This is a genomic window from Ensifer sp. D2-11, from assembly GCF_054161295.1.
In genome coordinates, this window is record NZ_CP096433.1 from 758934 (window position 1) to 989619 (window position 230686).

The following is a 230686-nucleotide window of genomic DNA, read 5'->3' on the forward strand; positions in this document are numbered from 1 at the left end:
AGCGCTGCACGCGTGCCTCCTCCATGTCCATCGAGCCGGACATGTCGACAGCCAGCAACAGCTCCACGTCGACGTCGGCGGCCATGGCTGCCGTCTGTATCGGGCTCCCGCTCAGAGCCAGGATCAATGCTATCGTGCCTAACATCGCATCAGCCAATCATCGTGGATCACGCGTCGGGCGTTCTGCCCCTCTATCCCGGGCACCGCGATTTGCCGTAAAACCGGCCTCGGCCTCCGGGCCGATGTAATCCGATGAATGTACCACAGGATTGGAAATCGGCGACTGCCGGCGCGACGCGGGCCTACAATATTCGGTGATCGCGGCAAGAGCTGCGCGACCCGCCGCACCGTCACCGACGTCACCGAAGAATAGGCCACCATGTTTCACACCAGGCGGAACTCGGATATCGCATGCGTCGAGCGGCTGCAGCGCGCGGCGTTCGGCTACTTTCTTCGATATTCCGACACGGCAACCGGTCTGGTGGCCGATACGTCTCGCAAGGGTTCTCCGTCGAGTATCGCCGCCACGGGCTTCGGGCTCGCAGCCTATCCGGTCGCGGTCGAGCGCGGCTGGATCGGTCGGGCGGAGGCCGCCCGGCGTGTGCTGACCGCCCTCGCATTCTTCGCGGCGAGCCGGCAGGAGAGCGACGCGCGGGCAACCGGCTATCGCGGCTTCTATTATCATTTCCTCGATATGCGGTCGGGAGAGCGCGCCTGGCGCAGCGAACTCTCGACGATCGACACCGCGTTGCTCCTCGCCGGTGCCCTGGCTGCGGCGGCGTATTTCTCCGGCTCCGGCGAGCAGGAGAGGGAGATCAGGAGCCACGCGGCGTTTCTCTACGAAAGGGCAGACTGGAACTGGGCGCTCAATGGCGGCGATACCGTCACAATGGGTTGGCGCCCGCCCGGACGCTTCCTGAAGCACCGCTGGCGGGGCTACAGCGAGGCGCTGCTTCTTTATATTCTGGCGCTGGGTTCGCCAACACGGCCGATCGTGCCGCAGAATTACGACGCCTACGCCGCGGCGCATGAATGGTTCACGCTCGATGGGGTGGCGCATCTCCACGCCGGCGCGCTCTTCGTCCACCTGTTTCCGCAGGCCTGGATCGATTTTCGCGGCGTTCGCGACCGGGGGATGCGTGAAAGGGACAGCGACTATTTCGAAAACTCCCGCCGCGCCATCAGGCTGCAGCGCGCCCATGCCGAGGAAAATCCTCATGGCTTCGCAGGTTACTGCAGCGATCTCTGGGGGTTCAGCGCCTGCCACGCGCCGAAAGGCTGGCTGCGGCTTCGCGACGGGCGGCGGCAGAGATTGCTCGGCTACGAGGCACGCGGCGCACCATTCGGCGCCGATGACGGTACGCTCGTTCCATGGGCGTCGCTCGCCGGTCTGCCGTTCGAGCCGGACGCATGTCTCGGCAGCCTTTCTCACCTGATGTCGCAATATCCCGCGCTCGTTAATGAGGGTTGCCTTCCCGGCGGCTTCAATCCCAGCCTGCCGGGGGACGGCCCCGAGGGCTGGGTGGACGACAGAATCGTCGGACTTGACCAAGGGCTCGTGGTCATGATGATCGAGAACTGGAGAAGCGGCCTGATCTGGGAACTGACGCGCAGCATTCCGGCCTTCAGCCAGGGGTTGAGCAGGGCCGGCTTTGCGGGCGGCTGGCTTTCGTCGACGCTGCCTCGAGTCTGAAACGAGGGAAGCGGCCCGTAGCGGCTTCGTTCCCGTCTGGAGTGCCGCAATGGTTGCCCTTGTTCCTGCGCTGGCTTTTGCCGCCGCGATCGGATCCGGTCTGATGGCCGGGCTCTTCTTCGTCTTCTCGGTCTGCATAATGCAGGCGCTGTCGCGGCTCCCGCCGGATCAGGGGGTCGCCGCGATGAACGCCATCAACGTGGTCATCCAGAATCCGCTGTTCCTCTTCGCCTTCATGGGAACGGCGCTGCTTGGCCTCATCCTTCTCGTCATGGCCTTCATCTGGGGCGGGCAGGGGAGTTATCTTCTGGCAGCCGGCGGGCTCGTCTATCTCCTCGGCACGCTCGCGGTGACTATCGTAATCAATGTCCCGCTGAATGACGCGCTTGCCGCCGCCCCTGCCGGCCAGGAAGCCGCCGAGCTCTGGCAGCAGCGCTACCTGACCGACTGGGTCCGCTGGAACCACGTGCGCACCATCGCCTCGACAGGCGCGCTCGCCCTCTTCGTGCTCGGCTTCGCCCGGATCTAGCGCACTGCCGGACGGTTTTCCGTCCGGAGCCGGGTTGTTTTGAAGAACCGGATCAGCGCCCGGCATAGCGTGGCTCTCGCCGCTCTTTCCAGGCGGCAAGCCCTTCCTTGAGATCATGGCTCGGAACCATCTGTGCGAATTGCTCGCTTTCGCACAGCAGACCTTCTCCGATCGCCATGTTGAGGCCACGCGTCACGGCGGTGATGATGGCGGCGGTGGCAAGAGGCGAATGGCGAATGATGCGACCCGCAAGCGCTCGGGCCGAGGCGATCAGTTGCTCATGCGGCACGACGGCATTGACGAGCCCCATGTCCAGCGCGCGCTGGGGCGAGAACGCATCCCCGGTCAGAAGCAGCTCGAGCGCACGCTTCCGGCCCGCCAGGCGAGGCAGTCTCTGAGTGCCCCCGAATGTCGGCGGCATGGCAAGCTTGATTTCCGGCTTGGCAAAGCGCGCCCGCTCGCTCGCGATCGCGAGATGCACCGCTTCGGTCACCTCGCAGCCGCCACCATAGGCGAGACCGTTGACGGCAGCGATCACAGGCTTCGGAAAGGCCTCCAGGCGGTGCGTGAGCTGTTGGCCCCGCCGGACAAAATCGCGGGTGGCAGCGTTCACGCCCTTGGCCACGCTGCCGGAAAATTCGTGGATGTCGCCGCCTGCGGAAAAGGCGCGATCGCCGGCGCCGGTGAGGATGACCGCCTGCACCGTCTCGTCGATCTCGATACGGTCGAGAAGGGCTAAAAGCCGATCGATCAGTTCGTAGTTGAGCGCATTCAGCTTTTCGGGCCGGTTGAGGGTCAGGAGGGCGATGCCGGCCGAAATTTCGATGAGAACCGTGTCGGACATGAATTGTCTCCCATCATGTATTGACGAGCGGAGGCTAAGTCGGCGACACAGGAATGTATATTCACTAGTCGGTATACATGGCTCATGACGACGGCACCGAACACACGCGAACGCATCGTTTCCGCCGCTTCCAAGCTGTTCTATGCCGAAGGGATCCGCGCCGTCGGTGTGGACGCAGTCGCCGAGGCGGCCGGCGTGACGAAGCGAACGCTCTATTATCACTTCAAAAGCAAGGACGACCTGATTGCCGCCTATCTCGAAGGGCGTGATCAGCCGAACCTCAAGCTCTTCCAGAAATGGTTCAGCGAAGCCGAGGGCGGCGTGGCATCGAGGGTCGAGGGCATCTTCTTCAATCTCGCCCGCGCCGCCCGACATCCGAAATGGAAGGGCTGCGGCTTTCTGCGCACCTCCGCCGAACTCGCCAGCATGCCGGGGCACCCGGCGATCCGTATCGGCGCCGCGCATAAGAAAAAATTCGAGGACTGGCTCCGGCAGGCGTTCGAGGCGGAAGGGATCGTGGAGGCGGAAGATCTCGCGCGGCAGGTCCTGTTGCTCCTCGACGGCAGCTTCGCCGTCGTTCTGCTCCACCGTGATCCGAGCTATATGGAGACGGCGGGTGCGGCGGCGGCCTCGCTCGTCAAGCTGGCGCTGTCGGAGCGGACAATCGGGAGGGTCAAATGACTGTACGACGCATCGTGCCAAATCTTCAGGTGTCCGATCCGCTTCAGGCGCATCGGTTCTATGCGGACCTGCTCGGCATGGAGGTGGTGATGGATCACGGCTGGATCGTCACATTTGCGGCGGTAGGCCGCACCGCCATGCCGCAGGTGAGCTTCGCCACCGAAGGCGGGTCCGGAACGCCGGTCCCGGCGCTCTCGATCGAGGTGGATGACGTGGACGAAACCTATCGCCGCGCCGCGGCCGCGGGTGTGGAGATCGTCTACGATATCACCGACGAAAGCTGGGGCGTGCGCCGGTTCTTTCTGCGCGATCCGTTCGGCAATATCGTCAACGTCCTTTCGCACCGGCCGAGGGCTTAGAGCGGGAAATTGCGTGCGGTTTTCCTTCCGCATCCCGCGTCACAACCAATTAGAATCGGTCACGTTCGGAACCGGTTGCTTCCTTCCTCATCCCTGTGCTCGTCACAGGGATCCAGCAGCGCCGCGTCTGCGGCGCGGGAAGAGTTCTTTCACCCCAAGGACTTGGGCTGACTGGATTCCTGTGACGAGCACAGGAATGAGGTTCAAGCCCTTGCCATACCGCGACAGACGAGGGGCCAAAGCCCCGACGCCTCAGATCATCGTCAGCGCGTTCGCGACGTCGGCAACGAGATCGTCCGGGTGCTCGATGCCGATCGACAGCCGGATCGTGGATTCGAGCACGCCGATCCGGGCGCGGACCTCGATCGGCACGCCGGAATGCGTCATCGCCGCCGGGTGGCTAGCGAGCGATTCCGTACCGCCGAGGCTGACGGCGAGCTTGAAGATCTGCAGTGCGTTGAGGAAGCGGAATGCCGCCTCCTGGCCGCCGGCGATGTCGAAGGAGAAGGTCGATCCCGCCCCGGTGCATTGCGTGGCGAATACACGGCCGACCGGCGTGTCCGCGTCGTGGAACGGCAGATAGTGGATTCGCTCGACCTTGGGATGGTCGCGCAGGAATTCGGCGACGATGCGGGCGTTGTCGTTTGCCTTTTCCATACGCACAGACAGGGTTTCGAGCGAGCGGCCGATCATCCAGCAGGAATGCGGGTCGAGCTGCGTGCCGATCGAGCCGCGCAGGGCCTTCACCTGCCTGATCAGCGCCTTGGAGCCGAGAACGGCGCCGGCGATCAGGTCGGAATGGCCGCCGACATATTTGGTCAGCGAATAAAGGGAAAGGTCCGCCCCGTGTTCGATCGGGTGCTGAAAGACAGGGCCGAGCAGGGTGTTGTCGCAGGCGACGATCGGCCGATGCGCCTGTCTTTCTCCGATCCATTCGGCAATGCGGCGGACCAACGCGACGTCGACAAGGCTGTTGGTGGGATTGGCCGGCGTCTCTATCAGGATCACGGAGACCCGTCCCTTACTCATCGCCTCTTCAGCCGCGGCATTGACGGCCGCCTCGTCTGTACCATCGGCAAAGCCGACGGCGGAGACGCCCAGATTGAGGAAGGTCTTGGCGAGCAACGTTTCGGTGCCGCCGTAAAGCGGCTGCGAATGCAGGATGGAATCGCCCGGCCGCACGAAGGCGAGAAGCGTGGTGGCGATCGCCGACATGCCGGAGGAAAAGAGCGCGCCGGCTTCCGCTCGTTCGAAAATGGCGAGCCGGTCTTCGACGATCTCGCTGTTCGGGTGATTGAAGCGGGAATAGACGAGCCCGGCACCCACGCCAGCGGGCGGTTCGCGCCGCCCGGAGACGAAGTCGAAGAAGTCGCGGCCCTCCTCGGCGGAGTGGAAGACGAAAGTCGAGGTGAGAAAGATCGGCGGTTTGACAGCACCCTCCGAGAGCTCGGGGTCGTAACCATAATTCAGCATCAGCGTTTCGGGATGCAGTTTGTGGTTGCCGATATGGGTCTTGGAAGGGTGCGGCGCGGTCATGGGTTTTTCTCCTTGGCGCAGGCAGACTCTACTACCGGCTTGAATATACCAAACGTCTGCGCACGATCCTTGCTATTTGCGATCACTTCGTTTTGATGCCCGCAATCTCTTGCCGGTGCAAAGAACCTCTCCAGTGCCTCCGCTGCACGTTTTTGTCCTTTGCAGCAGGCTCGCGGGAATTGACTGCGCGCCCGCGGAAAGCGACATTGCCGCCAGCGCCCGAAGTGGAGTCCGCCATGGAACACGTTCAGCAGACGGACCTGCCAAGACCGGTGTACCGTCACATCTCCACCTTCCTGCGTTCGTTTTCCACAAGCGGCCTCCTCGTCGGCATTCTGTTCTTTGCAGTTTCGCTGACGCCAAGTCTGATACCCAGGCCCTATCTCATTCAGGCCGTGATCTCCGGATTTTCTCTTGCGGCCGGCTACGCGGTCGGTGTGTCTCTGCGCTGGCTCTGGTCCTTCTTCGAACTCCCCGAGCCGACGGTGCGGCGCGCGCGAACATTGAAGATCGCCGCTGCGATCGTCTCGATAGCGGCTGCGGCCGTATTCCTGTGGCAGGCGGCGCATTGGCAAAACACGGTTCGGCACATCATGGGCCTCGAACCCATCGAGAGCGCCGAGCCGGTCAAGCTCGGTCTGATAGCCGTGCTCATGTTCATCGTCCTGGTCCTCCTGGCGCGGCTGTTCCGGCTGACCTTTCGCGTGCTTTCCCGATGGCTGCAATATTTCCTCACGCGGCCGATCGCCAATGCTCTCGGCGGGCTGGTGGCGCTCGCGCTGTTCTGGTCCGCTGCGAACGGCGTGATCTTCAAGTTCGCGCTTCGTGCCGCAGACAGTTCTTTCCAGCAACTCGATGCGCTTATGGATCCCGAGATCGCACCGCCTGCCGACCTCGCCAGGACGGGGAGCGGCGCGTCGCTCGTGCACTGGGACGAGCTTGGGCGCCAGGGGCGGCAGTTCATCGCGTCCGGACCGACCGGCGCCGACATCGGCGCCTTCTTCGGGGCTGCAGCCCCTGATCCCGTGCGTGTCTATGTCGGACTGAATTCCGCCGAGACCGCGCGGGAGCGGGCGAAGCTGGCGCTGGAGGAGCTGAAGCGTGCCGGGGGCTTCGAGCGCAAGTCACTGATTGTCGTCGTGCCGACCGGCACCGGCTGGATCGACCCCGAGGCGCTCGACACGGTCGAATATCTGCTTCACGGCGACGTCGCGAGCGTGGCCGTACAATATTCCTATCTCACCAGCTGGCTCTCCCTGCTGGTCGAGCCGGGCTACGGCGCCGACGCGGCCGACGCCCTCTTCGACGCGGTCTATGGCTACTGGACGACGCTGCCCAGGGATCGTCGGCCCAAGCTCTACCTGCACGGCCTGAGTCTTGGCGCGATGAATTCGCAAGGATCGGTCGATCTCTTCGACGTCATCAGCGATCCATTCCAGGGCGCGCTCTGGAGCGGACCGCCGTTTCCGAGCGCGCTCTGGCGTTCGGTGACGGCCGACCGCGTCGCCGGCTCGAGCGCCTGGCTTCCGCGCTATCGCGACAGCTCCGCCATCCGCTTCACCAGCCAGGAGAATGCGCTCGACATTCCCGGTGCGCATTGGGGCGCGATGCGGATCGTCTATCTGCAATATGCCAGCGATCCGGTGACCTTTTTCGATCCCCATTCCTTCTACCGGGAGCCGGACTGGATGAAGCCCCCGCGGGGGCCGGACGTTTCGCCGGCGCTGAACTGGTTTCCCGTGGTCACGGGGCTGCAGCTGCTTGCCGACATGGCATTGGCGACGACCTCGCCGATGGGCTACGGCCATGTCTACGCACCGGAACATTATATCGACGCCTGGATGGCGGTCACCGATCCGCAGGGGATTACGGCCGAGGATGTCACGCGGTTGAAGGCGCAATTCTCCGTGCGGTGAGTGCGCGTCAGCCCCTCGAACCGGGTGGTACCCGGGGTTTGCCCCTCACCCTAACCCTCTCCCCGCAAGCGGGGCGAGGGGACGAGTCCGCTTGGGATCCGTTGAGGCCGAAGCGCCGCACAACGGTGTCCCCTCTCCCCGCAGGCGGGGAGAGGGTTAGGGTGAGGGGCAAACCCGGGCTCAGACCGGGTTGATTGTCAACCCGGTCTGAACCTTCTCCACGGGACCCTACAGACCGACCAATAGTCCCTCCATTGCGCCGATGATCTTGCGGTGCTGATGGGCATGGCGGGTGCGGAGACTCGTTGCCGCATAGACGGTCTGAGGGATGACCGGCGCGTCGGCCACGACGGCAACCCGGTCGGAGAGCCGATCGGCTGTCGCCTGCGTCACGTAAGCGGCGCCGCCGAGCGTGCGCAACAGGTCCGTGACGGCCATGTTCTGGCCGGCGGCAAGCGAAGCGACCGAAAGGTGCGGAAGTGCCAGGCGGTGCGCCCGGTCGAAGGCCGGCGAGTAACTCGAACGGATATAGGTTTCGGGCTTCACCCCGGCCATCTCAGGAGCATCGGTGGTGACCAGCACGTAATGCAGTTCGCCGATCCGTTCATAGTGAAGGTCGGGCAGGAAATGCGGTGTGTAGAGGATCGCGAGATCGAGCTCCCCGGCGGCGAGATCGCGGTTCATCTGGTTCGAATAATCCGCCTCCATATAGATCTCGGTGGTCGGCAGATCGCGGCGGATCGCAGCCACCCAGCGGCCGGCAATGGTCTCGGCCAGGTCGTGCTGAATTCCGAGCCGCATCGAACGTTCCAGAGCGCCTGCACTCGCTACTGCACGGGTCGCTTCATGCCACTGATTCTGCAAGGCTTTCGCATAATCCAGGAAACGCAGTCCCGCGGCGGTCGGAAGGGTTCCGCCCTTGTTGCGGGTGAAGAGCTTGCGGCTGAACTGCGTCTCCAGGGCCTTCACCCTATGGGAAACCGTGGATTGCGTGATGTTGAGCCGCTCGGCCGTCCGGTTGAAGCTGCGCGTTTCCATCAGGTCAAGAAAGGTTTCGATCAGGTCCACCTGCATTTGTGTCGCTCCTTGCTCCTACCGGGCAATCTAATCGAATTCTTCGATCAATAAAGCTCAATCGCCGCGCTTGATGGCATCAGGCTTCCCCGTCAAAAATCGCCGTAACAGAGGGAGCCAGCATGTCGAATTTGCCGTCTCACGCGCGCGTCGTGATCATTGGTGGGGGAGCCGTCGGTGCCTCCTCGCTGTACCATCTTGCCAAGGCCGGTTGGACCGACTGCGTGCTTCTTGAAAAGAACGAGCTCACGGCCGGCTCCACCTGGCATGCGGCCGGCAACGTGCCGACCTTCTCCTCATCCTGGTCGATCATGAACATGCAGCGCTATTCGGCCTCGCTCTATCGCGACCTGGGTGCGCTCGTCGATTACCCGATGAACTATCATGTGACGGGCTCCATCCGCCTCGGCCATTCGAAGGAGCGGCTGCAGGAGTTCAAGCGCGTCGTCGGCATGGGCCGCTACCAGGGCATGGACCTCGATATCCTGACGCCCGGGGAAATGCGCAGCCGCTATCCCTTCCTCGAAACGCATGACCTGACGGGCGCGCTTTACGATCCCTATGACGGCGACATCGATCCGGCGCAGCTGACCCAGGCGCTCGCCAAGGGCGCGCGCGACATGGGCGCGAAGATCATCCGCTTCTGTCCCGTGACCGGTGCCCGGCGCGAAAGGGATGAATGGGTGGTCGAGACGGCGCAGGGCGAAATCCGCTGCGAATATGTCGTCAACGCCGCTGGCTACTACGCCCGCGAGGTCGGGAAGATGTTCGGCCGCGACGTGCCGATGATGGTGATGAGTCATCAGTACATTCTATTCGACGAGATCCCGGAGCTTGCCGCCTGGTCGAAGGAGGTTGGGCACAAGCTGCCGCTCCTTCGCGATGTCGACTCCTCCTATTATCTCCGGCAGGAGAAATACGGCATGAATCTCGGGCCATACGAGAAGAACTGCCGCGCTCATTGGGCAACACCGGATGACCCGATGCCGGAGGACTTCTCCTTCCAGCTCTTCCCGGACGATCTCGAAAGGCTGGAATGGTATCTGAACGATGCGGTCGAGCGCGTGCCGATCCTGGGGACGGCAGGTCTTTCGCGCGTCATCAACGGACCGATCCCCTATGCGCCGGACGGCAATCCGCTGATCGGGCCCATGCCCGGCGTGCCGAACGCCTTCGAAGCCTGCGTCTTTACCTTCGGCATCTGTCAGGCCGGCGGGGCGGGCAAGGTGCTCGCCGAATGGGTGACCGAGGGCCGGACCGAATGGGACATGTGGTCCTGCGACCCGCGCCGCTACACGGACTATACCGACCAGGACTATTGCATCGCCAAGGGCATGGAGATCTACGGCCACGAATATGCAATGCATTTCCCGAAGCACTACTGGCCGGCCGGGCGCGGCAGGAAGCTCTCGCCGATCCATGATCGCATTGCGGCGCTCGGCGCTCAGTTCAAGCCCTATAACGGCTGGGAACGCGCCATGTGGTACGCGAAACCGGGCGACGACACGTCAGAGGCTGCGACGCAGACCTGGGGAAGGGAAGGCCCTTGGGCGAAGCGGATCGAGGAGGAGTGTCTCGCCGTGCGCGATGCTGCAGGCATTCTCGACCTGCCGGGCTTCTCGCGCTTCCGGCTGAAAGGCGAGGGCGCGCGCGAGTGGCTCTCCGGCCTCATCACCGGCCGCGTACCGAAGCCCGGCCGCATCGGGCTGGCCTATTTCGCCGACGACAAGGGCCGCATCCTCACCGAAATGTCCGTCATGGCGATCGAGGAGGATTTCTTCTTCCTGATCACCGCGGCGACGGCGCAGTGGCATGATTTCGAGTGGCTGCGGAAGCATCGCCCGGCGGACGCCGCCTTCACGCTTGACGACGTGACGGTGAAATTCGCCTGCCAGATCCTGACGGGGCCGAAATCGCGCGCGATCCTGGCCGAGGTCTCGGATGCCGACCTTGCGAAGGGGTGGCTGACGCATCAGACGGGGCAGATCGCCGGCCGCTATTGCCAGCTTGTACGGGTCTCCTTCGCCGGCGAACTCGGCTGGGAGATCCACACGAAAGTGGAGGATACCGCCGCGGTCTTCGATGCCGTCTGGGACGCCGGGCAGAAGCACGGCCTCAAGCCCTTCGGCATGGAGGCGCTCGACAGTCTGCGCATCGAGAAGGGCTACCGCGCCTGGAAGGGCGATCTTTCCACCGATTACACGGTTTTGCAGGGCGGGCTCGAACGCTTCGTCGACTGGGCGAAGCCGGATTTCAAGGGCAAGGCGGCGCTGGAGCGTGAGAAGCAGCAGGGCGTCACGAAGCGCTTCGTGACGCTGACGGTCGAGGCCGGCGACTGCGACGCGCCCTACATGTCGACGCTCTGGTCGGGCGGCGAGGTCGTCGGCGAGACCACGTCCGGAAACTGGGGCTACCGCACCGGCAAGTCGATCGCACTCGGCATGCTGCGCGCCGATCTGGCCGTTCCCGGCCAGGAGGTCGAGGTGGAGATTTTCGGCGACCGCTTCAAGGCTATCGTCCAGCCGGACCAGCCGCTCTGGGATCCCTCGAATGAAAGACTGAAGGCATGACGAAGCCCATTCCCGCAAAAGCGCGTGTCGTCATCATCGGCGGTGGCGTTTCCGGCTGCTCGGTCGCCTATCACCTGGCGAAGCTCGGCTGGACCGATGTAGTCCTGCTCGAGCGCAAGCAGTTGACCTGCGGCACGACATGGCATGCGGCCGGTTTGATCGGCCAGCTGCGCGCGTCGCAGAACATGACACGGCTCGCGAAATACTCGGCCGATCTTTACGTGAAGCTCGAGGCGGAAACCGGCATCGCCACCGGCATGCGCCAGAACGGCTCGATCACCGTCGCGCTGACGGAAGAGCGCAAGGAAGAGATCTACCGGCAGGCCTCGCTGGCGCGCGCCTTCAACGTCGATGTACGCGAGGTAACGCCCGACCAGGTCAAGGAGCTTTACCCCCACCTCAACGTTTCCGACGTGAAGGCGGCGGTCCACCTGCCGCTCGACGGCCAGTGTGATCCGGCCAACATCGCCATGGCGCTTGCCAAGGGTGCGCGGCAGAACGGCGCGATGATCGTCGAGGGCGTGAAAGTCACCTCGGTCCTGAAGAAGGACGGCCGAATAACCGGCGTCACCTGCGAGCAGAACGGCGAGACCTTCATGATCGAGACGGAGAATGTCGTCAACTGCGCCGGCATGTGGGGCAGGGAGCTTGCCCGGCAAGCGGGCGTCACCGTGCCGCTGCACGCCTGTGAGCACTTCTATATCGTCACCGAGGCGATACCTGGTCTCAGCCGCCTGCCGGTGCTGCGCGTGCCCGACGAGTGCACCTACTACAAGGAGGATGCCGGCAAGATGCTGATCGGCGCCTTCGAGCTCAAGGCGAAGCCCTGGGGCATGGAAGGCATCCGCGAGGATTTCTGTTTCGACCAGCTGCCGGAGGACTTCGACCATTTCGCCCCGATCCTCGAAATGGCCGTCAACCGCATGCCGATGCTGGAGACGGCCGGCATCCACACCTTCTTCAACGGCCCGGAAAGCTTCACGCCCGACGACCGTTACTATCTGGGCGAGGCGCCGGAACTCAAGGGCTACTGGGTGGCAGCCGGCTACAATTCGATCGGGATCGTCTCCTCGGGAGGCGCCGGCATGGCGCTGGCGCAGTGGATGAACGACGGCGAGCCGCCCTTCGATCTCTGGGAGGTCGATATCCGCCGGGCGCAGCCCTTCCAGAAGAACCGTTCCTACCTGAAGGAACGGGTCAGCGAAACGCTGGGTCTGCTTTACGCCGATCATTTCCCCTATCGCCAGATGGCGACCGCCCGCGGCGTTCGCCGCTCGCCGATCCACGAACAACTGAAGGCGCGCGGAGCCGTTTTCGGTGAGGTCGCCGGATGGGAGCGGGCAAACTGGTTCGCAAGGGACGGCCAGGAGCGCGAATACCGCTATTCGTGGAAACGGCAGAACTGGTTCGAAAACCAGCGGGAAGAGCATCTCGCCGTCCGCAGCGGGGTTGGCCTTTTCGACATGACCTCCTTCGGCAAGATCCGCGTCGAAGGCCGCGATGCGCTGGCTTTCCTGCAGCGGCTTTGCGCCAATGAGATGAATGTCGACCCCGGCCGTGTTGTCTACACCCAGATGCTGAACGCCTGCGGCGGCATCGAGAGCGACCTGACCGTCACGCGGCTTTCGCAGACCGCCTTCTTCCTCGTCGTGCCGGGGGCCACGCTGCAGCGCGATCTTGCCTGGCTGCGAAAACATGTGCGCGACGAGTTCGTGGTGATCACCGACGTCACCGCTGCTGAAAGCGTGCTCTGCGTCATGGGGCCAAGGGCACGCGAGCTCATGCAGAAGGTGAGCCCGAACGATTTCTCCAACGAGGCGCACCCCTTCGCCACCGCCCGCGAGATCGAGATCGGGATGGGCCTCGCCCGCGCCCACCGCGTCACCTATGTCGGCGAACTCGGGTGGGAGCTTTACGTCTCCACCGATCAGGCGGCGCATGTGTTCGAGACGCTGGAACTGGCGGGGGCCGATGTCGGGCTGAAGCTCTGTGGACTTCATACGCTCGATAGCTGCCGGATCGAGAAAGCTTTCCGGCATTTCGGCCACGATATCACCGACGAGGATCATGTGCTCGAAGCGGGACTCGGCTTTGCGGTGAAGCCCGGAAAAGGCGAGTTCATCGGACGTGAGGCGGTGCTTGCAAAGCGCGACAACGGACTTTCGCGCCGGCTGGTGCAGTTCCGGCTTTCCGATCCGGAGCCGTTGCTCTTCCACAACGAAGCGATCGTGCGCGACGGAGAGATCGTCGGCACGATCACCTCGGGCAATTACGGCCACCATCTCGGGGGTGCGATCGGGCTCGGCTATGTGGCGTGCAAGGGTGAAAGCGAAGCCGATGTGCTGGCTTCGGCCTACGAGATCGAAATCGCCGGAACGCGGGTCAAGGCCGAGGCTTCGCTGAAGCCGATGTACGACCCGAAGGCGGAGCGGGTGCGGGCCTGAAAAAGACTGCCCCTCATCCTCGCGCTAAACCCGAGGAGAGTGGCAAAGAACAAGACGACGACAGCGCCATTGGGAGATGAATGATGGCTGAGGAATGCGCAGTTGCGGGTTCGAGACGGTCCGGCGGACGGGCGGCGCGCGTTGCGCTTCGTTCGTCGCCGCTTGCCGAAAACATCCGCCCCGTCCGTCCGGGCCTTTCCGGCGGACAGTACAAGCCGCTGACGGAGGCCAACGTCAGACGGATTCACGAGGCGGCGCTCGATGCGCTGGAACAGATCGGCCTTGCCAACGCGCCGCAATCCGGCGTCGAGATCATGACCGGCGCCGGGGCCATCCTCGGCGAGGATGGACGACTCCGCTTCCCGCGTGCACTGGTGGAGGACATGCTGGCCATCGCCGCGCGCGACATCACCCTTTACGCGCGTGATCCGAAACAGGACCTCGAACTCAGCGGCACGCGCGTCTATTACGGTACGGCCGGCGCGGCGGTGCACGTGGTCGACGTCGAGAAGCGCGAATACCGGGAATCGACCGCCAAGGACCTCCTGAATGCGGCGCAACTCGTCCATCACCTGGACAATGTCCATTTCTTCCAGCGAGCCATGGTCTGCCGGGACGTTTCCGACAATTTCCTGATGGACATCAACACGCTCTATGCCTGCTGCGCCGGAACGACGAAGCATGTCGGGACGAGCTTCTCCGATCCCTCGCATGTGGAGGGCTGCTTCGATCTCATCCACATGATCGCGGGCGGCGAGGACAAGTGGCGGGCGCGGCCCTTCGTTTCGAACTCGAACTGCTTCGTCGTGCCGCCGATGAAATTCGCCGAGGAAAGCTGCATCACCATGGAGAAGTGCATCCGTGGCGGCATGCCCGTCCTGCTGCTATCCGCCGGACAGGCGGGGGCGACTGCCCCGGCGCCGCTCGCGACCGCCATCGTTCAGGCGGTTGCCGAGTGCCTTGCAGGCGTCGTCTACGTCAATGCGCTTTCGCCCGGCCATCCGGCCGTCTTCGGCACCTGGCCGTTCGTCTCCGATCTGAGGACCGGCGCCATGTCCGGCGGCTCCGGCGAACAGGCATTGCTGACGGCCGGCTGCGCGCAGATGCACCAATTCTATCGCCTGCCTGGCGGCGCCGCCGCCGGCATTGCGGATGCGAAGCTTCCCGACATGCAGGCCGGCTGGGAACAGGCGATCTCCAACGTGATGGCTGGGCTCTCTGGGCTCAACATGGTGTACGAGGCGGTCGGCATGCATGCATCGCTCCTCGGCTTCTGCCTGGAGTCGCTGGTGCTCGGAGACGACTTGCTGGGCCAGGTGCAGCGCTGCATCCGCGGCATCGATGTCACCGAGGATTCGGTTTCGCTCGAAACCATGCGTTCGGTCTGCCTCGACGGCCCCGGCCACTATCTCGGCCATCCGCAGACGCTCGGCCTGATGCAGACGGAATATATCTATCCGGCGGTGGCCGACCGCACGAGCCCGAAGGAATGGGTCGAGATCGGCCGGCCGGATCTCGTCGCCCGTGCCATCGAGAGGAAGAACCGCATCCTCGCCGATGCCGCTCCGTCGCTGATCGCGACGGAGGTCGACCGGGCGATACGGGAGCGGTTCGGGATCTATTGCTGAGACGATTGTTCATGCGTTTAGTGGCAGCGATTTGCCCCCTCTCCTCGGGTTTAACCCGAGGAGAGCCCTCTTCCCGCAGGCGGGGAGAGGGGACGACCTCCAGCAGCGGTGAGGTGGAATGGGTCGGCGCCGTGCGTCCCTTCGCCCCGCTTGCGGGGAGGAGGTGCCGGCAGGCGGATGAGGGGCGGATGCAGGCGAGACCGTCGTAAATCACCGTCGGCTCGAGCCCCTGACCTCACTCACCCTATAGCTCCATTTCGGAGCGGTCGGCGCTTCATCCGGTCGGAAGGGAAAGGTGAGGAACGTCTCGAACGGGCGGCTCTGGCCGCCCGGCACTCTCAGCAGGATGAGCGCGGTGTCGTCGCCGATGTGCCTGCAGGCGTCCTGCGGGCAATCCTCGAGCGTTACGGTCAAGCGGAAATATTCGAGCGCCAAGTCCGACGCATTGGCGGCAGTGCCGCGAACGCGATAGCTGCGCCTCGTCTGGCTTGGCTCGACAGTCATATTCTCGAGCACGATATCGTCGGCGGTGAGCCCGGTTTCAGGCTGGTCCGGAGCAGGCGCTGGGACCTCGTCCGGAGCACTCTCGTTCAGCCAGACGAGGAAGGCGGCGCTGAGGGCGAGCGCGACCGCAATCGAAAGAACCGGTTCGATCCAGCTGCGGAAGCGACCGTAACGAGCCGCGAGATACACGATCGCCAAGCCCAACGGTAACGCAATCAGCCATGCCATGAAGATCCTCCTGGGAGAACCTTATATAGGGACGCGCGGCGCTGGCAATCGTTCGCGCCTGCCTCGACCCTTCTGCCTCGCAGAGGCCGCAACACTCAGCCGAAGCTCATTTCTTCAAGCTTATCCAATAGGAACCTTCGAAAGGTACCGCCGCGAAACGCCGGTTGATCTCGGCGAGCGTGGCGGCGGGATCGACATCGGGAAAGAGATCGGGGCGCAGCCACGAGGCGAAGGCCTCCGCCGCGACGATGTTCAGCGGAACGGCGTTGAAAAAATTCCAGAGGCCGTGGACACGCCCGTTGCGAACGGCGGCTATGCTCGCCATCACCGGCTTGTCCACGGATTCGGTCAGGGTTGTTTCCGCCTCTTCCGCCGTGACGCCGGGGCCGATCGAAAAGCCGCTGTATTTGCCGCCGGGCGACGAGGTGGCGATATAGACATCCGGATTCTCGGCCATCACCGCTTCCGCGTTCATCATGCCGCCCGGACGCGGCAATGCGCCCTCGGCGATGTTGCGGCTGCCGGTGATGGCGATGAACTCGCCGAGGCCGCCGACCCCATAGGCCCAGCAGCAACGGTCGGGCGCCGGGAAAGCTTCCATGAGAACTTTCGGCCCCGGCTCGGAACTCCCGGCAACGCGCTCGCGAATCCGGGCAAGACGCTCCTCGTAGAAGCGGGCGAAGTCTTCCGCCTGTTCTTCTCTCTCGAAGACCTTGCCGAGGAGACGCATGTTGTCCGGCGTGTTCTTGAGCACCTCGTTGTTGAAGTCGACGACGATGACCGGCACGCCGGTGCTTTCGAGATATTCCATCGCGCGCCGGCCCGCCTCGGTGTCCGCCTGCCAGTTGGCGAGGACGGCAAGATCGGCCTTGAGCGTCAGGATGGTCTCGAAGGAGAGCCCAGGGCCGCTTCCGTCGTCGATCAGCGGCACATCGGCGAGCTTCGGGAACTTGCGCAGATAGCTTTCGTATATCTCGGGATTGTCGCCCTTCATGTCGCCGGACCAGCCTGCGAGAAGGCTTACCGGGTCCGGATGAATGAGCGAAAGGGCCACGAGATTGAAGCCCGTGCCGAGCAGTACCGCGTTGGGCGGTGCGGGGATCGTAACCTGTCGTCCGACGGCGTCGGTGACCGTCATCGGCCATTGTGCCTGCGCCAGCGCGACGAGCGGCGAGAAGGCGATCGCCAGGAAGGCAAGGACGCGAACGAGGCTTCGGCGGCAGAGCAGCAGACGAGACAAGGCTATTGTTTCCTTTGGCTTGGAAGGGCGCAGAGGCTGCCGCAGCTCGGGATGCCCGGGAGGAGATATCTCAGGCAGCAGATCTTGCGCCGGCAGACGCGCGTCCCGTCCTCTTCCTCCTGGCGCAGACAGTCGAAGAAAGGATTGGGAGCGCCGTTGGGCATCAGCCGGCGACCGACCATCGCATCGGCCTGGTCGCTCATGGGGTCGGTCCCGGCGGTTCGAAGCGCATAATCGATGTAAACGGCGGCATTGTTCCAGGCGAGCCTGGGCGATATGCCGCCAACCGCCTTGAGATGCGGCACCACTTTGGCAAGGTGCTCGTCCACGAGCGAGCCGATCAGGGCGAAGATGTCACGCCCGTCATCGTCGCGCCACTGACCTGCAGTCGCGACCCCGAAGGCGCGGGGCAGTCCGTCGTCGGAGAGCGCCACCGTCATCTGGTCGAAATCCGCCGGCAGCGCCTGGTGGTCCAGCACCCGGGCGACGACATAGGGGATGGTCAGGGCGGAGAAATAATAGAGCGACCACATGGAGGCCACGGCGCGGCGGTCCGTGCCGCCGGAGGCCCCGGCATAGTGCGAGAGCGTCCGGTCGAAGGCGCCGGAGGCGAAGAAGTCGGACAGCGGAATGCCGTCGGAAAGATTCTCCGACAGCATCATCTTCTCGTTGCACCAGGCATGCGGTCCCGCAAAGGCCGCCGACAGACCTTTCGGCTCGTCGATTGCCGCCATGCTTTCATGCCCGGCTGTTGTCATGTCGCTTACCAGTTATAGCGCAGCGAGCCGATAACGGTGCGGCCCTGATCGCGATGGCAGTAGCCGGCGGTGCACACGGCCTCGCGGCGGTCGAACAGATTGGTGGCATTCACCTGCAGATGCAGACCCTCATATTTCTGGTCGATCGCTGCGAAGTCGTAGCCGACGGAAGCATCGAAGAGAACACGCGAACTATTCTTGAAGGTGTTTTCGTCGTTGCCGTAACTTGATCCGACGAAACGCGCGCCTCCACCCAGGCTGAACCCGTAAAAAGGACCATCTTCCGGCAATGTATAATGGGCCCAAATCGACGCCATGTGCTGTGGAGCGGACGAGACATAGTTTCCAATCGTGCCTGAAGGACCCTGAATGATCTTCACATCGGTATAGGCGTAAGAAGCTATAAGCGAAAGGCCGTTGTCAAGGCTGGTATTCGCTTCGATCTCAAAACCGCGCGAACGCAGTTTTCCCCGCTGTACCTGGATAGCGGTATCGCCGGAGGCTTCGAGATAGAGGCCATTCTTCTGATCGATGTTGAAGAGCGCGGCGGTGATCAGCGTGTTGCTGTTCGGCAGAAGGTATTTGACGCCGATTTCTTGCTGCTCGCTCTCGGTCGGCTTAAAGGGCTGGTTCGTTTCCCTGTTGATGCCGGCATTGGGCGTGAACGCCGTCGAGTAGCTTATATAGGGGGCGAGGCCGAAGTCGGTCTGGTATGTGAGCCCTATGCGGCCGGAGAACTCCTTGTCCTTCTGAGAAACCGTCGTCAGCGAATCGGTGGCGAGATCCGTGGTATCCGTATCGGTAGAGACCCAGTCGTAGCGACCGCCCACAGTCAATGTCCAGGCGTCGTAACGGATCTGGTCCTGCAGGTAGGTACCGAGCTGCCACTGGTCCTGGACCGTGCGCGTATTGAAATCGATCGGGTCGACCGGACGCCCCTGCGTCGGATTCTTGGTATCGAGCGGCGGCGACACGCCGCGCCCGTCGAGCGCACGGAAACGCAGCTTCGTATAATCGACGCCGGCAAGCAGCGTATGCTCGATGGCGCCCGTGTCGAATTTGGCTTCGAGCTGGTTGTCGATCACGAACGCGGTCAGCCGCTCGTCATATGTGCCTGCGCTGCTGTCGAGCAATGTCGGATCGGCAGCGTTCGGCGCATAGGCAAAGGCCCAGTCCGCGTCGATGTTCAGAGTGGACACGCGCGCGTTCTGGCGGAAGACAAAGGTGTCGTTCAGCCGGTGCTCGAACTCATAGCCGACACGCCCCTGCTTCTGTACCGAGTCGTTGAAGTCAGGATTGCCGGCAAATATGTCGGTTGCTTCGCCGGTGAGCGGGTCGTTGTAATAAGTTGCCGTGCCCCCCGAATTGGTGCGCGAATACTCGCCGAGAACGGTCAGCTTCGTGTCTTCGTCCGGCTTCCAGGTGAAGGCCGGCGCGATATAGGCACGGTCGTCTGCGAGGCCAACCTGTTCGGTGTCGGCATCGCGCAACAAACCGGTCAGGCGGTAATAGACAGGGTCGTTCTCATTCACTGGACCTGAAAAGTCGAACTGGCCCTGATATCGATCGTGGCTGCCATATTGAACCTGCACCTCTCTGAGCGTGTCCTCAGTCGGCCGCTTGGTGATGAGGTTGTAAAGGCCGCCCGCTCCGGTTGCGCCGTAAAGGGCAGAGGAGGGGCCGCGCAGGATCGAAACGCCTTCCAACCCGTAGGGCTCGTTCTTGAAGATCGAGTCCACGGCGGCCGGTTGGCGCAGATTGTCACGGAATACGCCGCTATAGGTCACGTCGAAACCGCGGACGAAGAACGCATCGAAACGGGGATCGAAGCCGTAGGCTCCGACGCGCGTGCCGGGCGTATAGGCGAGCGTCTCCAGCAGCGTCTGCGGATTGCGATCCTTCAACTGCTGTTCGGTCACCGTCGAGATCGACTGCGGTGTCTCCAGGAATGGGGTGTCAATCTTCGCTCCCGTGGCGCTGCTGGTTCCGACATAGCCCTCGGCGGTGATGACCCCGCCGCTGCCGTTGACCACCAATGTTTCGAGGGCGGTGGAGTCGCCATTGGAAACGGTCTCCTGCTCTGCTTCCTGCGCCTGTGCGGTAGCGACGAGGGCAAGGGCCGACGTGCCGGCGAGGGCAAGGCGGATCAACGGCAGGCGGAGGGCGGATTTCGAGGGCATGCGACGCAACCTTAATCATTATATTTGATAAGGTGAGCTAATCACTCATGATTATGCTGAACGCAAGCCGTTTTCATGACTTTTTGAGTCATGTTCAGGATATTGTGGGAAATGTGCAACAGCAGCGTGCGGGTGCGTGCGTCGGAGCCCGCTGTTGCCCCTCTCCTCGGGTTTAACCCGAGGACTAATCCTCGCCCCGCGAGCGAGGCGAGGGGGACGAGTAGGCCGCGCGCTCGATGAAAGTAAGAGCGGAAGGGTGCCTCGAGTCTCCTTCGCCCCGCTTGCGGGGAGAAGGTGCCGGCAGGCGGATGAGGGGCCGGCCTCTAGCCGTGATTGATCATGATGTGCCGGACGGCGGTGTAGTCCTCCAGCGCATAGACCGACATGTCCTTGCCATAGCCGGACTGTTTGATGCCGCCATGCGGCATTTCGTTGGTCAGCATGAAATGTGTGTTGATCCAGGTGCAGCCATATTGGAGACGGGACGCGGCCCTCATCGCCTTGCTGATGTCCTTCGTCCAGACCGATGAGGCGAGGCCGTAATCGCTGTCGTTCGCCCAGGCCACGGCATCGTCCTTGCCGGTGAAGCGCGTGACGGAGACGACCGGGCCGAAGACTTCGCGGCGGACGATCTCGTCCTCCTGAGTGGCGCCCGCGACGACCGTCGGCTGGAAGAAGAAGCCTTGGTCGCTGCCCGTGCGGCCGCCGGTGGTGATCTCGATGTGCTTCTGGTCGGCGGCCCTTTCGACGAAGCTTGCCACGCGGTCGCGCTGGCGCCTGGAGATCAGCGGACCGATCTCGTTTTCAGTGTCGTCGTCGAGATTGTAGCGGATTGTGGAGACCGCCGAGGTGAGGTCGGCGACGAGCTTCTCGTAGATGCCGGCTTCGGCATAGATGCGGCAGGCGGCGGTACAGTCCTGACCGGCATTGTAGTAGCCGAAGGTGCGGATTCCGTTGACGACCGCCTCGAGGTCGGCGTCGTCATAGACGATGACCGGCGCCTTGCCGCCGAGCTCGAGATGGGTGCGCTTTACCGTCTTGGCGGCGGCCGCGAGCACCTTCTTGCCGGTGGCGATGTCGCCGGTGATCGATACCATGCCGACCTTCGGATGGTTGATCAGCGCGTTGCCGACGGTCTCGCCGCGGCCGGTGATGACGTTGACGACGCCTTCGGGGAGAATGTCGGCGATCAGCCGCGCAAGTTTCAGCGCCGTCAGCGGCGTCTGTTCGGATGGCTTGAAGACAACGGTGTTGCCGCCGCCGATCGCCGGCGCCAGCTTCCAGGCCATCATCATCAGGGGATAGTTCCACGGCGCGATCGAGCCGACGATGCCGATCGGATCGCGGCGGATCATCGACGTGTGGCCCGGCAGATATTCGCCAGCCGCCGGCGCATGCAGATTGCGCACCGCACCGGCGAAGAAGCGCCAGCAATCGATGATCGCGGGCAACTCGTCGTTCTTCACCGCATTGATCGGCTTGCCGCAGTTCAGCGCCTCCAGCGCGGCGAATTCGTCGGCTTCTTTCTCGATCGCATCGGCGATCTTCAAAAGGGCGTTGGAGCGTTCGGCCGGCGTCGTCTGCGACCAGCCGACGAAGGCGCGCTCGGCAGCGTCGACGGCGGCGTCGATCTGCGCGTGGGATGCCTCGGCGAGGTCGATGATCCCGGCGCCCGTCCGCGGATTGAGGATGTGTTCCTCGGCCTCGGTTCCGGCTTCGAAGCGCGATCCGATCAAGAGCTGGGTGTCCATGTCTGTTCTCCCTTCAAGTGCGAAATGTCATTTGCCGGCGCCGGCGATCTGGTCGCCGTCGCGGGTCAGGTAATAGGCGCCGAGGATCGGCAGGAAGGTGGCCATCACGACGACCATGGCGACGACGTTGGTAACCGGGCGCTGGCGCGGGCGGATCAGCTCTTCCAGCATCCAGATCGGCAGGGTCGATTGCTGCCCGGCCGTGAAGGTCGTGACGATCACCTCGTCGAAGGAAAGCGCGAAGGCGAGCATGCCTCCGGCAAGCAGGGCCGTGCCGATGTTCGGCAGGATCACGTAGCGGAAGGTCTGGAAACCGTCGGCGCCGAGATCCATGGAAGCCTCGATCAGCGAGCCGGAAATCCGGCGGAAACGGGCGACCGCATTGTTGTAGACGACGACGATGCAGAAAGTCGCGTGGCCGAGCACGATGGTCCAGAAGGAGAAGGGGATGTCGGCCATGGAGAAGGCGGAGCGCAGCGCAATGCCGGTGATGATGCCGGGAAGCGCGATCGGGAGGATGACGAGGAGCGAGATCGTCTCGCGGCCGAAGAAACGGGTCTGGCTGACGGCAGCGGCGCAGAGGGTGCCGAGGACGAGGGCTACCGCCGTCGCGATCGAGGCGACCTTGACGGAGAGCGTCAGCGCCGCCCAGACATCCGGCCGGTTCCAGGCGACGGCGAACCATTGCGTGGTCAGCCCCGGCGGCGGAAACTGGTAGCTCTTCTCCTCGGTCGTGAAGGCGTAGAGAAAGATCAGCAGGATCGGCAGATGCATGAAGGCGAGGCCGGCGGCGGCCGCGATCTTCAGACCCAATGGAGCGGAGTTCGCCTTCTCAGAGCGCATCGAAGGCCCCCATGCGTTTGGCCATCCAGAGATAGGCGCCCATGATGACGATCGGCACGACCGTGAAGGCGGCGGCGAGCGGAATGTTTCCGGCGGTGCCCTGCTGCGCGTAGACCGCCTGACCGATGAAGAGCCGCGAGGAGCCGACGATCTGCGGGATGATGTAGTCGCCGAGCGTCAGCGAGAAGGTGAAGATCGATCCGGCGACGATGCCCGGCAGCGCCAGCGGAAAGAGCACATGGCGGAAGGTCTGGGCGGGCGTTCCGCCGAGGTCCGACGAGGCTTCGATCAGATTGGCCGGCACGCGCTCGAGCGCCGCCTGGATGGGCAGGATCATGAACGGCATCCAGACATAGACGAAGACGATGAAGGTGCCCGTATAGCTGACGGACAGCGAATTGCCGCCGACGACGGGAAGAGAAAGCCAGGCATCGATCAGCCAGAGAAGGTTCAGCTTTCCGAAGAACCAGGTCAGGATGCCTTCCTTTGCGAGGATCAGCTTCCAGGCATAGATCTTGACGAGATAGCTCGACCAGAGCGGCAGCATGACGGCGAGATAGAAGAGCGCCTTCCATTTCCCGCGCGCGTAGCGGGCGGCGTAATAGGCGATCGGAAAGGCAATGAGCGCCGAGACGAGCGTCACCAGGGCGGCCATCGAGACGGTGCGGATGATGATGTCGAGATTGGATTCGCTCAAGAGCTGCCGATAGGTGGCGAGCGTGAACTCGTAATTTATGAGCCCGGAGAAATCGTCGATCGAGAAGAAGCTCTGCAGAAGCAGCGCGAAGAGCGAACCGAGATAGACGATCCCGAGCCAGAGGAGCGGGGGTGCGAGAAAGATCGCAAGCAGCACATGCGGGTGCCGCCAGAAGAAATCCGAGAGGCGGCCCGCCGTGCTGCGGCGTTGCGGAAGAATTATGCTTTCGGCGACGATCGTCATGCGTCCTCCATCGGGTGGAGGTCGTGCGCGGCGAAGCTGATCGTGACCGGACTGCCGACCGCTGGAACGCCACGCGCCGCCGGGCTCGCCACGGCGATGCGGGCACCCTCGACGTCGATCAGGATGCGGTTGGTGGCGCCGAGGAAACTCTGCGAAGCGACAGTGCCGGAAAGGCTCAGCGCTCCGTCGCTCGGCGGCGCAATGGCCACAGCCTCCGGGCGCAGGCTCGCGAAGGAAGCCTTCAGCCCCAGTCGGCGGCAGAGGTCCTCGGAAAGCACGTTGGAGGAGCCGACGAAATCGGCGACGAAACGGGTCTGCGGACGGTTGTAGACCTCCTCCGGGCTTCCCAGTTGCTGGATACGGCCCTCGTTGAAGACGGCGATCCTGTCGGCCATCGAGAGCGCTTCGCCCTGATCATGGGTGACGAAGACGAAGGTGATGCCCAACGACTTCTGCAGCGTTTTCAATTCCTCCTGCATCTGTTCGCGCAGCTTCAGATCGAGCGCGCCCAACGGCTCGTCGAGAAGCAGAACCTTCGGCTTGTTGACGAGCGCGCGGGCGAGCGCCACGCGCTGGCGCTGGCCGCCTGAAAGCTGTCCGGGCCGGCGCGTGCCGTAGCCCGGAAGCTTCACCATGGCGAGCGCATCCTCGGCCGCCCTGCGGCGCTCCTCGCGTCCGACGCCCTTGACCATCAGGCCATAGGCTACGTTGTCGAGAATGGAGAGATGCGGGAAGAGGGCGTAGTCCTGGAAGACGGTGTTGACGCTGCGCCGGTAGGGCGGCACGCCTTCGGCGGTCTCGCTGAAGATCTCGATGTGGCCTCCGGTCGGCTGCTCGAACCCTGCCATCAGCCTCAGGCAGGTGGTCTTGCCCGAGCCCGATGGACCGAGCATCGCGAAGAACTCGCCCTCGGCGATCTCGAGGTTCACGCGATCGACGGCACGCACGGCGCCGAAATAGCGGGAAACATTGTCGAAGAGGACGGCGGCGTTCATTGCGATACTCCAGGAGATTTCGGCGAGATTTCGGCCCCTCATCCGGCTGCCGCCACCTTCTCCCCGCTTGCGGGGAGAAGGCGACTCGGGGCTCCCTCTCGGGCTTCATTCCATCGAGCGGGCGCGGCTTACTCGTCCCCTCTCCCCGCCTGCGGGGAGAGGGCTAGGGTGAGGGGCAAACGCTTGCGCTGAAGGCAGGGCTTACCGCCCGCCGATCACACCGATATAGTCGGAGACCCAGCGATGATAGGGCACGCACTCGCCCTGGCTTTCGCATTTCGTCACCGGCGTCTTCCAGAACTTGACCTTCTCGAAGTCGTCGTAGCCGTTGGTCTTGCAACCTTCGTCGGTCAGAAGCTCGTTGCCCTTGCAGGCGGCACCGACGGAGGGGTTGGCACCGAACCAGGCGGATACATCTCCCTGGACTTTCGGCGAGAGCGAATGCTCCATCCACATATAGGCGCAGTTCGGATGCTCGCTGTCGGCATGCAGCATTGTCGTATCGGCCCAGCCCGTCACGCCTTCTTCCGGGATGACGGAGGCGATTGGCTGCTTCTCGGCCTGCATCAGGTTAACCTGGAAGGGCCAGGAGCCGGAGGCGACGACGCCCTCGTTCTTGAAGTCGTCGATCTGGATCATCGCGTCGTGCCAGTAGCGGCCGACGAGGGTGCGCTGGGTGCGCAACAGATCGAGTGCTGCCTTGTACTGATCTTCGTTGAGCTCATAAGGATCCTTGATGCCGAGATCGGGCTTGTGCGCCATCAGGTAGTTGGCGGCGTCCGCGACATGGATCGGGCCGTCATAGGCCTGGACGCGGCCCTTGTTGGACTTGCCGTCGGGCAGCGTCATTTCCTCGAAGACGACTTTCCAGCTCTTCGGCGGCTGATCCTTGAAGGCTTCGGTATTGTACATCAGCACGTTCGGGCCCCAGACATAGGGGGTGCCGTAGTGGACGCCGTTGGCGGTGTGCCACGGCGCGTTCTGCATGCGCTCGTCGATCGTCTTCCAGCTGGGGATGAGATCGGTATTGATCGGCTGGACGCGCTTTCCAGCGACGAGGCGCAGCGATGCGTCTCCGGAGGCGGTCACCAGGTCGAAACCGCCTTCGTTCATCAGCGCGACCATTTCGTCGGAGGTGGCCGCCGTCTTGACGCTGACCTTGCAACCGGTCTTCTTCTCGAAATCGGTGACCCAGTCGTAATTCTTGTCGGTCTCGCCGCGCTCGATATAGCCCGCCCAGGCGACGATCGAGAGCGCACCTTCGCCCTGACCGAGCTCTTTCAGCGGCTCCTGCGCCAGCGCAGGGGCGGCGAGGCCCAGCGACAGGGTAAGTGCGGTGCAGGATTTCAGGATCTGCTTCATCGGAAGTCTCCCCAGTTTCATGCCGTTAGCGGCTTTGTTCCCGGATCGAAGCGTGCCTTGGTTTCTCCGTATTCGCAAATTCATTAATCAGAATGCCGATATCGGTATTTCCGATATCTGAGTTCATCGCGGGCGGGCGCTGCGCAGCGCTTCGGCGACGCCGACGAAATCGCGCGCGGACTGTGGCAGGCTCGAACCCTTGCGCCAGACCATGCCGACCTGCACCACCGGCAGCGCCCCGGAAACATCGCGGCTTTCGATCCGGTCGCCTTCGAGCGACCAGGGGCGGTAGACGAGGTCAGGCAGAAGCGCGATGCCGGCTCCGGTCGCGACCAGGCTTCTGACCGCTTCCACCGAACGGGTGCGAAAGGCGACATGCGGACGCGCGCCGAGCGCCGTCAGGAGTTTGCCGGTATTCTCCTCGATCTCGTCCACGGTCAGCATGATCAGCGGCTCACGGGCGATGTCTTCGACCGAGATGATGTCGGCGCTGACGAGCGGATGGCCGATCGGCAGCCACAGGCGGTAAGGAGAGGTTTCGAGGATTTCCGCTTGCAGCGCCATGCGGTCGCGCAGATTCGAGATGACCATCACGGCGACGTCGAGCTCGCCGCCGATCAGGAGGTGCTCGAGATAGGAGCCATTGTCCTCGATGGCGCTCACCTCCACGCCGGGGCAGGCGCGGCGGTAGCGCGCAAGCAGGTCGGAGAGCACGTAGCCGGCGACGAGGGACGTGACGCCGAGATTGAGCTTGCCGCCGCGTTCCTCGCGGCTGTCGGAGAAGCTGCGCCGCGCATCGGAGACATCGGCGAGGATCTTGGTCGCGTGGCGCAGAAACTGATGCCCGTTATGGGTGATCGCAAGGCCGCGGGGGTGCCGGTCGAAGAGCTCGACGCCGAGATCGGTTTCGAGCTCCTTGATTGCCTCGGTGATCGATGATTGAGAGATGGAGAGGTTCTGCGCCGCGCGGGTGACCGAGCCTTGCTCGGCGACGGCGACGAAATATTGCAACTGCCGGAGTGTGAATGCCATGTGCGAATTAACACCGTGCGCCGCAGGGAACGCAAGCACGGCGTGAACGGCGGCAGGGCTGACGCATTTCGTCGTGCACGCCGGCGCGACGCTGTTAAGGTGCGGTGAGGGGGGAACAGGATGGATTCGAAAACGACAAAGCCAATGCCTACGGAAGCGGGGATTCGCGCCTTTCACGAACGTTGCGACGCGTTCTATCCCGCCGATGCGGTCAATGCCTCCGTCGAGCAGCAACGGCAATGGTATGATGCACTCTGCGCCGAATTCGACGCGCCGTCTCCCGAAGGGCTGACCCGGCGGGACGAGCGGGTGGCTGGGCGAATTCCGGTGCGGTACTACCGGCCGGCGGAGGTCGCGAGCGAGACGCGCGTCTTCTATATCCATGGCGGCGGCTTCGTCGTCGGCTCGCTTGAGAGCCACGATGCGATCTGCGCCGAGCTTGCCCATGGTGCACGGGTCGAGCTGGTGTCGGTGGACTATCGCCTTGCCCCCGAACATCTTTGGCCCGCAGCCTTCGAGGACTGCTGCGATGTGCTCGAAGCGCTTCTTGCCGATGGGCGCCCGCTCGTCGTCGCCGGCGACAGTGCCGGCGGCAACCTGTCAGCCGGTATCGTACTGAAGGCGAAGGCCGAGGGGCTCGCCGGCATCGTCGGCCAGGTCCTGATCTATCCCGGCCTCGGCGGCGATCTGACGCGCGGCTCCTATATCGAGATGGCCCAGGCGCCGCTGCTTTCCACCGCCGACGTCGACTATTACCGCGAGGTGCTGAAAGCACCGGCGGATGAGCCCTTTGCACACCCGTTGCGGGCCGCGGACCTGTCCGGGCTTCCGCCGGCCTATGTTACTGGAGCCCATTTCGATCCGTTGCGCGACGATGCGCGCGCCTATGCAGCCCGGCTCGCCCAGGCGGGCGTGGACGTCACCTACCGGGAAGAGCCGCAGATGGTCCATTCCTGGCTCCGGGCGCGCCGCATGAGCCCCGGCGCGCAGGAGGGCTTCGCCCGTCTGGTGCAAGCTGTGGCGAGATTGGCCGGTACGGCTTGAGGCGGCGATGAGCGGCGAGACGGATCTCAAGCGACTGCTGGCAGAGATGGAGCCGATGCTGCATGACGGCGAGTATGTCTATTGCACGGTTGAAGGTCGCGCTGCGGCCTGGTTCGCGCTTGAGCCGATCGGAACCTTTCGCGAAAATGAGGGGATTACGCTCATCCTCGAGCGGGCCCGTGCCGAGGCGGCGGGACTTTCCTATGGACCGGTGCTGCGGCTGATTACGCTCAGCGTCCATTCCGCACTCGAAGCCGTAGGACTGACGGCGGCGGTTTCCGGCGCACTGACGCAGGCGGGCATCAGCGCCAATGTGGTGGCGGCCTATTACCACGACCACATCTTCGTGCCCGCGGCGGACGCGAAAAGGGCCGTCGAAGTGTTGCAGACGCTCAGCCGCAGGGACAACTGAACGCAGTGAGTTTGAACCTCTCCCCGTACGCAAGATCGGGGAGAGGGGCATAGAGACGTCTTCCCGAGTCCCGTCAAAACGCGTCAAAACGGGGAGAAGGTGCCGGCAGGCGGATGAGGGGCGGTCGCGCGCCGATCCCTCACATGAAATCCCGCCGGATCCGCTTCTCGAAGGTCTTCTCGAAGATCTTCGTTTCATCCTCGAAAGCCTCGACCTTGGCGGAGGTGATCCACTCGGTTTCCGTACAGCCGAGGCGGGAGGTCGAGACGGTCTTCAGCGATTGCTGCCCACGCCGCGCGATGCAGGTCCAGGTCGAAACGCCCGTGATGGAGTGCGGATCGTCCGGTGCGATCGTCCAGGTTTCGTCGCGGATGTCCTGCGTCGCATTGCCGGTGCCGGGATGCTCGACGAGGCCGGTATTCTCGTAGATCCGATAATGCGTCCGGCCCTTGGTCATGTCGCGTTCGACGATGCGGCGCGTTTCGGCCGGTGAATGCTCGATATAGTGCGGCAACGGGTCGGGATTGGCCGGCTGCGGCACGACGATCTCGCGATGGTCGCCGAGAAGCGGCAGGGAAAGCGAGACGCTGGCCGTGTCGATCGTGACGCCCGGATCGGTCGGCGACGGCAGGATGATCGGCCAGTAGGATGTCGACAGCGACAGCCGGATGCGGTGGCCGGCACGGAAGCGGTAGCCGCAGGCATCGAGCACCAGCGTGACGCGCGTCTTGCGGTTCTTCTCCATCGGCACCGGCTTGGCATTGCCGTTGCGGTGCGCCAGGTTGAGAACGCCGAAGGCGACGCGGGTCGACGTTCCGTCCGGATGGACATCGACGATACGCGCGGCGAGATTGGCGGTTTCGGCACTGCAGGAAAGCTCGAGGTCGAGCACAGGCTGGCCGAGATAGTCCTCCGCCTCGAGCAGCGGGTGCGTGTCGAAAGTGAGCGAGCCCGCATCGTCGATGCGCTGGTCGCCGGGCATCTCGGCGTCGGGTTTCAGCGTGAAATACTCACCGGCAGCAGTGCCGGTATCGAGCGGCGAACGCAGGTAAACGTCGCCGATCCCGCGCCTGGATGGGGAACCGGCCGCCAGGCCTCCCTCGCTCGAAACCGCGAAGGTCCGCATTTCCGGCGTGGTCCAGACGTCCTTGGCGATCCAGCGGCCCGGGTCTTCATTGCGCCTGACCGCGGGCCTCGGACCGTCGAGGATATAGGCGCGCATCTGCGGCAATTGCTCGGCATCGTTCTTTTCGTCGCGAAGCCAGCGGTTCCACCAGCGGATCGCCTCTCCGAGAAAGTCTGCTCGCGGCTTCGGCCAGGCGAAATGCGGATATTTGTGGACCCACGGGCCGATGAGCGCCTTGGCCTTGCCGCCGAGCCCCTCGACCGCCTTGATCGGCGTGTTGCGGTAGCCGTCCGCCCAGCCGGCGATCACCAGCGCGGGGATCGGAAAGCCGTCGAAATCCTCTGAGATCGAGCCATGCCGCCAGAAATCGTCGCGGCGCTGGTGTTCCAGCCATTCCTCCAGGAAGAAGGGCTCGTTCTCGAGGCGCTCCAGCCACATCTCCCGCCAGCGCTCGCCGACGAGTTCCGGGTCGGGCGATCGGGACTGGTAGGCGAGCATGGTTGCCGCCCAGGAGAGTTGCGCCGAGAGATGGCAGCCGTTCTTGTAGTGGATGTCGTCATTGTAGCGGTCGACGGTCGAGGCGATCGAGATCACCGCCTTGAGGGCCGGGGGCTTGAGGGCAGCTACCTGCAGACAGTTGAAGCCGCCCCAGGAGATGCCCATCATCCCGACCTTGCCGTTCGACCAGGGCTGTGCCGCAATCCATTCGATGATCTCGCAGCCGTCGGAGAGTTCGCGCGGGGTATATTCGCCGTCGATCACGCCCTCGGACTCGCCCGAGCCGCGGATGTCGACGCGAACGCCGGCGATCCCGGCGGCCGCGAAGGCAGGGTAGGTGGATTCGTCCCGTGCACAGGTCCCGTCGCGCTTGCGGTAGGGCAGGTATTCCAGGACTGCCGGCACCGGCTTCTGCTCGGTGCCCTCAGGCATCCAGATGCGTGCGGCAAGCCGGGTCCCGTCCTCCAGGGTTATCCATTCGTTTTCGATGACGGTGAAATTACGCTCGGCCATGTTGGCTGCCTCCGATCGGTGCTTGACTGTTGAGACGCGAGGCGCAGGCGGAGAACCACCTGCACCTTCCCGTTGCACTTTAGCTGTCGAACCAGACGCGGCTTCCGACGTAGCCGTTGGAAAGGTCGTTGCCGATGTCGTGCACGAAGCCTTTCAGCGAAGCGGAGGCGGCGTTCACATAATCATTGAAGACCGGCAGGATGAGGCCGCCTTCGTCGCGCACCATGAGTGCCATGGTGTGGTAGAGCTCCTTGCGCTTGGCTTCGTCAAGTTCGGAGCGCGCCTGCAGGAGCAGCTTGTCGAAGTCCTCCCGCTTGAAACGCGTGTCGTTCCATTCCGCACTCGAAAGATAGGAGGTGGAATAGCGGGAATCCTGCGTCGGGCGGCCGCCCCAGTAGGAAGCGCAGAAGGGCTGGACATTCCAGACATTGGTCCAGTAGCCGTCTTCCGGCTCGCGGCGTACTTCGATTTCGATACCGGCCTTGCGGGCGCTTTCCTGGAAGAGGACCGAGGCATCGACCGCGCCCGGGAAGGCGGCATCGGAGGTACGCAGCAGGATCGGCCGGTCGTGGCCGGACTTCTTGTAATGGAAGGCGGCTTTGTCGGGGTCGTAGGCGCGCTGCTCGATGCCTTCAGGTGCCAGCGCGTAGTTTTCGTTGACCGGATAATCGTTGCCGAGCGTGCCATAGCCGCCGAGCACGCGGTCGAGAATAGCCTGCCGGTCGATCGCATATTTCAGCGCGAGCCTCAGGTCATTGTTGTCGAAGGGGGCCGTGTCGCAATGCATGAGGAAGCTGTAGAAGCCCTTGCCCGAGGTCTGCAGGATCTCGACGCGGGGCGCACGCTTCAGAAGCGGCACGGTCTTCGGATCGACGCCGTTGATGAAATGCACCTGCCCGGAGGAAAGTGCCGCAATGCGGGCCGTGTTGTCGTTCATGACGATGATCTCGACGCTGTCGACATAGCCGCGGTCCGAACGCCAGTCGGCGGTGTTCTTCTCGAAGGTTGCCCGGATGCCGGCCTCATAGCTTGCAAGCTTGTAGGGCCCAGTGCCGATCGGCGAGGCGGGGTTGTCGACGCCGCCGCCGGGCTGGATGATGAGATGATAGTCGGTCAAGAGGAGCGGCAGGTCCGCATTGCCTTCCGTCAGCGTCAGGACGAGGTCGCCGGCTTTTTCCTCGATCGCCTTGACGGACCGCATCAGCCCGAGCGCTCCCGACTTGGAGCCTTCGTCGGAATGCCGCTTCAATGTTGCGATCACGTCCGCGACGGTCAGTTTCTTGCCGTCGTGGAAAGCGATGTCGTTCCGGATCTTGAACGTCCAGACCGAAGCATCTGCCGACGACTCCCAGGAGGAGGCGATCGCGGGCAGCGGAGCGCCGGTCTCGGGGTGGGACTCGACCAGCGTGTCGCCCCAGAGATGGCCGATCACGAAGGATACCGAACCGCTATAGCTTGCCGGATCGAGCGAATCGGTCGTCGCTCCGCCGTCGAGTCCGAGCTTCAGGTGGCCGCCGCGTTTGGGCTCCTGCGCTCGTGCCTCGCCCAAGCCGATGGAGCTCCCGATGCCGGCGGCGAGGCCGAGCGCTGCCGTGCCTGCGAGGAAACCGCGCCGGTTGATGCCGGCCGGTACGATGAGGCCGTCGGGACGCTTCGTGAATTCGGTCATTTCCAGTTCCCCTTGCGTGTTTTGTTCGAGAGAAACCTAGCGCCTGCCGGGCACCAGACAATTTCGCGACTTGACGCGTTTTTTTCGCTGGTTTACGCTACCCGCAATCCGAGGGGTGGAGCACTTGCAGCAGGACGACACATTCGCAACAAATCTGCGTTTTGCCTGTGCGACGCGGCGCTCGATCTCGCAGGTTTGCCGGGAGATCGGCATCAACCGTCAGCAGTTCAACCGCTACATCAATGGCGAGGCGCGGCCTTCCGCTCACAATGTAGCGCGGATCGCGGCGTTCTTCGGGCTTTCGGCCGAGGATTTCTCACTGGCGCCGAAGCTCTTCGAAGCCCGCATGATCCGCCCCGAGCGGCACCGCCTGGAAGCGGGTCAGCTTCTGGAAGGATTCCCCGGCGATGCCGCAGCCCTTCGCCACCATTTCGGCTACTACCAGACCTATCACCTTTCGCTCTCCTGGCCCGGTTTCGTCGTCTGTTCCTGCGCGCATATCTATGAGGAAGGTGGCTCGATCCGGGTGAAGTCGATCGAGCGCATTCGCGATAAGGCGAACGAGATCGAGCAGTTCTCGAAATATGTCGGCCTTGTCACCTTCTGGCGAAACCGCATCTTCATAGCCGAGCGCACGGTGGGGCAGGCGTCGATGCTGGCGCAGACGATCCTGATGCCATTCGAGGTGCACCAGCGGGTCTATCTGCGCGGCACCACGATGGGGGTCTCGTGGCGCAAGGAGAACCTGCCCTACGCCTCGCGGATGATCTGGCGTCATATCGGGCTGGATCCGGACAAACGCCAGATGCTTTCGCGCTGCGGGCTGCTTCCGTTCGGATCGCGGCATCTGCCTTCTGCGGTCCGGCGCTTCCTGGAGGCGCCGGAGGCCGAGGTGCTGACCATTCCGGCGGAATATTGACGGATGCGCGTGGCGGCCGCCACACGCATTCAATTGCCGGCGCTCTCCATCCGCCGCGTCTTCAGCACCTTTTCCAGCCAGCCGATTTCCATTTCGGGAACCGACTTCAGGAGAAGATCGGTATAATCGTCGAAGGGCGGCGAAAGGACCTTCGATTTCGGGCCGAAACGCACCAGCCGGCCGCGATGCATGACGGCGACGCTGTCGGCGATTGCCCGGACGATGGCGATGTCATGGGTGATGAAGACATAGGAAACCGCGGTTTCCTCCTGCAGCTTCAGGAGCAGGTTGAGGATGCCTTCCGCCACCAGCGGATCGAGCGCCGAGGTCGGCTCGTCGCACAGGATGAGCTCCGGTTTGGCGGCGAGCGCCCGGGCGATAGCGACGCGCTGCTTCTGTCCGCCGGAAAGCTCGGCCGGGTAACGATCGAGGAAGCGCGTCCCCATTTCGATCTGGTCCAGCAGTTCCTTCACCCGCTCGGTCTTTTTGGCGCCGTGCATGCCGAAGTAGAAGGAGAGCGGCCGGCCGACGATCTCGCGCACCGTCTGGCGCGGATTCATCGCCGTGTCGGCCATCTGATAGATCATCTGGATCCGGCGCAGCTCATCGTTCGTCCTGCCTTTCAGCGCCTTCGGCAGTTCCTTTCCTTCGAAGGTGATGCGCCCTTCGCTCGGCGGCAGCAGGCCCGTGATGACGCGCGCGAGCGTCGATTTGCCTGAGCCCGATTCGCCGACGATTGCCAGTGTCTGGCCCTTCGGCAGGTGCATCGAGACGTCGTGCAATACCTTGAAGCCGTTGGCGTAACCGGCATGCACATGTTCGATCTTGAGAAGCGTGTCGGTCTGGTCCGGAGCTTCGTCGCGTTTCGCCTGGCGGACGCTGACGAGGGCGCGGGTGTATTCTTCCCTCGGAGCCTCGATCACCTGCTTGGTGGTGCCGTACTCGACGGTCTTGCCGTGGCGCAGAACCATGATGTCGTCGGAGATCTGGGCGACGACTGCAAGATCGTGGGTAATGTAGAGGGCCGCGGTATCGGTCTCCTCGATCGCGTGCTTGATCGCGGCGAGCACGTCGATCTGGGTCGTCACGTCGAGCGCCGTGGTCGGCTCGTCGAAGACTATCAGTTCCGGGTTGGGGCAGAGCGCCATGGCGGTCATGGCGCGCTGCAACTGCCCGCCCGATACCTGATGGGGGTAGCGGTCTCCGAAGGTTTCCGGATTGGGAAGGCCGAGCACCCGGAAGAGATAGAGCGCACGCTTGGTCGCCTCGTCACGGTTCATTATGCCGTGGCGCAGAGACGCCTCGATCACCTGGTCGCCGAGCTTGTGGGCGGGATTGAAGGCTGCGGCGGCGGATTGCGCCACGTAGCAGACATGACGTCCACGAACCGAATTGATTCCGCCCCGGCCGAGCTTCAGGATGTCGCGGCCGTTGAGCAGCACCTCGCCGCCGGTGATGCGGCAACCGCCGCGGCCATAGGCGAGCGCTGAGAGGCCGATCGTCGACTTGCCGGCGCCGGACTCGCCGATCAGACCCAGCACCTTGCCCTTTTGAAGATCGAAGGAAACGTCCTCGACCAGCGTCACCACTTTCGGCGGTTCGCCCGGCGGATAGCTCGTCGCTTCGATCTTCAGGTTCTTGACGGAAAGCAGCTCAGGCATCGCCGCGGCCTCCTTTCAGGCTCGAGGTGCGCTTCATCAGCCAGTCGACGACGAGATTGACGCAGATGGCGAGTGCGGCGATCGCGGCGCCCGGGATGAGCGCGGCCGATATGCCGAAGATGATGCCGTCCTTGTTGTCCTTGACCATGCCACCCCAGTCGGCGGCCGGCGGCTGAATGCCGAGGCCGAGGAAGGAGAGGGTGGAGAGGAACAGGATCGAGAAGGCGAAGCGCAGACCGAACTCGGCGAGCAGCGGCGACAGCGTGTTCGGCAGGATTTCCCGGAAGATGATCCAGACATTGCCTTCGCCGCGCAACCGCGCCGCTTCGACGAACTCCATCACCGCGACATCGAGGGCGACGGCGCGGCCGATGCGGAAGACGCGCGTCGAGTCGAGCACGGCCATGACGAGGACCAGGATCCAGAGATGCTGCGGCAGCACCGCGAGAACGACGAGTGCGAAGATCAGCGTCGGCACCGCCATCATCAGATCGTTGAAGCGGGAGAAGAACTGATCGACGAAGCCGCCCGTTACTGCCGCGGTGAAGCTCAGGATCATGCCGAGAGCGAACGACAAGACGGTTGCCGCCAACGCCACGAAGATGGTCGTACGGGCTCCGTAGATCAGGCGCGAGAGCAGGTCGCGGCCGAGATTGTCCGTGCCGAGCAGGAAATCGCCGCCTGCCGGCAGCCAGATCTCGCCGACCACCTCACGCTCGCCGAAAGGCGCGAGGACGGGTGCAAAGAGGGCGCACAGAAGTGCGACCGCAATGCCGATGATGCCGATCCAGGCGCTGAAGGGAATAGATCTCAGGTTCATCGCGGGTGCCTCAATCTCGGATTGGCGAGAATGGCGAGAATGTCGGCCGCCATGTTGAGGAAGATGTAGAAGGCCGCAAAGATCAGCCCGCATGCCTGCACGACGGGCATGTCGCGCACCGTCACGGCATCCACCATGTATTGCCCCATGCCGGGATAGACGAAGACGACTTCGACGACGACGACGCCGACGACCAGATAGGCGAGGTTCAACGCTATGACGTTGATGACCGGGGCCACGGCATTGGGGGCGGCGTGGCGCGCGATGATGCGGAACGTGCCGAGCCCCTTGAGTTCGGCGGTTTCCACATAGGCGGACGACATGACGTTGAGGATGGCCGCGCGCGTCATGCGCATCATATGGGCGAGGACCACGAGCACGAGCGTCGCGACCGGAAGTGCGATCGCCGAAAGCCGCTCGGTGAAGCCCATGCTGTCGTAAACGGTCGCCGGGAAAGTGGCGACGCCCCATTTGACGGCGAAGAACATGATCAGCAGATAGCCGATGAAGAACTCCGGCAGCGAGATCGCCGCAAGCGATATCACGTTGATGATCTTGTCAGGCAGGCGGTTTCGGAATTGCACCGCGAGCATCCCGAGCCCCACGGCGAGCGGCACGGAGATGAGCGCCGCGAAGAAGGCGAGGAAGAGCGAGTTGCCGAGGCGGTTGCCGATCTGCTCACTGACGGAATTCCTGCTCGCCCAGGACGTGCCGAAATCACCCTGCACGGCGCCGCCGAGCCAGCTGAGATAGCGCTCGCTCCAGGGGCGGTCGAGCCCGAGATCCTTGCGGATGTTCTCGACGGCCTGCGGCGTCGCCGACTGACCGAGATAGGTGGTGGCGAAATCGCCGGGCAACGCCTCGATGCCGCCGAAGATCATCAGCGACACGGCGAAGAGCAGGCCGACGCTCAGTCCCAGGCGCTGAAGGATCAGCGCCGCGAGAGGACGGCGAAAGGCGAAGCGCCGCCAGAACGTGCCGCCGAGCTCGTCGGCGGTCGGGTTGGGTTTGGCTGGGACACCGGAAAGATCGGGGGACCGCAGGGCTGTCTCGCCTGCGGTCGCATCCGTCACGACCGGACCCGTGATCGGTCCGCTTTCCATCATCAGGCGTCCAGCCATACCCTGGTCGCGACATAGCCGTTCGACATGTCGTTGCCGATGTCGTGGACGTAGCCCTTCACCGTTTTACCGGCCGCGTTCACGAAGTCGTTGAACATCGGCAGGATCAGGCCGCCTTCGTCGCGCACCATCATCGCCATGGTGCGGTACATGTCCTTGCGCTTGGCCTCGTCGAGCTCGGAACGTGCTTCGAGCAGAATCTTGTCGAAATCCGGACGCTTGAAGCGGGTGTCGTTCCAGTCGGCTGTCGAGAGATAGGCGGTGGAGTACATCTGGTCCTGGGTCGGACGCCCGCCCCAATAGGATGTCGAAAAGGGTTGGACGTTCCAGACGTTGGACCAATAGCCGTCGCCCGGCTCGCGCTTGACCTCGATCTCGATGCCCGCCTTCTTGGCGCTCGCCTGGTAGAGGACAGCGGCATCGACCGCGCCGGGGAAAGCGACGTCCGAGGTGCGCAGCAGCACCGGACCGCTATGGCCGGATTTCTTGTAGTGGAATGCCGCCTTGTCCGGATCGTAGGCGCGTTGCTCGATACCTTCGGGGAAGAGCGCATAGGTGTCGTTGATCGGGAAGTCGTTGCCGACCTTGCCGTAGCCGCCGAGGATGCGCTGGACCAGAGTCTCGCGGTCCATCGCATATTTCAGCGCCATGCGCAGGTCGTTGTTGTCGAACGGCGCCGTGTTGCAATGCATGATGAAGACGTAATGTCCTCGGCCCGACGTATTGAGGATTTCGACGGTCGGCGCCTTCTTCAACAGGTTGACCGTCTTCGGGTCGACGCGGTTGATGAAGTGGACCTGGCCGGAGGACAGCGCCGCGATGCGCGCCGTCGCATCGTTCATCGCGATCAGTTCGACTGAATCGACGTAGCCGCGGTCGGTGCGCCAGTCGTCGGCGTTCCTTTCGAATGTGGCGCGTACGCCCGGCTCGAAGCTTGCGACCTTGTAGGGGCCGGTCCCGATCATCGCGTCGGGATTGTCCGTGCCGCCGTTCGGCTGGATGATGAGGTGATAGTCGGTGAGCAGCAGCGGCAGGTCCGCATTGCCCTCCGTCAACGTCAGGACGAGCTTGTCGCCGTCGGCCTTGATTTCCTTGATTGATTTCATCACACCGAGCGCGCCGGACTCGGACTTTTCGTCCGTGTGTCGCTGCAGGGTCTTGATGACGTCGTCGATCGTCAGTTCCTTGCCGTCGTGGAATTTGACGCCCTTGCGGATCGTGAAGGTCCAGGTGGCGGCGTCGGCGGAGGGTTCCCAGGATTCTGCAAGCGCCGGCACCGGTTCGCCGGTCGTCGGGTGGCTCTCGACGAGCATGTCGCCCCAGTTGCGGCCGACCACGAACATGAATTGCGACAGCGCCTTTGCCGGGTCCCGCGAGTCGGTGGCAGCGGCCCCTTCGAGGCCGAGCTTCAGGTGACCGCCGCGCTTCGGCTCCTGCGCCGCGGCGCTGGACGCAAAGAGCGTATTCGCCGTCGACGCGGCAATGCCGAGGGCGGCAGCGCGTCCGAGAAATTCACGCCGGTTCATTTTGCCGAGCATGACCTGACGTGCCAAATAGTCTTTGTAATCGCTCATTCCCCTGTTCCCTTCTTCAGCCGGCATTCGCCGTTCGTTGTGATTGGTAGAGTGTTCGCGTATTGCCATCGGTCGAGATGGCCGGAGGTGGTTTGCAGTCCACCGTGATCGTCTCTATCCTGACCTCCTCATTTGGTCTCTTTGCGCGTTATCCGCGCTGTTCATCCATAAGGCTAACCGCTTGGACGGGGCTTGTAACGTCCTAAATTATAAATCTTTTCCATAAGCCTGTCTTATGGAATGACTGCTCAGCCGCAAGCGCCGGTGCTCGCGGCGCGTCACGCTGAAAGGCCGGCATCCCCCGGCTTCCACTCTGTCCGCGGCCGAAGCGGCCGCGTATCTCAGCGTCCCTTCCAGACCGGGTCGCGCTTCTCCGCAAAGGCGCGGGCGCCCTCGAGCTGGTCCTCGCTCGAATAGAGGACATCGACTGTCCTGAACTGGCGACGGGTGACCTTGTTCATGGTCGTCTGGAAGTCCCGGCCCTCGGCATCACGGACCACTTCCTTGATTGCGGCATAGACGAGCGGCGGGCCGCTTTCGAGCAGGCGCGCCAGTTCCCACGCGCGGTCCATCAGCCGTCCGGCCGGCAGGATCTCGTTGACGAAGCCCCAGCGGTTCGCTTCGACCACGTCGAGCCAGCGGCCGGTGAGCAGCATGTCCATGGCGATATGGTAGGGGATGCGCTTCGGCAGCTTGATCGAAGCGGCATCGGCGAGCGTACCCGAGCGGATTTCCGGGAGTGCGAAACTCGCATGTTCGGCTGCGAGGATGATGTCGGTCGAAAGCGCGATCTCCAGGCCGCCACCGCAACAGATGCCGTTGACGGCCGCGATGATGGGCTTGTTGAGGTCGCGCAGCTCCTGCATGCCGCCGAAACCCCCGACGCCGTAATCTCCATCGACAGGGTCGCCTTCCGCCGCCGCCTTCAGGTCCCAGCCGGGGCAGAAGAATTTCTCGCCGGCGCCGGTGATGATCGCGACCCGAAGCTCCGGGTCGTCCCTGAAATCGCGGAAGATCTCGCCCATGACGCGGCTGGTCTTCAGGTCGATGGCATTGGCCTTCGGCCGGTCGATCGTGACTTCGAGAATGCCGCCTTCGCGGCGCGTAAGGATCGGTCCGGTCATGGGCGTCATTTCCTCCGGCGGATCAGGGCGTCGGCGGCAACGGCTCCGTGGCCGTCCGGCAGCACCATTATAGGATTGATATCGAGTTCTTCGAGTTTGGAAGCGTTTGCAACGACATAGGATGCCGCGGCAGCGACAGTACGTATCAAGGTGTCGATATCGCCCTTCGGATTGCCGCGATAGCCATCGAGCAGCCTGCTGATTTTGAGCCCCGCAATCGCATCGCGGATACTCCCTTCGGTGACCGGCAGCGTGAGGATCGCAGAATCCTCCAGCAATTCGACGAGAATGCCGCCCGCGCCGATCGTCAGCACCGGACCTGCGACCGCGTCGCGCGTCGCCCCGACGATCAGTTCCGCCACCGGCTTGGCGATCATCTTCTCGACGAGGTAGCCGGAGGCGACCGATGCCATGCCGCGCGCCGCCTCGATGACCTCGTCACGGTTTGTCAGATTGAGCCTGACCGCACCGGCTTCGGTCTTGTGCGCCACGCCGAGGCCCTTGAGGACCACGGGGAAGCCGAGGGACTCGGCCGCCGCCGCGGCTTCCTCGACTGTCGCGGCGCTCCTGCCGCCGGGAACGATGACGCCCGCGGCTGCGAGCTCATCCTTCGCCTCGGCTTCGCTCAGGGTGACGATCTCGCCTCCCTCAGGACGCGAGCGAAGGAGGGGAGGTGCTGCGGGCTTCGCCCACACCGCGCCGATCGCAGCGGCGGTCTCGACGGCGGCGAGCGCCTCGTCGATACCGAAGAAGGGCACGACGCCCGCCGACACCAGAGAGATCGCGGTTTCCTCGGGCATGTTCTCGCCGAGGCTGGCGACGATGCCGGCGACCGCGCCGGTAGCCTTCGTCGAATCGATGACCGCCTCACAGGTCGTGACCCAGTCGGCCGCGTCGCAGCGATCGAGCCGCGGGAAATCGAGCACGATCAGGTTGAGCGCGTAGCCGCCGTGCATCATGGCCGTGAAGGCGGCCGTCTGCTTCTCGCGATTTCCCCAGACGAACGTGTGGTAGTCGAGCGGATTGGCGATCGTCACCATTTCGCCGAGGCTTTCGCGCAGCGGCTGGCGTTGTTCCTCCCTGAGTGCCCGGAAATTGACTTTGCGCCGGACGCCGGCATCCGCCATCAGCGATGCCTCGCCGCCCGAACAGCTCATCGAGGAGATATCGGCGCTGGGCAGCGGCCCATGAAGATGCAGCAGCTTCAGGGTTTCGAGCAGCTCGGGGAGCGTGTCGACGCGGCCGATGCCGAGGCGGGCGAGCAGGGCCGAGGAGACCCGGTCGTTCCCGGCCAGCGAGGCGGTGTGGGAGACGGTGGCAAGCTGGGCGGCTTCCGATTTCCCGACCTTCAGCGTGACCACGGGTTTGCGCAGCTCGCGGGCGCGGGCGGCAAGCCTATCCAGCGCCTCGATGCTGTCGAAGCCTTCGATATGGAGACCGACGGCGGTGACGCGCGGATCCTCGAGCACGGCGCAGGCGATGTCGGAAAGGCCCGTCTGCGCCTGGTTGCCTGCCGTCATGACATAGGCCAGCGGCAGCCCGCGCTTCTGCATCGAGATATTGCATGCGATATTCGAGGACTGCGTGAGGATCGCGACGCCGCGTTCGACCCGGGGCATGCCGTGCTGGTCGGGCCAGAGCAGCGCGCCGTCCAGCATGTTGATGAAGCCGTAGCAGTTGGGGCCGACGATCGGCATGTCGCCGGCCGCCGCGACGAGCGCCTCCTGCAGGTCGTTGCCATCGGCAAGCTCGTTTGCCGCCTCGCGGAAACCGGATGCGTAGCAGACGGCACCCCCGGCGCCGCGCGTGGCGAGATCGCGGATGATCTCGATCGTGAGCGCGCGGTTGACCCCGACGAAGGAGGCATCCGGCGCCTCCGGCAGGTCGGCCACCGAGCGGTAGCAGCGGCGGCCGAGGATCTCTTCTTCGCGCGGATGGACCGGCCAGATGTCACCGGCAAAGCCCATCTTGTCGCATTGCTCGATGACGCGGCGCGCCTCCTTGCCGCCGAAGACGGCGATGGAGCGTGGGCGGATGAGACGGTCGAGGGAGCGGGGAGGGGTGGTCATTGCGTCACCTTCCGAACGCTGCCATGCCCCTCATCCGGCTGCCGCCACCTTCTCCCCGCAAGCGGGGAGAAGGGATATGCCGCGCCATTCTGCTCAACTGCAGCCACTGCGCAAAGGGCGTCCCCTCTCCCCGCGCGCGGGGAGAGGGCCAGGGTGAGGGGCAAACTGCCGAAACTAAAGCGCTGCCGCATCACTCAAGCCCCCAGCGGCCGGAGCAGATCGCGGCTGATGATGTGTCGTTGAATCTCCGACGTCCCATCCCAGATGCGCTCGACGCGGGCGTCGCGCCAGAAGCGGGCGAGCGGCAGGTCGTCCATGAGGCCCATGCCGCCATAGATCTGGATCGCCTCGTCGGTGACGCGGGCGAGCATTTCGGTGGCAAAGACCTTGGCCGAAGCGATCTCGCGGTTGGCCGGCAGGCCCTGGTCGAGCCGCCAGGCGGCCGAGAGCGTCAGGAGGTCGGCCGCGTCGATCTCGGTGATCATGTCGGCAAGCTTGAAGGAGACGCCCTGATTGGCGCCGATCGGCTTGCCGAACTGCTTGCGCTCGGCCGCGTAGGAGAGCGCGTAATCGAAGGCGCGACGGGCGCGGCCGACGGAGGTGGCGGCCACGGTCAGGCGCGTGGCGTAGAGCCAGTCATTGGCAATATCGAAGCCTTTATGAACCTCGCCGAGGATCTGGGCGGAAGGCAGCCGGCAGTCGTCGAAAGTCAGGATGCAGTTCTTGTAGCCGCGATGCGAGACGGAATTGTAACCCTCGCGGATTTCGAAGCCCGGGGTGCCGCGGTCGACCAGGAAACAGGTGATCTTCTTCTTCGGTCCGCGCGGCGTCTGCTCCTCGCCGGTGGCGATGAAGACGATGACGAAATCGGCGATATCGGCATGGCTGATGAAATGCTTCGTGCCGTTGACGACCCAGTCGTCGCCGTCCGGCCGCGCGAAGCACTTCATGCCGCGCACGTCGGAGCCGGCATCCGGCTCGGTCATGGCGAGCGCGTCGAACTTGTCGCCGCGGACGGCCGGGAGCAGGTATCGCTCGCGCTGATCCTCGTTGCAGGCCATCAGGATGCCGGACGGCCGCCCGAAAAAGACGGTGAGGCCCATGGACCCGCGTCCGAGCTCGCGTTCGACCAGCGTGAAGGTCAGATGGTCCAGGCCGGCGCCGCCGACCTCTTCCGGGAAGTTGCAGGCAAAGAAGCCGAGCTCCTTGCACTTGCGGGCGATTTCCTGCCCGAGTTCGCGCGGCACCACTCCGGTCCGCTCGACCTCGTTCTCATGCGGATAGATCTCGGTCTCGACGAAGGTGCGGACCGTGTCGACGATCATCTGCTGTTCTTCGGTCAGTGCGAAATTCATTGTTCTCCCTCGTCCATTCTGGTCCGCGCGGCAGATCGCTCCTCAACGATCCACTGCGGAGCTCTCGGGCAGTGTCTGCCCCTCTGCCCCTCACCCTAACCCTCTCCCCGCTCGCGGGGAGAGGGGACGTGCCCCACGGTAGATGGGGTGCAAGCGGCTGCGGCATATCCCTTCTCCCCGTCAGGACGGGGAGAAGGTGCCGGCAGGCGGATGAGGGGCTCTTATCCCGCCAACATCTCCGTCACCGCTTCTGCCCTACATGCCGCCCCGCGCCATCAGGCGCGTCCAGCTTCGCATGACCTTCCGCGATCGGCTTCAGCTTGGCCATCACCTCCGCCGGAGCCGGCACGGACTTGCCGGCCTTGGCGTCGACATGCAGCATCATCTGTTCGGCGGTGGCGATGACATCGCCCGAAGCCGCATCGTGAATGCGCGTGAAGAAGTGAATGCGCTTCTCGTCCGACGAAAGGAGCTGCAGGGTCGTATAGAGCGCCTGTCCGAGCTTGGCTTCGCCGAGATGGCGGATGTGGCTTTCGACCGTGTAGTAGCTGTGGCCGGCCTCGACATAGGCGAAGTCGACGCCGATCACCTTGAGCAGTGCATCGGAGGTGTCGCCGAAGAGCTGCAAGTAGCGATGCTCGGTCATGTGGCCGTTGTAGTCGACCCAGGCGGCGTTGACCTTGGTATCGACCAGACGTAGCGGCCCGGACGCGTCCAAGCTCTTCGACGGGCTGCCGCCCTTTTCCCAAAGCCGCTTCTCGAAATCGGCGAGCAGCTTGCCGGCACCCCAGCCTTTGCCGCCGTCGCCGGCCTTCAAGGCATGCATGATACCGACGAGGTTTTCGTCCCGGATGCGTTCGAGTTCGCGGATGGAGCGACCGGCGGCCTGCGCGTCCGATTGTGCCCCGATCTTCTCGACAAGCGCGTCGTCGAGATCGACCACGTCGGTGAATTTCGTCCAGGGCCATTTGAGGCAGGGGCCGAACTGGGCGAGGAAGTGGCGCATGCCCGCTTCGCCGCCGGCGATGCGATAAGTCTCGAAGAGACCCATCTGTGCCCAGCGCATGCCGAAGGAATAGCGCATGACGTCGTCGAGCGTCTCGGTATCGCAGATGTCGTCCTGGATCAGCCAGAGCGCTTCGCGCCAGAGCGCTTCGAGCAGGCGGTCGCCGACGAAGGCCTCTATCTCCTTGGCGATGACGACGCCCTTCATGCCGATCTCGGCGACCGCTTCCCCGGCGCGTCTGATCGTTTCCGGCGAAGTCTTCCTGCCGCCGACGAGTTCGACCAGCGGCAGCAGATAGACCGGGTTATAGGGATGCGCCACGAACATGCGTTCGGGGTGCTTCATCTCGGCCTGCAGGTCGGACGGGAGCAGGCCCGAGGTGGAGGAGCCGATGAGGGCGTCGGGCCGGGCGGCCGCATCGATCTCGTTGATGACGCCGCGCTTCAACGGCAGCCGTTCGGGCACGCTTTCCTGAATCCAGTCAACGCCCTCGACCGCTTCCTGAATGCTCCTGCAGAAGGTGAATTTGCCGCGCGGCGGCAGCGGCGCCATGGTCAGCATGCCATAGGCGCGTTCCGCATTCGCCATGACCTCGCCGATGATGCGCTCAGCTTCCGGATGCGGGTCGAAGATGTTGACGTCTATACCTGCAAGCGCAAAACGCGCAGCCCAGGCCCCGCCGATGACGCCGCCGCCGATACAGGCGGCCTTGGTGATTGTGGTCATTCCCCTCTCCTCGATTCCTTGGAATCCTAGTCTACCCCTCCAGTCGAGTATGCCCCTCACCCTAACCCTCTCCCCGCAGGCGGGGAGAGGGGACTGGGCGCCTACGGCTTGCGTCCTTCTCCCCGTTTCAACGGGGAGAAGGTGCCGGCAGGCGGATGAGGGGCCGAACTGACTCTTACCGCTTCGTCAGCTTCAGCTTCCTGCGGACCTCTTCCGGACCGATGATCTTCGCGCCCATGCTCTCGACGACGGAGACCGCTTTCTCCACGAGCTGGGCATTGGTCGCGAGCTGGCCCTTGCCGACATAGAGATTGTCTTCCAGGCCGACGCGGACGTTGCCGCCGGCAAGGACCGCGGCGGCGGGATAGGCCATGGCGTTGCGGCCGATCGAGAAGGCGGAGAAGGTCCAGTTCGAGGGCACGTTGTTGACCATGGCCATGAAGGTGTTGAGATCGTCCGGCGCGCCCCACGGAATGCCCATGCAGAGCTGGATCAGCACCGGATCCTCGATCAGGCCTTCTTCGGCGAGTTGCTTGGCGAACCACAAATGCCCGGTGTCGAAGGCCTCGATCTCCGGACGCACGCCGAGTGCGGTCATCTGCCGTGCCATCTCGCGCAGCATCGACGGCGTATTGGTCATGACGTAATCGCCCAGCGAGAAATTCATCGTGCCGCAGTCGAGCGTGCAGATTTCCGGCAGGCATTCGGCGACATGCGCGACACGTTCGGTGGCGCCGGCCATGTCCGTGCCCTTCTCGTTGACGGGGAAGGGGCTCTCGACGTTACCGAAAACGAGGTCTCCGCCCATGCCGGCGGTCAGATTGAGCACCACGTCTATATCGGCGGAGCGGATGCGATCGGTCACTTCCCTGTAGAGATCGAGCCGCCGGGCAGGCGCGCCGGTCTCGGGATCGCGGACGTGACAGTGGACGACGGCGGCACCCGCCTTGGCGGCCTCGATCGCCGACTCGGCGATCTGTTTCGGCGTGACCGGAACGTGGCTGGATTTCGAGACGGTGTCTCCGGCGCCGGTGACGGCGCATGTGATGAACACCTCGCGGTTCATGCTGAGCGGCATTGATGTCCTCCCTTTCGTTGTCCGTATTACGAGCCAGAAAGTGCGGCGCTGCTTTTCATGGATAGAACCATCCTATACATTATCGGAATTCTCTGGAGGAAGTTTTGCCTTGGACAGCAGCATCGCGCAGGCGCAGCATATCGATCTTCTGATCCTGCCGGAGACCAATCTCATCCTTGTCGCATCGGTTATCGAACCGCTGCGCGCCGCCAACCGCATCGCCGGGCGGACGCTTTACAGCTGGAGCCTGTTCAGTCCGGACGGGAGGGCGATCGAAACGAAGAGCGGCATTCCCGTTCCGGTGGCCGGCGCCTTCCGTCCGCAGCGCGAGACGGCGCCGCTCTTCGTGCTTTCCAGCTACCACTGGCAGCGCAGCGCCACCTCGCAGCTCAAGATGCTCCTGTCGCAGACGGCGCGGCACCGCGAGATGATGGCCGGCATCGAATCCGGCTCCTGGCTGCTGGCGGAGACGAGCCTCCTCGACAATTTCTCGGCCACCACCCATTGGGAGGATTTCGAGGATTTCGCCGCCGCCTATCCGCAGGTGACGATGGTGCGCGAGCGTTTCGTCATCGACCGAAAACGCATCACCACCGGCGGCTCGCTGCCGACGCTGGACCTGATGCTGGAACTGATCCGCCGCGCGCACGGCTATTCGCTGGCGCTCGAAGTGTCGCGCCTTTTCATCTACGAGCAGGAACGCACCCGCGGCGACCTCCTGCAGGTACCCGCAATCGGCAACATGCGCATTCTCGACACCCGCGTCGGCGCCGCGGTCAAGCTGATGGAAGAAACGGTCGAGGCTCCGCTGACGCTCGCGCGGCTGGCGCGGCGCGTGGGTGTCAGCGCCCGGCACCTTCAGGATCTCTTCAAGGAGACCATGGGCGTCGCGCCGCACGAACACTATCTGGCGCTGCGGCTCAACGCTGCACGGCGCAAGGTCATCGAAACGCGGATGGAGTTCGCCGACATAGCGGCGATTTCCGGCTTCAACTCGTCGTCTTCATTTTCGCGCAGCTATCGCGCGCATTATCGGGAAAGCCCCAGCGAGACGCGCCGGCGGCTCAAGCTGAAAAACTGAGTCAAGGGCTTCACGCGGCAACTGAGCGAAGGTGAGTTTTGCGAGTCGAATCAGCGATCTGCCGCAAGTCCCTCGAGAAAGGATTCAGCGATCAGACCACCGTCTCGCCCCCGTCCACCACGAGGATCTGTCCGGTCATGTAGGAGGAACGGTCGGAAACAAGGAAGAGGATAGACTCGGCGATCTCGTCGACGCTCGCCCAGCGGCCGAGCGGAACCCTCTCGCGGATATAGGCTTCGATGGCCTCGCGCCCGCCCATCTGGTCGATGAAGGGCTCGTTGAAGGGCGTGTCGACCCAGCCGGGGCAAAGAGCGTTCACCCTGACGCCGTATTTCGCATAGTCGCCCGCCATCTGCCGGGTCATGGCGATGACTGCGTGTTTCGTCGTCGTATAGGCGATCATCTCACGATCGTAGAGAACGCCTGACGAGGAAGACGTGTTGACGATCACGCCGCGGCCTGCCTTCTTCATCGAGGGCATGACAAGGCGGGCGGCCATGAAATGGGCGCGGACGTTGAGGTTCCAGGACCGGTCGAAACCCGCCACCTCGACCTCTTCCAGGTCGCCGGCGACCTGCGCGCCGGCGTGATTGTGCAGGATGTCGATCCGTCCGTGCCGGTAGAGAATATCGGCAATGCCGTCCGCAAGCGCGTCGTCGTCGGTGACGTCGACCGCGAGCGCTTCAGCGCTGCCGCCCCCGGCGGCGATCGCTGCCACGGTGTCGCCTGCGGCTTCCACGCTGCGGTCGACGACCACCACATGTGCGCCTTCGCGGGCTATGATGGCGGCACCCGCCCGGCCGATTCCGGAGCCCGCTCCGGTCACGATCGCGATCCGGTTGTTCAGGATCATTGTTTCACTCCCCGGATTTGCTTTTCTTTTCGCGCATGAGCACGCGGGCGGTCAGGATAAGTAACAGCGAGGCGACCAGGACCAGGGTCGCGATCGCGTTGATTTCCGGCGTCACCCCGCGGCGGATCGAGGCGAAGACATAGATCGGCAGGGTCGTCTTCGAGCCGGCGACGAAGAAGGCGATGATGAAGTCGTCGAAGGAGAAGGTGAAAGCGAGGAGAAAGCCCGCGAGGATCGACGGCATGATCTGCGGCAGCACGATCAGCCTGAAAGTGGTGAGCGGCGTCGCATAGAGGTCGCCCGACGCCTCGACGATGTCGCGGCCGAGGCTCGCGATGCGCGCCTTGACGATCATGGTGACGAGCGCCATCGAGAAGAGCCCATGGGCGGCGATGATGGAGCCGTAACCGAGTCCCAGTTGCGGCGGCTGCTCGCCGGGCCAGAGGGCTGCGATCGTCGGGTTGACGAAGGAGAAGACCGCGACGAGTGCGACCAGTGTCGCGATGCCGATGACGACGCCCGGGACGACGATCGCCGCGGCGAAGAGTGCATCGAAGAGCGCCCGCATGCGAGAGCCAAGCCGCTCCATGCCCAGTGCGGCCATGGTGCCGAAGACGGCGGCAAGCGTGGCGCTGGTGAACGCGATGATCAGGCTGTTCTGCAGCGCCGAGACGAGAAATGTGTTGCCGAGCGCCTTGCCGTACCAGGTGAGCGAAAAGCCCGTGAACTCGCTCGCATTGCGGCCGGCATTGAACGAGAAGAGCACGACCAGCGCGATCGGCGCATAGAGGAAGAGATAGACGGAGGAGATGAAGGCGCGCATCAGACGAGATCCACCTGTCTTGTTCCGGCGACTTTCCAGGCGATCCGCATCGCCACCATGAGGACGACGACGACGACGGCGACGAGGGTCACGGCGATCGCCGATCCGAAGGGCCAGTTCCGCGACTGCAGGAAGAGATCGACCAGCGCATTGCCGATGAAGAAGACCTTGCCGCCGCCGAGCAGCTGCGGGATCAGATACTCGCCGAGAAGCAGGATGGTGACGAGCGCGACGCCCGTCATGACGCCCGGCAGCGACAGCGGCAGAGTGACGCCGAGAAAGGTGGAGACGGGCTTGCCGCCAAGATCGGCGGAAGCCTCCATCAGGCGGCGGTCGAGCTTTTCCAGGCTCACATAGATCGGCATGATCATCAGCGGCAGATAGCCGTAGACGATGCCGAGCAGCACGGCGCCGGGCGTGTTCAGCATGCGGACGTCCTCGATGCCGATCATCGACAGGAGATTGGGAATGCCCCGCGAGCCGAGGATGTACATCCAGGCATAGGTACGCACGAGCAGGCTCGTCCAGAACGGAACGACGACAAGCGAGACGAGGATGAGTCGGTAGCGCGGGTTTGCCTTGACGGCGAGGTAATAGGCGACCGGATAGGCGACGACGAGGCAGAGCAGGGCGCCTGCCGGGGCGAGCATCAGCGTATTCCAGAACGCGGCCGCCCGCGTCGGCAGATTGGCGAACTGCGCAAAGGTGAAAGCCGGCTGGTATCCGCCTTCAGGCGCCCGCTCGCCAAAGGCGAAGACGAGCATGGCGATGAATGGGAGAACCAGGAAGACGGTGAGCCACACGGCCGCCGGCGCAATCAACGCCGCCGTAACCAGGTTCCTCTTCGTGTTCGTTGCCACGCGCATGATTTGTCCGTCAGAATGCGTGTTGAGATAGCCCCTCATCCGGCCTGCCGGCCACCTTCTCCCCGCAAGCGGGGCGAAGGGGACTCGCGGCGGCCGCGAGCCTGTCCCCTCTCCCCGCGAGCGGGGAGAGGGCTAGGGTGAGGGGCAAATCGCGAGCTCAAGCCGATTTGAAACGCGCCATCAACTCGGCGCGGCCCGGATCCGTCAGCGTCACCGCGGCGCCGAACTCGAGCGGGGTGAGGGCTGCTTCGTCCGGATAGACGATCTTGTTCGAGGTGACATCGGCCGGAAGCAGCTTCATGACGCGGCTGTCGGTCGTCGGCGCGCCGTTGGCGATGTGTTCCTTCACGGCGTTTGCCGGGGTCATCAGGTAATCGAGCAAGGCATAGCCGGCGGGTTTGTTCGCTGCACTCTTCGGGATCGCGTAGAAATCCGACCAGATCTCGCCCCCGTCCTTGCCGAGCACGAACTTGATCTCCGGCATGTCGCGGTTGAGTTGGGCCCCGTCATTGGTCCAGCACATCGTCATCCAGGCATCGGTCGCGCGCATCGACGGCTGATAGTCGCTGTTGATGGCATAGAGATGCGGCTTGACCTTGATCAGCAGCTCTTCGGCCTTGGCGAGCTCTTCGGGCTTGATCGAATTGAAGGAGAAGCCGAGCGAGACCAGCGCATTGCCGATCGTGGTGAGCTGATAGTCGTGCACCATGGCACGGCCATCGGCTTCCGTCATCGCAATCTCGAAGAAGTCCTTCCAGCTCGCAACCGGCGCCTTGATCTTGTCGGAGTTCACCGCGATCCCGGTGGTTCCCCAGTTCTTCGGCACGGCATAGGTCTTGCCGTCGACAATGCCTTCATTGGTGAAGCGGGCATTTTCCGTCGAGGCGTCGTAGTTGGGCAGCTTGGAAAGATCGAGCTCGTCGATCAGGCCGAGCTTCACATAGGTCGAGATCGTGTAGTTCGTGGGCACGAAGAGGTCCCAGCCGGTGCCGCCCGCCTGCAGCTTCGCCAGCATTTCCTCGTTCGAACCGAAGACGTTGACTTCGACCGCGACGCCGGTCGCGGCGGTGAAGGCTTCGAAGGTGGCGGGATCATGATAGTTCGGCCAGGTGGCGATCGACATCTGCGTGCCGAGGTCGCCGGCGGCGTAAGCGGCGGAGTTGAAGAGGCCGGGCTGGCGCGCCAATACGGCCGTCGCGAGGCCGAGGCCGGTGACGCCAAGGAAGTGGCGGCGCGAAACGGAGCCGCGCTTCAGGCGCATCAGCTCGTCGGCAAGCTTGTCCGCGGTGATCGGGGCATTCTCTCTGTACCACTTGGTCATGATGCTGTTCCCTTATCGTTGACGTCAATTGATTGCGGCAGATCGGGCCCCTCAGGCCGGAAAGACATGCATTGCATTCGGGTCGAAGCTGAGCCCGATCCTTTCGCCGGGTTCGGCGAGATCGTGGTCGTTCAGGCTGCGGCGGTCGGCGGTAACGAGAAAATCGCCGAGGCCCTCGACCTCGACCGAATATTCGACGGACGAGCCCAGGAAGATGCGGTGGGTCACCGTGCCCCGCAGCGCAGCGCTGCCGTCGCGCACCAGGCTTATCGCCTCCGGGCGCAGCGCCACCATGACCGGGCCTGCCGTGCCGTTGGCGCGGGCGGGCTTGGCAAGTCCGACGCCATTGGCGAGGATGACGGCGCCGGCGCCGGGTTCGATCGTCCCGGCAATGCGGTTGGTCTTGCCGACGAAATCGGCGACGAAGAGGCTTGCCGGGCGGTCGTAGATCTCCTGCGGCGGCCCGATCTGCACGATGCGGCCAGTGCTCATGACGCAGACGAAGTCGCTCATCGAGAGCGCCTCTTCCTGATCGTGCGTGACGAGCACGAAGGTGATGCCGAGCTCGCGCTGCAGGCTCTGCAGCTCGATCTGCATGGCGGTGCGCAGCTTCTTGTCGAGCGCTGCGAGCGGCTCGTCGAGGAGCAGCACCTTCGGCTTGTTGACGATGGCGCGGGCGAGCGCCACGCGCTGCTGCTGTCCGCCGGACATTTCGTGGATGCGGCGCTTGCCGAAGCCGCCGAGTCGGACCATCTCCAGCGCCTCCTGGGCGCGCCGGGTGATCTCGGCCGCCGGGATACGGGGGCGCATCTGCTTCAAGCCGTAGGCGACGTTCTGCTCGACATCGAGATGCGGGAAAAGCGCATATTGCTGGAACACCATGTTGACCGGCCGGCGATAGGCAGGCACGCCGTTCATCGGCTGGCCGCCGATATAGACCATGCCTTCGTTCGGCTGCTCGAAGCCGCCGATCATGCGCAGGCATGTGGTCTTGCCGCAGCCGGATGGGCCGAGCAGCGCAACGAAGGCGCCCTTCGGCACCGTCAGGTTGATGTCCGATACCGCCGTCACGCTGCCATAGCGTTTGGCGACCGAACGGAATTCGATGTCGTTCGTCGAAGCGGATGTCACGTCTGTTCCCTGCGGTCGTTCTTGGAATTGCTCGCGGTTCATGCACCGCCGCTTCCACCGTCATTATCGGATAGCCTAGTCAAAAGCGCCCGGGCCGGTATATACCCCAAGAGAGGTATTTCAACCCAAAGCGCCCTGTGGAAGGAGTATACCCCAGAGCGGCGGAGCGAGCCGGGAGAACCGTTTGGGCATCGACCTCGACAGACTTTTTCAGGCGATGGCGCCGCTGGTAAACGGCGCGCCGATGGATGACGAGGCTGTCGGCTGCACATTCCGGGGACTGATGTCCACCTTGATGACGTTCGATTATGTCGTCGTCTTCGCCTACCGGGGAAAAGAACGGCCGCTCGACCTTTACAGTACGTTCGACGCCGAGGATCACGTGCTCTTCGTGAGCCTCTATCAGGCCGGACCTTATCTGCTCGATCCGTTCTATCACGCCGCTCGTGCCCCCAAGCCCGGCGTGTGGCGCATGCGGGAACTGGCGCCCGACCGCTTCTTCTCGAGCGAATACTACCGGACCTACTACGTCCAGACGGGGCTTGCCGAGGAGGTCGGCTTCTTCGTGCCGGTCAGCGAACAGGTCACCGTCGTCCTCTCATTGATGCGGCGGGAGGCGACGGGCGTCTTCAGCGCGACGGAATTCGCACTGCTGAAGAAGGCGGAGCCGCTGGTGGCCGCTTTCGTGCGCCATCATTGGGCGGAACTCGACCGTCGCTTCGATACGGCGCTCGCGAAAAAGGGCAGGGGCCGCCGGAAGGCGGCGCATCCGCCGGCAGACGGGGTCTGGCGGCATCTCAACCTCACCGAGCGGGAAGCCGCCATCATCGAACTCGTGCTTCAGGGGCATTCTTCCGAATCGATCGGATTGAAGCTCGGCATCTCGACGGGCACGGTCAAAGTCCACCGCCGCAACGTCTATCGGAAGCTCGGCATTTCCTCGCAAACCCAGCTCCTGTCTCTCTACATCAAGAATCTCGGTCAGTAGAGAGACCGGCCTCCGCTTCTCCCGCTCGCCAGACTCCCTTGGCTTTTCGAAAACTCAGCGGAACGCATCGCCGATGTGCCCGCGTTTTTTCTGCATGCCACCAACTGAGACTTGACAAATTTTTCAACCCATGAAAATTATTTCATATCGAGATAAAAATATCATGCGCTGCAAAAATTATCATGCAATGCAGCATGGGCGGAGGATATGGCGATCATCGGTGGAATGGCTGTCCGTGACGACGAGGCGAGCATGGCGACCCGCGCCGCCTGGCTGCATTACGCGGGCGGGCTGACCCAGGCCGAGGTCGCCAAGCGTCTGGGACTGACGTCGCTCAAAGCGCACCGGCTGATCATGAAGGCCAATCAGGAAGGCTTGGTGAAAGTCTATATCGACGGGGACGTTTCCGAATGCGTCGAGCTGGAGCAGAAGCTTTCCAGCCGTTACGGCCTGGACTATTGCGAGGTGGTCCCGGACTTCGACAGCGACGACCTGCCGCTGAAGGCGCTCGGCATCTCCGGGGCACAGTTTCTCAGGCGCGAGATCGAGCGCGGAGAGACGGCGCTGATCGGCGTCGGCCACGGACGCACGCTCGCAGCCAGCATCGAGTACATGCCGCGCACGGCGAGCAACAATACGCGCTTCGTTTCGCTGCTCGGCGGGCTCACGCGAAAATTCTCCGCCAATCCGCATGACGTGATCCACCGCCTGGCAGAGCGCACGGGCGCCGAAGCCTATGTGATGCCGGTGCCGTTCTTCGCCAACACGGTCGAGGATCGCGATGTCCTTTTCAGCCAGCGCGGCGTGCGTGAGGTCTTCGATCTCGCGAAGTCGGCCGACCTTCTGATGGTCGGAATCGGCACGGCCGAGCGCGAGGCGTCGCTTGTGGCGACCGGGATGATCGAGATGCGCGAAATAGCGGAGATCCAGAAAGCGGGCGGCGTCGGCGAGCTGCTCGGCCACTTCTTCGACGAGAAGGGCAGGCCGATCGAGACCGCGCTTTCGAACCGCACTTTCACGCTTGGCCGGCAGGACCTGAAGAACCGCCGCACCGTGGCGATTGCCGGGGGCAGGGTCAAGACGCGCCCTATACGCGCGGTCCTGGAGAGCGGATTCCTGAGCGGGCTCATCACGGACGAGCGCACTGCGCAGACGCTGGCCGCATGAGAAACATGGGACCGAGGAGCGACGAAAATCGGCGCTGCGGTCCGGGGAGGCAATACCGGTTGGGTAGCCGGCAGCTCAGTCGAGCAGTTTTACCCGTAGTGGAGGAGAGAACAGATGTACGACAAGGAGAAAGACCTCATTGGCGCATTCCTGCGCGGAGAGGTGGACCGTCGCGGCCTGTTGAAGGGCCTTGGCGCGGCAGGCCTGACGGCGGGCACCGCCGGCACCCTGTTCAACATGATGTCGACCCAGGCGCTTGCCGCCGACTTCGACTGGAAGGCACATTCCGGCAAGTCGCTGAAGCTGCTCCTGAACAAGCATCCTTATGCGGATGCGATGATCGCCAATCTTCAGGCGTTCAAGGACCTGACCGGCATCGAAGTCACCTATGACGTCTTCCCGGAGGATGTCTATTTCGACAAGGTGACGGCGGCGCTCTCTTCCGGCTCGTCGGAATACGACGCCTTCATGACCGGCGCCTATATGACCTGGACCTACGGTCCGGCCGGCTGGATCACGGACCTCAACGAGTGGATCAAGGATCCGGCGAAGACAAATCCGCAATATGGCTGGGACGACTTCCTGCCGGGCGTCAAGGCTTCCTGCGCATGGAACGGCCAGCCGGGCGGTGCGCTCGGTTCGGAAGATGCCAAGCAATGGTGCATTCCGTGGGGCTACGAGCAGAACAACCTCTCGTATAACCAGGAGATGTTCGAAAAGGTCGGCGCCAGCGTTCCGAAGAACCTCGATGAACTCGTCGCCACGGCGGCAAAGCTCAACAAGGACGTAGGCGGCGGCGTCTACGGCATCGGCGTGCGCGGCTCCCGTTCCTGGGCGACCATCCATCCGGGCTTCCTTTCCGGCTACGCCAATTTCGGCCAGAAGGATCTGAACGTCTCGGAGGACGGCAAGCTTTCGGCCGCGATGAACACGGCGGAATCCAAGGCCTTCCACGCAAAATGGGTGCAGATGATCCAGGAAAGCGGCCCGAAGGACTGGTCGACCTATACCTGGTATCAGGTCGGCACGGACCTCGGCGCCGGCGCCTCCGCCATGATCTACGACGCCGACATTCTCGGCTATTTCATGAACGGCGGCGACAACAAGATGGCAGGCAAGCTCGCTTACGCTCCGTTTGCCGCCAACCCGGAGGCAAAGGCTCCGACGCCGAACATCTGGATCTGGTCGCTGGCCATGTCCAACTTCGCGAAGGACAAGGATGCGACCTGGTATTTCCTGCAATGGGCATCGGGTCTCGAGCACGCGATCTTCGGCGCGACCAAGATGGACTTCGTCAACCCGGTCCGGGCATCGGTCTGGAAGGACGAGATCTTCCGCGAGCGGCTGAACAAGAGCTATCCGGGATATGTGGAAATGCACGACGTTTCGGCGCCGGGCGCGAAGATCCACTTCACCCCCCAGCCGCTTTTCTTCGACCTCACCACCGAATGGGCGGCGACCCTGCAGAAGATGGTGGCGAAGGAAGTGCCGGTCGACGAGGGTCTCGACAGGCTTGTCGAAAGCATCAACCGGCAGCTCGCGGAAGCCGGGCTCGGCTGATCGCGCTCCCGGCTTGGAACGGAAGCGGGCGGACATCATCGGACGTCGCCTTCCGCTCCAGGCCAGCCCGCCGCCGGCGGGCCGCCGTTTCGGCACGAAAAACAGATGGAAGAGGGGGTCTGGCTGCGCCGGCCGCGGCCGACCCCTTATGTCATAGACACAGGCATTTAGACGGAGCTGGCCATGGCTTCAGTAACGCACTCCAGCCCAAGGGGCAGCAGGTTCAGGATCAGCAAGAGGGCCTTGCCCTATGTGCTCTCCCTGCCGGCGCTTCTCGTGTGCATCGGTATCCTGATCCCGTTCTTCACGGCGGTGATCTATTCCTTCCAGCGCTACCGGCTCAGCCAGCCCTGGGCACGCCAGTTCAACTGGGGTGAGAACTATCTGAACTTCTTCACCGATCCGGGCTTCTGGAACACGCTGAAGATCTCGCTGCTCTATGCCGGCGTCACCGTAACCCTGGAGCTGCTGCTCGGTCTCGGCATTGCGCTGCTCCTGCAGCGCCGCTCCACGGTCAACAACTTCATCTCGATCATGCTGCTCCTGCCGCTGATGACGGCGCCGGCGCTTGCGGCGCTGATGTGGAAGCTGATGACCAATCCCGGCTTCGGAATCCTGAGCTATCTCGCAAGTCTCGTGGGCCTCGAGAATTTCCGCTGGGCCTCGTCTCCGGACACGGCGCTGCTGACCGTCGTGCTCGTGGACATCTGGGTCTATACGCCCTTCATCATGATCCTGCTGCTCGCGGGCCTGCGCTCGCTGCCGACGCAGCCATTCGAAGCGGCCGCGCTCGACGGCGTGCCGCGCAGCTTCGTCTTTTTCCGCATCACTCTGCCGATGCTCACGCCCTATATCCTGACGGCGACGCTCTTCCGGCTGCTCGACTCGATCCAGCAGTTCGACATCATCTACGCGATGACGCAGGGCGGACCCGGGGACACGCTGACGGTCTTCCAGGTCGAGGCTTACCTCAACTTCTTCCAGTCGACCAATGTGGGGCGTTCCGCGGCGCTGCTGATCATCCTGTGGGCGATCACCTACGCGCTGTCGAACATCTTCATCAAGAACTGGCTCCGGCTGCGCGAACGCGCCCGCGGCGAAGCGTAAGGAGGCCGAAATGGAAACCACCTCTCCGATCGAAAGGCTCCTGCGCGGCGTCGCGCTGACCCTGGTCGTCGTCTTCTTCATGTTCCCGATCGTCTGGATCTTCCTCATGTCGTTCCAGACGAACGAGACGATCCTGAGAATACCCCCATCGGTGGTCTTCACGCCGACGCTCGAGAATTATGCGGCGCTGATCACCGGCAAACTCCAGACCGCTTCCGGCACGCTCGATATCGCCTTCATGCGCAATCTCGGCAATTCTGTCCTGCTGTCGGTCGCTTCCGTAGCGCTGGCGCTGGTCCTCGGCGTGCCGGCGGCCTATGCCTTCGCGCGGCACAAGTTCAGGGGGTCGGAGGACATTGCCTTCACGCTGCTCTCCTTCCGCTTTGCGCCGCCGCTGCTCGTGCTGCTGCCCTTGACGCAGTATTTTCAGTGGCTCGGCCTCTCGAACACCTATTTCGGTCTCATCTGGATCTATCAGCTGATCTGCCTGCCGCTCATTCTCTGGATCGTGCGCGGCTATTTCGAGGATATCTCGGCCGATGTCGAATATGCCTATCGCATCGCCGGCCACTCCTGGTTCTCGACGTTCCGCAAGATCGCCCTGCCGCTGGCAGGTCCCGGGATCGCAGCGGCCGGTCTGCTCGCCTTCATCTTCGCCTGGAACAATTTCGTGTTCGCCCTGGTGCTGGCTTCCGCAGACAAGCAGCCGGTGACGGTCGGCGCGCTGGCCTTCGTCACGGCCTCGGGCATCCAGTACGGCCAGATCGCCGCCGCGATCGTGCTCTCGATCACGCCGACGCTCGCACTCGCACTCTACGCCCAGCGCTACCTCGTCGAAGGCCTGTCGCTCGGTGCGGTGAAGGGATAATCGAATGACTACGCTGCAACTGAAAAACATCGTCAAGCGCTACAAGAGCCAGACGGTCCTGGACGATCTTTCGCTCGACGTGGCCAATGGCGAGCGACTGGTGCTCTTCGGTCCGTCCGGTTCCGGCAAGACCGTTCTGCTTCGGCTGATCGCCGGCGTCATCGAACCGGATGGCGGCCGGGTCCTGATCGGCGGCGAGGACATGACGGACGTGGACGCGGAACATCGCGGCCTCGGCATGGCGTTCCAGAACTTTGCGCTGTTCCCGCATATGAGTGCTTTCGACAACATCGCCAGCGCGCTGACCTCGCGGAAGTCGTCCAGGGATACGATCGCCGCCGGCGTGCACAAAGTCGCAAAGCTCCTGAAGATCGATCATGTGCTGAGCCATCATCCGAAGGCGCTCTCCAACGGCCAGAAGCAGCGCACGGCGCTTGCACGCGCCCTCGTGGGCTCGCCGCCGCTGCTGCTCCTCGACGATCCGCTTCGCAACGTCGACGCCAAGCTGCGCTTCGAGATGAGGCTGGAACTGCCGCGCCTGCTTGCCGCTCAAGGGGCGACCGTCATCTACGTCACGCAGGACTACAAGGAGGCAATGGCGCTCGGCGACCGCATCGCGGTCATGGCGCATGGGCGTATCCGCCAGATCGGCACGCCGGCGGAAATCTACAACGCGCCTGCCGACATCGAGATCGCCCGGCTCTTCGGCGATCCGACCATCAACCTGCTCGATGTCGTGCCGCAGCGCGGTCCGGACGGCGCCTTCGTCGAACTCTCCGACATGCGGCTGCGCCTGCCGGGCTTCGGCGCGGAAATTATCGAAAAGCAGTGCGTCCTCGGCCTGCGCCCCGAGACGATCGCTTTTGCCGAAGCCAGCGCGCATGGCGCGATTCCGGTGACCGTCGAGGCGGAAACGCCGCTCAACGAGAAGACCGTGACGCTGGCGCTGACCGCCCGCGGCCGCGAGATACTGGTGTCCCGCCCTGCCGGCACCCCCGGCCCGGTCGCCGGACCGGCGCATATCGCAGTCGACGGTCGGGCGGCCTTTCTGTTCGACAAGGCGACGGGTCAGCGCATCCTTCCTTCCGAACTGGCATCCAAGCGCGATGGAGAAGCGGCATGAACGCTACCGCTCTTTTGATCGACAACGTCGACAAGTTCTATGGTCCGGTCGACTACGGCGTTCACGCCGTGAAGCAGCTGAAGATGGAGGTGAAGAAGGGTGAGATCATCGCGCTTCTGGGCTCCTCCGGCTGCGGCAAGACCTCGACCCTTCGAATGATCGCCGGCTTCGAACCGGTATCGCGCGGCACGATTTCGGTCGCCGGCCGACAGGTGCATATGCTTGCGCCGGTCCGCCGCAACGTCGCCATGGCCTTCGAGGGCTATTCGCTCTATCCGCCGCTGACGGTGCGGGAAAACATAGCTTTTGCGCTCAAGGCGTCGAAGCTTTCGCAGAGCGTCGTTGAAGAGAAGGTAGCGAGCATCGCCAAGCTGCTCGAGATCGAGGATATTCTCGGGCGTTATCCGAGTTCGATTTCCGGCGGCCAGCAGCAGAGGGCGTCCCTCGGGCGTGCGCTCATCCGCGATGCCGACCTGCATCTTCTCGACGAGCCGATGGGCCAGCTCGAGCCGCAATTGCGCGCCGTGCTGCGCGGCCGCATCAAGCACTACATCAAGGAGCGCGGGCTGACCGCCATCCTCGTCACCCACGACCAGACCGAGGCGAATGCGCTCGCCGACCGGATCGCCGTCATGGAAGGCGGGGTGCTGCAGCAGTTCGACACGCCCCAGAAGATCAAGGAACGGCCGGCGAATCTCTTCACCGGAACCTTCGTCGGCGAGCCGCCGATGAACGTCTTCGAGGCAAGCATCAGCGGCACGGATGCTCGCGTGACCTTCGGCCTCAAGGACGGCGTCCGGCTCGAGTATCAGGCCGCCGATTTCTCCCATGCCGTCCGCGATGCGCTGATGAAGCGCCAGAATGTGGTTCTCGGCATCCGGCCCTATTCCGTCCGGCGCAGTGCAGACGGAGTGACGGGCCGCGTTGCCGTCAATCAATGGCTCGGCGACCAGACCCATATCGCGGCCGATTTCGCCGGCGGCACCATGGTGCTGGTCGAACATGACCGTACCAGCCTGGAGATCGGTCAGCCGATCGGCATCCGGCTCGACCCTGCAAGCCTCCACGTCTTCGACAGCGAGAGCGGTATGGCGATCTCGCACGGCGAGGAGCTCGCCTGATGCGCGACATCCTCATCGGCATCGATGCCGGGACGTCCGTCATCAAGTCGGTCGCCTTCGATCTAGGCGGCCGGCAGCTGGCGATGACGGCGGTTCCGAACAGCTATGAGGCGGTGGGCCGCACCGGCAGCGTTCAGGAGTTGCGGCGTACCTGGACGGACACAGTCAAAACCCTGGTCGAGCTCTCGGCCAGGATCGAGAACCTCCCTGGCCGTGTTGCCGCCATCGCGGTAACCGGTCAGGGGGACGGCACCTGGATGATCGACAGAGAGGGCGAGCCGGTGGGCAAGGGCTGGCTCTGGCTCGATGCGCGCGCGAGCGCAATCGTCGAGCGCCTGCGTGCCGAAAGCGGCGATGCGGAGCGTTTCTCGCGCACCGGCTCGGGTCTTGCCGCCTGCCAGCAGGGCCCGCAGCTGCGCTGGATGAAGGATCATGCGCCGGAGATGCTGCAAGGCGCTGCGACCGCTTTCCATTGCAAGGACTGGCTCTATTTCAACCTCACGGACAAGCGCGCGACCGATCCCTCGGAAGCGAATTTCACCTTCGGCGATTTCCGCAAGCGCCAGTATTCCGATGAGGTGATCGACTTTCTCGGTCTCAACGAACTCAAGCACCTGCTGCCGGAAATCGTCGACGGGGCGAGCACGCATCACCCTCTCTCGGCCGCCGCCGCGGCTGCCACGGGCTTGCCGGCGGGGACGCCGGTGGTGCTCGGCTATGTCGACGTCGTCTGCACGGCGCTCGGCGCGGGCCTTTACGATCCCGGAACCGACACGGGCTGCTCGATCATAGGCTCCACGGGCATGCACATGCGTCTGGCGGCCGGCGCCGACGATGTCCGGCTCAACCAGGATCACACCGGCTACACCATGTGCATGCCGATACCCGGCACCTATGCGCAGATGCAGTCGAATATGGCGGCGACGCTCAATATCGACTGGATCCTGCAGTTTGCGGGAGGTCTCCTCAAGGGCATGGGGATCGAGAAATCGAAGAACGATCTGCTCGCCCATGTGGACGGCTGGCTTTCCGAAGCGAACGAGACTCCGCTTCTCTTCCAGCCCTATATTTCGGAGGCCGGTGAGCGCGGCCCCTTTGTCGATGCCTCGGCCCGCGCCTCCTTCGTCGGGCTTTCGATCAACCACGGCTTCGGGGACATGGTGCGCGCGGTCTTCGACGGCCTCGCCTTTGCCTCGCGGGACTGTTACGCCGCGATGGGGCCGCTACCGGCCTGCGTCCGTCTGTCGGGAGGAGCTGCGCGCAGCGCCTCGCTACGCCGCATTCTCGGCGGGGCTCTCGGCGCCAGCATCCAGACCAGCGAACGCGAGGAGGCGGGTGCCGCCGGTGCGGCGATGATCGCCGCCGTCTCTCTGGGCATCTATCCCTCCATGGCCGACTGCGTCCGCGAATGGGTGCGGCCGCACCATCGGCCGGCAGAACCCGCGGATGAAGAGCTCGCGCGCCGCTATGACGCGCTTTTCCCCGCTTACAAGCAGTCGCGCCTCGCGCTTCAACCCGTCTGGCATGCGCTCTCCCACGCAGCCGGAACGGGAAACCAACAGGAAAGACCGCAATGAAGAAGATAGCCATTATCGGCGACCGGTTCATGCTGCCGGATGTTTTTCGCGACAAGATCGTCGAGGCATGCGGCGACGAGCATGAGATAAGCATGCTCGAGCTGCCCTGGCCGGACGTGCCGATGGAGCACGGCTATGCCGTCGAGGGGATGGACGGCCTCAAGGAATATCTCGGCAAGCCCGGGGACATCGTCGACTTCGTCGGCGACGCCGAAATCCTCGTGACGCAGCTTGCGCCGCTGTCCCGAACCATGCTGGCCGACCTGCCGGGATTGAAGCTCGTCGCCGTCTCGCGCGGCGGTCCGGTCAATATCGACATGAAAGCCGCTCGCGAGGCGGGCGTCCTCGTCGTCAATACGCCCGGCCGCAATGCGAGCGCCGTCGCCGAATTCACGATCGGTGCCATCCTCGCGGAGACGCGCCTCATCCGCGTGGGGCACGAGGCGCTGAGGCGAAGCGAATGGCGGGGTGATCTCTACCGCGCCGACCGCACCGGCCGCGAGCTTTCCGAAATGACGGTCGGCGTCATCGGCTACGGCAATATCGGCACCAAGGTGGTCCGGCTGCTTCGTGCTTTCGGCACCAAGGTGCTCGTCCACGATCCCTATGTGCAGCTCAGCGCCGAAGACCGGAATGCCGGCGTCGAACACGTCGCGTTGGACGAACTGCTTGCCCGCGCCGACCTGGTTACGCTTCATCCGCGCGTCAGCGAAGAGACGAAGAACATGATGAATGCGGAGACCTTCGCGAAGATGAAGCCGGGGGCGATATTCGTGAACACGGCCCGCGGGCCGCTCTGCGACTATGACGCGCTTTACGAGAATCTCGTCAGCGGCCATCTCGCAAGCGCGATGCTGGAGACCTTTGCCGTCGAGCCCGTGCCGGAAGACTGGCCGCTCTTGAAACTTCCCAATGTGACGCTGACGCCGCATATAGCGGGCGCGTCGGTGCGCACCGTGACCTATGCGGCGGAAATGGCCGCAGAGGAAGTGCGCCGCTACATCGCCGGCCTGCCGCCGGTCAATCCGTGCTGAGGTAGGACGATGAACGAACTTCAACTGCGCCAGTCGATCATCGACCATTGCCGCCACATGAATGCGATCGGCCTCAACCAGGGCACTTCGGGCAATATCAGCCTGCGCCACGGCGGCACGATGCTGATCACCCCGTCTGCGATCCCCTATGCCGAGATGACGCCGGACATGATCGTCGCCATGCCGATCGAGGGCGAGTATGGCGCCTGGGCAGGGCCGAAGAAGCCCTCGGTCGAATGGCCCTTCCACCTCGACATTCTGCGGGCGCGGCCGGATGTCGGCGCCGTCGTTCATACCCACGCGACCTTCTCGACGATCCTCGCGATGGCGCGCAAGCCGATTCCCGCCTGTCACTACATGATCGCCGCCTTCGGCGGTTCCGACGTGCGCGTCGCCGATTACGCCCGCTACGGCACGAAGGCGCTGTCGAAAAACGTGCTGAAGGCGATGGAGGGGCGTTCCGCCTGCCTCATGGCCAATCATGGCATGATCGCGACCGGTTCGAGCCTGGAAAAGGCGATGTGGGCGGCGGTCGAGCTCGAGACGATCGCCAAGCAATATTACCACGCGCTCCTGATCGGCGGTCCGGTGGTCCTGCCGCAGCAGGAAATCGCCGGCGTCATCGAGGGATTTGCCACTTACGGCCATCAGGACAAACCCAAGGGCGAGGCCGCCTGACCGCATGACGACGACAGGAGACAAGCACGTGAGTTCCGAAACCGGCACATACGACCTTTTCGTCATCGGCGGCGGCATCAACGGGGCGGGCATTGCCCGCGACGCGGCAGGGCGGGGGCTCTCGGTCCTCCTCTGCGAGAAGGACGATCTGGCGCAGGGCACGAGTTCCCGCTCCGGCAAGCTCGTCCATGGCGGCTTACGCTACCTCGAATATTACGAGTTCCGCCTGGTGCGCGAAGCCCTGATCGAGCGCGAGGTTCTGCTGGAATCCGCACCTCACATCATCTGGCCGATGCGTTTCGTGCTGCCGCACAACCCCGCCGACCGGCCGGCCTGGCTCGTGCGGCTCGGCCTCTTCCTCTACGATCACCTGGGCGGCCGCAAGCGACTCCCCGGCACGCGGGTGCTCAACCTGCGCACGGCCCCGGAAGGCGCTGCGATCAAGCCGGCCTATCGCAAGGCCTTCGAATATTCCGACTGTTGGGTGGACGATGCCCGCCTCGTGGTGTTGAACGCGCTCGACGCGAAAAAGAAAGGCGCCCGGATACTGACCCGCACCGCCTGCACCAGTATTCGCCGGCGCGGCGACCTCTGGCACGTCGAGATGACCGATGCCGAGACCGGCGCGAAGACGGAGGCCAAGGCGCGCTGCGTGGTCAACACCGCCGGGCCTTGGGTCAACGACGTGATCGGCCGGGTTGCCGGACTGAATTCGAGCCGCAGCGTGCGCCTCGTCAAGGGCAGCCACATCGTCGTGCCGAAGTTCTGGGAGGGGCGGCAAGCCTATCTCGTCCAGAACCCAGACAAGCGCGTGATCTTCATCAATCCCTATCAGAACGATCTGGCGTTGATCGGCACCACGGATATTCCCTATGACGGGCGGCCTGAGGACGTCACGGCCGACGAAAACGAGGTCGCCTACCTTCTGAAATCGGTGAACCGCTATTTCAAGCAGCAACTGGCGCCGGGCGACATCCTTCACAGCTTCTCGGGTGTGCGTCCGCTGTACGACGACAATGCCGAAAATCCGTCGGCGGTGACGCGCGACTATATCTTCGAGCTCGACGCCGGGAAGGAAGCGCCGCTGCTCTCGGTGTTCGGCGGCAAGATCACGACCTTCCGCAAGCTCTCCGAGCACGCGCTCGAACGGTTGAGGCCTTTCTTTCCCACGATGGGCCCGGCCTGGACGGCGCGTGCGCATCTACCGGGCGGCGACATGGCGGATGCGGATTTCGACCAGTTCCTCGGCGAACTGCGCGCGCGCTACCGATGGCTGCCGGCGGACCTCGCCAAGCACTACGCCCGGCTTTACGGCACGCGGGCGCATGATCTGATCGGCGGCGCCACCTCGCTCGACGAGCTTGGAACGGCGTTCACCCCGCTCTTCCGGGAGCGGGAAGCCCGCTTCCTCATAGAGAATGAATGGGCGCGCACGGCGGAGGACCTGATCGAGCGGCGCACGAAGCACGGCCTGCACATGAGCGAAGCCGAGAAGCGGGCCTTCAGCGGCTGGTTCGAAGGCCAGCAGGCTGCGGCGTGAGAAGGAAGAATTGATGTTGCGAAGCTCCGAATTCGAAGCGCTTCTCGATCTGTCGGCGCGTGTCGGCGCCGATCCGGATCTCGTCCAGGGCGCGGGCGGCAATACCTCGATCAAGGAGGGTGGAACCCTCTGGATCAAGGCTTCCGGCCTGTGGCTTGCCCATGCCCGTCGGCGCGACGTGATGGTGCCGGTCGCGCTCGACCCGCTGCTCGACGCGCTGGAGCGGGACGACCCGGCGACGGAGAAGGCGCAGGATTTCGTCGTCAGGGATCTGAACCCCTCGGGCCTTAGGCCGTCGATCGAAACCACGGTCCACGCGCTGATGCCGCAGAAGGTGGTGGTGCACGTTCATTGCGTCGAGACGATCGCGACCGCCGTTCGCGCCGACGCGGCGGCGATTGCCGGGGAGAAGCTTCAGGGCATTCCCTACGCCTTCGTTCCCTATGCCAGGCCGGGGTTGCCGCTCGCCAAGGCAATTGCCGAGCGGATTCAGGCGGACACCTCGGTCCTGGTGCTCGGAAATCACGGGCTCGCCGTCGCCGCCGAGACGGTCGGGGACGCGGCGCGTCTTCTCGCAGAGGTATCCCAACGCTTTGCCGTGCCGGTGCGGCAGGCGCCTTCCGCCGACCTGGAGGCGCTGTCGCGCCTTGCGGTCAACAGCGCCTATCGGCTGCCCGACGACGGGCGGATCCACGATGCCGCGACCGACCTCGAAAGCTGCAGAATTGCCGCGGGAGGCAGCCTCTATCCGGACCACGTGATCTTTCTCGGCAAGGGATCGGTTGTCGCCGCTCCGGGAGAAAACGCGCTCTCTCTCGAAGAGGGCTTCCGTCGCGCCGGAGAGAGCCTGCCGCCGGTCCTTCTCTTTCCCGGCAAGGGCGCCTTGGTGCTCAAGGATATTTCGGCCGGCGCGCTCGCCATGGCGCGCTGCCTTTCGGACGTGACGGCGCGAATCCCGGACGGTGCAAGTCTGCGCTATCTCACCGATGCGGAAAACGCGGAACTTCTCGGCTGGGACGCGGAAAAATACCGCCAGCAGCTGAACCGTGCAGGGCAGGTGCTGCAATGAGCGGGCAGGGCAAGCTCGTTCTCGGAATCGACCTTGGCACGTCCGGTGCGCGTGCCGTGGCCATGACGGCTGCAGGCGAGATCGTCGCATCGGGCGCAGCCAGGCTTACCGCCTTTTCCGATGACCATCGCGATCCGCTCGGCTGGTGGAAGGCGGTTCAGGCCGCGCTTGCGCAGGCACTCGAAGCGATCGACGGCTCGCATATATGTGCGGTCGGCATCGACGGCACGTCGGGCACCATGCTCCCGGTCGCTGCGGACGGCGCGCCGCTCGCGACGCCGCTCATGTATAACGACCCGGTCGGCGACACCGCCATTCTGGAGCGCATCGCCGTCCATGCGCCCAAGGAGAGCGCCGCGCATGGCGCGACCTCGGGGCTCGCCAAGCTGCTGACCTTCCAATCGCTCCCGGAGGTCTTCCGTGTCATTCATCAGGCCGACTGGATTGCCGGCCATTTCACCGGGCTTTATGACGTCAGCGACGAAAACAACGCGCTGAAGACCGGCTACGATCCCGTTGCCCGCAACTGGCCGGAATGGCTTGCGCGGACCGGCGCGCGTATCGATCTTCTGCCCGATGTTTTGCCGGCGGGGGCGCCGGTCGCGACGATCTCGCCTGCCGCGGCGGAAGCCTTCGGCCTGCCGAGCGAAACCGTTATCGTCGCGGGTACGACGGATGGCTGCGCCTCTTTCCTTGCGACCGGGGCTGACCGGCCTGGTGACGCCGTCAGTGCGCTGGGCACGACGCTGACTGTGAAGATGCTCTCCGACAAGCCGCTCTTTGCCCCGGAATTCGGGCTCTACAGCCACCGGATCGGCGACATGTGGCTTGCCGGCGGCGCCTCCAACACAGGCGGCGCGGTTCTCGCCGCGCATTTCAGCAACGATCGGATCGCCGAGCTTTCGGATCAAATCGATCCGGCGAGCGACACGGGCCTCGACTTCTATCCGCTGCTGAAACCCGGCGAGCGGTTCCCGGTGGCCGATCCCGCCTTCATGCCGCGCATGGAACCGCGCCCCACGGAGGACGCCGAATTCCTGAAGGCGATCTTCGAGGGCATCGCGGGCGTCGAGCGTCTTGCTTATGAGCGGCTCGTATCCCTCGGCAGCCCGGCCCTGGGCTCGATCCGCACCGTCGGCGGCGGCGCGAAGAACGGGGTGTGGACCGAAATCCGAAAACGGAGGCTCGTCGTTCCCTTCCTGCCGGTGCTATCGGAGGAGGCTGCTGCCGGCGCCGCTCGCCTGGCGCTTTCCGGAGCGAAAGAGGCGGGCGTGCTATGAGCGTCGTCCGGGAAATTCCAGCCCTCTCTGCGGTCGCAGACGCATATGATGCCTTCCTCGTGGATCAATACGGAGTGCTGAGAGACGGGCGCGGACCCTATCCGGGTGCGGCGGAAACGCTTGTCCGCCTCAAGCAGGCCGGAAAGCGGGTCATCATCCTCTCCAATTCCGGCAAGCGCTCGGCCGAGAACGACCGGCGGCTGGAGGCGCTCGGTTTCGAGGGCGGAAGCTGGGACTGGTTCCTGACCTCGGGAGAGGTTGCCTGGCAGCTCTTGAAGCGGGAGGCCGAAGGCGAGGGTGGCCTAGCGCGCAAGTGCCTTCTGATCAGCCGCGACGGCGATCAGTCGCCGCTCAAGGGGCTGAATCTCGTCCGCACCGAGAGCGGTGAAGACGCCGACATCGTGCTGCTGGCGGGGAGCGAGGGCGATATCCATCCGCTTTCCTATTACGAAGATCTGCTGGGCCCGGCTGCCCGGCGAGGCATCCCGTGCCTCTGTACCAACCCGGACAAGGTTATGCTGACGAGGAGCGGCCCGGCCTTCGGCGCCGGTCGCATCGCCGAGCTTTACGAAGAGCTGGGCGGTCCTGTCCGCTGGATCGGCAAGCCGTTTGCCGACATCTACGACTTCGCGCTCGATTTTCTCGGGCGGCCGGACCCGCGGCGCGTCTGTGCCATAGGCGATAGCGTCGAGCATGACATCGCCGGGGCTGCGGCGGCCGGGCTCGGCTCGGTGCTCGTCGCCACCGGCATTCTCGAGCACCGGTCGGACGCGGAGCGCCGGCAGCTCTTCCGGGAGCACGGCGCGAGCCCCGATTTCATCCTCCCGAAATTCCTCTGGTAGCAAGGAGCCGGCAATGGCCTTCACGCTGTCGCTCAACACCAATCCTCTGGTCAACCGCTTTGCCGAGGCGGACGACCTAATCGACACCATCGCCGAGAAGATCCGTATCGGTCATGTCCAGCTCACCCATGAATTCGTCAATCCCGGCTGGCCGGCGGCGACGATCAACAAGACGCTCCGGCAGTTTCGAAGGGCGCTCGGGCGTACCGGCGTGAAGATCACCTCCGGCATGACCGGCCCCTATGGCCGTCTCAATCATTTCGGACATCCCGACGCGGACGTCCGGCGCTATTATGTCGACTGGTTCAAGACCTTCGCCGATATCTCCGCCGAGCTCGGCGCTTCCGGCATGGGCACGCAATTCGCGATCTTCACGCTCAGGGATTATCACGACCCGGCGCGTCGGGAAGAACTGATGACGATCGCCATCGAATGCTGGCGCGAGGTGGCAGAGCACGCCAAGGCCGCGGGCCTTTCCTATGTCTTCTGGGAGCCGATGTCGGTCGGCCGCGAGTTCGGCCACACGATCGAGGAGTGCAGGGCACTCGACCGGCGTCTGGCGGCAGCCGACCTGCCGATCCCGATGAGGATGATGGTCGACATCGACCATGGCGACGTCACATCGCCGAACGCCGCCGATGTCGATCCCTATGCCTGGGCGGAGGCCTTTCCGCGGCAGTCTCCGATCATCCACGTCAAGCAGTCCTCGATGAACAAGGGCGGACACTGGCCCTTTACGGCCGTCTACAACAAGGACGGCAGGATCACGCCCGAGCGACTGCTCGACGCCGTCAGGAGGGGAGGCGGCACGGACAACGAGATCTGCCTCGAACTCTCCTTCCGCGAACGTGAACCGACCGACCGCAACGTGGTGGAGATGATCCGGGAGTCTGTTGAATTCTGGGAGCCGTTTATCGACACCGGATTCAATGCTTCGAAATATCACATGTGAATGTAACAAAATCCCAGATTTGAGTTGAAAAATAACATAAGAATGTTACCTTTCCCTTGGCGCAGCGGAGGCTGCACCTGACGGGACGATACGATGAAACCGGAAGACAGACGCCAGGCGATCATGGATGTTCTGATGGAGGCTGGGACAGCCTCCGTCGAGGAACTCGCCCTTCGCTTCGGCGTCAGCAAGATGACGGTTCATCGGGACCTTGACGATCTCGAACAGGCGGGGCTCCTGCGGAAGGTCCATGGCGGCGCTTCCATTCAGTCGAGCCCGCAATTTGAAAGCGATTTCCGGTACCGTGAAAAGATCGCGACGGGCGAGAAGCGCCGCCTTGCGGAACATGCGGCGACGCTGATCGAGCCCGGCCAGAGCATCATCATCGACGACAGCTCGACGGCCGGAGCGATCGCCGGATTTCTAAGGGATATTCGCCCGCTCACCGTCATCACCAACAATCTCGGCGTCATTGCCGATCTTTCGGGAGCACCGGGCATCAACCTGATCGCGCTCGGCGGTCATTACAGCAAGAAATTCAACGGCTTTTTCGGTGTCGTCACCGAGGAGGCGCTGCGCTCGCTGCGCGCCGACGTGGCCTTCCTGTCGAGTTCGGCCATCGAGGGCGCGTCAGCTTTCCACCAGGATCAGGAGGTCGTGCAGATCAAGCGCCAAATGGTGAAATCCGCCAGCCGCAAATATCTCCTGGTGGACCACGGCAAGTTCGGCCGCTCGGCCCTGCATTTTCTGACGGGGCTCACGGCCTTCGATGCGGTGCTGACCGGAAACGAAGTGTCCGAGGGGAATGCGGCGGCGCTCGGTGACGCCGGCGTCAAGCTCGTCAGGATCGACGTCAGGAAAATATTGGAGAACGCATGAGCAAGTCTGGTCTCTGGGTCGGCACGAGCTGGAAGATGAACAAGACGCTGGCCGAGGCAATGGTCTTCGCCGACGGTCTTGCTGCCGCCGACGATGCGCGCGATCAGCGGATACAGCGCTTCGTCATTCCTCCGTTCACCGCCGCGCGGCAGGTGAAGGAAAGGCTTAAGGCGACGAGCGTCAAGGTCGGTGCGCAGAACATGCACTGGGACGATGCCGGCGCCTGGACCGGCGAAATTTCCCCGGTCATGCTGAGCGATTGCGATCTCGACATCGTCGAGCTCGGCCACAGCGAGCGGCGGGAGCATTTCGGCGAGACCGACCGCACCGTGGGCCTGAAGACGGCAGCCGCCGTCAAGCATGGGCTCGTGCCGTTGATCTGCATCGGCGAAACTCTCGCGCAACGCGAAGCGGGCGAGGCGGATACTGTCCTGAAGCGCCAGGTGGAAGGCGCCTTTGCCTTTCTCGAAGGCGCGGCACGGAAGGCGCCCGTTCTTCTGGCCTACGAGCCCGTCTGGGCGATCGGCGTCAACGGCATACCGGCGACCGCCGACTATGCGGATGCACGCCATCGCCTCATTGGCGAAGTCGCCGAGCGTGCACTCGGCGTGAAGGTTCCGGTGCTCTATGGCGGCAGCGTCAATCCTCAGAACTGCGAGGAATTGATCCTCCAACCCCACATCGACGGGCTCTTCATCGGCCGCTCCGCCTGGGACGTCGGCGGCTATCTCGACATTTTGCAACGCGTAGCCCGGGCGATCTGAGTTGCCGGGCAACAACACCTTAGGGAAAGGAAACGACATGAAAATCGCGATTGGAGCCGACAGCGCCGGCAAGCCCCTGCTCGACGTCATCGCCGCGCATCTCGCCAAGAGAAGCGATCTCGAAGTCAAGGACCTGAGTCAGACCGGCTACTATGCCGATCTCTCCCGCGATCTGGCGCAGACGATCACGGCCGGCGAAAACGAACGCGGTATTCTGATCTGCGGCACCGGCATCGGCGTGTGCATCTCGGCCAACAAGGTGCCCGGCATCCGCGCCGCGCTGACGCACGACACCTATTCCGCCGAGCGGGCGGCCAAATCCAACAACGCCCAGATCATCACCATGGGCGCGCGCGTCATCGGCCCGGAACTGGCGAAATCGATCGTCGATACGTGGCTCGCCTCCGAGTTCGACCCCAACGGTCCCTCGGCGGCAAATGTCGAAGCGATCGACCGCCTGGATCAGGCGAAGTAACGGTCGCGAATTCTGCGGGGCATGCTGATCCTCCCTCATGCGCACGCAGCGAGACGCCCGGCAGCAATGCCGGGTGTTTTCGTTGGGGCGGTGCGCCGGGTGCTCCCCGTTTTGACGCTACGGCATGCACATATCTCTTGTTGTCCAGCCCTTCGCGGACTTACTCCGGAGTGGCGGCATCTGTATTTCCAGCAGTGGCGAGGCTTGCGGATGGGTCCTCAGGATCAAACCCATATGCGCTAACATTGGCATTAGCGGTCACCCGCCCCTCATCCGCCTGCGCCACCTTCTCCCCGCAGGCGGGGAGAAGGGACAAGCGGCGCCAACTGAACCCCGCATTCACCGCCCGCCCGAGGGAGCGAGCGGGCGCGGCATATCCCTTCTCCCCGCCTGCGGGGAGAAGGTGGCGGCAGCCGGTTGAGGGGCAATCCCGACCGAGCGAGGTTGAGGCGGTTGGGTTCCCGAGGGATCCCTTTCATCAGCAGTATCCGCCGCACCGGCGCGCAAGAGATATGTGCATGCCGTAGCATTTTTGACGGGGAGAAGGGACAAGCCGCGAGGCCGCGAGTCCCCTTCGCCCCGCTTGCGGGGAGAAGGTGGCCGGCAGGCCGGATGAGGGGGAGGTCCCGCCCTTTACCACTTCTTGCTGAGCTTCAGCGTGAAGGTCCGGCTTTCGCCATAGCCGCAGGTCTGGAGACCCTGGCAACCCGCAACATATTCCTTGTCGAACAGGTTGGCGACGTTGAGCGACGCCGTCCAGTCGTTCTTCTCGTAGCGGATAGCGGCGTCCACGAGTGTCGCAGCGGGGACTTTCTTCGTGTTCTCCGCGTCGGCCCAGGATTCCCCCTGGTAGCGCACGCCGGCGCCGAGGCTCACGCCCTCGAACGTGCCGTTCGGAACCGTGTAGTCGAGCCACAGCGAAGCCTGTGTCTCGGGAATGAGATAAGGCGACTTGGCGAGCAGCGACGGATTGGAGTCTTCCGTAATCTCGAGGTCGGTGTAGCTGAATGCCGAGATGATCTTCCAGTTTTCGTCGAGATTGACCTTGCCTTCGAGCTCGAAGCCACGGGAGCGCACCTCGCCGAGCTGCGTAGAAATCCCAAGGGTGTCGGTCACCTCGACATTCTGCTTGGTTATCTCGAAAATTGAGGCGGTGAACAATCCATCGATGAATGTCGGCTGGTATTTGATTCCCGCTTCGTACTGGTAGCCTTCTTCTGGCTTCAGCGGCACCAAAGTCGTGATCGCAGGAGCTGGGTTCGAGTCGCGTGAGCCTACGAGCGGATTGAAAAAAGTCGCGACGCTCACATATGGCGTGAAGCCGTTGTCGAACTCGTATGCGAGACCGGCCCGACCGCTGAGCGCGCCGTCGTCATATCCGAAGTTGGAAGGTCCGGCCCAAGCGGTCGCGCCGTTCTTGAGGTCTGTATCGACATAATCGTAGCGCCCATTGAGCGTTACGAGCCAACCGTCGCCGAAGCGCACCTGGTCCTGCGCATAGATGCCGATCTGCTGCTGTGTGACGATCTGATTGATATAGACGGCAGTCGGTCCCTGCGGCAGGCCATAGACCGGGTCGGTGGGGCTGATTGGCGTCGCGCTTGCTGACGCCCCGATATGGTCGAGCCGGTAGTATTTGTAATCGAGGCCGGCGAGGAAGGTGTGGGTCGTGGCGCCGAGATCGAAATCCGTTTCCGTCCGGTTGTCGATCGAGAAGCTGTCGACTTTCGACGTCGCCTCGAAGCCGATTCGGTTCAGGAGGTAGTCCGGGCCGGTAGGTGCGCCGCCGACATAGCCATAGGTGTACGGGTACTTCTCGTGTTTGTGAAGATTGGCGTAGCGCGCGTTCTGGGTGAAGGTCCAGCCATTGTCGAAGTCGTGCTTGAACTCGTAGCCGAGCATCTGCTGCGTATAGCTGCCCTCGTCGATATCAGGCTCGCTGTAATAGGCATCCCGGTCGATCTTGCCGAAGGGCGCGTCTTCGACGGTTCCGACATAGGGCAGGAAGCCGTTGCCGACATGGACCTGATCGAGGCCCTGGAGCAGGCCGAAGACGGTCAGGCTGGTTGCGTCATCAGGCGCATAGCTTACCTGAGGAAGGATGAAGCCGCGCAGGTCTTCGGAATAGTCCGAATAGTTGTCGCCGCCGGCGACCTTGCCGGTGAGGCGGTAGCGAACCGTTCCGTCATCGTTCAGCTTGTCGTTCACGTCGAAGCCGGTGAAGGCATTGCCGTTGCTGTTGATGCCGACCTCGGTGTAGTAGAGCGGCTCGTCAAGCGGCCGCTTGCTGATCAGGTTGATGATGCCGCCCGGATTGGACCCGCCATAAAGCACGGAGGCCGGCCCTTTCAGCACCTCGACCCGCTCCAGCATGAAGGGGTCGACCTGGAAATTGCCGAAGCCGAAGCTGAAGAGCGGCAGTCCGTCGAGGAAGAGGCCCGTCTGTGCCGCATCGAAGCCGCGGATGTAGAACCAGTCCGTATCCGGGTCGGTGCCGAACGGTGCCGACAGGACGCCCGGCGTATAGCGCAATGCTTCATCGACCTTGTTGACCACGGCACGATCGTCCAGTTCCTCACGCCCGACGACGGAGACCGACTGGGGGATTTCGTTGAGCGGCGTGGCGGTCTTCGACCCGGTCGCGGTCGCCTTTGCGACGTAGCCGTCCACCGGTCCGGTCGCGCCGGCGCCGGCCGCATTGCCGCCCTCGACGACGATTCGCTCGAGCTGCGTGGCGTTTCCCTCCTGCGCCAGCGCGATTCCGCTCATCATCAGCGGCGCGAGCGCAACTCCGCTCGCCAAAAGAGTCTTCAGATGCGCCCCGCGAATCCTGCACTTCATCTCATTCATGCCCCGAAATCGGCCGGTCCCGCCGTTGCCCCGCGTGACCGGTACTGTCAACGATAAGATGAGTGTCTAGATCAACTATTTTGGCGGCGCTTGTCCCGATATCAGGAAATTGAACGATTTTGGGCAAAACTGCGCGGTGCCGGCGGACTCGTCAGGCGGTGTGACTTTTCTTCCAGGGGCCGGAGTCGTGCCGACTGCCTTGCGGAACACACGGGTGAAGTGCGCCTGATCGGCAAAACCCGTCTCGGCGGCAATCGAGGTCAGCGGGGCATCGCTCCTGAGTAGCATCTGCTTTGCCCGTTCGACCCGCGCATTCATGTGCCACTGGTGAGGCGCGACACCCGTCGAAGCCTTGAAGGCGTGGCTGAAATGCGATTGGGAGAGGCCCGTGAGGCCGGCGAGCTCCTCGAGCCGGACATTACGGGCGAAATTCTCCTCGATGAAATCGACCGCCCGCCGCAATTGCCACGCCGCAAGCTGGCTGCGCTTGCCGCCGCTTCGCTTGCCGATCTTCATGAGATCGATGAAAAGCGCCACCGTAAGACTGTCGCCGTAAAGATCGTGGAGGGGCTGGGGATTGAGGCACTCGGCTGCGATCAGCCCGGCAAGCGTGAGGAAGCGTTCGTCCTGGAACATCAGCCGGGGCGTCTCGATTGCCACGGCGTCCAGGTCTTCCTTCAGGCGCCTGCCGAGCGCATCGACGTCGAAGTGAAGATCGAGATGCCGGATGTAATGGATGTCCACGACATCGGTCCAGAGCTCCATTCCGGCCGGAATATAGGAGAGGGCCTGCCGATGATAGTTCTGGACGGCACCCTTGCCGTTCGCGGCGAGCTTCACCCTGCAATTGCCGCCGCCCCTGGCATCGAGCACGATGAACATGCGGGGGTCCTCGGCGATATAATAGCCGCCCGCATGCGGAACGCATTCCACGTCCCAGACGTCCGCAACCACACCATTCCACTCTCGGCGGTTGAGACCGCCGACGATCGAAAACCCGCTGATCCTGTTCTGCATGCGCGGCTGGAATGTCATCGTCGCTTTCTCCGGTCCTGCCGGCTACAAGGCAAAACCGCAACAATCCTTCTCATTTAAGTCAAGTTTATTAGCGCGCAACGCGCGGGTTTTCAATCGCTTCAATGCAAAGGCGCGCGGCCATGCCGGCCGCGCGCCTTGGAATGCCGGAGGGCTGCCGCGAGTCACCTTCGCCCCGCCTGCGGGGAGAAGGTGGCCGGCAGGCCGGATGAGGGGCAGCACCGTTCAGGCGTCGACCAGCGCAAGCTTCGCACGCGCATCGAGAATCTGCGCGCAGGCATTCGCGGCTTCCTCGCCCTTGATGACGAAATGGTCGCGGAAGAAGGCGATCAGCGGCTCGCTTTCCTGGAAGTTGTGGGGTGTCAGCACCGCGGAGAGCACCGGCACGTCGGTATCGAGCTGGACGCGCATCATGCCGTCGAGCACCGTGCCGGAGACGAAGTCGTGGCGATAGATGCCGCCATTGACGACGAAGGCAGTGCCAAGGATCGCCGCGTAGCGGCCGGTCCTGGCGAGCGCCTGCGCATGCAGCGGGATTTCGAGCGCTCCCGGCACGTCGAAGATCTCGACATCGGCGGCGCTGCCGCCGAGTTTCGTCCATTGCGCGACGAAGGCGTCGACGCAACGGTCGACGATATCGGCGTGCCAGCGGGCGCGGACGATGGCAATTTTGGCGGAGGGGTGGGAAAGTATGGTCATGGTCTCAAGCCTTTCAGGGTTGGCATTTTTCCAATGATCCCGTCGGGCGAACATGCATGCGCGAAGACCCCGAGGAGGGGCGACGCTTCTGCTTGCTCTCTTCCATCCGGACTATAACCGTCGGCTCCGGAATTCGACCGGATCTGCTGACCTTCGCACGAAATGCGAAGCGCTCGCGGGCTCCGACCACCGACCATTCCCGATCCTGTGTTCGCTACCGCCGGTGGGGAATTTCACCCCGCCCTGAGAACGCTTGCGACTATAGCGGCTGTTTCGCCGCCGTCAAATCTGTGCTGCGACGTGAAAGCGAAAAATCACGACAGAATTTTCCAAGGATTTCACGCCCCTGAACAATTCATTCCGGCCGCCTCTATTCGCGGATGACGAGCAGGTCCTTTGCCGCGAAACGCAGCGTGACGCTCTCGCCGGCGACCGGTGGGGTCATGCCCGGATCGTTGAACATATCGAAGGAGATGATGTCTTTGCCGACCCGCAGCTTGGTGCGGATGACGGAGCCGAGAAAGCTCCTCGATACCACTTCGCCCGGAAGTGCGGTATCGCCCCTGGCGCCCTCGGCGATCGAGCCTGCTTCCGGCCTGAGCGCCAGCGAGATGCTGTCGCCGCCTTTTGCCCCGGCAATCGGCTCTTTCAGTGAGATGCGCTGCCCGCCGATGGTGACTGCGCCGCTTGCGGGATCGGCCACCTTGCCCTCGATGATGTTGAGCGTGCCGACGAAGGAGGCGACGAAGCGTGTCGCCGGGGTGTTGTAGATCTCGAAAGGGGTGCCGATCTGATCGGCGCGGCCGGAATTCATGACGACGATCCGGTCGGAGATCGACAGTGCCTCCTCCTGGTCGTGCGTCACGAATACCGTGGTGATGCCGAGCTGCTGCTGGATCTGGCGGATCTCCTCCCGCAGCGAGATGCGGATCTTTGCATCGAGCGCGGAGAGCGGCTCGTCGAGGAGCAGCACCTGCGGCTTGACGGCGAGGGCGCGGGCAAGCGCCACGCGCTGCTGCTGTCCGCCGGACAATTGATAGGGGAAGCGGTCCGCCAGATGCTCGAGCTTGATCAGCCCGAGCATCTGCTTAACCCGTGCCTCGATCTCCGTTCTGGAGGCGCCGGCGACCTTGAGGCCGAAGGCGACATTGTCGTGGACATTCATGTTGGGAAAGAGCGCATAGGCCTGGAACACCATGCCGATATTGCGCTGGTTCGGCTTCAGCGCACCCTGGTCCTTGCCGTCGATGAAGATCGAGCCGCCGGACGGGGTCTCGAAGCCGGCAATCATGCGCAGGATGGTCGTCTTGCCGCAGCCGGAGGGGCCGAGAAAGGAGACGAACTCGCCCTTGTCGATCCCCATGTCGAAATTATGCACGACCTGAACCGGGCCGAAGGATTTCTGAATATTGGTCAATTGCAGGAATGCCATGTGATCAAGCCTTGGCCGGAGCGGATTTCTGGAAGCGCGACACGAGCTGGATCAGTCCCATGCTGAGCCAGGTGATCGCGAATGCGATGACGGCGAGCGCCGAAGGCTCATAGGCCTTGTTGGCGCCGACGAGCTGCAGATAGGGGCCGAAGGCGGGGCGGTTGAGCAGCGCCGCCATAGTGAATTCGCCCATGACGATCGCGAAGGTGATGAAGGCCCCGGAAAGCACGCCGCTCATCACATTCGGGAAAATGCAGCGGAATAGGATGGTCGGCCACTTGGCGCCAAGGCTTTCCGCGGCCTCCGTCAGCGTCCTGACATCGATGGCCCGCATCGCCGTGTCGACGGCGCGGTACATATAGGGAAGAGACAGCGTCATGTAGGAGAACATCAGGAGCGCGTTGGTGCCTGAAGTGGAGCCGGTCAGCGGCAGGAACGATGAGGAATTATAGAGTCTGAGATAACCGAAGACGATGACGATCGCAGGAATGACGAGCGGCAGCAGGGTGATGAACTCGATGACGGGGCGGACCTGAGGCAGGCGCAGCCGCACCCAATAGGCGGTCGGCACCACCAGCAGCATGCCGAAGATGATCGTGAAAAACGCCATCAGCATCGAATAGCCGAAGGTCTCGCGAAACTGGAAGTCGGAGAAGACCGACCGGTAGGCGTCGAAGGAATAGGCATCGCGGCGCATGCGCAGCGAGAATTCCAGCGTGCCGAGCAGCGGAATGATGAAATAGCTCGCCCCGATGGCGATGGCGATCCAGGCGCCGAGACGTCTTGCCTTCATTTCTGCCACCGTTCGGCGCGCATCCGCAGCCAGATGTAGAGAATATTGGAGATGCCGGTGATGACGATCATGCCGAGCGCCAGCGCATAGCCAAGGTTCGGATTATGGAGCACGTCGCCGCGGATCTGCGCATAGAGCAGGATCGGCACGATATTGAGCGAACTGCCGGTCAGCGCGTAGGCGGTGGCGATCGCGCCGAAGGCGTTGGCGAAGAGCAGGAGCGTCGTGCCGAGCAGGCTCGGCCAGAGGATCGGCAACGCCACCATGCGCCAATATTGCCAGGTGGAGGCGCCGAGAATTTCGGAAGCTTCGCGCCATTCCTTCTTCATGCCGTCCAGTGCCGGCGTCAGGATCAGAACCATCAGCGGGATCTGGAAATACATGTAGGTGATGGTGAGGCCGAGGAAGCTCAGGAGGTTGAAGCCGGTCGAATAGAGGTTGAAGCCGAACCAGTCGCGCAGAAACACGGTGACGAGCCCGGTGCGGCCGAGGGTCGCGAGAAAGGCGAAGGCGAGCGGAACGCCCGCGAAGTTGGAAGCGACGCCGGAAAAGGTAAGGAGGCCGGAACGGATCCACTTCGGCATGCCGCCGAGCACGATGGCCCAGGCAAGAAAGAAGCCGATGAGGGCGCCGCCGAGCGAGGAGGCGACCGACACCCGGATCGAGATCCAGTAGGCGGAGAGGATCGACGGGGTGAAGAGGTCGGCGATGTTCTTGAAGGTGAATTCGCCCGCCGGCGTCAGAAAGGCGCCGGTGACGAGATAGAGCGTCGGGACGACCAGGAACATCAGCGCGAAAATCATGAAGGGTGCAATACCCAGCCAGTCGATAATCGCTCGTTTGCTGATCAGAGGTGCTGCTGCTGTTGTCGTGGTCATAAAGCTTTCGGCTGTCCCGGCATCGGAGGAAAATGACCTCCCCGCCACGTATGAGGCGGGGAGGCACGCAATGGCAGTTACTGCACGCTCGCGCCGACGACGCTATCCCACTTGGTGGTGATCGCTTCCTTGCCCTTGGCCTGCTCGTCGAGTGTCGGGAACACGGCCTTTTCGTAGGATTCGGCCGGCGGCAGCTTGTCGAGCATCTCCTTCGGAACCTTGCCGTTCTTGACGAGGTCGTTGAAGCGGATCGGGTGGCAATAGCCCTTCAGCCAGCCGAGCTGACCTTCGTCCGAATAGAGATACTCCATCCAGAGCTTGGCGGCGTTCGGATGCGGAGCGAAGGCGGAGATCGCCTGCACATAGACGCCGGCGACGACGCCGGAGGCCGGGACGACGACTTCGACCGGCGGGTTGCCGTTCAGGCTGTCGCGCCAGGAGAGGCCGTTATAGTCCCAGGCGATGATGATCGGCGTCGAGCCCTGCGCAAGCGAGGCGGACTTGCCGATGACCGGGACGAAGTTGCCGGCCTTGTTGACCTCGGCGAAGAACGCCAGGCCGGCTTCGCCGGCCTTGGCCGCATCCGTTTCACCGGCCGCAAGGCCGGCGGCGTAGACCGCCTGCACCGCCTGGTTGGATGCGCGCGGATCGCCGGCGAGTGCGACCGAGTTCGCATAGTCGGACTTCTTGAGGTCCGCCCAGTCCTTCGGCACGTCCTTGACGATATCGGTGTTCACCACGAAGGAGAGAACGCCGTAATAGTCGCCGTACCAATAGCCTTCCGGATCCTTGGCCGTGTCCGGGATTGTGTCCCAGGTCGACACTTTATAGGGTTGAATCAGGCCTTCGGCCTTGGCCGAGGGGCCGAAAGAGAGGCCGACGTCGATGACGTCGGGGGCCTGCGGGCCGGTGTTGCCCTTGTTGGCCTTGATCGCCTCGATCTCGTCGCCGGAGCCCGCATCCGGGTTCAGTTCGTTGACTTCGATGCCGTATTTGGCCTTGAAGCCGGCGATCACGTCGCCGTACCCGCACCAATTGTGCGGGAGCGCGATTGTCGTCAGCGTGCCTTCCTTCTTGGCGGCTGCGATGAGCTCTTCGCTCGGCTCGGCAACGGCTGCTGCCGTGGTTGCGAGCAGCATGGCGGTCGAAAGCGAGAGCAGGCGTTGAGTCCTTGAAATCACTGGCGTTCTCCTTATTGGGTTTTCAGTCAATTTCGCCGATGCAGTTAAAGATATGCGATGAAGCCTATGTGACAGGCTTTGTCCCGTCTGCGGCAGATATGTCGGCTTCGGATCAATCCGCTCCGGTTGCATTCGAAAGTCGCCTGAATGCTCTTCCATCAGGAATTCAAGCCGCCGGAGCCCTCCTAGACCGGCTTTCGGAAAATGCGGGTCGAATCGAAAAGGCCCTCCAGCGTCTTCATCCGGCCCCGGGTTTCATCCCAGTTCGAGCTCTGCACGGCCTCGACCAGCGCCTCCACGAGGAAGAGCAGCATGACCGAACTGTCCCAGGCCGAGGGAACCTCGATCCGGGCGCGGAAGACCTTGGACGAAGACTTGGCGACGGGAGAGCCCCACTGGTCGGTAAAAAGGATGATCTCGACGCCGCGGTTGCGGGCGAAGCGGGCGAGCGTTTCCATCTCCTGCTCGTAGCGGCGGATATCGAACAGGATCAGGACGTCTCCCGCCTTCATGTCGAGCACGTAGTGCGGCCACGAACTCGGATTGGCGGCGATCTGCGTCACCCCGGTGCGGATGACCTGGAGATGGGTGAAGAGATAGTCCGCAATCGAGCGGGTGATGCGCCCGCCGACGAGATAGACCTTGCGTTTCAGGTCGGCGACGAGTGCTGCGGCCGTGTCGAACTCCGCCGGCTCGATCTGCGACAGAGTCTGGCGCATATTGCCCATGATCGCATCGGCGAAACGGTTGAGCGTATGGGTTCCCGGCGCGCTGGCCGCCCAGCGATCATGTTTCGCGATGGGATTGGAGATCGTCGCCTCGAGCTCCTGGTGGAGTCGCGCCTGGAAGTCCGGGAAACCGCGAAAACCGAGTTTCTGGACCATGCGGGCGACCGTCGGCGTCGAAACGCCGGCGTTCTCGGCGACCGTGGTGATCGAACCGAGACCGGAGACCGGGTAGTTGTCGAGAAGTGTCTCCGCCAACTGCCTTTCGGCGCGCGTCAGCGCGGCGAAATGTGCGTTGATCACATCCGACACCGTCATGGAAGCCGTGTTGCCGCTCAATGTTCGCCCCTCGGCCGGTCTTTGCCAGCTTGTAGGAAATTAAACATCGCTGTCACAATCGGAGTCAATCGCAATTTTGAAAAGATCGTTTCAGTTTTCCATTGACACCTGCCGATTCGTGAAGAATTCTCTTCACAATCATCGTCTGACGAGGCATTGGGGAGCCGGTTTTGACGGGACTTTTGACTGAGGCAGAGGGCGACCCGGTCGCGATCGAGAATGCGCAAGCGAAGGGAGAATTCCTCTTCGTCTGCGAGCATGCCTCGAACCGCATGCCCGAACGTTTGGGAACGCTCGGGCTCTCGAAAGAGGCGCTCGAGAGTCATGTCGCCTGGGATCCCGGCGCACTGGCGGTCTCCCGATTGCTCTGCGAGAAGCTCGACGGCACGCTGATCCACCAACGCTTTTCGCGGCTCGCCTATGATTGCAACAGGCCGCCGGAGTCCGACGCGGCGATGCCTGTCCTCAGCGAGGTCTATGACGTGCCCGGCAACAGGAGCATGTCGGCGGCAGAGCGGCGTTCGCGGGTGGAGGAGATCTATCTGCCGTTTCACGAGGCGGTCACGCGCGCGGTTGCAGACCGCAAGGCCGCAGGCAGGCGGCCGGTTCTCGTGACGATGCATAGTTTCACTCCGATCTATTTCGGCAAGCCGCGGACAGTCGAGTTAGGCATTCTGCACGATGCCGACGGCCGGCTCGCAGACGGCATGCTTGCCGCCGCAGCCATCGGCGAGGCGGGATACGACGTCCGCCGCAACGAGCCTTACGGGCCGGCAGACGGTGTGACGCACAGCCTGATCGAATACGGCATCCGCTTCGGCGTGCCGAACGTCATGATCGAGATCCGCAACGATCTCATCCGCGATAGAATCGGCCAAAGGGTCATGGCCGATTATCTGGCGGGGCTGCTCGCGAAGAGCGTAGCTGCCCTTCCGGCGCACTAGAAGACCCTGGGGGAGCGGCCAAAGCCGCGGTGCTGCTCCGGTTTCCGGAGCAGGGTGACATGATCTTCCGCAATGGCGCGGCGGTCTTGGAGAAACAGGGGAAAAGGATGTCAGACTACACCGAAGTCGATAAGAAGCAGGATATGCAGATCCTGCATTCGATGGGCTATGCCCAGGAACTCGAACGGCGAATGAGCCAGTTCTCGAATTTCGCCGTCTCCTTCTCGATCATCTGCATTCTGTCGGGCGGCATCAACTCGCTGGCGCAGGCGACATCCGGGGCCGGAGGCGCCGCGATCGGCATCGGCTGGCCGCTCGGATGCTTCATCTCGTTCGTCTTCGCGGTCGCCATGGCGCAGATCAGCTCGGCCTATCCGACCGCCGGCGGCCTCTATCACTGGGGTTCGATCCTCGGCAACCGCTTTACCGGCTGGCTGACCGCATGGTTCAATTTGCTCGGTCTGGTCACCGTTCTCGGCGCCATCAATGTCGGCACCTATTATTTCTTCATGGGCTCGTTCGGAACGCCTTACTTCGGTCTCGAGGACACGACGATGACGCGCATCGTCTTCCTGGCGATCATCACCGGCGCGCAGGCGCTGGTGAACCATATGGGCATCGGACTGACGGCGAAACTCACCGACTTCTCGGGCTATCTGATCTTCGTTACCGCCATTCTCCTGGCGCTGGTCTGCCTTGCCGCTGCCGACACTTACGAGATCAGCCGCCTTTTCACCTTCTCCAATTATTCGGGCGAGACGGGCGGCAATGTGTGGCCGCAAACCTCGGGAACCTGGGTGTTCCTTCTCGGGCTGCTGCTGCCGATCTACACGATCACCGGCTATGACGCGTCGGCCCACACCTCGGAGGAAACGGTGAAGGCCGCACATTCCGTGCCGCGCGGCATGATCTCCTCGGTGCTCTGGGCGGCTCTTTTCGGCTACATAATGCTTTGCTCCTTCGTGTTGATGATTCCTGACATGGACGAGGCGGCCAAGCAGGGCTGGAACGTGTTCTTCTGGGCGATGGATGCGCAGGTCAATCCGATCATCAAGGACATTCTCTACCTCGCCATCTTCGTCAGTCAGTGGCTGTGCGGGCTGGCAACGGTTACCTCGGTTTCCCGCATGATCTTCGCCTTCTCGCGGGACGGCGGCCTGCCGGCTTCCAAGGCGCTTTCAAAGGTGAGCCCGACCTATCGCACCCCTGTGGCGGCCATCTGGACGGGCTCCATTCTTGCGGTGCTCTTCGTCTGGGGATCGTCGCTCGTCTCCATCGGCGACACGCCGGTTTACACGATCGTCGTCTCCTGCACCGTCATCTTCCTCTTCTTCTCCTTCGCGATCCCGATCACCCTGGGTCTGTTCGCCTGGGGAACCTCGAAGTGGGACAAGATGGGGCCGTGGAATCTCGGTGAGGGCATGTTCAAGCTCTTCGCGATCCTTTCTATCGTCGCCATGGTGCTGATCTTCGTCCTCGGCATTCAGCCGCCGAACGATTGGGCGCTCTACATCACCGTCGGCTTCCTGATCGTGACGGGCATCATCTGGTTCGCCTTCGAAAACCGCCGTTTCCGCGGTCCGCCGATCGGCGACGAGGTTGCGCGCCGCCAGGCGGAGATTGCCGCTGCCGAAAAGGCGGTCGGCGAAGCCTGAACAATAACAAGAGAGTGGGGGTCGCGACCGCGATCCCCGCTTCGTTTCGCGGTTCAAGGGAACGGCCGCGCCGAACATGGGATGACACTTTCATGAGCTATTCGTTCGAGGAACTGAAAGAGGATGTTGCCGCCGGGCGCATCGACACGGTGCTCGCCTGCCAGGTGGACATGCAGGGCCGCCTGATGGGCAAGCGTTTTCATGCGGAATACTTCGTGGAAAGCGCGTGGAAGGAAACGCATAGCTGCAACTACCTGCTTGCGACGGACATGGAGATGGAGACCGTGCCCGGCTACAAGGCGACGAGCTGGGAGAAAGGTTACGGCGACTACACGATGAAGCCCGACCTTTCGACGCTCCGGCGCATTCCGTGGCTCGAAGGCACGGCGCTGGTTCTCTGCGACATGCTGGACCATGACACGCATGCGGAGGTGCCGCATTCGCCGCGCGCCATCCTGAAGAAGCAGGTGGCGCGCCTCGAAGCCATGGGCTTCAAGGCCTATATGGCGAGCGAGCTCGAATTCTTCCTCTTCGATCAGTCCTATGACGATGCGCGGCTCTCGGGATATCGCGACCTGCAGCTCGCCAGCGGTTACAACGAGGACTACCACATCTTCCAGACGACCAAGGAAGAGGATGTGATGCGGGCGATCCGCAACGGCCTTCAGGGAGCCGGGATCCCGGTCGAGAACTCCAAGGGCGAGGCGTCCGCCGGCCAGGAGGAGATCAATGTCCGTTACGCCGACGCCCTGACGATGGCCGACCGGCATGCGATCATCAAGAACGGCTGCAAGGAAATCGCCTGGCAGCGCGGCAAGGCGATCACCTTCCTCGCCAAGTGGAACTACTCGGCCGCCGGCTCCTCGTCGCACATCCACCAGTCGCTCTGGAGCAAGGACGGCGAAACGCCGCTGTTCTTCGACAAGACCGGGCAGTACGGCATGTCCGAGCTCATGCGCCACTATGTGGCCGGTCAGCTCGCCCATGCGAGCGAGGTCACCTATTTCCTGGCGCCCTATATCAACTCCTACAAGCGCTTCATGGCCGGTACCTTTGCTCCGACCAAGGCGATCTGGAGCAAGGACAACCGCACCGCCGGCTATCGCCTCTGCGGCGAGGGCAGCAAGGCAATCCGCATCGAATGCCGCGTCGGCGGCTCCGATCTCAATCCGTATCTTGCCTTTGCCGCCCTGATCGCGGCCGGCATTGCCGGCATCGAGAACAAGATGGAACTGGAGGCGCCGTTCGTGGGCGACGCCTATCAGGGCAAGGAGGTGCGCGAGATCCCGCATACGCTGAGAGAGGCGGGCGAGGCGCTCTCCGGCTCGAAGATGCTGCGCGCCGCTTTCGGCGAAGAGGTCGTAGACCATTATGTGCACGCCGCAGAATGGGAGCAGCAGGAATATGACCGGCGGGTGACCGACTGGGAGGTCGCGCGCGGGTTCGAAAGGGCGTAAAAACACCCCTCCCCAACCCCTCCCCACAAGGGGGAGGGGTTACGTTGCGGCACCCTCCTACCGAAAGCCGATGCCTCCACAAGTGGTATGGCCGAATTACTGTGCGGAACGGTGCCGCAGGTTAAGTCCCTCCCCCTTGTGGGGAGGGGTTGGGGAGGGGAATTCATTGTGAAATGAGAACAGGAAGACGATCATGACGATGATCCGATGTGTTTCGCCGGTCGACGGCGAGGTTTATGCCGAGCGCCCGGCAATGCCGCTGGAGATGGCGGGGCAGGCCGTGGCACATGCGCGCCTCGCGCAGAAGGCCTGGGCCAGGCGCCCGCTCGATGAGCGTGTGAAGCTGGTGCTTGCCGGCGTCGCGCGCCTCAACGAAATGGTCGACGAGGTGGTGCCGGAACTCGCCTGGCAGATGGGCCGGCCGGTGCGCTATGGCGGCGAATTCAAGGGATTCAACGAGCGCTCCAATTACGTAGCCTCGATCGCGGCCGACGCGCTGAAGCCGCTCGTCGTGGAGGAGAGCGACCGCTTCGAGCGGCGCATCGCGCGCGAGCCGCATGGCGTCGTCTTCGTCATCGCTCCGTGGAACTATCCTTACATGACCGCGATCAACACGGTCGCGCCGGCGCTGATGGCCGGCAATACCGTGATCCTCAAGCACGCCAGCCAGACGATCCTCGTCGGCGAGCGCATGGTGCGCGCCTTCATAGAGGCGGGCGTTCCGGCGGACGTTTTCCAGAATCTGTTCCTGGATCACGACACGACGGCGGCGCTGATTGCCGCCAAGAGCTTCGACTTCATCAACTTTACCGGATCGGTCGAAGGCGGCCGGTCGATCGAGCGGGCGGCGGCCGGCACCTTCACCGGCCTGGGGCTCGAGCTCGGCGGCAAGGATCCGGGCTATGTGATGGAGGATGCCGACCTCGACGCGGCCGTCGACACGCTGATGGACGGCGCGACCTACAATTCCGGCCAGTGCTGCTGCGGCATCGAGCGCATCTATGTGCATGAATCGCTCTATGACGCCTTTGTCGAGAAATCGGTCGCCTGGGTTTCCAATTACAAGCTTGGCAATCCGCTCGATCCCGAGACGACGCTCGGTCCGATGGCCAATAAGCGCTTTGCGGCAACCGTGCGCAATCAGGTCGCCGATGCGATCTCCAAGGGTGCCAAGGCGCTGATCGACCCGAAGCTCTTCCCGCAGGACGATGGCGGTGCCTATCTCGCGCCGCAGGTCCTTGTCGATGTCGATCATTCCATGGAGTTCATGCGCGAGGAGACCTTCGGGCCGGCCGTGGGCATCATGAAGGTGAAGAGCGACGCCGAGGCGATCGAATTGATGAACGACAGCCGGTACGGTCTCACCGCGTCGCTCTGGACGAAGGATGCGGAGCGCGCCGCACGGATCGGGCGTGACCTCGAAACCGGCACGGTTTTTATGAATCGCGCCGACTATCTCGATCCGGCGCTGTGCTGGACCGGCGTCAAGGAGACCGGCCGGGGCGGCTCGCTCTCGGTGCTGGGCTTCCACAACCTTACCCGCCCGAAATCCTATCACCTGAAGAAAGTGACCGCATGACCATCACCGCCAACTGGAGCTATCCGACCGCCGTCAAATTCGGCGCCGGCCGGATCAAGGAGCTTGCCGACCACTGCAAGGCGCTCGGCATCAAGAAGCCGCTGCTCGTAACGGATCGCGGACTTGCCCCGATGGCGATCACGCAGCAGGCGCTCGATATTCTGGAAGCGGGTGGCCTCGGACGGGCGATCTTCGCGGACGTCGATCCGAACCCCAACGACAGGAACCTCGAAGCCGGCGTGAAAGCGTTCCGTGACGGCGGCCATGACGGCGTCGTCGCCTTCGGCGGCGGCTCGGGCCTCGACCTCGGCAAGTGCGTCGCCTTCATGGCCGGCCAGACGCGGCCGGTCTGGGATTTCGAGGATATCGGCGACTGGTGGACCCGCGCGAGCGTCGGAGGTATCGCGCCGATCGTCGCCGTTCCGACGACCGCCGGTACCGGGTCCGAAGTGGGGCGCGCCAGCGTCATCACCAATTCGGCAAGTCACGTGAAGAAGGTGATCTTCCATCCGAAGTTTCTGCCTGGCGTCACGATCTGCGATCCGGAACTCACGGTCGGCATGCCCAAGGTGATCACCGCCGGCACGGGCATGGATGCCTTTGCCCATTGCCTCGAAGCCTATTCGTCCCCCTTCTATCACCCGATGTCGGCCGGGATCGCGCTCGAGGGCATGCGGCTCGTCAAGGAATACCTGCCGCGCGCCTATAAGGACGGAGCGGACCTCGAAGCCCGTGCCAATATGATGAGCGCGGCGGCGATGGGGGCGGTCGCGTTCCAGAAGGGCCTCGGCGCGATCCACTCGCTGTCGCATCCCGTCGGCGCGATCTACAACACCCATCACGGCATGACCAACGCCGTGGTGATGCCCCCGGTCCTGCGGTTCAACCGCTCCGCGATCGAGGAAAAGATCGGTCGCGCCGCCGCCTATCTCGGCATTGCGGGCGGCTTCGACGGTTTCTGCGACTATGTGCTGCAGCTCCGGGAGGAACTCGGCGTACCGGACAAACTTTCCGCACTCGGGGTCGGCACGGACCGTATCGACGAGATGGCCGAGATGGCGATCGTCGATCCGACGGCCGGCGGCAATCCCGTCGAACTGACGCTCGATGCCGCGAAAAAGCTCTTCGCCGAATGCATTTGACGGGAGCCGTCGTTAATTTTTTCAAGCCCGGAAAACCCATGTTTTCCGGGCTTTTTCGTTGCCCTTCAATGGAAAATGCGCCCTCCGGTTAACTTTTGGGGGCCAAACGTTTCCATTTCGTTAACCATGTTCTGCAAGGTTCTATTAAGAAAACCGCGCGTCGGGCAAAGCTGGGCGGACCGGAAACGAGCAAGGACGAGGTGAGAGAAATGGCGGTCATCACATTCGCCAATGCAAAGGGCGGTGCGGGAAAGACGACCGCGGCGCTGATCCTGTCGACGGAACTGGCGAGGCAGGGGAATCGCGTCGTGGTACTGGACGCCGATCCGCAGCGCTGGATCACGAGCTGGTCCGAAGTGTCCGGCCGTGTCGCCAATCTCGAGGTGATTTCGCACGTCACTCCGGCTTCGCTTCCCTGTCATATCCGCGAGCTCAAGGGTGAGGCCGATTTCATCGTCATCGATCTCGCCGGCGCCAAGGACGCGATCGTCGCGTTGGCGCTGGGGCTGTCCGATCATGTGCTGATACCGGTTCAGGGCTGCGCCATGGACGCGCGGGGCGCCGTACAGATTCTTGAACTTATCCGCCATATCGGCGAGAAGGCGAGGGTGCGCATCAACCACTCGGTCGTCTTGACGCGCGTCAATTCGCTGGTGACGACGCGGGCGCTGCAGACGATCAAGGCGCTGCTCGCCTCGCGCGGCGTTTCGGTCCTCGATACGCCGATCGTGGAGCGTGTTGCCTATCGCGAAATCTTCGAGTGCGGCGGCACCCTGCAGATGATGGACCCGAACCGGGTCAGCAATCTCGACAAGGCGCGCGAAAACGCATACGCGCTTGCCGCCGAGGTGCAAAACCTGCTCCCCGTGACCGCACGCCGCGCCCTGATGTCCCGCCTGCGCTCGGCTTTGCCGCGGGCGGCGTAGCGATCGCTCGCGAAGGGCGGTTGCCGTTCAGAACCGTTTGTCGATGAAGTGTTTCGCCTGGGCGCCGGCGTGGTAGAAGGCGGACTTCAGAGTCCGCCACGGATCCGGCGTGACCGGCGTCTCCGCAAGCGGTACCGCGGACGTATCGCCGGTGACGTGGCGGGCAAGCGCCCGCCCGAAGACGGTGCCCGGCGCGATCCCTCGGCCGTTATAACCGCTGATCGATACGACGTTGGGAGCGAGCACATGCATGGCCGGCAGATTGTTGGTCGTCATGCCGATGCGGCCGTCCCACCAGTGCTCGAAGCGGAAGTCCCCGATATAAGGAAAGAGCTTGCGCACCGAGCGCGCGGCGAAGGCCCGGTGCGTGCCTGCGGCGATCGCATCCAGCCTGCCGATCGAGCCGAAAATCAGCCGGTTCTGCCGGTCCATGCGGAAGGAGGTCATCACCAGCCCCGTGTCCCAGGCTCCCTGGCGTTCGGGCAATATCCGCGCGGCCACGTTGTCGGGCAGCGGATTGGTCGCGAACTGGAAATAGGGAAGGATCGTGAGTTCCTGCCGGTACTCCTTCCATGGGACGTCGGTGACAAGGCTCCCATAGGCGTTGGTCGCAAGAATGACGTGACGGGCCGTTACCGTTCCCCGCGGGGTCTTCAACTTCCAGAGATCGCCTTGGCGGCTGGCTGCAAGGAGGGGGGTATCGGTGAAGATTTCGGCGCCGGCGGCAAGCGCTGCACGGGCCAATCCTCGCGCATAGGCGAGCGGCTGTATCGTTCCGGCGCGGCGGTCGAGCAGTGCGCCGGTGAAGCCCTCGGCCCCTGAAAGCGCGTGCGCCTTTTCAGCCGAAAGTACCTCGACCGGAGCACCGCGCTTTTTCCATTGCGCCTCGCGCTCCCGGATTTCCTTGAGCCCTTCCGCGCCGACCGACATATGCAGCGTGCCGTTGCGAACGGCTTCGCATTCGATTCCATGTTTCGCAACGAGATCGTAGACGAATGACGGGCCGTCGCCGAGTTCGTCGAGAAGCCGGTTGCCCGCCGCTGCTCCGAGCGTTGCGATCAGGTCGTCCGGCTGCACCCACATGCCGGCATTGACGAGGCCGACATTGCGGCCCGAACCGCCGAAGCCGATCATCCGCGCTTCGATCACCGCCGTTCTGGTGCCCGTCTCCGCCAGATGAAGCGCGGCCGAAAGGCCCGTGAAACCACCTCCGACGATCGCCACCTCGACCGTCAGGTCGCCTGCTAGCGGAGCGGTGCGCGGAGCGGCCGGTGCCGTCGCATGCCAGAGATTGGGGAGAGCACGCTCCGTTGCCATCGCGGACAGTTCCTTAAGGTCAGGGGTGTTTCGCCTGTGATAAAGGCAATGCGGCGGAGTTTTTCATGACAATGTTTCATGACGTCATGAGGCTGCTGCGACCGGCAGGGGGGTATGGCCTTCGAAGCAGCTCAAGCGCGTCGCGATCAACCGCATTGACGCGGCACGCTTGGCTGATTGTCGTGCCTCAGTCGACGAATTCGACCGTGACGCCGGTGCTCACCATCTTGCCGAGTTCGGTCGCGTCCCAGTTGGTCAGGCGGACGCAGCCATGGCTCTGGGTCTTGCCGATCTTCGACGGCTCCGGTGTCCCGTGAATGCCGTAGGTCGGCTTCGACAGCGCGATCCAGACGGTGCCCACCGGGCCGTTCGGACCCGGTTGCAATTGCAGGATCCTGTCGTTCGCGCCCTGCTGGAAGTTGATCTTCGGGTTATAGGTATAACCAGGATCGAAGGCGATACGCTCGACATGCACCGTACCGGAAGGCGACGGCGTGTCGGAGGAACCGATGGTGGACGGATAGGCGGCGATCAGTTTCCCCGCCTCGTCATAGGCGAGCACCTGCTTGCGGGCCTTGTCCGCGACGATGCGCGCCACCTTGCCCTTCTTGTTCGGGCCTGGATTGACGACCTTGATCGTAGTGCCGGGAATTGAAAAATCGACACCGGGATTGAGTTCGCGCAGATAGGCCTCGTCCATGTGGAACTTCTCGCCGAGCATCTCCGTCACGGACGTGAAGGATAGATGCGGAAGCTGCGCCTTGTGGGCGTAATCTTCCGGGATGGCGGCGACAAAGGGTCCAGCCGCATCCGCTGCGGTGATCGTGTAGGTCGTGATCGGCAAGCCGCCGTTGAAGCGCAGCCGCTCCAAAATGTCTTCGGTATTGTTCGGATCGAGCGTTTCACCCGTTGCCTGCTGCCAGGCTTCGATGGCCTTGGTGACGTTCGAGCCCATCTTGCCGTCGATCACGCCGGGAGAAAAGCCCTCGCGGTCGAGGAAGACCTGCAGGGCAGCGATCTCAGCGCGCGACTTTCCCGTCACCGTCATGGCCGGCGGCATCGGCTGTGCCAGCGGGTCATCGTACTGCGGATCGTAGGCAGCCTCCTCGCGATCGGAGAGCGAGGGAAGGCTGTTGGGCAGATCCTCGCGCTCGACCGGAGCGGGCGCAATATCGCGATATTCGGGGATGGCGCCGGTAAACTCGCCGGGCTCGGAATAGCCGTAACCGCGATCGCGGGGCTCGGGATAGCCATCGCGCCCGTATTCGCGGCGCCGCTGTCCGCGACCATAGCCGTCATTCGGCACGACGGTGGCGACGATATTGCCCCACGGATCCACGAGCACCGTGCGTCCGCGGCGGTCGCGCATGGCATGAACCTCGGCCTCTCCGGGGATATAGTCGAGAATGTCGCCTTCGGGCGTGACGAGCATCACGTCGCCGCCGCCCCAATAGCCACCATAGGCATCCTGTGCGTTGGCGGGCGCAAGCTCCATGGCCATGAGGGCGAGTGCTGCGAAGAGCGAAAGGCCGGTGCGGGTTGCGGGCGTCACTAGGGAACCTGTCTTCATGGCGGTTGCTTTGCGGCGGTACATACCGATTTGGACGTTAATGTGAAAAAAGTGAATTCATCATGAACAGCCGGTTAAATTAGTTAGGCCAACATCCTGCCCATTGCAACGCTCGCCGAAATGGCCCGGTTCCGAGGCTTCGACTATCATGGATTCCCTGCCTGATTCCGGGCTCCTTCTCTGGAGGTGAAATGCGGACGACCTTGAACGCGGCCGATGGCGCGGCGAGCCACCTCCTGTTCGACCCGTCCTCGGCACTCGATGTCGCGGCCTTCGTCGTCGCCGGTGTCGATCTGTCGCCGGGCGCGGCGATCCCCTCGGACGGCGATCCGCGCATCGACCGCGCGCTCGCGGGTTTCCTGTTTACCTGCGGTCCCGAGCACATTCGTCATCCCGAGGCTCTGGAAGGCGGCGCCGGCGCATATTATCCCCTGCATGGCTCGCTCGCCGGAACGCCCGTCAGCCGGACCGAGATGTGCGGTGCGGGCGATCGTTGTACTGCCGTCACCGAAGTTGATCTCGCCTGCGGCGGCCGGGCGGCTATCGAGCGCCTCTGGCAAGTCGATGCGGCCGCGCACGCCGTGACGCTTGCGGACCGCGTCATCAACATCGGTTCGTCTGCCTTTGCGCCGATGATGATGTATCACATGAACATCGCCGGCCGGCTGCTCGGCGAGGAAACGCGGATCGAAAGCCCGTCGGTCGACGGCGGATCGCTTCCCTGGCGCTTCGGCGAAGGGGAAAGCGCGCATTTCTGCCGTCCGGCCGTTGCCTGTGACGGATGGTCGGAGGTGGCGCTGGCCGCAATGCCGGGTCTTAATGGGCGCGCACTGCGTGTGCGGTTCCGGACCGACACGCTGCCGTTCCTGCAGATGTGGCGTTGTCAGCGCGGCGGCGCCAACGTCGTCAGCATCGAGCCGGCCTCGCATCGCCTGGCGAAGCGGCCGCAGCTTGCCGCAAACGGGGAGCTCGATCCTCTTCAACCCGGCCAATCGCGCGATTATAGCCTGGCTTTCACCGTCTCCTCATGACGCCTTCTCGATTGACGCCGCCCGGCGCCGGGCCTAAATCAGGGCAACGCTTTTCTTGAGGGACGCCACATGGACATTCGCCAGATCAACGATGAGTACTCGGTTTCGGGCCAGATCACCGTCGACGACCTCGACGAGATCAAGGCGCTCGGCTTCAAGTCCATCGTCTGTCATCGCCCGGATTTCGAGGCACCCGATCAGCCGACCTTCGACGCCATCGCCGCGCGTGCCCAGGAACTCGGGCTGGAGATCACCCATATCCCGGTCGGCCCGATGGGCGTGACCGCGGACGCGGTCAAGAGCATGGTCGACGCTCTCGACGAATTCCAGCGCCCGATGCTTGGCTATTGCCGCTCCGGCGCCCGCTCTACCGCAGTCTATCAGCAGACACTGCACATTCGGGGCTGAGGCGCCGAAAACGGTTGTGACGAGGGCTTCGCTCCGCGAATCATCTCACGGATTGCGATCTCTCTCTCATCCCTCGAGCACTGAGGAGGTTGGCAGGCCTACCGCGATGCTCGCGAAGACGGCCGAGATCACGCATGATTTCGAGATGCAGACACGTCGAATGCAGTGGTTTGATCGGGCCGCCTCTGCCCCTCATCCGCCTGCCGGCACCTTCTCCCCGTTTTACGGGGAGAAGGAACAAGCGGGCACTGCTTCGTCCTCTTCTACAGCGCCGCGCGTCTTATCAGACGCGCAAAGTCGCTGTAGCACTTTGATCTGCTGCATGTTTTTGTCCTTTGATCGGACACGATTAAAGGAAACATGCAGTAGAGGGCGGAGACGGGGCTGGGAGCTTGCCGCTTGTCCCTTCGCCCCGCTTGCGGGGAGAAGGTGCCGGCAGGCGGATGAGGGGCTTTCGAGAATTCCGCTGAGCGCCGCATTACGGCGGCCCCATCCTACCCGTTCCGGATCTCGCTCAGCGTCCGCGTCGGCGTGATCGCTTCCGGGTCGAGCTTGATCTCGATGATGGCAGGCTTGCCGCTCTCACGCGCCCGCAGGAAGGCGTCTGCGAATTCTTCCGTCCTCGCCACCGTTTCGCCGTGGCCGCCATAGGCGCGGGCGAGCGCTGCGAAGTCCGGGTTCGTCAGATCCGTGGCGCTGACACGGCCGGGATATTCGCGCTCCTGGTGCATGCGGATCGTACCGTAGATACCGTTGTTGACGACGAGCGCGACGATCGGGAGTTCATAGCGGACGGCGGTCGCGAACTCCTGGCCATGCATCAGGAAACAGCCGTCGCCGGCAAAGCAGACCACCTCGCGATCGGGATGCAGATGCTTGGCCGCGACTGCGGCCGGCAGGCCGTAGCCCATCGAGCCGGAAGCGGGAGCAGCCTGCGTCCCGTAACGGCGGAAACGGTGGAAGCGATGGAGCCAGGTGGCGTAATTGCCTGCGCCGTTGGTGAAGATCGTCTCCGGCCCCGTATTCGCCTCCAGCCAGTTGACGATCGGGCCCATCTGGACGTCGCCCGGTCCCTTTTCCGGCGGCGTCGACCATTTGAGATAGGCCGCATGCATTTCTCCGGTGCGGGCGGACCAGTGGGGCTCGGCTGCAGGCGTCAGGCTCGAGAGCGCGGCGACGAAGTCGCGCGGGCTCGCGGCAATTGCGAGGTCCGGACGGTAGACTCGGCCGAGCTCGCCCGGATCCGGATGGACATGCACCAGGGTCTGCCTGGGGTAGGGGACGTCGATCAGCGTGTAGCCGGAGGAAGGCATCTCCGAGAACCGCCCGCCGACGAGGAGGACGAGGTCGGCTTCCCGGATCTCGCCTGCCAGCGACGGATTGATGCCGATGCCGACATCGCCCGCGTAGTTCGGATGCAGGTGGTCGAAAAGCATCTGGCGGCGGAAGGAGCAGCCGACCGGCAGCTGCCAGCGCTCGGCGAAGCTCTGGAACCCGGCCACGGACTCGGCGGACCAGCGGGTACCGCCGAGAATGGCGATCGGCCTTTTCGCGGTGGAGAGAAGCTCTGCAAGCTTGGCAATCTGGCTTGGGCCCGGGTGGCTTTCCACCGGCTGGTAAGCGCGGGCGGCCGGTGCCTCGGTGCTCTGTGTCAGCATGTCTTCCGGCAAGGTCAGGACCACAGGCCCGGGACGGCCGGACGTCGCGACGGCGAAGGCACGCGTCACGAATTCCGGGATGCGCGCCGGATCGTCGATTTCGCCGACCCATTTTGCGACTTCGGTGAAGGCCCGCCGATACTCGATCTCCTGAAAAGCCTCCCGCTCGCGGGCTTCGCGCTGCACCTGGCCGATGAAGAGGATCATCGGAACCGAATCCTGCCGGGCCACGTGGAGGCCGGCGGAGGCATTGGTCGCGCCGGGGCCGCGGGTGACCATGCAGATGCCGGGCTCGCCCGTCAGGCGGCCCCAGGCATCCGCCATCATTGCGGCCCCGCCCTCCTGCCGGCAGACGACGACCTCGATGTCGGCGTCGTAAAGCGCATCGAGCACCGCCAGATAGCTTTCTCCCGGAACGCAGGAGATGCGCTTCACCCCGTTTGCGGCAAGCGCCTCCACCACCAGTTGTCCGCCCGTTTTCATATGCACCTCCCAATGCTGTCCTGTTTTGCCGATGTCAGATCGCCGGCGACACCGGCGCGATACCAGCCGTTTTCTGCACCTGCCGCTCGCGCCAGATGATATAAAGTCCTGAGCCGATGATGATCGCGATGCCCAGCCATTTCAGCGCGTCCGGCAGATCGCCGAACACGAGCCAGCCGAAAATCGTCGCCGAGACGATCTCGAGATATTGCAGCGGCGCGAGCACCGAGGCCGGCGCCGCCCGATAGGCATAGACGCCGAGCACGCCGGAGATCGTCGCGGTGACGCCGACCCCGAGCAGGTAGTACCAGGCGCGCCCGTCCGGCCAGACCGGATCGAAGACGCTCGATCCGCTGCCCTCGCCGAACCAGAGCAGCGCGAGACAGAAGAGGCCTCCCCAGATGCCGGCATGGAACTGCATCGACCAGGGGTCCTCGTTCTGCGCGACCATGCGCGTCACGAGCAGGAAAACGGCGAGGCCGAAGGCGGCGACGATCGGAAGAAGTGCGACCAGACCAACTTCCTGCATGCTCGGCTGGATCACGAGCAGCGAACCGAGGAAGCCGACAGCGCAGGCGGTATAACGGCGCCAGCCGATCGTCTCCTTCAGGAAGATGCTGCCTAGAATAGTGAGGATGATCGGTTCAACGAAGAAGATGGCGATGGCATCGGCCACCTCCATGACCTTCAGCGTGGTGATGAAGGAAAGCATGGTCACCACCAGAAGGCCGCCGCGCAGCGCATGCAGCGCACTCTTGCGCCATGTGAGATCGAAGAGCGTACCGCGCACAAGGACGATCGGCAGGATGAAGACGATCTGCAGCAGGAAGCGTGCCGCCGTGATCTCGGCCGAGGGAACCGTCACGATGGCTAGCTTCGAGAAGATGTCGATCAGCGGCGACAGCAACACCGAAAGGACCATCAGCGTCAGGCCGTAGGAAATCCGGTTGTGGTCGATTGCCGCCTTGGAAAGGGAGAGCTCGCTCATTGACCGTGGCGCTTTCCCCGGATTGCCTTCAGGCACCAGGCGGCGAATTCCTCCGTCGCTTTTTCCCGGCCGATCTCGTTGAGCGTTTCGTGGCGCATGCCCTCGTGAATTGCGATCGTGACATTCGTCATGCCCCGCGCTTTCATGCGGTTGCCCAGCCAGCGAACGGCCTCTCCGTTGAGGGTTGAAGGATCGGCACTGCCGCCGACGAGGTGTACCGGAAGGCTCGACGGCAGCCGCGACAGCCGGTCGGGGCGGGCACCGGCGAAGGCGAAGGCGAAGACGTCGAGCCACAGCGATACGGTGGGGTCGAAACCGCAGTGCGGATCTTCGATATATCTGGCGACCTCGCTTTCATCGCGCGAGAGCCAGTCGAAATCGGTCCGCCGGTCGGCGATGCTGGTGCTCCAGGCGCCGAAGGTGAGTTTCGTCACGAGCGGACTTGGCACGTCCGAACCCTTCAGCATCTTCTCGATCGCCAGCAGCAACTGGCCGCCGCGCCCGGCAAGGCCCGGCCGGAAATTGGAGTTCCACACAGCGAGCGCGTCGTAGAGGTCCGGATCGGTTTCGGCGGCGTTCAGCGCGATCAGTCCCCCCATCGAATGGCCGAACAGCACGACCGGCAGGCCTGGATGAGCGGCCGCTGCCATATCGCGGAGTGCGCGCAGGTCCGTGACGACCTTCGCCGCACCTTCCCGCTGGGCGAACATGGCGGGAGGCGCATCGGGGGCACAGCTCGTGCCGTGGCCGCGGTGGTCATGGGCGTAAACGTGGAAACCTTGGGCGGCCATGGTTTCGGCAAAGCGGGCATAGCGGCCGGAATGCTCGGCAAGGCCGTGGCTGATGACGAGAATGCCTTTCGGTTCGCCTGACGCGCCGACATGGCGCCAGCCGAGTGTCGCGCCGGTCGGGCTTTGATGCGTCCTCACCTGCCCGAACATGCCATGCGCTCTCCCCCACTTGCGGATGCCGTACGGATATCAAATCGATTTGGGTGGGAAAGGCAATCGCAGCTTGTTGCTCGTTGCGCATGAGATCACAACGAATCCGCGGATACCGATTCAGGGTTGCAATTTTCCCGTATATGGGGTTATTTGTTCCTGTTTTGTTTTCCTTTAGAGGGTTTGGGGCAATGAAGACAAGGGCGATGATGCATCTGATGAGGTTGGCGGCGCTGGTGCTGGGGTTGGCGAATGCGCCCCTCGCGGCGGCTCAGGAGAGTTCGGCGAGCGAGGGCGAAACCGGCGGGGGGAGGACGGAATATGTGCTCGCCGTCAGCTGGCAGCCGGGATTCTGCGAGACGCGGCCCGATCGCAAGGAATGCGTCGGCCAGACGGCGGAGCGCTTCGATGCGACGAATTTCTCGCTTCATGGCCTATGGCCACTCAAGAAGAGCTATTGCGGCGTGGAAGCGGATCTGAAAGCGCGCGACCGCAAGGGCGACTGGCTGGAACTGCCGGAAGTCGACATGGGGGACGAGACGGCCAAGCGCCTGCTCGTCGCCATGCCGGGTGTCAAGTCCGGCCTGGACCGGCACCAATGGCTGCGCAACGGTACCTGCCAGACGGCAAATGCCGAGGACTACTTCGCGCTGCAGCTCCGGCTTCTGGACGAGCTCAACCGCTCGGCCGTACGTGCGCTCTTTGCAGACGGGATCGGCAAGGAACTTGACGAAAAACAGATCAAGCAGGCCTTCGACCAGGGCTTCGGGGCGGGGGCCGGAGACCGGGTGCGCATGCGTTGCCAGTCGGTGAACGGCCGCGACGTGATCACCGGCCTGACGATAGGGCTCTCGGGCGACCTCTCGGGCAAAGCCGAACTGGCGGATCTGATCCAGGCGGCGGGGCCGACGGAATTCAAATGCGCGAAGGGGATCGCAGACGCTGCCGGGCGGGGCTGATCCCGGCGCAATTCGCATCGAGGGAGCGGCGGGGCAGCGTTGGGGCAAGGGCCTTTGACGTTGCCCCGCCACCATAATTCGCCTACATAGCGGGCAAAATTCCCTTCCGATGCGGAGCATTCCTTTATGGCACGTCAATTCATCTATCACATGGCCGGGCTGAACAAGGCCTACGGCAACAAGAAGGTCCTCGAGAACATCCATCTCTCCTTCTATCCGGAGGCGAAGATCGGCATTCTCGGCCCGAACGGGGCCGGTAAGTCGACCGTGCTCCGGATCATGGCGGGCCTCGATACCGAATATACCGGCGAGGCCTGGGTCGCCGAAGGTGCGAGGGTCGGCTATCTCGCGCAGGAGCCGCAGCTCGATCCTCAGAAGACCGTGCTCGAGAACGTGATGGAAGGGGTGGCCGCCAAGAAGGCGATCCTCGATCGCTACAACGAGCTGATGATGAACTATTCCGACGAGACGGCGGACGAAGGCGCCAAGCTCCAGGACGTCATCGACAGCCAGAACCTCTGGGACCTCGACAGTCAGGTGGAAATGGCGATGGAGGCGTTGCGTTGCCCGCCGGGCGATGCGGAGGTCACCAATCTCTCCGGCGGCGAGAAGCGCCGCGTGGCGCTTTGCAAGCTTCTGCTGTCGCAGCCCGAACTGCTTCTGCTCGACGAACCGACCAACCACCTCGACGCGGAAACGATCGCCTGGCTCGAAAAGCACCTGCGCGAATATCCGGGCGCCGTGCTGATGGTCACGCACGATCGCTACTTCCTCGACAACGTCACCGGCTGGATTCTCGAGCTCGACCGCGGTCGGGGCATTCCCTATGAGGGCAACTACTCCGCCTATCTGCAGTCGAAGGCCAAGCGGATGGCGCAGGAAGGACGCGAGGAGGCTGCCCGCCAGAAGGCCATCAGCCGTGAGCAGGAATGGATCTCTTCAAGCCCCAAGGCCCGCCAGGCGAAGTCCAAGGCCCGTATTCGCGCCTATGACGAGCTGGTCGAGGCGGCTGCGGACCGGCGTCCGGGCGACGCGCAGATCGTCATTCCCGTTGGCGAACGCCTTGGGCAGGTGGTCATCGAGGCGGAAAATATTTCCAAGGGCTATGACGACCAGCTGCTGATCGAAGGCTTGAGCTTCAAGCTGCCGCCGGGCGGCATCGTCGGCGTCATCGGCCCGAACGGCGCCGGCAAGACGACGCTCTTCCGCATGATCACCGGCCAGGAGCAGCCCGACGACGGCTCTATCCGGATCGGGGACAGCGTGCAGCTCGCCTATGTCGACCAGAGCCGCGATGCGCTCGACGCCAACAAGACGGTCTGGGAAGAAATCTCGGGCGGCAACGACATCATCAAGCTCGGCAAGCACGAGGTCAATTCGCGGGCCTATTGCTCGACCTTCAACTTCAAGGGCGGCGACCAGCAGCAGAAGGTCGGGACGCTTTCGGGCGGCCAGCGCAACCGCGTTCACCTCGCCAAGATGCTGAAGTCCGGCGGCAACGTCGTCCTGCTCGACGAACCGACCAACGACCTAGACACCGAGACCCTGGCGGCACTTGAGGATGCGCTCGAAAACTTCGCGGGATGCGCTGTTATCATCAGCCACGACCGCATGTTCCTCGACCGCCTTGCCACCCATATCCTCGCCTTCGAGGGCGACAGCCATGTCGAGTGGTTCGAAGGCAATTTCGAGGACTATGAAAAGGACAAGATCCGGCGTCTCGGCCCGGACTCGGTCAATCCGAAGCGGGTAACCTACAAGCGTCTGACGCGTTGACCGTCATACGCTTGCGGCGGTGCATCGCTGAAGCGTAGAGCGACATGCGTCCAGATGGATGCCAAGAACAAAAGTCCTTCACGGCGCGGACGCGCCGTAGCTGGATGCCTGTGACAAGCACAGGCATGAGGGGAGTGTGTGGGCTGCCGTAATTGACCGGTATCGCTCGCGGGAACGGGGCGCTCCGATTCTTCCTCATCCCTGTGCTTGTCACAGGGATCCAGCAGCGCCGCGTCCGCGGCGCCAGAGAGTCGCGCCGAAACGCACGTTCATAAGGGCGACCGCAAGGTCGCCCGCTCTTATCCTCCAAGCGCCATTCTGTAGCCCTTATGCGCAAATCTCTTGCGCCGTCGCCGCAAATCACATAAACATATCTTTATGTGTTGATGGGGAAGGCTATGGCTGATCGGGAAACGCTTGGTTTGGATGCGCTGGTCGACGTCCTGAAAGCGGCGGGCGAGCCGACGCGCCTGCGCCTGCTGGCATTGCTCTCGGCCGGCGACCTGACGGTCACCGATCTTACCGAAATTCTCGGGCAGTCGCAGCCGCGCATTTCCCGTCATCTGAAATTGCTGGCCGAGGTCGCGCTCATCGATCGCTATCAGGAAGGCGCCTGGGCCTATTTCCGTCTGCGTCAGGAGGGCCGTCGCGTCGCGCTGATCCGCGAGCTTCTCGCATCGGCTGCGGCCGACGATGCGATTCTGGCCAGGGATGCGATCCGACTTGCCACGTTGAAAAGAACCCGCGCGGAGAAGGCGCAGGCCTATTTCAGCCGCAACGCGGCCGAATGGGACAAACTCCGACGTCTGCACATCGCCGAAGGCGACGTCGAGGCGGCGCTCAAGGCGATGGTCGGCGACGAGCCGGTCGACAGCCTGCTCGACCTCGGCACCGGTACCGGACGTATCCTGCAGCTCTTCGAGGGCATCTACCGGCGCGGCATCGGCGTCGACGCCAGCCGCGACATGCTGGCGGTTGCGCGGTCCAACCTGGACAGGGCCGGCATCACCAAGGCGTCGATCCGCCACGGCGACATCTTCAACCTGCCGCTGGATGGTCAATCCTTCGATCTCGTCACGATCCACCAGGTGCTGCATTATCTCGAGGAGCCCGAGGCGGCGATTGCCGAGGCCGCGCGCATGCTCGTACCGGGCGGCCGGCTCGTGATCATCGATTTCGCGCCGCACGGGCTTGAACATCTGCGTGACGACCACGCCCATGCGCGCCTCGGCTTCTCGCACCAGACGATGAGCGAATGGCTGCAGAAGGCGGATCTTTCGCTCGAGAAGACGACCGATCTTGCGCCGGAAGGCGGGCAGGAGGGGAAGCTGACTGTCACCATCTGGCTGGCGCGCGACCAGCGCGCGGCCGAAACCGTTGCCGACTTGCCGCGCCAGCGTCTTCATGCAGGGGGAGTTTGAGAATGAACGGACGGACGCCTTACCCCGTGGACTGTGACGGGCTTAGATTTTCCTTCGAGTACTTCCCGCCGAAGAACGACGAGATGGAGACGCAGCTCTTTCAGACAGTCACGGCCCTTTCCGTCTTCGCGCCCGCCTTCGTCACCGTCACCTACGGTGCCGGCGGGTCGACCAAGGCACGCTCCCTGACGACGGTCAAGCGGATGATCGGGGAGATGGAGATCGCGAATACGGCGGCGCACCTCACTTGCGTCGGCGCGCCGAAGGCGGAGGTGGATGCGGTCATCGACGAGTTCCTGGCCTGCGGCGTGCGCCATTTCGTAGCGTTGAGGGGTGACCCGCAGGGCGGTATCGGCAGCGTCTACGAGCCTTTTCCGGGCGGCTATGAGAATGCCGCCGCCCTCGTCAAGGCCCTGCGGGCGCGCGGCGATTTCGAGATCTCCGTCTCCGCCTATCCGGAAAAGCATCCGGAGAGCCCCGACGTCGCTGCCGACATAGACATGTTGAAGCGCAAGGTCGACAATGGCGCAACGCGCGCGCTTACGCAGTTCTTCTTCGACAATGACGACTTCGAGCGCTATCTCGAACGCGTAAGGCGTGCGGGCATCGCGATACCGATCGTACCCGGGATACTGCCGATCAATAATCTCACCCAGGTGCAGAAATTTGCCGGTCTTTGCGGCGCCAGAGTCCCGGAGTCGATCGTTTCGCGGCTGGGCCCTATTGACGATCAGCCGGAGGAGCGCTTCCGGGAGGCGGCCCATATCGCGGCCGAACAGGTCGCCGATCTCGTCCGGCGCGGCGTCAGCGATTTTCACCTCTACACGATGAACCGCCCGCAGCTGATCACCGCCGTTTGCGAACTGATGGGCTATGATCCGGAAATCGCGCCCGCTCAGCCGGCCGACACGGAGCGCTCAGTCCGGGCGGTCGCGAGGGCATGACGGCCGACCTCGGATAACGCAGCAGCAATAGCGAAAGCCCATGAGTGCCGCAGCATTCATGGGCTTTCTGATTGTTGCAGCCTGTCGAACTATTGCGCCTGAGCGGCCGTCAGACATGCCTCGCTGCAAAAATGGATTTTCCGGAAATTAAAGTCCCCGTTTCGGCTGGACTGTCAGTGGCCCTGGATCACACGAAAAGCATTACGGCCACGAATGCGAACGCTGCACTGATCATAAGGACGTTCAACGAGTGTGTAAGTCCCATAAGCTGATCCTCCCTGCGTTGACGGGTAAAACATAGGGCGAAAAAACGGCATGTGAAAGCGAAACTTGTGCTGCACTGCGAAATTCCGTATGTCAGATTTTCTCGAGAATACATCTAAATTGCTGAAAATATTTGATTATTTGGAATGCCATATTTTATTCACAATTCCTGCCGGGAGGTTAATGTAACCGTCTGTAACGCTGCGTGAGTGTGCGAGAACGACGGTGAATCAGTTCATCGGCGTGCGCCGGGGCGGGATTGCGGCGCGCGGAACGGTCACCGTCCGGCGGAATATCCGAGCTTCAGGACGCGCCCGTCCAGGATCGCCAAGCCGGCGGCGATGAGCAACATGCCGCCGACGTCCGTCGCCTGCAGCATTTCTCCCAGGAAGAGATAGCCGAGCAGGATGGCGCTTGGCGGGACAAGCAGCGTTACCAGCGACGTGTTGGTGGCGCCCGCTTCGGCCATGATGCGGAAGAACAGGATATAGGCATAGGCGGTTGAGACGAGCGCCAGTCCGAGGATCGCGAGCACGGTCGTGAGCGGCGGCACGGGCATGGTCCATGGCATGTCGACGAGGACCGCGACCGGCAGCATGATGAGCGTCGATGCCGTCAATTGCCCAGCGGCCGTCACCGGCGGGGCCAGATCGCGGAAGCGTTTGCCGTAAGTCGCGGAAAAGCCGTAGCTGACTGCTGCCAGGACCGGCAGGACGAGCGCCCAGAGCGGCACGTCGCCGGCAGTGCCGAAGAGGCCGGCAAGCGCACTCGGTCCTATGAGCACGACGGTACCGGCAAGCCCGAGCAGGCAACCGCTGAACTTCGCGGTGCTCAACTTCTCATCCTCGGTCGCGACATTGGCGATGAGCACCGTCCAGACCGGGGTCGTGGCGTTGAGGATTGCCGCGAGACCGGCGCCGATATGCGTTTGGCCGAGAAAGATGAAAGCATGCGGAATGGCGTTGTTGATGAGCCCCATGAGCAGGAATTCGCGCCAGCGCCCGGCGAGCGCCGGATATATGCCGTGTCGGCCCCGAAGATAGAGGTGCAGGGCGAGGGCGGCGAGGCCGAGACGCAAAAGCACGAGCGTGAAAGGCGGCACATGGGCAACGGCGACCCGGGCGAAGAAGAAGGAGCCGCCCCAGATGAGACCGAGCAGCCCGAGCAATGCCCAGAGGCGCATGGTCATGTGGGTGCTGATGGAATTTGCGGATGAAGCCATATCTTGCCTGCGCAGCAGCTACCGCATCGGCCCGAAAATCGGACGATTTTCGGAAAGCACGATGCGTCGGCTGAATCTAAGCCGGGATAGGAGCCCGACAATTCTGAATTGTGCAAGCAGTATTGCAGCGAAGCGGGTGTTGCCACCCGCTTCTTGTGTCCTGCAAAAGGTTAAAGCGCCTCCAGCAGGCCCGGTGTTGCCCACCCGTCGGCGGGAATCCCGAGCTTCAACTGCTCCTTCTGCAGCGCGGCCCGCGTGCCCGAGCCGAGAATGCCGTCGATTTTGCCGACGTCATGCCCAAGTGCCTGCAATCTGGTCTGCAGGGCCTTCATCTCGGCGTCGCCGAGCCCCGGTTCCGGATTTCCCTGTTGATAGGGAGGCGCACCGGCAAGCCGGGTCGCGAAATAGGCGGCGGAGGTCGTGTAGATGAAGGACTGGTTCCACTCGAGATAGATCTTGAAGTTCGGGTAGGTCAGGAAAGCAGCGCCTTTGCGGCCCTGAGGGAGCACCAGCGAGGCTTCGAGCCCACTATTGGAGGTGTTGCCGTCACGCGGCGCGACACCGAGTGCGAACCAGTCGCCGGCGGTCATGCCGGGCTGCAGGCCGGTCTTTTCCCATGGCAACTGCTCCGGAACGCGGACCTCCTGAATCCATGGTTCCCCGGGCTTGAAGCCCAGGCTCTGGATGAATTTCGCCGCCGTCAGAATGGCATCCGGAGAACTCTTCTTGAGATTGACATGGCCGTCGCCGTCGCCGTCGACGCCATAGGCGATGATGTCCTCAGGCAGCATCTGTACCTGACCGATCTCGCCCGCCCAGGCGCCGGTGGTCGCCGCGGGATCGAGATCGCCGTGCTGCACCATCTCGATTGCGGCGAGAAGCTGCGGCCGGAACATTTCCGGGCGGCGGCAGTCATGCGCCAGCGTCACCAGCGCATCACGCGTATTGAAATCGCCCTGCACGGCGCCGAAGTCGGTCTCCATGGCCCAGAATGCGGTGATAACGGGCGCCGGTACGCCGAACTCCTGCTCGGCCCGGGCAAAGACGTCGGCATATTCCCGCATCTTCTGCGCACCGATGTCGAGGCGCGACTTGCTGACGGTACGCTTCGAAAACTCGGTGAAGGTCTGCTTGAACACGCCCTGAGCGCGGTCGCGGCTCAGCACCTTCTGGTCGATGGCGGCGCCTGCGAGCGCCCGATCGGCGACGTCTGCGGGGATGCCCTTGGCGACCGCTTCGGCCTTGACGCCCTCCAGAAAGGAGCCGAGGTCGCCGCCGCACGCGGCGGCTGGGTTCCCCGGCTGAGCCGGAGCTTGCGCCAGGGCCGGCGCGCCGGCGATCGCAAGGAATCCGAGGGAGAGAAGGGCTTTGCGCGCTGTGGCTGTCATTACAATTCCTTTCCATGCCGGCCGCACAGGAATGCCGCCGGGCCCGAAGTCTGTCGAGAATGAAATCTATCGATGCTCTCTCAGAGCATTATGACCGAATGAAGAAAATGCGGACCATGCCGCCGCGTCCTCTGGTCTATCTTGCCTGCGAGACGGTCGCGACCCACTTCTGCCAGTTCCTGGCGGAACCGGCGAAGGCGTTGATGTCCGTGCTGCCCTGAATGCCGGGGATCACGCCGGTGCTGGTATATTGCCAGAAGGCCCAGCGGCGTTCGACGTAGATGTCCTTCGGGTGCTTGGCTACCGAGCGCACCCAGAAATGATAGTCGTTGAAGGCGCCGACCAGATTGTCATGGTGGAAGTCGACGGACGTGTAGATGATCGGCCGCTTGCCGTAATGGGCCTCGAGCCGATCCATGAACCGCTTCATTTCGGACCGCACGGTTTCCGGCGCCGGCCGGTGACGGCAGGTCTTGGATTCGCCATTCCATTCGACATCCAGGACGGGCGGCAGGTGGACGGCGCTCTTCGGCACGTTGGCGATGAACCAGTCGGCCTGGGCGTCGGCGGTGGAGCAGAAATAATAGAAATGATAGGGCGCGTAGGCGAGGCCGACGGCGCGCGCCTGCTGCCAATATTCGTGGAAGCGCGAGTCCACCCGGTCCTTGCCCTCGGTTGCCTTGATGAACGCGAAGGACACCCCGGAATTCTTAACCTTCCGCCAATCGATGTCGCCGTTCCACTTGGAGACGTCGATCCCGTGAACGCTGTGATGGTGCGGCGTGCGGCCGCCGAAATCCTGCGGATCGGTGTCGTGGAAGCGCGGCTGAATGGAGGCCGTCTTGACGAGATCGTAATCGGTGGAGGTACAGGAGGAGAGAATGGTGGCGATGGGCAGCAATGCCAGGAGAAGCCGGCGCATGGGGGTTCCGTTTCGAGACGAACGACGATCCTGCCTCACGCGATGGTTTCCATGATTGGTGATGTCCCCCAGGGAGGCGTGACCTCCTTTTCACCATATCATCGTAAAAATTGCGTTAGCTCAAGTGTGAATTGCAGCCGAATGCAATCCGCCACCGTCCGCTACGGTGCCGCGCGGCGATAGACGACAAGCCAGGCATAACCTCGTCCCAGCGATCTGACCTCGAGCGCCGCTCCGTTTCTCTCGGCTCTTTTGCGCATCACATCGAAAAGCGTTTCGCGCGGCGTGACGTGGAAGCGTCTGAGCCAGGCCTGGAGGAAGCGGCGGAAGCCGGCCGGCCAACCTTCCTGCTGGCCGAAGTCGGCGATATGCAGCGAGCCGCCCGGCTTGAGCGCGGCAATCGCGGCATCGACCGCCTTTTCCCATTCGGGAACCATGGAAAGGGCGTAGGAAATGACGATCCGGTCGAAGCCTTCCTGATCGAATGAGGCGGCGGTGAAATTCGTCGCGTCGGCGACCCGCAACACTGCGTCCGGCCGATTTTGGCGCCGGAGCTTGGCTTTGGCGGTCGCCAGCATTTCGGCCGAGATATCGAGGCCGAAGAGGCGCGCACCGGGGTAGAGATCCCCGATCACGGCGAGATTGCGGCCCGTGCCGCAGCCGACTTCCAGCACCGATGCGCCCGGCGGCGGGTTCAGTTCACGGATCAGCGTGTCACGGCCGAAGAGATAGTATTTGCGAGTGAAATCATAGATGTACCGCTGGTAGCGATACATGCGGTCCATCAGGTGAGCGTGGCTTTCATTCGCGGTCTGCACGGCGCTCATGCTTTCTTCCGGTAGATGTGGAAGCCGCCATAGATCGCCGACCGGTCTTCAGCGCCGAGCCTCATCGAAGTCTCGGCATCATAGTGCCACTGATCGAGGAGCGTGGTGGAGAGGCGCCCCGGCAGGATGCTCGCTTCGGCCGCCGTGCGGAAGATCACGACCGCGCCGGCGTCGGCGGTGCGGGTGATCTCCGTCCAGAGGTCGTTCAGCTGCTGGTCGGTCATCCAGTCCTGTGCGTCGAGGAGCACGTAGCGGTCGACTGAGGCGGCGGGCTTGCCGGCGAGAAGCTCCGTGAAGCTCGCATGGTGGACCTCGACGCGCTCCGCATTGTCGCGAATCGCTTCGTATCGCGATGCCTGAAGATAAGGCGGCAACTCGCCCTCATCCGGCCGCGGGTAGCGCCGCGCAAAGGCCTGCCAGGCGAAGTAGTTATCGCGCAAGGGAAAATGACAGGTCAGCTTTTCCAGGCGATTGCGCAGCACCGCGGCGACGGATTTCTCCCGGCTCAGGCTCGCGAGTTCGTCGAACTGCTGTGGCGGGATGCCGAGGCCGAAAAGGGAGCTCTTGCGGCTGGTGATCCAACGGATGACCGGACGCTCGAAGAGCGGAGCGAGCTTGTCGTCGAAGAACTGCCGCTGCTCGCGCATGGAGCGCGCCTTGACGAAATCTTCCGGATTGATGCCGTGCAGCCGTGCGAGAGCATGGCTGGCGGAAATGAAACGGCCAAGCAGGCCGGTACTGTAGATGTTGCGCCCGAAGACGCCGATGCGCCGGCGGCCGGTGAGATCTCGGCCGTTCCAGTAGGCGCGGGTTGCCGGATCGAGCTTCGGCGCGAGGAACACGTCGTAGGCCTGGCCATTCGTGCGCGTACCTTCGACGGCGAGGAACCGCACCACGTCCTTGTGGCTCGGCAGGTGGCGAAAGGCAGACAGCTTCAGCCGGTTGAGCGCGATGTGATGGGGGTTGAGATCGACCACGTCTATCCGGGCAGGCTCGGCGGAGAGATAGGTCAGCATGTTGCAGCCGCCGGAACCGATCGTCACGATCCGATGTCCGGGACGGATCTGCATCGCTTCCATGTCGACAATCGGGTCCTCCCAGATCTGCGGGTAGACGAGTCCGGAAAAGAGCAGCCCGAACAGGCGTTCGGAGAGACCGGCGGGGGAGAGAGCTTTATGCTGCAGGAGTGCGCTTTTCAGTTTCGGATTCTTCTTGCCGAAGCCGGCATCCGGGGCGAAGTCGGTCATCTTGCCTGTCGTCCAGTTGAAACTGAGCCGCTTCTAAGGTGACTCGGCTACACTTTGATGACGAGGTTTCGCACAGGGGCTTGCAGGGATTCGGGTATTGCCTCTCATCTGCCTGCCGGCACCTTCTCCCCGCAAGCGGTGCGAAGGAGACTCGCGGCGACCACCAGGCCCTTCCGACAAAGCGGTTGCGGTGACGGCATTTTGCGACGAAAGGGCAAACCGGAGGAGAGGTCATCCTCACCACCTGAGCCTCTGCTGCCGGATACAAGACGCAATAGTCATGTACACTGGTCAGACGGGCGAAAGCGCTGTAGCACTTTATAAAAAGGGCAGGAGGGCGAGAATGAAGGGTCTGCTGAAGACGCTTGGCGGGCTGGTTGTGGCTACGCTCGCGGGCCTCGTTGGCTGGCTGGCGCTGTTCCCGCCTGAACTCCTCAAGGTGGGCGATGGCTATGCCGCCAAGATCGTCTGCTCCAATGTGTTCCTCGCGGGACGCGATCCGCAGGAAGTGCTGGCGGAGGACGTGCAGGCGCCTGGCCACCCGCTCCTGGAGCTCGTGCGCGTTTCGGTCGATCGGGAAGAGCAGAGCGTAACGGCGCGTCTCCTGGGCTTTGCCGCCCCAGGCCGCGCCGTCTACCGTCCGGGCCGCGGTTGCGCCAATGTGAGCGGAGGCAGCGCCGAGGCCATCGCGGGGATGCGCGGGACCGAGTCGGCAACGGCGCCGCTCGCCCCCGATCCGAGCCTCGACTGGCCGGACGGGGACAAGCCGGACATCGACCCGGCCATTCAAAAGCTTGTCGAAGATCCGGCACTGGCAGGTCCGGGCATGCGTGCAATCGTGGTCGTCAGGGATGGCAGGCTGGTCGCGGAAACCTATGCGGCGGGCTTCGACCGGAACACGCCCCTGCTCGGCTGGTCGATGACGAAGTCCGTGACGGCGGCGATCATCGGCCGGCGCATTGCCGAAGGGCGGATGGATCTGGCCCAGACCAATCTGGTGACCGAATGGAACGGCGACGACCGGGCTCGCATCAAGCTGACGGACCTTCTCGCGATGCAGAGCGGGCTCGATTTCAACGAGGATTACGGCGACGTCACGGACGTGACGCGTATGCTCTATCTGGAAAGCGACATGGCCGGCTTCGTCGCCTCGAAGCCGCTGGAGGCGGCTCCGGGCACGAAATTCGCCTATTCGAGCGGCACGAGCAATCTTCTGTCCCGGCTCTGGATGCAGACATTCGACGATCCGGCCGAAGCGCTTTCCTATCCGCGCGAGGCGCTCTTCGCTCCGCTCGGGATGACGAGCGCCGTTATGGAGACGGATGCAAGCGGAACCTTCGTCGGCTCTTCCTACATGTATGCGTCGGCACAGGATTGGGCGCGCTTCGCCGAGTTTCTGCTTCAGGACGGAAGCTGGAAGGGGAGGCGGCTCCTGCCGGAAGGTTACGTGTCCTTCATGCGCACGCCGACTGCGGCTTCCGGGGGCGACTACGGGGCCGGCCAGGTCTGGCTCCAGGAAAACGGCACCCGCGCCGGAACGGCGAATTTCCCGCCCGATACGTTCTGGATGCTTGGACATGACGGGCAGGCGATCATGATCGTCCCCTCGCTTCGCCTCGCGGTCGTCCGCCTGGGGCTGACACCGTCGCGCCTCGGCTACGACGTGCAGAAGCTGAATTCGAGGATAATCGACGCGCTCGATTGAATGATGTCTGGCAGATAGGCCAGCCGCTGGTCGCGGCTTACCTCATATTCAGCTCGTCGAGCATGCCCTTGCGCTTGGCATGGTAATAATAGCCGCTGGCATAGAGCCTTACCGCGCCGTCGTGCTGGTTGTCGGCAACCATCCACGCTCCGCGCAGGTACTTCGTCGCGTATTTGAGGTTGGTTTCCGCGTCGAAGAGACCTTCGGCCGGGCCCTCATAGCCGAGACCCTTGGCCGTGTTGTAGCGGATCTGCATCAACCCGTAATTGCCTTTGCTGTAGGCTCGCGGGTTGTAGTTGCTCTCGCGCCTGACCACCCGGTGCACCAGCTCGAGCGGCAGACCGTTCAGCTCGGCATAATGTTTGATCAGCCTGTCAAGCTCCGGCCGCGAGCTGGTCGGTGTTTTTCCGGGCTTCAGCGAATCGGGAATGACGCTTGCGACCGCGCCGACTGCGGTGCCGATCACGCCTGTCTTCGGGCGCTCCGTCGGAACGATCATGCGCTTGGCGACAAGTGTTTCCAGGCCGACCGGCTCGCCGGTGTCGAAATCCGATTCCCACGAGGCGGCGACCCCGATGAACGGGACCGACTGTCCGGCGCCTTTTTCGGGCACCGGCGGCGCGGCTGCCGGGGCGATACCTGCCGAGGCGGGTGTCGCCATGGCCACTTCAAAGGGCTGTGCGGGTTTGGCCGCCGGCACGGCTACCGACTGGGGAGCCGCGAAAGCGAGGGTCGTGTCTGTCGCGGGCGCCGTCTGCGTTTCGCCGGCGGAACCGGTTCCTGCGGCGCTTGCCGGCACTGCCGACGAGGTTTGCGCGGTCAATGCGGCCGACGTGCTCGCCGCTGCGCCGATCGGCGCAGGCAGCGCGTAAGCCGTCGTCTCTGTGCCCGGCTTCGGCAGGGGCGTGACCGTCTGCACGGCCGTTAACTCCGCAAGCGACGTATGCTCGACCGTGGAACACCCGGAAGCAACGGCGACGGAAACGAAGGACACGGCGGCAAGTGCCCGCTTCGAAAGGGGAATACGGAAATTCGCCATGCTGTCACTTTCGTGCTTCTGGGCCCCGTAGCCCCTGCAAATCAGCGGTTGCCACCCGCCGCGCTTGAATCTCCATTAACCTATGCCGCCGGTTGCGGCAAGCACGTGGGAGCATTTCAGAGACTGCTCATTTCAGGACGTGGCGCGCTTCAGCCCCGCCGTCAGAAAGCCGGCGCCGATGAGCAGCGAACCACCGAGGCGGTTGACGATGCGCCGGACATTCGGCTTGCGGATGGTGCTTCCGGCTGCGGCAGCAAGCCAGGCATAGAGCGCCGCGTTGATCGTCGCGAGTATCAGGAACGTCGTCTCGAAGATCGCCATCTGCGCGAAAAGCGGCCGCGACAGATCGAGGAACTGGGGCAGGAAGGCGACGAAGAAGAGAATGCTCTTCGGGTTAAGTGCGGTCACCGCATAGGTGTGAATGAATATCCGCAGCGGTCTTTCCGCAGGACTCGTTTCAACGGTGCTCCCGCTGTCGTTGGCGACCGGCGCCCTCCAGAGTTTGATGCCGAGCCAGACGAGATAGGCGGCGCCGACCCACTTCAGCACGGTGAAAACCGCCGCCGAGGTTGCAAGCAGGGCACCGAGGCCGAGCATCGACGCGGTCATTGCGGTGAAATCGCCAAGAGCGACACCAGCCACGGTCGCGCCCGCGATCTTGCGGCCGTGGCCGAGCGCGTAGGAGATGACGAGAAGGATCGTGGGGCCGGGAATGGCAAGCAGCACCGCAGACGCGGCGGAAAAGGCGAACCAGTGTTCGAAGGACATGAAGGGGCTCCGCGGTTGAATGCTCGTGAAGAGGAGGGAGCCATGCCGGCGCGCAGCCGTCAACTCCTCCCGACCAGAAGCCCCAGCGAGAAGCGGTTCGCCGCTTCAGAAAACAGCGAACCGTTCCTCGTCGTTCATCAGTCGGCCGTCTGCCACTTCTGGCCGACGACATCCATGACCTCGCCGAACCACTTCGCGGACGTGTCGAAATGCTTTCCGCCCTTGATGCGCGGGAACTCGATCGTGCGCAGCCGCCCGCCCTGATCCTCGTCGTGGCCCGTCACGCCGGAGACCTTGTTGAGCGCGCTCTCGACCGCCAGATCGACCATGCTCTGGATGAGGCGCAGATCGTCGACATTGGCGGGGGCGGAGCGTGCATAGTAGCCGGACTTCTGCACCATTGAGCGCTCGGCGCCGAGGAGCGCCGCGAACTGCTTGGAGAACCAGTTTCCGACGTTGATCGTATCGATCTTCACATGGCCGAACGCGTCGCGCTTGACCGTCTCGCCGGCGGCCTCCCGTTCGGCGACGATGGCGTCGAGGCAGGCGCCTTCGCTCACGAACAGCGTGACGAAGCCGGCTCGATCCATGACTTCGCGCAGGCGCGCGGCTTCCGCTTCGAGATCGAACGCCATCTCGGGAAGGTAGAGGCCGTCGATGTTCTTCAGCTGTGCGTTCATCATGAAGCCGTCGACATATTCCTTGTTGCCGGCCAGCTGGATATAGGCGCGCGCGGTTGCCGCGGTCAGCCAGCCGCAGTGTCGGCCCATGACTTCATGGACGACGAGGGTGCGCGGCGCGGCGCTCTGTTCGTTGCTGACATGGTCGAAGAAGCGTGCGCCGTATTCGGCCGCCGTCCAGGCGCCGAGCGTCTGGCGGATGGGCACGACGTCGTTGTCGACCGTCTTCGGCAGGCCGACGACCGTCAGATCGTAGCCGTTGGCCCCGAGATAGGCTGCGAGATCGGCTGCGGTGGTGTTGGTATCGTCGCCGCCGATCGTGTGCAGGATGCTGATGCCGTCGGACGCGAGCCTCTCGGCCGCGACGCGCAAAGGATTCTCCCCTTCCTTGACGAGGCCGCGCTTCACGCAGTCGGCAGTGTTGGTGAGCTTCACGCGGCTGTTGCCGATCGGCGATCCGCCGTGGCGGTGGAGCACATGCGCCTTCTCGCGCATGGCCGGGGTGATTTCGATCCGGTCGGCGAGAAGCAGGCCCTGATAGCCGGAACGGTAGGCCACGAGCTCATAGTCCGGCGCGATGTCGGTGTAGCGTTCGATCAGGCCGCCGACAGCGGATGAAAGGCAGGGCGCGAGCCCGCCTGCCGTCAACATTGCGACTTTCTTCTTGGCCATGGGGTCCTCCTGGGGATTTCGGCATCAAGCGATCGCTCGTGAGATCGACCGCATTCTAATTCCTTGCCTTGGATCAAAGATAGCGGTGGTCTAACCCAAATCCGATGGAAATTAAATGACAGGCCTGTGGATCGCGAGAAACGGGAACCGGCTCGCGGTTGCGGCGTTGCGCCTGAAAGTCGCACGGTGGCGTCCAGGAATTCGATTGAGATTTGTGGCGATATGAATTATTGAGGGGCCATCACAAATTCGTCATCCATGATGATTGACGCGGCTCTGCCGCTTGCAAATCGCCACCGCATAAGATCATGCTCGCGTGGTGGACAGGGAACAATCGCACTTATGTCATTTTGGGACAGCCTGCTCAAAATCGTCACGACCACTGGTAACGCGCTTACGGGAGTGGTCGAGGCGGTCCGGACGCTCTTCGAAGGAGATCCGGAAACTCGGCGAAAGGTCGCCTTTTCGGTCGCCATGATCGCCCTTTCGGCGAAAATGGCGAAGGCCGACGGCATCGTGAACGAGGCCGAGGTGAGCGCCTTTCGCGACATCTTCAAGTTTCCCGCGGACCAGGCGAAGAACGTCGCCAGGCTTTACAATCTCGCCCGCCAGGACGTTGCCGGCTACGAGGCCTATGCGGAGAAAATGGCTTCGCTCTGCTCCTCCTGCGAGAGGAATTGCCCGATCCTCGAAGACATCGTCGACGGCCTCTTCCATATCGCGAAGTCCGACGGGGCGGTGCACGAGAAGGAACTTACGTTCCTGAGGCGCGTGGCTGAGATATTCAGGATGGACGACGAGCATTTCGGATGCATCATGGCGCGCCACGTTCATGGCGACGACCGCGATCCCTATCAGGTTCTCGGCGTTTCGCCGAAGGATGACTTTTCCGCGATTCGCAAGCGCTACCGCGTTCTCGTTTCCGAGAACCACCCGGACATGCTCGTGGCGCGCGGCGTGCCGGAAGAATTCCACGCGATCGCCAACGATCGCATGGCCGTGCTCAACGCGGCCTACGAGGCGATCGAAAGAGAACGTCGCGCCGCATGACATCCGAGACCTGCGATTTCCCCGGCGCTCATCTCGTGCCCTCGCCCAACCATGGCGAGCGCGCCGGCGGGCGCAGGCCGGATATGATCATCCTTCATTATACCGGCATGGAGACGGCGGCGTCCGCGCTCGACTGGCTCTGTCGCGAGGAAAGCCAGGTCTCCTGTCATTATTTCGTGGACGAGGAGGGGCGAATCGCCCAACTGGTGCCGGAAGAACGCCGGGCCTGGCACGCGGGCAAGGGCGTCTGGAAGGGCGAGACGGATATCAATTCGTGCTCCATCGGGATCGAGATTGCCAATGCCGGTCACCCGGGCGGCCTCCCGGACTTCCCTGAGGCACAGATCGAGGCGGTCGCCGAATTGTGTCTGGACTGTGGCGAACGCTGGCAAATCACCCCGGAGAGGGTGCTTGCGCATAGCGATATCGCGCCGATTCGCAAGGTTGATCCTGGAGAAAATTTTCCTTGGGATGTGCTCTTTCGTCGCGGGGTCGGACACTGGGTTGAACCGGCGCCCGTGAGGGGTGGCCGCTTCTTTCAGCGCGGCGACAGCGGTCAGCCCGTGGAAGCGCTCCAGTCCATGCTTTTGCTTTATGGTTATGGAGTTGAAATCACTGGGGATTTTTGCGCAAGAACCGAAGGCGTGGTCGCCGCGTTTCAGCGCCATTTCCGACAATCGCGAGTAGACGGCATCGCCGACGTTTCCACCATCGATACGCTGCACCGCCTGCTTTCGGCATTGCCGATTCGCAACGCCTGACAGGCGATTTTTGTTCCCCCTAAATTAGCGTGGGTTTGTTTTTCGTGCACGATTTTCTCGTGCTGCCACATGTTTACCATGATGCGCCGGTCATTTCCGTTGCATCAACTGCAGGGGATGTGGCGCCGAGCGCGGCACCTTTGTCAATGAAAACGATCGGGAAATTCGATCGTGGCGGTGGGGTGCGCCGCGCGATCGGTTCCCCAGACCGGAGACTTCAAACTAAATGAGAATAGCGTCTGTTGCTGCGGTGGCGGCATGCCTTGGCATGTTCTTCGCCGGGATTGGTACGTCGTATGCGGGGGGCATCGACAAAACCGTCAAGACTTCTGCGATTCCGTCGGTGACCAGAACGACGGGTTATCCGAAACCCGACCTGACATTGCCACGCGGATCCCAATATACGATCCTCATCCAGTCCTATGCCAAGCAATACGGCATTCCGGCCGATCTCGCTCACGCCATCGTCGAGGTCGAGAGCAACTTCAATGCCAAGGCTCGGGGAAGCGCCGGCGAGGTCGGTCTGATGCAGATCAAGCCGGCCACGGCCCGGATGATGGGCTATACCGGCTCGATCAAAGAACTCTACGAGCCTGAGACCAATATCAAGTTCGGGATGAAGTACCTGGCGAAGGCGCAGGAGCTTTCGGACGGGACGACCTGCGGCACCATCCTCAAATACAATGCCGGCCATGGCGCGAAGCGAATGAACCCCGTTTCGAAGCGCTACTGCGGTAAAGTCAAGAACATCCTGGACTGGCTGTGATCTACCGGATGTGACGCTGCAAGACATAGGCCGGATGGGTATCGCGTTCCGGCATATTGTTGATTGTTCGAAGGAATTCGGTGCGGAAGCCTGAACGGCATGCTATCTCGGTCGCGAAGCGAACATCGGGGAAGGGCATGTCGGAAAGCGTTGATTTCGTCATTGTTGGCAAGGGGATGATGGGCGCAGCAGCGGCGCGTCATCTTGCGAGGGCGGGCGCCGGTGTCGCGCTTATCGGCCCCGATGAGCCGGAGGACTGGGCGAACCACGGCGGCGTTTTCGCCAGTCATTACGACAATGCCCGCATCACCCGTACGATCGACGACGACCCGGTCTGGGCGCGTCTCGCTCGGCGCTCGATCGACCGCTATCCGGAAATTGCACTGGAGAGCGGCGTCGAGTTCTATTTTCCCGTCGGCTGTCTGATCGCGGCTCCAGCTCCCGGCGGCGCGTTCGACTATCTCGAGAATGTCGAGCGTGCCCGCGACAGACTCGGTGTCGAGGCGCCGCTGATCCCTGGCGACGACCTTGCCGGGCGGTTTCCCTGGTTCCGCTTCCCGCAAGGCTATGCCGGAGTTCACGAGGCAAGCGGCGCAGGCTACATAAATCCTCGTTCGCTCGTCCGCGCGCAAACGATCGCAGCCGAGAAATCGGGTGCACGGGTGATCCGCTCGGAGGTGGTCTCGGTCGAAGACGGTCCAGACCGCGTGGTGGTCAGGACCATCGACGGGCACCTGGTTCGTGCCGGCCGCGCCCTGGTCGCCGCAGGCGGCTTCTCGCTATCGCAGGCGCTTCTCCCGCGGGCGCTCGATCTTGCGGTAAAGGCGCGCACCGTGCTTTTTGCGGAAGTCGGCGCGGATGATCTTCCCATCTATCAAGGCATGCCATCGCTGATCGGCGCCGCGCCGGAGCAGGAGAGAAGCTACTATCTGTTGCCGCCGGTTGCCTATGCCGACGGCAGACACTACATAAAGATCGGCGGCGACCCGACCGATCGGATCCTTGCGAGCGAGCCGGCGATCAGGGATTGGTTTCGAGGCGGTGCAAACGCGGAAGCGGCCGAACACATGCGCGGACTGCTCGCCGAGACGATCCCCGATCTGAGACCCGTTTCGACGCATTATTCGCCCTGCGTCACCGCGTTCACGCGACACGGCTATCCTTATATAGGTTTCGTGAGCGACCGCATCGCCGTGCTCACCGGCGGCAACGGCCAGGCTGCCAAGAGCTCCGACGAGATCGGCAGGCTTGGCGCGGTGCTGGTGGCGGACGGCCGGCTCGAGGCGGACGATTACGAAACGGATTTCGCGGTCGCGTATCGTTAAGTAACCGCCGGACGGGGCGGCAGCGCCGATTTCTCTGGCGCTCGCTGCGCCGGTCGTTTAATGAGCCTCTGCCAGTTGGCCGGGCAGCCGCGCCTCGCAAGTGCCGAAAGGCCGCGGGGCGAGGAAAGTCCGGGCTCCACGGAAACACGGTGCCGGATAACGTCCGGCGGGGGCGACCCCAGGGAAAGTGCCACAGAAAGCAGACCGCTCCGCTTGCGGAGTAAGGGTGAAAGGGTGGGGTAAGAGCCCACCGCGGACATGGCGACATGGACGGCACGGCAAACCCCACCGGGAGCAAGACCGAATAGGGACGACACGGGCGCGCAAGCGCCCAGCCGGTTTCCAGGCGCGTCGTCCGGGTGGGTTGCACGAGGCTGCGCGCAAGCGCAGTCCCAGATGAATGGCTGCCAAGTTTCGTCTCTCCGGAGGCGGAGCCATACAGAACCCGGCTTACAGGCCAACTGGCTTTTTTCTTTGCAGCGCTCCTGCGGCAAAGCACGTCTCCTGAATTTCCCTGGTTCATGCGAATCACGCCTGCGAGGTTTTCCGCACCTCACCGGCGTGGCTCGCTTTTGCGCGCGATTCCAAGGGATTAGGGTTCGTATCGTAACCCTTTGTTAAACTTAACAACCTATCAATATTTGATCATCCGCAAGGCTGGTTACGAGCTTCTCCCATTGACGCCCATTTGGTCCCATGTTATCCCATAATGGTACTGCGCAAGGGCCGTGCAATGGCCCGCCATCGCGAAATTCGAGGCTTCCGTCGATGGAAGGATCAGGCGGGCACGCACGTGCCCGGCGGGGGATCTTTGCGCGGGCGTGCGAGTGTATGTGCGGGCCGATGATCGTGGCCCGTCAATCGGGGGCGGCCGTTTCGCGTCATGAACCGCTTCTTGTCACATGTTACGAACCGGATCGATGCCAAGGGGCGGGTCTCCGTCCCTTCGGTCTTCCGTGCCGTGCTTTTGGAGGCGGGCGTGCGGGAGTTATACTGTTTTCAGGACTTCGTCTTTCCGGCGATCAGCGTCGGCGGACCGGAGCTTCTGGACCGGTTCGAGAAGCAGATGGCCGCCGAGGATCCGTTTTCGGATGCGGCCAACGAGATGTCGCTCCTTGTTCATGGGGGCGGGGTCTATGTGAAGCTCGACCCGGAGGGCCGGTTGATGGTGACGGATTTCATCCGCGACTTCACCGGCATCTCGAACGACGTGACCTTCGTCGGGCGGGGCGATCATTTTCAGCTCTGGGATCCGCAGGCGTTTGCGAGGGCGCAGGCGGAGGCCAGGGAAGGGCGCAAGCAACGGGGGCTGCGTTCGCAATAGAGTGGAGAGGCGGAATGGTGACGGATCAAGGCGGCGGAACTTCTGAAGCCGACGGCGGACCGGTTCGTCACATTCCCGTCCTCCTGAAGGAAGTTCTCGCAGCTCTGGACCCCGCTCCCGGCAAGATCATTCTCGACGGCACCTTCGGCGCCGGCGGCTACGCATCCGCCATTCTCGATGCCGGTGCCGACGTCGTCGCGCTCGACCGCGATCCGACGGCGATCGCCGCGGGGCAGTCCATGATGCACGCCAGCGGCGGGCGGCTGAAGCTCGTTCATTCCCGTTTTTCCGATCTGGCCGAGCATGCGCCGGCACAAGGGCTCGACGGCGTCGTGCTCGATATCGGCGTCTCTTCCATGCAGATCGACGAGGCGGAGCGTGGCTTCTCCTTTCAGAAGAAGGGGCCGCTCGACATGCGTATGTCGGCCGCCGGGGTTTCCGCTGCCGATGTCGTCAATCGCGCGAAGGTGTCGGACCTCATCCGCATCTTCGGCTTCCTCGGAGAGGAAAAGCAGGCGGGGCGGATTGCGCGTGCCATCGAAAAGCGCCGCGCCGAGACGCCGTTCGAGACGACCCGCGATCTCGCAAATCTCATCGAGACGGTTACGCCACGCAAGGCCAAGGACAAGATCCACCCGGCAACGCGCGTCTTCCAGGCGCTGCGCATCTTCGTCAACGACGAGCTGGGCGAACTCGCCCATGCCCTGTTTGCGGCCGAGCGGGCTCTGAAACCCGGCGGCCGGCTTGTCGTCGTTACCTTCCATTCGCTCGAAGATCGAATCGTAAAGACGTTCTTCCAGGATCGCTCCGGCAAGGCGGGCGGCTCCCGCCATCTGCCGCTGGTGACGGCGCGCGCCGCAACCTTCACGCCAGTCGGCAAGCCTATGGTTGCGGCAAGCGAGGAGGAGGCGTCCCGCAATCCTCGTGCCCGGTCCGCGAAGCTGAGAGCGGGTGTCCGCACCGAGGCTCCGTCGCCGGGCGCCGATCTTTCGATTTTCAATCTGCCGGAACTGGCGAGCCTTGCAAGGCTGGGGGGCTAGAAGACGATGCTCAGAACGCTCGATATTGTCCTGATCGTCATCATGACGGCGGCCGCGACGGTCACCTACACGATCAAGCATAAGGCCGAGAACAAGCTCGAAGAGGTGCGCAGGCTCGATGCAGCGATAAAGCTCGAAGAGGACACGATCGATCTGCTCAAGGCCGACTGGGCGCTTCTGACCCAGCCGAACCGGCTGGAGAGGCTGGTGACTGTCTTTGCAGCCGACCTGCAACTCGCGCCGACCCCCTCGACGCAGCTGGCGCGGCCGGAGGAGCTGCCAATGCTGAGGGCCGATCTGCCTCCTTCCGAAGAGGACAAGAAGGCCAAGGACAAGGTGGCTGACAATATCGCCGCCGTCATCGAGGCAGATAATATCGCAACAGGTTCGGTGGCGCGCTGATGTCGTTTCTCTCTCGTATCATGGTGCTGAAGAGCAAGGCGCATTTTTCGGCGGGCGGCAATAATCGCCCCGCCGACAGCGGGCTCAACGTCACTTTCGAAGGAACGCGCAAGAAGAGCGCAAGCCGGGCGAAAAGCCGGGTCGCGATCATCATCGCCAGTTTCGGCCTCGTCTATGCGGTGATCGGAGGGCGCCTCGTCCAATACGGTCTCGCGCAGCCGGAAACGGTTTCCTCGATCGGCCGCGCCGACAGTCTCATGGCCTCGCGGCCCGATATTCTCGACCGCAACGGAGAGGTTCTCGCAACCGATATCCGTACCGTCTCGCTCTATGCGGAGCCGCACAAGATCGTCGATGCCGACGAGGCGGTGGAGCGTTTGGCGACGGTGCTTCCCGATCTCAACGCGCGCGAGATCTACAACAAGCTCAAGTCGAATTCGCGCTTTCAATGGCTGCGCCGGCAACTGACGCCGAAGCAGCAGAGCGAAATACTCGCGCTCGGCATCCCCGGCATCGGCTTCCGCCCGGAGAAGCGGCGCTTCTATCCGGGCGGGCCGACTGCCGCCCACATTCTCGGTCACGTCAACATAGACAACCGCGGCGTCGCCGGCATGGAGCGCTACATAGACGAGCAGGGCCTCGCCGATCTTGCGGCGATCGGAATGACCAGCGATGCCAAGCTCGAACCGGTCAGGCTTTCGATCGACGTGCGCGTACAGAACATCGTGCGCGACGTCATCGACGCGGGCATGAAGAACTACCAGGCGATTGCCGCCGGTGCCGTCGTGCTCGACGTCCATACCGGCGAGGTGCTGGCCATGGCCTCCGTGCCGGATTACGACCCGAACAGGCCTGCGGAAGGCGCAGAAGAGGGCTGGATGAACCGCATGTCGAACGGCACGTTCGAGATGGGCTCCACCTTCAAGACCTTCACCATCGCCATGGGCCTCGACTCCGGCAAGGTGACGCTCAACGACAGTTTCGATGCGACGGCGCCGATCCGCATCGGCGGCTTCACGATCAAGGACTTCCACGGCAAGCGCCGCGTGCTGACAGTGCCGGAAATCTTCCAGTATTCCTCGAATATCGGCACCGCCAAGATCGCCGACCTGATCGGCATTCCGGGCCACAAGGAGTTCCTCACCCGGATAGGCCTGCTGACGAGGCTTCCGACCGAACTGCCGGAAGTCAAGGCGCCAAGCCAGCCGCGCGAGTGGAAGAAGATCAACTCGATCACGATCTCCTTCGGCCACGGCGTTTCGACGACGCCGCTGCAGACGGCGGTCGCAGGTGCCGCGCTGGTCAATGGCGGCAAACTCATCCCTCCGACCTTCCTGCCGCGCAGCGAGGAAGCGGCGAGCGAACTCGCGAGCGCCGTGGTCAAGAAGAGCACCAGCGAAGACATGCGCTATCTGCTTCGCTGGAACGGCATTGCCGGTTCCGGCAAGCGGGCGCTCGTTCCGGGTTTCAATGTCGGCGGCAAGACCGGCACGGCCGACAAGGTCGTCAACGGCCGCTATGCCAGCGACCTGAACTTCAATGCCTTCCTTGCGGCGTTTCCGATCGATGATCCCAAATACATGGTGCTGACCTTCATAGACGCGCCGAAGACCGGCGAAGGCGGGGGACGCACGGCCGGTTCGAATGCCGCCCCGATGGTGCGCGACATCATCAGCCGCTCCGCTCCGCTGCTCGGCGTGGAGCCGAAATTCGGAGAAGACGGTTCTGCCTTGCTTGTGTCTTATTGACCGTGAAATGAAAGGCGGACGATTCGCGATTCCGCTGCATGGCTCCCTGAACCGGAGTCGATTCAAGGACGAGACCATGCTGCATTCAAAGTGTTACAGCGACCTTTGCGCGTCTGATAAGACGCACGGCGCTGTTGGATCATATCGATGTGAGACGTGCAGTTCATGAAGATCACGGACCTGGCGGGATCGAATTTCCCGGAACTTTCGGCGCAGCTGAAGGGCGACGCCGCGACCATCGAGATCGGCGGCATCACGGCCGATAGCCGGCAGGTCAAGCCCGGCGACCTCTTCGTCGCGGTCGCCGGATCGAAGGCGGACGGGGCTGCCTACATAGCGGACGCGCTGTCTCGCGGAGCTTCGGCGGTCGTCGCCGGAACCGGCACCCCGGCAGAAGCGGGTGCGCCCGTCTTTGCGATCTCCGACCCGCGCAGGTTCCTTGCAAAAGCGGCATCCAGCTTCTACGGACGCCAGCCGGAGACGATGGTGGCGGTCACGGGTACGGCCGGAAAGACGTCCGTTGCCTCCTTCACCCGGCAGATATGGGCGCATAGCGGCTTCTCGGCGGCGATGATCGGCACCACGGGGGTGGTGGCGCCCGGCCGCACCGAATACGGCTCGCTGACGACCCCCGACCCGGTATCCCTGCACAAGCTGCTTGCCGAACTTGCCGACGAGGGCGTGACCCATGCGGCAATGGAGGCTTCGAGCCACGGGCTGGACCAGAGGCGGCTGGACGGGGTCGAGCTCGCGGCCGCCGCCTTCACCAATCTCGGCCGCGATCACATGGATTACCATCCGACTGTCGAGCACTACATGGCCTCCAAGATGCGCCTCTTCGGGGCGCTCCTGCCGAAAGGTTCGCCGGCGGTGATCTTCGCAGACGACCAATGGTCCGCCGAGGCGATCGCTGCCGCTCGCAAGGCAGGCCACGATGTGCGAACCGTCGGGCGCAACGGCGATTTCATCGCGCTGAAGCGCGTCGAGCACTTCCGTCACAAGCAGTCGGCGGAGGTTCATGTCGGCGACGACATCTACGAAATTCACGTGCCGCTCGCCGGTGATTTCCAGATCGCCAACGCGCTCGTTGCCGCGGGCCTCGCAATGTCCACCGGGATCACCGCAAAGGCGGCATTCTCGGCGCTGGAGAGGCTGCAGGGCGCTTCGGGGCGGCTGGAGCTCGTCGGACAGACGAAGGACGGCGCGCTTGCCTATGTGGATTACGCCCACAAGCCGGACGCACTCGCAAACGTGCTGGAGTCCGTGCGTCCCTTTACCACCGGCCGGGTCGTGGTGGTTTTCGGGTGCGGCGGCGACCGGGACAAGGGCAAGCGCCCGATCATGGGAGAGATTGCCAGCCGCCTCGCCGACGTCGTGATCGTCACCGACGACAATCCGCGTTCGGAAGTACCGGAAGTGATCCGTGCCGAGATCATGGCCGCGGCCAAGGGGGCCACGGAAATCGGCGATCGCGCCGAGGCGATCCGCGCGGCTGTCGGCATGCTGAAGACCGGCGATACGCTGATCGTTGCCGGAAAGGGGCATGAAGAGGGGCAGACGGTCGGTTCCGTGACGCTGCCTTTCTCCGACCACGCGGAGGTCCGCAAGGCACTGGGAGGTCTTTGATTTGAACTGGCTCTGGACAAGCAGCGATCTTCTGGCCGCGATGAACGGCCGCCCGGTCGGAAACCTGCCGGAAGGTATCACCGGCATTTCGATCGACAGCCGCACGATCGGCGACGGCGAGGCCTTTTTCGCGATCAGGGGCGATCGCGTCGACGGCCACGACTATGCCGGTATCGCGCTTGCAAACGGAGCCGCGCTCCTGGTCGTCAGCGAAGCGAAGCTGCCGGCGCTCGGGCGCCTGATCGCCCCGATGATCGTCGTCGACGACGTGCTGGAGGCGATGATCCGGCTCGGTTGCGCGGCACGCGACCGCAGCGCGGCGAAAATCATCGCCGTCACGGGATCGGTGGGCAAGACCACCACGAAGGAGATGCTGAGGCACGTGCTGTCGCCCCTCGGCCGGGTCCACGCCTCCGTGGCGTCCTTCAACAATCACTGGGGCGTGCCGCTGACGCTTGCGCGCATGCCGGAGACGACCGATTTCGGGGTCTTCGAGATCGGGATGAACCATGCGGGCGAAATTCTGCCGCTGACACGGATGGTTCGTCCGCATGTGGCTGTTGTGACCAGCATTGCCGCCGCCCATCTCGGCAATTTCACGAGCCTGGACGAGATCGCGGCGGCCAAGGCCGAAATCTTCGAAGGCGTGGTCAATGGAGGTCATGCGGTCATCAATCGGGACAGCGCGCAATACGATCTCCTCGAAAGGGCGGCTGCCGCGGCCGGGGTGAGCCATGTCCATTCCTTCGGCGCAAATCCGAGATCGGAATTCCGTCTGGCCGAGTTCGCCGGCGGAGCGGAAGGCTCGGTGCTCTGGGCCGGCATCGGAGGCAGAACGCTTGAAATCGCGATCGGCGCCCCCGGGCGCCATATCGCGGAAAACGCCTTGGCGGCGATCGCCGCGGCGACGCTGGCAGGCGCGGATACCGACCGCGTCGCCGCGTCGTTTGCGACCATGCAGCCGGAAAAGGGCCGGGGGCTGCGGCATCGCCTCAGGATCGGCACCGGGCACCTCACCGTGATCGACGAGAGCTACAACGCCAATCCCGCGTCGATGCGGGCGGCGATCTCGCTTCTTCGCGACGCCGAGCCGGCGCCCGGCGGGCGACGCATCGCCGTTCTCGGCGACATGCTGGAAATGGGCGAGCATTCGGCGGCTGTTCATGCGGCGCTTGCGGGACCCGTTGTCGAGGCGGGTATTGCCGATGTCTGGCTGGCCGGACCCGAGATGGCCCATTTGCGCGACGCTCTGCCGCCGGAGGTATCCGTCGTTCATCGAGATGTGGTGGGCGATCTCACGGCCTACGCCCTCGGCGCGGTTTCGGCCGGCGACGTCGTGATGGTCAAGTCTTCGAAAGGCACCGGTTGCGCAAAGATCGTCCAGGCGCTTCTCGATGCCTATCCGCAGGAGACGGCCGGAGCAGGGGAAGTATAGGGACGTTGCCACCGCTGCATGTTTCCTCGAACCGGAACCGGTTTACGGAAGAACATGCGGCAACTGAAAGCGTGACGGCGGCTCTTGTACGCCCGAAAGGGTGCGCGGCGCCGCAGTGCTGGTGGATACGGCCTTCGGCCAGGGGAAATGGCCTAACATAGTCGAACGCAAGCGGGTATCTTCTGGCAGATGATTCTGTTGGACGATGTCCGATTATAAACTTCTGGGGGAAAGGTCCCTTATGCTGATCTGGCTTGTGGAACTGGCGGACCACTTTCAATTCTTCAATCTCTTTCGCTACATCACCTTCCGTACGGGGGCGGCTCTCTTTACCTCTGCCTTGATCGTGTTCCTGTTCGGCCCCGCCATGATCGCCTCGTTGCGCATCCGCCAGGGCAAGGGCCAGCCGATCCGCGCCGACGGCCCCCAGACGCACTTCAAGAAGGCCGGTACGCCGACCATGGGCGGGTTGATGATCCTGACCGGCATCGTGGTGTCGTCGCTGCTCTGGGCCGATCTGTCCAGCATCTACGTCGTATCGACGCTTCTGGTGACGCTCGGTTTCGGCGCGATAGGCTTCTACGACGACTATCTCAAGGTGACGAAACAGTCGGAAAAGGGCTTCTCCGGCAAGGCACGACTCGGCATCGAGTTCGTGATCGCCGCCGTTGCCGTCTTCTTCATGATGCAGGCGGCGCTTTCCGCAGGGGCGGCGGGTTCCACCTTCGGCTCGTCGGTGACCTTTCCCTTCTTCAAGGACCTGATGCTCAATCTCGGATATTTCTTCGTGCTGTTCGGCGGGTTCGTCATCGTCGGCGCGGGAAATTCGGTAAACCTGACCGACGGCCTCGACGGGCTCGCGATCGTTCCCGTCATGATCGCGTCGGCCGCATTCGGGCTGATCGCCTATCTTGCGGGTAACGCCGTCTTCGCCAATTACCTGCAGATCCATTTCGTGCCCGGCACCGGCGAACTCGCGGTGATCCTTGGCGCCGTGATCGGCGCGGGACTCGGCTTCCTGTGGTTCAACGCACCGCCTGCCGCGATTTTCATGGGCGATACGGGTTCGCTCGCGCTCGGCGGCTTGATCGGCACCGTGGCCGTCGCGACCAAGCACGAGATCGTCATGATCATCATCGGCGGGCTCTTCGTCATCGAGACGCTGTCGGTCATCATCCAGGTCTTCTGGTTCAAGCGCACCGGGCATCGCGTGTTCCTGATGGCGCCGATCCACCATCACTTCGAGAAGAAGGGCTGGACGGAAAGCCAGGTGGTGATCCGTTTCTGGATCATCGCAGTGATCCTCGCAATGGTCGGCCTCTCCACGCTGAAGCTGCGGTGAGCCACGATGATCCCGGTCACCTCATTCAAGGGCAGGAAGGTCGCACTCTTCGGGCTAGGCGGCTCGGGCCTCGCTACGGCTCAGGCACTCGTTTCGGGCGGCGCAGATGTCGTGGCGTGGGACGACAATCCTGACAGCGTCGCCAAGGCTGCTGCGGCCGGAATAGCCACCGCTGATTTGCGCGGCGCCGACTGGCATGCCTTCGCCGCCTTCGTGCTTTCGCCCGGCGTTCCGCTGACGCATCCGAAGCCGCACTGGAGCGTCGATCTCGCGCATCAGGCCGGCGTCGAGATCATCGGCGATGTGGAGCTCTTCGTGCGTGAGCGGCGCAAACACGCGCCCGATTGCCCCTTCATCGCCATCACCGGCACCAACGGCAAGTCCACGACGACGGCGCTGATCGCCCATATCCTCAGGACAAGCGGGCGCGACACGCAGCTCGGCGGCAATATCGGCACCGCGGTGCTGACGCTGGACCCGCCGAAAGCAGGGCGCTTCTATGTCGTCGAATGCTCATCCTACCAGATCGACCTTGCGCCAACGCTCGACCCGACCGCGGGGATACTGCTCAACCTGACGCCGGATCACCTGGATCGCCACGGCACGATGCAGCACTATGCGGACATCAAGGAGCGTCTGGTGGCGGGGAGCGGAACGGCGGTGGTCGGCGTCGACGACAGCCTCTCGAGCCTGATCGCCGATCGGGTGGAGCGGGCAGGAACAAAGGTCGTGCGTATATCGCGCCGCCATCCGCTTGCCCAGGGCGTCTATGCCGAAGGCTCGGCGCTGATGCGTGCGCAGGACGGGGCATCGTCGCTCTTTACCGACCTCGCCGGGATCCAGACGCTGCGCGGAGGGCACAATGCCCAGAACGCTGCGGCTGCGATCGCCGCCTGCCTGGCGGTCGGCATCTCCGAGAAGGATATCGTCGACGGCCTCAGGAGCTTTCCGGGCCTCAAGCACCGGATGCAGCCGGTTGCGAAGAAGGGCGAGATCGTCTTCGTCAACGACAGCAAGGCGACCAATGCAGAGGCTGCAGCCCCGGCGCTTTCGAGTTACGACCGAATCTACTGGATCGCCGGCGGTCTGCCGAAGGAGGGCGGCATCACGTCACTGGCGCCGTTCTTCCCGAAGATCGTCAAGGCCTATCTGATCGGAGAGGCGGCCCCCTCCTTCGCCGCGACACTCGGCGAGGCAGTGCCCTACGAAATCTCCGGGACGTTGGAAAAGGCGGTTGCGCACGCGGCAGCGGATGCGGCGCGGGACTCGCAAGGTCCTGCGGCCGTGATGCTTTCTCCGGCTTGCGCAAGCTTCGACCAGTACAAGAACTTCGAGGTGCGCGGAGATGCCTTCGTCGGCCATGTGGCGGTGCTCGAGGGCGTGAGCATGCTGATCTGACGGCTCCGGCCGGTAGTGGATGTTGGCGCACTAGGCGCCGGGAAAGGGGACAGACTGATGGTAAGCCGAGCCGAACGTGGCCCCGTGGCCGACTGGTTCTGGACGATCGACAGATTTTTTCTCGCCGCCTTCATCCTGCTGATGGGCGTGGGCTTCATGCTCTCCTTCGCCGCAAGCCCCCCGGTCGCCGAACGGCTCGGCCTCGACAGCTTCCACTTCGTCAAGCGCCATGCGCTCTTCCTCCTGCCGTCGCTGGTGGTGATGGTCGGCATCTCCTTCCTCTCGCCGCGACAGGTGCGGCGCACGGCGATCATCCTGCTCGTGATTTCCACGGCGATGATGGTGCTGGCTCTGTTCTTCGGCCAGGAGGTCAAGGGTTCCAGGCGGTGGCTGTCGCTCGCCGGCATTTCGATACAGCCCTCGGAATTCATGAAGCCCGCCTTTGTCGTGGTCTGCGCCTGGCTTTTCGCCGAACATGCACGGCAGCCGGAAATTCCCGGCAATCTGCTTTCGATCCTCCTCTTCGGTATCGTCGGGGCGCTCCTCGTCGCCCAGCCCGACCTCGGCCAGACCATCCTCACGACGGTGGTCTGGGGCGGCATGTTCTTCATGGCGGGCATGCCATGGCTCTGGATCATCGTGCTCGCGTCGGTGGCGATAGGCGGGTTTTTCGCCGCCTATTCCATCCTGCCTCACGTCGCCGGCCGCATCGACCGGTTCCTGACCGGAGAAGGCGATACGTTCCAGGTGGATACGGCCCGCGAGGCGATCATTCGCGGTGACTGGTTCGGCCGCGGCCCGGGCGAGGGCGTGGTGAAGCGCATCATTCCGGACAGCCATACGGACTTCATCTTCTCCGTCGCTGCGGAGGAGTTCGGCATCGTCTTCTGCATGGTCGTCGTCGTGATTTTCGCCTTCGTGGTTATGCGCGGCCTCAATCATGCCTTCCGTGAGCGCAACGATTTCAACCGGTTCGCGGTTGCCGGGCTGGTGCTGCAAATCGGCATCCAGTCGATGATCAATATCGGCGTGAATCTCGAGCTGCTTCCGGCCAAGGGCATGACGCTCCCGCTGATTTCCTATGGCGGGTCGTCGATGGTGGCGATCTGCGTGACAGCGGGATTCATTCTGGCACTGACGCGTCATCGGCCCGAGAAGCGTGCCGTCGAGCGCAGCCTCTTTCGATCGGGCGTCGGAGTGCCGGCGGAGTGAGACATGGATAAAGGCATCATTCTTCTTGCCGCCGGCGGGACCGGCGGGCATCTCTTTCCAGCCGAGGCGCTGGCGCACGAGCTGAAAGCGACGGGTTATTCCGTGCATCTGGTGACGGACAGCCGTGCCGAACGCTTCACGGGAAAGTTCCCGGCCGACGAGATTCATGTCGTGCCGTCGGCGACGATCGGCTCGAAGAATCCGGTGAAACTCGCCCGGTCGGTGTGGAAGCTCTGGACGGGTCTGAGGGCGGCCCGGCGATTGATTGCCAGGCTTAAGCCCAGGGCCGTCGTCGGCTTCGGCGGCTACCCGACGGTGCCGCCGCTGCTTGCGGCCACGGGCATGGGCATTCCGTCCATCATCCACGAACAGAACGCGGTGATGGGCCGCGCCAACAAAATGCTCGCATCGCGGGTCAAGGCCGTCGCCGGCGGCTTTCTTCCGGAAGGCACCGGAGCCTTCGCGGCGAAGACCGTGGCGACCGGAAACCCTGTGCGCCCCGCGGTACTGAAGGCTGCCGGGGTTCCTTATGCGCCGGCTGCCGGCGATGCGCCCTTTCATCTCGTGGTCTTCGGTGGCAGCCAGGGCGCGCAATTCTTCTCGAAAGCGGTGCCGCAGGCGGTCTGCCGGCTCGACGACGCGCTGCGCCAGCGGCTGAAGGTGACGCAGCAGGCCCGGCCCGAGGACCGGGAAGGCGTCATCGCGGTCTACGAGAAGCTCGGCGTTCCCGCTGAGGTCTCCCCCTTCTTCACCGACATGGCCGGTCGGATCGCTTCGGCGCAGCTCCTTATCTGCCGCTCGGGCGCTTCCACCGTTTCGGAAATCTCGGTCATCGGGCGCCCGGCGATCCTGGTGCCATATCCCTACGCTCTCGACCACGACCAGGCAGCCAATGCCGCCGCACTCGCCGCGAAAGGCGGGGCGCGCGTGATCGCTCAGGTGGAGCTCAGCGCCGAGCGTCTCGCCGGCATCCTTGCGGATGCGATGAGCAACCCGGATGCGCTGGCGCAGATGGCGGCCGGCGCCCGCCAGACCGGCAAGCCGGACGCCGCGCGCTTGCTTGCCTTGCTGGTAGAGGCTATTGCCAGCGGCTCGACAGTCGCGAAGTTCAAGGAAACACGCTCATGAAGATGCCGAAGACGATCGGGCTCGTACATTTCATTGGTATCGGCGGCATCGGCATGAGCGGTATTGCCGAAGTCCTGCACAATCTCGGCCATCGCGTCCAGGGTTCCGACCAGGCCGACAGCGCCAATGTGCAGCGTCTGCGGGAAAAGGGCATCAGCATTTCCATCGGGCACAAAGCGGAAAATCTCGGCGATGCCGAGGTGGTCGTCGTCTCGACGGCGATCAAGAAGGACAATCCCGAGCTTATCGCTGCACGCGAGAAATTCCTGCCGGTCGTGCGCCGGGCCGAGATGCTTGCCGAGCTGATGCGCTTCCGCAATGCGATTGCGATCGGCGGGACCCATGGCAAGACGACGACGACCTCGATGGTCGCCGCCCTGCTCGATGCGGGCGGCCTCGATCCGACGGTGATCAACGGCGGCATCATCAACGCCTACGGCACCAATGCGCGCATGGGCGCCGGCGAATGGATGGTGGTCGAAGCGGACGAATCCGACGGCACGTTCCTGAAGCTGCCGGCCGACATCGCGGTCGTCACCAATATCGATCCCGAACATCTCGACCACTACGGCAGTTTCGACGCCGTGCGCGCGGCCTTCCGGCAGTTCGTCGAGAACGTGCCCTTTTACGGATTTGGCGTGCTGTGTCTCGACCATCCGGAAGTCCAGTCCATGGTCGGCAAGATCGAGGACCGGAAGGTCGTCACCTACGGCGAGAACCCCCAGGCCGACGTGCGCTTCCACAATATCCGCATGGACGGTGCGACCTCCATCTTCGATATCGAGATCCGCCGCCGCCGCACGGGCCAGGTGATCGAGATCAAGGATCTCAGGCTGCCGATGCCCGGACGCCATAATGTCTCGAACGCCACGGCTGCCGTAGCGGTCGCACAGCGGCTCGGCATCAAGCCCGAGGACATAGCGAGAGGTCTTGCCACCTTTGGCGGCGTCAAGCGCCGCTTCACGCTGACGGGCGAATGGAACGGCGCGCGCATCTTCGACGATTACGGCCACCACCCGGTCGAGATCAGGGCAGTCCTGAGGGCGGCGCGGGAGGCGTGCCAGGGGCGCATCGTCGCGGTCCACCAGCCGCATCGCTATTCGCGCCTGTCGAGCCTCTTCGAGGACTTCACCTCCTGCTTCAACGACGCCGATACGATCCTGCTCGCTCCGGTCTATGCGGCCGGCGAGGAAGCCATAGAGGGCGTCAGTTCGGAAGCGCTTGTCGACCGCATCAAGGCTGCCGGCCATCGCGATGCCCGCCACGTCCCCGGACAGGAGGCACTGGCGCCTGTTATCGCGAAGATTGCGCAGCCGGGCGATTTTGTGGTTCTCTTGGGAGCTGGCAGCATTACCTATTGGGCCGCGGCCTTGCCCAAGCAGCTCGCGGAAATTTCAGGAAATCGAGCATGAAACAGGTCAACGGTCAGAAACTTCTCGATTCGCTCGGAAGCGGCGTCGCTGCAATCCGCGGACGTCTCACGCCCGATGCCCCGATGGACCGCGTCACCTGGTTTCGTGCGGGCGGCCTTGCCGAACTCATGTTCCAGCCGCACGACACCGACGACCTCGTCGCCTTCCTGAAGCTGGTGCCCGAAGAGGTGCCGGTGATGGTCGTCGGCGTGGGCTCCAACCTGCTCGTGCGCGACGGCGGCATTCCGGGCGTCGTCATCCGGCTTTCTGCGAAGGGCTTCGGCGATCTCGAACTCGCCGGTGAAAACCGCATCAAGGCGGGCGCGATCTGCCCGGACAAGAACATCGCCGCCATGGCGCTCGACCATGGCATTGGCGGCTTCTACTTCTATTACGGCATTCCCGGTTCGATTGGCGGGGCACTCCGCATGAACGCCGGCGCCAATAGCGGCGAGACCAGCGAACGCGTCATCGAGGTCCATGCCGTCGACCGCAAGGGCAACAGGCATGTCCTGAGCAAAGCGGAGATGGGCTATGGCTACCGCCATTCCGGCGCGGCCAAGGAGCTGATTTTCACGCATGCGATCTTCGAGGGTTATGCGGAAGACAAGACCAAGATCCGCACCGACATGGACGCCGTGCGCCAGCATCGCGAAACGGTGCAGCCGATCCGCGAGAAGACCGGCGGATCCACCTTCAAGAACCCGGACGGCCATTCGGCCTGGAAGCTGATCGACGAGGCCGGCTGCCGCGGGATGATGATCGGCAATGCCCAGATGTCGCCGCTTCACTGCAATTTCATGATCAATACCGGACAGGCGACGGGCTACGAGCTCGAATATCTCGGTGAGACCGTGCGCCAGCGGGTGATGGAGCATTCCGGCGTCAAGCTGGAATGGGAAATCAAGCGGGTCGGTAATTTCATGCCGGGCTACGAAATCAGGGAATTCCTCGGCCGCGCCACGGCCTGAGCCGAAATCAGGACCAAAGAAAAGGGCCGCGACGGTCATCCGCCGCGGCCCTTTTTTCAGGATTATTCCATCTCAGCCCGAGACCTCTTCCTCGTTCGAAAGAAGCAGGCAGACGAGCGTGATCGAAGCCGCCGCCAGCAGATAGTAGCCGACATGGCCGAGGCTGTAATTGGTCGCGAGCCAGGTGGCGATATAGGGCGCCAGCGACGCGCCGAAGATGCCGGCGAGGTTGAAGGTCATCGAGGCTCCGGTATAGCGCACCGCGGTCGGGAAGGGGGCCGCCAGTGCGGCGCCGATCGGCCCGTAGGTGAGGCCCATCAGGCCGAGGCCGACGATCGAGAAGACGAAGGCCCCGCCGAGACCGGACGACAGGAGCGGTGCCATGAAGAGGCCGAAAACGCCGATCCCGATCGTCGTCAGTACCAGCACGAGACGGCGGCCGAAGCGGTCCGAAAGGATGCCGGAGACGGGGATCATCAGGCCGAAGAAGACGACGCCCGTCATCTGTACGAGGAGGAACTGTTCGCGCGAATAGCCGAGCTTGGTCGTGCCCCAGGAGAGCGAGAAGACGGTCATCAGATAGAACAGGACGAAGGTCGCGAGCGCCACGAAGGTGCCGAGTACGAGGCTTCGCTTGTGCGAGCGGAAGATCGCCGCGACCGGCACCTCGACGCGCTCGTGCTTGTCGATCGCCTTCTGGAATTCCGGCGTTTCGGTGATCTTCAGGCGGACATAGAGGCCGACGATCACGAGCAGCACGCTGGCGATGAAGGGAACGCGCCAGCCCCAGGCGAGGAAGGCCTCTTCGCTCATGACCTCGCCGAGGATGAGGAAGGTTCCGGCCGACAGGATGAAGCCGATCGGCGCGCCGAGTTGCGGGAACATGGCGTACCAGCTCCGCTTGCCTTCAGGCGCATTCTCGGTGGCGAGCAACACCGCGCCGCCCCATTCGCCGCCGAGGCCGAGGCCCTGGCCGAAGCGGCAGAGGGCAAGCAGCAGCGGTGCCACGACGCCGATCGTCGAATAGGTGGGCAACAGGCCGATGACGACCGTCGAGATGCCCATGGTCATCAGCGCGGCGACGAGCGTCGCCTTGCGGCCGATCCTGTCGCCGAAGTGACCGAAGATCACGGCGCCGAGCGGGCGGGCGAAGAAGGCGATCGAGAAGGTGGCGAGGGACTGCAGCATTGCCGAGGTCGGATCGGCTGCAGGGAAGAAGAGGTGCGGGAAGATGATCACCGCTGCGGTCGCATAGACATAGAAGTCGAAGAATTCGATCGTCGTGCCGACGAGGCTGGCGAACAGCACCCGGGCAGGGGAGTTCACGGCCTGCCGATGCAACGCACCATCCTGCGGCGACAGCGAGGTTGTCGCGTCTGTCATTGGTTCGTTCCTGGAGCAATTGGCGGGAAAGCGAGTAACTCTCCCCGCCGGAATTGCGTAGTTTCATAGGGTTAGATCAGTTCGCTGTCCGATGGACACAATCAAACGATCTGGCGGTCATGCCGTCTTGGGAGGCGGGCGGCCGGTTCTTAGCGCAAGTTTTCACATCGAGAAAGCCTGATTTCGTAAGAAATGCGAACTAAATGCGCTTGCCGGCGAAGGAATATTCCACCGGCATATCGCCGCCCGTGTGCTCGATCAGCCGGCATTCCCGCCTACGCGAATTCATTGTCTTCCCGTATTGCGGGCATCGCCTGAAAATACATCTCCCGCTTGACGGGAATCGAATACTGGAGAACTCTCGCCGGCGAAGCGTTTTGCTTCGGTTCGGGGGAATATTCATGTTCAGGAAGCTCTCTGTGGAATTTCTCGGTACTTTCTGGCTCGTTCTCGGCGGGTGCGGCAGCGCCGTGCTTGCCGCTGCCTTCCCGGAGGTCGGCATCGGCCTGCTTGGGGTCTCCTTTGCCTTCGGCCTTACGGTGCTGACCATGGCCTATGCGGTCGGCGGGATTTCGGGCGGTCATTTCAATCCGGCGGTATCGGTCGGGCTTGCCGTTGCCGGCAGAATGCCGCCGGCAAGCCTCGTCGGTTACATCCTCGCGCAGGTCGCCGGCGCGATCGCCGCAGCTGCCGTGCTCTACGTGATCGCCAGCGGCAAGGCCGATTTCCAGCTTGGCGGTTTTGCCGCCAATGGCTACGGCGAACACTCGCCGGGCGGTTATTCGTTGACGGCGGCGCTCGTCACCGAGGTCGTCATGACCGCCTTTTTCCTGCTCATCATTCTTGGCTCGACGCATAGCCGTGTGCCTGTGGGCTTCGCGCCCATCGCCATCGGCCTGGGGCTGACCTTGATTCACCTCGTCTCGATCCCGGTCACCAACACCTCGGTCAATCCGGCGCGTTCGACCGGACAGGCGCTGTTCGTCGGCGATTGGGCGATTTCCCAGCTCTGGCTCTTCTGGGTCGCGCCGCTGATCGGTGCGGTCATCGCCGGAATCGTATGGAAGATCGTCGGCGACGATAGCTAGGTCGAGAAAGATAGCGCGACGCAAGACCTTGTAGAGCCCGCCTGCACACGCAGGCGGGCTCTACCTTTCCTAAGATTATTTCCCTTGCAAGCCACAGAAAGCTCTGATTCAGCTAGGAAATCTTGTCTCTGGTTGATTCTTGACGGGTGTCGCCGAAGCGCGTTTCGCGGCGAGAGTTAACCAAAGTAAACACTTCATTAACCATAATGTCGTTGTAGTGGTTCTACGCGGCGGTCTCGCGAATCGCGGCTTCGAAATCAGCCAGGTGCAAGCAAGCTTCGCGATAGTGGCGTATTGTTTGGGGGTTTGAATGAGCAGCAAGCATGTTGCTGTCCTGTTGGGCGGATTTTCCTCGGAGAGGCCGGTGAGCCTGTCTTCGGGGACTGCTTGCGCGGATGCCCTGGAGGCCGAAGGCTATCGCGTCACGCGTGTCGATGTCGGTCGCGACGTCGCGGCGGTTCTTCAGGAATTGCGTCCGGATGTCGTCTTCAACGCGCTTCATGGGCCGTTCGGCGAGGACGGGACGATCCAGGGCATTCTCGAATATCTCGAGATTCCCTATACCCATTCGGGCGTTTTGGCCTCGGCGCTGGCCATGGATAAAGATCAGGCAAAGCATGTCGCCAAGGCTGCCGGCATTCCGGTTGCAGAAGCCTTGGTCATGGACCGGCGCAGCTTCGGCAATCAGCACCCGATGAAGCCGCCTTACGTGGTGAAGCCGGTCCGCGAGGGGTCGAGCTTCGGAGTGGTGATCGTCAAGGAGGATCAGTCGCATCCGCCTCAGGTGATTACCTCGAGCGAGTGGCGCTACGGCGACCGCGTCATGGTCGAGCGCTATATTGCGGGGCGCGAATTCACCTGCGGTGTCATGGGCGACGTCGCCCTCGGCGTCACTGAAATCATTCCGCAGGGGCACGCCTTCTACGATTACGACTCGAAATACGTAAAAGGTGGTTCGAAGCACGTCATACCTGCACAGATTTCACCAAATATTTACCAAAAAATACAAACACTGGCGTTGAAGGCGCATCAGGCGATCGGTTGCCGCGGCGTCAGCCGGTCCGACTTTCGTTTCGACGATCGTGGGGATGGTGAGGGCGAGTTGATCTGGCTCGAGATCAACACCCAACCCGGCATGACCCCAACGTCCCTGGTGCCCGAAATGGCGCAGCATGCGGGCCTTCAGTTCGGTGAGTTTCTCAAGTGGATGGTGGAGGACGCGTCGTGCTTGCGCTGAGGGGCAGAAGGGGCAAGAGGGTTCGTTACCCGGCCGACGGTGTCGCCGAGGCGGACGAAGCGTTCGTCCTGCCGCGGCCGCTGCGCAGGGGCGTGCGCTTTCTGATCAGCCTTGGCGCCGGTCGAATCCGCTTCCCGAATCATACCGGAACAGTATCCGCCGCAGCTTTCATGGTGGCGACGGGCCTCTATGGCATGTCGCTCGGCGGCCACACGCAGAGCTTCGCGCAGGTCTCGACGACTGCCGCCGGCTTCGCGATCGAGGACGTCCGCGTCTCCGGCAACGCGCAGACCTCCGAGATCGACATCCTCCAGCAGCTCGGCCTGGACGGCACGACGTCACTGGTGGCGCTCGATATCGAGGAGGCGCGTCGGCTGATCGGCGAACTGCCCTGGGTCGAGACCGTCACGGTTCGCAAGGTCTATCCGGGCACCATCGAGGTCGTTCTCAAGGAGCGCGAAGCCTTCGGTATCTGGCAGCACGGATCGGATCTCTCGCTCATAGAGCGCAGCGGCAGCGTCATCGCGCCGCTCAGGGACAACAAGTTCGCCAGCCTGCCGCTTTTCGTCGGCCGCGACGCGGAGACGGCGGCGGCCGCGTTCTACGACGAGTTTTCCCGCTGGCCGGAGTTCCGCTCCCGCGTCAAGGCCTTCGTGCGCGTGGCCGGGCGCCGGTGGGATCTGCGGCTCAATAACGGCGTCGTGGTGAAACTTCCGGAAAAGGATGTCGCCCGCGCGATGAGCGTGCTCGCCGGTATGCAAGACACGCATCAGTTGCTCGAGCGCGACATCGCCGCCGTCGATCTCAGGCTCGAAGACCGCACGACCGTACAGTTGACGCCGGAAGCTGTGAAGCGCCGGGAAGTCGCACTCAAGGCGAGGGAGAAGATGCTGAAAGCCCAGGAGAAGCGGATATGAGTTTGTTCGGATCCGCCAATTTCGGCCTTCCGCGTCTGAAGCCCTTGCCCTCGAAGCGGTCGCATGTCGTGTCGGTGCTCGACATCGGCTCGACCAAGGTGGTATGCATGATCGGCCGCCTGACGCCGCGTGCCGAGAGCCAGATCCTGCCCGGGCGCACGCACAGCATCGAGGTCATCGGCATCGGTCACCAGAAGTCGCGGGGCGTCAAGAATGGGGTCATCGCCGATCTCGACGCGGTCGAAAGCGTCGTCCGGCTTGCGGTCGATGCAGCCGAGCGCATGGCGGGACTGACGATCGACAGCCTCATCGTGAATGTCTCAGCCGGCCGCCTGCAGAGCGACGTCTATACCGCGACGATCGATCTCGGCGGGCAGGAGGTCGAAGCGAACGATCTGAAGAAGGTACTCGCTGCCGCGGGGCACCAGTCGCTGCGCACCGACCGCGCCATCCTGCACTCTCTGCCGACCGGCTTCTCGCTGGACGGCGAGCGCGGCATCCGCGACCCGCTGGCGATGTTCGGTGACGTTCTCGGCGTCGACATGCATGTGCTGACGGCGGAGCGTCCCGCACTGAAGAACCTCGAGCTCTGCGTCAATCGCGCCCACCTCTCGGTCGAGGGCATGGTCGCGACGCCTTATGCCAGCGGGCTTGCGGCACTCGTGGATGACGAGGTCGAGCTCGGATGTGCGGCCATCGACATGGGCGGCGGTACGACGACGATCTCGGTTTTCGCCGAAGGCAAGCTCGTCCATGCGGACGCCGTCGGCCTTGGCGGCCACCACGTCACGACCGATCTTGCGCGCGGCCTGTCCACCCGCATCGAGGATGCCGAGCGCCTGAAGGTCGTGCACGGTTCGGCGCTTCCGAACAGCGCGGACGAGCGCGATATCATTTCGGTTCCGCCGATCGGCGAAGACGACCGCGACCAGCCGACACACGTGCCGCGCGCTCTGGTCTCGCGCATCGTTCGCGCTCGCATCGAAGAGACGCTGGAACTCATACGCGACCGCATCCAGCGGTCCGGTTTCAGCCCGATCGTCGGCAAGCGCATCGTATTGACGGGGGGAGCCAGCCAGCTGACCGGTCTGCCGGAAGCGGCGCGGCGCATTCTTGCACGCAATGTCCGCATCGGCCGCCCGCTCGGCGTATCCGGCCTGCCGGCGGCTGCCAAGGGCCCGGCCTTCTCCACGGCCGTCGGGCTGATGATCTATCCCCAGGTCGCCGACCTCGAGACGCATGCCGCCGGCAGCGGCATGTTCTCCACCCTCGGCGGCAACAGCCGTTTCGCCCGGATGGGGCAATGGCTGAAAGAAAGTTTCTAGATCGGTCGGCATATCGCCGGACGAGACAGGTGTTCGAGTTTGAAGGAATTGGCCGGCTCGGCAAGGCGGCCAGGGAAAGAGAAGGAACAGGACTATGGCCATCAACTTGCAGAAGCCGGACATTACCGAGCTGAAGCCGCGTATCACGGTCTTCGGCGTCGGCGGCGGCGGCGGCAACGCCGTCAACAACATGATCACCGCCGGGCTCCAGGGCGTCGATTTCGTCGTCGCCAACACGGATGCCCAGGCACTCACCATGACCAAGGCCGAGCGGATCATCCAGATGGGTGTCGCCGTCACCGAAGGTCTTGGTGCCGGCTCGCAACCGGAAGTCGGCCGTGCGGCCGCTGAAGAATGCATCGACGAGATCATCGATCACCTGCAGGGCACGCATATGTGCTTCGTCACCGCCGGCATGGGCGGCGGCACCGGCACGGGCGCTGCTCCGATCGTCGCCCAGGCTGCCCGAAACAAGGGTATCCTCACCGTCGGCGTCGTCACCAAGCCCTTCCATTTCGAAGGCGGACGCCGCATGCGGATCGCCGACCAGGGTATTTCCGATCTTCAGAAGTCGGTCGACACCCTGATCGTCATCCCGAACCAGAACCTCTTCCGCATCGCCAATGACAAGACGACCTTCGCGGACGCCTTCGCCATGGCCGACCAGGTCCTTTATTCGGGCGTCGCCTGCATCACCGACCTCATGGTCAAGGAAGGCCTCATCAACCTCGACTTCGCCGACGTCCGTTCGGTGATGCGCGAAATGGGCCGCGCCATGATGGGTACGGGCGAAGCCTCCGGCGAAGGCCGCGCAATGGCCGCTGCGGAAGCCGCGATCGCCAACCCGCTGCTCGACGAAACCTCGATGAAGGGCGCTCAGGGCCTGCTCATCTCCATCACCGGTGGCCGCGACCTCACGCTCTTCGAGGTGGATGAGGCTGCCACGCGTATCCGCGAGGAGGTCGATCCGGACGCCAACATCATTCTCGGCGCGACCTTCGACGAAGAGCTCGAAGGCCTCATTCGGGTTTCCGTCGTCGCCACCGGCATCGACCGCACGGCCGCGGAGGTGGCCGGCCGCTCCGCCGACTTTCGTCCGGTAGCGCCGAAGCCGATCGTCCGCCCGTCCGCCGCCGTTCCGGCTCAGCCGCAGCCGACTGTCTCGCTGCAGCCGGTGCCGCAGCCGCAGCCGGTGCAGCAGCCGCTCCAGCAGCAGAATGTCGACCATATCGCGCTCGCCATTCACGAGGCCGAAATGGAGCGCGAGCTCGACATCGCTGCGCGCGCCCAGGTCGCCGCACCGGCACCGCAGCCGCAGCCGCAGCTCCAGGAAGAGGCCTTCCGTCCGCAGAGCAAGCTCTTCGCCGGCGTCGCTCCGGCGGAGGCCGCACCGGTCATGCGGCCGGCGCAGCCGGCACCGCGCCCGGTCGAGATGCAGGCGCCCGTCCAGCCGCAGATGCAGGCGCAGCCGGTCCGGCAGGAGCCCACCCAGGTCGTGCGGCAGCAGGCCGAGCCGGTACGCATGCCGAAGGTCGAGGACTTTCCGCCGGTCGTGAAGGCAGAAATGGACCACCGGACGCAGCCGGCGCCTGCGCATCAGGAAGAACGCGGGCCGATGGGACTCCTGAACCGGATCACCAGCTCGCTCGGGCTGCGTGAACGGGAAGCGACGAATGTCTCGTCCGACATGACCGCCGCGGCACCAAGCGCCGCCTCGCAACAGCGCCGGCCGCTTTCGCCGGAAGCCAGCCTCTATGCGCCGCGTCGCGGCCAGCTCGACGATCACGGTCGCGCTGCACCGCAGATGCGGTCGCATGAAGACGATCAGCTCGAAATTCCGGCGTTCCTGCGCCGCCAGTCGAGCTGATACCTACGGCGCCGTGCGTCCGACCGGACGCGCAACGTCGCCGTAGTACTTTCAGTCGCCGCAGTTTTTCCTGAGCCGGCTCCGGTTCAGGGAAACATGCGGAGGCTGTTCCTTCACCTTGCCGATGCCCGGGCGCCAGCCCGGGCATTTTTCGATTTTTTACGCGAAATCAGAAGCTTATCAATTGCATTGCGCGCATATGAATTGCGTAACAAAACGAAACGAACAGTGATTTGGAATGGTGCCTCCAAACTCTTATTTTCATGATCGGAATTGGGGACGCATACGATTCGATCGGGCGCTGTTAGTTCGAAGACGAGATTTCCGCCGGCTGCGCGGGGTCCCGGTACTTCGTCTTGTGTCTTGAGCAGCGTGGCACCCTTTAGGATTTTGGCCGAAGGCCGCCTTGATTGAAAGTGACGAGAATGGGAATCGAACTGCTCGGGTTTCAGACGACGATCGCAAACCCGATAACCCTCAAGGGAATTGGCGTTCACTCCGGTGCGGAAGTCGAGATCACCTTCCAGCCGGCCGATGCCGACGCCGGGATCGTGTTCCAGCGTGTGCTTGCCGGCGGCCGGGTGAGCGAATTCCGTGCCGTCTCGTCGCAGGTCGGCAACACCGATCTGTGCACCGTCCTTGGCCTCTCGCCGGCAACCTCGATCGCGACGATCGAGCATGTCATGGCGGCGGTCTATGCGCTCGGCCTCGACAACCTGTTGATCGAGGTGCATGGCGCTGAAATGCCGATCATGGACGGCAGCTCAGCCCCCTTTATCGAGGCGATCGAGCAGGCAGGTATTCATTCGCTTGCCGAGAAGCGCCGCTATATCCGCATTCTCAAGCCGGTGCGCATCGAATCGGGCGCTTCCTGGTCGGAATTCACGCCCTATGACGGCATGCGCTTCGAAGTCGAGATCGACTTCGACTGCCCGCTGATCGGCCGTCAGGCATGGAAGGGCGACATGACGCCTTCCGTTTTCAAGCGGGAGCTGTCGCGTGCGCGTACCTTCGGCTTCATGCGCGATGTGGAGCGCCTCTGGGCAGGCGGTTTCGCGCTCGGCTCGTCACTCGAGAACTCCGTGGTAATTTCGGACGACAACACGGTCATCAATGTCGAGGGCCTGCGGTATACGGACGAATTCGTCCGCCACAAGACGCTCGATGCCGTAGGCGATCTTTCGCTGGCGGGTGCTCCCTTCCTCGGCTGCTACCGCTCCTATCGCGGCGGGCACCGGATGAATGCCAATGCCCTCAAGGCATTGCTCAGCGATCCGACCGCCTATGAGGTGGTGGAAACGGCAACGCCGCGCCAGCGCACCCGTTCGCGGGACATGGTGGCGGTTGCCGCACCGGGCTTTGCGCCCTGGTCCGCCTGACGGCATAGGATATTCCTTCTCCAGTCGCCGGCCGAAAGGCCGGCATTTTCATGATGATTCGATAGTTGCCCTGAGTAACGCGTGTTCTTCGGCACCTATTTTCACGGCGCCAGAGGCGCTTTACACATCCGAAAAGGGGTGCAGCGCTGCAGCGCGCCACAAATTTGCATGAATTGCCGATCATGACGTTGCGGTCTTGAGGTAACTTGCTCTAAAACGCGCAAGTCTGGCGCGATGCTAGGCGCTGAGTGAAACGGGAATATCCGATGGTTCTTGCAGTTTCTGTCGACATAGGAAAATCAGCGCGCGTCGCCGCGGTCGTTCTTGCGGCTATCGCCGGCTCCTGTCTGATCACGGCCTGCCAGAACGATCCGGACATCGACATCACCAAGCTCACGGCCGAGACCGATCCGCCGGACGTGCTCTACAACCAGGGCCTCGCAAACCTGAACGCCGGCAAGACGACGGAAGCGGCGCGGAAGTTCGAGGCGATCGACAAGCAGCATCCGTTCTCCGAATATGCCCGGAAAGCGCTGGTGATGAATGCATTCGTTGCCTATCGCAACGGCCAGTATCAGGACGCGATCAACTCGACCAACCGCTACCTGAATCTTTATCCGCAGTCGGAAGACGCAGCCTACGCGCAATATATCCAGGGCCTCGCCTATACGAAGCAGATTCCGTCGGTGACGCAGGATCAAAGACCCGCGGCGAAGGCGATCGAGGCAATGCAGGTGGTCGTCGACAAGTATCCGGACTCCGAATATGTCGACGATGCGCAGGCAAAGATCCGCTTTGCACGCGACCAGCTCGCCGGCAAGGAGATGCAGGTCGGCCGCTATTATCTCGAGCGCAAAGAATATCTGGCAGCGATTTCGCGCTTCCGCACCGTCGTCGAGCGGTATCCGACCACCAATCAGGTCGAGGAAGCGCTTGCCCGCCTCGTCGAAGCCTATTATGCGATGGGCGTGACCGGGGAAGCCCAGACGGCGGCAGCGGTTCTCGGGCATAACTACCCCGACAGCCAATGGTATGCAGACTCCTACAAGCTGCTGCAATCCGGCGGGCTTGAGCCGCGCGAAACCGGCACGTCCTGGATCGCGCGCGCGGGAAAGAACCTCATCGGCGCGTGATTTTCCCGGCGCCTGACAACGAAGATATGAAACCGGATGCTCGCCCAGCTCGCGATCCGCGATATCGTCCTGATCGAACGGCTTGACCTCAGCTTCGATGCCGGGCTTTCGGTGCTGACCGGCGAAACCGGCGCGGGCAAATCCATTCTTCTCGACAGTCTGTCGCTTGCGCTGGGCGGCCGCGGCGACGGTTCGCTCGTGCGCCACGGCGAGGACAGGGGCCAGGTTACCGCTGTCTTCGACGTCCCGGCCGGCCATACGGCGCGGCTCTTCCTGCGCGAGAACGGCATCGACGACGATGGCGATCTGATCTTCCGCCGCGTGCAATCGGCCGACGGCCGCACCAAGGCGTTCATCAACGACCAGCCGGTTAGCGTTCAGCTGATGCGGCAGGTCGGCCAGACGCTCGTTGAAATTCACGGCCAGCACGACGATCGGGCGCTTGTCGATACCGACGCGCACCGCACGCTGCTCGATGCTTTCGGCGGTACCACCGAAGCTGCGGAAGACGTCGCAACCTTCTATCGCGCCTGGAAGGATGCCGAGCGCTGTCTGAAGAAACACCGCGAGAAGGTGGAGGCAGCAGCCCGCGAGGCGGACTATCTGCGTTCCTCCGTCGAGGAACTCGAGACGCTTTCGCCGCGCGATGGCGAAGAGGAGGAACTCGCCGAGAACCGGGCCCGCATGATGAAGGCCGAGCGCATTGCCGGGGACATCAGCGAGGCATCCGAGTTTCTGAACGGCAACGCCTCGCCGGTACCGCTCATCGCGTCGCTCGTCCGGCGGCTCGAACGCAAGAGCCATGAGGCACCCGGCCTGCTCGAAGAGACGGTCGAGCTTCTGGATGGGGCGCTGAACCAGCTTGCGGATGCCCAGATGGCGGTCGAGCGCGCGCTCCGCGACACCGAATTCGATCCGAAGGAGCTAGAGCGCGTCGAGGAGCGGCTTTTCGCTCTGCGCGCCGCTAGCCGCAAATATTCGGTTCCCGTCACCGAACTGCCGGCACTTGCCGCGCGGATGATCGCAGATCTTGCCGATCTCGACGCCGGCGAAGAGAAGCTGAAGCAACTGGAAATACAGGTCGCCGAAGCCAGGGCGGCCTTCGATGTTGCGGCCCGCTCACTTTCCGAGAAGCGCCACAATACGGCTGCTGCACTTTCGGCCGCCGTCATGGAAGAACTGCCTGCGCTGAAGCTCGAACGCGCCCGCTTCATGGTCGAGGTGACGAGCGACCCGGGATCGCCGACGGCCGACGGGATCGATGCGGTCGAGTTCCACGTCCAGACCAATCCCGGCACCAGGCCGGGACCGATCATGAAGGTCGCTTCGGGTGGCGAGCTCTCGCGCTTCCTGCTCGCGCTGAAAGTGGCGCTCGCCGATCGCGGTTCGGCGCCGACGCTCGTCTTCGACGAGATCGATACCGGCGTCGGTGGCGCCGTGGCGGATGCGATCGGCCAGCGCTTGAAGCGGCTTTCGAAAACCGTGCAGGTGCTTTCCGTCACCCATGCGCCGCAGGTTGCCGCGCGTGCGGCGACGCATCTCCTGATTTCGAAGGGGCCTTCCGCGGAAAAGACCGAGATGATCGCGACCCGCGTCGCCCGCATGGACGAAGCGGCACGCACGGAAGAGATCGCCCGCATGCTCGCCGGCGCCTCGATTACCGAGGAGGCGAGGGCCGCAGCCGCGCGATTGCTCGCCGGCAACGGTTGAATAGCCCTCACGTTCCTTCGCGTCGGTTACCCTCAAAATCGATTCCGATTTGAGGAATCATGCAGTAAAAGCGACTCCAAAGTTCTGGAGCCGCATCCATGCTGAATCAAAGAAAATCCGTCGAACAATTGAACGAAGCGGAAGCTGCCGAGGAACTCGCCTTCCTGGCGGCGGAGCTTGCCCGCCACGACATGCTTTATCACGGCAAGGATGCTCCGGAGATTTCGGATGCGGACTACGATGCGCTGAAGCGGCGGAACGATCTGATCGAAGAGCGCTTCCCGGTACTTGTCCGCGAGGACGGCCCCTCGCGGAAGGTCGGTGCCGCACCCTCGCTGACCTTCGCGCCGGTCGTTCATGCGCGGCCGATGCTGTCGCTCGACAATACCTTCTCGGACGAGGATGCCCGCGCATTCGTCGCCGGTGTCTACCGCTTCCTCGGCAAGCTCCCGGACGGCTCGATCGCCTTCACGGCCGAGCCGAAGATCGACGGGCTGTCCATGTCGCTGCGCTACGAAAACCGGCGGCTCGTCACGGCAGCTACCCGCGGCGACGGCACGACCGGGGAAAACGTCACCGCCAATGTCCGCACCATCGGCATGATCCCGCAGACGCTTCCCGCGGACGCGCCTGATGTCGTCGAGATCCGCGGCGAGATCTATATGGCGAAATCGGACTTCGCCGCGCTCAATGCCGAAATGGCGGCGCAGGGCAGGCCGCTCTATGTCAACCCGCGCAATACGGCGTCGGGTTCGCTCCGTCAGCTGGACGCGAAGGTGACGGCGAACCGCAAGCTGCGCTTCTTCGCCTATGCCTGGGGCGAGATGTCGGCGATGCCGGCGGATACGCAGCTCGGCATGGTGGAGACCTTCAAGGCCTGGGGATTCCCGGTCAATCCGCTGATGCAGCGCTTCTTCTCCGCCGACGAGCTCCTGGAGCACTATCACCATATCGAGCGGGAGCGTCCGGACCTCGACTACGACATCGACGGCGTCGTCTACAAGGTCGACCGGCTCGATCTGCAGGCCAGGCTCGGCTTCCGCTCGCGCAGTCCGCGCTGGGCAACGGCGCACAAGTTTCCGGCCGAACAGGCTTTCACGCGTCTGAAGGGCATCGACATTCAGGTCGGCCGTACCGGCGCCCTGACGCCCGTCGCGCGGCTGGAGCCGATCACCGTCGGGGGCGTCGTCGTCACCAACGCCACGCTGCACAACGAGGATTATATCCGCGGCGTCGGCAACACCGGTGAGCCGATCCGCGATGGGCGCGACGTCCGTATCGGCGACATGGTTATCGTCCAGCGGGCAGGGGACGTGATCCCCCAGATCGTCGACGTGGTGATGGACGAGCGGCCGGAAGGCGCCGAGCCCTACAGGTTTCCGACGACGTGCCCCATCTGCGGCAGCCATGCGGTGCGTGACATCAACGAAAAGACGGGCAAGGTGGATGCCGTGCGCCGCTGCACGGGCGGCTTCGTCTGCCGTGCGCAGGCGGTCGAGCATCTGAAGCATTTCGTCTCGCGCAATGCCTTCGACATCGAAGGCCTCGGCTCCAAGCAGATCGAGTTCTTCTTCGAAAGCGAAGACGAGAATCTGAGGATCCGCACCGCCCCTGAGATCTTCACGCTCGAACGCCGCCAGGAGGCATCGCTCAACAAGCTCGAGAACATCGACGGATTCGGCAAGGTAAGCGTCCGCAAGCTGTACGAGGCGATCAATGCCCGCCGCTCGATAGCGCTTCATCGCCTGATCTATGCGCTAGGCATCCGCCATGTGGGCGAGACGACGGCCAAGCTGCTTGCGCGCTCCTATGGCAGCTACGAGCATTTCGGGGCCGCCATGACCGAGGCGGCGGGCTTTTCGGGAGATGCCTGGAACGAGCTGAACAGCATCGACGGCATTGGCGAGGTGGTCGCGCGCGCCATTGTCGAGTTCTATAAGGAGCCGCGCAACCTGAAGGTCGTTTCCGAGCTGCTGCAAGAGGTTACGCCCGAAAGCGCGGAGTTGCCCGTCGCGACCGACAGCCCCGTCGCCGGGAAGACGGTGGTCTTCACCGGATCGCTCGAGAAGATGACGCGCGAGGAGGCGAAGGCGAAGGCGGAGAGTCTCGGCGCCAAGGTGGCGGGATCGGTGTCGAAGAAGACCGACATCGTCGTCGCCGGCCCCGGCGCCGGCTCGAAGCTCGACAAGGCCCGCGAACTCGGCGTCCAGACGATGGACGAGGACGAGTGGCTGGCGCTGATTGGCGGGTAAAGCGTTCACTTGCCCCTCATCCGCCTGCCGGCACCTTCTCCCCGCAGGCGGGGAGAAGGGACAAGCGGCGCCAACTGAACCCCGCATTCACCGCCCGCCCGAGGGAGCGAGCGGGCGCGGCATATCCCTTCTCCCCGCCTGCGGGGAGAAGGTGGCGGCAGCGGGTTGAGGGGCATCCCGTGTGACCCGTTACAGCGCCGCGCGTCTTATCAGACGCGCAAAGGTCGCTGTAGCACTTTGATCTGCTGCATGTTTTTGTCCTTTAAGCGGGGACGATTAAAGGAAACATGCAGTAGTTTAGATCGTCACGCCTGCTGCTGTGCCGACATGTCCATCCACATGAACTCCCAGACGTGGCCGTCCAGGTCCTGGAAGCTGATGCCGTACATGAAGCCGTAGTCGATCGCCGGCTTCCATGGCTTGCCGCCCGCGGCAATAGCCTTGTCGAACATGTCGTCGCATTCGGCACGGCTCGCGGCGGAGAGCGCAGTGATGACCTCGGTGCCCTTGGCCGTGTCGCTGATCTCGCCGACTATGAAGCTACGGAATTTCGGCTCGGTCAGAAGCATGGCGAAGATATTGTCGTCGATGACCATGCAGGCGGCGGTCTCGTCGGAAAACTGCTCGTTGAATGTGAAGCCCAAAGCGGAGAAGAAGGACCGGGAGGCTTTCAGATCCTTGACCGGCAGGTTGACGAAAATCATGCGCATGGGGTGCTCCTTGTTGAAGATGGGATGAGCCAAGGACGAAGACATGTGCCGCATGCCGACAGGTCTCGCCGAATTTTGTAGCCTCCCTCGTAATCGACTACGTCTGATGCGCCGATCAGGTGCGGCGCTTCGAATTTGAGCCCATTTCCGTTTGTATTTTTGCGCTGCACAAGATAGAGCTTGCAGCCAAAATTTGTGCAATTGCCTTTTCGCGGGGCTGGCGCCCGCAGCCGCGCGTCTTATCGGACGCGCAACTGTCGCTGTAGCATTTTGACGATGCAGGAGCCATATCAGCGAAGCGGGGCGTGTCCAACGTCCCGGCGGATTGGAGGGTCCGGAATGAGAACCATCAGCACCATCGCCGATCTGCGAGAGGCCCTTGCCGAGCATCGGCGCGCGGGCAGATCCATCGGATTGGTCCCCACCATGGGCTATCTTCATGTCGGCCATATGGAGCTCGTGCGCCGCGCCCGCAGCGAGAACGACGTGGTCGTCGCCAGCATATTCGTCAATCCGCTGCAGTTCGGCGCGAACGAGGATCTTGGCAAATATCCGCGCGACCTCGCCCGTGATCAGGCGCTGCTGACCGATGGCGGCGTCGATTTCCTTTTTGCCCCCGGCGTTTCCGACATGTATCCGCGCCCGATGGAAACGGTGGTCGACGTGCCGAAGCTCGGCTCCGAACTCGAGGGCGCAGTTAGGCCCGGCCATTTCGCAGGCGTTGCGACGGTCGTAACCAAGCTCTTCAACATCGTCCAGCCGGACCGCGCCTATTTCGGCGAAAAGGATTTCCAGCAGCTCCAGATCATCCGGCGCATGGTCGAGGATCTGGCGCAGCCGGTTACGGTCATCGGCGTACCGACGGTGCGCGAGGAGGACGGGCTCGCCTGTTCGTCGCGCAACGTCTATCTGACGACGCAAGAGCGGCGTGCAGCCGCAATCGTGCCGAAGGCGCTGGACGAGGCCGAGCGGCTGATCGCAAGCGGGGTCACCGAACCGGCCGAGGTCGAGAAGCGTGTCTTGGAATTTCTCGCCGGCGAGCCGCTGGCGCGGCCGGAAGTGGTGGCGCTGCGCGACCCGGAAACGCTTGAGCCGGTCAGCGAGATCGAAGAAAAGCCGGTCCTGCTCCTGCTCTTCGTCCGCTTCGGCACCACGAAGCTGCTCGACAACCGCGTGATTGCCCCGAAATCCGCCCGTTTTGCAAAGGTAGCCTGAGAATGAGCGTCCAGACCACGAAACGGCGGCTCAGCCCCGCCAGCATCGAAGCCCTGAAGGGTGAGCGCCCGATCGTCAGCCTGACGGCCTATACGACGCCGATCGCACGGCTTCTCGATCCTCATGTGGATTTCCTCCTCGTCGGCGATTCGCTCGGCATGGTGCTCTACGGCCTCGATACGACCGTCGGCGTCACGCTCGACATGATGATTGCGCATGGCCAGGCGGTCATGCGCGGTTCGGAGCGCTGTTGCGTCGTCGTCGACCTTCCTTTCGGCGCCTATCAGGAATCCAAGGAGCAGGCCTTCCGCAGTGCCGCGCGCATCCTGAAGGAAACGGGCTGCAGCGCAGTGAAGCTCGAGGGCGGTGCCGAGATGGCCGAGACGGTCGAATTCCTTGTCAGCCGTGGCATTCCGGTGCTCGGCCATGTGGGCTTGATGCCGCAGCTCGTCAACACGACGGGGGGCTACCGCTCGGTCGGGCGCAACGAAAAGGAAGTGGCCAAGATCCGCCGCGACGCCAAGGCGATCGACGATGCCGGCGCTTTCGCCATCGTGGTCGAGGGAACGGTGGAGCCGGTCGCCCGCGAGATCACTGCCACGCTGCGCGCGCCGACCATCGGCATCGGTGCTTCGCCGGCCTGCGACGGCCAGATACTGGTATCGGACGACATGCTCGGTCTTTTCAACGATTTCAAGCCGCGCTTCGTCAAGCATTTCGCCGAGTTGGCACCGACGATCTCAAAGGCGGCGGAGGCCTATGCCAACGAGGTGAAGGCGCGCAGCTTTCCGGGCATAGAGCACACGTTTCAAGTAAAGCGCTGACGTGTCGGGGCGGGCGCGTTCTTTGCGTCCGCCTTCTTATGGTAGGCCGACCGAGCACCAGGTCTCGTGTGCTCGTTCGGGAATGACGCGCGTCCAACCATCAGAAAATTCAATCGCCGCATCAGAGTAATTGAATTGTCGCGATCTGCGGCAGCCCCTATCTGTCCGGCATGCTCGTTACGGGCGGCCCCGCAGGAGAATTTCATGAGCAGAGGCGATTTCCGGGAAGGGCTGCGCGGCGGCTTTCCGATCATGCTGGCGGCGTCGCCCTTCGGAGCGCTTTTCGGCGCGCTTGCGGTGGATAACGGGTTTTCGATTGCCGATGCGGTATTCATGAGCGCCACCGTCTATGCGGGTGCAAGCCAGATGGTCGGCATCGAACTCTTCGGAAGCAACGTGCAGCCCTGGCTGGTGGTGCTCTCGGTCTTTGCGGTCAACTTCCGCCACGTGCTCTATTCCGCTTCTCTCGCCAAGCACATCCGCCATTTCAGCTTCGTTCAAAAGCTGATCGCATTTTTCCTGCTCGTGGACCCGCAATATGCGGAGACCGAACAGCGCGGCCAGCGCGGATTGCCGGTCACCTTCGCCTGGTATGCGGGCTTCGGCGTCGTGATCTATGTTCCATGGCTCATCAATACGCTGATCGGTGCGATCTTCGGGCAGTTGATCGGCGATCCCAAGGCGATCGGCCTCGACGTGCTCCTCCCGATCTACTTTCTGGGGCTCGTGATGAGCTTCCGCACGCGCGACCGCTTTCTGCCGATCGTGGCGGTGAGCGCCGTCGCTTCCGTCGCTGCGATGCATTTCGTCGGCTCCCCCTGGCATGTCAGCATCGGCGCGCTTGCCGGCGTCCTGCTTGCGGCCTGTCTGCCGCCGAAGCGACCGGCGACCGAAACCCACGCCGTGGAAAAGGAGGCCTGATCCTTGGACGCGCAACACCTCGATCTGCTCTATCTCATCGTCGCGGCGGCGGTCGCCACTTATGTCACGCGCTTCGGCGGCTACGTGCTTATCACGCAGTTGAAGAACATACCTCCGCGCGTCGAGTCTGCGTTGAACGCAGTCCCGGCGGCTGTACTGACAACGCTGGTGGCGCCCGCCTTCGTCTATGGTGGCATGGACGTCGCCGCAGCGATGCTCGTCGCCTTCGTCGTCGGGCTGCGCTTTTCGACGCTTCGGATGCTGCTCGTGGGCTGGATCGCGGTCATGGCGATCCGGCACCTGATCATGTAGGTTCCCGCCGCCTGAGCATGGGTCCGGCCGCTCGGATTGGCGCCAGGCCGGTTCTGGACTATCATCTTCTCGTTGCCGGGGAGGCAGCCGCCCCCCGGCCCACGGAGGAGCGACCATGATTACCAGAATTTCCGTTGCGCTGTTTCTCGCGCTTGCGCCTGTTACCGCGTTTGCCAACCAGTGCCCCGCCATGATGCAGGCGATCGATGCGGCCATGCCCAACGCATCATTGTCCGAGGCCGACATGGCCAAGGTGAAACAGTTGCGCCAGCAGGGCGAAGACTTGCACAAGGCTGGCGACCATGCGGGCTCGGAAGCAGCGCTCGGCCAAGCCAAGACGATGCTTGGGATCTGACCGGAAAGGGGCCTGCGCCCCATTCAGACTATTGTCGGATTAAGGCTGCGATTCAGTAAAATTCGCGGGTTACGCGAGAGCGTCGCCGCAAATATAACCATGCTGTTGGTTGAGAAATCGACCCTCCCAACGGAGGCCCGGCGGTACCCCAGCCCCAGCCCACACCGCCGGGCCGCCCGTTCCGACCCTATCGCACGATTGCTTCCGTAGCACTGGCCAGCCAGTCTCTCGTTTCCGTGCCCGACAGCAGCGGCATCAGCTTTTCCAGCGTTTCCGCGTGGTAAGCGTTCAGCCAGTCAAGCTCGTCGTCGGTCAGCAGGGCGGGAAGGACGAGCCGGCGATCGATCGGGCAGAAGGTCAGCGTGTCGAAGCCGAGCATAGGCTGGTCGCCGCCCTCGATCTCCTCCGGCTCGCGCACGACGACGAGATTCTCGATGCGGATGCCGAAGGCGCCGGGGCGATAGTAACCGGGTTCGTTGGAAAGGATCATGCCGGGCAGCAATTCCTGCGTGGCAAGCCGGGCAATGCGCTGCGGTCCTTCGTGGACCGAGAGATAGGAGCCGACGCCGTGGCCCGTCCCGTGCGCATAATCGGCGCCCGCCTTCCAAAGCGCGATCCGGGCGAGCGGATCGAGGTCGACGCCGCGTGACCCCTTCGGGAAGCGCGCCGTGCTGATTGCGATCATGCCCTTGAGCACGAGCGTGAAGAACCGCTTCTGTTCTTCCGGCACCGCGCCGATCGCGACCGTGCGGGTGATGTCGGTCGTACCGTTGATGTATTGCGCGCCGGAGTCGATCAGGAACATGGTACCGGCCTCGATCCGCCGGTCGGTTTCGTTCGTGACCCGATAATGCATGATTGCGGCATGCGAACCGGCGCCGGCGATCGTGTCGAAAGAAACGTCCTTCAGGGGGTTCTGCATGCGCTCGCCGACGGCCGCGCGCGTTGCCTCCAATTGCCTGGTTGCGCCGATTTCGGTGACGCTGCCGGGCTCCCTCCCGTCCAGCCAGGCGAGGAACTCGACCATCGCCGCACCATCCTGCAGGTGCGCCCGGGTCGATCCGGCGATCTCGGCTGCATTCTTGCAGGCGCGCGGCAGGCGGGCGGGATCGACCGCCTCGACCACCGAACCTTCCTTCCTGCGAATCAGCTCGCCGATCGCGAAGGGGGCGAGATCCGGATCGATCATGATGGCTGCGCCGGTTGAGGCGAGGGCGGCGAGCCGATCGTCGAAGCTCGCGGGCGCCATTATGTCGGCGAGCTGGGTCAGGTAGGCTTCCTGCTCGATGCCGGTCTTGCGTTTGTCGAGGAAAAGCTCGGCGCTGCCGTCCGCATGGATGATCGCGCGCGCCAGCGGGTGCGGCGTGTGCGGCACGTCACTGCCACGGATGTTGAAGGTCCAGGCGACGGAGGAGGGATCCGTGAGAACGACGGCGGCGGCCTTCGCCTTTGCCACGCCCGCCGCGATCTCCGCGATCTTGTCTTTCGCCAATTGCCCCGCATGCTCGACCGGCTGGATCGTCACCGGGCCGAGCGGCGTTGCGGGACGGTCGGCCCAGAGCCGGTCGAGCGGATTGTGGTCGAGAAGGACGACACTGCCGCCGATCGCGGCAAGCGCCTTTTCGAGCCGGCGAACTTCCGCCGCGGTGTGCAGCCAAGGATCGATGCCGAGGCGGAAGCCCTTGGATCCATGGCGCTCCAGCCAGACATGCGGCGGTTCGCCGATGAGATCGCCGCCGGTGAAGACGCTGCCGTCCACCTGCTCCTTGAGCTGGGTTACATAACGGCCGTCGACGAAGACGATCGCTTCGCGCTGGGTCACGAGCGCTACCCCGGCCGAACCGGTAAAGCCCGTCAGCCACGACAGCCGCTCGGAACTGCGGGGCACATATTCCCCTTGAAATTCGTCGGCACGCGGCACGAGGAAGCCATCGACGCCCAAGGTTGCGAGGGCGGCACGCAGGGCGGTGGTTCTCTCCTTGCCGAACTGGGGCGTGGAGGTGACTTCGAAGGATTGGAACATGGACTTTCCCGGTAAGCTTGGCGGAGACCGCAGGTGAGATGGGCATGTTAATGCATCTCTTCCAAAAGTGGAGCAGCGGTTTTGGAATAACGACCTGCATAAAGTAACAACTTAAACTCGTTCGCGCAGGGGGGAGACGAGATTCGCCCATGAACAGCGTGTACCTCGGGTGGTGCAGGACGCGCATTTGCCCATTTGTCATACATATGCACGCGGCGCATGGCACCCATGCCGGAATGTATCTTTCTCTATCGGAATTATGGTTTATAAGCCCGCTCAACGAACACGGACGAACGTCCGCCGGTTCAAAAGACTGCAGTTCCGAGAATAGTTGGTCATCTGTTCTCCTCCTCCCTCAGGGTGGCCAGCTTCGGAACGGTAGAGCCCGCTTGAGCGCTCCTCCTCCTCAAGCTCGCGGGTATGGTCGGCCAAAAGCCGGTCAGCAGGCGATGCTTCGGCATCGCCTTTGTTTCGAGAAGGCCGCCCCGTCATGATGGACCGGGCGGCCTTTTCGTTTTCTCGGTTCCCCTTTCGGTCGATACTCCTTCTATCGTCATCACTGCGCTTGGCGCAGGAGGGAGGATCCAGTTCGGCGCAATAGAGCCTGTCCGGGACGGAAGTGCCTGTGGAAACAGGCGGTGTCCACGGGAAAACAAATGAAGAACGGTTTGCTTCGTGATATGCCTGCTTACGGTCGACTTGCGAGGATATCTCTCAAACGGAGCATACAGAGGTTGGAGCGGCGATGCTGAAAACCGATACCCGCCAAGCGAATTGGCGCGTGCCAATCCAGGGAAATACGATGCTCATCTCGCTGTGCAGCGAGCAGTGAAGGCAGGCGAACTGGAAAAGCAAACGTGCGAGGTCTGCGGGATCGAAGCGGTCGATGCCCATCACGATCAATACGACGAGCCTTTAAAGGTGCGGTGGCTTTGCCGCCGACATCACACGAGGCTTCATCACTACGGCGAAGACATGTTTCCGATCAGGGATGCACTTTAGAGATCCCCGGAGCTGAATTACGGCAGGGCAAGTTGGTCTTGCCGTCAGCGCGGCTGGATCACGATCAGCGAATGTAATTACAACGTTCTGGAACGATCGTACTACCTCGATTCCGGCCAAGAACCGGTTGGTCGCTTCAGCGATGCGTTTCTTGAGAAAGTGCGACAAGCTTTCGTGCCGTTTTTGGCGGCAGGATCAGCGCGGGTCAATCGAACCTGACGGCGCGCCGGACCCCGGCGACAGCGTGCAAGAAATACGAGCGTATAAATGACGACCTTGATCGGGTATGCGCGAGTCTCGAAAGCGGATGGCAGCCAGCTTCATGACCATCAGCGCGATGCACTGATCAAGGCCGGCGTTCTACAGGAACATCTCCATAGAAATGCGGCGTCCGGACGCCGCGACCGGATGCGTCTGCGATAGGTGTGACTTACCTGGTCAGATGAATGGTTACCCAGCCATTGCGCCAGAGGGTGCGCGCATGTTTGAGGTTCTGGCCGTTATAGGCTGCGAGCACCTTCCAGCGCTGTTCGGCGAGAATACCGGAAAGGATGACCGAACCGCCCGGAGCGAGGTTGGCCACAACTTGCGGCGCCATCTTCATCAGCGGCCGCGCCAGAATGTTGGCGATGATGAGGTCGAAGGGGCCGTTGGTGCTGAAGGTGGTCGAGTGGAAGCCGGGCGCGGTGGCGAAGGTCAGGCCGGTGACGACGCCGTTGCGACGGGCGTTGTCGGCGGCGACGCGGGTTGCGATCGGATCGATGTCGGTTGCGAGCACCGGGACGTGCAGGAGCTTCCAGGCGGCGATCGCCAGCACGCCGCTTCCCGTCCCGAGGTCGAGCGCGTTGCGGACGGGCCGGGAGCGGGCGACGGAGGCAAGCATTTCGAGGCAGCCGGCTGTCGTGCCGTGATGGCCGGTGCCGAAGGCCTGGCCGGCGTCGATCTCGATGGCGATCTCACCCGGCTTCACCTTGTCGCGATCGTGCGAGCCGTGGATGACGAAGCGGCCCGCGCGCACGGGGGCGAGGCCCTCCAGCGACTTGGCGATCCAGTCGACATCCGGCAGCACTTCGCGCTCGATCGGAAGATGCGAAAATTCGACTTCGAGTGCCTGAGCGAGGCGTGATCTCACGCTCTCCTCTTCATCCGTCATCATGTAGACGGAGGCCTCCCAGACATCCCGCTTCTCGTCGATCTCCATGGTCGCGATCGCGTAATCGTCTTCTTCGAAAATTGCGCTCATGACGTCGAGGACGGCTGCCGCCTGCTTCTCGGTAGTGGTGACGAAAAGTCGTATCTCGCTCACGGTGCTTTCCTTCGGCGTGCAGCCATTCAAAAGGGCCACAGCGGCTTCGGCGCGTCCGATCGGATGCGCGGCGCTGTGGGCGGTTCGCCGCTATCATGAATGAGGTACAAAGGCAAAGCGCCGGGTTTACCGGCGCCCGCAGGATACACGGGCAAACATTGTTAGCCGCGCGTGAGGTTTTCCAGCTTCTTGACGGCCGTTTCCGGGTTTTCGCCATAGGCGATCGTTCCGCTGAACTGGCCGTTGGCGTCGAGCAGGAAGACAGAGGCGGTATGATCCATCGTGTAGTCGCCGTCCGGCTTTGCCTCGTCGGTGGGGACTTTCTTGTAATAGACGCGGTAACCCTTGACCATTTCCAGCACCTTGTCGGGCGGACCGGAGATGCCGGTGATGCGCTTGGACACGTTTGAAACATACTGGCCGAGCACTTCGGGTGTATCGCGCTCGGGATCGACGGTGATGAAGTAGGCCTGCAGCTTGTTGCCCTCGGGATCGACCTTATCGAGCCAGCCGTTGAGTTCGAACAGCGTGGTCGGGCAAACTTCCGGGCAATGGGTGAAGCCGAAGAAGAGCGCCGTCGGCTTGCCGGTGAACGCCTTCTCGGTGATCTGCTCGCCATTCTGGGCGACAAGGGTAAAGGGCACGCCGAAGGGGCCGGATGCGGCCTGCTGCTTCGGCTGGGTCATGTCGAAGGTCAGCCAGCCGAGGACGGCCACCATGACGAGAATGGCTACCCAGAGAACGATGCGTATGGATTTCATCATTGCCACCAGTCTGTTGCTGCCCCGACGCATCTGAGACAGACGCGCGGCGCCGTCGGGCCGTCAGGAATGTAGAGCGTTGATACCGCGTCGGACACACGGGTGCAAAGGGGACAATTGCCGCAGGTTCGCTTGAGGCGGTGCGTCTCAGATGCACCAGGCGAGACCGGCTTGCGCCAGCGACAGGAAAATGTCGGCGCCATTCGCGATCCAGCCTTTGAAGGCGAGCAGGAAGACGAGCGCGAGCACGCCGGTGGCGAGGGCGAAGATCAGGGGAGAGAGCGACTTCTTGGTATCCGTGCGCATGAAGCGATCATAGCACGAGACGGAAGGAAAAGGGCAGCAGCGGTCGAAACGCGCGAACTTCCGCAAAGTCGCGGGCAGTGTTTTAGCGATTGTTTAAGGTCTGTTTGCCACTGTCCGCCGACGCGGAGAAGTGCACCACTTCGATATGACATGAGGTCATCCGGTTGATCGAGCCCGGTTTTCCGCATCGATCGCAACGGAGGACCCCGCCTGCCGCCGGCGGGTCCAGCTATGGACTGCCATATCGATGAACACCGTTCCATCCGCCAAGGGAAAGCTTTCCGTCAGCCTACGCCTTGCGACGCTTGCGGGCGCAGCCTTTCTAGGTTTCGGTTCCGTTCTCGCCGTCGGCCTTTATGAGCAAGGCGGCTCGCAAGAGGCACTCGACAAGGCGGTTATCGCTCAGCGCGGCATGGGAACGCTCGAGGAAATGCGCCTTGCCCGCCTGGAGCTCGTGCTTGCGGCAATGGACACCATCGTCGACCGCGGCGAACGCCGGATACAGCCGGAACGTGCGGCCCAGATCGGATCCTCGCTCGAGGTCATCGAGGGCAGGCAAGCCGATCTCGAAGCGCTCGCGCGTCTTATCGGCAAGCCGGAAGTTCTTGCCGGTTTCGAATCGGATATGGCCCAACTGCGCAAGGCCGTCGAGCAGGACCTGAAAGCGCTCGTGGAGGCCGGAGCGCCAGCCGAGGAATTCGCCCGCATCGACGATGTCATCGACGCCGCAGGCGAGCGCGTGGGCGCATCGCTTGCGCAATTGGCCGATGCCGCAGCCAGCCTGGCCGCGGGGCGCATCGCCGATGTCCGCACCAGTGGTGAGCATGCGCTCATGCTCCAGGCAGCCGCCTGTTTGCTGGCAATGGCGACCCTGATCGGCCTGATCTGGTTCCATGGGAACGTCTTGCGCCGGGGCATCCTCGGTCTGCGCGACAGCATGCGGCGGATACATTCGGGCGATCTCACGGCTGAAGCGGCGGGGCTCGACCGCGGCGACGAAATCGGCGAGATGGCACGTTCGGTGGAGCTTTTCCGGGTCTCGGCAATCGAGAAACGCGCGCTCGAGGAAAGGGCCAGGGCGAGCCGGCAGGAAACCGAGACGGAACGCGAGCGTCACGAGACGGAGCGCGAGCAGGCGATCGGACTGATCAACACCGCAGTCGAAGCCCTCGGCGGAGCGCTCAATCAGCTTGCAGACGGCAATCTGGCGGTTGCGATCCGCGAGCCTTTCGATGGCGGGCTCGATGCGTTGCGCCGTGACTTCAACGACACGGTGGAACGGCTGAGCCAGGTCCTTTCGAGTGTCAAGGAGAATACCGCCTCGATCGAATCGAAAGGGCGGCAGATGCGCAGCGCTGCCGACGATCTGGCGCGGCGGACGGAAAAACAGGCCGCGTCGCTGGAGCAGACGTCGGCCGCGCTCGAGGAAATCACCGTCACGGTGAAGACAGCGACCGAGCGCGCCGAAGAGGCGAGCCACATGGTCGACGAGACACGCATCAATGCGGAGGAGTCCGGGCGCATCGTCGGCGAGGCGATCGCCGCCATGGCGCGCATCGAGGGCGCTTCCAGCGAGATCGGCAAGATCATCGACGTGATCGACGAGATTGCGTTCCAGACCAATCTGCTGGCGCTCAATGCCGGGGTCGAGGCCGCGCGGGCGGGGGAGGCCGGCAAGGGCTTTGCCGTCGTTGCCCAGGAGGTGAGGGAGCTCGCCCAGCGCGCTGCCGGTGCCGCGAAGGATATCAAGGCTCTGGTGAGCCGCTCGGGCAATGAAGTCAAGACCGGCGTCAGGCTGGTTCAGGAGACCGGCGACGCGCTCGGCCGCATCGGTGCCAAGGTGGCCTGCATCAACGAACATATGAGCTCGATCGTCATGGCGGCGCGCGAGCAATCGACGGGCCTTCGCGAAATCAATACCGCTGTCGCTCAACTCGATCAGATGACGCAGCAGAATGCCGCAATGGTCGAGCAGACCAATGCGGCCAGCCATACGCTTGCGCAGGATGCCGAGAAACTCAGCGAGATCGTCGGGCAATTCCGCCACGGGCAGGCGCGCGAGACGGCGATTCGCACGGCGGCGATCCAGCCGCCGGGCAGGGCAGGCTCGGCGACGGCAAGCGCTCCGGCGCGGGCGGCAACAGCGACTGCTGCCGCGCTCGTGTCGCTTCGCAAGCCCGCGGCCGCGCAATCATCCACGCGTCCAGCTTCATCTCCAGCAAAGGCGTTGATGGGAAAACTGGCTGGCGCATTCGGTAACAGGCCGGGATCAACGCCGTCGGTAACGGCGTCCGGTGAAAATTGGGAAGAGTTTTGATCATGAGCAACGCAATCAAGCAGTCAGGCGCCTATCTCGAAATCGTCTCCTTTCACCTGGGCGAACAGGAATTCTGCATCGACATCATGGCAATCCGGGAAATCCGCGGTTGGGCACCGGTGACACCGATGCCGCACACGCCGCCCTATGTTCTCGGCCTCATCAACCTGCGTGGTGCGGTGATCCCGGTCATCGACATGGCCTGCCGTCTCGGCATGAAGATGACCGAGCCGTCGGAGCGCTCCGCCATCATCGTCACCGACATCAACGGCAAGCTCGTCGGACTGCTGGTCGAGCAGGTCTCCGATATGATGACGATCCGAAGCGAAGACCTGCAGCCCGCGCCGGAAATCATCCCGGAAGCCCAGCGCGCCTTCTGCCGCGGCATCGTCGCGCTTGAAAAATCCATGGTCTGCTTCCTCAATCTCGACACCGTCATCGCCGAGGAACTGGCGCAGGCGGCCTAGATCACGATGTTTTCAGGTCGGGCCGACCTAAAAACATGAACATGATCGATTCCAGGAAGTTGAGACGCGGGATGCGGGCGGAAAACCGCACCCAAATTTCCTCATCCCGCTCTGAGCCCGGACCTTAATGGACGGTTTGAACAGGCCCGCGAAAGCGGGCTTTTTCGCATGAGCCGGCGGACGCTCGGCGGCTACTGCACGGCGGTCGGCATCACGGCGGAGCGAGCAAATGTGAAAACGTACCGGTCGCGCGCAAGGAACCCCTGCACGCGAAACGAGTTATGAACAGGCAGCATTTGGCGAGAAGCCCTCTGCTGGTGATTACAGCCTCCGCGTTTGGAAGCTGATGTGGAAACAGACAGGAGCAACGCCATGAAAGTTTCTTTCAGAACATCGCTCGCTGCATTTGCCCTCTCATCGGCGCTTGCCGGCGTCGCCGTGCCGGCCTTTGCAGACAGTTACTATCCGGGCATCGACCCGCATAATCCTCCGGGCACCCAGAACAGAGGGGCGGTAATGGTGCCGGCACGTCCCTATTATGTCGATCCTGCCCCAACCGGCAGCGTCTATGTCGATCCCGCACCGACGGGCAGCGTCTATGTCGATCCGGCGCCGACCGGCAGCATCTACATGGAACCGGCGCCGGGAAGCCGAGCGACCAACGCGCCTGGCCGGGTACGTGAGCACTATACGAACGAGTATCAGGGCCCCGGCGACGGCGACTATTATCAAGGCATCTCGCCTCCGGCTCCTCGTCCCTAAACATTTTTAGTTGCCTTCGAGCGCATTGCGCTTTAGCGGACCACCGCCTTCAGAGGCGATGGTCCGCCTCTGTATGCTCTTTCAGTCCAAGGACGCGCCACGATGCCGCCCCCGGCGGTGGAGGGGGCGGTCAAGTTACAGTTACGTAATGAGCATCACTCTTGGATGAGCAAAAGTGACAAATCGTCAAACGCTTTCGACCGGTGCCGGGTGTTATCTTGGTAACCGCAGCATCCGTAGGAGGCTCGTATGCTGAACAGTAGCATCCATTGGGAGGTGGGATGCCTAACGGACATAGGAGTTAATGCCATGAGAGTTTCTCTGAAAACATCATTTGCTGCATTTGTCCTGTCGTCCGCCTTGGTCGGTGCCGCGGTGCCAGCCTTTGCGGACAGCTATTATCAGGGCCTCGACCCGAACCACCCTCCGGGAACCCAGAACCAGGTGCGCATGCCGGCGTCGCGTAACCTGCCTCCGTCTTCGGTCGACCCGACTGCAACGGGGAGTATCGACGGGGGCCGTATGATGTCTCCAAGCGGTACCTACCAGGAGAGATACGACCCGGGTGAGGGCGACTACTATCGGGGCATTGTGCCGCCTAAACCGTAAGGCGCGAAATCAGCTACTGCATGTTTCCTCGAGGCGCACCAGCTCAAGAGACGATGTATGCGGCGTAAAATGCGGCAGACCTTAGTCTCGCAGGAAGCGCGCACTGTAGCTCGGAAGGGGAGTGCGGAAAACCCGTACTCCCCTTCCGGCCGTCTTGATCTGCTGCGTTCGCCGGATCGATTATTCCGGCCGCCCATTCTTCCAGGTGACCGATTGGCCATAGAGCGGGACCGTGGTGATCGACATCTTGGCCGATCCGTCGGTCAACTGCCTCGAATGCGCCAGATAGATCAGCGTGTCGTTGGCCTTGTCGTAGATGCGGGTCACCAGCAGGTTCTTCCAGATGAGAGACAGTCCGGAACGGAAGACTTCCTCTCCCTCCTTCGACAGGTCGATATCATCGATGGCGATGGGGCCGGTCTGGCGGCAGGCGATGGAGTTGTTCGACGGATCCTCGAACCAGTTGCCGTTCTTCAGGCGGTCGATGACGCTGCGATCGAAATAGGTGACGTGGCAGGTAACCCCGGTCACCTTCGGGTCGCTTACGGCATCGATCTTGATGTCGTTGCCGAGCCAGTCGACCCCGACCTGGCCAACGGTTTCGGCGTGGACCGGCGAAACCGCTGCGGCCGAGACGGTGAGGCCGGCGACAAGCAAGGCACGGATGCGGCGCAACATGAGTATCCTCCAATGAACTGCACCGTTCAGATAGGCAGCGGATGCTGCAATGCAAGCACCGGCCGTCAGACCCGGCGATATGCAGGATCCATCGTGCGAGAAGTCACGCCGAGTGGCGCAGTTCCGACCGTGCAGCACGGGCTTCGCGCAATTGCGCGGCGGCTGCCGCAAGGGCGCGGGCGCTGGCGTCGATGCGGCGATCCCTTGCTACCGAGCAACGGTCGCGACCATCCGCCTTTGAGTCGTAGAGAGCAAGGTCGGCGCGTATCATCACGTCGGTAATCGTTTCGCCCGCAATGGCGGCGGCGATCCCGATGCTCACGGTCAGACGGATGCGCTGATGCGAGCGGCCGGCCGGCGTCTCACGCACCACGCGGCAGATATCCTCAGCAAGCGCCCTTGCCTGATCTTCCGTGTGGTCCGGCAGGACGATGCCGAATTCCTCGCCACCGATCCGTCCGAGGACGCCCCGTCCGGCGAGGAAAGCCGAGACGGTATCGGCAAAATGCGCGAGCGCCATGTCGCCGCAGGCGTGCCCATACTGATCGTTGATTTGTTTGAAGAAATCGAGGTCGAGCAGCAGGAAGGCAGCCGGCTCCTGGCGTGCCACGCACTCGGCGAAGATCCGCTCGCCCTCTTCCATGAGCGTCCCGCGTGACAGCGCACCGGTCAAGCCGTCGCGTGCGATGATGGCCCTCAATCCGGCGATGACCCGGGCCTGCATCGTGAGGATCAAGGCCAGGAAGAGGAGGGGAAGGCACAGCACCCGCATGGTGACGAGCAGGAAATCGAACAGGCTCGAGGCGGGCGAGCCCGGCGGTCCCGGCAAGACGTGCGCCGATGGGCCGAGGGCATGGGCAAGGGCGGTGAAAACCACGGCGGCGGAGCCGACGACAACGACCTGGATCGCCGGCTTTTCGCCCGGCCAGCGGTCGGCTGCGGCCAGACCAAGGACGAGAAGTAGAGCTGCGACAACGCCCGCAACGACGATCATGCCGGCGGCCGGGCTGTCGTGGCCGCCGAGAGCGATGATGAAGCCGAGCACGCCGCTCGAGAACGCGAGCACCAGACAAAGCGAGGCCGGAATCGACAATGCGAGGAACCGGCGGAGGCCCTGGAGGACGAAGAAGAGGGCAACGGCGAGACCCGCATAGCCGAACATTGCGGCGACCGGCGCCTGCAACGCCGCCGCAACCGTCAAGGCGCCTGCCGACGCTGCCGAGAGCGCGCAACTGGCGGAGAACTCCCGAACACCGGCAACCGGCCGCAGAGAGAGGAGAACGGGTAGCATGGCAAGAAGTGCGATGACCGGTATGGCGGAGAGAAAGCTCATTTCGAAACGGCCTGTCGTGCTAAAATAAAGTGCGGCTTGCGTTTCAGCCATTATGCGAGGCCATTGGTAACGATGGCGCATTAACGAAAGCTGGCGAAAATCGCTGCAATTTGAGCGATCACTCTCTCCATAGTTGTGGCGATCGGTCGCAGAGCTTTTCAGGGAGCGGTGTCATGGCCCAGGAAGGCATATCCTTTGCAGACATACCCTTTGCAGACAGGGCCGATGCGGGTCGAAGGCTTGCTCGCGTCATCGAAGCGCATCTCACCGAGAAAGCGGACTTCGCCGACCCGCTCGTGATGGCATTGCCGCGCGGCGGCGTACCGGTCGCCTTCGAGGTGGCAAGAACTCTCGGCGCGTCCCTCGAGCTCCTCATCGTTCGCAAGATCGGCGCACCGGGTCATCCCGAATTCGGTCTCGGAGCGCTGGTCGACAGCGACGAACCGCAAGTCGTGCTCAATGCCGAGGCAATGCGTATCGTGAATCCTTCCGAGAAGTACGTCCAGGCGGAGACCGAGCGGCAAAGGCTCGAACTCGCGCGACGCCGCGTCCTCTATCTGGGCGACCAGGCGCGAATTTCTCCAAGCGGTCGCAATGTCATCATTGTCGACGACGGCATTGCCACGGGCGGAACGGCCAAAGCTGCGGCGAAAGCCCTGCGGCAGGCAGGTGCCGCGGCACTAATGCTCGCCGTGCCGGTCGCCCCGAAGAGCGCGATCGCAAGCCTGGGGGACGACGTGGACCGGCTCGTCTGTCTCGCCAGCCCCACCCCTTTCCATGCCGTCAGCATCTATTACGACGATTTCGAGCAGACCACGGATGCCGAGGTGATCGCGCTGTTGAGGCAGGCGAGGGGCGGTGACACAGGCTTCGGGCAAAGATAGTTGTAATGCGCCTGAACTTGCGAACGAGGATTGAGAATGTCCGACTATCTTGCCATACGCCCGGTAACGCGCCTCGACTATGAGCAGTGGCTGCCGCTTTGGGACGGCTACAACGCCTTTTACGGCCGAGCCGGCGAAACCGCGCTCCATCCCGACATCACCCGGATGACCTGGTCCCGCTTCTTCGATGCCTATGAGCCGATGCATGCGCTGGTCGCCGAAAGCGAGGGGCGGCTCATCGGACTGACGCACTACATTTTTCACCGCAGCACGACGTCGATCCAGCCGAATTGCTATCTGCAGGACCTTTTCACCGATGAGGCCGCCCGCGGCAAGGGAGTCGGCCGGGCGCTCATCAACGGAGTCTACGAAGCGGCGAAACGCGTGGGGTCGCCGCGTGTCTATTGGCTGACCCACGAGACCAACGACACGGCGATGCAGCTCTACGACAAGGTGGCCGAGAAGTCGGGCTTCGTTATGTATCGAAAGATGTTTTGAGGCCGACAAGGTAGAGCGGAAAACCGCTGCACGGTTTTCCCGGAAGTGCTCACACCCGTTCTACGAACCCATCCAGCACGCGCTTCTGCCCGGCGCGGTCGAAATCGATCGTCAGCTTGTTGCCCTCGATCGCCGCGATGTTGCCGTTGCCGAACTTGATGTGGAAGACCCGGTCGCCGACATTGAAGCGGGAGGGCTCGGCGCTCGTCGACTTGGCGACGAGCTCGCCTTCGATGGTGCGGGTGCGGGGGCCCGATTCGCCGTAACCGATGCGTTCGATGGCGTGGCCGGAGCGGGTGCCCCAGTTGTCTCGGGTGGCCTCCGACCGGTGCTGCTGGGCGCGTTTCCAGCCGGGCGTCTGGTAATTGTTCTCGAAGGGATCGGCCTTGTCGAAGCGCGACTGGCCGTAACCGCCGCGACCGTAACCGCCATAGGAGACCTCCTGTTCGGCCACTTCCACATGAGCGATCGGCAACTCGTCGAGGAAGCGCGAGGGAAGCGTCGATTGCCAGAGGCCGTGGATGCGGCGGTTCGAAACGAACCAGATATGACAGCGGCGCTTGGCACGGGTGATGCCGACATAGGCGAGGCGGCGCTCCTCCTCCAGACCTGCGCGGCCGCCTTCATCCAGGGCGCGCTGATGCGGGAAGAGCCCTTCCTCCCACCCCGGCAGGAAGACGGTGTCGAATTCCAGCCCCTTGGCCGAATGCAGCGTCATGATGGAGACGGCATCCATATTCTCGTTCTGCTCGGCGTCCATCACCAGCGCGACGTGCTCGAGAAAGCCGCGCATGGACTCGAAGGCTTCCATCGAACGAATGAGCTCCTTCAGGTTTTCGAGGCGCCCGGGCGCTTCCGCCGATTTGTCGGCCTGCCACATGGCGGTATAGCCGCTCTCGTCGAGGATCCGCTCTGCAAGTTCGGTGTGCGGCGTCGTTTCGAGCAATGTCTGCCAGCGGCGGAAATCGGCGACGACGTCGAAGAGGCCCTTGCGAGCCTTCGGCTTCAATTCGTCCGTCTCGACGATGTCGCTTGCCGCGGCTAGCATCGGGATGTCGCGGGCCCGGGCATAGTCGTGCAGGGTGCGGACGGTCGTCTCGCCGAGGCCGCGCTTCGGCGTGTTGACGATCCGCTCGAAGGCGAGGTCGTCGGCGGGCTGGCAGACGAGGCGGAAATAGGCCATGGCATCGCGGATTTCGAGCCGCTCATAGAAGCGAGGGCCGCCGATGACGCGATAGTTGAGGCCGAGCGTGACGAAGCGGTCTTCGAATTCGCGCATCTGGAAAGAGGCGCGCACGAGGATCGATATGTCGTTCAGATTGTGCTTCTTGCGCTGGAGCTGCTCGATCTCTTCGCCGATCGCGCGAGCCTCCTCCTCGGAGTCCCAGGCGGCATGAACATGCACCTTCTCGTCGTCGGGATTCGTGCGCTCGGTAAAGAGCGTCTTGCCGAGCCGGCCCTCGTTATGGGCAATCAGATGCGCCGCCGCGCCGAGGATATGCTCGGTCGAGCGGTAGTTGCGCTCCAGCTTGATGACCTTGGCGCCGGGGAAATCCTTCTCGAAGCGGAGAATGTTGTCCACCTCGGCGCCGCGCCAGCCGTAGATCGACTGGTCGTCGTCGCCGACGCAGCAGATGTTGACGGTGGGTTGCCCCTCACCCCGGCCCTCTCCCCGTTCTGACGGGGAGAGGGGGGATTGCGAACGCGCCGCTTGTCCCTTCTCCCCGTCGGACGGGGAGAAGGTGGCCGGCAGGCCGGATGAGGGGCGATTTCGCGACGCTTGCGTCTGCTGGGCCAGCAGCCTCAGCCACATATATTGCGCCGTGTTGGTGTCCTGGTACTCGTCGACGAGGATGTAACGGAACTTGGCGTGATACTCCTTCAGCACGTCCGGATTGGCGCGGAACATGCGGATCGGATGCAGCAGCAGGTCGCCGAAATCGCAGGCATTCAGGGTCAGCAGCCGGTTCTGGTAGGCGGCATAGAGCTCGCGGCCCTTGCCGTTGGCAAAGGCGCGGGCATCGCCTTCCGGGATTTGCGACGGGTCCAGGCCCTTGTTCTTCCAGGTGTCGATCATGCCGGCGAACTGCTTGGCCGGCCAGCGCTTGTCGTCGAGGCCCTCCGCCTGGATGAGCTGCTTGATGAGGCGAACGACGTCGTCGGTGTCGAGGATGGTGAAGTCGGACCGCAGACCCACCAGCTCGGCATGGCGGCGGAGGAGCTTGACCCCGATCGAGTGGAAGGTGCCGAGCCAGGGCATGCCTTCGACGGCGTGGCCGACGAGCACGCCGATGCGCTCCTTCATTTCCCGCGCCGCCTTGTTGGTGAAGGTGACGGCGAGGATCTGCGAGGGATAGGCGCGGCCGGTCGAAAGGATATGGGCGATCCGCGTCGTCAGAACGCGCGTCTTGCCGGTGCCGGCGCCGGCGAGCACGAGTACCGGACCTTCCAGCGCCTCGACTGCCTCCCGTTGCTCCGGATTGAGCCCGGAGACGTAGTCCGGTCGCTGGGCCTTGTCGCGGGCGGCCATGGCGCGCGCGGCGATGCCGCCGCCGGCGGCCGCGGGTTTCCGCGGCGCGGGCTCCTCGTCGAAAAAGGGAATATCGTCAAAACCTTTGGTCATGCGGCCCAATGTAGTGATTCGGGACCGAAAGGCCAGAAAGGATGTTCTTCTTTTATTCCGGAACCTTCGCCCACCCGGGCATGCCTGTGGAAAGACTGGTGTTTTCAGGCCGGCATGCCGAGTTTTTATGTTCTGCCGGACGCGTCGAACACCGGATCGACCGGCACCTGCAGGGCCGTCGCGAGCTGGTTGGTCTTGGCGGCAAGCGAAATGACGCGCAGGAGATCCGCGTGCTCGGCGTCCGTCATTCCCTTGGCCCTGGCGGCGGCGGTATGGGAATGAATGCAGTAGCCGCAGCCATTGGTCACGGAAACGGCGATATAGAGCATCTCCTTCACCAGTGGGTCGAGCGGCGAAGGCGTCGCCATCACCGCCTTGACCTCCGCCCAGGTCCGCTCCAGCAGGCCGGGGTCGAAGGCGAGCCAGAGCCACATATTGTTGATGAAGTCCGATTTCCGGGTCGCGCGGATGTCGTCGAAGACGGCCTTGACGCGTGGGTCGGATTCGGGACCGGATGGCGGCGCAACAGTGCTCATGCTTGCTCCATGCGTTTCAAACGAGAGCGAAGACGCGGGCCGGGCCGCCGGTGCCGCCGCGGTGCTTGGGCGCGCCGAGGACCAGCGTCGCGCCCTTCGCCGGCAGCTTGTCGAGATTGGCGGCCGCCTCGAGCCCCCAGCGGCCTTCCGGCAGCCAGGCGTAGTGGGCGGCGAAATCGGGTGAGATGCCGTGGTCGAGCGAGAGCGTATCGACGGCAATGCCGGCTGCCCTCGTGTCCTCGATCAGGAACTTGGCTGCTTCGACGTGAAAGCCGGGGAAATGCATCTTTCCAGCCGTGTCGGCATTGCGGAACTTGTCGCTGCCGAGATGATCCGACCAGCCCGACAGCATGGCGACGCAGGCGTTCTCGGGAATGTCCCCGTTGGCGGCGATCCACGCTTTGATGTCGTCCGGCGTCAGCTGCGCATCCGGATCGGCGGCCGCCTTCTCGCGGATGTCGACGACGCAGAGCGGCACGATCAGCTTGTCGAGGGGCAGCTCCGCCACCGAAAGGCCGTCGGCGGAGAAGTGCAGCGGCGCGTCGACATGAGTACCGGTGTGCTCGTTCACCCGAAGTTCGAACAGGTTGAACTTGTGTTCGGCATACTTGAACTTCTGCTCCCGGAAGAATTGCTGCTGGCCGAAGAAGGTCGGAAACTCCTCATGAAGTTCATGGGTGAGATCGGTGACGCTGCCGTGGCCGGCGGCAAGCGCCGGAGGTACGATTCCCATGCCGGCGGCGGCAATGCCTGCCGTACCGACCGCGGCCGCACGGAGCAAACCGCGCCGCGACACCATCCGCTGCTTGACCGATTCGATGACGCATGCATCGCACATTGCCGTCTCCCTTCGTGTCGAGAGCCGGCCCGAAACAGCCGCCGGCGACGAACAGAATAACCGAGCCACGCAAGCTGTAAACATGCCGCCGCCTCACCGCCGGCGTGTGCGTTTCAGGACGGGCGCAAGCGCCATCATGCCGCCACCAAAATCGCTTTTGTTACAATTGCGTAATGATGCCATTCCGAGATTGCCCGGACGTCTGCAAACAACGATAATCAGCGCAAATCGGAACGTTCCATCGGGTGCGCGCCTCGTTGGAGCGCGCTTTTCTTTTGGAGAGCTTTTCTTTTGGAGACATGAATGCGCTTTTGGAATCAGCTCGCGATCAGCGTCGTCGTCCTCGCCGTCGGGGGCGCCGCGTGGGTGCGTCTTGCGCCCGGAGCGGGTGAGACCTTGGCCGCGATCGGGGTTTCGCAACCGTTGATCGATGCCTTGTCGGGACCGCAGGGCGGCGAAGGGGCAAGGGGCGGTTCGGGCGATAGCGAGCGCGGGCAGGGTCGACGCAGCGGCTTCGCGGAAGCACCCCTGGTCGTCGTCAAGCCGGCCGAGCGCGCCGTCGTCAACGACAGGCTGAACGCGATCGGCAACGGCGAAGCGATCCGCTCGGTTACCGTGACGCCGACCGCAACGGGAAATCTCACCGAAATACTGGTGAAGTCGGGCGACAGGATCACGGAAGGCCAGGTTATCGCGCGCCTCGACAGCGACGACCAGATGATCGCTGCCGAGCAGGCGCGGCTGACGCGCGACAGTGCCCGGGAGAAGGTCGAGCGCTACCGCAATCTCAGCACCGCGCGCGCAGTGACGGCCGTTGAGGTGCGTGACTCCGAAATCGCGTTGCAGGCGGCCGAACTGGCGCTGAAAACGGCCGAGCTCGACCTGAAGCGTCGCGATATCGTGGCGCCCTCCAAGGGGGTGGTCGGGATCATCACCGTCAATATAGGAGATTACGTCACGACCTCGACTCCGATTGCCGTCGTGGACGACCGGTCGCAGATCCTCGTCGATTTCTGGGTGCCCGAGCGCTTCGCCGGCAAGATCTCCGTCGATCAGCCGGTGACCGCGAGCGCGATCGCGCAGCCGGGACGTGCACTTCAGGGCGTCGTTCACGCGATAGACAACCGCCTCGACCCGGAGAGCCGGACGCTCCGGGTCCGGGCGCGACTCGAGAATCCGGATGACATGCTGCGCGCCGGCATGTCCTTCTCCGTCACCGTGGCATTCGACGGCGACCGATATCCCACCGTCGACCCGCTGGCCATCCAGTGGAGCTCCGAAGGCTCCTTTATCTGGCGGGTCAAAGGCGACAAAAGCGAGCGCGTGCCGATCAAGATCATCCAGCGCAATCCCGACAAGGTGCTTGTCGATGCGGAACTCGCCGAGGGCGACCGCGTCGTGACCGAGGGCGTGCAGCGGCTTCGCGACGGCGGCGTGGTGCGCATCGCCGGCGAGCCTGCGGCCGAGGCCGAGCAGAAGGTCGCGGGAGACGCTCAATGAATATCGGTATGGGAGGCCATCAACCGGGTGGAGGGCAGGGCGGAAAGACGGGTTTCACCGCGCTTTTCATCCGCCGGCCGATCTTCGCCCTGGTCGTCAACACATTGATCGTCGTGGCTGGTCTTGCCGCCTGGAATGGCGTCGAGATCCGCGAACTGCCGCAGGTCGACCAGCCGGTGGTCTCGGTCACGACCGAGTTCGACGGCGCCTCGCCGGAGACGATCGACCGTGAAGTGACCTCGGTCATCGAAGGTGCCGTCTCGCGCGTGCAGGGCATCAAGGGCATTTCGTCGTCCTCTTCGTTCGGGCGCAGCCGGGTCACGCTCGAATTCTCCGACACGACCGATATCGGCCAGGCAGCCAACGACGTTCGCGATGCGCTCGGCCGGATCACCGGCCAATTGCCTGATGATGCCGACGAGCCGCGCATCGTGAAGGCGGATTCCGACAGCCAGCCGATCATGCGCCTGGCATTGACCTCCGACACGATGAGCATGGACGACATGACGCTGCTCGTCGAGAACGAGATCAGCGACCGGCTGGCGGCGGTCGAAGGCGTTGCCGACGTCACCGTCTACGGCGATCAGGAGAAGATTTTCCGTATCGACCTCAACCAGGCGAAGCTCGCCGGACGCGGCGTCACCGTGGCCAATCTTCGCGAGGCGCTTTCCGACGCCTCCTACGATGTGCCTGCGGGCTCGCTGACGAGCGCAAGTCAGGACATATCCGTTCGGGCGACGGCCGATCTTCAGACGCCCGAGCAATTCGAAAACCTCATGCTCGGCAACAATGTCCGGCTTCGCGACGTGGCGACCGTGACCCTCGGCCCGGATACGGGCACCTCGGCGCTGCGCTCCAACGGCCGCGAGGGTATCGGCCTCGGCATCATCCGTCAGGCCCAGTCGAACACGGTCGATATTTCCGAAGGCATGCGCAGCGTTGTGGACGCGATCTCCTCGGATATCCTGCCGCCCGGAACCGAACTCAAGATCACCAGCGACGACGCGGTGTTCATCAACGGCGCCATCCACGAGGTGGAGATCGCACTCTTCGTCGCGGTTTTCATCGTCACCCTCGTCATCTACCTGTTCCTGCTCGACTGGCGCGCGACGCTTATCCCGACCATCACCATGCCGATCGCGCTGATCGGAACGGTGGCCGCGATCTATCTTGCGGGCTTCTCGATCAACATCCTGACGCTTCTGGCGATCGTGCTTGCGACCGGGCTCGTCGTCGATGACGCGATCGTGGTGCTCGAAAATATCGTGCGGCGCCGGGCGGAGGGCCTCGGTCCGCGCGCCGCCGCCGTGCACGGTACGCTCGAGGTCTTCTTCGCCGTGCTCGCAACCACGGCCACGCTGGCGGCCGTGTTCGTTCCTCTCTCCTTCCTGCCGGGGCAGACCGGGGGCCTCTTCCGTGAATTCGGCTTCGTGCTCGCCTTCTCGATCCTCCTGTCGTCCTTCGTCTCGCTGACGCTCTGTCCGATGCTCGCCTCGCGCATGCTGACGAAAGAGCCGCATGAGCATGACGGGGTGATGCAGCGCTTCGGACGGCGCGCTTCCGCCTTCTACCGCGTAACGCTTCGCGCCTGCCTCAATGCGCCGCTCATCGTCTTCGCGGTGGCCGCTTTCTTTACCGCCGCCGGCGCTCTGGGCTTCCTGACGCTCAAGTCGGAGCTGACGCCGAACGAGGACCGTTCGCAGGTCATGCTGCGGATCAACGCGCCGCAGGGCGTCTCGCTGGAATACACGCAGGCACAGCTACGCCGCATCGAAGAGGGCCTGCAGCCGCTGCTCAAATCCGGCGAGATCAGCAATGTGTTCTCGATTTCCGGCCAGGGCGGCTCGGCCAATAGCGGCTTCATGGTCCTGACGCTTGCCCCGTGGGAAGAGCGCGAGCGTACGCAGGGCCAGATCGTCGCCGACATCAACAGGGCGACCTCGAAGATCCCGTCGGTTCGCGCCTTCACCATCCAGGCGAACAGCCTCGGTATCCGGGGTGCCGGCAGCGGCCTTCAGGTCGCGCTTGTCGGCAACGATTACACGAAGCTGGGCGACGCGGCGGCGAAGCTCGTCAGGGCAATGGAGGATACCGGCCGTTTCGAGAATGTGAGGCTCAACTACGAGGCCAATCAGGCGCAATTGTCGGTGACGATCGACCGCGAGCGCGCCTCCGACCTCGGCGTGGACATAGGTGGCCTCTCCTGGGCGCTGCAGGCGATGCTCGACGGCAGCAGCGTCGTCGACATCTTCGTGGAAGGAGAAGCCTATCCGGTCAAGCTGCTCTCTTCCACCGAGCCGCTCAACGACCCGACGGACCTGCAGAACATCTTCGTCAAGGCCGGCGACGGCCGCATCGTGCCGATGTCGTCGATCGCAACGGTCGAGGAGAAGGCAGTGGCGCCGCAGCTTTCCCGCGAGTCGCAACTGCGCGCCGTTTCGCTCTCGGCGGGGCTGAAATCCGATCTCGCACTCGGCGAGGCGCTGTCGATGGTCGAAGAGATGGCCGAACCCCTTCTGCCGCCGGGATCGCGGGTCATGCCGCTTGCCGAGGCCGCGACACTGGACGAGAACGCCAACGGCCTGTTCGTTACCTTCGGCTTCGCGCTCGTCATCATCTTCCTGGTGCTTGCGGCGCAATTCGAAAGCTTCGTGAGCGGCCTCATCATCATGTCGACCGTGCCGCTCGGTCTCGCCTGCGCCGTCTTCGCAATGATCGTGACCGGCAACACGCTGAACATCTACAGTCAGATAGGGCTCGTCATGCTTGTCGGCATCATGGCCAAGAACGGCATCCTGATCGTAGAGTTCGCCAACCAGCTCCGCGACCGGGGGCAGGACGTCCGCAGTGCCATCGAGAATGCCGCCAATATCCGTCTCAGACCGGTGATGATGACCATGATCGCGACCGTCGTGGGCGCGGTACCGCTGGTGCTGGCAAGCGGTGCCGGCGCCGAAGCGCGCATCGCGCTCGGCTGGGTCCTCGTCGGCGGGTTGGGCCTGGCGGTGGTCGTGACGCTCTACCTGACGCCGGTCGCCTATCTGGTCATTGCCCGCTTTACCAAGCCGCATGCCGACGAGGAGCGGAAGCTGCAGGAGGAGATGAACGCGGCCGAGGTGCTCAAGATCTGAGATGAGCGAGATCTGGCGCGCAGCGGCAGGTGGCGCGGTGCGATTGCCGCGAGATCGTCAGAAGCCGCCTGCTGCGGCAGCGAGATAGATGACGGTGGCGAGCGCACCGAGGGCGCTGCGGCCGGCATGGAGCTTGCCCCAGCGCTCGATGAGTTCGCGGGTCTCCGCATTCGCCTGATCCGGACGGGTCGTCTCCAGGCGCTGATTGACGGGCATGATGACGAACAGCGTATAGGGCCAGTTGAGTATGATGACGGCCGCTCCCAAGCCCCAGAGCGCATCGCCCGACTGCCACCATGCCACAGCGCCGAGAAGGCAGGAAACGATCGCGAGGGGAGCCTGCATCTCGAAGCCGCGCCGATAGGCGGGCACCCATTCCCGGAGCGCTGCGCCTCCGTCCAGGGCAAGCCTGGCAGGCTGTTCAGCCACATTGATGTAAATGGCGGCGCCGAAGAAAATCGACGCGGTGATCAAAGCAAGCAGCCCGAACATGCGACGTTCTCCCTTTCCGGACATAATACCCTATAGGCCTGCAAACAAAAGACGCATTCGCTGCAGCGCCGGTGCAGTCGGCCGGACTTGTGACAAGCCGGTATCACCGGCGGTAATTTTTTGACGCGAGGGCACTCCAAACCGGTGAACTTCTGGACAAAGTGATTCCGATTTGCACAGTAGCCCGTTGAAATGTAAGCGCTTCCGGCCGGCCGGCTGGCTACAGCGCCGCGCGTCTTATCAGACGCGCAAAGGTCGCTGTAGCACTTTGATCTGCTGCATGTTTTTGTCCTTTAATCGGATACGATTAAAGGAAACATGCAGTAGGACGCGTCCGGATAAGGACGGTGTCGATCTTCGAAGCCGTCCAAAGCGCCCGAGACGGATTTGCGAAAGCGGAGGCGGGAGAGTGAGCTCTCGCGTATTTTCCTTGTCGCGCCGGACCGGTGCCCTTAATTCGAGTGCGGATTAGGGATAGATTATGCGGGCGCTCAAGACGAAAGAGCGCTCTTCCGGGTGCCGCGAAGGCGCATCGGGAGATGAGAAGGAGAATTTTCGTGGCGTTGAACGCAATCCGGGCAGGGGCGAGAAACGAGAACGGTATCGCGGCGGCCAAAACATACCTCGCCACACGCTTCGGCGATCGATTCCAGACCGGTGAAGCGATCCGGGCCCAGCACGCCAACACGACGACCTACATTCCCGCGCAGCTCCCCGATGCCGTGGTTTTCCCCGAAAGTGCCGCCGAGGTGCGCGAGATCGTGGAGATCGCATGTGAACACCGCGTGCCGCTCATCCCCTTCGGAACGGGCTCCTCGCTCGAAGGTCACGTCAACGCGCCCCATGGCGGCATCTCCGTCGACATGATGCGGATGAACCGCGTGCTCGCGGTCAACGCCGAAGACCTGGACTGCACGGTGGAGCCGGGCGTGACGCGGGAGGAACTCAACAGCTACCTGCGCGACACCGGTCTCTTCTTCCCGATCGATCCGGGCGCGAACGCCTCGATCGGCGGCATGGCGTCGACGCGTGCATCGGGCACCAATGCGGTGCGCTACGGCACGATGAAGGAAAACGTGCTCGCCGTCACGGCCGTCGTCGCAGGCGGGCGCGAAATCAGGACGGCCCATCGGGCGCGCAAGTCGTCGGCCGGCTACGACCTGACGCGCCTCTTCGTCGGCGCGGAAGGCACCCTCGGCATCGTCACCTCGATCACGCTGCGCCTGCAGGGCATACCGGAGGTGATCTCCGGCGGCGTCTGCCCGTTTCCGACGATTGCCGACGCCTGCAATGCCGTGATCCTGACGATCCAGTCCGGCATCCCGGTGGCGCGTATCGAACTCCTGGACGCGTTGCAGATGAAGGCGTGCAATGCCTATTCGGGCCTGACCTACCAGGAAACGCCCACCCTTTTCGTCGAATTCCACGGCAGCGGGGAGAGCGTCGAGCTGCAGTCCCGCCAATTCGCCGAAATAGCGTCGGAATTCGGTTCTACGGGTTTCATCTGGACGACCAATCCGGAAGAGCGGGCACGGCTCTGGAAGGCACGGCACAACGCCTACTGGGCGCAGAAGAGCCTCATGCCCGGGCGCGCCATTCTCTCCACCGACGTCTGCGTGCCGATCTCGCGCCTTGCCGACTGCGTCGCGGCGACGCATGAAGACATTGCTGCGCATGGCTTGGTCGCGCCGATCGTCGGGCACGCCGGCGATGGAAATTTTCATGTGGGGTTGCTCTTCGACGACAAGGATGCGGCTGATGTGGCGCAGGCGGAGGCTTTCGTCGAGCGGCTGAATGCGCGGGCGCTGTCCATGGACGGCACCTGTACGGGCGAACATGGGATCGGGCAGGGCAAGATGCCGTTTCTTGCGGCCGAACTCGGTGATGCGCTGGATCTGATGCGGCAGATCAAACGCTCTCTCGATCCCGACAACATCTTCAATCCGGGCAAGATCTTTGCCTGAGACTTGCAAAACCGGCTCAAAGCCGCAATGCAGGGGGCGAACGAACTGACGGGAATGTGACACGGTGCTGGCGCGAATTCTGGTTACCCTCGGAGGACTGTTGGTTGTCGCGCTCTTTGCCGCGCTGATCGCACCCCTGTTTATCGACTGGACCAGCTTCCGTAACGATTTCGAGCGGGAGGCAAGCCGCATCATGGGCAAGCCCGTGGTGGTCCACGGCAGCGTCGATGCGCGTCTCATTCCCTTTCCCACGGTCACGCTCAACGACGTCCGCGTCGGAGCGAGCGACGGCGGCGCACCGCTGATTCAGGTCGCGCAGTTTTCAATGAGCGCGGAGCTTGCTCCCTTCCTGAGCGGCGAGGCGCTGATATTCGACATGCGGCTCGACCGGCCGAAGGCGCGGCTCCGGCTCCAGCCCGATGGCACGCTGGATTGGGCACGCGGGTCGCGCGCCGCGATCCCCGCCCATACGGTCATCCTGGAGAAGGTGGAGATCGCCGACGGCGAGATCGAGTTTGTGGATGAGCAGACGGGGCGCACGCGCCGGGTCAGTGACCTCTCCGCCGACCTCTCGGCCCGCACGCTCGCCGGACCTTGGAGGGTCGAGGGCCGTGCGACGCTCGACGGGGAGGCGGGAAGCTTCTCATTGTCGAGCAACACCGTCGACGAAACGGGCGCCTTGAGCCTGCGGGCGCGGCTGGTGCCGGACGAACGGCCCTTCGGCGTGGAGCTCGACGGCGATCTGAAGATCGTCGATTTCAGACCGGTTTATGCCGGGCGCTTCACGCTCACGGAGAACCGGCCCGCCAGCGAGGTCAAGGCGGACGGCGCCCTTCGCATCAACGGCGAGTTCCAACTCACCAACGAAAGCATCCGCGTACCGGAATACCACTTCGAGATCGGGCCGCCCGACGATCCCTATATCGTCACCGGCGAGGCAACGCTCGACACCGGCAAGGACCAGAGATTCCTGCTGATCGCCGACGGCCAGCAGATCGATGTCAGCCGCATCGGCAATTCCGGCAGCAGCGGCAAGACCGGGCGCGACCCGGCCATTTCGCTCCGCCAGCGGATCGACGCAATGCTGGCGATCGCCGCCGATATCCCTATTCCGCAGGTGCCGGGACGGGCCAGTCTGAAACTTCCGGCGATCGTGATCGGCGACACGACGGTGCGCGACGTCCGCCTTGACGTCCGGCCCGACGGCGCCGGCTGGATCGTCGACAATGCGGTCGCACTCCTGCCCGGCCGCACGCAATTGGAAGCCAAGGGCCGGCTGAACCTCAAGGAGCAGCGCTCCTTTCGCGGGGACCTCGTCATCGCCTCGAACCAGCCATCGGGATTTGCCAATTGGCTGGCGGGATCGGTCGATCCGGCGATACGCACGCTGAAAACGGCCGGGTTTTCGGCGACGGTCAATCTGACCGACACTCTGCAGCAGTTTGAAAACCTTGAAGTGGCGGCAGGTCCGGCCACGTTGCGCGGCAGGATCGAGCGCCAGTCCTTCGCCGAGCAGCCGCCCGCGCTGTCGTTGCAGTTGAAAGGCAACCGCATAGATCTGGAGGCGCTTCAGGCCCTTGCCGGCCTTGTCGCGGGCGACGCCTCCACCGGGACGTTGCTGCAGCACGCCATCGCTGCCGATCTTTCCGCCGAGACATTCTCCGCTTTCGGTGAGGAAGCGCATGACGTCCAGGCGGTGCTCACCTTCAAGAACGGCCAACTGCAGGCGGAGCGCGTGGCGATCGGCGCTCTTTCCGGCGCACAGCTTGCCTTCTCCGGCCGCATGAGCGGCGGGCTTGAAAAACCGGTCGTGTCGGCGAAGATGAAACTCGCCGCGCAGGAGCTTACGCCCTTCCTCGAAATGATCGGACGGCATAGCGCGGCCCATCCGGCGCTCGCACGGCTGATCGAGGCCGGACCCTATTACTCCGACGCTGCTTTCGATGTAACACTGACGGCCGGCAACAAGGAGGGTAACGCGCCCTTCACCTTCGGCGTGATCGGGACCGCCAACGGAGGCAAGATAGCCGCCAGCTATCAGGCGCCCGATCTCGCCCAGGCGCTCGCCGGCCAGGGCATGCTGCTGGAGGCGACGCTCGAGAATCCGCAGACATCCGTTCTCCTGGGGCAGGCCGGATTGGACCCGCTGCCCTTCGAAGCGGACGCAAACGGCATTCTTGCCATAAAGCTGCAGAGCACGGACGGCTCGAAGGCCAATGGCTCGCTGACCTTCACCACCGAGCGGACGTCGCTTGCGGCGAACGGTGTCTTCGATCTTGCGCGCGCGCACTATCTCGAAGGACAGGGGAAGCTCACGCTGAAATCCGAGGACCTGGAGCCCTATCTGCTGTTGCAGGGCATCGGGCTGCCCCAAATGGGCAGCGGTTTGCCGGTGACGGCCTCGGCTGAGTTTGCAACCGACCCCGAAAAAATCTCGATCAACGCAATAGAGGGCAAAGCCGACCAGAATGGCTTTGCCGGCGCGCTTTCGATCGACCGCAAGGTCCCTGGCAAGGCCGAAGGGGAGCTTGCGATCGACGCCCTCGATCTCGCCTGGCTCGGCGAAGGCGTTCTAGGGCAGGTCCACGACACAAGTACCGGGGGACTGGCGCTGGCACCGGTCGTAAAACCGGCATGGACCGGACTCGATGTGGCGCTCAACGTAAGTGCGAAGCGATTCTGGCCAGGCGTCTACGGCCCGGTGACCGGCTTTGCCGGGAAGCTGCAATGGAAGGGCGATGAACTCGCACTCAGCGACGCGACGGGAGACTGGCTGGGGGGCAAGCTCGCGGGGCGGCTGCAATTCGGCAATACCAATGGCTCCGGCTACCTGCGCTCGAAGTTCGATCTCACGGGTGCCGACATTGCCGAAACGGGTTGGGTGCGGGCGACTGGCCCGGTGGCGACCGGCCGCTTCGATCTTGCGGTGGCGATGGAGGCTGCGGGCGCAACGCCGCAGGCAATGGTGCATTCGCTCAGCGGATCGGGAACGGCGAGCTTCAACGGGCTTACCCTCAACGGCATCAATACGGCGGCGCTGCCGCAACTGATGGCGGCCGCGGACGCCATGAAGACTGATATCTCGCCCGATGCGATCCGCAAGGCTGCAGAGAACCTGCTCTTCACCGGCCAGTCGGTCGTCGGCGCTGTGAAGGTGCCCTTCGGCATCGCAGGCGGAACCGTCAGGGCGCAGAACGTCACCGCGGGCGATGGCAACGCCGCCTTCAGCGGGGAGGCCGCTTTCGACTTGCCGGCAGGGCGAATGAACGGAGCGATCGAACTGACGTTCCGTCCGGGCGAGGAGGCGCTTGCGGGAGCAGAGCCGCGCGTCCGGTTCGGCTATGCCGGGCTGCTTGCATCGCCCGGTGTGACGGTCGACGTCACGGAGCTTTCGAACTTCCTGTCGCTCAGAGCCTTCGAGCGTGAGCGCAGGCGTGTCGAGACACTACAGGCGAATGTGCTCGAAAAGCAACGTTTGCGCCGCGAGGTCTCGCTTTATCGGGCGCGCGCGGCGGAGCGTGAGCAGCAGCGATTGCGGACGATCGCCGAAGAGCGCCGCCGTCAGGCAGCGGCGGCGGAAGCGGCGCGGATGCGGGCGGAGGCGGAAGCACGAGCCGCCGCCGAACGCCGCGCGGAGGAGGAGGAGCGGCTGAGAATGCGGCAGCTGTCGCCGCGCAGCATCGGTCGCCAGCAGGCGCCCGTCACTCCGCCGGAGGATGGCGGCACCCGACAGGGGCAGAATGCGGGCCCGCCGGCAGGTCATGGCCTGAATTTCGATATGCTTCCCGACATTACTGTGCAGTAGCAGAGCAGTGTGCGGCACCCGCCCCTCATCCCGCTGCCGCGACCTTCTCCCCGCAGGCGGCTACGGCATGCACATATCTCTTGCGCGCCGGTGCGGCGGATACTGCTCATGAAAGGGATCCCTCGGGAACCCAACCGGCTCAACCGCGCTCGGTCGGGGTTGCCCCTCAACCGGCTGCCGCCACCTTCTCCCCGCAGGCGGGGAGAAGGGATATGCCGCGCCCGCTCGCTCCCTCGGGCGGACGGTGAATGCGGGGTTCAGTCGGCGCCGCTTGTCCCTTCTCCCCGCCTGCGGGGAGAAGGTGCCGGCAGGCGGATGAGGGGCGGGTGACCGCTAATGCCAATGTTAGCGCATATGGGTTTGATCCCAAGGACCCAACCGCAAGCCTCGCCACTGCTGGAAATACAGATGCCGCCACTCCGGAGTAAGTCCGCGAAGGGCTGGACAACAAGAGATATGTGCATGCCGAAGCCGCAGGCGGGGAGAAGGGATATGCCGCCCTCTCTACAGCGCCGCGCGTCTTATCAGACGCGCAAAGGTCGCTGTAGCACTTGATCTGCTGCATGTTTTTGTCCTTTAATCGGATACGATTAAAGGAAACATGCAGAAGTCGCCGACGATCCAACGGCCTGCAGAGAGCTATGCCCCGCCTTTCGCATCGGCGCGTGCCTTGACCCAGGCGAGTACATAGACCCGTAAGGCCGACGACAGATTTCCATCCTGGCCGCGACCGTCGTCGATCTCGGCGATGAGCCGCGCGAGCGGCATGTCGCGGTCCCTGGCGATCGATTTCAATTCCAGCCAGAAGGGTTCTTCGAGAGTGAAGCTGGTGCGGTGTCCGTGCAACGTGGCCGAATGCTTGACGACCTTCCCCTTACTCATAAGCGGATTCAAGCGGCTGCCAATTCGATTCGGGAAACTGCCGCAAGTCCTTGAGTGGGAATCGCTTTTGCGGCGGCGGTCGTCACGGCTTCTCCCGGTTGACTGAAGTCTCGCCGCCTGCTTGATCGAGCCTGCCCTGATCAAGCTTCTTTGCTGCCTTTTCGTTCAAGGCCTTGGTCAGGGTTTTCTCGGCCTTGCTGCGGCCGAAGGTGACGCGATTCTGCTCGGCCTGCTTTTCCTGTTCAGTCCGAGCCTGGCGTTTGCGGAACTGACGCAGATTGATCACGTCGCCGGCCATGGTCCGCGCCTCCTGGCGTCGTCAGTTTTTCTTGCGGAAGGAATCGAGCGAGACGACGGAAGCGCCGCCGCCCTTCGGGCCGTCAGGCTTTTCCGTGCTGTCGTCAGTTGCGGTTTCGGTGGCTTCGTCGAGGGGATAAGCGGTTATTTCCGCCGAATCGGCTGCTTCCTCCTCGCCGGCCGCCACGTCGAACTCCAGTTCGAAGTTGACCGAGGGATCATAGAAGCCGCGAATCGCATTGTACGGGATCACAAGCTTTTCCGGTGTGTCCGAGAACGAAAGGCCGATTTCGAAGCCGGTCTCGGTAACCTTCAGATCCCAGAACTGGTGCTGGACGACGATCGTCATCTGTTCCGGATACTTGGCCTTGAGATGTTGCGAGATCCGGACACCGGGCGCACCGGTCAGGAACGTAATGAAGAAGTGGTGATCGCCGGGCAGATGGCCCGTGGCGGAAACTTCGGCCAACACCTTGCGAATGACGCCGCGAAGCGCGTCCTGCGCCAGAATGTCGTAGCGAATATGGTCCTGGCCCATTTGGTCCCCGTTCTCTTCAAGTCACTTGATGCATGATTCCTACGACCGGAACTCCATTCAGGAAATCATGCAGCGATTCAAGGTGCTACGGCCAAACCTGCGCCTTGACTATGTCGGCGCCGTGGCCTGCTCCTTCATTGCCCGTCTGTTTATGACGAGTCAATTATTGAGGCATCTATAGACCATTTCACGACGGGGGAGAAGGTGAAGGCTTCTGTTGCCAGGTGCCTTCGGACCCCGCCTTACGGTGCTACCCGGAAGGACTTGATTTGAAGTGTCGCACCGCCGTTAGGCAGCGAGACGTGCTTCAGCATAGTTGTCGTTTGCAACTATAAGTTTAGCCCGATAACGGTGGTACAATGCCGAGCAAAAAGTCGATCTTTACGCCCTTGTCGATCCTATTTCGCCCCCATCAAAAGCCGGTCTGCACAGGCCGGTTTTTGGTGGAGGCGCCGGGTACCGCCCCCGGGTCCAATGGGTTTATTGCATCGCCCGTTTATTGCCATAGCCGCCCGAAGACGGCACTCGTCATATAGGTCTTTCCGACGCCCAAGAAAAGGGCTTCTCGAGGGAAATGACGGATTTATGTCGGTCTCGCCAACTCCGCACGAAATGCTTGACTTACACGAGCGGCGTGAAAAACTCCGCCTGCTGCACGCGGTTCGCGAGAAGGGCGGCAGCTTTTGAGAGCAAGTGCAAAGTGGAGGCTTCATGACTGATTATCTTGCGGACGTGCAGAAGTATGACAGCAGCGCCGACGAAGCAGTTGTCAACAAGATCGTGCGCCATCTCGGTATCGCCCTTCGCAATAAGGATTCCGCCCTCGTTTCGGCCTCGGATCCAAAGGAACTGGAGCGCGTCAGGGAAAAATGGTGCGAGAAGAAACTCGGCGTCGGCGGGTCAGATGCAGATGCCGCTATTGCCGCCACGGCCAAAGCGATGGCGGATGATCGCAGCAAGTCGCGTGTGACCTTCTACTATCTGGTCGCCAAGAATCTGGGCAAGCTCCAGACGCTCTGAACGAGGCTGGTTGGCAATGCGCTTTCCGGTCGGCGACGAGCCGGCCGGGCGCAAAGCTGCCTCGGCGGCGCCGTGACCCGGCGCCGATCGTCTTTTATTCGCCCCCTGTTTTCGGCTATTCGCGCGCGCCGACGCTGTCGGGCCACAGCGACTGGATTTCCTTGGGCAAGGTGTCGCGTACCTTTGCAGTCTGGCCAAGGTCGACATGCCGTGCCAGGACCCGAAATACGCTCCTCGCCGCGTCGGCGGGATCGACCGGACGCGTATCCTTCATTCCTTCGGCGATCCGGGCGAGAAATTCGTCGAGCGAACGGGTGCCCTTGTCCGGCGGGTGGTTCGGCCGGTATTGATCGTAATAGGCGCCTCTCACGATCAGCGGAAGCTCCGCGCCGAGATGGGCCGCGATTTCCGGAGGAAGCCGGTCCCGCAGGACCCGCAGCACAACTGTCAGGATGTGCCAGGCGACTTTCCGGTCGGGTCCGTGTTGTTCCATGATTTCGCCGAGCCAAATATGCGTCGTCTGCAGTGTCTTCTCGAAGACGTCGAGACCTGTGGCGCTCATCGTCACCTCCCTTGCTGTTGTTGGCTGAAGCGCGACCGCATGTCTCTCTGGTGGAGCCTGTTCAGGCACGAACATGCAGAATTTCGCGTCCCGCGAAGAACGCGGCGCTGTCGATTGGCCTAACAGCCATCCGCCGCGATTGTTTCGCCGCTGCCGACAAATACTGCTCCGCCTCGTGCTGCCGAACAGGATCGCGATGGCGGAACATTCGCGGTTCAGTGCGGTTAAACGAGGGAGTGAACCAGGGGCGCCCCGGAACAAGTCGCAGAGCAGGAGGAAGGCCGATGACATCGTCCAAACATCCGAAGACACGCCGCCCAAGCGACAAGGACCTGAAGCAGGATCCTGGGATCGGACGCACGAAGGGCGTTCGCGGACCGTCGGACTACGAAGCCCTGAAACGCGGCAACACCATCGAAGGAGATGTCGCGAACGACACGACCGCGCAGGGCGGCGCGAACCCGGACCAGCGCGGTCGCACCAACAAATAGGAGCAAGGCAATGGTCGGCAGAAAGACGCAAGAGCAGCAGAAGCGCGTGCTGCAGGGCCGCGAGAACACGTCGAACGCGGACAAGGACTTCAATGCCGAAGCGGATCTGCACCGTTCCGACGCCTTGAGAAAGGCGCAACGGAAAGGGCAGGACTTGAGCACCGAGCATGGCGATGCCCGCGAGGCGGACGATCGCAGCATTCTGCGCGGGAAGAATCAGGAGAGCAGGCATCACAAGGGCGCCGGCGACTGACGAAGCTCGGCCGGCGGCCGGCATTTCCGAAAATCGATGAAAGGAGACTGCGATGGCTCACGCCAGCAAGAAGAACATGGGAAAGCCCGACAAGGGCAAGGGCGACGGTAGCGGTGCGCAAACCGAGCTGAAGGAAGGCGTCCTCGGCGAAAACGACGTTCTGTCGAACAGGGACAAGGCGCAGCATTCCGACTCGCGCGGCCTCGACGAGAGGGCGGTAAGGGACGAGCAGTATCAGGACCACGCCGCAAACCGACGCCCGTCGAAATGAACCGGCGGGCGCGTTACCGGAGATCTTGGGCGGGTTGGCCCGACCCAAGGACGGCATGGCGATTCGAAGCGCGGGAAAACGCCTTTCCACCATTGGTTCGCGCGGCGGTTCGTTCTATTTTCGCAGCTACGAACGAATCGTCGGCGGAAAAGCATGCGACAATATCTCGATCTCCTCGAACATGTGATCACAACGGGAACCGACCGGGGCGACCGTACGGGTACGGGCACGCGCTCGGTTTTCGGCTACCAGATGCGCTTCGACCTGTCGCAGGGTTTCCCGGTGCTGACCACCAAGAAGCTGCATCTGCGTTCGATCATTCACGAGCTTCTGTGGTTCCTCAGGGGCGACACGAACGTCGCCTATCTCAAGGACAACGGGGTGAGCATCTGGGACGAATGGGCGGACGAAAACGGCGAGCTCGGACCGGTCTACGGCTATCAATGGCGCTCCTGGCCGACGCCCGATGGCCGACATATCGACCAGATCGCGGCGCTGGTCGAAGGCCTGAAGACCAATCCGAATTCCCGCCGCCACATCGTTTCGGCCTGGAACCCGGCGCTTGTGGACGAAATGGCGCTGCCGCCATGCCACTGTCTGTTCCAGTTCTACGTGGCGGACGGGAAGCTCTCCTGCCAGCTCTACCAGCGCTCGGCCGATATCTTTCTCGGCGTACCCTTCAATATCGCTTCCTACGCTCTGCTGACGATGATGGTGGCGCAGGTGACGGGGCTCGAAGCCGGCGATTTCGTTCATACGCTTGGTGACGCGCATATCTACCGCAACCACTTCGAACAGGCGCAGCTGCAGCTGACGAGAACGCCGAAGCCGCTGCCCAAAATGGAAATAAATCCGGCGGTGAAGGATATATTTTCGTTTAGATTCGAAGACTTTGAGCTTGTCGGCTACGAAGCCGATTCACATATCAAGGCGCCGGTCGCGGTCTAGCTAAAGCACTCGGTGAAAGCCGGTTCTCGCGTTCCCGGTGGTGCTCCAATGGGAGGTTTCCATGCTGACGCTGATCCACGCGCCTTTGTCGCGCTCCTCGCGCATCATCTGGCTGCTCGAAGAGCTCGGTGCCGAATACGAGATCCGCTATGTCGATATCCGCCGTTGGGACGGATCGGGCGGCCCGGACGAGAACAATCCGCATCCGCACAAGCAGGTGCCGGCACTCCTCCACGACGGGACATTGATCTGGGAGTCGGTCGCGGTCGTGCAATATCTGACGGATCTCTATCCCGATTGCAGCCTGAGCCGGCCGCCGGGGCATCCCGAGCGCGGCGCCTATCTGTCGTGGCTCGCCTACTATGCCGGTGTCATCGAGCCGACCGCTCTCGCTCATATATCCGGAGTGACGGTGAACAATCCGGGGCTCGCGAGGCTTTACACCGAAATGTGTGCGCATGTGATCGACGCGCTTACGCGGCACACCTATCTCCTTGGCGAATCGATGAGCGCCGCCGATCTGTTGCTTGCAAGCGCATTGCAGTGGATGCGCAAGATCCTGCCGGAAAGCGACGTGATAGATCGCTATATTCGCGTCGTCACGGACCGGGCGGCGTTGGTTCGCGCGCGTGAAATCGACAGCAAGCCGAGTGGTTTTCATGACTAGGCGGAGCAGAAGATGACGACCCGACCGAAGATCGTTTTCGTCGTCGCTGTCGCGGCGAATGGAATAATCGGCCGCGAGGGCGATCTGCCCTGGCGGCTTTCGACCGATCTCAAGCGCTTCAAGGCGCTGACGATCGGCAAGCCGGTCGTCATGGGACGGAAGACCTGGGCCTCGCTCGGGCGGCCCTTGCTCGGCAGGCCGAACATCGTCATCAGCCGCAACCCCGATTTCGAGGCTCCCGGCGCGGAGGTGGCGCCGTCGCTGGAAACGGCGCTCACGATCGCGCGGGAGCGGGCGGCCGCGGTCGGGGCCGACGAGATTTGCATCATTGGCGGCGGCGAGATCTACCGTCAGTCGATCGGCAGGGCCGATGTGCTGCACGTGACCGAAGTGCAGGCGGAGGTGGATGGCGATACACGCTTCCCTTCTATCGACCCGGCGACTTTCGAGAAGGTGATGGAGGAAGATCTTCCGCGCAGCGAGAAAGACAGTCACGCAATGCATTTCGTGACCTGGCGCCGCCGCACGCCGCCGCCGGAAGGTGCCGGAGCCTGAGCGGTCTTCGGCGCTTATCCATGCTCTTGCCTATCGCTGCGGCGCAGCGGTGAACAATTTTAACGCATTTACGGTGAACTCGGCCGTATCGCGTTGAAAGCAATGCACATGATACCTATAACGGGTTCACATCGTGACCGGCCGCAATGCCTGCGGGGCGTTCAGCGACAGAGTTTCTTGGAAGTGAGGATTTGATGCCCTGGAGCAATCAGAATGGCGGCGGCGGCGGCCCGTGGGGCGGCGGCGGCGGCAATCAGGGGCCATGGGGCCAGGGGCCCAACCGGCCGCGCGGCGGGAGAGGTGGTCCGCCGGATCTGGAAGAGATCATCCGGCGCGGCCAGGACCAGTTGAAGAACGTGGTTCCGGGAGGCTTCAACGGCGGGATCTTCGTGATCGTCGGCCTGTTGATCCTCGGCTTCGTCCTGCTGAATTCCATCTATACCGTTCAGCCGGATGAACGCGGCGTCGAGATGCGCTTCGGCAAGCCGAAGGAAGAAATCTCCATGCCGGGCCTGCACTATCATTTCTGGCCGCTCGAAACCGTCGAGATCGTCAAGGTGACGGAGCAGCAGCAGAATATCGGCGGCCGCACGGGCCAGTCGAATGCCGGCCTGATGCTCAGCGGCGATCAGAACATCGTCAACGTGCAGTTCTCGGTGCTGTTCTCGGTTACCGATCCGAAGGCCTATCTCTTCAATGTCGAGAACCCGGCCGACACGCTGCAGCAGGTGGCCGAAAGCGCAATGCGCGAGGTCGTCGGCCGCCGTCCGGCCCAGGACATCTTCCGCGACAACCGCCAGGCGATCGCCGCGGACGTGAAGAACACGATCCAGGCGACGATGGATTCTTACGGCGCCGGCATATCGGTGAATACCGTTGCGATCGAGGATGCCGCACCGCCGCGTGAAGTGGCCGATGCCTTCGACGAAGTGCAGCGCGCCGAACAGGACGAAGACCGCTTCGTCGAGGAGGCGAACCAGTACGCCAACCAGGTGCTCGGCAGGGCCCGCGGCCAGGGCGCCCAGATCCGCGAAGAGGCGGCCGCCTACAAGGACCGCGTCGTCAAGGAAGCTCAGGGTGAGGCTCAGCGCTTCATCTCGGTCTACGACGAATATTCCAAGGCCCCGGAGGTCACGCGCAAGCGGCTTTACATCGAAACGCTGCAAGGCGTTCTCGGCAAGTCCAAGAAGGTCATTCTGGACGAGAAGAACGGCCAGGGCGTGCTGCCCTATCTGCCGCTCAACGAAATCGGCAGGCCCGTTCAGTCGGGAGGAAACCAATGATCAACAATCGCAGTTCAATAATCCTGATCGTCCTCGCCGCCGTCCTGTTCGTCGTCTATTCCTCGGTCTTCGTCGTGAACGAGCGCCAGCAGGCGATCGTCGTTCGCTTCGGTCAGATCCGGGAGGTGAAGAGCGAGCCGGGCCTCTATTTCAAGCTTCCATTCGGCTTCATGGACGCCGACCGCGTCCAGTATGTCGAAGACCAGGCACTCCGTTTCGATCTCGACAATATCCGGGTGCAGGTCTCCGGCGGCAAATTCTACGAAGTGGATGCATTCGTCGTCTACAAGATCGCCGACCCCCGCCGCTTCCGACAGACGGTTTCCGGAGACCGGGAATCTGCGGAGTCGCGGCTTAGGACGCGCCTCGATGCGTCGCTGCGCCGGGTCTACGGTCTGAGGGGGTTCGAGGCGGCGCTTTCCGACGAGCGCGCATCGATGATGCGTGAGGTCCGGACGGACCTCAGCGCGGATGCCGAGTCGCTTGGCCTCAATATCGAGGACGTGCGCATCCGCCGTACGGACCTGACGCAGGAAGTTTCGCAGCAGACCTACGACCGGATGAAGGCGGAACGTCTGGCCGAAGCCGAACTGATCCGTGCCCGAGGCAACGAGGAAGGCCAGCGACGCCGCGCGATCGCCGATCGTCAAGTGGTCGAGATCGTTGCCGAAGCGCAGCGTGATTCGGAAATCCTGCGCGGTGAGGGCGAAGCGGAGCGGACCCAGATATTTGCCGACGCATTCCAGCGCGATCCGGGCTTCTTCGAGTTCTACCGGTCGATGGCTGCCTATGCGCAGTCGATCGGCAGCCCGGACACAACCATCGTGCTGTCGCCGCATTCGGAATTCTTCCGTTATTTCAACAGTGCGGACGGTGCGGACCAAACGCCACCGAGCCCGGGCCTGGCGGCGCCGACCACCGCAGATTGAGCGGACGATGTCCGACTTTCTGACCGGTCTGGCTTTTTTCCTGATCATCGAGGGGCTGGTGTACGCACTGGCCCCTTTGGTTTTGGTGGAACTGGCGAAGCGATTGCCGTATGTCCCTGAACATCAGCTCCGATTGGTCGGATTGACTTCGGTGGCCGTCGGCGTCGGGCTTGTATGGTTGCTTCGAGGATAATGCGAATGCCACATAAATTGCTCATCCGGCTGGTCGATGCCGAATATGCCATTACCCGTTTGAACGTCGGATCCGCGATTCCCGAGTGGCTGCCGGGTCCGGGGTTCTGGACGGTTTCCAGTTCCCGCGAGGAAATGACGCTCGTCTGTCGCGCCGCCCGTGTTCCATCGAGCGTGCAGAGTTCGCTCGGCTGGCGCTGCTTCCGCATCGAGCAACACTTCAGTTTCGACGTGCCCGGCGTTCTGTCGTCGGTGCTGCGGCCGCTTTCGGAGGCAGGTGTCGGCGTCTTCGCCAATTCGACCTTCAGCACCGACTACGTCTTCGTCGCGGGGTCCAATCTCGAGCAGGCCGTGGAGGCTCTGAAGGAGCACGGACACGAAATAACCATCTGAGGCGCCGCCGGTTCGCTGCCCGGATCAGGAAATCGTGTTTGGACGCTTCGGAATTCCGCCGTATCTTCAAGAGAAGGTTCGCGTGTTGCGCGTCTCGATCAGGTCGCGCTGCGCTGTAGTTCGTTGCAGCCGAACGATGTTCATGCATCATCCTTGCCGGACGGCCGGGGACCGGCGTTACGTAAGGGAAATGATAGGAGCCTAGCGACTTGTCGAAACGACCCGAATTCTTCCGCGGCCTGGTGCTGGCGGCCGCGACGGCACTCATATTCACCAATGCGACGCTGGCCCAGACGGCCACGTCCCGGCCTCCGGCCGGCCCGCCGTCCGTTGCCGATCTCGCCGCGGGACTGCTCGACGCCGTCGTCAACATATCGATTTCGCAGAACGTCAAGAGCGACGACGACAATGCGCCGATGCCGCAGGTGCCGGAAGGATCGCCGCATCAGGAGTTCTTCGACGAGTTTTTCAGGGGACAGGGCGGCGAGGGCGGCCGGCCGCGCACGGTCAACTCGCTCGGTTCGGGCTTCATCATCGATCCCGCCGGCTACATAGTCACCAACAACCACGTCATCCAGGATGCCGACGATATCGAGATCAACTTCTCCGATGGATCGAAGCTGAAGGCGAAGCTTGTCGGCATGGATACGAAAACCGACCTCGCCCTCCTGAAGGTCGAACCGAAGAAGCCGCTCAAGGCCGTCTCCTTCGGCGACTCGCGAAAGATCAGGATCGGCGATTGGGTGATGGTCGTCGGCAATCCGTTCGGCCTTGGCGTATCCGTGTCCGTGGGTGTCGTCTCCGCACGCGGTCGCAATATCAATGCCGGACCCTACGACAGTTTCATCCAGACCGATGCGGCGATCAACCGCGGCAATTCGGGCGGTCCACTCTTCAACATGCAGGGTGAGGTCGTCGGCATCAATACGGCGATCCTTTCGCAGACCGGCATGTCGGTCGGTATCGGCTTTGCCGTGCCGGCGGAGCTTGCGGTGAACGTCGTCAATCAACTCAAGGAATTCGGCGAAACCCGCCGTGGCTGGCTCGGTGTACGGATCCAGCCCGTCACGGACGATATCGCCGAGAGCCTGAAGATGGAGCTGCCACGCGGCGCGCTCGTTTCGGGCATCATCGAAGGCGGTCCGATCACCAAGGGCGAGATCAAGCCGGGCGACATCATCATCCGCTTCGACGGAACGGATATCGCGGAAATCCGCGACCTCATGCGCACTGTCGGCGAGAGCCCGGTCGGCAAGGCGGTCGATGTGGTCATCATCCGCGACGGCAAGGAACAGACCGTTCGCGTGACGCTCGGTCGGCTGGAGGATGGCGAGCAGCTCGCCAATGCGAAACCGGGGGAAGTGCTGCCGAATGGCGGTGAGGCGAAGCCCGGCGAGCCGCCGGCCGCGCAACTGCCTGCGAGCGACACGGTGCTCGGAATGAAGCTTGCCGAGCTCGACGCCGACAGCCGCCAGAGTTTCGGCATCGCCGAAAGCGTCAAAGGCGTCGTGATCACCGAGGTACAGCCCAATTCGCCCGCGGCCGAGCGTCGGGTGGAGCCGGGCGAGGTGATCGTCGAACTCGGTCAGGAAGCAATGGAAACGCCGGAGGATGTCACCTCACGCGTCACCGAACTGAAGGCCGACGGGCGCCGCAACGCCTTGCTGATGATCGCGAACAAGAGCGGCGAACTGCGCTTCGTGACGGTGCGGATGGAATAGAGCTCGCGCTCCCGGCCGTGGCGACGGGGTGCTACCGCTTCGCGGCCGAGCCATCCCGCCGCCATCCTTCCGCGGTTGTTGCGTAAAGCACGTGGCGTCTGAGATGGGGATGCGTGTCCGGGACGCCGGAATGATCGAAGTCGCGCTTGGAATCAGGACGCATGCCGATCCGCGTCATCACGGCGGTGGAGCGAGTGTTGGCCGGAACGGCGATGGCAACGATCTCCCCGAGCTTCCTCTCGCTGCATCCATAATCGAGAAGCGCCCGCGCTGCCTCCGTCACGTAGCCCTTTCCCCAATGGCGGACAGCCAGGCGCCAGCCGATCTCGACGGTGCCGTCGGGCAGGTGCGGTTCGAGGTCGGTGCGTGCAAGTCCGCAGAAGCCGATCGGCGCGTCGTTCTCACGGAGCGCGAGCGCGAAGAAGCCGAAGCCGGTTTCGCGGATGTTGCGGATGTTGCGGTCGAAAAGCGCGTCGGCCTCCGCGCGGGTGCGGCGGAACGGGAAGAACTCCATGACCGCGGGATCGCTGTTGATCTCGGCAAAGAGTTCGCGATCGGTCTCGATCCAGGCGCGGAGCCTGAGCCGCCCGGTCTCGAGGATGATCACGTCACGAAATCCGTCCTGCGGTATCCCTGGAGATAGAGCAGGGCGGTGAGGTCGCCATGGTCGATGCGGATCTTCGCCTGTTCGGCAACCACGGGCTTGGCGTGGAGCGCCACTCCAGTGCCGGCAAGCTGCAACATTCCGAGATCGTTGGCACCGTCGCCGACGGCGATGACGTCCGCCGGCGTGATGCCGAGCCGTTCCGAAATGTCGATGAGTGCGTCGACCTTGGCCTGCTTGCCGAGGATCGGCCGGGCAACGTCGCCGGTCAGCTTGCCGTTCTCCTCAACGAGAATGTTGGCACGGTTTTCGTCGAATCCGAGCTTCTCTGCGATGGGGCCGGTGAACACGGTGAAGCCGCCGGAGACGAGGGCGCTGTAATGTCCCCTCGCCTTCATGGTGGCGATCAGTTCGCGGCCACCCGGCGTCAATGTGATACGCGTGGCTATGACCTCCGCGACGACGGTAACGGGCAAGCCCTGGAGAAGCGCCACTCTTTCGACGAGTGCCGGCTCGAAAGCGATCTCGCCGTTCATGGCGCGCGCGGTGATTGCCGCGACCTTTTCCTTCAAGCCGACTTCCGCGGCCAGCTCGTCGATGCATTCCTGTCCGATCATGGTGGAGTCCATGTCGGCGATCAGAAATCGCTTGCGGCGGCTTTCGGCATCCTGCACGGCGACGTCGATCGCGGCGCCGGCGACCGCCTGGCGCAGCCGAGCTTCCGCTTCGCCGGCTTCGGCGCCATCCCTCAATACGATGTCGCAGGCAATACCGTCCGCGAGCCAATAGAGCCCGGATGCATCGAGGCTTTCCGCCGCCGCTTCCGCGCGTGCCGGCGTCAGAACGGGATTTGACGGATTAGCGATAAGCGTGGCAACGAGAGCCATGATGCAAAACCTTGCGAGAGACATCGACGCGATCCTGATAACCGGGCCGACCGCCAGCGGCAAGTCCGCGCTCGCGGTGAAGCTCGCGCAAAGGCACGGCGGCGTCGTGATCAATGCGGATAGCATGCAGGTTTACGGGACGCTGAAAGTCCTGACAGCGCGGCCGGATCAAAGCGAGATGGGTAGCGTCGAGCATTTCCTTTACGGTCATATCCCGCCAGGCCGGGCCTATTCCACCGGCGTGTGGCTCCGCGAAGCGGAAGCGCTCGTGGCGCGGCTGGGGAAAGAAGGGCGGCTGCCGGTCTTCGTCGGCGGCACGGGCCTCTATTTCAAAGCGCTGACGGGAGGGCTTTCGGATATGCCCGAGATTCCGCTCGAAACCCGCAAGCGCTTGCGCACCCGACTGACGGAGGAGGGGGCCGAGGCGCTCCACGGTGAACTTTCCGTACGCGATCCGGAGACGGCGGGGCGCGTGCGGCCCAGCGATGGGCAGCGTATCGTGCGCGCGCTGGAGATAATCGAGGCGACGGGAAGGCCGATCGGATCTTACCAGCAGAGCCGTGGGCCGGTGATCATCGACCCGGCGCGAGCGCAGAAGATCGTCGTATTGCCGGAGCGGCCGGTTCTTCATGGCCGTATCGATCGGCGCTTCGAGACGATGCTTGCGAGAGGCGCCGTCGAGGAGGTCCGCGCGCTTCTCGCGCTCCGCCTTCCTCCGGAGATGCCGGTGATGAAGGCGATCGGCGTCCCACAGATCGCAGCGATGCTGAAAGGCGAGATGAGCGAAAAGCAGGTGATCGAGGCCGGCGCGGCTGCGACGCGGCAATATGCCAAGCGCCAGATGACCTGGTTTCGCAACCAGCTTGACGAGACCTGGCAGCGTATCGAGGGTCCGGATGCCTTGGGCTAGATCACGATTTAGGTCGGGTCGACCTGTTTGATCTCCCCATCCCTGTGACAAGCATAGAGATGACGGGGGAGAGAGATTGCAATCCTTATGCTGCGGTCTGAAGCGGCATCAGCAGCATCAGTCGATGCCGTGCTCCTTCAATACCGCCTCTTCGTCGCCGCTGATCCAGCCGAAAATCTTCGGCTCCCCGTCACGCAGTTGAACGAGGTAATGGACCTCGAAATCGATGGTGACATTCGGCTGTTCCTCCGCGTCGAAGACGGAGCGCCAATCAACCTGTACGAGAAAATGCAGCGCATCGATCGGAGTGACAGTGGTTTTGCGGATCTTCAATTCCCTGGTGCCGATCGCGCGATAGCGGGCGTAGCCCTTTTCCATGGAAGCCGTCAGGGTTTCGTCGTTTTTCCCCGTCATTACTCCGGCCGGCGAGGCGGCGATAAAGTCCGAGGCGAAGGCGGAGGTCGTATTTCCGACCGGAAGCGTCCCCGCAAGGACCTGATTGGCCATGCTCTCGTAGCGCTCGAAGAAGTGCCTCAAAATCTCTTCCATGATTTTCATCCCAATTCGCTCCGCAACCGAGGCGAAGGCTTGCGGTGCTGCAGGTCAATCGACCGGCGTGTGCTGGTGTTGAATGAGCTTCCAGTCTGCTCCGACGCCGTGGTAGGTCGAGGTGCAACAGGCCGCATAAGGCCTGCCTTCCGCGCGTCGCGCGTCCGCAAGATAGCCGAGTACGATAAAGTTCTCGCCGATCCGGCTCATGACCTTCTCGCTGATCGTGAGATGTTCCCACCGCGGAATTCCCTGGAGACTTCGGATTATGACCGATCTTCCGCGCAGCAGACCGACCGGCGCAGGGAATGCCATGATGCAGTCTTCGTCCAGCAATTCGCGATAAGGATCGGAACCCTCGAGCCAGAGCCGCCGCTCGTTTCTCCATGCGTCATTGTCGTCCATGGTCGTCTCCTCGCCTTGACGTCACCTCAACGCTTGAGAAGAGCCCCCGGATCCAAAATTGCAATCAGCGCAGGTTCAGCTGCCGGGACACGCCGTACCGTCCGCTTCTGCGTCATTTGCGGATAAGGCTGCCGAGTGGTCGCCTGAGCAGGCTTTCGCGAAGCGACCCCTCCTGACGCGGTGCCGGCTTGCCGAAGCCCGCATCCGATTGGCCGGGCGCCTTGGCGGGTCGGCCCGATAGCCTCTCCGCCTCTCCGGACAGGACCTGCTCGCGGATCCGGCTGAAGCGTTCGATCTCCGGGTTTCCCGGCTCGGACGAGCGGGGAAGCATGTCGGGGCTATAGGGCTCGAATGCGGGGTATCGTCGCGAAAGGGAGTCCGCGACCTCGGTTCCGGTGCCTGTCCCGCTCCAGTTGTCGTCCTCGAGCACCGGCGCCTGCTTCGTCTGTGACGCCAGATAGCTCTGTTGGAAACTCGATATGTCGGGACCGTTCACGGCACGCATTCGGCTGACGATCGAACGGAGGTCGGCGAGGGGCGGCGCGTCGTCGTCAACCTTGTCGGTGATGCCGTGGGCGCGGGGCAACCGCGCATCGTCGACGCGGGCAAAGCGCATGCGCATCGGTACTGCGACCGCCTCGCCGAAGGCGATTGCCTCGCCGTTGCCGATCGACGAAATGAAGCTGGTGGTGGAGATCGATGAATTGGCGATCGCCGAGCGGATGATTTCCTGGTCGCGATCATTGGCGAGCCGCATGGCGAAGACCGTCGAGCATTGCGACAGGATCGTCGGATCGAGCTCGCCCGGCCGCTGGGTGATGATGCCGAGCGAGACTCCGTATTTGCGACCCTCCTTGGCGATCCGTGCAATAGCCTGACGTGTCGGCACAAAGCCGAGCGACGGATCGGCCGGCACATAGCGGTGCGCCTCTTCGCAAACGACCAGCATATGGATGGCGCCATTGCCCCAGAGGCCTATCTCGAAGGCCATGCGGCAGAGCACGGAGGCGAGGGAATTGACGACTTCCGAAGGGATCCCGGCAAGCTCGAAGGTGGCGATCGGCTTGCCGTCGCCCGGAATGCGGAAGATCTTTGCAATCGTGTCCTCGATCGTGTCCGTGATCGTGTTCTGCGAGAACATGAAATGGTAGCGCGGATCGTTGACTGCGGAGACGATCCTGACCTTGAGGGAGCGCAGGTACGGCTTGTCGTTGCGCCCCTCCAGCCGGCCGATGCGCTCATCGATCAGCGCCAGGAGGTCGGCGATGCGGTACGGGACGGGCGTATCTGCGGTGATCGAGCTCTTTTCCGTCTGCCGCCGCATCAGGCCGGATTCGCCGCCCTTGAACGCCTTTTTTGCGTCCGCGATGACGTCGCGCAGGATATCGAGCTCGTCCGGCACCGGCGGGCGCCCACGAAAGATGACCTCGGCCAACTCCTCGAGCCGGAAGAACCAGAAGGGGAGGTCGAGCGTATCCGTGTCGATGACCACCGCCTGGTCCGGAAAGGCGGCGGCGAACTCGTTGTGCGGATCGAGGATCAGCACACGCAGCTTCGGGTCGGCGGCGATCGCCTTGTTCAGGAGCAGTGTCACGGCGGTCGACTTGCCGACGCCGGTGGTGCCGACGATCGCAAAGTGCTTGGAAAGCATGGAAGGTACATGGATGGTGGCGTCGAGGCTTTCGTCCTGCGTCAGCTTGCCGATGACGCAACTGTCCGATTGACCGGAGTCGTAGATGCGGGCGAGATCGCTCACGCGGATGCGGTGGGCAATCGCTCCGAGATAGGGATAGCGGCTGATGCCGGCGGAAAACTCTTCCCGCCCATCCGGACCGACATGAACCTCGCCCATCAATTCCACTTCGATGCGGAAAGTGTTGTTGACCTCTTCGCCCCAACCCTCGGAAATGGTCTGCATCGAATAAACGAGGGCGACGACACGGTTGGTGCCGACGGAAATCGAAACCAGTTTGCCGACCGACCAGAGCTCGGTGAGCGAAGTCTCGCCATTTTCGGCGACCGCCGCGATCGTGGCGCGCGAGCCGTTGCAGGCGACGACCCGCCCGAGAAATCGATTGCCGGGCTTCAACGTATCGCGGCGATCCGTCTCGGCGGCGCGAGGCGCCGATTGATTTCCACTTTCGAGCAACGCAGCACCTCGGGCGAAAACGCCAATCACAGCAGGATGCGCACCGAAATCCGGCGCTTGTTTCCTTGCTGGTCCCAGGATAGCGGCTGCGGTTTAATAACTGGTTGCTCACAAGCCTTGCCGATCAGGTCACGCCAAAGCCGTTGACGGATGGGGAATTTCCGTTTAACAAATCGCCCCATGAAAAATTTCGCGGTTATTCTTGTGGTGGGACGGCGCATGGGCAGGGTGGTGTAACCATCCGGCGGTAGCCACCCATGCGCTGAACGAGGCTCCTGACGGGGCCTTTTTTTATGCCTTCAAACACGTTATTCACCCAAACCTGAACGAGGGACGGAAGCAGGCCAATGAGCGGAACTGAGAACCAGATGACGGGCGCGGAGATCGTTCTCCAGGCTTTGAAAGACAATGGCGTCGAACACATCTTCGGCTATCCCGGCGGTGCCGTGCTCCCGATCTACGACGAGATTTTCCAGCAGGAGGATATCCAGCACATCCTCGTCCGCCACGAGCAGGGCGCCGGCCACATGGCCGAAGGTTATGCCCGCTCCACCGGCAAGGTCGGCGTCATGCTGGTGACTTCCGGCCCGGGAGCGACCAATGCGGTCACGCCGCTGCAGGACGCGCTGATGGACTCGATCCCGCTCGTCTGCATCTCGGGGCAGGTACCGACGTCGCTGATCGGTTCGGACGCCTTCCAGGAATGCGACACGATCGGCATCACGCGGCCCTGTACCAAGCACAACTGGCTGGTCAGGGACGTCAACGAGCTCGCCCGCGTCATCCATGAGGCTTTCCGCGTCGCTCAGTCCGGCCGTCCGGGTCCGGTCGTCGTCGACATTCCGAAGGACGTCCAGTTCGCAACCGGCACCTATACGCCGCCTTCGGCCGTTCCGACGCAGAAGAGCTACCAGCCGAAGACCCAAGGGGACCTGAAGAAGATCGAGGAGGCGGTCGCGCTCATGAAAACGGCGCGCCAGCCGGTCATCTATTCGGGCGGCGGCGTCATCAATTCCGGGCCGCAAGCCGCGCATTTCCTGCGCGAGCTGGTCGAGCTCACCGGCTTCCCGATCACGTCGACCCTGATGGGCCTCGGCGCCTATCCTGCCTCCGGCAAAAACTGGCTCGGCATGCTCGGCATGCACGGGACCTACGAAGCCAACCTGGCGATGCATGATTGCGACGTCATGATCTGCATCGGCGCGCGCTTCGACGACCGGATCACCGGCCGGCTCAATGCCTTCTCGCCCAACTCCAAGAAGATCCACATCGACATCGACCCGTCCTCGATCAATAAGAACGTCCGCGTCGACGTTCCGATCATCGGCGATGTCGCCGCTGTTCTCGAGGACATGATTCGCCTGTGGCGGGCTGCGGCCAAGACGGTCGACCAGACGCGGCTTGGCGACTGGTGGAAGTCGATCTCCAAGTGGCGGGCGCGCAACTCTCTGGCCTATACGCCGAGTGCCGACGTCATCATGCCGCAATATGCGATCCAGCGGCTATACGAGCTCACCAAGGACCGCGACACCTACATCACCACCGAGGTCGGCCAGCACCAGATGTGGGCCGCGCAGTTCTTCGGCTTCGAAGAGCCGAACCGCTGGATGACCTCGGGCGGCCTCGGGACCATGGGCTACGGATTCCCGGCCGCGGTCGGCGTCCAGGTCGCGCATCCGGAGAGCCTCGTCATCGACATCGCCGGCGACGCCTCGATCCAGATGTGCATCCAGGAGATGTCGTGTGCGGTTCAGTACGGCCTGCCGGTCAAGATCTTCATCCTGAACAACCAATATATGGGCATGGTCCGGCAGTGGCAGCAACTCCTGCACGGCAACCGCCTGTCGCATTCCTACACCGAGGCGATGCCTGACTTCGTCAAGCTCGCCGAGGCCTATGGCGGCGTCGGCATCCGTTGCGAAAAGCCGGGAGAGCTCGACGATGCGATCCGGCAGATGATCGACACTCCGGCTCCGGTCATCTTCGACTGCCGCGTCGCCAATCTCGCCAACTGCTTCCCGATGATCCCTTCGGGCAAGGCGCATAACGAAATGCTGCTCCCCGACGAGGCCACGGACGAGGTGGTCGCCAACGCCATCGACGCCAAGGGCCGCCAGCTCGTTTGAGGACAAGGGTAGGAACAGGAAAATGAATGCACATCTTCAGCCGACGGGCTCCGCCTACTTCATCGCCAAGGAAACGGAGCTTGCGGAAACGCACACCCTTTCCGTTCTGGTCGACAACGAGCCGGGCGTGCTCGCCCGCGTCATCGGCCTTTTCTCCGGCCGCGGCTACAATATCGAGAGCCTGACGGTCTCCGAGACGGAGCACGAGGCTCATCTGTCGCGCATCACCATCGTGACCCGCGGCACGCCGCACGTGCTCGAGCAGATCAAGAACCAGCTCGAACGTCTGGTGCCGGTGCACCGGGTCGTGGATCTCACGGTCCGCGCCGCCGGCCTCGGCCATGAGCGGCCGATCGAGCGTGAACTGGCGCTCGTCAAGGTACACGGCTCGGGCGAACATCGGGTGGAGGCGCTCAGACTCGCCGACGCCTTCCGCGCCTCGGTCATCGACGCCAATATCGATCACTTCGTCTTCGAGATCACCGGCAAGCCTTCCAAGATCGAGCAGTTCATCGCCATCATGAAGCCGCTCGGGCTGATCGAAGTCTGCCGCACCGGCATCGCCGCGATGAACCGCGGGCCCCAGGGGATGTGAAGAAGCTCCCTCAACCGCAACAGAGACGTTCTGTACCTGTGACTGCCCCTCTCCTCGGGTTTAACCCGAGGACTAGCCCTCTCCCCGCGCGCGGGGAGAGGGTACTTTGGAGCGAGAGTTCGAGGCTTGTCCCTTCGCCCCGCTTGCGGGGAGAAGGTGCCGGCAGGCGGATGAGGGGCAATCGGGGCAACGCTCGCCATGATCGCTCCTCAAATCACCTCCAGCCGCGTCTTCCTCCTCGGCGGCGGGAAGTGGCGGTCGAGTTCGGCGAGATTTTCCGTCGTCAGGTGGATATCCATCGCGTCGCTGTTTTCGCGGGCGCGTTCGGGCGAACCGGTCTTCGGGATCGAGATGACGCCAGAACACGTCTTCAAAAAGGCGAGTGCCACCTGGGCGGGCGTCGCCTGATGCGCCTTGGCGATGTGAATCAGATCGGCGTCATGCAGAAGGCGGCCCTCGTCGAGCGGTGAATAGGCCATGACCGGCACGCCTTGATCGCGGCACCGGGGCAGCAGGTCGAATTCGATGCCGCGGCGGGCGAGATTGTAGAGCACCTGATTGGCCGCGACGTTGCCGCCGTCAGGAACGGCCGACAGTTCCTCCATGTCGTCGACGTCGAAATTGGAGACGCCCCAGGCACGGATCTTGCCGGCCTTCTTCAGCTCTTCGAAAGCGGCGACGGTCTCGGCGAGCGGATAGCCGCCGCGCCAGTGCAGAAGGTAAAGGTCGACGCAGTCGATGCCGAGATTGCGCAGGCTGCGTTCGCAGGCGGCAACCGTACCCGCCCGGCTGGCGTTGGAGGGCAGCACCTTGCTGACGACGAATGCCTCGTCGCGCCGACCCTTGATCGCTTCTCCCACGATACGTTCGGCAGCGCCGTCGCCGTACATCTCTGCAGTGTCGATCAGCGTCATGCCGAGATCGAGCCCGGTTTGCAGGCTGCGGACTTCGTCGGCGGACTTCGCGCGGTTTTCACCCATCCGCCATGTCCCCTGGCCGAGCGCGGGAACCTTACGGCCGTCCGGAAAAGCGATGGTCGGGATCGGATCGTGCATGGGGGATTGTCCTGAGAGTTGGTCCAGTGCGGAGATTTAAGGCCCGTTGGGGGAAAGTCCACAAGCTAGTTGCAGCATTGCTGCCTTGGCCGGGGCGCCGCCTGCGGTCGCGCCGATAGTCTTCTCTTGAAAGAAAATGAAATTGTGCCTTGTAAGAAACACAATGATGACCTACATAGCTCGGTATCGATATTGATCGACGATATTTGTTTCTGCGCCAAGGCGCATCGTCACGAAAATCCTGACAACATCGGTTTTGATACACCGTTTTTATGCGGTGGCGGTTTTCCATGGCTATTGAAAGGACATCGACGTGGCTTCTGGAACGGTAAAGTGGTTCAACAGCACCAAGGGCTTCGGTTTCATCCAGCCAGATGACGGCGCCGCTGACGTGTTCGTCCATATTTCGGCGGTTGAACGCGCCGGCCTGTCCACGCTGAAAGACGGGCAGAAGGTAAGCTTCGAGCTGACGCAGGATCGGCGCTCGGGCAAGACCTCGGCGGACAACCTTCGCGCTCTCTGAACGGATCGCGCGTTTGTGCCCTAACACGGCACTTCATGACATTATTGTCTCCCCGCCCGTGACCACGGATGTACTGGCGCGGCGGGTTGAGATGATGAGGAAGGTCGGGCCTGTCCCGGCCTTTTTTATTGGCTGAAATTTGATGGAGGATCTCGCATGAAGGACGTCGGCAACCGCATTTTCAAGGCCGAGAAGAAGAACCCTGCGGATCGCGCGGATCAGGCCACAATTGCGTCACGCGCCATTATCGAGCAGGAGGCTGCAGCGCGTGTGAAGAAGACGGCTCGCCTCAAACAGATGCGGCTGGAGAAAGAGGCCGAGGAGGCGGCAAATCCAGTTGCCGCTCCCGCCAAGAAGGGCAAGGCGCAGAAGCGAAAGTAGCCGGACCTTACGGCATGTTTCTTGAATTCGGCGCTTGCCCTATCCAATAGGGCGGCGCGAAGCGATCGCAAACACTACTCGCGCATCCCGCGCGGCCGACTCCTACCTTTGTGCGGCAACGAACAGCATCATCGGCCGGTCGACCTCTTCCGCAAGGTCCGGATTGCGGGCGATCTCATCGGCGGTCGGGCTCCACTCCTGAACGCGGCGGATCGCGAAACCGGCTGCAATCAGGGTGTTCAATGTCGTGCCGAGCGTACGGTGATACTTGACGACGCCCTTGGCGAGCCAGTCGGTGACTCGCTTTCCTTCGACCGAGTAGCGGTCGAGCGGCCAGATGCGGCGGCCCTCGGCGTCCGTGGACCAGCCAGGGTTCGTCGGGGCCATGTAGACCGGGTGTTCGATGGTGAAGACGAAATGCGATCCGGGCAGGAGACTCCTATGGATCGTTCGCACCAACCGGTCGAAGTCTTCGATGTAATGGAAGGCGAGCGAGCTGTAGGCGAAGCCGAAGCTCGCTTCGGGCAGAACCAGATGCTCGAGGTCGGCGATTCGATACTCGACTGAAGGATCCTCCGTCTCTTGCCGCGCGCGTGCGATCATTTTCTCGGAGAGGTCGAGGCCAAGGACATGAGCCGCGCCGTTCTCCCGCGCCCAGCGGGCGAACCAGCCGAAGCCGCAGCCGAGATCCAGGACGCGCAAGTCCCTGAGATCGGGCAGCATTGCGCGGATTGCGGGCCATTCGGCAGCGCCGGCGAGTCCATGCAGGGATCGCCCGAGTTGACTGTAGCCGGTGAAGAATTCGGGTCTGTCGTAAACGTTCTGTGCCATTTTCCATCTCCATGATGCCGATGGACGGGCGCCTGAACTACAGCGCCGCGCGTCTTATCAGACGCGCAAAGGTCGCTGTAGCACTTTGATCTGCCGCATGTTTTTGTCCTTTAATCGAATACGATCAAAGGAAACATGCAGTAGAAGAAAGCCCCGTCCGCTTGGGCGAGGCTGCGGGGTTACGCGTGCTTGCGCGTGCAATAGACGCGCGGCGCTGTTGTCAGCGTGTGCGAAGCCCCTGCATCCCGCCTGTTGGGATGCCGGCGAACCGGGCGACAATGTGGGTGTCATGTTCACACATGGCGTGGCTATCCCATGGAAAACGTTAGGGGTCAAGCCGGCGCAGCATCCCCAGCTTTCGGTTTGTCACCGTGACAAGATTTGGGTGGCGGTTGCATTTGGGTCAGCTAGCTTGACCCACTGCTGCATGTTTCCTTTGATCGTAACCGATCAAAGGAAACATGCAGCAGATCAAAGTGCTACAGACGCGCGGCGCTGTAGGGGCGCCGCCCGGGGAGATTGCTCGATGCGAATCCCAGGTTTGCAGCGGCGTCCTCGGCAGACCCGCGGCTTTGGAGGAACTCATGCAACTGGATACGCTTCTGGCGCTGTTCCTGTTTGCCTTCACGACATCGATCACGCCCGGACCGAACAACATGATGCTGTTCGCCTCGGGCGTGAACTTCGGTTTCGTGCGCACGATTCCGCATATGCTGGGGATCGGCATCGGCTTCTTCGTTCTTCTCATTGCCGTGGGGCTCGGTCTCGGCGCACTGCTTCATTCCGTGCCGCTCCTCTATACGGCCCTGAAGTTCGCCGGCGGCGCCTATCTCGTCTGGATCGCCTGGAAAATCGGCACGTCGCGCTCGCTCGGCGAAGGGAGGGCGAATGCGGTGCCGATGACCTTCCTGCAGGCGGCTGCTTTCCAATGGGTCAATCCGAAGGCCTGGGTAATGGCGGTTTCGGCCATGGCCACCTATACGAGCAGCGACAGCTATCTCATGAGCGTGCTCGTCGTCGGCCTCGTCTTCGCGCTCGTCAACGTGCCGAGCGTCTCGACCTGGGCGGGTTTCGGCTCGGCCCTCAGGCAATGGCTCTCGGAACCTGCGCGACTCAAATGGTTCAACATCACCATGGCCGTCTTGCTCGTCGTCAGCCTTTGGCCGATGCTCAGGTAGTCGGCCGACACGCGACGTTTTAGGGTCAATGCATTAAGATCAGCAGCCTTCTGTAGAGGAGCCAGGAATGTCCGAACATCATCATGGGCATGGCGACGATCACGGCCATCACCACGACAACCACCTGACCGACATGGAAGCCCGGGTAAAAGCGTTGGAGACGGTGCTGACGGAAAAGGGTTTGATCGATCCTGCGGCGATCGACGCGATCGTCGACGCGTACGAGACGAAGGTGGGACCGCGAAACGGCGCACGCGTCGTCGCCAAGGCCTGGAGCGATCCGAGTTTTGCCGATTGGCTGAAACGCGACGCGACCGCGGCGATCGCCAGCCTCGGTTTTACCGGGCGCCAGGGCGAGCACATGCGTGCGGTGTTCAACACGTCCGAGACGCACAACCTCATCGTCTGTACGCTGTGCTCCTGCTATCCCTGGGCAGTGCTGGGGCTGCCGCCGGTCTGGTACAAGGCGCCGCCCTATCGTTCGCGCGCCGTCATCGATCCCCGCGGCGTGCTTGCCGAATTCGGGCTCGAGCTGTCGGCTGAAAAGAAGGTCCGCGTCTGGGATTCGACGGCCGAGCTCCGCTACCTCGTCGTGCCCGAGCGGCCGGAAGGGACCGACGGCTTCGGCGAGGACGCCCTGGCGGAGCTCGTGACGCGCGATTCCATGATCGGCACCGGGCTCGCCCTTTCGCCGGAGGATGTGCGATGAACGGTCCGCATGATCTCGGCGGCCAGCATGGCATGGGCCCGATCGCTCCGGAACGCAATGAGCCCATTTTCCATGCAGAGTGGGAGAAGCGGGCGCTCGGCATCACGCTTTCCTGTGGCGCTTTCGGTGCCTGGACGCTGGACGAAAGCCGGCACGCGCGCGAAAGCCTGGCCCCGGCGACCTATCTCTCCGCGAGCTATTATGAAATCTGGACTCGAGCCCTGGAAACGCTTCTCAAGCGCCATGGCTTCGTGACGCAGGCCGAGCTCGATGCCGGCCATATGCTCGACAAGGGGCGGGAGCCGAAACGGGTGCTCACAGCGGACATGGTGGCCGGCGTGCTCGCCAAGGGCGGGCCATGCGACCGGCCGGTCGAAGCGCCGCCGCGCTTTGCCGCCGGCGACAGTGTGCGTACGAAGAACTTCAATCCGGAGAGCCACACGCGCCTGCCGCGCTACGCCCGCGCCCGGACAGGCGTGGTGGAGGCCGTGCAGGGCAGCTTCGTCTTCCCGGACGACAACGCCCACGGCAAGGGCGAGAACCCGCAATGGCTCTACACGGTGGTCTTCGATGCCGGCGAGATCTGGGGTGAGGGCGCGGACCCGACGCTTACCGTCTCCATCGATGCCTGGGAGAGCTATCTTGAACACGCTTAGATCGACGCCTGCTCTTCCCCGTTCCCCGCTTCTGGCTTCGGCGGAACTGCCGAAATCGCGCGAGGGCGACCCCGTCTTTGCCGAGCCCTGGCAGGCGGTAGCCTTCGCCATGACCGTGCGGCTTCATGAGCAGGGCGTATTTTCATGGAGCGAATGGGCGGAAGCGCTTTCGGCCGAGCTCTACAAGCCCGGCCGCAGGGCGGACGGCAGCGACTATTACGATTGCTGGGTTGCGGCGCTGAGCCGCCTGGTGACGGAACTCTCCATCGCTTCCGGTCCCGAACTGGAAGCGCTGGTCGGCAGCTGGCAGCGCGCAGCGGAAGCGACGCCGCACGGAACGCCGATTGCGCTCGCGAACGATCCTCTGCGTTGAAGCATCACCCGCCGTTCCATCAAGAGCTCTCTGATCCCTCGAACTGGCGATAACATTCGTCGGCAACCTTCTGCAGCAGCTCGCGCGGTACTTCGCCGGTGACGGCATAGCCGATTTCACCGTCGATCCAGTAGAACGTCTCGACATTTCCCTGGCTGGCGATCCGGAAGCTCGTTTCGCGGTTCTCGGTGTTGCGGCCGAGAAGCACCGTCAGCCGCCCGCCGGTCCCGTCTTCATACATCAGCATCGCGCCTGCCTTGCCATTGACCGGGATGAGCCGTCCTCCGACGAGCGAGAAGCCGAGCGACGAAAGATCGGGGATTTTCAGCGCGTAGTCGAGACGCTTGCCGAGCCATGTGGCGAGATGATCCCGCTCGCCGGCGCCGACCTCCACGGGGTGGCGCACTTCGCTGGCATAGATCAGGAAAGCCGACTGCGCCTGCCGGGGGAGAGCCTCGGAGGCCGCGGCGGCCAATTGCGATTGCGGGACGATGAGATCGCGTGCGTAGGCGCCGGCGAGCGCGCCTGCCGCGAAGATCAGAAATCCGGCGGCGAGGCGCCGCAGCGTGGGCGCGGGTGATGCGAGACCGGTGCTTCCTCCCGAACGGCGGGCCGTTACCAACGCGCGATCGTTCTCGCCGCTGCGGGCATAGGAGGCGAAATTCTGTTTCAGTGCCGCCGCCTGGGCCTGCCACTGGCGCACCTCTTCGCCCCTTGCCGGGTGCCTTTCCAACCAGGATGCGATGCGTTCGCGCTCCGGTGGGCTCAATTGGCCATCCACATAGGCGTGCAGTTCGTCTTCGGAGACGGTTTCGAATTCGTCGGTCATTTCGGTCTCCGCAGGGCGATCACGTTATCGTCCTTCATCGCTTCGGCAAGCTGGCGGCGGGCCCGGGAGAGGCGGGACATCACCGTCCCGATCGGGATTTCCATCATGTCGGCCACGTCCTGGTAGCGATAACCCTCTATGACGACGAGCATCAAGACGGCTCGGTTGTCGGCCGAGAGCCGCTCGAGCCCGCGCATCAGGCGTTGCCGCTCCAGGGGATCCGCATTGTCCTCCTCCGCACGAAGGCCGAGCGCCTCGTCGAACTCCACTTCGGGATGCTGGGCGCGGCGGCGGTGGCCGTTGCGGAAAAGATTGGTCATGATGGTGAAGGCCCAGGCGCGCAAGTTCACGCCCCGCCATTGTTCACGTCTTGCGAGCACTTTCTCGACGCAGTCCTGCAACAGATCTTCGCCGTCGGGATCGGAGTGGGCGAGGCTGCGCGAATAGCGCCTGAGCGCCGGCATCAATTCCAGGACCTCTTCCTCGAAAGCATCAGGGGCGGCGGGATCGGCCCGCGCCCCTGTTTCCGGACCGTCAGGGCCGTGCGACATCCCATTCGCCCTTCACCCCGTCGCCGGTAACGTCACCCATCTTCTCGTCCTTTACCCAGAAATAAAGCGGCATTCCGTCCTTCGCCCATTGCTTGGTGCCGTCCTTTCGCTCAACGATCGAATAGGCACCCTCGGCCGCTGCATCGCCTTCCACCATGAAGGGCGGCCAATTCTTGGCGCAGGCATCATAGCAGGCGGAGACGCCTTTCTGGTCGTCCTTGTAGGTGTAGAGCGTCATTCCGTTCTCGGCGGCGAGCACAGGGCCTTTTTCTGATTCGACCGTTTTCACCGGCGGAGCGGCGAAGGCGGCGGCGGCCGTGCCAAGGGAAATGGCGATGGTCAACGCAAGCGTTCTCATGGGTTTCCTCCTCAAGATGTCTTCAACGCAGAACCTCGCACGGGCGGGTTCGAGGATAAGACACGGAGGGCTATGGATTTATTCCCGGCGCGAGTGACGATACGGACAAGCAGGAGCTTGCCGCCTTCGGACCACGCGGACGCGGTGACGCAGGTAGATCGATGGCGCTGGCCGGGTTTTCCGCGCGGCTGGTCCCTTTCGACAAAGGAGTGTTGTTTCCGTTGACAACACAAAATTCCGTTGTTAAGCGAAGAGGCGTTCTTTGAAATCGTCATTTGGCAGGTTCCCGCGCCGGTTCCGGGCAGCGCTCACCTGTACAAGTATCGGCTCGCCCTCGTGGTGAAAGGCGAATGTGTTCTCCGTTACGACAATGAGCGAGGCAAAGGCGACCATCGCCACGTCGGAGAGCACGAGGAGCCAATTACCTTTTCATCGCTGGATGACCTCCTGATCGCTTTCCAGCAGGACATTGAAAGGATGGCCCTATGAATACACTCATTGTTCGGTTGGGCGGCATGGACGATATCCGCAACAGGATCGCAGTTGCCGCCAAGCTCGCCTCGGAGGGAAAAGACCCCGAGGCCAATTCCACTCTCAATTTCGCCAGTTATGAGGATATGCACCGCATCCTCGCCCCGTCCCGTCTCGCTCTCGTCAAGACATTGGCCGGACAGGGCGCATTGTCGATCAGGGAACTCGCGCGTCGTGTCGGCCGCGATGTGCAGGCCGTTCATCGCGACGTAACCACTCTCATCAATTCCGGCGTTGTCGAGCGTTCCGACAAGGGGATCGAATTTCCCTACGAAAATATCCATTTCGAGTTCGACGTAAGAGCCGCCGCTTGAATTCATTCACGCCCGGTCGGCGACGAAGCGGGCGAGGACGGGGCCGATCAGCGTGATTATGAGCAGACGGGCCGTCTGCAAGGCCATCACGAAAGGAAGATCGACATTGCTGGAGGCGGCGATGACCGCGATCGAATCGAGTCCGCCGGGGCTGGTCGCGAGATAGGCGGTCAGCGGATCGATGCCCGCGACCTTGATGAGCAACAGCGCAAGAAGACCGGAAAAGGATATCAGCACGACGATGGAGACGATCGTCGGCATCAGGGCGCGGCGAGCGTGCGCCAGAATTGCCCGCGTGAAGCCGAGGCCGATATTCCAGCCGAGCATCGCGAAAGAGAGCGCCAGCAGCCATTGCGGCAGTTCGATCGTAAGCGTTCCGGCAATGTTGAGGGCCGAACCGACGGCAAAGGGCACGAGGAAGGCGCCGGCCGGCACACGCAATATCTTGCCAAGGAAGCCGCCCGCGATTCCGATGGCGAGCGTCATGAAGAATGGCAAACCGGCAATCGGGGCAAACCAGTGAGTTGCCGTTTCGGCTTCGACGCCGCTCACCCAGAGATGGGACACGATGGTCGCAGTGCTGGCAACGAAGACGACGCGCAGATATTGCATGAAGGCGACGAGCCGGGCGTCCGCGCCATAGGCATCGGCCATCAGCAGCATCGTCGAGGCAGCGCCTGCCGACGAGCCCCAGATCGCGGTCGTGCCCGGCAGGATGCCCATCCGGGTGATCGTCCAGCCGCAGAGCGTGCTGACGCCGATCACCGACAGAATGATGGCAAGAAAGAGGAGCCAATTGCCGGAAAAGGTCACGAGAAGATCGGGGCTCATCGAAGCGGCGATCATCATCGCCAGCACGACCTGAACGCAAAAAAAGAGCTGTCGCGGCAGCCGGATCGTTCCGCCATTCATGCCGACGAGCGCACCGGCGATCATCGGCCCCATCAGCAGGCCCGCGGGAACTCCGATCATTTCGAGGACGCCGGCGAAGATGGCGGAGAGCAGGGCCAGCAGGCACCACTGCCAAACGGCGGACAGACGTCCCAGTCCGCCGTTCTTGGGCAGCATCGGGGTTGAGGGCTGTTCCGGCTTCAAGGTCTTCTCCGGCGGGCGGCGCGGCTTCCTGCACACTGTATGCAGCGCACCGTTGGTAGCAGGATCGGCCGCCCCAATTCAAGGTGCAGTGCAAAAAACTGTGCCACAGCCCGTTTTGCCGGAAGTTGGCCGCAAAGTCGGTGATTGCGCACGTGTGGCCGCCGCATGGCAGCGCGCCTCACGAGCTTCGTCGGCTGGCCGGCCAAATCCGCACTTGCGCCGGGCGGCCGAATCCTGACACTCAAGGTCATGCAGTTCGCTCCGCAACAGGATGAGGCCCTGAAGGCCGTTTCGCAATGGTTGAAGGGAGGCCGTTCTCAGCTCTTCCGGCTGTTCGGCTATGCCGGCACCGGCAAGACCACGCTCGCCCGCCATTTCGCAGAAAATGTGGATGGCGAGGTGGTGTTCGCCGCCTTCACCGGCAAGGCCGCGCAGGTGCTGCGCTCCAAAGGAGCCACGAACGCCAAGACCATCCACTCGCTGATCTACCGCCCGCGCGGCGAGGAGGAAGTGGAGGACGAGGAGACCGGCAAGACGTCGATCGCGCCGATGTTCGCGATCAACCGCCAGAGCCCGGTCGCGAAAGCGGCGCTGATGATCGTCGACGAATGCTCGATGGTGGACGAGGCGCTCGGCAAGGATCTGATGAGCTTCGGCACGCCGATCCTCGTTCTCGGCGATCCCGGACAATTGCCGCCGGTTTCCGGCGGCGGCTACTTCACCAATCACGAACCGGATTTTCTCCTGACGGATATCCATCGCCAGGCGAGGGACAACCCTATCATCCAGCTCGCCATGCAGGTGCGCGAGGGCAAGGAGATCATGCACGGCGACTACGGCACCGCCCAGGTCATCTCCAAGGGGCAGGTGACACAGCCTCTGGTGCTGGAAGCCGACCAGGTGCTGGTCGGGACCAACAGGACGCGGCGGCGCTACAACCAGCGGCTTCGCGAACTGAAAGGCTTTACCAGCGAGTATCCGCAGTCCGGCGACAAGCTCGTATGCCTTCGCAACGATCCGGCCAAAGGCCTGCTCAACGGCTCGCTCTGGCAGGTGATGAGCTCGTCCAAGGAGACGGTCAAGCCAGGGATCAACCTGATGATCCGCCCGGAAGACGACGACATGGATCGCGGCGCCGCCAAGATCAAGCTCCTGAAGGCGGCTTTCGAGGACGTCGAGGGCGAAATCCCCTGGTCCACGCGCAAGCGTTACGACGAGTTCGATTACGGCTACGCGCTGACCGTGCACAAGGCCCAGGGCTCGCAATGGAACAACGTCGTGCTTTTCGACGAGAGCTGGGCTTTCCGCGATACTCGCGAACGCTGGCTCTACACGGCGATCACACGCGCCGCGGAGCGGTTGACGATCGTGCGGTGAGGCCTCGGCCTTTCTTCATGCCCCAGTGGTTTGCCCTTACCCCACTAGGGATTCGCCCCTCAACCGCCTGCCGGCACCTTCTCCCCGCAAAGCGGGGAGAAGGGACAAGCGGCATGCACTCAGTCCCGATGAACTCGAGCGTGCGCCGCGAGTCTCCTTCGCCCCGCTTGCGGGGAGAAGGTGCCGGCAGGCGGATGAGGGGCTGTCGCGCGGTCGTTCACTCTTTCAATAAGTCGGTGCGATCTGCAATTGCGGCAGCGGCCGCGGCGCGGTCTTCGTCAGGTCGGGGCCTTCACCGCTCCATTTCTCTCCCTCACCGATCAGCTTTTCGAGAAGCCGTGCCGCCTCTTCGCGCTCCGCCTTGCTTGCGAAGCGGTAAGAGGGCGGCTTCGACGTGGCGTCGTGGGCGAGCGCATAGGCGGGCTCGTAATCGGGGATTTTCGGCCGGTAGGCGTCGCTCGCGGCAATATCGATGGTGTAGCGCTGGAGCGCCGAGGCGAGATTGCGCCACCGGATCCAGTAATGGTTCTCGAAGGAGAACCGTGCGAATGCCTCGCCGGCGGCCGTGCCTTTTTTCGAGACGGCCGCGAGGACCTCTTTCGACATGGCGAGGTTCAGGCCGCCTTCCTGCGGACTCAACGAGACATGGACGATGCGTTCGCGATGCCCGGGCGCGCGTGACTGGAGGAGATCGCGCCAATTCTGCATGGTCGCGACAATCGCGAAGACGAAGGCGCAGAGTTCGTGGACTGCCGACTTGCGCGCAATCGGCTGATAGTGCCGCTGCCATCCCTGCCGGTTGTTCTCCGGCAGAAAGACCTCCGGCCGCGAGCCGGTATCGGAGGTCTCCGGATAAACGAGATTGATGGCGAAGGTGGGCCACCGCGGCAGCGCTCGGTCGAAGAGGTGGATCGGGAAATTGCTGCTGATGCCGCCGTCGGAGAACCAGCAGATCCGGAACGCGGCGGGCCTCGCCCTGCGCTTCTTGCCGCCGGTGGTCAAGGCTTCCGTGCTGTCCAATACGGTCTTCTGTTCGTCCTCGTCCGAAGTCGTATCTTCGGCTTCGTTTTCTCCGTCGGATCCCGGCAGGCTTTCGCGGCGGGCCGGCTCATACAGCGGCACCGCGCTGATCAGGAGGGGGAAACTGAGGCTCATGCGTGTTGCGACGAGGACCGGCATGTCGGCGCCATGCGGGAGCAGATAGTAATCCTCACCCGCCACGGTGACCGGCTCCCCGGCCTTCTCTACCATCCAGTCGACGACGACCTTCGGAAAAAGCGCTTCGAATTCCTTGCGCCGGAACCAGAAAAGCGCGCTTTCGAACGGCAGGCTGCGCGGCTCCTGGTGCGATAGGCCAGTCGTGATCATCTTCAGGGTAACGGCCCGGTCGGAGCCCGGTTCGCCGGGGTAGCGCTCCGCCGCCCAAAGATCGTCGAAGGTGAGGGGCTGGCCCGAAGCCTTGCCGGACAGTGCCTGCAGGGTTTCGTGAAGCCAATCGGTCAAGACCATCCTTGGCCGGCGGGCGGGCTGATCCGGTGCCGTGCCGGTACAGAGGCCCATCAGATTGCGGCGCAGGACACGAGCGATGCGCAGTACCGCGAACACCGCCCCTCCCAGATAGGCGCAGATCGCAGCCGGTAAAGCTGCGGCTATCATGCCTGTTTGCCCCCCGACAGCATAAGCAAGACCCGCGAGTGCCGCGAGCAGCAGCAGCGTTTCGACGGGGGCGATGCGAACGACGCTTCCAAGAAGCGCAACGCCTTTGCGAAGAACGCCGGTGTTGCCGGCGAGTGTGACGAGCAAGCGGAATGCCTGGCCTGCGCCGGCCGCAGGCTGGAGGAGGTCCTTGATGAAGCCGGGCGAGGCGAGATTCGCCGATGCCTTCGCAAGGCCTTCGAAACCGACGCGCTCCTCCGGTTGAGCGATCGCCGCCTTCATCTGCTTCCGCCGGTCTCCGACTGCAGCCGCCGCACAAGCCGCAGCTGCGATCGCTCCGGCCGACGTGCCGCCGATATTCTTGAACCGGTAGTCCCGCGCAAGCGCCAGAGCGGCGTTCGGGTAGACGATACCGCTGGTGATGCCGCCCTTCATGACGAGATCGCAGTATTTCGCGGGAGTGCGTGCCATCGATCGTCTCCTGATGCAGATCTGACGAAAAATCATCCTCCAGGCGCCGGGTGCCTGCGCCGTCTTTCTTTTCAAGGTTGCGCTCAAACCGTGCGGCAATCCAGTACCGCCTGCGATTACGGCATTGTCTTTGCAACACAAGAAGGCGCGTCCTAACGCTCATCGAAGGGGAAAGGTTGCCCGGTTGCGCGTTTTGCAACTGCCCGCCGATTGACATTGATCTAACGGGCCATCAGCCTTCCCCGAGTCGGTCCCGACACCGCGTGCAGTCAGGGGTGATATTTTTCGCACGTCAGGTCGGGATCACGTCGGAAAATGCGAGACAGACAGGTCGCCCATAAGCAGCGCCGCGCGTCTGAGCGGACCTGGCTGGCGAATGCGGGAGTGGTGCATGCTGCGCGAGAGCCGGACAAACACACCACGGCGAGCGGCCGAGCGCGGGAAGCGCCCGGGTGGTTCTTCCGTGCGTGGCGGCGAGCGGCGTATCGTCACGGCGCTTTGCTATGATCTGGTCGGGTCGACCGATCTGATGCACGTGATGGATATCGAGGATTACCAGGAGCTGATGTCCGCCTTTCAGCTTGCCTCGAAGCAAGCCATCGCATCGCATTCCGGTGTGATGCAGCACGAGGCCGGCGACGGCGGTGTTGCGCTCTTCCCGATCGAACTCGAGGCGAAGGACGCCGCCTCGCTCGCAATCCGCGCGGGGCTCGGGATCGTCGAGGCCTGCAAGCGCGTCGGCCGCGAGGCAGGGCAGGACGATCTGCAGGTCCGCGTGGGCATCGCCACGTCCGTTGCCCTCGTTCTCGAAGGATCCCGCGAAGGCTGGACTCGCGAACCGGTCACAGGCGCGGCCCTTGCCATGGCTGCCCGGCTGCAGGCCATCACGGCGCCGAACAGCGTTCTGGTCTCCGAGGAGACACGCCATCTTGCAGGCAGATCCTATGCCTTCGTGTTTCAGGGCAGCAAGGAGCTCAAGGGCTTTGCAGCGCCTGAGAAAGTGTGGCGCGCGCTCGGTCATAAAGTGGGGGTGGACCGCTTCTATGCCTTCGGACGGATGGGCGGGCCGCTGATCAACCGTGAGAACGAACTGAATACCATCGGGAAGCTTTGGGATGGCGTTCTTGCGGGACAAGGCTCCGTGGTCCTGATTCAGGGGGACGCCGGCATCGGCAAATCGCGTCTTCTCAGGGAAATTCGCAGACGGACGCGCGCGAAGCGTTCCAAGCTTCTCTTCTTCCAGTGCCTGCCCGGCGGTTTCCGCTCGACCCTTCATCCTCTCTTGAACAACCTCCCGGAGGCGGTGTCGGGGAGCGCAGGGCAGATGGGTCCGACGGCCGCCGCCGTGGCGGCGCTGTTCGAACGCAACGGCATCAGGGATGCGGAGGTCGTCGACGTCTTCTCCTACCTGCTTGGGGCGCAGGGTAGCCGTCTGCAGTCGAACGAAGATCCGAAGGCGATTCGCGAGAAGGCTCATCGAGCCCTGCTCCGTGCATTGGAAGCCGTGTGCCGACGCGGGCCGGCGGTGGTGGCTGTCGAGGACGTCCACTGGATCGATCCGACATCCCGTGACCTGCTTGGCGAAGCTGCGAGGATCATTGCAAAATTTCCCGTCTTGCTCGTTACCACGTCGCGCCCTTCCTATGCTTCGGAATGGCTCGACGCCGCCAATCCGACGCGGCTTGCGTTGCGGCCGCTCGATTCGGATGAAACCAGGCTGGCGATAAAGGCAAAATGGCCGGAGCACCGCCTGGCGTTGCTTCCCGATCTCTTCGACGCGACCGAACGGATATCCGGCGGCGTTCCCCTCTTCATCGAGGAGATCTGTCAATGGGTGTCGCAAAATGTCGAGCCCGAAACGATGCGCCTGTCGGAGAGCGCCAACCCGTCGCATGTGTCGGCGTTCGAGTCGATATTGGAATCCCGCCTGCAGCAGTTGGGTACGGCCAGGGAGGTCGCGCGCGCGGCGGCAGTCGCGGGCACGCAGGTGACGCTGCCGCTGCTCCGGGCTCTTTTGCCGGATTTCGGCAAGAGCGCGCTTGCGAACGCAGCCGATACTCTCTGCGAGACGGGATTCCTGACGCGGATAAGGGTGCCGGGGCGGACCGCCTATGGCTTCCGGCATACGCTGATCCAGGAGACGATCTACAACGCCGTGCTGCGCAAGCAGCGGCAGGTGCTGCATCGGCGGCTCTTCACAGCAGTCAACCAAAAGCGTGGCATGGCGGCCTGGATCGATACCGGCGCGCTTGCCGAGCATGCGGAAAGGGCGGGGCTTGTCGAAGAGGCTGTCCCCTTGTTCATCGCCGCGGGAAAGGAGAGTTCGAGCCGGTCCGCAATGATAGAGGCGAGGCAATTTCTGGAGCATGCCCTGGATCTCTGCGGCCAAATGAGCGAGAGCAACACCGCCGAACCTCTGAAGCTTTTGGCGTTGACGGCCCTCGGTCCGATTTTGATAGGAACGGTCGGCCTGAGTTCCGAACCCGCGCGAAGGCTTTATGAGGACGCGGTGGAGATCGCCCGGCGACGACCGATGTCCGAGCAGTCCCAATGGTTTCCGATATATTGGGGTTGGTGGCTCACAGGACAGGACTTCCGTGTCATGCACGACCGTGCCCTAGAGGTGCGGTCGATGCTGTCGAAGGCCAACGAGCCGGAAATTCAGCTTCAGGTCAATCATTGCATCTGGGCGATCGATTTCAATCTCGGCCGTCACCGGGAAACGCAGGATGCGATCAAGGCCGGCCTGGCGCTCTATGACGAGAAGCGCGCCAAAGAGAGCCGAACGGAGTTCGGCGGGCATGATGCGAAGGTCTGTGGCCTCGGCCAACTCGCGCTCTCCCTATGGCTCACGGGGCGCACGAAGGCCTCGGACGCGGCGCTATCGAGAATGATCGCTTTCACGGACCGGATCGCGCATGCGCACAGCAAGGCACACTCCCTGGATACCGAGGCGGTGTCTGCCTTTTACCGGGACGATTTCGCGGGGCTCGCCGAGGTTTCGGCGCGAATGGCGGATTTCGCCAAGAGGCACAAGATGCAGTCCCTGTCCGGTCAGTCGCTTCTCTTCAGCGGGTGGGCCGAGGCGCACCGCACGGGCCTTGCGAGTGGCCATGCGAGATTTCAGAACGGTCTGTCGCTTCTGCGCGAACTTGGGGCGGTGGCGGATCTGCCGATCTATCTCTGCATGCACGCTACCTTGCTGGGTCTGGCCGGCAAGATCGAACCGGCGATCGAGGTCGTCAACGAAGCGATCGGCAGGGGGGAGGAAACCGGCCACGCCTATTGGCTGGCGGAGTTGCACCGGTGCCGCGCAATTCTGCGGGCGCGGGCAGGCGAGCGTAAGGATGCCGTCGCTGCAGATCTGCGCTGCGCCGTTGAAATCGCGGAAAGCCAGGGGGCGACGGCGCTCACCAGGAGAGCGAGGCATTCGATGCGGGAGCTCGGCATTGTTATCGGGCGCTGAACGAAACGGTGCGAAATCGAACGACGGCGCACGCGCGGCCCTCGCTGATCTCCATGCCTCGATCGTTTCCGCGCGGAAGGCGCCCTTTTCGGATCGCCCGATCGAGGGGAGTCTGGAGCGCTGTCTCGCCGCCCTGGCGCCACTCTGCCGCCGCGCCCGCATTACGCGGCTGGGCGACCTGACGGGCCTCGATCGGCTCGGCCTGCCGGTGATGCAGGCCGTGCGACCCGCCGCGCTTTCAGAGGTCACATCTCTCGGACGCGGTCTGTCGAGGGCCGAGGCGGCAGTCGGCGCGCTGATGGAATCGCTCGAGCGTTATTTCGCCGAGGCCATTCCGGCGGAGCGGACCTTTCTGGCGACGGCCGACCAACTCGAAGTCACCGATGGCCTTTTCGAAAACCTCGTGGTTCCCGAATGGCGCGGGAAATGGCGGCAAAGGACAATTGCCTGGATCGAAGGTATCGATGTCGTCGGCGGCTCAGCGTACCCGGTGCCGCTGGAACTTGTGCATACGCGCTACAGCGAACCGCAGCCGGCCCATGACGGCGCCTTTCTGCGGACGACCACCGGGCTTGCCTGCCATACGAGCCGCCATGGCGCTTTCCTGCACGGATTATGGGAATGCCTTGAACGGGACGCGATCGCACGCGCATTCGGAACGCACGGCTTCTTCGACCGGTGGCGCATTGCGCCCTGCGGACTCGGTGACGGGGTGGATCATATCCGATCGCTCGCGGGCGCTCGCGGAATATCGTTTGCACTGTGGCTCGCTCCGTCGCCGGCGGCTGTTCCCGTCGTCTGGTGTCAGACGGTCGAGGCCGGGCACGGGGAGCCAATCCTTGCGCTGCCGACGGAAGGCTACGCCGCCGGGCCAAGCATCGAAATGGCGGCGGCAAGCGCAATGCTGGAGGCGCTCTCGGCCAGGGCAGGGGCGATCTCCGGCGCGCGTGACGACCAGACGAGGGAACATTACCGCAGGAGCACCGATGCCGCGGTGGCGAAGGCCCGCGAGCTCGTCCTCGCCGATGCGGCGTCGAAGCCCGTAGAGGCGACGTACGCGAAGATTCCGGACCCCGGTACATTGCTAGACCGGGTGGTCGAAGCCGGTCTTGGACCTGTGCTGGCCATTCCCGTGGGCGTCGACGAGGAGGCGGGCGTCCATTGCGTGCGAACCGTTCTTCCCGGAGCCTCTCCCTTTTTCGTCCTGCGATGAGTGTGTGATGGCCGGCCGAGGCGACAATCCGATCCTGGTGTTTCTCGGTCCGACCCTTCGTCTTTCCGAGGCGGAGAAAGTCCTCGACGCGATTTATCTGCAGCCGGCCGCGCAGGGGGATGTCCTGCTTGCGGCACATGCCTTTCGCCCTCGGGCCATGATTCTGATCGACGGGCAGTTCGAGGACAGACCGGCTGTCCGGCACAAGGAAATTCTCTGGGCGATGGCGCAAGGGATCGTCGTCATCGGCGCCGGCAGCATGGGCGCACTCAGGGCCGCGGAGCTTGACGCTTTCGGCATGATCGGCGTCGGTCTCATCTACAGGTGGTATCGACGCTTCGGACGTGGTCCTCTTTCCAGCCCTGCGCCCGACGATGCGGTCGCCGTACATTCGGGACCGCCGGAACTCGGCTTTCTGCCTTTGACGGATGCCCTTGTCGACCTGCAGCGAACCTTTTCCGCGTGGTCGCGCCTCGGTGCTGTCAGCCCTTCGGAACGCGACCGCCTTACAACTCTCGCGCGAGACATGAATTTTCGGGAGCGCTCGCTTTCTGCGGTCTTGCAGGCCGCGGGCTGGGCTCAAGAGAGAAGCAGGGAACTGCGGCAGCAGATGATCGGACAGAAGAGGCACGACGCGATCCTGGCACTACAGCAAGCGCCAACCCTTCTGGCGCAGCATCGTGGCACAGAGCAAGATGGCGGCTGGATCGCGACGAACACCTTCCTCCGCGACCTGGAGGCAGGCGGCATTGACTCGAATTTGGTGAACACCTATAAATTGAAACCATAATTTAGGCATTTTCATTCCGGGGGGCAGTGTGCGATGCGTCTGCTTCGAGACGAAGCCCTCGAGTCCGGCGATTCACGCCTGGGCACGCGGTTCTGGATTTTCCCTCAGCCACCATTCATTCCGGGCTATGAAAAACCGGACCGCGTCTGGCTGCCGATACCGAGGGACGAGATCGGCGAAGGGCCGAGCGACGCGACGATGTATGTCGTCGATCCGCTCGATGACAAGGAACCCTACGGCTTCGACCGGCTGCCGCCGTTTCACGGCGCCGCCCGCGCACCGGTGGGACCGGGTCCGGATCTGCATTTCGACAACCTGTCTCCCGACTCCCGGGCGTTCCTTCCGGTTCATGCCTATGCGTGCGTGCATTTCGTTCTCAACATCTGGCAGAGTTATCTCGGCAGACCGGTCCGCTGGTTCTTCGACCAGACCTTTCCGCGGCTCGAGATCGTTGCCTTCGTGAACTGGGACAACGCCCAGGCAGGCTACGGCTTCCTGGAGCTTGGCTGTTCCGACATCGACGGAATAAGGCGGCCCTACGCGCTCAATTTCGACACCATCGCTCACGAAACCGGACATCTCATCTTTCTTTCGGAAACCGGTATCCCGACGGCTGTGTCGCGCGGAAACGACTTCTTCTCCTTTTCCGAGGCCTTTTCAGATCTTGTGTCGCTGATCTCGTTCCTGCACTTCGATTCCGCGATCGACAGGCTGCTCCGGCGGACGAAAGGGAACCTCCTGCTCTACAACGAGCTCAACCGCTTCGCCGAGACGAGTCCGGAAACCCAGATCCGTCTCGCCACGAATTTCCGCCGCATGTCCGAGGTTACGCGCGAAGTGCATGACCGCGCACTGCCATTCGTGGGGGCGATCTTCGATTCGATCGTGGAACTCTATCACCGCGAGCTCGTGGCACGCGGCTGCGCCGACATCCGGCTGCTCGATATCGACCTCCGGCATCTGGAGCAGGATGATTTCGACCGGTTCCGTGAGACAACGGCGGAGGCTTTCCGGATCAAGCCGATGATCTTCGGACTTGCGCTACGGTCGGCCCGCGACGCGGTGGGGCAGGCCCTTGCAGCTTCGCTGCGGTCGGTCAATCCAGACACCTTGCGGCTGGATCAGGCCGCGGCCGCTATCGTTGCGGCTGCCGATGGAACGGCCGCCGGAGTTCTGGAGGCGAATTTCGCATGGCGTGAAATCATCAGCTCGAGATAGGGGACAGAAAAGGAGAGGAAGATGAGCAATTGCAGCAGCCATCCCGGTGTGGGCAGAGAGCCGGACGGCCTGTCCGGACCAGTCTACGATACGTACAATCCGAGCGAAGTACGCCTCTACGGGCGACCGGCAACGCGAGAAGAGATATTCAAGATCACGGACGAGCAGATCCGGCAAAGAATCAAGTCGTCGCTACGCGAAACTTCGCTTCGGGACGAAGACCTGAATACGCTCGTGAGAATAGTGAAGGAGGCGGCGATCGGAACGGTCGACAACGACGTTCTCGCCGGTATCTTAAAGCAGCAGATCGTCCTCGCCATATTCGATGATGAGCTGAAGTTCAGTCAGCTTCCGGTCAGCGTCAACATACCGGCGAAGAATTTCGAAAAGGGCGGCGAGCGATATATCAAGAGCATCGGCGTGATATACGGCTATGCCTATGAGGGGCATTGCTACAAGTTGCCGAAGCCGCAGATCATGTATCTGCCGGAAGAGCCGCGCGAGATCCTCGGCGGGGATTGCGGATGCGACTGCGGATATGTTCCCGAACTCGGCTATGCCGTATGGCAGATCGACAAACTCGAGCGCGTCATTGCGCTGGACGTCCGCTCCGACGACGTGAAGACCCTGGTTCTCGACGAGAACATGCCCGGCAGCCGGTCGCCCATGGCCTATGCGCAGGTCATGGCGCTTGCTCCGCAACGGCATCGCGACTGAACCGTCGAGCGGCGCCGGTGCCTATTGCAGGCTGCCGTCGCCGCTTCTGTCGGCCGATTTGAAGTCGGCCATGACCCTGTTCAGGAACTCGGTTTGGCTAAGCTTCCCGTCGCGATTGGCGTCTGTCGCGGCAAACTGCTGCGCGTTCAGAACCTGCGCCACTTCTTCCGAGCGCAGACTTCCGTCCTTGTTCCTGTCCAGGTTCCCGAAGGCCGAGGTCATGAAGGCTTGGTATTCCGGCCGGTCGACGGCCCCGTTCCCGTCACGGTCCAGCCGATTCATCTGGCCCTGGTTCATGGCCATCGGCTGATCCTGCGCCGCCGCTGCAATCACCTGGGAAAGCGCGAACGCCGCCACGAGGACTGGTCTTTTCATCACCCTGCTCCTTTGGGTCAGGTGCAGGTCAGGGCGCTGCCCGCTGCGCTGCCGAGTACGGCACCGCCGCCCACGGCCCAGAGCTGCCCGGTTCCCGAGCCGATGGTCGCGCCTGCCAGTCCACCGACGACCGCGCCACCGACGGTGCCCGCGATACAGCCGAACTCACCGGTCCGCCCCCCGGTCATCGAGGCGGTTTGGCAGCCGGATAAGGCGAGGCAGGCTGCGAGAGCGAGAGTGATCGTGCAATTCTTCATTTCTTCCTCCAAGCATTCCGCCCGTATGAAATACAGATCGTAGGAGGCGCCATTAAGTGGCGTCGAATGGAAAAGGACTTCCGAATATCTCCCTCGTAAGAAGAGGGTTCTTCTGTTCCATTGGAAGCTGCCTCTCGGCAAAACGCGCGGTCCATCTGAAAAGACGTGCGGACTGTCGGTAAATACTACCGCTGCCTATGAGTGAAAACAACTCTCGGGCCAGTTGATCACCGATCACCAATGGCAACATATGATGTCGGCCGTGATTGTGAGCTGGTCATATTTCCGTTTGGGGGCGGCTCGCCGGGTGAAGAACCACCTGTGAAGAGCTCAGTGACCGTTGATCTTGTGCGGACTGCTGACCGAGAGGATGAAGAAGGGCTCGTCGCCCTTGAGCGGCTTCAGCTTCTGCTGGCAGTTCCACGCCTCCTGGAAGCTGTCGCGCGTCAGCAGCTTGCGGTACCGCGCGGTCGCCGACATGCATTGCATCAGCGTGCTTTGCAGGCCCTCCAGTGCGGCATGAGCATAGATTTCGCCGTCCAGAGCGAAAAGCTGCGCCGCAAGCGAGGTGCTTTCGTAGAGGATGTCGCCCTCGCTATCGAGCCTGTCCGCGGTGATGAAGTCCTGGCGCAGGGGAATGCCTTCGCCGTCGTGGGAAAGCGTGACCCGGATTCCCGGCGCAGGCGCGTCATGCCAGGCGAGCGCGATGGAGAATGCTAGCGCCTGATTGCCGGAAGCCGGCTCACGGCCGCCGTCGGACGCGCTTGCCTTCGCAAGCGTTCCATGTCGAAGCGCCGCCTCGCGCAACTGGGCGGCAAATCGCCCGGTGCTCTTGTGCTGCGGGCCGGTCACGCTGATGCTGACGGAGGGAAGCCCCCGGACCGCGGCCATCGGACCATTGACGAGCTTGGCCTCGGCATCGATGTCGAGCGACATTTCCGATTCCGGCAGAGGAGCAAAAAGGAGAAGCGGCAGCACCGTGAGCACGGCCCAGGGAGAGGAGAAGGGGGCGGGCTGCCAGGGCGGCCTGCGCCCGGACTGCCGGCTGCGGGCGCCCGCGCTATCGTGACCTGAAGCCACAGGCACACTGGACGACTGCCGGCGATACTCCGGCACATAGGTCCCCTTTGGCATGACGATCTGCCATTCTTCGTCGGCGCCGTCCGTTTCGTAAAAGGCCTTGAGCAGCTTGCGCAGCTTGCCGGCATGGACGCGGACAAGCGGATCGCTGTCCGCATCGAAGGTCTGACTGCGTCCGAAAACATCGATGGCGATCGAGTAGCCCTTCAACTGGGCGCCTTCACCGAGCATCTCCTTTTCCACCACATAGGCGAGAAACGCGCGCAGCCGCTCGGAGCGCTGAAAGCCATTGCTGTCGAGAATCCGGGCGAGCGCTCGCCGGATCGTCTCGTTGCATGGCCTTTCGGCTGGCGTCATCGATGGCTCCAAGAGAAGATGCGGCTCAATGCCGGAAAAATGTTTTAGAACATAAGCAACCTTAACCTGATTCGGAACTTAGGCCCAAAGATGGTGGTTGTCAGGCCGCGCGCCAGAAAGCGCGTTTTTTTCAGGCTGAGCAGCAGAAATGCATCGATTCGCGGGCGCGCGCGACCGTCGCCTGCGCGGTCCTCTATGGACGGGCAGCGACGGTCCCTAAGACGGCCGGATCATCCGCCGCTGCTATATTCGAGTTTCGGGTACCAGTCGGCACCCCGGCCTTCGGGCGTGGTGTCGAGCAGGGTCCATAACGGGTCGGGATCGGGTGCGCCGCGCGGGTCCTGGCCCGGATCGGCCATCTCGCCGCTGATCTCCGCACTCCAGAAATGCCGGATCGTTCCGTCTCTACGCGTGAAGACCGTGTAGCCCGGAACGTCCTCATCCTCGGCACTGACATAGTCTCGGGTGAAGGCGCCGTCGCTATCGGAATAGACCTTCAATTGTGTCCAGCCGCGGGCCTTCTTTGCAGCGAGCAGTCTCTCCACCGGCGAACGGGCGACCATGGCGAGTGCCACGCGTTGCTCGATATCGGGCACCTTTCCCTCCCAGCCGGCCATCAGGGAGGTGCACATGGGGCAGGGCCTCTCGCGCTGCGGTCCGAACATATAGCTGTAGATGATGAGGGTATTCTTGTCGCCGAAGAGATCGGCAAGTGTGACGGGTCCGTTCTCACTCTCGAAACGATAGGTCTTGGTCACTTCGCCGCCCGGCGGCAGTCGCCTGCGCATCTCCGACACCCGCTCGATGTGGCGCCTCAATTCGATCTCCTCGGCGAGAAGCGCATTGCGCGCCCGGCGGTAGTCGGCACTTTCGTTGGGAAAGCGGGCGCGGTTTCGCGCTGCCAGCTCCTTAGCGGCGATCGGCGTCGTCTGCATGGTCATGTCTCACTCCTCCGGTTCGATATGGTGCGCTCGGCGATTAAGTTGATATCAACGTATCTGACCGCTGTCAAAGAGACGCGCTGCGCAGAACCGCGAATGAGCGATTCCTGTTTCCTGAAAACTGCGGTAGAACAGCGCCGTAGCCATCATTCGGCCCCTCGTGCAATTGGGGCGTCTCGTCTGAAAGTTCCGATATGCCTGCAAAGCTCTCCGTAAATCTCAATGCCATCGCCATGCTGCGCAACCGGCGTGATCTCCCCTGGCCATCCGTGACCGGCGTTGGTCGCACCGCCCTGCAGGCGGGGGCGAGCGGACTGACCGTTCACCCGCGTCCGGACCAGCGGCATATCCGCTTTTCCGATCTCCAGCCGATCCGCGACCTGATCGACGACGAGTTTCCGGCTGCGGAATTCAACATGGAGGGCTTTCCGAACGAGGCGTTTCTCGAACTGGTCGAGCGGCACGAACCGGAACAGGTGACACTGGTGCCGGACGATCCGGCGCAGGCGACCTCCGACCATGGCTGGGATTTTCGCAAGAGCCATAACCTGCTCGGCAACGTCGTCGGGCGGCTGAAGAAAAGAGGTTTCCGCGTCTCGCTGTTTGCCGACGGCATTCCCGACCCGGAGGCGCTGAAGCTTGCGAAGGAGACCGGGGCCGACCGCATAGAACTCTATACCGGACCCTATGGCGGCTGTTACGACGATCCGGAGAAAGCGGAGCGGATCGCGATCGAACTGGGCCGCACTGCGGAGATCGCGATCGGCCTTGGCCTGGCCGTCAATGCCGGCCACGACCTGACCGTCGCCAACCTGCCGTTGCTCGTCGAACACATTCCCGAACTCGCCGAAGTCTCGATCGGACACGGGCTGACGGCCGATGCGCTCGAATACGGAATGGCCGAGACCGTACGCCGCTTCCGCCGCGCCTGCGGCGAGACGGCTTAGGGATCCGATCGGGATGCAGTGAGACGGACGCGCATTATAGGTCGCGCGCCACTTCGACGAGCGGCCGCGCGCGCATGTTTCTTCCGGTATCGAACTGCGCCGGCCACTCGCCGACAGCGAGCGGGCTTAAAAACTCGCGCGCCTACACAATTGAATTCAGTTCGGCGCTTAGTTGTATTATAGAGTTCACCTTACAGCGTTATAGATTGAGTTATTTCGAATAAATTATTGCAGGTGCTCAGAGGGCCACTCACATGGAGTACCGAAAGGATGTTGACGGACTGCGGGCGATCGCAGTCCTTCCGGTCGTTTTGTATCATGCAGGCATTCCGGGCTTTTCCGGTGGGTTCGTGGGTGTCGATATCTTCTTCGTGATATCGGGCTTCTTGATCACGGGAATACTCCACAAGGAGCTTGCCGAAGGGCGCTTTTCGCTTGCCAGGTTTTACGAGCGGCGTGCCCGCCGAATTTTGCCGGCGCTTTTCGTCGTGGTGGCGACATGCCTTGCCGCCGGTTTGCTTCTCCTTCTGCCGGACATGCTGGTCGGCCTTGCGCGTTCTGCATTGGCGACGATGATGTTCGCGTCGAACATCTGGTTTTGGTTCTCGACCTCCGGCTATTTCGCGCCGAGTGCGGACTTGGAACCGCTGCTTCATACCTGGTCGCTGGCCGTCGAAGAGCAGTTCTATGTCGTCCTGCCGCTGCTCCTGTGGTGGCTCTACGGGAAGCCGCGCCGGGCCGTTCTCGGTGCGCTTGTCGGTCTCTGTATCCTCTCCTTCCTGCTTTCCGTCTGGGCCACGGGTCCCTATCCGCAGGAGAGTTTCTATTTCGCTCCGACGCGGGCCTGGGAGCTTGGACTTGGCATGCTCCTGGCGCTCGGCGTGTTTCCGGCCTGCCGGAACGCGCGGCTGGTCGAGGCGGTCGCGCTATCGGGGATCGCGGCAATCTTCATCGCCGTCGTGCTCTATGGCCCCGCGACGCCGTTTCCCGGCGTCGCCGCCGCGCTGCCATGCTTCGGAGCCCTGGCGCTGCTCTGGTCGGGTGAGCAACGGCAGACGGCTGTGGCGCGCATTCTGTCCAGCCCGGTGCCGGTGACGATCGGCCTCGTCTCCTATTCCCTCTATCTTTGGCATTGGCCGATCATCGTTTATTTCCGTTTGACCCTCGGTACGCTGGATCTTCCTTACACGCAGGCTTCATTTGCAATAGGCCTCTCCTTCGCCTGCGCCTTCGCGAGCTGGCGTTTGGTCGAAAGGCCCTTCCGTCGTCGGCCGCCGGTTGGATTTTCGCCGCAACGTATTTTCGCCTCCGCGCTCGGTGGCGCTGCCGTCCTCTCGGTCGTTTCAGTACTCGTAGACCTGCGGGAGGGTTTTCCGGAGCGGCTTCCGAACGATGTCCGGCTTGCCTACGCCGGGAGCCGCGATGTCGACGCGCGCCGCAGCCGATGTGACGGCAAGCTGCCTAAGAACGGACTGTGCCGCATCGAAGGCGAAGCAAGTCCGCTCTCCGATCGCAGGAACGATGTGCTCCTGTGGGGTGACTCCCATGCAGGAGCGCTGATGTCGGGCCTCGATTTCCTGATGGACGGCCGGAAACGAGGCGGCGCGGTCGCCTTCAAAGGCGCATGCCCGCCGATCCTCGGCGTGCAGCGGGTGGATCAAAAACACAGCCGTGATTGCGTCGCCTTCAACGAGGCCATCATGACCATGCTGGAGCAAAGCAGCGATTTTCCGGTCGTCGTCCTGAGCGCCCGTTGGCCGCTCGCAGCGAACGGCAAGCGCTATCCTGGCGAGACGGGGCGCCCGGCAGTGCTCGACCGTGTGGACTTCGAGGAGGCGAGCCACGGCACCGCCGAAAACTACGAGATTTTCAAGAGCGAGTTTTTGAGGACGGTTCGGGAGATCCGCGATACGGGGCGGCACGTCGTCATCGTGGACGGGATACCGGAGATCGGCTGGTCCGTTCCGCACGCGCTGGGGCTGCACCGCCTCATCGATGCCGACCTGCCGCCTCCGCCAACGCGGCAGGCGGTCGATGCACGCAGCGCCAAGGCGAATTCGGTCCTGGCGATTGCCGACGAAGACCCGGGCGTACAGCGCGTCAGCGCCGTGCCGCTCCTCTGTAATCCGGTCTGCGCTGTCGAGAAGAACGGCATCCCCTTGTATTCCGACGACGACCACCTTAGCGTTTACGGTGCGATGACCATCGTGCCGAGGATGTTCAAGGACCTCATGCCGAGCGAAACCAATCGCCGGTTCAGGCCCGGCTAGTAGTGTCCCGGAGCGGGGCCCCTTATCTCGGTGGGCAATGGACAAGGACGACCATCAACATCCCGGCTCATCCATCGGCCCGCGCATCGTTGTGGTCGCCGATCCTCCGACGGACCTGGACGAACTGTGCCGCCTGATCGATGCCGAGCCGGGGTGGCAAGTGATTGCAGCGTGCCGAACCGCCTCGGATGCGATCGAGGTCGTCTCTGCGAATCCCGTCGATCTCGTGGTCGCCGATCTAAACCTGCCGGAGATGGATGAGTTGGAGCTCGTTCACCGCTTCACCCGCGATCGACCCGACTTGTCCTGCGTCATCCTCGCAGTTGAAATGAACGATGAAGAACTTGCCGAGGCGACACGAAATGGCGTCAGTGGCGTGGTCCTCAAGGGACAGGCCCAGAGCGCTCTTGTCGATTGCATCCGGTCAGTGGTGGCGGGGCGCACCTATGTCGCTGGTCAAGGTTTGAATGCGGTGGTCAGCCGGATCCGGGAACGCGACGCCGAACGCCGCTCGATCTTGCAGAAATTGACGCCCCGCGAGCTGGAGATTTCGCGTCTGGCCGCCTCGGGGCTGCGCAGCCGCGAAATAGCCGCCAGGCTCGGAATATCCCCGGGCACCGTCAAACTCCATCTTCACAGCGTCTACAGGAAGCTCGACATCCAGACCCGCGTGGAACTCGCCAATCTCGCCCAAAGGCTGCAGCTCGGTCAGCGCTGACGGAGGACTTCAAACTCTCCTCTTCCTCATCCGGCTGTGGCATACCGTCTGCGAGCCTCCGTATTACTCGTTTTTTACGACTTCCCGAGCGCCGGGTGCCGCAGCGACCACGTGGCGCTGGATTTCATGCGCCGCGAACTCGGCTCCCGCCCGACTGAAATGGGCATCGGGTGCATACATCAGAAGGGGTTCGGCTTGGGCGCGGATCGCTTCATTGAGATCAATAACCTCGATCCCTTCCGCCGCGGCGGCATCGAGGACTTTCATCCTCAGTGGGTCGAAGGGCCGATCGGATGAGAACGGACCCATGAAACGATCTATCCTGGGCACGTAGATCAGGGTGAAGGAGCCGCCCCAACTCGCGGTAAGTTCCTTCGCTCGATGCAAGATGCGTCTGAACTCCGGGTTGCTCGGAGTGATCTTCGGATAAACCAGCCCGAGCCGCGTGAGGGTTTGCTGCAGGGCGACAAAATTGCGGAACAAAGCTGTCCTCGTGAGAAGGTCCAAGCCCGTCACCGGGGTGTTCTTGTGTTCTGTCAATGCGTTTCGGGCCTCGTGCATGGATTCCTGCACGGTGGATTGCAAACCGAAATCCGCATCCGGAGACAGCGCCGTGCGGAGCCACGGCACCGCAAGTTCGCGTTCTAAATTCTCCCAGTCATTGCCTTCGAAGAAGACCATCATCACACGGCGGGGGCGCAAAATGGCGCCAAAGCGGCCGAGTGTTGCGAGTTCGGTCAGGGGGCCGTTTCCGCGTATGCCTATGCTCGCGGCACTGATGCCGCCGGCCCGCAGCCGGGAAGCGAGGTCGTCGCCCGGGGGCAGGCAAAAGCCCTCTACGAAAGAGTCTCCAAGAAGCATCAGGTCCAACTGGCCGTCATAGACATGGTCGGGATTGTTGAAGCCGTGTCGGTCCGCGGTGTAGCTCACGAGGCCGTTGCCGGACGTGCACAGCACCACTTGCGCCGAGGGGAAGCCCGACAGCAGCGCCTTGGGCAGTTCGTCGGTGCCGGAGACACGGTTCAGGTATCTCAGTGTGAAGCCGGGAACCATATTCTCGTTGCGCCTGAGCGTCTCGGCCTGCGCTTCGCTGAGTTGGCCGAACATTCCCAAGCGGACGGTCACCGCCGAGACCGTATGCATCGCCTCGAAAAGGAAAAGGCCCAGCAACATGCTCGAACCGCAGACACCCGCAAGGACCGACAAATTGGGCCTCGCAAACAGGCCCACCGCGATGAACGCTGCCGCAAGCAGACCAGGGACGAGTACGTAGCGGATGAAGTGCGGGGCTTCTGCCGCGAACACGTGGTAATGCAGCAACGCGTAGAGGGGACTCAGCAACAGATACAGGGCGGGAAGCACGCATACTGCAAGCCCGAGATGCCGCTTTGTCATGATGTTATACCCTCTCTCGCAAATCGTTAAGCAAATTAGGGACTTGCGGGGACGCCTCGCTCGGAGCCTCTTATCCTGCTCGTCTTAAGTGACGTCTTGGCTGATAAAAGTCTTAATCCCTTTTGATGGAACTCAAATAAATTGCTTCAGAATAGAACCTGTGCGCGTATTCTTTCGTCGCGAATATACGAATTTTTTCCGAATGAGTCTCAACCAAAATTTGGGGAGGTTTGAAGTGTGCGTGGCGGCGCGTGTAACGCTGCCAGCTGCGTTTCGGCGGCGCGGGTGAAGGGTGCTCCTATATCCAATGGTATATTGACCCGAAGGATTGCCCCTTGTTCTATACGCTTTGTCTTATCTATTTTATTGCAACAACGCGACCGCAATTCGCAATCAGTAGTATTTTGCATAGATATTAGCACTCGCCGTCTGGGAAGTGCCCAATGAACAATTCGCATGAATCCTTTCCGGGACACACCGTGGAGGGGCCGTCGAACCGGAGCTTCGGCTATACCGTTGGCGGCATCCTCCTTGGTATCGTGCTCGTGAGGTGGCTGATCACCGGGTCACTATCGTCCATCTCCGTAGGACTTGCCGCTATCGGTATGGTCCTTGTCCTGTTGGCGCTTGCTTTCCCCAACTCACTTTCGGTACCGAACCGGCTTTGGATGCGGCTCGGTCTACTGATGTTCAAGGTCGTCAATCCTGTTGTGATGCTGCTGATCTACGGCACGGCCATCGTGCCTATGGGATTGTTCCTGAAGTGGCGCGGCTACGATCCGCTCGCAGCCTCCTTGGACAAGTCTGCCGACACATATTGGACGACGCGGGAACAAAACGAACCTGACCCGGCGACGATGCGCAATCAGTTCTGATCGTTCGGGTTCACGAGTGGAGGAAACGGGATGGAACTGGTACGCGAACTCTGGACCTATATGGGTATCCGCAAGAAGTTCTGGCTGCTGCCGATCTTCATCGTCCTCGGCGTCTTTGGCGCATTGGTCGTGCTGACGCAGGGTACCGCGGTGGCACCGTTCATCTACACCTTGTTCTGAGCCGGCCGGTCCCATGCGTATTCTAGGTATCTCGGCGTTTTACCACGACAGCGCGGCAGCGATGATTGAGGACGGACGCATCGTCGCCGCGGCGCAGGAGGAGCGGTTCACCCGCAAGAAGCACGATGCCGACTTTCCTGCCAATGCAGTGGCCTATTGCCTGTCTGCCGCCGAGTGCGAAATGACGGAGGTCGACCATGTCGTCTTCTACGACAAGCCGATCCTGAAGTTCGAACGGTTGCTGGAGACCTACCTCGCCACAAGTCCGCGCGGCTTCCGCTCCTTCAGGATGGCGATGCCGCTTTGGATCAAGGAAAAGCTTTTTCAAAAGAAGCTGTTGCGCAGGTATCTAGGCAAGCTTGCCGGAGTGAAGGAATGGCCCGGCTCGCTCCTGTTCACGGAGCATCATCTGGCGCACGCGGCCAGTGCCTTCTTTCCGTCGCCTTTTGCGAGCGCCGCGGTGTTGACGATGGACGGAGTCGGAGAATGGTGCACCACGTCGCTGGGGCATGGCCGCGGCAAGGACCTCGACATACTTAAGGAAATTCGCTTCCCACATTCGCTGGGTCTGCTTTATTCCGCATTTACTTACTATACGGGTTTCAAGGTCAACTCCGGCGAATATAAAGTGATGGGCCTGGCACCCTATGGACGCCCGTTATTCGTACAGAAAATACTGGATCACCTGATCGACTTGAAGGAGGACGGTTCGTTCCGCCTCGACCAGCGCTATTTCGACTACTGCGCCGGTCTCACCATGACGTCTCCTGCCTTTCATGAACTGTTTGGCGCCGAACCACGAAGACCGGAATCGCCCCTGACCCAGCGCGAGATGGATCTCGCCGCTTCGGTGCAGGCGGTCACGGAAGAAGTCGTTCTGAAGCTCGCCCGTTTTGCCCGTCAGGAAACCGGCGAGCGTCACCTTTGTCTCGCCGGTGGCGTTGCGCTGAATTGCGTTGCAAACGGCAAGCTCCTCAAGAAGCGGATTTTCGACGACATCTGGATCCAGCCGGCGGCTGGTGATGCGGGCGGGGCGGTCGGCTCGGCGTTGGCGGCGTGGCACGGCTATCTCGGTAACGGGCGATCCCCAGACGGTCGAGACCGCATGACAGGTGCCTATCTTGGCCCGGCTTTCGACCAACGGGAGGTCGAGAAGCGGCTGACTGCCAGTGGCGCGGTCTACACGGTCTTGAGCGACGACGATCTGATCGCCCGTACCGTTGACGCGATCGTCGATGAGAAGGCGGTCGGATGGATGCAGGGGCGCATGGAGTTCGGACCGCGGGCCCTGGGTGGACGGTCGATACTGGGCGATCCGCGCTCGCCGACGATGCAGAAGACGCTCAACCTGAAGGTCAAATATCGGGAGAGCTTCCGCCCCTTTGCCCCCTCCGTCAGACGCGAGGACGTGGCGGAGTGGTTCGATGTCGACGTCGACAGCCCCTATATGCTGCTTGTCGGCGACGTACTCGATCGCCACAGGCTGCCTCTCGGTGCCGACGAGGCGGCATTGTTCGGCATAGACCGCCTGAACGTTCCGCGATCAGGTATCCCAGCCGTCACGCATGTAGATTATTCCGCCCGGGTGCAGACGGTCCATCGCGACACCAATCCACGCTATTGGGAACTGTTAAGCGCGTTCAAACAGCGAACCGGCTGTCCCGTCTTGGTCAACACCAGCTTCAACGTCCGCGGTGAGCCGATCGTCTGCACCCCGGAGGATGCTTTCCGCTGCTTCATGGGAACCGAGATCGAATGCCTTGTGGTGGGCAACTGCTTCTTGCGGAAAGAAGATCAGCCCTCGAACTTGCGGCAGGACTACAAAGAGCGCTTTGAGCTCGACTAGATCACGATGTTTTTAGGTCGGGTCGACCTAAAAACATGAACGTGATCGATTCCAGGAAGTTTGAGCGGGATGCGGGCGGAAACCGCACATACTTTCCTCATCCCAACCTTGCGCAGATTTGCGTCAGATACAGCTGTCGGACGTTTGCAACTGAAAAGAGGTCCTTCCGGCCGCATCAGTGGCACGCCAGCCGAGGCGGTTTCCAGTGCGGGCAGGCGTGGCAGCCTGTGGCTTTGCGTCAGGCGTGCGGGCGTCTCTCTCGGACAGGGTGCGGCTTTCCAGCCTTGAAATGGCCATGCCAACGGGCGCGATGAGCTTGGAAGCTATGCCGCAGCGAACTGCCAGGCGACGGAAAAATCTGGTCGCGGCATAAATTTCCTCGGCGAAAAGCACTGCGTCGCGAACGCGGGTCTTGTCCCTGACGTCGACGTAAAGCACGCCGGGGATCGTCAACGGCAGAGTTACTACGATCGGGTCCAGGACCAAATCCACGGCCCTAGGGGTAACACCGTTGAGAATGAAAACTACGAGACCGGACTGGCTTGCCCAATAGCCGGTCAAGATCAGTTCAGCAGGCAGGTAGCCGCCAGACTGGACAATCTCGATAACGCGTCGCGTTTGCATGTTTCTGCCCACGTCAATGAAAAGAGGGCCGAGGCCAATATTAATAAAGGCAAGGCGCCGGGTGGCGCGTGATCGCTTCAAATTTTGATGAATGCTGATGTCTATGCTTCAAGTACGCCACAGAGACTATCGTCATCATACCGCTTGCACCATATGCCCTTGGATATATATCCCGGCACAGCATTTTGGGCAAAGATCGATTATATCGCGTGACGTTGGCGGCTCCCGCGGGGCAGGCATGCGACCGACAGCCGCGCACGCGCCAACTCTCTCTCGAGGACGATCTTGCGCGCCAATTGGGGTCCATGCAATATCCATACATTGCAAGAACTCGAAAGGCTCCGATGGCCGTGGATCGCGTGGAGGTTTCCTGGGTGCCGGCCCTCGGCAGGGCGGGAGGGCCGCTGTATCTCGCAATTGCCGACGAGATCGCCGCGGACATCGCGGCGGGCCGGCTGGAGGATGGAGTGCGCCTGCCGCCGCAGCGCGCTCTGGCGGCCGCGCTCGGCATCGACTTTACAACCGTCAGCCGAGCCTACAACGAAGCGCGCCGGCGCGGCCTGGTCGAAGGTCGCGTGGGGCAGGGTACCTATGTCACGGCTCGGCGGAGGAGCGCGGTACGTCCCTCCTCGGGCGGTCTGGCGGGCAGTCTCGTCGACATGAGCATGAACCTGCCGCCGCTCTTCGACGACCCGGCCCTGTCGGAGAAGATGTGGGCGGATGTTGCGGCTCTCGATCAGCGTGGTCCCGAACTGCTGATGCGCTATCAGCCTGTCGGCGGCGCGGAGCGGGACAGGGCTGCGGGTGCGGCCTGGCTCAAGCCGCGGCTCGGCGATCTTCAAGCCGATCGGTTGGTCGTCTGTACAGGAGCGCAAGGGGCTCTGCTTGCGAGCGTCGGGATGCTGGCGACGAAGGGCGACAGGATCTGCGCCGAGGCGCTTACCTATCCCGGCCTCCGCTCACTGGCGGCGCATATGGGTATCGAACTCGTGAGCGTCGGGATCGACCGCAACGGGATATTGCCTGACGCCTTCGAGGAGGCGTGCGCCCGGTACAAGCCGAAGGCTCTTTACTGCAATCCGACCCTTCACAATCCGACGACCGCGACGCTTC

The 230686-nt window shown here is 63.1% G+C and carries 203 protein-coding genes, 2 other RNA genes, 3 pseudogenes and 1 riboswitch (2 of these 209 only partly in view); of the genes and pseudogenes, 122 read left to right on the top strand and 86 right to left on the bottom strand.

Features of this window, described 5'->3' with window-relative positions; all coding sequences use genetic code 11:
- On the bottom strand, positions 1-145 hold the beginning of the coding sequence (locus tag M1D34_RS03675) for a DUF1194 domain-containing protein (RefSeq protein WP_013844664.1). It extends 650 nt beyond the left edge of the window; 145 of the gene's 795 nt are visible here — the first part of the coding sequence; it begins with the start codon at positions 143-145; its stop codon lies beyond the left edge, outside the window.
- 234 nt (positions 146-379) lie between these two features.
- Here M1D34_RS03675 and M1D34_RS03680 point away from each other — a divergent pair, with 234 nt between their 5' ends.
- Complete coding sequence (locus tag M1D34_RS03680; RefSeq protein ID WP_498780723.1) at positions 380-1693, top strand: glucoamylase family protein; 1314 nt, start codon at positions 380-382, stop codon at positions 1691-1693.
- A gap of 49 nt (positions 1694-1742) precedes the next feature.
- Positions 1743-2222, top strand: coding sequence for an anthrone oxygenase family protein (locus M1D34_RS03685; protein ID WP_498780725.1), 480 nt, complete (start codon positions 1743-1745; stop codon positions 2220-2222).
- Between the two features lie 52 nt (positions 2223-2274).
- Here M1D34_RS03685 and M1D34_RS03690 read toward each other — a convergent pair whose 3' ends face one another.
- Positions 2275-3066, bottom strand: a complete 792-nt coding sequence (locus tag M1D34_RS03690; RefSeq protein ID WP_498780727.1) for a crotonase/enoyl-CoA hydratase family protein — start codon at positions 3064-3066, stop codon at positions 2275-2277.
- 84 nt (positions 3067-3150) lie between these two features.
- Here M1D34_RS03690 and M1D34_RS03695 point away from each other — a divergent pair, with 84 nt between their 5' ends.
- Both M1D34_RS03695 and M1D34_RS03700 read left to right on the top strand, forming a co-directional pair.
- Positions 3151-3747 carry a TetR/AcrR family transcriptional regulator gene (locus M1D34_RS03695; RefSeq protein WP_498780729.1) on the top strand — a complete coding sequence of 199 codons (597 nt, stop codon included), beginning with the start codon at positions 3151-3153 and terminating at the stop codon, positions 3745-3747.
- On the top strand, positions 3744-4106 hold the full coding sequence (locus M1D34_RS03700; protein ID WP_248448334.1) for a glyoxalase superfamily protein: 363 nt from the start codon (positions 3744-3746) through the stop codon (positions 4104-4106). The genes M1D34_RS03695 and M1D34_RS03700 overlap by 4 nt, the downstream gene beginning before the upstream one ends.
- Positions 4107-4358: 252 nt before the next feature.
- On the opposite strand, the gene M1D34_RS03705 is transcribed toward M1D34_RS03700, so the two are convergent.
- Positions 4359-5642, bottom strand: a complete 1284-nt coding sequence (locus M1D34_RS03705) for a cystathionine gamma-synthase family protein (protein ID WP_248448333.1) — start codon at positions 5640-5642, stop codon at positions 4359-4361.
- 236 nt (positions 5643-5878) lie between these two features.
- Here M1D34_RS03705 and M1D34_RS03710 point away from each other — a divergent pair, with 236 nt between their 5' ends.
- Complete coding sequence (locus M1D34_RS03710) at positions 5879-7558, top strand: alpha/beta hydrolase (RefSeq protein ID WP_003534207.1); 1680 nt, start codon at positions 5879-5881, stop codon at positions 7556-7558.
- 228 nt (positions 7559-7786) lie between these two features.
- On the opposite strand, the gene M1D34_RS03715 is transcribed toward M1D34_RS03710, so the two are convergent.
- On the bottom strand, positions 7787-8632 hold the full coding sequence (locus tag M1D34_RS03715; RefSeq protein ID WP_127541851.1) for a LysR family transcriptional regulator: 846 nt from the start codon (positions 8630-8632) through the stop codon (positions 7787-7789).
- Positions 8633-8754: 122 nt separating this feature from the next.
- Here M1D34_RS03715 and M1D34_RS03720 point away from each other — a divergent pair, with 122 nt between their 5' ends.
- The 3 genes from M1D34_RS03720 (at position 8755) to M1D34_RS03730 (ending at position 15274) form a co-directional block, all read left to right on the top strand.
- Positions 8755-11202, top strand: a complete 2448-nt coding sequence (locus tag M1D34_RS03720) for a GcvT family protein (protein WP_498780733.1) — start codon at positions 8755-8757, stop codon at positions 11200-11202.
- The gene (locus tag M1D34_RS03725; RefSeq protein ID WP_498780735.1) at positions 11199-13646 is read left to right on the top strand and encodes a GcvT family protein; all 2448 of its coding nucleotides are present in this window, start codon (positions 11199-11201) and stop codon (positions 13644-13646) included. The genes M1D34_RS03720 and M1D34_RS03725 overlap by 4 nt, the downstream gene beginning before the upstream one ends.
- An 83-nt stretch (positions 13647-13729) precedes the next feature.
- Entirely contained in the window at positions 13730-15274 is a 1545-nt protein-coding gene (locus tag M1D34_RS03730) for a trimethylamine methyltransferase family protein (protein WP_013844661.1), read from the top strand.
- A gap of 210 nt (positions 15275-15484) precedes the next feature.
- Here the strand turns inward: M1D34_RS03730 and M1D34_RS03735 are convergent, their stop codons facing one another.
- The 10 genes from M1D34_RS03735 to M1D34_RS03780 form a co-directional block, all read right to left on the bottom strand.
- Positions 15485-16006, bottom strand: a complete 522-nt coding sequence (locus tag M1D34_RS03735) for a hypothetical protein (RefSeq protein WP_127517676.1) — start codon at positions 16004-16006, stop codon at positions 15485-15487.
- Positions 16007-16112: 106 nt separating this feature from the next.
- On the bottom strand, positions 16113-17246 hold the full coding sequence (locus M1D34_RS03740; protein WP_498780738.1) for an ABC transporter substrate-binding protein: 1134 nt from the start codon (positions 17244-17246) through the stop codon (positions 16113-16115).
- A gap of 2 nt (positions 17247-17248) precedes the next feature.
- A complete protein-coding gene (gene fhuF, locus M1D34_RS03745) occupies positions 17249-17980 on the bottom strand; it encodes a siderophore-iron reductase FhuF (RefSeq protein ID WP_153312965.1) in 732 nt (243 codons plus the stop codon).
- Positions 17981-18009: 29 nt separating this feature from the next.
- A complete protein-coding gene (locus M1D34_RS03750) occupies positions 18010-20184 on the bottom strand; it encodes a TonB-dependent siderophore receptor (protein WP_153312964.1) in 2175 nt (724 codons plus the stop codon).
- A gap of 323 nt (positions 20185-20507) precedes the next feature.
- Positions 20508-21935, bottom strand: coding sequence for a gamma-aminobutyraldehyde dehydrogenase (locus tag M1D34_RS03755; RefSeq protein WP_028011387.1), 1428 nt, complete (start codon positions 21933-21935; stop codon positions 20508-20510).
- Between the two features lie 27 nt (positions 21936-21962).
- Positions 21963-22778: an ABC transporter permease gene (locus M1D34_RS03760; RefSeq protein WP_010969816.1), complete on the bottom strand. Its 816-nt coding sequence runs from the start codon at positions 22776-22778 to the stop codon at positions 21963-21965.
- Positions 22768-23718 (bottom strand): ABC transporter permease, encoded by a 951-nt coding sequence (locus M1D34_RS03765; protein WP_003534226.1) that lies wholly within the window; start codon positions 23716-23718, stop codon positions 22768-22770. Before M1D34_RS03765 ends, M1D34_RS03760 begins: the two co-directional genes overlap by 11 nt.
- Positions 23715-24713, bottom strand: coding sequence for an ABC transporter ATP-binding protein (locus tag M1D34_RS03770; RefSeq protein ID WP_498780742.1), 999 nt, complete (start codon positions 24711-24713; stop codon positions 23715-23717). Before M1D34_RS03770 ends, M1D34_RS03765 begins: the two co-directional genes overlap by 4 nt.
- A 201-nt stretch (positions 24714-24914) precedes the next feature.
- Positions 24915-26075 (bottom strand): ABC transporter substrate-binding protein, encoded by a 1161-nt coding sequence (locus M1D34_RS03775; protein WP_010969813.1) that lies wholly within the window; start codon positions 26073-26075, stop codon positions 24915-24917.
- A gap of 123 nt (positions 26076-26198) precedes the next feature.
- Positions 26199-27107: a LysR family transcriptional regulator gene (locus M1D34_RS03780; protein WP_003536639.1), complete on the bottom strand. Its 909-nt coding sequence runs from the start codon at positions 27105-27107 to the stop codon at positions 26199-26201.
- A 120-nt stretch (positions 27108-27227) separates the two neighbouring features.
- On the opposite strand from M1D34_RS03780, the gene M1D34_RS03785 reads away from it, so the two are divergent.
- A complete protein-coding gene (locus M1D34_RS03785; protein WP_498780745.1) occupies positions 27228-28151 on the top strand; it encodes an alpha/beta hydrolase in 924 nt (307 codons plus the stop codon).
- Positions 28152-28158: 7 nt separating this feature from the next.
- Complete coding sequence (locus M1D34_RS03790) at positions 28159-28563, top strand: ACT domain-containing protein (protein ID WP_010969811.1); 405 nt, start codon at positions 28159-28161, stop codon at positions 28561-28563.
- A 139-nt stretch (positions 28564-28702) separates the two neighbouring features.
- Here the strand turns inward: M1D34_RS03790 and M1D34_RS03795 are convergent, their stop codons facing one another.
- Entirely contained in the window at positions 28703-30700 is a 1998-nt protein-coding gene (locus tag M1D34_RS03795) for a CocE/NonD family hydrolase (RefSeq protein WP_153313244.1), read from the bottom strand.
- Between the two features lie 79 nt (positions 30701-30779).
- Complete coding sequence (locus M1D34_RS03800; RefSeq protein ID WP_127540279.1) at positions 30780-32369, bottom strand: ABC transporter substrate-binding protein; 1590 nt, start codon at positions 32367-32369, stop codon at positions 30780-30782.
- 124 nt (positions 32370-32493) lie between these two features.
- On the opposite strand from M1D34_RS03800, the gene M1D34_RS03805 reads away from it, so the two are divergent.
- Positions 32494-33288: a helix-turn-helix domain-containing protein gene (locus M1D34_RS03805; protein ID WP_003536646.1), complete on the top strand. Its 795-nt coding sequence runs from the start codon at positions 32494-32496 to the stop codon at positions 33286-33288.
- Positions 33289-33317: 29 nt separating this feature from the next.
- On the opposite strand, the gene M1D34_RS03810 is transcribed toward M1D34_RS03805, so the two are convergent.
- From M1D34_RS03810 to bcoG, 9 genes are all read right to left on the bottom strand, one after another.
- Positions 33318-34949: an ABC transporter ATP-binding protein gene (locus M1D34_RS03810; RefSeq protein WP_003536648.1), complete on the bottom strand. Its 1632-nt coding sequence runs from the start codon at positions 34947-34949 to the stop codon at positions 33318-33320.
- A complete protein-coding gene (locus M1D34_RS03815) occupies positions 34942-35769 on the bottom strand; it encodes an ABC transporter permease (protein ID WP_003536650.1) in 828 nt (275 codons plus the stop codon). Before M1D34_RS03815 ends, M1D34_RS03810 begins: the two co-directional genes overlap by 8 nt.
- Entirely contained in the window at positions 35766-36890 is a 1125-nt protein-coding gene (locus M1D34_RS03820) for an ABC transporter permease (protein WP_164819221.1), read from the bottom strand. The genes M1D34_RS03815 and M1D34_RS03820 overlap by 4 nt, the downstream gene beginning before the upstream one ends.
- Entirely contained in the window at positions 36875-38464 is a 1590-nt protein-coding gene (locus M1D34_RS03825) for an ABC transporter substrate-binding protein (RefSeq protein ID WP_003536654.1), read from the bottom strand. The genes M1D34_RS03820 and M1D34_RS03825 overlap by 16 nt, the downstream gene beginning before the upstream one ends.
- Positions 38465-38805: 341 nt before the next feature.
- Positions 38806-39588, bottom strand: coding sequence for a carnitinyl-CoA dehydratase (locus M1D34_RS03830; RefSeq protein WP_013844655.1), 783 nt, complete (start codon positions 39586-39588; stop codon positions 38806-38808).
- A gap of 5 nt (positions 39589-39593) precedes the next feature.
- Positions 39594-41657 (bottom strand): acetate--CoA ligase family protein, encoded by a 2064-nt coding sequence (locus tag M1D34_RS03835; RefSeq protein WP_498780752.1) that lies wholly within the window; start codon positions 41655-41657, stop codon positions 39594-39596.
- 194 nt (positions 41658-41851) lie between these two features.
- Complete coding sequence (locus tag M1D34_RS03840) at positions 41852-43012, bottom strand: acyl-CoA dehydrogenase family protein (RefSeq protein WP_498780754.1); 1161 nt, start codon at positions 43010-43012, stop codon at positions 41852-41854.
- A gap of 241 nt (positions 43013-43253) precedes the next feature.
- On the bottom strand, positions 43254-44744 hold the full coding sequence (locus tag M1D34_RS03845) for a carnitine 3-dehydrogenase (RefSeq protein ID WP_498780756.1): 1491 nt from the start codon (positions 44742-44744) through the stop codon (positions 43254-43256).
- Between the two features lie 175 nt (positions 44745-44919).
- Complete coding sequence (gene bcoG, locus M1D34_RS03850; protein ID WP_003536409.1) at positions 44920-45822, bottom strand: 3-dehydrocarnitine:acetyl-CoA trimethylamine transferase BcoG; 903 nt, start codon at positions 45820-45822, stop codon at positions 44920-44922.
- Positions 45823-45931: 109 nt separating this feature from the next.
- Here bcoG and M1D34_RS03855 point away from each other — a divergent pair, with 109 nt between their 5' ends.
- Positions 45932-46903, top strand: a complete 972-nt coding sequence (locus M1D34_RS03855; protein WP_014526942.1) for a GlxA family transcriptional regulator — start codon at positions 45932-45934, stop codon at positions 46901-46903.
- A 91-nt stretch (positions 46904-46994) separates the two neighbouring features.
- Here the strand turns inward: M1D34_RS03855 and M1D34_RS03860 are convergent, their stop codons facing one another.
- The 5 genes from M1D34_RS03860 to M1D34_RS03880 form a co-directional block, all read right to left on the bottom strand.
- Entirely contained in the window at positions 46995-47756 is a 762-nt protein-coding gene (locus M1D34_RS03860) for an SDR family NAD(P)-dependent oxidoreductase (protein WP_498780759.1), read from the bottom strand.
- Between the two features lie 4 nt (positions 47757-47760).
- Entirely contained in the window at positions 47761-48579 is an 819-nt protein-coding gene (locus M1D34_RS03865; protein WP_498780761.1) for an ABC transporter permease, read from the bottom strand.
- Positions 48579-49445, bottom strand: a complete 867-nt coding sequence (locus M1D34_RS03870) for an ABC transporter permease (protein WP_498780763.1) — start codon at positions 49443-49445, stop codon at positions 48579-48581. Before M1D34_RS03870 ends, M1D34_RS03865 begins: the two co-directional genes overlap by 1 nt.
- A gap of 157 nt (positions 49446-49602) precedes the next feature.
- The gene (locus M1D34_RS03875; RefSeq protein WP_498780765.1) at positions 49603-50766 is read right to left on the bottom strand and encodes a polyamine ABC transporter substrate-binding protein; all 1164 of its coding nucleotides are present in this window, start codon (positions 50764-50766) and stop codon (positions 49603-49605) included.
- Positions 50767-50817: 51 nt separating this feature from the next.
- On the bottom strand, positions 50818-51939 hold the full coding sequence (locus M1D34_RS03880; protein WP_498780767.1) for an ABC transporter ATP-binding protein: 1122 nt from the start codon (positions 51937-51939) through the stop codon (positions 50818-50820).
- Positions 51940-52081: 142 nt separating this feature from the next.
- Between M1D34_RS03880 and M1D34_RS03885 the strand changes: the two genes are divergently transcribed.
- The 18 genes from M1D34_RS03885 (at position 52082) to derI (ending at position 70921) form a co-directional block, all read left to right on the top strand.
- Positions 52082-52885 carry a helix-turn-helix transcriptional regulator gene (locus M1D34_RS03885; RefSeq protein WP_003536398.1) on the top strand — a complete coding sequence of 268 codons (804 nt, stop codon included), beginning with the start codon at positions 52082-52084 and terminating at the stop codon, positions 52883-52885.
- A 207-nt stretch (positions 52886-53092) separates the two neighbouring features.
- Complete coding sequence (locus M1D34_RS03890) at positions 53093-54052, top strand: sugar-binding transcriptional regulator (RefSeq protein WP_003536397.1); 960 nt, start codon at positions 53093-53095, stop codon at positions 54050-54052.
- Between the two features lie 114 nt (positions 54053-54166).
- Positions 54167-55612 carry an ABC transporter substrate-binding protein gene (locus tag M1D34_RS03895; protein WP_003536396.1) on the top strand — a complete coding sequence of 482 codons (1446 nt, stop codon included), beginning with the start codon at positions 54167-54169 and terminating at the stop codon, positions 55610-55612.
- Positions 55613-55795: 183 nt separating this feature from the next.
- Positions 55796-56719 (top strand): carbohydrate ABC transporter permease, encoded by a 924-nt coding sequence (locus M1D34_RS03900; protein ID WP_003536394.1) that lies wholly within the window; start codon positions 55796-55798, stop codon positions 56717-56719.
- Positions 56720-56729: 10 nt separating this feature from the next.
- Positions 56730-57587 (top strand): carbohydrate ABC transporter permease, encoded by an 858-nt coding sequence (locus M1D34_RS03905; RefSeq protein WP_003536392.1) that lies wholly within the window; start codon positions 56730-56732, stop codon positions 57585-57587.
- Positions 57588-57591: 4 nt separating this feature from the next.
- Positions 57592-58710, top strand: coding sequence for an ABC transporter ATP-binding protein (locus M1D34_RS03910; RefSeq protein WP_010969795.1), 1119 nt, complete (start codon positions 57592-57594; stop codon positions 58708-58710).
- Positions 58707-59831, top strand: coding sequence for an ABC transporter ATP-binding protein (locus M1D34_RS03915; RefSeq protein ID WP_010969794.1), 1125 nt, complete (start codon positions 58707-58709; stop codon positions 59829-59831). Before M1D34_RS03910 ends, M1D34_RS03915 begins: the two co-directional genes overlap by 4 nt.
- Positions 59831-61408, top strand: coding sequence for an FGGY-family carbohydrate kinase (locus M1D34_RS03920; protein WP_003536386.1), 1578 nt, complete (start codon positions 59831-59833; stop codon positions 61406-61408). Before M1D34_RS03915 ends, M1D34_RS03920 begins: the two co-directional genes overlap by 1 nt.
- A complete protein-coding gene (locus tag M1D34_RS03925; protein WP_028011425.1) occupies positions 61405-62442 on the top strand; it encodes a 2-hydroxyacid dehydrogenase in 1038 nt (345 codons plus the stop codon). Before M1D34_RS03920 ends, M1D34_RS03925 begins: the two co-directional genes overlap by 4 nt.
- A gap of 9 nt (positions 62443-62451) precedes the next feature.
- Positions 62452-63120, top strand: coding sequence for a class II aldolase/adducin family protein (locus tag M1D34_RS03930; RefSeq protein ID WP_153313224.1), 669 nt, complete (start codon positions 62452-62454; stop codon positions 63118-63120).
- A gap of 4 nt (positions 63121-63124) precedes the next feature.
- Positions 63125-64660: a glycerol-3-phosphate dehydrogenase gene (locus tag M1D34_RS03935; RefSeq protein ID WP_127597963.1), complete on the top strand. Its 1536-nt coding sequence runs from the start codon at positions 63125-63127 to the stop codon at positions 64658-64660.
- A 13-nt stretch (positions 64661-64673) separates the two neighbouring features.
- Complete coding sequence (locus tag M1D34_RS03940) at positions 64674-65729, top strand: class II aldolase (protein WP_010969789.1); 1056 nt, start codon at positions 64674-64676, stop codon at positions 65727-65729.
- The gene (locus tag M1D34_RS03945; protein WP_153313223.1) at positions 65726-67009 is read left to right on the top strand and encodes an FGGY-family carbohydrate kinase; all 1284 of its coding nucleotides are present in this window, start codon (positions 65726-65728) and stop codon (positions 67007-67009) included. The genes M1D34_RS03940 and M1D34_RS03945 overlap by 4 nt, the downstream gene beginning before the upstream one ends.
- Positions 67006-67851, top strand: a complete 846-nt coding sequence (locus M1D34_RS03950; RefSeq protein WP_153313222.1) for a TIGR01459 family HAD-type hydrolase — start codon at positions 67006-67008, stop codon at positions 67849-67851. The genes M1D34_RS03945 and M1D34_RS03950 overlap by 4 nt, the downstream gene beginning before the upstream one ends.
- 13 nt (positions 67852-67864) lie before the next feature.
- A complete protein-coding gene (locus tag M1D34_RS03955) occupies positions 67865-68803 on the top strand; it encodes a sugar phosphate isomerase/epimerase family protein (RefSeq protein ID WP_498780773.1) in 939 nt (312 codons plus the stop codon).
- A gap of 93 nt (positions 68804-68896) precedes the next feature.
- Positions 68897-69682, top strand: coding sequence for a DeoR/GlpR family DNA-binding transcription regulator (locus tag M1D34_RS03960; RefSeq protein ID WP_498780775.1), 786 nt, complete (start codon positions 68897-68899; stop codon positions 69680-69682).
- A complete protein-coding gene (locus tag M1D34_RS03965; RefSeq protein ID WP_010969784.1) occupies positions 69679-70446 on the top strand; it encodes a triose-phosphate isomerase in 768 nt (255 codons plus the stop codon). Before M1D34_RS03960 ends, M1D34_RS03965 begins: the two co-directional genes overlap by 4 nt.
- A 37-nt stretch (positions 70447-70483) precedes the next feature.
- Entirely contained in the window at positions 70484-70921 is a 438-nt protein-coding gene (gene derI / locus M1D34_RS03970; protein ID WP_003537271.1) for a D-erythrulose-4-phosphate isomerase, read from the top strand.
- Positions 70922-71554: 633 nt separating this feature from the next.
- On the opposite strand, the gene M1D34_RS03975 is transcribed toward derI, so the two are convergent.
- From M1D34_RS03975 to M1D34_RS04010, 8 genes and pseudogenes are all read right to left on the bottom strand, one after another.
- Positions 71555-73771, bottom strand: a complete 2217-nt coding sequence (locus M1D34_RS03975) for a TonB-dependent siderophore receptor (protein WP_498780778.1) — start codon at positions 73769-73771, stop codon at positions 71555-71557.
- A gap of 151 nt (positions 73772-73922) precedes the next feature.
- A pseudogene (locus tag M1D34_RS03980) lies at positions 73923-74806 on the bottom strand (helix-turn-helix domain-containing protein).
- A 225-nt stretch (positions 74807-75031) separates the two neighbouring features.
- Positions 75032-75505 carry a 6,7-dimethyl-8-ribityllumazine synthase gene (locus M1D34_RS03985; protein WP_003529198.1) on the bottom strand — a complete coding sequence of 158 codons (474 nt, stop codon included), beginning with the start codon at positions 75503-75505 and terminating at the stop codon, positions 75032-75034.
- Between the two features lie 90 nt (positions 75506-75595).
- Positions 75596-75760: riboswitch (FMN riboswitch) on the bottom strand.
- A gap of 115 nt (positions 75761-75875) precedes the next feature.
- Complete coding sequence (locus M1D34_RS03990) at positions 75876-76937, bottom strand: ABC transporter ATP-binding protein (protein WP_010969779.1); 1062 nt, start codon at positions 76935-76937, stop codon at positions 75876-75878.
- A gap of 4 nt (positions 76938-76941) precedes the next feature.
- Entirely contained in the window at positions 76942-77730 is a 789-nt protein-coding gene (locus tag M1D34_RS03995; protein WP_010969778.1) for an ABC transporter permease, read from the bottom strand.
- Complete coding sequence (locus M1D34_RS04000) at positions 77727-78608, bottom strand: ABC transporter permease (protein WP_003529194.1); 882 nt, start codon at positions 78606-78608, stop codon at positions 77727-77729. Before M1D34_RS04000 ends, M1D34_RS03995 begins: the two co-directional genes overlap by 4 nt.
- A gap of 77 nt (positions 78609-78685) precedes the next feature.
- Complete coding sequence (locus M1D34_RS04005; RefSeq protein ID WP_003529193.1) at positions 78686-79789, bottom strand: ABC transporter substrate-binding protein; 1104 nt, start codon at positions 79787-79789, stop codon at positions 78686-78688.
- A 185-nt stretch (positions 79790-79974) separates the two neighbouring features.
- The gene (locus M1D34_RS04010; protein ID WP_498780783.1) at positions 79975-80853 is read right to left on the bottom strand and encodes a MurR/RpiR family transcriptional regulator; all 879 of its coding nucleotides are present in this window, start codon (positions 80851-80853) and stop codon (positions 79975-79977) included.
- 170 nt (positions 80854-81023) lie between these two features.
- Between M1D34_RS04010 and M1D34_RS04015 the strand changes: the two genes are divergently transcribed.
- The 6 genes from M1D34_RS04015 (at position 81024) to M1D34_RS04040 (ending at position 88556) form a co-directional block, all read left to right on the top strand.
- On the top strand, positions 81024-81797 hold the full coding sequence (locus tag M1D34_RS04015; protein WP_498780785.1) for an N-formylglutamate amidohydrolase: 774 nt from the start codon (positions 81024-81026) through the stop codon (positions 81795-81797).
- Between the two features lie 107 nt (positions 81798-81904).
- Positions 81905-83452, top strand: a complete 1548-nt coding sequence (locus tag M1D34_RS04020; RefSeq protein ID WP_275597632.1) for an amino acid permease — start codon at positions 81905-81907, stop codon at positions 83450-83452.
- 92 nt (positions 83453-83544) lie between these two features.
- Entirely contained in the window at positions 83545-84909 is a 1365-nt protein-coding gene (locus M1D34_RS04025; protein ID WP_498780788.1) for a glutamine synthetase family protein, read from the top strand.
- Positions 84910-85102: 193 nt separating this feature from the next.
- Positions 85103-86488, top strand: a complete 1386-nt coding sequence (locus tag M1D34_RS04030; protein ID WP_498780790.1) for an aldehyde dehydrogenase family protein — start codon at positions 85103-85105, stop codon at positions 86486-86488.
- Positions 86485-87630: an iron-containing alcohol dehydrogenase gene (locus M1D34_RS04035; protein WP_498780792.1), complete on the top strand. Its 1146-nt coding sequence runs from the start codon at positions 86485-86487 to the stop codon at positions 87628-87630. Before M1D34_RS04030 ends, M1D34_RS04035 begins: the two co-directional genes overlap by 4 nt.
- A gap of 209 nt (positions 87631-87839) precedes the next feature.
- Positions 87840-88556, top strand: a complete 717-nt coding sequence (locus tag M1D34_RS04040; protein WP_003529183.1) for an AAA family ATPase — start codon at positions 87840-87842, stop codon at positions 88554-88556.
- Positions 88557-88583: 27 nt separating this feature from the next.
- Here the strand turns inward: M1D34_RS04040 and M1D34_RS04045 are convergent, their stop codons facing one another.
- On the bottom strand, positions 88584-89873 hold the full coding sequence (locus M1D34_RS04045) for an NAD(P)/FAD-dependent oxidoreductase (RefSeq protein ID WP_498780795.1): 1290 nt from the start codon (positions 89871-89873) through the stop codon (positions 88584-88586).
- A gap of 187 nt (positions 89874-90060) precedes the next feature.
- Complete coding sequence (locus M1D34_RS04050; protein WP_127540315.1) at positions 90061-91467, bottom strand: L,D-transpeptidase family protein; 1407 nt, start codon at positions 91465-91467, stop codon at positions 90061-90063.
- Between the two features lie 167 nt (positions 91468-91634).
- On the opposite strand from M1D34_RS04050, the gene M1D34_RS04055 reads away from it, so the two are divergent.
- Together M1D34_RS04055 and M1D34_RS04060 are read left to right on the top strand one after the other, a co-directional pair.
- A complete protein-coding gene (locus tag M1D34_RS04055; RefSeq protein WP_498780797.1) occupies positions 91635-92474 on the top strand; it encodes a DUF4432 family protein in 840 nt (279 codons plus the stop codon).
- A 69-nt stretch (positions 92475-92543) separates the two neighbouring features.
- Positions 92544-92882 (top strand): protein tyrosine phosphatase family protein, encoded by a 339-nt coding sequence (locus M1D34_RS04060; RefSeq protein WP_010969769.1) that lies wholly within the window; start codon positions 92544-92546, stop codon positions 92880-92882.
- 494 nt (positions 92883-93376) lie between these two features.
- On the opposite strand, the gene M1D34_RS04065 is transcribed toward M1D34_RS04060, so the two are convergent.
- The 3 genes from M1D34_RS04065 to M1D34_RS04075 are packed head-to-tail and all read right to left on the bottom strand — an operon-like array spanning position 93377 to position 96952.
- A complete protein-coding gene (locus tag M1D34_RS04065; RefSeq protein ID WP_498780799.1) occupies positions 93377-95023 on the bottom strand; it encodes a thiamine pyrophosphate-binding protein in 1647 nt (548 codons plus the stop codon).
- Between the two features lie 34 nt (positions 95024-95057).
- Positions 95058-96011, bottom strand: a complete 954-nt coding sequence (locus M1D34_RS04070) for a DMT family transporter (RefSeq protein WP_498780801.1) — start codon at positions 96009-96011, stop codon at positions 95058-95060.
- Positions 96008-96952: an alpha/beta fold hydrolase gene (locus M1D34_RS04075; protein ID WP_498780803.1), complete on the bottom strand. Its 945-nt coding sequence runs from the start codon at positions 96950-96952 to the stop codon at positions 96008-96010. The genes M1D34_RS04070 and M1D34_RS04075 overlap by 4 nt, the downstream gene beginning before the upstream one ends.
- Before the next feature lie 191 nt (positions 96953-97143).
- Here M1D34_RS04075 and M1D34_RS04080 point away from each other — a divergent pair, with 191 nt between their 5' ends.
- The 4 genes from M1D34_RS04080 to metF all read left to right on the top strand — a co-directional run bounded on the left by M1D34_RS04080 (position 97144) and on the right by metF (position 102052).
- Positions 97144-97911 carry a ribonuclease T2 gene (locus tag M1D34_RS04080; protein WP_498780805.1) on the top strand — a complete coding sequence of 256 codons (768 nt, stop codon included), beginning with the start codon at positions 97144-97146 and terminating at the stop codon, positions 97909-97911.
- 126 nt (positions 97912-98037) lie between these two features.
- Positions 98038-99687, top strand: a complete 1650-nt coding sequence (gene ettA, locus M1D34_RS04085) for an energy-dependent translational throttle protein EttA (RefSeq protein ID WP_010969764.1) — start codon at positions 98038-98040, stop codon at positions 99685-99687.
- A gap of 398 nt (positions 99688-100085) precedes the next feature.
- Positions 100086-101108 (top strand): ArsR/SmtB family transcription factor, encoded by a 1023-nt coding sequence (locus M1D34_RS04090; protein ID WP_003529172.1) that lies wholly within the window; start codon positions 100086-100088, stop codon positions 101106-101108.
- 2 nt (positions 101109-101110) lie between these two features.
- Positions 101111-102052 carry a methylenetetrahydrofolate reductase [NAD(P)H] gene (metF, locus tag M1D34_RS04095; protein ID WP_010969762.1) on the top strand — a complete coding sequence of 314 codons (942 nt, stop codon included), beginning with the start codon at positions 101111-101113 and terminating at the stop codon, positions 102050-102052.
- 541 nt (positions 102053-102593) lie between these two features.
- Here metF and M1D34_RS04100 read toward each other — a convergent pair.
- The 5 genes from M1D34_RS04100 to M1D34_RS04120 form a co-directional block, all read right to left on the bottom strand.
- Positions 102594-103538: a DMT family transporter gene (locus M1D34_RS04100; protein WP_498780809.1), complete on the bottom strand. Its 945-nt coding sequence runs from the start codon at positions 103536-103538 to the stop codon at positions 102594-102596.
- A gap of 170 nt (positions 103539-103708) precedes the next feature.
- The gene (locus M1D34_RS04105; RefSeq protein WP_010969761.1) at positions 103709-104926 is read right to left on the bottom strand and encodes a lytic murein transglycosylase; all 1218 of its coding nucleotides are present in this window, start codon (positions 104924-104926) and stop codon (positions 103709-103711) included.
- Positions 104927-105062: 136 nt separating this feature from the next.
- Positions 105063-105848, bottom strand: a complete 786-nt coding sequence (locus M1D34_RS04110; RefSeq protein WP_003529163.1) for a glycoside hydrolase family 25 protein — start codon at positions 105846-105848, stop codon at positions 105063-105065.
- 161 nt (positions 105849-106009) lie between these two features.
- Positions 106010-106675 carry a class I SAM-dependent methyltransferase gene (locus M1D34_RS04115; protein ID WP_003529161.1) on the bottom strand — a complete coding sequence of 222 codons (666 nt, stop codon included), beginning with the start codon at positions 106673-106675 and terminating at the stop codon, positions 106010-106012.
- Positions 106672-107922 (bottom strand): BtaA family protein, encoded by a 1251-nt coding sequence (locus tag M1D34_RS04120; RefSeq protein ID WP_498780813.1) that lies wholly within the window; start codon positions 107920-107922, stop codon positions 106672-106674. The genes M1D34_RS04115 and M1D34_RS04120 overlap by 4 nt, the downstream gene beginning before the upstream one ends.
- A 343-nt stretch (positions 107923-108265) precedes the next feature.
- On the opposite strand from M1D34_RS04120, the gene M1D34_RS04125 reads away from it, so the two are divergent.
- A complete protein-coding gene (locus M1D34_RS04125) occupies positions 108266-109627 on the top strand; it encodes a serine hydrolase domain-containing protein (protein ID WP_153313811.1) in 1362 nt (453 codons plus the stop codon).
- Between the two features lie 37 nt (positions 109628-109664).
- On the opposite strand, the gene M1D34_RS04130 is transcribed toward M1D34_RS04125, so the two are convergent.
- The 3 genes from M1D34_RS04130 to M1D34_RS04140 form a co-directional block, all read right to left on the bottom strand.
- Positions 109665-110666: a lytic transglycosylase domain-containing protein gene (locus M1D34_RS04130; protein ID WP_127598213.1), complete on the bottom strand. Its 1002-nt coding sequence runs from the start codon at positions 110664-110666 to the stop codon at positions 109665-109667.
- A gap of 132 nt (positions 110667-110798) precedes the next feature.
- Positions 110799-111434 carry a LysE family translocator gene (locus M1D34_RS04135; RefSeq protein ID WP_498780816.1) on the bottom strand — a complete coding sequence of 212 codons (636 nt, stop codon included), beginning with the start codon at positions 111432-111434 and terminating at the stop codon, positions 110799-110801.
- Between the two features lie 137 nt (positions 111435-111571).
- The gene (locus M1D34_RS04140; protein WP_003529152.1) at positions 111572-112786 is read right to left on the bottom strand and encodes a pyrophosphate--fructose-6-phosphate 1-phosphotransferase; all 1215 of its coding nucleotides are present in this window, start codon (positions 112784-112786) and stop codon (positions 111572-111574) included.
- Positions 112787-113128: 342 nt separating this feature from the next.
- Between M1D34_RS04140 and M1D34_RS04145 the strand changes: the two genes are divergently transcribed.
- From M1D34_RS04145 to murB, 17 genes are all read left to right on the top strand, one after another.
- Positions 113129-113836, top strand: coding sequence for a J domain-containing protein (locus tag M1D34_RS04145; RefSeq protein WP_003529150.1), 708 nt, complete (start codon positions 113129-113131; stop codon positions 113834-113836).
- Complete coding sequence (locus M1D34_RS04150) at positions 113833-114597, top strand: N-acetylmuramoyl-L-alanine amidase (RefSeq protein ID WP_003529148.1); 765 nt, start codon at positions 113833-113835, stop codon at positions 114595-114597. Before M1D34_RS04145 ends, M1D34_RS04150 begins: the two co-directional genes overlap by 4 nt.
- Before the next feature lie 226 nt (positions 114598-114823).
- Positions 114824-115363 carry a lytic transglycosylase domain-containing protein gene (locus tag M1D34_RS04155; RefSeq protein ID WP_010969754.1) on the top strand — a complete coding sequence of 180 codons (540 nt, stop codon included), beginning with the start codon at positions 114824-114826 and terminating at the stop codon, positions 115361-115363.
- 137 nt (positions 115364-115500) lie between these two features.
- On the top strand, positions 115501-116688 hold the full coding sequence (locus M1D34_RS04160) for an NAD(P)/FAD-dependent oxidoreductase (protein WP_003529144.1): 1188 nt from the start codon (positions 115501-115503) through the stop codon (positions 116686-116688).
- Between the two features lie 71 nt (positions 116689-116759).
- Positions 116760-117157: RNase P RNA component class A (rnpB, locus tag M1D34_RS04165), an RNA gene on the top strand.
- Between the two features lie 414 nt (positions 117158-117571).
- Entirely contained in the window at positions 117572-118012 is a 441-nt protein-coding gene (mraZ, locus tag M1D34_RS04170) for a division/cell wall cluster transcriptional repressor MraZ (RefSeq protein WP_010969752.1), read from the top strand.
- 14 nt (positions 118013-118026) lie between these two features.
- Complete coding sequence (gene rsmH, locus M1D34_RS04175) at positions 118027-119052, top strand: 16S rRNA (cytosine(1402)-N(4))-methyltransferase RsmH (protein ID WP_003529142.1); 1026 nt, start codon at positions 118027-118029, stop codon at positions 119050-119052.
- A 6-nt stretch (positions 119053-119058) separates the two neighbouring features.
- The gene (gene ftsL, locus M1D34_RS04180) at positions 119059-119454 is read left to right on the top strand and encodes a cell division protein FtsL (protein WP_127540344.1); all 396 of its coding nucleotides are present in this window, start codon (positions 119059-119061) and stop codon (positions 119452-119454) included.
- Positions 119454-121202 (top strand): peptidoglycan D,D-transpeptidase FtsI family protein, encoded by a 1749-nt coding sequence (locus tag M1D34_RS04185; protein ID WP_003529140.1) that lies wholly within the window; start codon positions 119454-119456, stop codon positions 121200-121202. The genes ftsL and M1D34_RS04185 overlap by 1 nt, the downstream gene beginning before the upstream one ends.
- A gap of 165 nt (positions 121203-121367) precedes the next feature.
- Positions 121368-122828, top strand: coding sequence for a UDP-N-acetylmuramoyl-L-alanyl-D-glutamate--2,6-diaminopimelate ligase (locus tag M1D34_RS04190; RefSeq protein WP_010969750.1), 1461 nt, complete (start codon positions 121368-121370; stop codon positions 122826-122828).
- A gap of 1 nt (position 122829) precedes the next feature.
- Positions 122830-124263, top strand: coding sequence for a UDP-N-acetylmuramoylalanyl-D-glutamyl-2,6-diaminopimelate--D-alanyl-D-alanine ligase (locus M1D34_RS04195; RefSeq protein ID WP_013844642.1), 1434 nt, complete (start codon positions 122830-122832; stop codon positions 124261-124263).
- A 241-nt stretch (positions 124264-124504) separates the two neighbouring features.
- On the top strand, positions 124505-125605 hold the full coding sequence (gene mraY / locus M1D34_RS04200; RefSeq protein ID WP_003529135.1) for a phospho-N-acetylmuramoyl-pentapeptide-transferase: 1101 nt from the start codon (positions 124505-124507) through the stop codon (positions 125603-125605).
- Positions 125606-125611: 6 nt separating this feature from the next.
- A complete protein-coding gene (gene murD, locus M1D34_RS04205; RefSeq protein ID WP_498780823.1) occupies positions 125612-127003 on the top strand; it encodes a UDP-N-acetylmuramoyl-L-alanine--D-glutamate ligase in 1392 nt (463 codons plus the stop codon).
- 57 nt (positions 127004-127060) lie between these two features.
- Positions 127061-128215, top strand: coding sequence for a putative lipid II flippase FtsW (gene ftsW / locus M1D34_RS04210; RefSeq protein WP_003529129.1), 1155 nt, complete (start codon positions 127061-127063; stop codon positions 128213-128215).
- Positions 128216-128218: 3 nt separating this feature from the next.
- A complete protein-coding gene (gene murG / locus M1D34_RS04215) occupies positions 128219-129343 on the top strand; it encodes an undecaprenyldiphospho-muramoylpentapeptide beta-N-acetylglucosaminyltransferase (RefSeq protein ID WP_010969747.1) in 1125 nt (374 codons plus the stop codon).
- A complete protein-coding gene (murC, locus tag M1D34_RS04220; RefSeq protein ID WP_003529126.1) occupies positions 129340-130755 on the top strand; it encodes a UDP-N-acetylmuramate--L-alanine ligase in 1416 nt (471 codons plus the stop codon). Before murG ends, murC begins: the two co-directional genes overlap by 4 nt.
- On the top strand, positions 130752-131726 hold the full coding sequence (gene murB, locus M1D34_RS04225; protein WP_003529123.1) for a UDP-N-acetylmuramate dehydrogenase: 975 nt from the start codon (positions 130752-130754) through the stop codon (positions 131724-131726). The genes murC and murB overlap by 4 nt, the downstream gene beginning before the upstream one ends.
- A 72-nt stretch (positions 131727-131798) precedes the next feature.
- On the opposite strand, the gene M1D34_RS04230 is transcribed toward murB, so the two are convergent.
- Positions 131799-133109, bottom strand: coding sequence for an MFS transporter (locus M1D34_RS04230; protein ID WP_003529121.1), 1311 nt, complete (start codon positions 133107-133109; stop codon positions 131799-131801).
- Positions 133110-133510: 401 nt separating this feature from the next.
- Between M1D34_RS04230 and aqpZ the strand changes: the two genes are divergently transcribed.
- The 9 genes from aqpZ to ligA all read left to right on the top strand — a co-directional run bounded on the left by aqpZ (position 133511) and on the right by ligA (position 146017).
- Positions 133511-134197, top strand: a complete 687-nt coding sequence (gene aqpZ, locus M1D34_RS04235; protein WP_003529119.1) for an aquaporin Z — start codon at positions 133511-133513, stop codon at positions 134195-134197.
- 310 nt (positions 134198-134507) lie between these two features.
- Entirely contained in the window at positions 134508-135434 is a 927-nt protein-coding gene (locus M1D34_RS04240) for a D-alanine--D-alanine ligase (RefSeq protein WP_003529117.1), read from the top strand.
- On the top strand, positions 135422-136351 hold the full coding sequence (gene ftsQ / locus M1D34_RS04245) for a cell division protein FtsQ (protein ID WP_003529115.1): 930 nt from the start codon (positions 135422-135424) through the stop codon (positions 136349-136351). The genes M1D34_RS04240 and ftsQ overlap by 13 nt, the downstream gene beginning before the upstream one ends.
- The gene (ftsA, locus tag M1D34_RS04250) at positions 136348-137676 is read left to right on the top strand and encodes a cell division protein FtsA (protein ID WP_010969742.1); all 1329 of its coding nucleotides are present in this window, start codon (positions 136348-136350) and stop codon (positions 137674-137676) included. Before ftsQ ends, ftsA begins: the two co-directional genes overlap by 4 nt.
- 94 nt (positions 137677-137770) lie before the next feature.
- On the top strand, positions 137771-139543 hold the full coding sequence (gene ftsZ / locus M1D34_RS04255) for a cell division protein FtsZ (RefSeq protein ID WP_498780829.1): 1773 nt from the start codon (positions 137771-137773) through the stop codon (positions 139541-139543).
- Positions 139544-139968: 425 nt separating this feature from the next.
- Positions 139969-140922, top strand: coding sequence for a UDP-3-O-acyl-N-acetylglucosamine deacetylase (lpxC, locus tag M1D34_RS04260; protein WP_003529110.1), 954 nt, complete (start codon positions 139969-139971; stop codon positions 140920-140922).
- Positions 140923-141188: 266 nt separating this feature from the next.
- Complete coding sequence (locus tag M1D34_RS04265; protein ID WP_498780831.1) at positions 141189-142055, top strand: outer membrane protein assembly factor BamD; 867 nt, start codon at positions 141189-141191, stop codon at positions 142053-142055.
- Between the two features lie 36 nt (positions 142056-142091).
- Positions 142092-143765: a DNA repair protein RecN gene (gene recN / locus M1D34_RS04270; protein ID WP_027993148.1), complete on the top strand. Its 1674-nt coding sequence runs from the start codon at positions 142092-142094 to the stop codon at positions 143763-143765.
- A 98-nt stretch (positions 143766-143863) separates the two neighbouring features.
- Positions 143864-146017, top strand: coding sequence for an NAD-dependent DNA ligase LigA (gene ligA, locus M1D34_RS04275; RefSeq protein ID WP_498780833.1), 2154 nt, complete (start codon positions 143864-143866; stop codon positions 146015-146017).
- Positions 146018-146322: 305 nt separating this feature from the next.
- Here ligA and M1D34_RS04280 read toward each other — a convergent pair whose 3' ends face one another.
- A complete protein-coding gene (locus M1D34_RS04280) occupies positions 146323-146727 on the bottom strand; it encodes a VOC family protein (RefSeq protein ID WP_010969737.1) in 405 nt (134 codons plus the stop codon).
- A gap of 339 nt (positions 146728-147066) precedes the next feature.
- On the opposite strand from M1D34_RS04280, the gene panC reads away from it, so the two are divergent.
- The 5 genes from panC to M1D34_RS04305 all read left to right on the top strand — a co-directional run bounded on the left by panC (position 147067) and on the right by M1D34_RS04305 (position 150354).
- The gene (gene panC, locus M1D34_RS04285; RefSeq protein WP_088217653.1) at positions 147067-147942 is read left to right on the top strand and encodes a pantoate--beta-alanine ligase; all 876 of its coding nucleotides are present in this window, start codon (positions 147067-147069) and stop codon (positions 147940-147942) included.
- Between the two features lie 2 nt (positions 147943-147944).
- A complete protein-coding gene (gene panB / locus M1D34_RS04290; RefSeq protein ID WP_010969735.1) occupies positions 147945-148766 on the top strand; it encodes a 3-methyl-2-oxobutanoate hydroxymethyltransferase in 822 nt (273 codons plus the stop codon).
- 204 nt (positions 148767-148970) lie between these two features.
- Positions 148971-149687, top strand: a complete 717-nt coding sequence (locus M1D34_RS04295) for an AzlC family ABC transporter permease (RefSeq protein WP_003536218.1) — start codon at positions 148971-148973, stop codon at positions 149685-149687.
- A gap of 3 nt (positions 149688-149690) precedes the next feature.
- Positions 149691-149999, top strand: coding sequence for an AzlD family protein (locus M1D34_RS04300; protein WP_010969734.1), 309 nt, complete (start codon positions 149691-149693; stop codon positions 149997-149999).
- A gap of 115 nt (positions 150000-150114) precedes the next feature.
- Entirely contained in the window at positions 150115-150354 is a 240-nt protein-coding gene (locus M1D34_RS04305; protein ID WP_003536221.1) for a PA2433 domain-containing protein, read from the top strand.
- A 187-nt stretch (positions 150355-150541) separates the two neighbouring features.
- On the opposite strand, the gene M1D34_RS04310 is transcribed toward M1D34_RS04305, so the two are convergent.
- Positions 150542-152377, bottom strand: a complete 1836-nt coding sequence (locus M1D34_RS04310; protein WP_088217655.1) for an aminopeptidase P family protein — start codon at positions 152375-152377, stop codon at positions 150542-150544.
- Between the two features lie 745 nt (positions 152378-153122).
- Between M1D34_RS04310 and M1D34_RS04315 the strand changes: the two are divergent.
- Both M1D34_RS04315 and M1D34_RS04320 read left to right on the top strand, forming a co-directional pair.
- Positions 153123-153379, top strand: a pseudogene (locus M1D34_RS04315) (hypothetical protein).
- Positions 153380-153646: 267 nt separating this feature from the next.
- Positions 153647-153784: pseudogene (locus M1D34_RS04320) on the top strand (resolvase); the annotation flags it as partial.
- A gap of 25 nt (positions 153785-153809) precedes the next feature.
- Here the strand turns inward: M1D34_RS04320 and M1D34_RS04325 are convergent.
- The 3 genes from M1D34_RS04325 to M1D34_RS04335 form a co-directional block, all read right to left on the bottom strand.
- On the bottom strand, positions 153810-154685 hold the full coding sequence (locus M1D34_RS04325) for a 50S ribosomal protein L11 methyltransferase (protein WP_003536230.1): 876 nt from the start codon (positions 154683-154685) through the stop codon (positions 153810-153812).
- A 161-nt stretch (positions 154686-154846) separates the two neighbouring features.
- Complete coding sequence (locus M1D34_RS04330; RefSeq protein ID WP_003536231.1) at positions 154847-155446, bottom strand: SCO family protein; 600 nt, start codon at positions 155444-155446, stop codon at positions 154847-154849.
- A gap of 147 nt (positions 155447-155593) precedes the next feature.
- The gene (locus tag M1D34_RS04335) at positions 155594-155752 is read right to left on the bottom strand and encodes a hypothetical protein (RefSeq protein ID WP_010969731.1); all 159 of its coding nucleotides are present in this window, start codon (positions 155750-155752) and stop codon (positions 155594-155596) included.
- 247 nt (positions 155753-155999) lie between these two features.
- On the opposite strand from M1D34_RS04335, the gene M1D34_RS04340 reads away from it, so the two are divergent.
- The 4 genes from M1D34_RS04340 (at position 156000) to M1D34_RS04355 (ending at position 159907) form a co-directional block, all read left to right on the top strand.
- Complete coding sequence (locus M1D34_RS04340; RefSeq protein WP_498780840.1) at positions 156000-158069, top strand: methyl-accepting chemotaxis protein; 2070 nt, start codon at positions 156000-156002, stop codon at positions 158067-158069.
- Between the two features lie 2 nt (positions 158070-158071).
- On the top strand, positions 158072-158536 hold the full coding sequence (locus tag M1D34_RS04345) for a chemotaxis protein CheW (RefSeq protein ID WP_003536237.1): 465 nt from the start codon (positions 158072-158074) through the stop codon (positions 158534-158536).
- Positions 158537-158908: 372 nt separating this feature from the next.
- The gene (locus tag M1D34_RS04350) at positions 158909-159298 is read left to right on the top strand and encodes a hypothetical protein (protein ID WP_010969729.1); all 390 of its coding nucleotides are present in this window, start codon (positions 158909-158911) and stop codon (positions 159296-159298) included.
- A gap of 249 nt (positions 159299-159547) precedes the next feature.
- Positions 159548-159907 (top strand): hypothetical protein, encoded by a 360-nt coding sequence (locus M1D34_RS04355; RefSeq protein WP_003536241.1) that lies wholly within the window; start codon positions 159548-159550, stop codon positions 159905-159907.
- A gap of 180 nt (positions 159908-160087) precedes the next feature.
- Here the strand turns inward: M1D34_RS04355 and M1D34_RS04360 are convergent, their stop codons facing one another.
- Positions 160088-160585, bottom strand: a complete 498-nt coding sequence (locus tag M1D34_RS04360; RefSeq protein WP_010969727.1) for a CreA family protein — start codon at positions 160583-160585, stop codon at positions 160088-160090.
- A 103-nt stretch (positions 160586-160688) separates the two neighbouring features.
- Entirely contained in the window at positions 160689-161969 is a 1281-nt protein-coding gene (locus M1D34_RS04365) for a GGDEF domain-containing protein (protein ID WP_498780844.1), read from the bottom strand.
- Between the two features lie 122 nt (positions 161970-162091).
- On the opposite strand from M1D34_RS04365, the gene M1D34_RS04370 reads away from it, so the two are divergent.
- Positions 162092-162802, top strand: coding sequence for a phosphoribosyltransferase (locus M1D34_RS04370; RefSeq protein WP_153313404.1), 711 nt, complete (start codon positions 162092-162094; stop codon positions 162800-162802).
- A 36-nt stretch (positions 162803-162838) separates the two neighbouring features.
- On the top strand, positions 162839-163300 hold the full coding sequence (locus M1D34_RS04375; RefSeq protein ID WP_153313405.1) for a GNAT family N-acetyltransferase: 462 nt from the start codon (positions 162839-162841) through the stop codon (positions 163298-163300).
- A gap of 49 nt (positions 163301-163349) precedes the next feature.
- Here M1D34_RS04375 and M1D34_RS04380 read toward each other — a convergent pair whose 3' ends face one another.
- From M1D34_RS04380 to M1D34_RS04390, 3 genes are all read right to left on the bottom strand, one after another.
- Positions 163350-165923, bottom strand: a complete 2574-nt coding sequence (locus M1D34_RS04380; protein ID WP_498780847.1) for an ATP-dependent helicase — start codon at positions 165921-165923, stop codon at positions 163350-163352.
- Positions 165924-166048: 125 nt separating this feature from the next.
- Positions 166049-166459 (bottom strand): carboxymuconolactone decarboxylase family protein, encoded by a 411-nt coding sequence (locus M1D34_RS04385; protein ID WP_127638901.1) that lies wholly within the window; start codon positions 166457-166459, stop codon positions 166049-166051.
- Positions 166460-166475: 16 nt separating this feature from the next.
- The gene (locus M1D34_RS04390) at positions 166476-167297 is read right to left on the bottom strand and encodes a cyclase family protein (RefSeq protein WP_003534956.1); all 822 of its coding nucleotides are present in this window, start codon (positions 167295-167297) and stop codon (positions 166476-166478) included.
- 303 nt (positions 167298-167600) lie between these two features.
- Here M1D34_RS04390 and M1D34_RS04395 point away from each other — a divergent pair, with 303 nt between their 5' ends.
- A complete protein-coding gene (locus M1D34_RS04395; RefSeq protein ID WP_010969722.1) occupies positions 167601-168797 on the top strand; it encodes an efflux RND transporter periplasmic adaptor subunit in 1197 nt (398 codons plus the stop codon).
- Entirely contained in the window at positions 168794-171928 is a 3135-nt protein-coding gene (locus M1D34_RS04400) for an efflux RND transporter permease subunit (RefSeq protein WP_498780851.1), read from the top strand. Before M1D34_RS04395 ends, M1D34_RS04400 begins: the two co-directional genes overlap by 4 nt.
- 57 nt (positions 171929-171985) lie before the next feature.
- Here M1D34_RS04400 and M1D34_RS04405 read toward each other — a convergent pair whose 3' ends face one another.
- Positions 171986-172420 carry an anthrone oxygenase family protein gene (locus M1D34_RS04405; RefSeq protein ID WP_003534951.1) on the bottom strand — a complete coding sequence of 145 codons (435 nt, stop codon included), beginning with the start codon at positions 172418-172420 and terminating at the stop codon, positions 171986-171988.
- Between the two features lie 557 nt (positions 172421-172977).
- On the opposite strand from M1D34_RS04405, the gene M1D34_RS04410 reads away from it, so the two are divergent.
- Positions 172978-174384, top strand: a complete 1407-nt coding sequence (locus tag M1D34_RS04410; protein WP_498780854.1) for an FAD-binding oxidoreductase — start codon at positions 172978-172980, stop codon at positions 174382-174384.
- Positions 174385-174484: 100 nt separating this feature from the next.
- Entirely contained in the window at positions 174485-178189 is a 3705-nt protein-coding gene (locus M1D34_RS04415) for an AsmA family protein (protein ID WP_498780856.1), read from the top strand.
- A gap of 639 nt (positions 178190-178828) precedes the next feature.
- Here the strand turns inward: M1D34_RS04415 and M1D34_RS04420 are convergent.
- From M1D34_RS04420 to ssrA, 4 genes are all read right to left on the bottom strand, one after another.
- Positions 178829-179071 carry a ribbon-helix-helix domain-containing protein gene (locus M1D34_RS04420; protein ID WP_010969718.1) on the bottom strand — a complete coding sequence of 81 codons (243 nt, stop codon included), beginning with the start codon at positions 179069-179071 and terminating at the stop codon, positions 178829-178831.
- Between the two features lie 82 nt (positions 179072-179153).
- Positions 179154-179369 (bottom strand): DUF4169 family protein, encoded by a 216-nt coding sequence (locus M1D34_RS04425; protein ID WP_498780859.1) that lies wholly within the window; start codon positions 179367-179369, stop codon positions 179154-179156.
- 21 nt (positions 179370-179390) lie between these two features.
- Positions 179391-179906, bottom strand: a complete 516-nt coding sequence (locus M1D34_RS04430) for an SspB family protein (protein ID WP_003534941.1) — start codon at positions 179904-179906, stop codon at positions 179391-179393.
- Positions 179907-180109: 203 nt separating this feature from the next.
- Positions 180110-180468: a transfer-messenger RNA gene (gene ssrA / locus M1D34_RS04435) on the bottom strand.
- Between the two features lie 149 nt (positions 180469-180617).
- On the opposite strand from ssrA, the gene M1D34_RS04440 reads away from it, so the two are divergent.
- Positions 180618-180926, top strand: coding sequence for a DUF2853 family protein (locus tag M1D34_RS04440; protein ID WP_003534939.1), 309 nt, complete (start codon positions 180618-180620; stop codon positions 180924-180926).
- Between the two features lie 115 nt (positions 180927-181041).
- Here the strand turns inward: M1D34_RS04440 and M1D34_RS04445 are convergent, their stop codons facing one another.
- Positions 181042-181488 (bottom strand): DUF2267 domain-containing protein, encoded by a 447-nt coding sequence (locus M1D34_RS04445; protein ID WP_003534938.1) that lies wholly within the window; start codon positions 181486-181488, stop codon positions 181042-181044.
- Between the two features lie 284 nt (positions 181489-181772).
- On the opposite strand from M1D34_RS04445, the gene M1D34_RS04450 reads away from it, so the two are divergent.
- The 11 genes from M1D34_RS04450 (at position 181773) to M1D34_RS04500 (ending at position 189191) form a co-directional block, all read left to right on the top strand.
- Entirely contained in the window at positions 181773-181979 is a 207-nt protein-coding gene (locus M1D34_RS04450) for a hypothetical protein (RefSeq protein WP_127540387.1), read from the top strand.
- A gap of 10 nt (positions 181980-181989) precedes the next feature.
- On the top strand, positions 181990-182232 hold the full coding sequence (locus M1D34_RS04455) for a hypothetical protein (RefSeq protein WP_010969715.1): 243 nt from the start codon (positions 181990-181992) through the stop codon (positions 182230-182232).
- A 52-nt stretch (positions 182233-182284) separates the two neighbouring features.
- On the top strand, positions 182285-182503 hold the full coding sequence (locus tag M1D34_RS04460) for a hypothetical protein (RefSeq protein ID WP_498780863.1): 219 nt from the start codon (positions 182285-182287) through the stop codon (positions 182501-182503).
- A 153-nt stretch (positions 182504-182656) separates the two neighbouring features.
- Positions 182657-183451 carry a thymidylate synthase gene (locus M1D34_RS04465; protein ID WP_010969714.1) on the top strand — a complete coding sequence of 265 codons (795 nt, stop codon included), beginning with the start codon at positions 182657-182659 and terminating at the stop codon, positions 183449-183451.
- 61 nt (positions 183452-183512) lie between these two features.
- The gene (locus M1D34_RS04470; protein ID WP_027992359.1) at positions 183513-184118 is read left to right on the top strand and encodes a glutathione S-transferase; all 606 of its coding nucleotides are present in this window, start codon (positions 183513-183515) and stop codon (positions 184116-184118) included.
- 12 nt (positions 184119-184130) lie between these two features.
- Positions 184131-184673 (top strand): dihydrofolate reductase, encoded by a 543-nt coding sequence (locus M1D34_RS04475; RefSeq protein ID WP_498780866.1) that lies wholly within the window; start codon positions 184131-184133, stop codon positions 184671-184673.
- A 194-nt stretch (positions 184674-184867) separates the two neighbouring features.
- The gene (gene hflK / locus M1D34_RS04480) at positions 184868-185956 is read left to right on the top strand and encodes an FtsH protease activity modulator HflK (protein WP_003534926.1); all 1089 of its coding nucleotides are present in this window, start codon (positions 184868-184870) and stop codon (positions 185954-185956) included.
- Entirely contained in the window at positions 185953-186885 is a 933-nt protein-coding gene (hflC, locus tag M1D34_RS04485; protein ID WP_003534924.1) for a protease modulator HflC, read from the top strand. The genes hflK and hflC overlap by 4 nt, the downstream gene beginning before the upstream one ends.
- Before the next feature lie 7 nt (positions 186886-186892).
- Positions 186893-187078 (top strand): DUF2065 domain-containing protein, encoded by a 186-nt coding sequence (locus M1D34_RS04490; protein WP_498780869.1) that lies wholly within the window; start codon positions 186893-186895, stop codon positions 187076-187078.
- A gap of 5 nt (positions 187079-187083) precedes the next feature.
- Complete coding sequence (locus tag M1D34_RS04495; protein WP_003534920.1) at positions 187084-187470, top strand: ACT domain-containing protein; 387 nt, start codon at positions 187084-187086, stop codon at positions 187468-187470.
- 209 nt (positions 187471-187679) lie between these two features.
- Positions 187680-189191, top strand: a complete 1512-nt coding sequence (locus tag M1D34_RS04500) for a Do family serine endopeptidase (protein ID WP_498780871.1) — start codon at positions 187680-187682, stop codon at positions 189189-189191.
- A gap of 31 nt (positions 189192-189222) precedes the next feature.
- Here M1D34_RS04500 and M1D34_RS04505 read toward each other — a convergent pair whose 3' ends face one another.
- Complete coding sequence (locus M1D34_RS04505; protein ID WP_498780873.1) at positions 189223-189798, bottom strand: GNAT family N-acetyltransferase; 576 nt, start codon at positions 189796-189798, stop codon at positions 189223-189225.
- Positions 189795-190682, bottom strand: a complete 888-nt coding sequence (serB, locus tag M1D34_RS04510) for a phosphoserine phosphatase SerB (protein WP_498780875.1) — start codon at positions 190680-190682, stop codon at positions 189795-189797. Before serB ends, M1D34_RS04505 begins: the two co-directional genes overlap by 4 nt.
- Here serB and miaA point away from each other — a divergent pair.
- A complete protein-coding gene (gene miaA, locus M1D34_RS04515; protein WP_498780877.1) occupies positions 190681-191592 on the top strand; it encodes a tRNA (adenosine(37)-N6)-dimethylallyltransferase MiaA in 912 nt (303 codons plus the stop codon). The genes serB and miaA overlap by 2 nt on opposite strands.
- Positions 191593-191709: 117 nt before the next feature.
- On the opposite strand, the gene M1D34_RS04520 is transcribed toward miaA, so the two are convergent.
- The 3 genes from M1D34_RS04520 to M1D34_RS04530 all read right to left on the bottom strand — a co-directional run bounded on the left by M1D34_RS04520 (position 191710) and on the right by M1D34_RS04530 (position 194695).
- Complete coding sequence (locus tag M1D34_RS04520) at positions 191710-192150, bottom strand: DUF6841 family protein (RefSeq protein ID WP_498780879.1); 441 nt, start codon at positions 192148-192150, stop codon at positions 191710-191712.
- Between the two features lie 45 nt (positions 192151-192195).
- The gene (locus M1D34_RS04525) at positions 192196-192546 is read right to left on the bottom strand and encodes a hypothetical protein (protein WP_498780881.1); all 351 of its coding nucleotides are present in this window, start codon (positions 192544-192546) and stop codon (positions 192196-192198) included.
- 112 nt (positions 192547-192658) lie between these two features.
- On the bottom strand, positions 192659-194695 hold the full coding sequence (locus M1D34_RS04530) for an ATP-binding protein (RefSeq protein WP_498780883.1): 2037 nt from the start codon (positions 194693-194695) through the stop codon (positions 192659-192661).
- A 347-nt stretch (positions 194696-195042) separates the two neighbouring features.
- Here M1D34_RS04530 and M1D34_RS04535 point away from each other — a divergent pair, with 347 nt between their 5' ends.
- Entirely contained in the window at positions 195043-196821 is a 1779-nt protein-coding gene (locus tag M1D34_RS04535) for an acetolactate synthase 3 large subunit (protein ID WP_010969708.1), read from the top strand.
- A 22-nt stretch (positions 196822-196843) separates the two neighbouring features.
- Positions 196844-197416: an acetolactate synthase small subunit gene (gene ilvN, locus M1D34_RS04540; RefSeq protein WP_003534906.1), complete on the top strand. Its 573-nt coding sequence runs from the start codon at positions 196844-196846 to the stop codon at positions 197414-197416.
- A 209-nt stretch (positions 197417-197625) separates the two neighbouring features.
- Here the strand turns inward: ilvN and M1D34_RS04545 are convergent, their stop codons facing one another.
- Positions 197626-198471 (bottom strand): aldo/keto reductase, encoded by an 846-nt coding sequence (locus tag M1D34_RS04545; protein ID WP_498780887.1) that lies wholly within the window; start codon positions 198469-198471, stop codon positions 197626-197628.
- Positions 198472-198784: 313 nt separating this feature from the next.
- On the opposite strand from M1D34_RS04545, the gene M1D34_RS04550 reads away from it, so the two are divergent.
- Positions 198785-198994 (top strand): cold-shock protein, encoded by a 210-nt coding sequence (locus tag M1D34_RS04550; RefSeq protein WP_003533862.1) that lies wholly within the window; start codon positions 198785-198787, stop codon positions 198992-198994.
- 156 nt (positions 198995-199150) lie between these two features.
- The gene (locus M1D34_RS04555; protein ID WP_003533858.1) at positions 199151-199375 is read left to right on the top strand and encodes a hypothetical protein; all 225 of its coding nucleotides are present in this window, start codon (positions 199151-199153) and stop codon (positions 199373-199375) included.
- Positions 199376-199477: 102 nt separating this feature from the next.
- On the opposite strand, the gene M1D34_RS04560 is transcribed toward M1D34_RS04555, so the two are convergent.
- Positions 199478-200206 carry a class I SAM-dependent methyltransferase gene (locus M1D34_RS04560; protein ID WP_498780890.1) on the bottom strand — a complete coding sequence of 243 codons (729 nt, stop codon included), beginning with the start codon at positions 200204-200206 and terminating at the stop codon, positions 199478-199480.
- Positions 200207-200790: 584 nt separating this feature from the next.
- Between M1D34_RS04560 and M1D34_RS04565 the strand changes: the two genes are divergently transcribed.
- From M1D34_RS04565 to M1D34_RS04580, 4 genes are all read left to right on the top strand, one after another.
- On the top strand, positions 200791-201384 hold the full coding sequence (locus M1D34_RS04565) for a LysE family translocator (RefSeq protein ID WP_003533855.1): 594 nt from the start codon (positions 200791-200793) through the stop codon (positions 201382-201384).
- A gap of 67 nt (positions 201385-201451) precedes the next feature.
- On the top strand, positions 201452-202093 hold the full coding sequence (nthA, locus tag M1D34_RS04570; protein WP_498780892.1) for a nitrile hydratase subunit alpha: 642 nt from the start codon (positions 201452-201454) through the stop codon (positions 202091-202093).
- A complete protein-coding gene (gene nthB, locus M1D34_RS04575; protein WP_498780894.1) occupies positions 202090-202749 on the top strand; it encodes a nitrile hydratase subunit beta in 660 nt (219 codons plus the stop codon). The genes nthA and nthB overlap by 4 nt, the downstream gene beginning before the upstream one ends.
- A complete protein-coding gene (locus M1D34_RS04580) occupies positions 202736-203122 on the top strand; it encodes a nitrile hydratase accessory protein (protein ID WP_318880231.1) in 387 nt (128 codons plus the stop codon). Before nthB ends, M1D34_RS04580 begins: the two co-directional genes overlap by 14 nt.
- A 19-nt stretch (positions 203123-203141) precedes the next feature.
- On the opposite strand, the gene M1D34_RS04585 is transcribed toward M1D34_RS04580, so the two are convergent.
- From M1D34_RS04585 to M1D34_RS04595, 3 genes are read right to left on the bottom strand one after another with little or no spacing between them, the layout of a single operon-like run.
- Positions 203142-203951: an anti-sigma factor family protein gene (locus tag M1D34_RS04585; RefSeq protein ID WP_003533846.1), complete on the bottom strand. Its 810-nt coding sequence runs from the start codon at positions 203949-203951 to the stop codon at positions 203142-203144.
- Complete coding sequence (locus M1D34_RS04590) at positions 203948-204502, bottom strand: RNA polymerase sigma factor (RefSeq protein ID WP_003533844.1); 555 nt, start codon at positions 204500-204502, stop codon at positions 203948-203950. Before M1D34_RS04590 ends, M1D34_RS04585 begins: the two co-directional genes overlap by 4 nt.
- Entirely contained in the window at positions 204486-204860 is a 375-nt protein-coding gene (locus tag M1D34_RS04595; protein ID WP_003533842.1) for a COG4315 family predicted lipoprotein, read from the bottom strand. Before M1D34_RS04595 ends, M1D34_RS04590 begins: the two co-directional genes overlap by 17 nt.
- 234 nt (positions 204861-205094) lie before the next feature.
- Here M1D34_RS04595 and M1D34_RS04600 point away from each other — a divergent pair, with 234 nt between their 5' ends.
- Positions 205095-205349 (top strand): toxin-antitoxin system TumE family protein, encoded by a 255-nt coding sequence (locus tag M1D34_RS04600; RefSeq protein WP_498781690.1) that lies wholly within the window; start codon positions 205095-205097, stop codon positions 205347-205349.
- Positions 205346-205705 (top strand): HVO_A0114 family putative DNA-binding protein, encoded by a 360-nt coding sequence (locus M1D34_RS04605; RefSeq protein ID WP_027992346.1) that lies wholly within the window; start codon positions 205346-205348, stop codon positions 205703-205705. Before M1D34_RS04600 ends, M1D34_RS04605 begins: the two co-directional genes overlap by 4 nt.
- 6 nt (positions 205706-205711) lie before the next feature.
- Here the strand turns inward: M1D34_RS04605 and M1D34_RS04610 are convergent, their stop codons facing one another.
- Positions 205712-206800 (bottom strand): AbrB family transcriptional regulator, encoded by a 1089-nt coding sequence (locus M1D34_RS04610; RefSeq protein WP_498780898.1) that lies wholly within the window; start codon positions 206798-206800, stop codon positions 205712-205714.
- Between the two features lie 249 nt (positions 206801-207049).
- On the opposite strand from M1D34_RS04610, the gene M1D34_RS04615 reads away from it, so the two are divergent.
- Positions 207050-208177: an ATP-dependent DNA helicase gene (locus M1D34_RS04615; protein ID WP_498781692.1), complete on the top strand. Its 1128-nt coding sequence runs from the start codon at positions 207050-207052 to the stop codon at positions 208175-208177.
- Positions 208178-208402: 225 nt separating this feature from the next.
- On the opposite strand, the gene suhR is transcribed toward M1D34_RS04615, so the two are convergent.
- On the bottom strand, positions 208403-210304 hold the full coding sequence (gene suhR, locus M1D34_RS04620; RefSeq protein WP_498780900.1) for an RpoH suppressor SuhR: 1902 nt from the start codon (positions 210302-210304) through the stop codon (positions 208403-208405).
- A 391-nt stretch (positions 210305-210695) separates the two neighbouring features.
- On the opposite strand from suhR, the gene M1D34_RS04625 reads away from it, so the two are divergent.
- Genes M1D34_RS04625 through M1D34_RS04645 form a run of 5 tightly spaced genes read left to right on the top strand, consistent with a single transcriptional unit; the run spans position 210696 to position 217708 of the window.
- On the top strand, positions 210696-213770 hold the full coding sequence (locus tag M1D34_RS04625; RefSeq protein WP_498780902.1) for an ATP-binding protein: 3075 nt from the start codon (positions 210696-210698) through the stop codon (positions 213768-213770).
- On the top strand, positions 213754-214983 hold the full coding sequence (locus M1D34_RS04630) for a YcaO-like family protein (protein ID WP_027992342.1): 1230 nt from the start codon (positions 213754-213756) through the stop codon (positions 214981-214983). Before M1D34_RS04625 ends, M1D34_RS04630 begins: the two co-directional genes overlap by 17 nt.
- Positions 214984-214990: 7 nt before the next feature.
- Positions 214991-215773 (top strand): TfuA-like protein, encoded by a 783-nt coding sequence (locus tag M1D34_RS04635; protein ID WP_027992341.1) that lies wholly within the window; start codon positions 214991-214993, stop codon positions 215771-215773.
- Positions 215774-215806: 33 nt separating this feature from the next.
- Complete coding sequence (locus M1D34_RS04640; protein ID WP_127598676.1) at positions 215807-216991, top strand: gluzincin family metallopeptidase; 1185 nt, start codon at positions 215807-215809, stop codon at positions 216989-216991.
- Between the two features lie 21 nt (positions 216992-217012).
- The gene (locus tag M1D34_RS04645; protein ID WP_027990078.1) at positions 217013-217708 is read left to right on the top strand and encodes a hypothetical protein; all 696 of its coding nucleotides are present in this window, start codon (positions 217013-217015) and stop codon (positions 217706-217708) included.
- A gap of 21 nt (positions 217709-217729) precedes the next feature.
- Here the strand turns inward: M1D34_RS04645 and M1D34_RS04650 are convergent, their stop codons facing one another.
- The 4 genes from M1D34_RS04650 to M1D34_RS04665 all read right to left on the bottom strand — a co-directional run bounded on the left by M1D34_RS04650 (position 217730) and on the right by M1D34_RS04665 (position 220718).
- Positions 217730-218083, bottom strand: coding sequence for an EF-hand domain-containing protein (locus M1D34_RS04650; RefSeq protein WP_010969693.1), 354 nt, complete (start codon positions 218081-218083; stop codon positions 217730-217732).
- Positions 218084-218100: 17 nt separating this feature from the next.
- A complete protein-coding gene (locus M1D34_RS04655; RefSeq protein WP_003533819.1) occupies positions 218101-218340 on the bottom strand; it encodes a glycine zipper 2TM domain-containing protein in 240 nt (79 codons plus the stop codon).
- Positions 218341-218670: 330 nt separating this feature from the next.
- Positions 218671-219777 (bottom strand): hypothetical protein, encoded by a 1107-nt coding sequence (locus M1D34_RS04660; protein WP_498780905.1) that lies wholly within the window; start codon positions 219775-219777, stop codon positions 218671-218673.
- A 230-nt stretch (positions 219778-220007) separates the two neighbouring features.
- Positions 220008-220718, bottom strand: coding sequence for a DUF899 family protein (locus M1D34_RS04665; protein WP_498780907.1), 711 nt, complete (start codon positions 220716-220718; stop codon positions 220008-220010).
- A 194-nt stretch (positions 220719-220912) separates the two neighbouring features.
- On the opposite strand from M1D34_RS04665, the gene M1D34_RS04670 reads away from it, so the two are divergent.
- The 3 genes from M1D34_RS04670 to M1D34_RS04680 all read left to right on the top strand — a co-directional run bounded on the left by M1D34_RS04670 (position 220913) and on the right by M1D34_RS04680 (position 224653).
- Positions 220913-221665: a pyridoxine 5'-phosphate synthase gene (locus M1D34_RS04670; protein WP_498780909.1), complete on the top strand. Its 753-nt coding sequence runs from the start codon at positions 220913-220915 to the stop codon at positions 221663-221665.
- A 254-nt stretch (positions 221666-221919) separates the two neighbouring features.
- On the top strand, positions 221920-223935 hold the full coding sequence (locus M1D34_RS04675) for an acyltransferase family protein (protein WP_498780911.1): 2016 nt from the start codon (positions 221920-221922) through the stop codon (positions 223933-223935).
- 37 nt (positions 223936-223972) lie between these two features.
- On the top strand, positions 223973-224653 hold the full coding sequence (locus M1D34_RS04680; RefSeq protein ID WP_498780913.1) for a LuxR C-terminal-related transcriptional regulator: 681 nt from the start codon (positions 223973-223975) through the stop codon (positions 224651-224653).
- A 63-nt stretch (positions 224654-224716) separates the two neighbouring features.
- Here M1D34_RS04680 and M1D34_RS04685 read toward each other — a convergent pair whose 3' ends face one another.
- Positions 224717-226048, bottom strand: a complete 1332-nt coding sequence (locus tag M1D34_RS04685) for an SGNH/GDSL hydrolase family protein (protein ID WP_498780914.1) — start codon at positions 226046-226048, stop codon at positions 224717-224719.
- A 443-nt stretch (positions 226049-226491) separates the two neighbouring features.
- Between M1D34_RS04685 and M1D34_RS04690 the strand changes: the two genes are divergently transcribed.
- Genes M1D34_RS04690 through M1D34_RS04700 form a run of 3 tightly spaced genes read left to right on the top strand, consistent with a single transcriptional unit; the run spans position 226492 to position 228949 of the window.
- Positions 226492-226923: a hypothetical protein gene (locus M1D34_RS04690; RefSeq protein ID WP_498780915.1), complete on the top strand. Its 432-nt coding sequence runs from the start codon at positions 226492-226494 to the stop codon at positions 226921-226923.
- A 30-nt stretch (positions 226924-226953) separates the two neighbouring features.
- On the top strand, positions 226954-227103 hold the full coding sequence (locus M1D34_RS04695; protein WP_010975331.1) for a DUF5989 family protein: 150 nt from the start codon (positions 226954-226956) through the stop codon (positions 227101-227103).
- 13 nt (positions 227104-227116) lie between these two features.
- On the top strand, positions 227117-228949 hold the full coding sequence (locus tag M1D34_RS04700; protein WP_498780918.1) for a carbamoyltransferase family protein: 1833 nt from the start codon (positions 227117-227119) through the stop codon (positions 228947-228949).
- Between the two features lie 123 nt (positions 228950-229072).
- On the opposite strand, the gene M1D34_RS04705 is transcribed toward M1D34_RS04700, so the two are convergent.
- Entirely contained in the window at positions 229073-229573 is a 501-nt protein-coding gene (locus M1D34_RS04705) for a hypothetical protein (RefSeq protein WP_498780920.1), read from the bottom strand.
- Between the two features lie 344 nt (positions 229574-229917).
- On the opposite strand from M1D34_RS04705, the gene M1D34_RS04710 reads away from it, so the two are divergent.
- A protein-coding gene (locus M1D34_RS04710) for an aminotransferase-like domain-containing protein (protein WP_318880225.1) crosses the window boundary here: on the top strand, positions 229918-230686 show its 5' portion. The gene runs 638 nt beyond the window's last position; 769 of the gene's 1407 nt are visible here — the first part of the coding sequence; it begins with the start codon at positions 229918-229920; its stop codon lies off the right edge, out of view.

Excerpts from the sequence above, each read along its gene's own strand:
- M1D34_RS03680 (WP_498780723.1), top strand. The coding sequence starts at position 380 with ATGTTTCACACCAGGCGGAACTCGGATATCGCATGCGTCGAGCGGCTG.
- M1D34_RS03685 (WP_498780725.1), top strand. The coding sequence starts at position 1,743 with ATGGTTGCCCTTGTTCCTGCGCTGGCTTTTGCCGCCGCGATCGGATCC.
- M1D34_RS03690 (WP_498780727.1), bottom strand. The coding sequence starts at position 3,066 with ATGTCCGACACGGTTCTCATCGAAATTTCGGCCGGCATCGCCCTCCTG.
- M1D34_RS03695 (WP_498780729.1), top strand. The coding sequence starts at position 3,151 with ATGACGACGGCACCGAACACACGCGAACGCATCGTTTCCGCCGCTTCC.
- M1D34_RS03700 (WP_248448334.1), top strand. The coding sequence starts at position 3,744 with ATGACTGTACGACGCATCGTGCCAAATCTTCAGGTGTCCGATCCGCTT.
- M1D34_RS03705 (WP_248448333.1), bottom strand. The coding sequence starts at position 5,642 with ATGACCGCGCCGCACCCTTCCAAGACCCATATCGGCAACCACAAACTG.
- M1D34_RS03710 (WP_003534207.1), top strand. The coding sequence starts at position 5,879 with ATGGAACACGTTCAGCAGACGGACCTGCCAAGACCGGTGTACCGTCAC.
- M1D34_RS03715 (WP_127541851.1), bottom strand. The coding sequence starts at position 8,632 with ATGCAGGTGGACCTGATCGAAACCTTTCTTGACCTGATGGAAACGCGC.
- M1D34_RS03720 (WP_498780733.1), top strand. The coding sequence starts at position 8,755 with ATGTCGAATTTGCCGTCTCACGCGCGCGTCGTGATCATTGGTGGGGGA.
- M1D34_RS03725 (WP_498780735.1), top strand. The coding sequence starts at position 11,199 with ATGACGAAGCCCATTCCCGCAAAAGCGCGTGTCGTCATCATCGGCGGT.
- M1D34_RS03730 (WP_013844661.1), top strand. The coding sequence starts at position 13,730 with ATGGCTGAGGAATGCGCAGTTGCGGGTTCGAGACGGTCCGGCGGACGG.
- M1D34_RS03735 (WP_127517676.1), bottom strand. The coding sequence starts at position 16,006 with ATGGCATGGCTGATTGCGTTACCGTTGGGCTTGGCGATCGTGTATCTC.
- fhuF (WP_153312965.1), bottom strand. The coding sequence starts at position 17,980 with ATGGCGGCAATCGACGAGCCGAAAGGTCTGTCGGCGGCCTTTGCGGGA.
- M1D34_RS03750 (WP_153312964.1), bottom strand. The coding sequence starts at position 20,184 with ATGCCCTCGAAATCCGCCCTCCGCCTGCCGTTGATCCGCCTTGCCCTC.
- M1D34_RS03755 (WP_028011387.1), bottom strand. The coding sequence starts at position 21,935 with ATGGACACCCAGCTCTTGATCGGATCGCGCTTCGAAGCCGGAACCGAG.
- M1D34_RS03760 (WP_010969816.1), bottom strand. The coding sequence starts at position 22,778 with ATGCGCTCTGAGAAGGCGAACTCCGCTCCATTGGGTCTGAAGATCGCG.
- M1D34_RS03765 (WP_003534226.1), bottom strand. The coding sequence starts at position 23,718 with ATGACGATCGTCGCCGAAAGCATAATTCTTCCGCAACGCCGCAGCACG.
- M1D34_RS03770 (WP_498780742.1), bottom strand. The coding sequence starts at position 24,713 with ATGAACGCCGCCGTCCTCTTCGACAATGTTTCCCGCTATTTCGGCGCC.
- M1D34_RS03775 (WP_010969813.1), bottom strand. The coding sequence starts at position 26,075 with ATGAAGCAGATCCTGAAATCCTGCACCGCACTTACCCTGTCGCTGGGC.
- M1D34_RS03780 (WP_003536639.1), bottom strand. The coding sequence starts at position 27,107 with ATGGCATTCACACTCCGGCAGTTGCAATATTTCGTCGCCGTCGCCGAG.
- M1D34_RS03785 (WP_498780745.1), top strand. The coding sequence starts at position 27,228 with ATGGATTCGAAAACGACAAAGCCAATGCCTACGGAAGCGGGGATTCGC.
- M1D34_RS03790 (WP_010969811.1), top strand. The coding sequence starts at position 28,159 with ATGAGCGGCGAGACGGATCTCAAGCGACTGCTGGCAGAGATGGAGCCG.
- M1D34_RS03795 (WP_153313244.1), bottom strand. The coding sequence starts at position 30,700 with ATGGCCGAGCGTAATTTCACCGTCATCGAAAACGAATGGATAACCCTG.
- M1D34_RS03800 (WP_127540279.1), bottom strand. The coding sequence starts at position 32,369 with ATGACCGAATTCACGAAGCGTCCCGACGGCCTCATCGTACCGGCCGGC.
- M1D34_RS03810 (WP_003536648.1), bottom strand. The coding sequence starts at position 34,949 with ATGCCTGAGCTGCTTTCCGTCAAGAACCTGAAGATCGAAGCGACGAGC.
- M1D34_RS03815 (WP_003536650.1), bottom strand. The coding sequence starts at position 35,769 with ATGAACCTGAGATCTATTCCCTTCAGCGCCTGGATCGGCATCATCGGC.
- M1D34_RS03820 (WP_164819221.1), bottom strand. The coding sequence starts at position 36,890 with ATGGCTGGACGCCTGATGATGGAAAGCGGACCGATCACGGGTCCGGTC.
- M1D34_RS03825 (WP_003536654.1), bottom strand. The coding sequence starts at position 38,464 with ATGAGCGATTACAAAGACTATTTGGCACGTCAGGTCATGCTCGGCAAA.
- M1D34_RS03830 (WP_013844655.1), bottom strand. The coding sequence starts at position 39,588 with ATGACCGGACCGATCCTTACGCGCCGCGAAGGCGGCATTCTCGAAGTC.
- M1D34_RS03835 (WP_498780752.1), bottom strand. The coding sequence starts at position 41,657 with ATGACCACCCCTCCCCGCTCCCTCGACCGTCTCATCCGCCCACGCTCC.
- M1D34_RS03840 (WP_498780754.1), bottom strand. The coding sequence starts at position 43,012 with ATGAATTTCGCACTGACCGAAGAACAGCAGATGATCGTCGACACGGTC.
- M1D34_RS03845 (WP_498780756.1), bottom strand. The coding sequence starts at position 44,744 with ATGACCACAATCACCAAGGCCGCCTGTATCGGCGGCGGCGTCATCGGC.
- bcoG (WP_003536409.1), bottom strand. The coding sequence starts at position 45,822 with ATGCCGCTCAGCATGAACCGCGAGGTGTTCATCACATGCGCCGTCACC.
- M1D34_RS03860 (WP_498780759.1), bottom strand. The coding sequence starts at position 47,756 with ATGATCCTGAACAACCGGATCGCGATCGTGACCGGAGCGGGCTCCGGA.
- M1D34_RS03865 (WP_498780761.1), bottom strand. The coding sequence starts at position 48,579 with ATGCGCGCCTTCATCTCCTCCGTCTATCTCTTCCTCTATGCGCCGATC.
- M1D34_RS03870 (WP_498780763.1), bottom strand. The coding sequence starts at position 49,445 with ATGCGCGTGGCAACGAACACGAAGAGGAACCTGGTTACGGCGGCGTTG.
- M1D34_RS03875 (WP_498780765.1), bottom strand. The coding sequence starts at position 50,766 with ATGACCAAGTGGTACAGAGAGAATGCCCCGATCACCGCGGACAAGCTT.
- M1D34_RS03880 (WP_498780767.1), bottom strand. The coding sequence starts at position 51,939 with ATGAACCGCGAGCAATTCCAAGAACGACCGCAGGGAACAGACGTGACA.
- M1D34_RS03890 (WP_003536397.1), top strand. The coding sequence starts at position 53,093 with ATGGCGATCATCGGTGGAATGGCTGTCCGTGACGACGAGGCGAGCATG.
- M1D34_RS03895 (WP_003536396.1), top strand. The coding sequence starts at position 54,167 with ATGTACGACAAGGAGAAAGACCTCATTGGCGCATTCCTGCGCGGAGAG.
- M1D34_RS03900 (WP_003536394.1), top strand. The coding sequence starts at position 55,796 with ATGGCTTCAGTAACGCACTCCAGCCCAAGGGGCAGCAGGTTCAGGATC.
- M1D34_RS03905 (WP_003536392.1), top strand. The coding sequence starts at position 56,730 with ATGGAAACCACCTCTCCGATCGAAAGGCTCCTGCGCGGCGTCGCGCTG.
- M1D34_RS03910 (WP_010969795.1), top strand. The coding sequence starts at position 57,592 with ATGACTACGCTGCAACTGAAAAACATCGTCAAGCGCTACAAGAGCCAG.
- M1D34_RS03915 (WP_010969794.1), top strand. The coding sequence starts at position 58,707 with ATGAACGCTACCGCTCTTTTGATCGACAACGTCGACAAGTTCTATGGT.
- M1D34_RS03920 (WP_003536386.1), top strand. The coding sequence starts at position 59,831 with ATGCGCGACATCCTCATCGGCATCGATGCCGGGACGTCCGTCATCAAG.
- M1D34_RS03925 (WP_028011425.1), top strand. The coding sequence starts at position 61,405 with ATGAAGAAGATAGCCATTATCGGCGACCGGTTCATGCTGCCGGATGTT.
- M1D34_RS03930 (WP_153313224.1), top strand. The coding sequence starts at position 62,452 with ATGAACGAACTTCAACTGCGCCAGTCGATCATCGACCATTGCCGCCAC.
- M1D34_RS03935 (WP_127597963.1), top strand. The coding sequence starts at position 63,125 with ATGACGACGACAGGAGACAAGCACGTGAGTTCCGAAACCGGCACATAC.
- M1D34_RS03940 (WP_010969789.1), top strand. The coding sequence starts at position 64,674 with ATGTTGCGAAGCTCCGAATTCGAAGCGCTTCTCGATCTGTCGGCGCGT.
- M1D34_RS03945 (WP_153313223.1), top strand. The coding sequence starts at position 65,726 with ATGAGCGGGCAGGGCAAGCTCGTTCTCGGAATCGACCTTGGCACGTCC.
- M1D34_RS03950 (WP_153313222.1), top strand. The coding sequence starts at position 67,006 with ATGAGCGTCGTCCGGGAAATTCCAGCCCTCTCTGCGGTCGCAGACGCA.
- M1D34_RS03955 (WP_498780773.1), top strand. The coding sequence starts at position 67,865 with ATGGCCTTCACGCTGTCGCTCAACACCAATCCTCTGGTCAACCGCTTT.
- M1D34_RS03960 (WP_498780775.1), top strand. The coding sequence starts at position 68,897 with ATGAAACCGGAAGACAGACGCCAGGCGATCATGGATGTTCTGATGGAG.
- M1D34_RS03965 (WP_010969784.1), top strand. The coding sequence starts at position 69,679 with ATGAGCAAGTCTGGTCTCTGGGTCGGCACGAGCTGGAAGATGAACAAG.
- derI (WP_003537271.1), top strand. The coding sequence starts at position 70,484 with ATGAAAATCGCGATTGGAGCCGACAGCGCCGGCAAGCCCCTGCTCGAC.
- M1D34_RS03975 (WP_498780778.1), bottom strand. The coding sequence starts at position 73,771 with ATGAATGAGATGAAGTGCAGGATTCGCGGGGCGCATCTGAAGACTCTT.
- M1D34_RS03985 (WP_003529198.1), bottom strand. The coding sequence starts at position 75,505 with ATGACCATACTTTCCCACCCCTCCGCCAAAATTGCCATCGTCCGCGCC.
- M1D34_RS03990 (WP_010969779.1), bottom strand. The coding sequence starts at position 76,937 with ATGGCATTCCTGCAATTGACCAATATTCAGAAATCCTTCGGCCCGGTT.
- M1D34_RS03995 (WP_010969778.1), bottom strand. The coding sequence starts at position 77,730 with ATGAAGGCAAGACGTCTCGGCGCCTGGATCGCCATCGCCATCGGGGCG.
- M1D34_RS04000 (WP_003529194.1), bottom strand. The coding sequence starts at position 78,608 with ATGACCACGACAACAGCAGCAGCACCTCTGATCAGCAAACGAGCGATT.
- M1D34_RS04020 (WP_275597632.1), top strand. The coding sequence starts at position 81,905 with ATGTCAGACTACACCGAAGTCGATAAGAAGCAGGATATGCAGATCCTG.
- M1D34_RS04025 (WP_498780788.1), top strand. The coding sequence starts at position 83,545 with ATGAGCTATTCGTTCGAGGAACTGAAAGAGGATGTTGCCGCCGGGCGC.
- M1D34_RS04030 (WP_498780790.1), top strand. The coding sequence starts at position 85,103 with ATGACGATGATCCGATGTGTTTCGCCGGTCGACGGCGAGGTTTATGCC.
- M1D34_RS04035 (WP_498780792.1), top strand. The coding sequence starts at position 86,485 with ATGACCATCACCGCCAACTGGAGCTATCCGACCGCCGTCAAATTCGGC.
- M1D34_RS04040 (WP_003529183.1), top strand. The coding sequence starts at position 87,840 with ATGGCGGTCATCACATTCGCCAATGCAAAGGGCGGTGCGGGAAAGACG.
- M1D34_RS04045 (WP_498780795.1), bottom strand. The coding sequence starts at position 89,873 with ATGGCAACGGAGCGTGCTCTCCCCAATCTCTGGCATGCGACGGCACCG.
- M1D34_RS04050 (WP_127540315.1), bottom strand. The coding sequence starts at position 91,467 with ATGTACCGCCGCAAAGCAACCGCCATGAAGACAGGTTCCCTAGTGACG.
- M1D34_RS04055 (WP_498780797.1), top strand. The coding sequence starts at position 91,635 with ATGCGGACGACCTTGAACGCGGCCGATGGCGCGGCGAGCCACCTCCTG.
- M1D34_RS04060 (WP_010969769.1), top strand. The coding sequence starts at position 92,544 with ATGGACATTCGCCAGATCAACGATGAGTACTCGGTTTCGGGCCAGATC.
- M1D34_RS04065 (WP_498780799.1), bottom strand. The coding sequence starts at position 95,023 with ATGAAAACGGGCGGACAACTGGTGGTGGAGGCGCTTGCCGCAAACGGG.
- M1D34_RS04070 (WP_498780801.1), bottom strand. The coding sequence starts at position 96,011 with ATGAGCGAGCTCTCCCTTTCCAAGGCGGCAATCGACCACAACCGGATT.
- M1D34_RS04075 (WP_498780803.1), bottom strand. The coding sequence starts at position 96,952 with ATGTTCGGGCAGGTGAGGACGCATCAAAGCCCGACCGGCGCGACACTC.
- M1D34_RS04080 (WP_498780805.1), top strand. The coding sequence starts at position 97,144 with ATGAAGACAAGGGCGATGATGCATCTGATGAGGTTGGCGGCGCTGGTG.
- ettA (WP_010969764.1), top strand. The coding sequence starts at position 98,038 with ATGGCACGTCAATTCATCTATCACATGGCCGGGCTGAACAAGGCCTAC.
- M1D34_RS04090 (WP_003529172.1), top strand. The coding sequence starts at position 100,086 with ATGGCTGATCGGGAAACGCTTGGTTTGGATGCGCTGGTCGACGTCCTG.
- metF (WP_010969762.1), top strand. The coding sequence starts at position 101,111 with ATGAACGGACGGACGCCTTACCCCGTGGACTGTGACGGGCTTAGATTT.
- M1D34_RS04100 (WP_498780809.1), bottom strand. The coding sequence starts at position 103,538 with ATGGCTTCATCCGCAAATTCCATCAGCACCCACATGACCATGCGCCTC.
- M1D34_RS04105 (WP_010969761.1), bottom strand. The coding sequence starts at position 104,926 with ATGACAGCCACAGCGCGCAAAGCCCTTCTCTCCCTCGGATTCCTTGCG.
- M1D34_RS04110 (WP_003529163.1), bottom strand. The coding sequence starts at position 105,848 with ATGCGCCGGCTTCTCCTGGCATTGCTGCCCATCGCCACCATTCTCTCC.
- M1D34_RS04115 (WP_003529161.1), bottom strand. The coding sequence starts at position 106,675 with ATGAGCGCCGTGCAGACCGCGAATGAAAGCCACGCTCACCTGATGGAC.
- M1D34_RS04120 (WP_498780813.1), bottom strand. The coding sequence starts at position 107,922 with ATGACCGACTTCGCCCCGGATGCCGGCTTCGGCAAGAAGAATCCGAAA.
- M1D34_RS04125 (WP_153313811.1), top strand. The coding sequence starts at position 108,266 with ATGAAGGGTCTGCTGAAGACGCTTGGCGGGCTGGTTGTGGCTACGCTC.
- M1D34_RS04130 (WP_127598213.1), bottom strand. The coding sequence starts at position 110,666 with ATGGCGAATTTCCGTATTCCCCTTTCGAAGCGGGCACTTGCCGCCGTG.
- M1D34_RS04135 (WP_498780816.1), bottom strand. The coding sequence starts at position 111,434 with ATGTCCTTCGAACACTGGTTCGCCTTTTCCGCCGCGTCTGCGGTGCTG.
- M1D34_RS04140 (WP_003529152.1), bottom strand. The coding sequence starts at position 112,786 with ATGGCCAAGAAGAAAGTCGCAATGTTGACGGCAGGCGGGCTCGCGCCC.
- M1D34_RS04145 (WP_003529150.1), top strand. The coding sequence starts at position 113,129 with ATGTCATTTTGGGACAGCCTGCTCAAAATCGTCACGACCACTGGTAAC.
- M1D34_RS04150 (WP_003529148.1), top strand. The coding sequence starts at position 113,833 with ATGACATCCGAGACCTGCGATTTCCCCGGCGCTCATCTCGTGCCCTCG.
- M1D34_RS04155 (WP_010969754.1), top strand. The coding sequence starts at position 114,824 with ATGAGAATAGCGTCTGTTGCTGCGGTGGCGGCATGCCTTGGCATGTTC.
- M1D34_RS04160 (WP_003529144.1), top strand. The coding sequence starts at position 115,501 with ATGTCGGAAAGCGTTGATTTCGTCATTGTTGGCAAGGGGATGATGGGC.
- mraZ (WP_010969752.1), top strand. The coding sequence starts at position 117,572 with ATGAACCGCTTCTTGTCACATGTTACGAACCGGATCGATGCCAAGGGG.
- rsmH (WP_003529142.1), top strand. The coding sequence starts at position 118,027 with ATGGTGACGGATCAAGGCGGCGGAACTTCTGAAGCCGACGGCGGACCG.
- ftsL (WP_127540344.1), top strand. The coding sequence starts at position 119,059 with ATGCTCAGAACGCTCGATATTGTCCTGATCGTCATCATGACGGCGGCC.
- M1D34_RS04185 (WP_003529140.1), top strand. The coding sequence starts at position 119,454 with ATGTCGTTTCTCTCTCGTATCATGGTGCTGAAGAGCAAGGCGCATTTT.
- M1D34_RS04190 (WP_010969750.1), top strand. The coding sequence starts at position 121,368 with ATGAAGATCACGGACCTGGCGGGATCGAATTTCCCGGAACTTTCGGCG.
- mraY (WP_003529135.1), top strand. The coding sequence starts at position 124,505 with ATGCTGATCTGGCTTGTGGAACTGGCGGACCACTTTCAATTCTTCAAT.
- murD (WP_498780823.1), top strand. The coding sequence starts at position 125,612 with ATGATCCCGGTCACCTCATTCAAGGGCAGGAAGGTCGCACTCTTCGGG.
- ftsW (WP_003529129.1), top strand. The coding sequence starts at position 127,061 with ATGGTAAGCCGAGCCGAACGTGGCCCCGTGGCCGACTGGTTCTGGACG.
- murG (WP_010969747.1), top strand. The coding sequence starts at position 128,219 with ATGGATAAAGGCATCATTCTTCTTGCCGCCGGCGGGACCGGCGGGCAT.
- murC (WP_003529126.1), top strand. The coding sequence starts at position 129,340 with ATGAAGATGCCGAAGACGATCGGGCTCGTACATTTCATTGGTATCGGC.
- murB (WP_003529123.1), top strand. The coding sequence starts at position 130,752 with ATGAAACAGGTCAACGGTCAGAAACTTCTCGATTCGCTCGGAAGCGGC.
- M1D34_RS04230 (WP_003529121.1), bottom strand. The coding sequence starts at position 133,109 with ATGACAGACGCGACAACCTCGCTGTCGCCGCAGGATGGTGCGTTGCAT.
- aqpZ (WP_003529119.1), top strand. The coding sequence starts at position 133,511 with ATGTTCAGGAAGCTCTCTGTGGAATTTCTCGGTACTTTCTGGCTCGTT.
- M1D34_RS04240 (WP_003529117.1), top strand. The coding sequence starts at position 134,508 with ATGAGCAGCAAGCATGTTGCTGTCCTGTTGGGCGGATTTTCCTCGGAG.
- ftsA (WP_010969742.1), top strand. The coding sequence starts at position 136,348 with ATGAGTTTGTTCGGATCCGCCAATTTCGGCCTTCCGCGTCTGAAGCCC.
- ftsZ (WP_498780829.1), top strand. The coding sequence starts at position 137,771 with ATGGCCATCAACTTGCAGAAGCCGGACATTACCGAGCTGAAGCCGCGT.
- lpxC (WP_003529110.1), top strand. The coding sequence starts at position 139,969 with ATGGGAATCGAACTGCTCGGGTTTCAGACGACGATCGCAAACCCGATA.
- M1D34_RS04265 (WP_498780831.1), top strand. The coding sequence starts at position 141,189 with ATGGTTCTTGCAGTTTCTGTCGACATAGGAAAATCAGCGCGCGTCGCC.
- recN (WP_027993148.1), top strand. The coding sequence starts at position 142,092 with ATGCTCGCCCAGCTCGCGATCCGCGATATCGTCCTGATCGAACGGCTT.
- ligA (WP_498780833.1), top strand. The coding sequence starts at position 143,864 with ATGCTGAATCAAAGAAAATCCGTCGAACAATTGAACGAAGCGGAAGCT.
- M1D34_RS04280 (WP_010969737.1), bottom strand. The coding sequence starts at position 146,727 with ATGCGCATGATTTTCGTCAACCTGCCGGTCAAGGATCTGAAAGCCTCC.
- panC (WP_088217653.1), top strand. The coding sequence starts at position 147,067 with ATGAGAACCATCAGCACCATCGCCGATCTGCGAGAGGCCCTTGCCGAG.
- panB (WP_010969735.1), top strand. The coding sequence starts at position 147,945 with ATGAGCGTCCAGACCACGAAACGGCGGCTCAGCCCCGCCAGCATCGAA.
- M1D34_RS04295 (WP_003536218.1), top strand. The coding sequence starts at position 148,971 with ATGAGCAGAGGCGATTTCCGGGAAGGGCTGCGCGGCGGCTTTCCGATC.
- M1D34_RS04305 (WP_003536221.1), top strand. The coding sequence starts at position 150,115 with ATGATTACCAGAATTTCCGTTGCGCTGTTTCTCGCGCTTGCGCCTGTT.
- M1D34_RS04310 (WP_088217655.1), bottom strand. The coding sequence starts at position 152,377 with ATGTTCCAATCCTTCGAAGTCACCTCCACGCCCCAGTTCGGCAAGGAG.
- M1D34_RS04330 (WP_003536231.1), bottom strand. The coding sequence starts at position 155,446 with ATGAAATCCATACGCATCGTTCTCTGGGTAGCCATTCTCGTCATGGTG.
- M1D34_RS04335 (WP_010969731.1), bottom strand. The coding sequence starts at position 155,752 with ATGCGCACGGATACCAAGAAGTCGCTCTCTCCCCTGATCTTCGCCCTC.
- M1D34_RS04340 (WP_498780840.1), top strand. The coding sequence starts at position 156,000 with ATGAACACCGTTCCATCCGCCAAGGGAAAGCTTTCCGTCAGCCTACGC.
- M1D34_RS04345 (WP_003536237.1), top strand. The coding sequence starts at position 158,072 with ATGAGCAACGCAATCAAGCAGTCAGGCGCCTATCTCGAAATCGTCTCC.
- M1D34_RS04350 (WP_010969729.1), top strand. The coding sequence starts at position 158,909 with ATGAAAGTTTCTTTCAGAACATCGCTCGCTGCATTTGCCCTCTCATCG.
- M1D34_RS04355 (WP_003536241.1), top strand. The coding sequence starts at position 159,548 with ATGCTGAACAGTAGCATCCATTGGGAGGTGGGATGCCTAACGGACATA.
- M1D34_RS04360 (WP_010969727.1), bottom strand. The coding sequence starts at position 160,585 with ATGTTGCGCCGCATCCGTGCCTTGCTTGTCGCCGGCCTCACCGTCTCG.
- M1D34_RS04365 (WP_498780844.1), bottom strand. The coding sequence starts at position 161,969 with ATGGCTGAAACGCAAGCCGCACTTTATTTTAGCACGACAGGCCGTTTC.
- M1D34_RS04370 (WP_153313404.1), top strand. The coding sequence starts at position 162,092 with ATGGCCCAGGAAGGCATATCCTTTGCAGACATACCCTTTGCAGACAGG.
- M1D34_RS04375 (WP_153313405.1), top strand. The coding sequence starts at position 162,839 with ATGTCCGACTATCTTGCCATACGCCCGGTAACGCGCCTCGACTATGAG.
- M1D34_RS04380 (WP_498780847.1), bottom strand. The coding sequence starts at position 165,923 with ATGACCAAAGGTTTTGACGATATTCCCTTTTTCGACGAGGAGCCCGCG.
- M1D34_RS04385 (WP_127638901.1), bottom strand. The coding sequence starts at position 166,459 with ATGAGCACTGTTGCGCCGCCATCCGGTCCCGAATCCGACCCACGCGTC.
- M1D34_RS04390 (WP_003534956.1), bottom strand. The coding sequence starts at position 167,297 with ATGTGCGATGCATGCGTCATCGAATCGGTCAAGCAGCGGATGGTGTCG.
- M1D34_RS04395 (WP_010969722.1), top strand. The coding sequence starts at position 167,601 with ATGCGCTTTTGGAATCAGCTCGCGATCAGCGTCGTCGTCCTCGCCGTC.
- M1D34_RS04400 (WP_498780851.1), top strand. The coding sequence starts at position 168,794 with ATGAATATCGGTATGGGAGGCCATCAACCGGGTGGAGGGCAGGGCGGA.
- M1D34_RS04405 (WP_003534951.1), bottom strand. The coding sequence starts at position 172,420 with ATGTTCGGGCTGCTTGCTTTGATCACCGCGTCGATTTTCTTCGGCGCC.
- M1D34_RS04420 (WP_010969718.1), bottom strand. The coding sequence starts at position 179,071 with ATGAGTAAGGGGAAGGTCGTCAAGCATTCGGCCACGTTGCACGGACAC.
- M1D34_RS04425 (WP_498780859.1), bottom strand. The coding sequence starts at position 179,369 with ATGGCCGGCGACGTGATCAATCTGCGTCAGTTCCGCAAACGCCAGGCT.
- M1D34_RS04430 (WP_003534941.1), bottom strand. The coding sequence starts at position 179,906 with ATGGGCCAGGACCATATTCGCTACGACATTCTGGCGCAGGACGCGCTT.
- M1D34_RS04440 (WP_003534939.1), top strand. The coding sequence starts at position 180,618 with ATGACTGATTATCTTGCGGACGTGCAGAAGTATGACAGCAGCGCCGAC.
- M1D34_RS04445 (WP_003534938.1), bottom strand. The coding sequence starts at position 181,488 with ATGAGCGCCACAGGTCTCGACGTCTTCGAGAAGACACTGCAGACGACG.
- M1D34_RS04450 (WP_127540387.1), top strand. The coding sequence starts at position 181,773 with ATGACATCGTCCAAACATCCGAAGACACGCCGCCCAAGCGACAAGGAC.
- M1D34_RS04455 (WP_010969715.1), top strand. The coding sequence starts at position 181,990 with ATGGTCGGCAGAAAGACGCAAGAGCAGCAGAAGCGCGTGCTGCAGGGC.
- M1D34_RS04460 (WP_498780863.1), top strand. The coding sequence starts at position 182,285 with ATGGCTCACGCCAGCAAGAAGAACATGGGAAAGCCCGACAAGGGCAAG.
- M1D34_RS04465 (WP_010969714.1), top strand. The coding sequence starts at position 182,657 with ATGCGACAATATCTCGATCTCCTCGAACATGTGATCACAACGGGAACC.
- M1D34_RS04470 (WP_027992359.1), top strand. The coding sequence starts at position 183,513 with ATGCTGACGCTGATCCACGCGCCTTTGTCGCGCTCCTCGCGCATCATC.
- M1D34_RS04475 (WP_498780866.1), top strand. The coding sequence starts at position 184,131 with ATGACGACCCGACCGAAGATCGTTTTCGTCGTCGCTGTCGCGGCGAAT.
- hflK (WP_003534926.1), top strand. The coding sequence starts at position 184,868 with ATGCCCTGGAGCAATCAGAATGGCGGCGGCGGCGGCCCGTGGGGCGGC.
- hflC (WP_003534924.1), top strand. The coding sequence starts at position 185,953 with ATGATCAACAATCGCAGTTCAATAATCCTGATCGTCCTCGCCGCCGTC.
- M1D34_RS04490 (WP_498780869.1), top strand. The coding sequence starts at position 186,893 with ATGTCCGACTTTCTGACCGGTCTGGCTTTTTTCCTGATCATCGAGGGG.
- M1D34_RS04495 (WP_003534920.1), top strand. The coding sequence starts at position 187,084 with ATGCCACATAAATTGCTCATCCGGCTGGTCGATGCCGAATATGCCATT.
- miaA (WP_498780877.1), top strand. The coding sequence starts at position 190,681 with ATGATGCAAAACCTTGCGAGAGACATCGACGCGATCCTGATAACCGGG.
- serB (WP_498780875.1), bottom strand. The coding sequence starts at position 190,682 with ATGGCTCTCGTTGCCACGCTTATCGCTAATCCGTCAAATCCCGTTCTG.
- M1D34_RS04520 (WP_498780879.1), bottom strand. The coding sequence starts at position 192,150 with ATGAAAATCATGGAAGAGATTTTGAGGCACTTCTTCGAGCGCTACGAG.
- M1D34_RS04525 (WP_498780881.1), bottom strand. The coding sequence starts at position 192,546 with ATGGACGACAATGACGCATGGAGAAACGAGCGGCGGCTCTGGCTCGAG.
- M1D34_RS04535 (WP_010969708.1), top strand. The coding sequence starts at position 195,043 with ATGAGCGGAACTGAGAACCAGATGACGGGCGCGGAGATCGTTCTCCAG.
- ilvN (WP_003534906.1), top strand. The coding sequence starts at position 196,844 with ATGAATGCACATCTTCAGCCGACGGGCTCCGCCTACTTCATCGCCAAG.
- M1D34_RS04545 (WP_498780887.1), bottom strand. The coding sequence starts at position 198,471 with ATGCACGATCCGATCCCGACCATCGCTTTTCCGGACGGCCGTAAGGTT.
- M1D34_RS04555 (WP_003533858.1), top strand. The coding sequence starts at position 199,151 with ATGAAGGACGTCGGCAACCGCATTTTCAAGGCCGAGAAGAAGAACCCT.
- M1D34_RS04560 (WP_498780890.1), bottom strand. The coding sequence starts at position 200,206 with ATGGCACAGAACGTTTACGACAGACCCGAATTCTTCACCGGCTACAGT.
- M1D34_RS04565 (WP_003533855.1), top strand. The coding sequence starts at position 200,791 with ATGCAACTGGATACGCTTCTGGCGCTGTTCCTGTTTGCCTTCACGACA.
- nthA (WP_498780892.1), top strand. The coding sequence starts at position 201,452 with ATGTCCGAACATCATCATGGGCATGGCGACGATCACGGCCATCACCAC.
- nthB (WP_498780894.1), top strand. The coding sequence starts at position 202,090 with ATGAACGGTCCGCATGATCTCGGCGGCCAGCATGGCATGGGCCCGATC.
- M1D34_RS04585 (WP_003533846.1), bottom strand. The coding sequence starts at position 203,951 with ATGACCGACGAATTCGAAACCGTCTCCGAAGACGAACTGCACGCCTAT.
- M1D34_RS04590 (WP_003533844.1), bottom strand. The coding sequence starts at position 204,502 with ATGTCGCACGGCCCTGACGGTCCGGAAACAGGGGCGCGGGCCGATCCC.
- M1D34_RS04595 (WP_003533842.1), bottom strand. The coding sequence starts at position 204,860 with ATGAGAACGCTTGCGTTGACCATCGCCATTTCCCTTGGCACGGCCGCC.
- M1D34_RS04605 (WP_027992346.1), top strand. The coding sequence starts at position 205,346 with ATGAATACACTCATTGTTCGGTTGGGCGGCATGGACGATATCCGCAAC.
- M1D34_RS04615 (WP_498781692.1), top strand. The coding sequence starts at position 207,050 with ATGCAGTTCGCTCCGCAACAGGATGAGGCCCTGAAGGCCGTTTCGCAA.
- suhR (WP_498780900.1), bottom strand. The coding sequence starts at position 210,304 with ATGGCACGCACTCCCGCGAAATACTGCGATCTCGTCATGAAGGGCGGC.
- M1D34_RS04625 (WP_498780902.1), top strand. The coding sequence starts at position 210,696 with ATGCTGCGCGAGAGCCGGACAAACACACCACGGCGAGCGGCCGAGCGC.
- M1D34_RS04635 (WP_027992341.1), top strand. The coding sequence starts at position 214,991 with ATGGCCGGCCGAGGCGACAATCCGATCCTGGTGTTTCTCGGTCCGACC.
- M1D34_RS04640 (WP_127598676.1), top strand. The coding sequence starts at position 215,807 with ATGCGTCTGCTTCGAGACGAAGCCCTCGAGTCCGGCGATTCACGCCTG.
- M1D34_RS04645 (WP_027990078.1), top strand. The coding sequence starts at position 217,013 with ATGAGCAATTGCAGCAGCCATCCCGGTGTGGGCAGAGAGCCGGACGGC.
- M1D34_RS04650 (WP_010969693.1), bottom strand. The coding sequence starts at position 218,083 with ATGAAAAGACCAGTCCTCGTGGCGGCGTTCGCGCTTTCCCAGGTGATT.
- M1D34_RS04655 (WP_003533819.1), bottom strand. The coding sequence starts at position 218,340 with ATGAAGAATTGCACGATCACTCTCGCTCTCGCAGCCTGCCTCGCCTTA.
- M1D34_RS04660 (WP_498780905.1), bottom strand. The coding sequence starts at position 219,777 with ATGACGCCAGCCGAAAGGCCATGCAACGAGACGATCCGGCGAGCGCTC.
- M1D34_RS04665 (WP_498780907.1), bottom strand. The coding sequence starts at position 220,718 with ATGACCATGCAGACGACGCCGATCGCCGCTAAGGAGCTGGCAGCGCGA.
- M1D34_RS04670 (WP_498780909.1), top strand. The coding sequence starts at position 220,913 with ATGCCTGCAAAGCTCTCCGTAAATCTCAATGCCATCGCCATGCTGCGC.
- M1D34_RS04675 (WP_498780911.1), top strand. The coding sequence starts at position 221,920 with ATGGAGTACCGAAAGGATGTTGACGGACTGCGGGCGATCGCAGTCCTT.
- M1D34_RS04680 (WP_498780913.1), top strand. The coding sequence starts at position 223,973 with ATGGACAAGGACGACCATCAACATCCCGGCTCATCCATCGGCCCGCGC.
- M1D34_RS04685 (WP_498780914.1), bottom strand. The coding sequence starts at position 226,048 with ATGACAAAGCGGCATCTCGGGCTTGCAGTATGCGTGCTTCCCGCCCTG.
- M1D34_RS04690 (WP_498780915.1), top strand. The coding sequence starts at position 226,492 with ATGAACAATTCGCATGAATCCTTTCCGGGACACACCGTGGAGGGGCCG.
- M1D34_RS04695 (WP_010975331.1), top strand. The coding sequence starts at position 226,954 with ATGGAACTGGTACGCGAACTCTGGACCTATATGGGTATCCGCAAGAAG.
- M1D34_RS04700 (WP_498780918.1), top strand. The coding sequence starts at position 227,117 with ATGCGTATTCTAGGTATCTCGGCGTTTTACCACGACAGCGCGGCAGCG.
- M1D34_RS04705 (WP_498780920.1), bottom strand. The coding sequence starts at position 229,573 with ATGCAAACGCGACGCGTTATCGAGATTGTCCAGTCTGGCGGCTACCTG.